Source organism: Paenibacillus sp. V4I5, from assembly GCF_030817255.1.
Lineage (GTDB): Bacteria > Bacillota > Bacilli > Paenibacillales > NBRC-103111 > Paenibacillus_E.
Genome location: NZ_JAUSZB010000002.1, coordinates 6,945,082 through 7,175,767, shown reverse-complemented (window position 1 = coordinate 7,175,767; position 230,686 = coordinate 6,945,082). Strand labels below are relative to the sequence as shown.

Sequence of the window (230,686 nt, the reverse complement as noted above, 5' to 3'; positions counted from 1 at the left end):
TTACTGTATAACACCGTATTGTTCTGATCTAACACGTAGATCACATCCTTGGGATTTAGCATCATTTGATTGAAAATTTCATCGAATGCTTCCATCCCGACATCCATGAAGAATGTCCCTACGATTCGCCCTTCAAGCCCCTTTGCCCCAAGCACATCAATCAAATTCCGTCCAAAGGTTAAAACTTGCGTATTTGATCCCAGATAGTAACTTTCAGGATGAGTAGGAAAATAGGTGAGTTGGTTGCGATTTAGCAGCAGCGCATTCCCCCACTCTTTATTCGGGTAGTCGTAATCAAAATCTAATGGCTTCTTTTCTTTATTGAGGCTTTGGAAATTCCCGTTCGGATAGACAAAAAACACACTCTGGAGATGGATATCCGTATATAACGCTGTAAGCAGGAAATTGTCCACGATTTTAACCGAATTCGTATCAACTTCAAGATTCTGAGCCGCGATAGCCTCTCCAAGCTGTCCATACATACCGCCAACACCATAAGAATACATCAGCTTGGAAATATTATTGTATTTCATATACATGTCATCCACATTTTTGCCGGCAAATAAGAGCATTTGTTCGAAGTTGTTAATTACATATCTTTCCATATAATTGCTAAACGTATTTAGTGAAATATAACTTAAAACAAGCAGCGGAATTAGCCCAACGGTAATAAACGAAAGGGTAAACTTGGCGAAAATGCTTTTGCGTAGTCGCAGCAGTGTCCTATTTTTCAAAATCTCACCTCATTCCTAAACGCAATCCTTGTAAGACTATCATAACAAAAAGCTCCTATATTACCACCGCAAAAAAATCCCTATATCTCAAAGATACAAGGATTTTCTTATTTAGGAATGAAAGGAAATATCCTTTGTGTACTCATTCATATCTATATTTCCTTGCTCAACACTCAGGATCAATTCACCATTAATCCGAAGATTGATGAAGTGGACGCCTTCTACGGCGCGATCTGCATCAAATCCATGAATACGATTCGGGTTCGTATTCCTTCCGTTATACGAGACGTTCCGGAACGTAATGTTTTCAATTCGGTTGCCTGCAACTGGATTGTAGTCCTTATTCCAAACGACACGCAGGTCAAACAATTGACCTAATTCAAAATCCTCCACCCGAATGTTATCATAGGTCACATTTCGGACTGTATTCTTATCTCCGGCGTTAATCGCCATGGCTCCCCAATAATTAACCTGCGGCTCATGGTGCTCCAGGATATCGATATTTTCGAACAACACATTCTCAATCGTATCCCCATCCTGGTCATGGTCACCGTGGGTTCCGATCATCAACGCATGAGCGACATCCGCCCAAAATATCGAATTGCGCACCGTCAGATTTCTCGCATCTCCATGATAATCCCAGCGTGTACCATAAAAGGCTATGCAATCATCGGATGTGCGTAAAAAGACATCATCAATCTCGATGTTAGAGCTCGCCATCATATCGATGCCGTCCGACCAACCGCGCGTACTAAACGACTTGAAGTTACGAATATGGATATGCTCCGACTTCCCGATATAAATACTATAATGCGGTGGATCCAACGTCATGATGCCTTCGATGGATATATGCGTGGAAAACAGGATTCGGATGCCTCGAAACGCAGAGAACCGATGAAAGTCAGACAAATAAAGGAACCCTCTGCCCCGAATCTGGACATTCTCCACATGCTCACAAACGAGCGATCCTACTACGATTGCGCCTCCAGCTATATAAACGGTCGTGTTTGACGGTATTCGCAGGATGGTTTCCTCCAAATAATGCATACCTGGAGCAAAGTAAATGACTTCCGGCGTCTTGCCTCCTGGCAGAACAGGTGTTGCAGCCAAGCGATAGATATCCTCTGTACGATGAATGGCAGGCTTTAGCACAAGCACGTTCGGATCGTCCTGCTGCGGCACACTCTCTTCTATGGGGTTGGCAAAAAGATGAAGGTTACTAAATCGCTCACCGTTAATTTCGATGGACAGCTTACGTGGACGATCCAATGTAAAAGTAACAACATTCTCATTCATCGAAAATGGAACATGGGTGGATAGCGGACGTATAACCGCTTGGTCGACTTCTTGGATTAGCACTGTCACCTGAACCTCGATCGTTCCTTCCATGTCGAAATAAACCATGGATGCAGAGCGAACGTTATGCATATCTACCTTCACTTCATAAACGAACAGCTGCTGCCACTCTTGACCCGTTGTACGTACTTTTACAGTGAAGTCATTCCGTCCAATAGCACCTTTTGGCGCCTCATAAACGATTAATCTGCTAGTCATTATTTCCTCCTGCGTATCATTAAGTTTCCAGATGCACCCACCAGATCAATACGCTTTCCAAGCTTATCATGAGGCTGAACCTCCTGAAATGCTGTTTTTTAAGATCAAACTGAGGTTTTTTTAGGATGATGAAATCGCTACAGCTCCACAGAGAGTTCATCGTGTATACTCAAATTATGCAGGTATTTTTTACTTACCACACGCTAATTCATTGTGAATGAGAATACCGTCTTTGTATTCCAAGATATTTACAGTTATTTCGTCATGTTCAATTTGATTGACCGTTATGATTTGTATTCTGCCGTCTTTAAGAATCACTTCGACCGTATTTGCATCGGCAGCCTGCACGGATAGGATCATGCTTTCCGTCTCGAAAGGTTCAACGATGGTGATATATCGGCCAATGGTACCTTTCGTCCTTACAGCGTACGTTTTGCGTCTTTGGGCTTCATCACCAGGGAAGGCATCGGCTCCAATCAATCCTACAAAACGCACAGCATTTATTCCTGATAAATCAAGGGTTAGGATGCCCACCTTGTCATGGTCAACTGGACTTGTAGGTATGGCCTTCGGGTATTCATTCCCTACGATCGTAACCCGTCCGCCCTCGTAGTCCTTACCTATACCGCAGCCACGATCAATATTTTCGTAGACTACGTCTAAATCGCAAAGATTAAACTTCCCGCCATCTGCAGTGACCACATATGCCTCACCCCAGAAAAGCCCTTGTTTTGTTTTTTGCGGATACTTTTGTTCGTTGTAGGTAGGATTATTTTTGACTCTTAGCGTTAATGTTTTAGCCCCCTCGAGATCGATGTCACATTTCCCTTCGCTTAGGAGCCATGCGCCAAACTCACCTTCTGCTTTTACATCACCATCTACTTCTACTCGGTACTCGATCGGTATCATATATCCGTGATCCTCTGCAGTTCTGCCAATGATTTGAATCGATTGTTTAGGCCAAGCGGTGTGTACATCCATTTTTAATAAGCCTGGTGTATTATGGGCGGTTCGAGTGCCACGCATATCTTCGCCTTCCCCAAAGATGGTTTCAAAGCTTGCGACACTTGTCCCAACTACATCATACCAATGGCAATCCGTTATAAATTGTGCATCAGATAGAGGGTTTTCGGTAAATTGGCTAGTATGCTGCAGTTCGCTCAAGGTATCGGACTTTATCCCTTTAAAACCTTTAATTTGGAACAAGCTATCATATTGATGCTCTTTTTCGCCTTTAAGGTAATCAAATATCACGATATAATCGTCGGTTACCCCCATCACTCTTTTTTGTGTGATTGGTTCTGTGAACTCTGACAATTCACCATAAGGTGGAGCATCTTTCACTTCTGGCAATGAACTCGCATTCATTTTGCATCTTTCTTCTAAAGTTTTTGTCTCGTTGTAAATCATTCCGCCATAAGGAGGATAAGACCACTTCGAATTTGTCTCTATTGCAACAGCCTGTATCGCTTTACCGCTATAAAATAACAATCTTTTGGAATCACTGGGCACCTGCATTTTTTGATCGACTACGACCATATTTTTGGTCATCGAGTTTTGGACATAGAATTTATACATAAAATGCGGATAGCCCCACCATACATGCTCAGGGTTATAAAAGCTGCGCCCATAACGCATAATAGATAAGATTTCCGTACGATCAAAATGTCCATGAGCATACCCATGTGAGCCATATCGCATAACCGCTTGAATTTGGTCCTTCTGCTCTCTATGTTCAGTCTGACTTCTTAACATCGCTATGCCAACATTATCCGCATATGCATTGTTCTTAACGTAAGAAGAAGGATACTCCGGCAATTCGGCATGTCCAAATATCGGGTCCACATTGACATTTTGATGGATAACAGGGATGTATTCCGGATCCTTATAATAGCTATAAGCCAAGTCGAAAGTCGAACCAAAGTGCACTCCCTCTAATTTCTTTTCATCAGAGTCACTAATACCAAACAGGACCCCCCTGTAATCCAAAAATGGGATCGTCGCATCGAACATGTCTTTGATACAGACATAGTTCTTTCTATTGCCACCCCACTTTTTGTTATACATGCCGAATCTTACTTTTACATCTTCACCGTTATAGGTACTATTGATTTCATCATTAAATGGGATCGGGTAATGCGTATGCAAAATGTTAATTCCGAAAGGAAGCAAGGCATGTGCGGTGTGGATATACATCGAGGATACCCATGTGTTATACCCAACGGAACATTCATGCCACCAACCATCATTAAACAAACCATATTTCAAGTGATGAATGGAGCCCCCCATGCCGAATGCAAACCGTAAGGCTCGTTCGATATCTTCTATAGCCAGCGCACAATAAAAAGCGCCTGTTATTTCTGATAATAACCAATTAGAAATATGTCCTTGATGTAAATGTGTATCTAAGATATCCATATAGATGCGAAACGTTTTTTCTACCCCTTGGTGTTCTTCAGGCGTCAAAACACCTGCTTGATGAATAATATCGTAAGGGATCGCTAGGTGCTGGAAGAAATGTCCTTCCTGAACATAGCTCTGGCTGCAGCCTTTTTTCTTTTTCGGATACCCTATTTCCTCATCTATGAAATAGCGTAGAAATTTAGCCACTTTCTCAGCGTATTTGATGTCTTCGGTAAGCGCATAAGCATAGGCGGCTACATAATATCATGCTCTTCACTTGTGTTATAGCAGTAATCTCGTTCTTCAATTGGTGGTTTGACTTCCCATGCATCCGCGGTTGCTATTAATTGAACATACGCAGGTTTGAATTTCGGATACTTATCAATTTTCTCTTTTGTTTCTTTCCACTGCTGCTCGTTATGATAAATATAAGGATGCGGCAATCTTCTTAACGTTTTGAACTCTACGGTAACAGCACGCTCACTGTCACCATTAGCAATAAATTTAAGGAGCGTATTTTCATGCCCGCCCGCTACCATATAATCATGTACTTTTACGATAGCTGTTATGTCCTGCTTGGCATTCGGCTCTAAAACAAATTGGGCTGGTGTAACAATAGGAAATAAAGACTCCCAGCCTTCAAATACTTGTTTGATGATAACATTTTGTTTGGCTTCCGAACAATTATACACACTCATCGTGTATACGACTTCTTCCCCTGCATCACCAGATTTACCCAACACATTCGTTTCAACAAATATCTGATCTCCTCGATGAAAGCTAGCCGAAATCAATTCAGCATTCCCTTGCAGTTCAAAACTTTTCAGAAATCTCCATATATCCCCTTTACTCGTTTCTATTTCAAAATCGGACAGCTTCAGCTTTACATCATGCTTCCCAGACCCAGCGAGTACAATTCTCGCGTTAACACTCCGATTATCGATAAAATTAGCTTTGACCTTTATTTCTGTTTCCTCCGCATAAGCATTCAAACGAAGCTTCAATCCAAACCAACCCATTGCTTCAAGCGAAGAGTCATTGCCTCTTTCAAAACCGATGGGATACCAGCCTATAGCATTTGCGGGTGTTGGATATTCTATTTTTACAGTCTCCCTTAGATCATAACCATGATCGCTTCGTTGTCCTGCGACATGCCAATCTTCCAAAAGATGAATACGATTTAACACGAGCTCACCTCACTATGGTTTTAATTTCCAACGAATTCCCTTATGATCGCAGGCACTCCGCAAGCCAATCAAAGGACTTACGTCCCGATATTTCGTGACTTCCCGGAAAAAGATCCGATTGGAAACAATCCAGAACATTCATGCCATTATAAATCTCCTTAAGCTCCGCAATAGCCTCGCGAACATTCTTTACCGGAAAGATTGGATCGTTCTCGCCTGATTCTACGAACAAATTACGAGGGGCTATTAAGCCGATGAGCTCCGGTTGTTCGGCATCGAGCAGGATACCGGGCAAGTAATTATCGATGCAATGATGCATGGCAAGAATGCTTCCCTGAAACGTATTCGTCCACCCTGCAAGCACGGTGGCCTTAATCCGATCATCTAGTCCTGCTGTAAATGCGCTGATCAGACTGCCTCCGGAAAAGCCGAAAATCCCGATGCGGCTAGCTATGACATCATCTCGAGATTGTATGTAATCCAGCGCCCGGATGGCTTCGTAAACCCGCATGCCCGCCAATGTTCTACCGAACATCAACAATTGGGACGACAGCGTACCGCAGGAGCTGTAGTTCGGATTCGCTATGATCTCTTCCGCCATCCGACGCACTCCGAAACCCATGATTTCCGGGATGACCACAAGCAGCCCCCTCTTCACCAGTTCGACAGCAAAACGGTTATGGATTCCGAGTTCGTTGAGCACGCTGCCGTTCGGAGCCAGACCAACAGCGTCTCGTTGACCATTGCCATGTCCATGGCAAGCCAGCACCGCAGGCCATGAGCCTTTTCCATCTTTCGGTACCAGCACCATGACAGGGACGTCTACGGATTCCATGGTTGTATATTGGATGTGCTCAAGATAATAATCGCCGTAATCCTTCTTCTCCAGCACAATTGGTTGAAGTGGTGTTACCGTTCCGGGAAAGCTTCCCAGCGCTTTCCTTAATCGGCCGCACAGCTCCTGCCGATCTACTCCGGTATGCTTCTTTCCGGACCGCAGCTTAAGCCGCTCATTCTTCGTTTCCTCGTACAATCGCTTCAGAAATTCATCCGTTGTCCAGTTCATACTGCTTCCTCTCTTCCCACACATCCATCAAAAGATGCGGTGCTTCCATCCATTAAGCTTGGATATCGCTTCCACGTAGTAATAATCGCCATATATAAGCGAGACATCAATAAACGATGTGCCGCTGCCAGTAGCATGCAGCAGAATGGCTTCGTGCTCCGGCTGATCCCAAGTCGCATAGTTTTCAGTCAGCGAACGCAGGATCCGCTCTGCTGCACCGGTGTACAACCTCTTTTCTCCTGCTGTTACGAAGTCCGCAAGATCTAGCAAGGCTGAGGCTGCAATAGCAGCAGCTGAGCTGTCCCTCGACATGCCCTCTTCCGATTCCAAACGGAAATCCCAATACGGGACATGATCCTCAGGCAGCGCTGCAATGAAGTAATGCGCGATCCTCTTCGCTGTATGAAGAAACCGCTCATCCTCCGTGTGACGATATGTATTCACAAAACCGTATAATCCCCAGGCCGTACCACGGCTCCACGATGATTCCGGAGATAAGCCTTGGCCGCCAAAGTTTTCGATATAAGCACCCGTCTCGGCGTCGAATGAAAGGATATGTTTCGTCGATCCATCCTCTCGGATGCCATACGCCATCGTCGTCTCGGCATGACGAATCGCCATATGTTTATACCTAGGATCGCCAGTCACCTTACTAGCCCAGAACAGAAGTGAGATGTTCAGCATGCAATCGATAATGACCCAACCGGGTACTGGTTTACCGTCAGGTCCATTATTCCAGGCTCGAATAAATCGCCCAACAGGATTATAACGTGCTGCTAGAAAATTCGCTGCCTCAATCCCTCGGCGGAATCCATCCGAATCCCCTGTTAACGTATTTTTGATAACAGCTGTTGGCAGAAATTGAAATCCTACATCATGATGAAGCTCCTCCGTTGGTTTCACGAACCACTCTTCCAGAAGGCCATCCCAGTGCCAGGCAGCCTCTTTATAGTGATCTTTACCTGTCATGTCATTCATGATCCACAGTATGCCCGGCCAGAAGCCAGTCGTCCACCAATCGGAGCCGATGTCATCAAACTTGCCATCTTCTCCTGCGAAATGCGGACATTTCGTACCCATTTGATCCATCGTACGTGTAACTTTACTATCGAGTCTTACCATGATTTCTTGCCAATATGCTGTACTCATTATGAATACCTCCATCTGTTTTTATTCATTATAGATCACCATTTCACGCAAAAGTTATGATACAATATCAATAAATGTTGATATTTTGTCATATAGGAGGTAGTCCTATGAACCGGCTATTCGAACCTGTTATCTTTGATCATAAAGACATCGTTTGGGATTATCACCTTCGATCCGAAAATGGCTTCAAAGGGTACTATCACTGGCATCAATGCTGTGAAGCAGTCTTTGTACACGAAGGACAGGGCAGCATCGTCCTGAATCGCCAGGCTTACGAAATCAGACGAGGAATGTTCTTCTTCTTCCAGCCTTTTCAACTCCATCGTATCCACGCTATGGTTAGTTCTGAAACACCCTATGTTCGATCCATTTTTTATTTGGATCCTGTTCTCATTGAACAACAATTACGTCCTTTTCCGAAAAAACACGCCCTTTTTACTGCATTATGGCAAGGTAGAGACCGTAATCATGCTTATGATCTTTCCCTACAAGCAGAATCGATAGAATGGATTTACTCATCCTTTGATCGCAATAACGATGACAACGTTCGCGATTGTGAAGATATCACTTTGCTTTTGCTACAACTTTTGAATGTTGTGGACAGTGTGTACGGGAAAGTGAAAGATGTACAAGAGGCGCTGAGAAGAAATCCGCGTTACTCGGAAACGATTATGAGTTGGATCGAAAAGCATTATCAGGATGACGTTAGTCTTGAAAATTTGGCAAAAGAAACACATCTATCCACGAGCTACATTTCTAGAGTTTTTCGTCAGGAGACAGGCAGCAGCGTAACAGATTACTTGACGGCCAGACGGATGAAACAAGCCTGCAGACTGCTTGAGACGACGGATTTGGCAGTCGAGGAAATCGGTATTCGAATCGGCATACCGAACGCCTCTTACTTTATTCAACTCTTTAAACGGGTGATCGGAACAACTCCGCTTAAATACAGGAATGATAGAAACGCACCATCTCTTAAGACGTCTGGATTGGAAAATAAATCGAATAGCTTTCATCTTTAACCTCATATAAAGGAATGAACCTAAATCCGTGGTCCACTCCCTTCGTGCGGTAATATCCGGGATTCCACCAGCCGTGGTTCCGCTCTCGGTCAGGAGCCAACATCGTTTCCGGACGAGAAGGGTCCCCAGAAAGCACCCGCTCCTCACTGGTTAATCCCGCAAGCACGATCGGACCATCTAAGAACGCATAGGTGCCTGGCTCTCCAAGAAGAGGCTCAGCTGTTAGAGCCTTCGAGAGTTCGAGAGTAATCGTATCGCCACTAAGCCATTCTCGGGTGAGTCGGAAGAAGGACGATGCTTCTACTACTTTCTGCTCCGGTTCGGTGCCATTCACTGAAATCTTTGGCCGGCCCTTCAGCCACCAAGGCATTCGCAGCTTCAATGTGAATGTAGTAGCTTGCTCAACCTTGACGGTAATTTTATAAATGAAACTATCAGGACGTTGAACCGGAATGGACGGAATGTTCACTTTCGTAATCGCGGTCATACCTTCAACGGACCAGTTGTTAAGCGGATAAATGCCGTGTTGTCCTTCCTGCTCCAAACGAATACTTATCGCATTGCCGCTGTGATCGCAGTGCAGCTCAGAGGGTAGCCATTGACAGATGGTGATTCCGCTCTCTTCCTCCATGAAAATTTGCGACTCATAGGATGCGTTAGCCTGCATCAGCGTACCGTGACAGCACCAGAAATGCTGAGTCGGCGAGCCCCATGTTTTTTTGCTGCCTGCCGCTGCGCCGAGGAAGTATGAAATCATGCCTGTATCCCCATGTTGATGAGCAAGTACGCCATTCATAAACCGACGTTCCCAATAGTCGGCATAAATGGGATCACCGGTCCATCGGAGAAGCACATGAGCAAGCCGCATCATGTTGTAGTTGCAGCAGTGCTCCTGACCGACGCCGAGTCTGGCAGCCATTTCGTTTGCCGGCATCCATAGCTCGCCATTGTCACCTGCCCCTGTAGCGACATAACCGCGATTTGTAACGGCAATTGCCCAAAACGCTTCCACTATTTTGCGATACCGTTCATCCCCTGTTACTTCCCAAGCCCGTGCAGCACCAAGAATTTCAGGAATTTGTGTATTCGCATGCTTGTTCGTCAGCACATCTTTTCCATCAATCAGTGCATCGAAAAATCGCCGCCGATCGTATCTTCGTATGAGCTCAAGATGCTTCTCATCGCCTGTGATACCGTACAGATCTGCCCATGCTTCCAGCATGCCTCCTGTCTCAAGATCAAGCAGCTCGTCCATCTGCTCCTGCGAGAATTGTCCCGTCCAGCGATAAAACCAGGCTGCGATGCCTGAAATCAGATGTACCGCATGCTCATTGTCCGTGATTGCATAGATTTCATATAATCCCATAAGCAGTTTATGAATCGTATAGTGAGGTGCCCATACGAATTTACCACTAGCTATGCGCTCCATATATGTTTCTGGGAACGCAGCAAGCCACTCCCCTCCATTCGCTTCTTGACAGCGCTTCAATTCAGCTACGATATAATCAGCCTTTGCTTTCACTAATGGATCGCCAGTTTGCGCATAGATGCGCGCAGCTGCCGAAAGCCAGTGACCCATAATATGCCCTCGCAGCTCGCAGGTTGGCGATTCCCAACCCCAATGCCAATGCTCCGGACCATCCATGCTTGTAGTCGTAGCGCTAGTAGTGCCGCCGGTGCCGCTATAGCTCCACAGTCCCGCTTCCAGATAAAAACTACGGAGTAAATTCTCGTTGGTCAGGCTCATCATGTACTGTTTATTTAGTTCAAACCGCTTCTTGAGTGGACCCGGTAGCAATCGAACGTGTCCCGCCTGAAAATCTCTCATGACCGTCTTTCCTCTCATCACTTCTCATCCGTTCCTTTTTTTGTTTTCTTTTTCATTTTAAAGTTATGCTATACTACATTCCATGCACTATATTTTGAATTTTCATATACTTTTTTTGTTATTTATTGAACAGCAAACATTCTGAGAGAGGATTCACTCTATGGACAAGTTCGTTGATTTAACTGCAGACCGATTCCCGTTGATCCGGGATATTGGCTTGAACCGAACGGATACACGATATACCCATCCCGACCGTATGTTGGACTACCATGTATTTCTCTATGTCGCCAAAGGAGGTATGCAAGTCATCGAGGAAGGATCTTCCTATGTTGTAGGTGAACAAGAGTACTTATTCTTAAATAAAGGCTTACACCACTGGGGCTTACCTGAGACGCTGGCGGGAACTTCCTGGTACTGGATACATTTCGACACAGTCGCGGACGAACGTAAGGATTACAAAGAACATACCCCGCGTCCTGAGCTGGAGTACTACTATCCCGATCATTATCAATACCGCATCGTACTGCCCAAATTCGCTACAGCGCCCATAGGAACAGAGAAAAGACTGCATGCTATGATCCATGGAATGCATGATCAGGGTGCTCACAAGATGACACGGGCAAGCTTGAACGTCTATCAATTCTTCCTCGAACTGCATGCGGCCGCTTCCAATCAGGACGGAATCGCCGAAGCTGCTCGTCGGACGACCGAACGAATCATGGCCTATTTGGTGGCACATCTCGAGGAGCCTTTCGATGCAGCCAGACTGCAAACACACTTGAATATGAATTACAGCTACATTTCTGCCTCATTCAAAAGAGCAACGGGCAAAAGCATCGTAGAGACTCATACGATGTTAAAGTTGAACAAGGCAATCGAGCTGATGCGACTAAGCTCGTTGAACTTAGCGGAGATTAGTGAGCGGCTCGGGTATCAGAATCCTTTTTACTTTAGCAGGGTGTTCAAGAAAGTGTATGGCGAATCACCTTCAGCGTACATGCGGCAATTCTACAAGTCTTAAACCAAGGATTTGAAAAGCTGCATAATATCAAAAAGGGGCAGATCGAATTTAAACATTCGTCACCCCTTTTTGTTGTTCAAATCATCTTTATATCCATTTAAAACCGGTCCCTTGCCAGCTCGATTACCAGTAGGGCTTCCAATCTTTCTCTATGCGAATTAATGCTTCAAAATAGAAATAATCGCCCCAAATGTTGCACTCGTTGATGCCCATTCCGCGTGGCTTGTTGTACACGGCGTGAATCAACACGCCATTTGACTCTGGGTAATTCTTGGCCGTGTAGTTTTCGTGCAGTGATTTCAGGATATGCAGTGCCGCATTCTCGTAGACGTTCTTCGACGGGTCTAGAAGCGGCAATTGTTTGGAGAGTTCGAGCAAACCGCATGCGGCAATCGCAGCCGCTGAGCTATCTCGCTCCTGTTCTTTGCCTTCCAAGAAGATCAAATCCCAGTAACAAATAAGATCGTCCGGCAGACGGTTAAGAAAATAGTTTGACAGCTTCTTAGTCAATTCGAGCAGTTCTGTATCACCCGTATATAAATAGCTGAGCGGGAAGCCGCTGATTCCCCAGGCTTGACCACGCGACCAGCATGTATCGTCGGCATAGCCTTGATGAGTTCTTCCGAATCTCGGCAATCCGGTTTTCACGTCCATATAATAAGTATGGTACGTTGATGCATCGTCTCTGACAATATAAGCGGCTGCCTGCTTGACGTGACTTCTCGCTGCTTCGGCGTACCTCGGTTCGCCCGACACTTCAGTCGCCCAGTACAGAAGCGGTAGATTCAAGTTGCAGTCAATAATCATTCTGCCCTGCTGTTCGGGGTCGCTGAGTTCTCCCCAAGCCTGCACGATGCCTGCTTTATCAAAGTAGCGTTCCATTAATAAATCCGCTGCGAGCAAAGCTGTCTGCTTAGCCTCTTCATTGCCGGTTAGCTTATAAGCGGCGACACAAGACAGGGAATACAGAAAACCAATATCATGCGTATTCGTTTCGATCCGTTTCTGCACGCGTTCCTTGTAGCCATGAAGTTGGCTTTCCGCGACATGGCGGTATTTGTCATCCCCGGTATACTCGTAAGCAAGCCAAAGCATACCTGTCCAGAAGCTCGAAGTCCACTCCACATTGTCAATGCCCGGATAAATAAGATTTTCGCTTGCAGGCGCCGGAAATTGATGCGTGAATGCTTCCAGATTACGATCGATTTGCTTAAGGATAAAACCAATGGCTTCCTCTGCAAATGTTGAATCTATGACTGGCGGTTGTCCAAACTGCTCCAGACGGCTCAATGGTTCCAAATTAATCGCATGCACAGGTTATCACTCTTTCTTTTCATTGTAGATTATCTTCATATTCTCACTGTTCCTGTTCTTCAAAAAAAAGCTCCAGCACGTTCGTAAAAACTTCCGGCCGCTCCATATTGGAAAAATGACCTGCATCTGCGATATCCGCTCTGCGAGCGGATCGCACAAGATCGAGCAGTTTTTCCGACGAACGGATGCTGCCCTCCGAGTCGTCCCCCCCAATGATGACAAGAATGGGCTTTTCCACACCGTGTGCGCGAAAGCCGCGTGCGAGATCAGAACCGATCAGGCACTTAGGTTCTCGATGCCTTAGCGTCCATGCAGACCAGTCGCCAATCATTCTCCATAGCTGGCCACGGATTTCATCCTTGTACTTCCCGCAGCTGTCCATCAGATTAATGAACCATTCGTCTACATTCTCTTGGATCACCGGGTCGTTACGCCCTGGTCTTGACGATTGGGATTCGTGAGCAGAATCTGCATCCTGAAACAGTTCATTGTTTACAGACTCATCTTCCTCATTCGCATAGATGGCTCCGCTCGCAACGGAGACAGTCATCACATGATCCGGATGTAGATACAGAAAGTCCAGTGCTACAAAGGCCCCCAAGGATAAACCAACGATATGTGCTTGCTTAATGCCCAGATGATTTATTGCTTTGTACAGATCCTCGGCATGCAAATAATCTTCTCCCTCTTGCGGCATATCGGAAAGGCCGTAGCCTCTTAAGTCATAACGAAGTACCTGATACTGGGTAGCTAAACTCGCAAACTGAGCGTCCCACATTCTACGATCTACGGAATGACCGTGAAGCAGGACGACAGCTGGTCCTGATCCGGAGACTTCGTAGTAGAGCTCTTTTCCACCGATGTCAAGACGCCCTGAATGGATTTGAAGATTGTCCATGTTAATCCTATTCCTTTCGGTCATACCCGTTCACGGTAAGTAAAATAATCGAAATCGGCATGATGTCCGCCGCCGCTCATATCCTGTGCACATACGCCGACCATTGCACCTGTAAAGCCTAGCTTTCCACCGTATTCGTCGGAAAGGACGCCGAAATCGAGCGCAGGCCCGATGGTAGACCAACTGCTTCCGTCTGCGCTGACGGCAAACTGAAGCTTCCTGTGCTCAATCGTCACTCGCAAATAGCAGCGTTCCCAGCCATCGGCAATAACGACGCTATCCAGAAGCTCTTCGTATTTACCCCCGACACTTTTGGCGACGCCGATATGTTTGCCCAAGTGTTCATCATGACTGATGCGCAGATAGTAATAATCCTGTTCGTCATAGTAGCAAACGAGACCGGCCATATGAAAAAACGATTGCGGATCGAACTCGACACATGTTTCCGCTTCGAACTCAAAGTGCTGCACACGACGTGCCACCATACTTTGTTTGTGCCAGGAATTCAGAGACTCCCTGCCGCGTAAGCGAAGATAGCCCGGACGCTTCTGCAAAGAGAGCCAGCTTTCATCAGCCGGCGTTCGGAGCGTGCTGAAATGAATATTCAGTTGAGGAGCATCGAAATCGTCCCTCTCCGGTAAAGGTGCGAACGGATGCGGCTCCAACTCAGGAGCTTTAACTTCCAGTGAAGGTAATCGGGTGCCGTTATCAAGACGGGGCCATCCATCTTCCGTCCATACGATCCGCTGGATCAATGTTTCGCGTCCGAGCGGGTTCAAACGTCTTCCATCAGGCAATACACGTATCCCCAGATGGGAGATATACCATTCTCCGTTCTGTGTCTCTACGAAGGCCGCATGGCCTGCATTTTGCACCGGATGTTCACGATCATAAGCCGTCGTCATCATCGGATTATCCGGAGCTGTTTCGTACGGTCCTTCGATATTACGGGAACGGGCGACAGTAACTGCGTGGTTGCATCCAGTACCACCTTCAGCAGTTATCAAATAATAGTAACCGTCCTTCTTGAACATACTTGGACCCTCGGTGACGCCAATTTCGGTTCCTCGATAAATGACCGACTCCTCTCCAACCAGCCTGCCCTCGGCATGATTGTATTCCTGCATCAAAATACCGCTAAAGCGCGGACGGCCTGTCCGAAAATCCCACCGCATCTGCATCAGCCATTTGCGTCCATCGTCATCGTGGAAAAATGCCGGATCGAATCCTTTGGCGTTCAGATAGATCGGCTCCGACCATGGACCCATGATATTATCAGCCGTAATCAAATAATTGTGCAAGTCTTTAAAAACGCCCTTGCGCCCCACTACATTCGTATATAGCAGATAGAACGTACCGTTATCGTAAGTCAGATTCGGCGCCCAAATACCGCCGGAGCTCGGCACTCCGAGTAGTTCAAGCTGACCGGCCTTTGATAGAGGATGGGTTAGCAGCTGCCAATGGACCATATCTCGCGAATGATAGATCGCAACCCCCGGAAACCACTCGAACGTCGATGTCGCTATGTAATAGTCATCACCGACCCGCAGCATCCATGGGTCTGGGTTAAATCCCGGCAGCACGGGATTCGTAATTTTCAACTTTGCTTCTGATTTTGTCATTTTTGTTCCTCCTGCTATTCTTTTTACATATATGTCGTTTTGTTCTTCAACTTAAACGGATTCCCAGCCGGTTATATGATATCGTTTGCCCTTATAGTTGCCTATGCGTTCAACATCAACACCTTCGTTCCAAGTCAGCTTCACCCAATTAAAGCTGCCTTCACGGTATTCGAATGTTGTTCCGTCATCCTCATAAAGGAAGCAATCTGACGGTCTGTCTCCATAAGCTCTAACGGTGATGTCGAAGGTGGCATCATCTGAAATATATGGCAAAGGTTTAGCAAGCGGTAGAAGTGTACCATCCTTCACGAAGACCGGAATACGTTCCAAGCCTGGCGCAAAGGTGTAGGCTTGTCCGCCTTCGAAGGCCTCATTTGTCCAGAAACACCGCCAGCGGCCTTTCGGCAGATACACGTCGCGCTCTGATGTACCTGTTATGATTGGCGCCACAAGGATAGAATCTCCCATCATGTAGGCATCGTCGATTTCGTACGTATTTGGGTCATCCGGGTAATCCATGACAAGCGCCCGAAAAGGCGGCAACCCTTTTATACTATATTTCGCATAGCTTGTGTATAGGTAAGGAATCAATGTCATACGTATTTCGAACAATGTGCGGCAAATGTCTCGAATATCTTCATAGTTATCGAGGAATTCACCACGTATGTTTTTGTCACGTTCCACTTGCATCCATGGCGGATTCGGAATTCTCCAGCAGTTGAGCAGAGCCATTGGAGAGAAGACTGCCGTTTGAATCCTGCGGATCAAATCTTCGGGGGATTCCGCTTGACGGACTTCGGGCGACCAGAGAAGCCCGGAGAATCCGGAGTTCACGACACCGCGTATAAACACCTTGTGATTGTATAGATCGCTGTAAAGCACAAAGGGAAACGGCGAAGCAAGAGATCCGGAGGATCGGACTTGAGACAGCGTCCTTCGGCCATGCGCTTCGAAAGGAGCCTGTATGGCGGATTGATACAGCGTTCCCAGTTGGTTGTGCATCTGCTCCCCGTCCATCCCTGAGGGGAATTGCGCTATATCCGGGAAGGACCAATTCGAATGCACAAAGTCGGAGCTGTCACATTCATCTAATTTAAATCCGGATATCCCTTTTTCTACAAACTCCTTCAAATGATGCTTGGCGAAGATGTCTCTGGCTTCCTTTACGGACAGGTCAGGGACAAGTCCTTCCCAAACCTCGTAATCACCGGAATAAGGCATCAATTCTTCGTACATGGGGGAAGTCGGATGCACAAAGAGATGCTCCCAGAGGTTGACCCGGTAACTCATACCGTATAATTCATCGAGCATCCCTTCATGGCCCGGGAAACGGCTTTCATCCCATACAAAAGAGCAAGAATATGCCTTCGTTTGCCAACCGGGCTCAAACCCAAATACGTCGACCGGCATCTTATCGTCCCGAAAGCCCTTGGCAAGCCGCATGACATCCTCACGTGAGGCTGCACTGTAAGCCCGGTACCACATCCCGAGACCCCACATAGGAGGTAGAACGCCTCCTCCAGAAAACAGATTATATCGCTGTACGGCAGTCACCATGTCCGGGCCTTCAAACAAATATACATCAATACCTTCCGCTGACGGAATATCGACAACAACCGATCGATCCCCCTCTGTAGACTGGTAGCCGTACAATTCTATTTCAGAGGTTCCGATTTCCTTCTGTTCGAATTTCTTGTTCTCCGAAGCTCCTTTACGCAAATTAGTCCCGCAATAGAAAGTTGCGTAGCGCGAAGTGTCAATAAAGACGCCATATCCTGCGGTTGTTACATAAAACGGTACAGGTGCATGACTATCTCCTGTATCGGCCACGGGATCGCTGTTGACGCGAATCACTTTCTTTCTGCCTGTATGATCCACACGGTGCAGCTGCAGTCCGAAACCATAAATATGTTCATCGGCTTTCAGAGGAAGTTCAAGATAAATCCCTCTTGCCGATTGCTTTATCACGATGTCACTAAGTGAGAAGGGGGAAACTCCTTGGCAATCGAGCTTCCCGAGTTCTTCCGTTTTCACTTCCGTTTCACGATGATTAACCGGAGTGTGGGCTTCGGGCTGTCCGAAACGCACTCTCCATATGCCGTTTGCTATTTTGTCCATCGTTAACCTTCTTTCTGTGTTTTGCCCAGAAACGAGCCAATAATTTCATCAACATCAAACGATATTTGTTCTGATTATATCCCTTCGACCATCGAAAAAGTTATAATAAAATATGAGAAAATGTTTGAATCTTATCCACTTTGGGGAATTATGAACCTGCAGTCGAACCCGTTTATTTTGAACCAAACTCGTTGATTTGGGACTATAAAATACGTATCGACCATGATTTTAAAGGATATTATCACTGGCATCAGTGCTGCGAGATACTTTTTGTTCACGAAGGGCAAGGAACCGTCGTTGTTAATCAGCAGACGCACGACATTCGGAGGTATGTTTTTTTTCTTTCATCCCTATCAATTACAAAAGAACCTCCAATTCCACTAGAATGAAGTGGAGATGGAGGTTCTCTTTCTTCCTATTGATTATCGGATTGATCATGAGGCACAGTGACGGTTACGGAAGTAACCGTTTTGTTGCCCGCTTTATCGGTTGCCGTGTAGGTAATCATATAGATACGTGATTTTTCTGCACGTAAACTAAAAGAAGTGGCGGCTGTACCGAAATTGGCCTGAATGTCGCCTTGGCCGCTATCCGGTTGATTGCTCGTGATGGACGTTAATACTACGGATTCAACGCCCGATGTAGCATCACTCGAATTTAATATAACATTAATAGTCACCATTTTATGTTCTGCCGGCCAAATAGACGTTTTATCCAATTGGACAATTAATGATGGCTCCGTCTTATCAACCTTAAATTCGACGGTTTTGAGTTGTTCTACATTACCTGCTTGATCCGTGCTGCGATAACCGACCTTATGAGTCCCTTCACCGAAGGCCGGAATGGAACCTGTGTAGGTGATCCAGGCACCGTCATTTACTTGATATTCGGTTGTCACAGCTCCTCCGTATACATTGGCGCTAACGGATAAGCTTACCGTAACATCCGTTGTATACCAGCTGTTCTTCCCGTTAGGGGCAGTCGGACTTAACGTTGCGGCTGTTACAGGGGCAATCTTGTAAATGTTGCTTACTGTAAGACTGGTTACGTTGGATATGTTGCCTACGGCATCCGTTCCTCTTGCATAAACGGTGTCATTTTCCGAAACGACGACTGAGGCGGTATACGCTGTCCATGTGCCGCTAGCACCCACTTTATATTCTTTCACTGCTGCATCTGCCGGATAGTTGATCGTTATGGTGACGCCTTGGTTTGTCGGTGCTGAGGTATCTACAGCTAATGTTGCATCCACCGGTGCTATATGATCGATATTGTTGACCTCTTTGCTAGTTACATTAGATACATTGCCTGCAGCATCCGTTCCTCTTGCATACACGGTATCGTTTGCGGAAACAACCACGGGAGCCCCATAAGCTGTCCAGTTGCCGCTTTCGCCCACTTTGTATTCTTTCACCGCTGCATCTGCCGGATAGCTGATCGTTACGTTAACGTCGGTGTTGGTCGGCGCTGCCACATCTGCATCGAAGGTGGCATCGGCCGGAGCGGTCGCATCCAGCTTGAATGAGACGTTCCGGGCAAATTCTACGCCGCCCCCGCTATCCCTCGATTCATACCAAACCGAATACAAGCCATCCTGATTGAACGCAATCGGTCCCGTATAGGTTTGCCAAGTTTGACCTTCATCAAGGGTATAAACGGTGTTTTTCACTGGAAGCACCGAAGCGGATGCCGTTAACGCCAATGAAACCGGATGCACATACCACCCATTTTGCCCGTCGGGTGCCGTGTTTGACAATTCGGCTGTTGTAACCGGCGAATCCAGCGGGGTTAAATAATCGAAGCGCCCGTAATCGTTGGTTACATTGTCCACATTCGCTTTCAACAGTCCCGTTGCCGAATCGACTGCCACATATTTGCCGTTCACCATCGACTTCATGACGTTGCCTGAACCATTATTGCTGTAAGCAAACGTTTGTTCAGTTCCGATGGTGTTCGAATTGGCCGCTAGTGTGCCGTCCGGCATCACGGTCAAATATTTATTGTTGGCAAGCGACCGGTAAGCGTACAAATTGCTTGTGCCGAGGTATTCCAAAGCATACTGGTACGACTTCGCCTCGTTCTTGAGGATGAGTGTCGGACGGTTGCCTGCTGTAGTTGCCTCTTTGGTGCTGTAGTCCACTCCATCGCCATTAAGAAGAGATTGAATTCGGACGGAAAGCTTCTTATCCCCGGATCGGGCTAGTTCGGCGTTCAATTGATTCGTCACGTCAAACTGGATAAAGCCTGCTGCTTTCGGCTTTGGCCAAGTGGCAAGAACGGTGCCGGAGGCCGGTTTCGTACTCCAGGTAATGCCGCTCTCGATCCAACTATCGTCCGCTACATAATCGGCCTCCGTATTGCCTACATTGGCGCCTACAGATGTGGCGTACAGCCTCACAGTAGCGGAATCGACCTTGGTTCCTGCGTATCCGCTCAAGTCGAATTTGAGATAGGCTTCCCGCGTGAAATCTGCTGTAGATAGCTTGCTCGTCATCGTTGCGTCCGGGCCATAGTTGATATTGGAAGACGTGCCTCCGCGTACATTGGCATCTGCCGCAGAGATGAACTGCTGTTCCACGGAAGCCGGTGATTGATCGTTAATGACAACGATAGATTTGCCTGCACCGCGATTCGTAATCGTGATTGTCTCCGACTTGCCCCACTGATCGGAATGCGGGGTATCTTGGCTGTTGAATAACAGTCCCCCGTACGACGGGAAGTCTAGGGCAAACGCTTGAAACGGTTGTCTCGCTATCACTTGTTTGGTATAGGGCAGCATGGAATCCGGCAAACCAGTCTCATTAACATAGAGGTTATAGACCTGATGGAATATCGGACTGAATTTCCCCCGGCCTCTCGGCGAAATCGCCAAACCAGGGATCCATGAGAAGCCCTTCGACATGTCGTCCAGCGTGTAGCCTACACCTGGGATTGGTGTATAAGGAACATCGTAGCCCAAGTTATACTTCGCCGTATATTCGATGCCTTTGAGTAACCGGTACGTATTGTTCGGATACGAGTACATATCGCCACCGCTAGGAACCGCTGCCCTCTGATTCCAGCCAATCTGCGCCGCTTCGGCTAGACCTGCGAGACCCCCCTGAGTGTGATCTTGGTCACGGCCGCTTTCCTGAACCTGGCCGTCGTCATTTTGGATATAATGCATGACGGTTCCGTTGCCTGCACCATTCTTATAATAGTCTACGGCTTGATTATAAATTTCTTTATTTCCCGTCCAAATGCCGAAGGAAAGATTGAAGACCGTATCGACGGCGTCCCAGTTTCCGTTTGCCCAGCCGCCATTCACCTGACCGTACGTGCTTGTTAGCGGATAGAATACGTTCGTCATCATGTCGGTGAATTTGCTTACATCCGCAGAGGACCACCCCGCATTACTGTACCGAATGATCTCGGCGGCGTTCAGCAGCTTGTACCCGTAGATGCTCGCCGCCAATTGGGCGTCATGGCCTTGGATGGAGGTCAAATTGTAGGACCAGCCGTTCAGAATTTGGATCGTATGATCCGCATAAGCTTGATCTCCGCTAATATTCCATTCGATCGCATTCAGAAGGGCTGCCGATGCGCTGTAATACAGATCGGTATTTCCTTTATTTCCATTCACAGCATCATTTCTGTAAACAATTGGATGATAATTGGATGGAGCATAATTCAAAGAAGCTGTTGGATTCGCTTTTAAATTGTTCCATTCGTAAATTGCCGGAGCTTGATTGGAAGCAACTAGCTGTTTCATGCGATCCAGATCAGCCTGTGTAAAGATCATTCCGGGATGGACAAAGCTTACGTCGGCAGCGGCTGTCTGCGGCTGGCCGACGGCTCCCGCGAACAAAGCTAGAGGCAAGGCCAAGCCTAAAATAAGTTTCGAGACAAGTTTTTTTCTCAATCGGTTGATTCGCATGTCAACTCTCCTCCAAGTTATCGTGATTATGTGTAAGCAATTAAAGTAACCCGGCCTTGGGCTCTATCATAGTCAAGCCCAAGGCCAGGTATAGTTCAGGTTTCGATTAAAATCAACAATCGGCAACGATTTAATTATTCAGTATCGGATTGATCATGAGGTACCGTAACGGTTACAGGAACAAACGTTTTGTTACCCGCTTTATCGGTTGCCGTATAAGTGATGGTATAGATACGTGATTTTTCCGCACGTAAACTAAATGAAGTGGCGGCTGTACCGAAATTGGCCTGAATGTCGCCTTGGCCGCTATCCGGTTGATTGCTCGTGATGGAGGTTAATACTACGGATTCAACGCCCGATGTAGCATCACTCTGATTCAGCGTCACATTGATCGTCACCATTTTATGTTCCGCCGGCCAAATCGACGTCTTATCCAGCTGCACGGATAGCGCTGGCGCTGTCTTGTCAACTTTAAACTCGACGGTTTTAAGTTCTTCTACATTGCCTGCCTGATCCTTGCTGCGGTAACCGAACTTATACGTTCCTTCGCTGAAGACAGGAATGGAGTCGGTATAGGCGGTCCAAGCACCGTCATTCACCTGATATTCCGTTGTCACTGCTCCTCCGTAAACATTGGAGGTTACGGATAAGCTTACCGATACAGCTGTCGTGTACCAGCTGTTGTTCCCGTTAGGCGCAGCCGGACTTAACGTTGCAGTTGTGACGGGGGCAATCTTGTAAATGTTGCTTACTGTCATGCTCGTTACATTCGACACATTGCCTACGGCATCCGTTCCTCTTGCATACACGGTTTCATTATCAGAAACAATGACTGGAGCGGAGTATGCTGTCCATGTGCCGCTTTCGCCAACTTTGTATTCTTTCACCGCTGCGTCTGCCGGGTAGCTGATCGTTACGGTAACACCTTGGTTGGTTGGCGCTGTGGTGTCTACAGCTATAGTTGCATCTACCGGTGCTACATGATCAATGTTGTTTACCTCATAGCTGGTTACATTGTTTACGTTACCTGCAGCATCCGTTCCTCTTGCATACACCGTGTCGTTTGCGGAAACAACCACGGGAGCCCCGTAAGCTGTCCATGTACCGCTTTCGCCAACTTTGTACTCCACCACAGCGGCATCAGCCGGATAGCCGATCGTGAGAGTAACATCACTGTTGGTCGGCGCTGTAACGTCTGGGGAGAAAGTGGCATCGGTAGGTGCCGTCTTGTCAATGTTTACTGCAACCGTATGCGGCTGTTCCACATTGCCTGCCGAGTCCACGCTCCAATACACTAACGTATGCGTTCCCTCGGTAGTCAAAGTAACCGAATTCCCGGTTTGTTGCGCGCCGCCGTCTACTTTGAAAAAGGTTGAGGCAACGCCGGAATCTGCATCAGTCGCATTGAAGCTTACCTTCGTATCCTTGTTGACCGATCCCTGCGGTGCATCATCCGTTGTAACCGGAGGCGTCAGGTCGGCCGCTTTCACTGCCCCATGCAATCTAAGTTCAGCTATATTACCGAACCACCCACTCGGATTGAAAATACGGATATATCGGTACGGTACTTTGCTGCTAATCGTAAAGCTTTGCCAATCCGCTGTAGATACCGCTGCTTTTGTAAGCGCCGTCCAAGTCGTATTATCGTTGGATCCCTGGACCACTGCACCATTAATTCTTGTAAATAAATTTTGGTCTTGTCTTCCCAGCAATTCTACACTCGAAAGCGTAGCTTGATTGCCTGCTTTAAAGTCAAACGTAATGTAGCTTCCCGTACCGGAGCTGCTGCCCAAACGGAAATCGGAACTCGTATTTAAATTGCTATCGAACAGATAATTCACCTGTTGCAATGTTATTGCTGCCGTTCTTCCTGAAGTAGAATCGATTAAATTGGCAATACTAGCTACATTGCTAATCAAATCCGACTCGTCAGCCAGGAACAGCGTGGTATTATCCGATGTAGTCGTGATGGGGAATCCATCCGCTCCATCTTGCTGTTTGTAATTAATGGTGAATTTCACTGTGCCTGCTGCTGCGCCTTGATTCAATGTCGCCACGGCCGTAAAGTTGATATTGTCTTGTGTGCTAACCGTTGCATCTTGGCCTTGAATGGCAACCTTGACGTTATTGATCGCTTCTTTTGCTTTGATTATTAATTTGACCGTGTTGCCCGGAACAATCCTTTTATTGAGGTTTTGATCCGAACTCAATGAAGCTGATTCGATTTTGCTTAGGGACTTAACAACACCATGGAATCTCAATTCAGCCATATTTCCAAACCATCCATTTGGATTGAGAATACGGATATAACGGTAAGATTCTGTGCCGCTAATCGCCAGCGTTTGCCAATCTATCGTAGATGTTGCTGCTTTCGAGAGAGTTGTCCAGGTCGCATTATCGTTGGATCCCTGAACCACTGCACCCCTGATTCTGCTGTATAGATTATTATCTTGTCTTGCAAGAAGCTCTACACTCGAAAGCGAAGTTTGATTACCTTCCTTGAAATCAAAGGTAATGAAGCTTCCAGATCCCCCGCCGTTTAAACGATAATCGGAAGACGTGCTTAAATCGTTGTCAAATAGATAATTCGTCTGTTTCAAGGTTTCTGCTGCTGTTCTTCCTGAACTTGTAGTAGAATCAATTAAATTGGTAATACTAACCACATTGCGGATCAAATCCGACTCATCGGCAAGGTAAAGCTTGGAGTTGTCGGTTGTAAAATAGGTTGTGTCTCCATTGGTTCCGTCATTCTTTTTGTAGTCGATGGCAAATTTCACTATACCCGTTTGTACATTCTCATTCAAAGTCGCCACGGCCGTAAAATTGATATTATCTTGCGTGCTAACCGCTGCATCCTGGCCTTGAATTTTGACACTAACGTTATTGATGGCTTCTTTTGCTTTAATCGTTAATTTTACCGTATTGCCTAGAACTATCCTGCCATTGACGCTCTTATCTGAACCTATCGAAACCGACTCTAGCTTGTTATTAATCTCATGGCGCTCGCCGAAGATTCTTAATTCGGACAATTCAAGCAAGTTCTGTATATTACCGCGAAGAACATCAGGCTGTGGATCAATCATTTCTAACTTGATAAACCGGAATTTCTCATTTTTGTAGGCATCGGCTACGTCTAATTTTGAAAAGCCATCCGTAAACGCTGTTTGTTCCGGTGTTATCCGCGTCCAGTTTTCCTTGTCATTGGACCCGAATACCGTCATGCCTGCCATACGATCCACGAAATTCATTCTGCCTTGCATAGCAATAGCATCAGCTGTTACTTTATAATCCGGCCCGAAATCCAAGATATGGTACAAATTCGGATACGGCGCCAGCGTATAGACTGGAAAAGTATTATTGTTACCATCCACGAGGAGAGAGATCGAATTGCCAAAGCTGGATGTAATCATATTGGTATAAGCCATACTTCCGTCAGCTTGTAATGAAGGCGTTAACAATTGAAGGCTTTCGACCGCACTCCTCAGGGTTATCAATTGCTGAGAAAAGGCGCTATCTGACGCAGTCTGAATCTGACTTATGGTGTTATTATATACGGTATTAAAATTATTCAGCGATCCTGAAACGTAACTTATGTTTGGATTATATGGCGCAATAGCCGCTTGTACGGCAGAAGCCCTGTCACTACCAACAATAATATTGGCCTTCTTGGTTGCAATCGTTGTGCCGTCAGAAGCCTCAACGATAAAGGAATACGCTCCGGCTTGCGTCGGCTGCCACGAAAATGCGCCCGTATTCGCATTTAAATCGGCGTCTTCCGGCTTATTGCCACTCTGATAAGCAACCGTATCCGTCGTACCAGAATCCGTAGCTGAGAAGTCCAAAGTCAATGGCGACCCGACAAAGGCAAAAATATTCAAATCCGAATTTCCAGCTTTAAATGAAGGAGGTGTCAGCCCAGTGCCTGCCTGAACATTGAAGTGGTCAAAATCAACCGTCGTGCCTGCTCCTTTTACATTCATATAAACGAGGCTGTAATCGCCATCGAGCTGACCATAGGAAACATTATTAATTCCCATATCATAGGTTATATATTTCCATTGACCCTTCGTATTCGGCAGCGCCAACGTATAGTATGGCGTTGTTACGCCGTTACTTAACTCTAATATAGCCGGGCCGCCCGTTCTAAATTTTAATCCAATAAGACGGGAATTCGTACGATCAGCGTAGGATAGATTCTGTACGGCAATTTCACTTCCTTGAGCTGTTGCCGTAAACTCCACATAGGAGGTATCTCCCTCTTGCTTGGTAGCCGTATTGTTGTCAAATGCCGTATAACGGTCTTCTACTTCTACCAGCGCAGCGCTTGTTTGCTCCTTGGGAAGATACTTCGCCCCCTCAGACTCAGCCGCCTTTGGCATATAAATCCAGAAGTCTCCGCCTCCATCCACGCTTTCCCAAGCTTGAGTAAGTGCCCCTTTATAGTAATAATTGGATGGACTTCTCTTGGTAAATGCATCATATAAGTAAGGCGCTTTATCTGCTACATTAATCCCTTTCACATACGTATAGTAATAGTACATATCCCAAAATAAAGCGGTATTCGTTCTTCCTCTATAAGAGTCCGAGAACTTTTGGTAGATGCCTCTTACCGTTCCATCAGGGTAAGTGGAGTATGGAACTGGCACCCAGGGTGTGTCATGGCCAAGCATGTACTTCCAAAAGAAGTCGCCGGCCACTAAAAATCTATCATCCAGAAACTCATAATAACCTACTGCATTGTCTTGTGTGGATACAGTGCCTTCCACCGGGTCGACTTTAGTGCCTTGGGCAAGAAACATACGAGAAAGGATGGCCGAATTCGTTAAGTCACCGGCGCCATGCGCTTGGTCTCGACCCATCTCCACATGCTGAACGACCGGCTTATCCAATTTCTCGCCTGTCGCTGCATTGGTATCAATCAATCGGAATAGTTGCTTAATGGATCCATTGAAGCCCTGATTGACAGCCGTCTTATTAACGGTTGCCCATTCGACAGCCTCATTATATCTCTCTCTGTTTTCGGTAAAGATATAACCTGCCATTGCCCCCAGCAGCGGATAATTATGTTGATTCATAAAATGGTTATTTTCATGCTGAAAGGTTTCGATTGCCGGAGTAATCAGATTAGCCGTAAAATCGGCCGTATCCTTATCCGTCCATTTCAGCTCTTCGGTTTGGGAACTGGAGTACCTTAAGATTTCGGCCGCAGCTACCATACGATTGAGAGGTATTCCCGTGTGAATATGCGCGTCATTAAAATACACGTATTTCGCAGGATCCATCTGGGACCAAATACGGATAATGCGCATCGCATTTGCCCGATAAACCTCATCGCCGGTAACATAATACATAAGCGTCTGTGTATACGCCTTCAAAGCATCTTGTATAAATCTCTGATTAAAGCCCTGACTGTCAAAAGAAGTGACGGCCGGTTTTGTCGGATCTGTGGAGCTTTGGTTGCTCGACGTAATCGTTGTTGAAGAGGTTGAAGATACGGTCATTGCCTTATAATAGGAGTACCAAGGCTCCTTTTGCGCCAGTACCTGTGTTCTCATGTTTTCAAGTGTGGCTTTCGTTAAGCCGACACCCGGGTGGGTAAAGCCATTGGTGATCGTTTCATTGATTTCGACTTGATATCCTGCGCTGACGGTTTCGTCCGCAGCCGTAGCCGTGCTAATCGGCATAAGCGTTGCAATCATATTCACTACGGCAACTACCGCTAGTAAACGCTTCCATAGAACTCCTATATGAAAAGTAGTCTTACGCATCATGTGGTTCCTCCTTGAAAAGATATAGCCTCTTGGCATTCGCCGAGGCAGATGGGGATAAGGTTCTTTGTACTAGCAAAGATATTTGTCGCATACATGTAATTCTTGTATGTTTATTTGGAGTAAGAGCGAGTGCCGAGTTGAACGATACAGGTCCTCCTTTTAATGAAAATGAGAAATCCCACCCGAACTATCGTCCGTATAAACCTGTCTATCTCCTCCCTCTCTTGCTGCGAAGGGCTTGGCGGCAGCCGATCCCATCTCTAACGGATGAGATCGGTTGGCCAACCTGCCTACACTTAATTACTTGCCGCCCTTGTCGAGGTAAGCTTGAATTTGCTTCTTCGATTCAGCGCCGATTTTGTCACCGCCAAGCGCATCCAGCTCGACCTTCAGCTTGGCCATTTGCACTTCCCAATCCTTGATTTGACCTGTCTTGAGAAGTTGGATGAATGGATCAACTTTGGAAGCAATGTTGGCGCTTTCCGATTTAACGGCGGTATTGTCGAACTTGAATTTTTTCAGCGTCGGCGTATAATACGTATCCGGTTTCGCTGAATATTCGTAATACTTTTTCGTATTTTCGTCCAGATCGGTGCTCAGACGGATCATCGAAGGATTCCATGTGAGCTCATAGCCAGGGAAATTGTAATTTTTCGCTTCGTCGAGCAATTTGATCTGATTGTCGCCAACCGCTTCCCAATGCTTGCCCGGTATGCCGTATTCAAGCAGATCGTGATTTTCTCTGCTGCTGAACACCGCGTCAAAGAACTTCATCGTTCTGTCGATATTTTTAGAAGTGGCCGGGATCGCAACAGAGTTGTTCGATACATAGTCCACACCGATTGCATGCGGCTTCATCTCCCGAACTTTCGTTTTGAGCACGAACATTTCCAAATCCGCTCCAGGGATCGTATCCCTCAGCTTCTTCCTGTCTTTTGCGAAAGCGTTCAAGGTTGAATAATAAGATGCTGCTTTGCCGGACATGAAGTAACCCAAATCATCCTTCTGGCTGACGACGTCCTTTTCCAAGTATTTGCTCCACTCCGCCCACTTATCTAAATGAGGGAATGCAGTCTTAGGCGTATTGTAAGGCGCTGGCAGCTTGGCCCACTCCGATGCTGGATCGCCTACCGAGACAATGGTCTCAACTTTCTTCAAATCATCAGATAATTTCACAATAGATGGGAGCCCCCCCAAGACTTGCGCCACATTCGGCAGCTCAGGAGTTTCTCCTTGAAAAATTTCCTGGAACCCTCTATTGCCGCGCAATGCAAGCGGTGTTATACCTTTGTCGTTCTCCAGCACCTTATCATAAAATTTCTGCAGATCGTCGTAGCTGTTGATCGGCGGAAGTCCGTATTTCTCGCGCAGGTCTTTGCGCAGGTAGACGACAGGAATATCATAGAAATATTGCGTGAACGGAATCGTGTACAGGTGTCCGTCGAACCGCTTGTTCGATTCTACAAATTCCGGCGGAAACGCTTTCTTGAGACCCGGATACGCATCATTATTGAAGTATTTGTCGAGTTGGGCATAGGCGCCCTGCGGCACAAGCTCCTTCAGACTTATAAAATCGGCCTCGAAAACAAAATCCATCTCTTCGCCGGCGGCCATCATCAGCTTAACCTTCTGTTTATGATCGCTGATCGGATTCCATTGAATGTTGAGCTTCGTATTCAGGGTATCCTTCGTCCGCTTCTCAAATTCGTCGAATACCAGCTGTAAGTCCTTCGGCTGATCGCCGAACAACATTCCCTTCAACGTAACCGGCGCCAGCGCCGGTTGCGTTCCAGAGCCGTTCACGGCTGGACTTGCCTGATTCTGCTCACTGTTGCTGCATGCCGTTGCCCCGAGTACGGTTAGTGCAAGGAGTGCAACTGAGATTCTTTTCGTTTTCATGTTTGTTATTCCTCCCTTTATTATCTTTAATTCATCTATACTAAACCGCCAAATAGGCGTTTTTAGCCTTTAACTGCGCCAACCATTAAGCCTTTGACAAAATATTTCTGAAGAAACGGATACAGGAGAATGATCGGACCAATCGTCACGATCGTCGTTGCCAATCGAACTGTTATCGCTGGAGCAACGTAATTCGGAATGTTTACGTTGGCGTTCGGAGACACCTGGTTGATATAATCCAAATTGTTCATGATGCGCTGAATCAAATATTGCAGCGGATACTTATCCGAGTCATTAATGTAGAGAAGCGCGTTAAACCAATTGTTCCAGTATCCTAACGCATAGAACAGCCCAATCGTTGCGATTGCGGGAAGCGAAATCGGCAAAATGATGCGGAACAAAATATAGGCATCGTTGGCTCCGTCAATCTTGGCGGATTCCGAGAGCGATTCGTCAATGGTAGCGAAGAAATTCCGCAGCAGAAACATGTTCCATGCACTAATCATACTGGGAATAATCAGCACCCAAATCGAATCCTTCATGCCCAAATATTTGGATATGAGCAGATAGGAGGTAACCAAGCCGCCATGGAACAGCATCGTGAAATAGACGTAGAAAGCGATTGCATTACGGTACTTTACCGCTTTCGATGAGATGGCGTAGGACAATGCGCAGGTGAACAGCATTGACAATGCCGTGCCGACTAATGTAACGAACATTGTCACGCCGTAAGCTCTGTAGATGGTATTGTCTTGAAAAATCAGCTTGTAGGCTTCCAGACTGAATTTCTTGGGCAACAGCATATACCCGTTCCTTACAATTTCAGACTCTAAAGTAAATGAGTTGGCCACAACGGCATAGAACGGAACGAGACAATACACTGAAAAGACAGCGATGATGACGTAAAATGCCGCTTTGAGCAGCTTATCTGGTATACTTTCCTTGATCATTCTAAAACTCCCTTCCTGCTAGAAAATGGCGGAATCCGGCGCCGCTTTCTTGGCGGCAGCATTGACGGTTATGACAAGCACGAATCCGATGAACGATTGTAAAAAGCCAACTGCGGCCGACATCCCCAAATCTCCAAGGTCCATCAAGGCGCGGAATACATAAGTATCAATGACGTCCGTTGTTGGGTACAGCATCGGGTTACGTCCGATAATCGCATAAATCAAGCCGAAATCGCCGTTGAATATGCCGCCTACCGCAAGGATGGTCAGCAAGATAATCGTCGGTTTTAATAACGGCAACGTAATGAAGCGAATTTTCTGCCCGCGGCTGGCACCGTCCATCGAAGCGGATTCGTAAATCTCTGGGTTGATTCCGGCAATTGTGGCCATGTAGATGATGGAGCCGAATCCTGCGCCATGCCAAATTTTCAGCAGCACCAGAATGACGGGCCAATATTGCGGCGACGACAAGAAAGTGATCGGCGCGATACCGAAAACCCCGAGAAATTGGTTGATAAAGCCTCCATCCGTCGCGACGAATGCGGTCATAAACATGGCCACAACCGTCCATGACAGGAAGTGAGGAAAGATCATCACCGACTGCGATACTTTCTTGAACATCTTCCCGCCGATTTCCGTCACCATGATTGCAATGGCTACGGCGGCAATTGTTCCTATCACAATAAATAAAATATTTAGATACAACGTGTTGCTCACTACCTTGATCCAATCGCTTGATCGAAAGAAAAACTCAAAATTTTTAAATCCGACGAACTTGCTGCCCGTTATCCCCTTTACCACTTTGAAGTCCTGGAAAGCAATAACAATGCCTCCCATTGGAAGATAAGCGAATACAAAGAACCATATTATCCCGGGAAGGGCTAAAGCGTACATAAATTTATTGCGGAGCAGTTCATAAAAGAAGCGCCCGACGACTCCGCGATTTTTCTTGCTGCGGCTGCCTGTGTATTCAGGGCGTACTGCCGACGATATAGTTTCGTTCATTCTGTCCCCTCCTACTTTATCTCATCTCGAACAATACCCTTACTATAGGATCATTGTTGGTCCGGCGAAAGTTTGGATTTCGTATAAAATCATTAATTGCTCATCAAATCAGGGTGTAAAATCTCACTACTTTGGTCGAATCGTAACGATTTAGTGTTCATTCCGCTGTTTCCTCCCGCACGATAATGCCGTTTACAAGCTCCCGGGCATGAACGTGAATGCCTTCCCTGTCCCCTTCCAGGCCTCGGATCGACAACACTTGAGTCCGTCCGTTAGCGAGACGAACTGTCAGTTCTCCCGGCGAGGAAGCTTCAGCAGATACAATTGCCGAATCTCCTTCGTGCGGTTCAAGAATCGTCAGGAAGTACGCTTCTTTGCCGACGCTGCGGACACTCACGGTTTTCCTGCGAGCGGCATCGTTGCCTAGCGGATAATCGCCACCGATAGTCCCCTCGAAGCTGACGACATCGAGACCGTTCAAGTCGAATACAGCTTCGGCCGGCCGCCCAGAATCTAGCGGCTCGAACGGCAGCGCACCATCATAGTTCTCCCCTACCAGATGCACAGGACCTCCATAGTAATCGATTCCGATGCCGTTCCCGCGATCTACATTGTCGTAACGAGCAGGCAATTCGGAGAGGTGAATCCGGCGGCCGTCCTTTGTCAGCACAAAGGGGTCTCCCCAGAAGACGGTTTTCTTGGCTGCTCGATCCGTTTCGATCTGCAGTTTAAGCTCCTTCACGCCCGAAAGATCAATTTGTACGCTTCTTTTCCCCAATATCCAGGCGCCGAAACGTCCTTCCGCCAGCTTTACTCCGTCTCCTGAAACCTTGTAGCTTATCGTTTTGTTGATCTGGTCGGCCTCTGCATACCAACCGGTCATAACCTTCTGCTGGCGCGGCCATAGCGAATGCACATGGAGATTCATAGGGCCATTTTCATTGTACATGGCGTGGCGGCCGTCACTATCGTCCTTTACCCGGTCGTATTGATGGGAAAAACGGATTTGCACAGGAGCTTCGCATTCATACCAATCGCAGTCGGTTATGAACTGGCAGGCGCCGTAAGGATCGTCGTTCATTTGGCCCGTATGGCAAATGTGCCGCTTCCGCTCTGACGTAAGGTCATGGAAGCCCTGATAATGATGAAGGCAGTCGAACGTATGCGTTTCTTCCCCCCGCAGGTAGTCCGCTACGATGACGTAATCATCCGTCACCGCGACCAGCCTGCGCTGCAGAACCGGCTCCGAATACGTCCCGATATCTCCCTGCTTCCGAGCGATGGAGGGAACCGGAACATCGCGGCCTTCGATTAGACCCCGTTCCTCTGGGAACGTCTCGGGGTACGGCGTCTGGCCTCCGTACGGCGGATCGCTCCACCTCGCCGACGTCTCGACGGCACAAACGTTCAGCATCGAGCCGCTGTAGAACAACAGACGCTCCGATGGTACCGGCTCCTGCATACGCTGATCGACAACGACCATATTGTGGGACACGGAAGCCTGCACCCACATCTTGAACATAAACGAATGATAGCCGAACCAAGAAGCGAGCGGGCCGTATGCGTTTCTGCCATGCCGCATCAAAGCGGCCAGTCCCATACGGTCGAAGTGTCCATGATAACCGCCGTGACTGCCATATTTCACAACAGCCTGGATCTGTGAGGAAGGCGCAACATTCGGTTTACGGGAGCGCAGCATAGCCAATCCGACGTTGTCGGCATATACGGATCGTTCGTCATGGCTTTCCGGCGGCTCGGGCAATTCCCCGACTCCGTAGATCAAATCGCGCCTGTTCGCATTGCGAAGTACCGATGTATATTTCGGTTCGCGCCAAACATAATAAGCCAGATCGTACCACTTCACCATATCCTTCGCCGTAGAGTCGTTGGCGCCGAACAGAATGCCGCGGTCGTCGATGAAAGGCAGCATCGCATCCCAGACGTCGCGCACCGATCTGTAATTACGGCGAACAGGCCCGAATTTTTCGAAGGACATGCCGAGAAAGGGCTTCTCGTTCGGCATAGACCAAGGAGAAAGCATGGCATTCCTTTGGTAGGAGGGCGGCACACTCCAGTTTTTCAGATTAAGACCCCAAGGCTCGCAGGCCTGAACCAAGCGCGTAAACATATCAGCGAACAAGACGACATAGTTAGTTGCCCCTTCAAAATACCAGCCGTCATCCATGACCCCGGTTCCCACCATATCAACGAAACCGCCCGGTCCGTGGAGAAAGCGCTGAATCCAATGCATGTCTTGAATGACTAAGCTGCACAGGAACGCACCGACCATGCCACCGGAAGGAATATTATTCGTATCCCCGTCGGTGATCATCCAATCGACCTTCTCGATAAAGAGTCGGAACGCCGCCTCGATCCTACGACGGTCTTCTTCCGTCCAGCATTCCGCATCGTAGACCAAGTCATAGATGGAAGCGATGTCCAACATCATTTCTCCTTCATGTATGAGCCCGCCGGTACTTACCTTGACTGCTCCAGGAGTCGGCAATGCCCTCTCTTCGCGGGAGGCATAGATGTGTAGTACCGGAGCATCCGTAGCCGGGTATCCGGTCAAAGGATCTGCGAATCGCCGTAGAAACAGTACCGCCTTTTCGAGCAAATCCGCGCGTCCTGTCAGCTTCCATGCCACGCCCGCCGCATGTAGCTTAAATCTCTGCGACAGGTCGAAGGCATGAGGCTTCCCAGCTCCCTGCGCCTCGGGGACAACCCATTCCTCCGCCATCCGGATATAATTGTCCAGCTCTCTCATCGCCCAATCGTAGACCTTTGCATTTCGCTTGACCTGCTCCCATCCGGCTTCCGTGTGAATGATATAAGGATGGCGGAGCTTTCGTACGGTGTATAAGGTCTGTCGCTTGGCGTAATTGGCATTGCCGTTCGGTATTGCAGTTACGTCATGTTTCTCAAACCCGCCCGGAGCTACTCCATCGTGAACGGCCGCCTGCAGCGATGCCATGCCCGATTGTCCGGGACCGAGCAGAAGAAGCTTCGGTTCGAGCAGCAACTCCATAGATTCGTACCCGTAACGTTCCAAGCCGAGAGCTACAGCCTGCGTTTCGTCCGTTTCATTGCGGACCGTCAGGTCATAGACGACGGTTTCTCCCGGTTCAGCCGATCGGGACAGCTGCTGCGCATGTAAGGAAATCCGACCTAGCGTCTTCAGCCGAAGCCTTCTGACCTGAATCTCATCCGCTTGCCCGCCATTCAAGAAATGTGCCTTCACGCCGACTCTGCTGACCATGCGCCAAAATGCGGGTGTAGCATGGGAATAATCGAATTGATCGAACGATACCTCAATCGAGGTCCAGCCTTCGCCGCTCACTGCCGCAGCAGCCATTGTATAAGGAATATATTCCGGTCTGCCGATAGAGATCGGATAAATGCGGAACGTCAGAAGGGCCGTCGTATTCTTAGGGAGATAGACTTCTAACGAAAGAGCGTCCCATGGCCGCCAATCCTGTGCCTTATCGTATTCGAAGATCGCCTCCGCCTCATGGCTTAGAAGAGAATAATCCATATCGGATCCGCTCATCCCTGTCCATAAGGAGAGATTCTCTATAGTCTTTGTCATTCAATCACGCCTTCCGAATCGTTATGTTAGAAATAAATACAACTGGGCCTTGGGCTCGACTCTTATCGTAGTCGAGCTCAAGGCCCAGTCATAGTTCAAGTTTCGATCATAATAAACGATCGGCAACGATTCAAAGCTTTAAAATCCAACCACTTTCATTAAATGTTAATTTTACTTTCATCTATCATGCTATATTTCGATTGCTTGCGGAAATGGTCGGGGGTTTTGCCGCAGTGCTTCTTGAACGACACATAGAAATAATTCGTGTTCTCGAATCCTACCATCTCGCCGATCCTGTTCGCCGGCAAATCCGTCTGAATCAGCAGCTCCTTCGCTTTCGTGAATCGGTACTCCGTCAAATAGACGGTCATCGTTTGACCTACAATATCTTTGAACACTTTGCGCATGTAATTGGTCGATAATCCTCCGACCTCCACAAGCGTATCAACGGTCAAGCCTGGGGAGCTGTAATTTTCATGAATATACTGGATCACTTTGTCGACAATCCATTTGTTCTTCTGCAGCGATTGCTGGTCTCTCTGGCTGATCGAATTCTCGCATATGTTTAAGTACCACTGCTCGATCTCTTCCATCGTCTCCATCAAATATAACTGCTTGCTAAGGGAGCCGATGTCCATACGGGCCTCTTCATGATCGGCCGCTCCCATCGATTTGGAAATCCGTACGATCGCGATCAGCAACTGGGTAAACACCAGCATCATCTCGTCGAATGAAGCCGTCCGCACATTAGCAATAAACTCACCAACAGCCGCTCTTGTCTTCCCCAAATCCCCCAGTTTCATGCTGTCAGTCACTTGTTTCTCCAACAACATGACATGACTTTCCTGCAGCGGTTCTCGTGTTTCCGGAAAATCTTGGCCTATCAAACAACCCGGTCCAAGCACAATTCTGTATCGTGAGGCGTCATAGGCGGCGCTCCAGGATAGTTTGACCTGCGCTAAACTATGAACAAACGTACCCGATGCTGCGGAAATCGACAGCTTCAAATATTTGCGTACATTCGTCTGAATGTCCTGAAGCGCGGCTGCAAGTCGTTGGTCCGCATTCGTCATATCCTCCGGGATATTGGCGATTAGCGCAATCTCATCCTCCCCGCAATCGAAGCAGACCGTCCGGAACGTGTTCGATCCAAGCTCAACGGCGATATTGGAAACCGCATATTTGAACAAAGAAATATCCGTTTGCTTATAGGCATTCTGCAGGCTGCGAAAGGAGTCGATTCGTAGCAAACATACGAGAAATTGAGGATATTCGAATGCGATGCCTACTTGATTGAGCTTACGGGCTATTCCGGCATCGTCCGTCAGGCTGCCGGATGTCAACAGCCGCAGCACTTCATTGCGTTTCGCAGAATGATAGTCCGTGACACTGGTTTGCAAATCCTGAATTTTATTCTCCAAATAAGCAAATGTCCCACTCAGCAAGTCCAGCTCAGAAACGGGTTGCCTCTCCCATGAATCCGAGGAAGAGTCGCGAACGCTTCGGATCAGACGATGAATCGGACCGTAAATGAGGCGGGTAAAGAAGCCCCCGAGCCCGATCACGGTCAATAGCAGGACACCAGTTACCAATAAAATATACCGCTTCATTTCCTTCACATTGCGGAGGAGACTCTCATAATCGATAACGCCTATGAAGGTCCAGCCCAAGCTGTCGGATTTGATATAAGAGATGCGGTAGCTTTGGCCGTCCTTCGTCATTTCAATGGTGCCTCTGGGCTCGCTCGAAGCGCTGATTCCCTGCACATAGCTTTGATCGGACAAATTCGAGTTGATCATAGCACTGTCCGTATGCGAAATGACCGTACCTTGCTTGTTCAGAATCATCGTTTGAAAAGAACTGCTGCCCGCCCCGTTCATGACCATTCTCTGCAAGATTTGCTGATCCAGATTCAATACCATAGCGCCGTTCGCATTCTTCCCGATTGAGTTCAAATAAACAATGGAGACCAGATCTTTGTCATACTTTCGCCCGTTGATGTCATGCTGAATATGGCGCGAAAAAAATATGCCGGATTTATTCACCTGTAAATTACCCAGCAGCTGAATCATTCCTGGATCGTAGAAATCGTCAAAGGTCTGAACAGTAGATATAGATGAGAAAACGAGTTTTTTTTGATAATTTAACAAATAAATCGAGTGTATCAATGGATTCGTATTGCTGAGTTCATACAACTTGCTGCCTATTCTTCCCAATTCAGTTGTATTGAAATCCACGTTATAAAAACCGTACTGTACATCAGTGTTCTGGAAAGCGCTAGCAAAATTTTCATACATTGAGTTCAGCAAAATGTTCGCCGCATTATATGACTGCTCGACGGAGCGATCCGCGGAGCGATTGATTTCATCAGTCAAATTCCTTGAAACTTTAGAAGTAATAACTAACGTCAAGACCACAATGACCAGCAGTCCGAAAAGAACATAAGACGAAACAATCCGGATCAGAAAGTTTTTGTTGCGCATGAACGACTTGATGTAACTGATCATATTCTTTCCCCCCCGGCCTTATTGTAACATTTGTCGAATTAATATTATACGGGAATAGTTTTCTAGAAATAATGAAATCGCTGCCATCTTCTCATAGCATATCACCACTTAATTTTCAATGAATGAAGTTTTTATAGACAAAACTGTTCTTTTTTTAGAAGTGGCATCTATTGCCTCGACTAAACAAATAAGCTAGGCAAGTTGAAATAGTCGTGCTGCTCGCGCAGCAAATGACTTTGAAATACTTACAAATACTTAAAAATTACTTTTATACACTTAAAATTCATGATAAACTTACTTATAAGAGGTGATGATGATGTATCAAGAAGAACGATTACTGAAAATACTCGACTATATTAAAGAACACCATGCGATGAGTGTTATGGATATCTGCTCTCTTCTAGATGTTTCTAGGGATACAGCCCGAAGAGATATTGTTAAATTAGTACAAGAAGGGGTCGTCATTCGTACACATGGAGGCGTCGCTTTGCCTCAATTGAAGAAGGAAATAGCCACCTATCAGGAACGTTTAATTGACGAAACAGACAGTAAAAGAAAAATAGGGAAGATCGCAGCTAAACTAGTTCAAGATCGGGAAACAGTCATTTTGGACGTATCAACTACAGTACAATCTGTAGCAGAACAAATTTCAGCTAAAAATATTACGGCTGTCACACACTCCATAGACATTGTAGGGATTCTCTCAGGTCGGGAAGATCTGCAAGTTTATGTGCTAGGCGGCTATTTACATACCAAAAATCGGTTATTATATGGACCTTCCGTCATTGATAAGTTAAGAGAATTAAGAGCTGATAAGGCATTTATCGGAGCTACAGCTATACAAGCTGATGGGCTTTACTTTCCTTACGAAGATGATGTTTCTGTAAAAAAAGAGATGGCCCGCAGATCGGATCAGGTAATCGTCGTAGCAGATTTCACGAAGTTTACAAGCAAATCGGTTTATCGTTTAGATTTTGACTTTGTGGATATTTTGATTACCGATCAAGAGGTGCCTAACGAAATAAAAGAAGTACTCCATCATAAAAATATAGCGATTATTCAATGTGAAGAGAAAGACAAAGATGAGGAGGATAACAAAGATGAGTCTTAAAATTTTGCACAACGTAAACGTGGTTCAACCAGACGACCTTGTTCTACCTGCCACACTTTGGATAAGAAACGGAATTATTGAAAAGCTAGAGAGTGGTCTTTCTTCTCTTCCGGTGGGCGAATATGAACGTATAGATGGCCAAGGACATTTATTGATACCTGGCATGATCGATGTGCATATCCACGGTGCTAACGGGTTCGATATGATGGATGGCAGTGAACAGAGTATTCAGGAGGTTTCGCGGGCTTGTGCTGAAACGGGCTGCACTTCGTTTCTGGTTACCTCTGTTAGCTCTACAATTGAAGAATTACTAACCATGATTCGTAGTGTGAAACGTGTAATCGGGCATGAAGTCGGGGCCAAAATTGCCGGGCTTCATCTAGAGGGTCCTTACCTGAATCCGAAGCGTAAAGGTATGCAGAATGAACGGTTTTTACGACATCCGAATCTTACTGAAATGCAAGAGATTTTTAACGAAGCAAATGGACTGATTAAGATGGTTACAATAGCCCCCGAATTACCTGGCGGGATGGAGCTCATCTCTTTTCTGAAAGAAAAGGGCGTCATCATCGCCGTTGCGCATTCGGATGCCACCTACGAGGAAGCAAAGCAAGCCTTCGAGGCCGGAGCGAGTCACGTAACGCATTGTTTCAATGGCATGCGTCCGATTCATCATCGTGATCCAGGTCTGGTTGTAGCCGCTTTTGAAGAAGAACATGTAAGCCTCCAAGCGATTGTGGATGGCATTCATTTGCATCCTGCAATCGTTCGAATGATGCATCGTCTGAAAGGACCCGATGGCATGGTACTTATCACAGATGCTTTACAAGCCATGGGACTTGGTGATGGGAATTATGTGTTCGGCGGCCATCATGTTACGGTTTCCGACGGTGTAGCTCGACTAGAGGATGGGACTTTAGCCTCCAGTACGGTTACGATGAATGAGGCACTGCGTCTAACCATTGAAACCGGCATTCCTTTAAAAGACGCGGTTCAAATGGCTTCAACCACACCTGCACGAATATTAAGCCTTAATACCCTAGGCAGAATCACCAAGGGCTTTGACGCTGATCTTGTCTTGTTAAATGAACAATTCCAAGTGCAATGGACAATGATTAGGGGTCATATCATCTAATGTTTGGGTAAATTCCCTCTAAGCAGCTGTCCTTCACAGTTTGCGTTTGGAAACTAGATTCAATGAATCAGGAGCACGATTATATCTCCGTGCGATTCCTCGCTGTCTGCAACACAAAAACCCCCACCGGGGGTTTTTTACATATGAACATTTCTGGGATTAAGCTCAGCTTAGGGTTATGCTATAGCTTAATTGTTACGTTTCGGTGCCAATTCGATCGCCTGACGCAGAGCTTCCTTCATGCTCTGCTCGTCGGCTACCCCTTTGCCGGCAATATCGAAAGCCGTTCCATGATCGACACTGGTACGAATAATCGGTAATCCTACAGTAATATTGACCCCTGCTTCTAACCCAAGCACTTTGACAGGACCATGCCCTTGGTCATGATACATAGCAACCACAATATCAAAGTCCCCTCTTGTCGTTCTGAAAAAGAGCGTATCTGCCGGGAGCGGTCCTTGGACTTGAATTCCTTCTTTTTGCGCACGCTCCACTGCTGGGACGATCTTCTCATCCTCTTCACCGTATCCGAACAAACCATTTTCTCCGGCATGAGGGTTTATGCCACACACGGCAATTCGCGGGTTCACATATCCCGCCTTTTGGAGTGTTTCATAAGCCATGCGAATCACATTATATACGCGCTGCGGTTCAATCATTTTGACAGCATCAATAATACCTATGTGGGTTGTCACATGAATGACCTTCAGCTTAGGTGCCGATAGCATCATAGCAAAATCTTGCGTACCCGTTAATTCAGCTAAAATCTCGGTATGGCCAGGATAAATGTGACCGCTCTTATGCAGAGCTGCTTTATTCAAGGGAGCTGTACAAATGGCATCGATTTGTCCTTCATTAGCCATCTCGATTGCTTGCTTCAAGTACATAAAAGCAGCGTGTCCCGCTTCGGCCGAAACCTGACCGAAAGGCAGGTCGGCAGGCAGCAGATTTAAATCCAAACAGTCCACAACTCCAAAAGCATACTTCGCCTCCGATAGGGACGATATCGAACGAATTTGCAGCTGACTCTGGACAACGTGTCCTGCTCGCTCCAAAATTTTGGCATCTCCAATGACGAATGGGCGACAGCCTTCGTAGACATCCTTATCCCCCAATGCCTTCATAATGATCTCGGGACCGACACCTGCTCCATCCCCCATAGTAATACCAATGACCGGTTTCGTCATTTCTGTTTCTCCCCTTTCTCAAGATGGATAAATTGCATGGCATGTAATAAAGACTTTTTGTTTCCAAAAGCTCCAGCTTTGGTCACCGTCGCCAAACAATCCCCTCCAAGCAACGTTCCGTAAGGAATGCCTGGCTCCACTTCATTTTGCAGTTCAATACCATGTACGCCTAAGTTTCTGCAGACCGCCTTGGCCGTATCGCCACCAGTCAGTACGAGTCCCTTGAGCGGCACGGCTGAAACAACTTTGCTTGTAATGACCCCTAGAGTGTCTGCGATACGATTGGATACGTCCGAAGGCTCTAATCCTAGTTCTGCCCCTTTTTCTCTTGCTGCGTTTACCTGCTCAGGCGAAGTACCTGCGTGCAAAGAAACATCCTTCCCTTCGGAAAGGGCGGACAGTAATTTAGCTAGGCAACTTTCAATTTCTTGATCTCTCACTTCAGGTGTACCAATGGCTGCGAGCGGGTTCATTTCTAATGCTGTCACATTCGCTTGTTGGTTGACTTCCGCTACTTGCTCGCGAGTAATATTCGATATACTGCCGGCAACCAACATTACGGGTCCTTGCGCAGATGGTTTTTTGTGATGATTTTCTTGTTTCTGAGGACGATCCATCGGTAACAGAAACTCTGTTAAACCTGCAGATCCTACCCAGAGAACTCGGGAGCCGAATGATTGAATAAGTGCGGCGATGCGTTTCAGGTCCTCGTCGGTTTCAGCATCGAAAACGAACAATTTCGTGTTGTTCTTTATTGCGTCCTTAATATAGTGGCTCACCGAATCTAGACCGTCATGCAGCAAGGATAAATCAATATTGGCACAACTCTTCCCTGATTGTTTAAGGAGGATACGTGCGATGTCCGAATCCGGTACTGGAGTCTTCGGATCTCTTGCCATTTCCGTCTCATGAATAGGAATCCCATTCAAATAGTGAATCCCATTCACTGTCGCTCGACCAATTCTCGGAAATGCAGGTGCGATAAAAGCTGCCTCAAAACCGAAAGCATCCATGACGCCTTTGATTTCCTGTCCAATGTTACCTCTAAGTGTCGAGTCCATTTTTTTATAAATCCAAGTAAAGCCCTTATCCTTTAGGGCGAGTGCAGCGCTTTTGGCTCTTTGATAGGCCATCTCTCCCGCTATGGAGCGGCTGTCCGTATCAATTACAATGACATCTATTTCATTGTCTACGTCCGAAATAGACATCCAATCAAAGATAACCTGCGTCTTCAACCCGTTTCTGGCAAATTGGACACCAGAGTCCGATGCGCCCGTCAAATCATCTGCAATAATGGATATCCGTTCCACTTTCCTACCTCCTTCTAAAAGTGTGCCGCCCTTTTTCAAAATATACGGAGTATCTTTGAAGTCTATCGTTGATAATCATCATACCGCCAGGGATTCGTTCAATGGTCACCTTAATTCTCACAAGTGTTACCTCTATTTTTTTGTTTCATTTTGAAACACATCATGCATTTTTTAAGCGCTACATTTCTATTATATAAAGATCCTATCGATCACTCAATAGCAATTACGTTTCATTATTCAACGCTTTATTTAACTTTCTCCACAACGTTGTGCGGTTGATGCCCAACCTTTTACAAGTTTGGGACTGGTTCATTCCTTCCTCCTGAAGGACATGCGTGATGATTCGCCGTTCAATTTCCTCCATAGTTCCTCTTAGATCTATTTGTGTGGAAGCCGTCGCTATGTTCAGGTTCGCAGATTGCCTATACCGATCAATCACCAACGCTGCTTCTTTGGATTCAACATAATTTCCTTTGGTTAATATAAGCATTTCATGAATTGCGTTTACTAGTTCACGCAGATTGCCCGCCCAATGATATTGCATTAGTTCATCCATCGCCGAATCGCGAAAACCTACGATCTGCTTGCCTGATTGTGAGTTATATGAGGCAATGATCACTCTTACAATCTCATCCAAATCCTCCACACGTTCTCTCAGCGGAGGGATCGTAAAATGAAGTTCACTAAGAGCCATAATGAGATCATGGTTAACATCAGCCCTGCTTCTCAGTCGGTTCAATGTGGTCGAAGAGGATGCTACAAAGCGGATGCTCTTATAGTGTTTAACGACTTGGAGCCATTTATCTTGCGCTACACGATCTAGCCTGTCCACATTATTCAGATATAAGGTCCCCGCGAAACCTGTTTCCGGCAAACTAAGCTCCTCTTTGGTGCCCATTAACAAACCATCCAATTCCTGTTCCGTCATCTCCTCGCACGAAATCATATAAAAACCCAGATCATGCCGCTTGCTTGCGGAATGAATTGCTTGGGCAAACATAGACTTGCCCGTTCCCTTCTCCCCTGAAATCCAAACATTACGGTCGGTTTGTGCATACTTACTAGCCCGTAATATCGTTTTCTTGAGGATAGAACTCGAACCGACTAACTGATTAAAGGTTGTGATCCTTGAAGGGATATAAGCCGCAAATCTTCGCTCATTTCTCCAATTTTCAATGGAATCTAGGCTAACCAAGTAATGAAAAGGGCCTACTGTTCCATGAGCCGTGACGCTGACTTTATATTGCTGGTCGTTCACGTGAAGGAATTGCTGCAGCAGGTCCTTAGTGCCCGGCGTTTCTTCAAATTGTTGAATTAATTTATATAGGACAGGAAAAAGCAATTGTATACTGCTACCGCACACATCTTCTTCCGGCTTTCCGCCTATCATGTTACCTGCTGCCTTATTTATATATGTCACGTTCTTCTTTTGATCCAAAGCAAAGATAGCCCTTGCGTCGTTATCCAATATTTCCCGATAAAACATCACCTTTTCTTGCCCTCGTCTATATACATCAAAGACTCTACTCACTTCTTGAAACATGTCGCTTACCGATTCTCGTCCCGAAGTAATCAAGATCCCATGATAACCCATCTCCTGCGCGGCACGTACCGTAACGGCGTCGCCCAGTACGATTTTCACATCAGATTGAAAAGCTTGCCGCAGCGCACTCTTTACCTCCGACGGGTCCCCGATAGAAAATGTAGGGATTTTAAACTCTAATAGACTTGACACCTCTGACACAGCTTTACATATGTTAGGAAAACCGATGATGGCTACTTTGGAGTTTGCTTTCCTAACGAGCGTTAACACTCGTAAAATATCGTAACCAGATACAGGGATATCCACTACTGGAAGGGAAGAATGCTGGCGAATCAGGCTGGCCGTGCCTCCGCGACTTACGATCATATTGTAACCGCGTTCTTCAGCAAGCTGCACTAGCGGTATGGCCTCCTGCAGGTCAGCCACTTCCACATCCATGTGAATAGCTGTTTCTTCCTGCACCATCTCGAGCAAAAGATCTCTTAACCCAACGTAGGGAGCTATGGCTAAAACGTTAATTTTCATCTCCTGCACCCCTTAATCGTTTCATAATGAAACACTTTTTCTGAAATTATAATACAAAAGGCCACCCTTAGATAGAGTAGCCTTTTGTATTATCGTTCCCCAGCCCGCCTATGGTGCGACGGATTCATCGTAGCAGCACATTGTCGAATCTCCTGCTAAGTAAATATGAATTGCGGCCCTCATGGATGGAGTTCCCCCTCCGGATCCCAGCTGTCTATGCCGCTGAGCACAGTCTGTACAGTAATTGCATCTGCCTCCGCTTTTGTAAGATGCCGTGACCAACGTACCCGGCTCTCCGGGTCGGCTCCCGGCCCCTTGCTGCCGTATTCCCCGTAACGGGCCGTCAGCTCTCGTGCGGGATCACGCCAGTTATTCCAGCCATCCGGATGAATATGCTTCTCCATATCACATCGGAGAAACAAGACATGTGCATAAGCCCGCCAAGGCCTGCCTAGGAAAACGCTGTGCTCGGGAGCGGCTCCCGTCAACGAGCAGTTCAGAAATACATATCCGTAAGACTGTCCTTCGGGTGCATTCGATGCGGTAATATAGCCGGTTTTCGGATTCAAGCCGTTCATTTCATCGCCGGTACGGATTATGCTTCGAATTTCGCAGCGTTCAAAAACGACCGTCGCCGAACCGAAAATAAAGTCTACCGTTCCTTCAATATAGGAATCCACGAAATAATGCCGTCCGTTCCCAGGTGTATACAGGGTATCCTGACGGCCTAGCAAGCGGATCCTGCGGAAGACGGCTTTGTCTCCCTCCGAATGCAAGGCAACCGCCTGACCCACAATATCCCCACAGCCCGCATCATTGCTTATCGTCAGGTTCTCCGCCTGAAACAGATCTGCATAAATGTACATGCTGCAGCTCTTGAAGGTGCCGATCTCCTGTCCCTCGGCATCCTTCATGCGTGCGTAGTCGCCATATACCAACACCGTCTCTTGCTGGCTTTCACCAAGCAAGGTAAGATTCCGTTTGCTCTGTGGGACTATAAGCTTCTCCCGGTATATCCCCTTGCGGATATAGATAACAGTACGATTCTCCGAATGGTCAGGCACAGCGTTGATCGCTTCCTGAACAGTTCGAAAATGGCCGCCGCCGCCGGCATCCACTATGAGTTTGTCCATGTTTCTCTCCTCTTGTTCCTTTAAACTAAGCCGTCCATGGCCGCACAGGCCAGAATAAAGGCGCCCATTCCATGAAGGTCGTTTTCACTTACCGGACGGGAAATATAATTTTGATAGTCGCCTGCCGAAGTACCTATACAAATGTCCGGTACGACAAGACGACCCTCTTCATCAAAATAAACCCGCTCCGTCAAACCACGGAATCCTTGGCGCGCAGCTTCCAAGGCAGTTTCATCCACACATCCGTGCTGATACGCTTTAGAAATGGTATAAACGAACAAACTGCTGCACGAGGTTTCCAACCAATTGTCTGGCCGATCCCCTTTATCCACTACCTGATACCATAACCCCGTCTTCTCATCTTGAAATCTGATTAGACCGTGAACGAAGCGCTGCAGCACCTGCCCCAATTTCTCCCGGCCGGGATGATCCGCCGGTAATTCGTCAAGGAAATCAACCAGCGCCATCCCATACCAACCAAGAGACCTACCCCAAAACTCAGGAGAACACCCGGTATCTGGATTCGCCCAAGGAAACTGTCGACTCTCATCCCAAGCATGATACAGAAGCCCAGTACGCTCATCCGACATATGCTTTCGCATTAAATGTTCCCAGTCAAGCACCATTTCTATCAGCTGTAGATCTCCGTACTTCCGTGCATAGATGACTGCAAAGACGCCACCCATGTACAGGCCGTCCAGCCACATCTGGTAAGGATATTTATCCTTGTGCCAAAAGGCTCCCTCCGTTGTTCGGTTCAAGGTGTTGAACAGCTGACGCAGCTTTTCCGCCGCCACCCGATACCGCCGATCATCAAATTCTTCATCCAACGTAAACAGAAGCAAACCGGCCATAATGGCATCCAGTTCATCTCGGGCAAAGAAAAAATTTCCATTCGAATCCACGAGAGAATCGACATAACCCTTTGGATAGTTCAGGTATACGTCATCCCCTGTTTTTTCCCAGACCTGCATCATTCCGTATAAAAAAATACCCGCATGATAATGCCACCTTTTGGCAGGCGGCAGCTCCTCGGGTTTAAATTTGGTCATCAAGGAATCACAGGCGGCTTTAGCCCACTCGACGGGCGTTTGCGGTAACGTATCTTTCATAAGACTCATGATAGGTAAAGCTCCTTTCGAGCAGCAATTATTCGAATAATCGTGTAAGAACGGGAAGCGGCTTCGGTTTCAATCCGGCTAGCTCATGGCATAACCACCGAATGAGAATCGCCTGCGTTCCCGCATTCATATCTCCCTCGGCGAGCCCCAATCCCAGTGGAACGGCGATCGGCATATCGGGATAAAATTCCTCTGCTTTCACCTGCGCCACATTAGGCGCAATGGGAGAATGACCAAGCTCTCTGGAGAATCCGCAGTCACTCTGCTTCAGTCTAATCATATTGGCCAGTGTGATTTCAGTTATTTCTCGCATGTCCTCAGCCGGAACTTTCAGCTTCATAGAAGACAGAAGATTAATAGGATTGCGGATATAACACATATCTTTGGCATCGTCGTTTCGAAGTGAATATTGGATGCTTTGATACATTTCCCTGACCCGCGGAAGAGGAATTTGAAACCTGTTATAAAAAGTATGAAGCTTGAAGGTCCCCGAAATCCGGACATACCAGTCCCCCTCTCCCCATAGCCCTGTATGGCTGTCCTGAATGGAATCGAAATAGCCAAGTGCCTCCTTCAGAAACGGCTCCCGCTCCTCTTTCGTCAATTGTCCAAGGTACGGGGCTGAATTACAAAGCCGATCGCATCCACGCCAACTGTTGGCTAGACTAATGCTTCGAAGCCATTCTCCGTAAGCTTTTGGGGACTTCATATATTCAGGAGAAGCTTGCCGCTCCTTCGATAGGGGGTAAAGCGGAGCCCCTCCAAGTTTAGCCATGGAATGAAGGCTGTAGCCGATGCCCCGGCCCACCATAACATCGTCCAATCGCATGTTAGGGTCTTCATCATAGAAATTCCCGGACGTTGGATCCTGCTTCGCTTGATAAAAGCGTACCATACGTTCTTTGCGTTCCGGACTCAGTTTCTCCAAAATCCCGCAGCGCTCCATAATATTGACGGCCTGCGACGTAGACTCAATGTCAGGCGTGAATGTTCCTGATTCCTTAGAGCTTCGGGCATAGAAGAAGCCCCCTGTTGTCTCGTCGTACTGTCCTTCCAGCCATGTAAAAAAACCTTCGAATACCCCATCCATTTCCTTTAAAATATTCTCGATGCTTCGGTTCAACGCAAATCCTCCCCACTCTTTCGACCGATCGGCCGGTATCGGAATCGACGGAATATCACCGTTCCGTTACCTACGGCATCGAGTCCTATTCGTAAGCTTAGGAATCCGCCCAGCGTATTATGATGAAGTCCGGAGGCATCCACCGTTTTGTCATACTGATTCCAAATCATACCGTCCTCGCTGTAATGGAAGGAAACGATATGATGATCATTGCGAATACGTAATAAGGTGCTGCTCCCCTGCACCGGGATGGACCTGTAGTTCTTGAAGCTGCGGAAATGACGGACTCCGGACGTCGTAACTCCCAGACCGAGCTGGGCTTCATCGTTATAGTAAAGTACGAGCCGACCCTCCGCCTCATCGGTCGCGGCAATTTCTATCGTGACCTCATAGCTCTCGTCACCCGGCATATACAAAAGTGGCGAACCCTCTTCTTTTTCCTTCCGGCCGGCTGTAATAAGAGTTCCTTCTGAAACCCGAAAACGCTCCTCCGGAGGATGGCCGTTGCACTGCCACTGAAGCCCCAACTCTGTCCCGGTAAAGTCGTCCTCCATCGGCATTCCGCTATCCGGTTTCGACCGCATCTTCATTGCCGTACCTGATGGTTTAAACCAACCATCCTCCGTAAACTCGACTGGCTCAATCAGCGTTTGCCGGCCTAATGTATGGAAGCTGTTCAGATAACCGTGATAGACCACCCACCAATCCCCATCCGGGGTATCGATCAAAGAAGCGTGTCCTTTGGACCACCAAATTTCGTTCCGAGATAACGTTCTTACGATCGGATTGTAAGGCGAATGCTCCCAAGGCCCCCAAGGGTTAACAGATCGTGACGATACGGCCATATGGCCGGTAGGCGGACCCGCCGTCCCTCCCTCTGCAACGGTTAAATAATAGTACCCTTCCCGGTATGTCACTTTAGGACCCTCTAAACTGAAGGCTTCCACCACCCAATCCTCCGGGTATTTCCAACCATCGTAGACATGTCTTGGCGATCCTATCACGGACTGACCGTCCGGTGCCAACTCTACAAAATCCCCGCCGGAGAGATGCAGATACCGCTTGCCGTCCGGTGCAGCAAGATGTCCCGGATCGATGCCCTTGATATTAAGATCGATGGGATCGCTCCATGGTCCTAATGGCGACGGTGCTGTGATTACCCAATTCGTCCGGTTTGCGGGGAAATAGATATAATAAGTTCCATTATGCTCTGCAAAATCAGGCGCCCAAACATCCCCGATATACTGACGAAGAGCAGCTGAAACCGGCTTCCAATTGATTAAATCCCGGGAATGCCAAATCAGCAGCCCCGGCAAATACTTGTAAGAGGTATGCGTCATATAATAATCACGGCCGACTCGAATAACTGATGGATCCGCGTAGTTGCCTCTCATTGCCTGCAAAGGATAAGCGCTTTTTTGCTTCATCAATGACAGCCTCCAATTCAATTACCCCTTAACGGAGCCTACTAAAGCGCCTTTAGCGAAATATTTCTGTAGGAACGGATAAACAATAAGGATCGGCAAAGTGGAAACCACAATAACGGCCATTTTTATCGTTTGCTCCGGCGGCTTGACGAACTCGTTGCTCGTATCAGCCGCCATGCCGCTTGCCGCAATTACAATTTGGCGCAGCAGAACTTGAATCGGCCATTTGTCCGCATCATTCATGAACATAATCGCCCCGAAGTAAGAGTTCCAGTAGTTGACAGCGTAGAACAAAGAAATCGTAGCCAGAGCCGGCATCGATAGAGGCAGAACGATCCGGAATAGTATGCCGAAATCCCCGCAGCCGTCGATCTTGGCCGATTCCTCTACCCCGTCAGGCAAGCCCTGGAAGAAACTCCGTAATATAATCAGGTTGAAAGCGCTGATCGCTCCAGGAAGAATTAAAGACATATAAGTATCGATTAATCCAAGGTTCTTCACGATCAGAAAGGAAGGAATCAAGCCGCCGTGGAACAGCATCGTGAACACAATCATCAGATTCATCGTTTTGCGGCCATCCAAATCCCTTCTCGTAAGGCCATAGGCCATCATTGAAGTGAGAATCATGCTGATCAGCGTGCCCACGACGGTAACGCCGATGGATACCCCCATGGCTTTGAACAGTGTGTTCGTTGAAAAAATATATCGATAGGAATCAAAAGTAAAAACGGTCGGGAACAGGACAAACGGTTTGCGTGCCATCTCTTCCGCAGTCGTAAACGACCCCATTACCACGTGAAGGAACGGAAGCAGCATCAAAATAGCGATAAGGCTAAGCAAAAGGATGTTGAAAAGATCAAACATCTTGCCGGCGAATGTTTTATCTGTAACCATAGTTAGTCCTCCTTCATATGTAGCGGTTCTTAATAAACACCGTCTTCGCCGAATTTCTTCGCCAGCCAGTTGGATCCTACCACGAGGGCAAAGCCGATGACAGATTTGAACAAGCCGACGGCGGTACTGAAGCTGAACTGCCCTTGTTTTAATCCTGCCGTATATACAAACGTATCCAGAATCTCCGCCACGTCTTTATTCATGGAGTTGAGGATCAGATAGATATGTTCAAAGCTGGTATCCAGCACATTTCCGATTTTGAGAATCAACAGCACCACAATGACATTGCGGATGCCAGGGAGCGTGATGTGCCAGATTTGCCGGAATCGGCCGGCTCCGTCCATACGTGCCGCCTCATAAAGGCCCGGGTCAATAGACGCCATTGCTGCTAGGAAAACGATGGTTCCCCAACCCGCTTCTCTCCATATCACTTGCAGAACATACATGGGATAAAACCATTCCGAGTTCATAAGGAAGTTGACAGGCTGTAAGCCGAGAATAACCATAATTTCGTTAATTATCCCTCCGTCCATGGTCAACATGACGAAAGAGATGGATACAATAATGACCCATGAAAGAAAATGTGGAATATAAACGATCGTCTGAACAAGCCGTTTAAAGTAACCATTCGCTACTTCATTCAGCATGACCGATAGAATAATGGGTATTGGGAAATAGAACACGATATTGACCACGAACACAATCAGTGTGTTCTTAAATATCTGCCAAAACCCAGGATCGGTAAACAACCGACGAAAGTGTTCCAGCCCAACCCACTCACTTCCCAAAAAACCTTTGTAAGGCTGATAGTCTTGGAATGCGATGACGAGTCCAGCCATGGGGATATATTTGAAAATAATAAAATATAAAAAGCCTGGTAAAACCATAAGATAAATAAATTTGTTCCGGAGAACCCTTTTCCAGAACGGGTTTTTCGCCTTTGGGACTGATGTCAGCTCAGACCGAGCAGCTATATGGTTCATGATGTGGGCCTTCCTTCCTTGTTGAAAGATAAGGCCGCTGAGTCATTCAGCAGCCTCCACCTTTTAACGCTGATTATTTTCCACCGTTATTTTTGAACTGCTCGTTGAACTCGTCGATGATTTTTTGACCGCCGTCATTTTGCCACTTCTTCACTGCCGACTGGAAGCCTGCCTCGTCAATTTTGTTCATGATGAACTGGTACGTAGCGTCTTTAATTTGATCCTGGAGCCGGGCACCCTTTTCATTGAACGTTTTGGAGTCAAGAGATACGGATGGGTCCGTTACCATAAATTTAACAGCTTCATTTGCAAGATTGTTTGCCTTCTCAAGAGCAGGCAGAGCGTAGAAGCTAGGTGTTATGTTTGTTGTCTCGTACAGCGCCATGTTCAGATAAGGTCTTACTTCCTTCTCAATCAGCTTGCTGTCCGTGGAAGGGACTACTTTGCCGTCTTTCAACGTATAATGCTCGTCCTTGAGACCGTATTTGAGTAGATCGGCTATTTCAGGAGAGTAGAATTTATCCATGACACCAAGGATGTTCTTCAATTCCTGTTCGGATTTAACGGAAGATTTCGGGAAAAGCACAACAGTTCCGTAGCCAGAAAGCCCCCAAGTAATGTTCTTGCCGTCAACGCCCTGAATGTCATTGGTTACCTCGTACTGCGCTTCCGGTATGTTTTTCATCGTTTTCTCTTGGAAGCCTTTGACATCGCCCATCGTCCCGATATATAGTCCTGAGCGGCCGGTGTACATCAGGTTCTGCTGATCCGTTTTGCTCGTAACCGGGAAGTCCTGGTTGATCAGGCCTTCATCGCGGAGCTTTTTCATAAACTTCATCGTGTCCGTATATCCCTTGGTCATGAATTCAGGAACGAGCTTGCCGTCTTGAGTTCCCCAGCCGTTCGGTGTTCCGAAATACATGGAGAGTGTTTTGAAGGCGCCGTACACTAAATCGTTACGGTCTGAGATAGGGATCGTTTTGCCGCCGCCGGCCAAATCCGCTTCTTTGAACTTTTTCAGCATGTTGTATAGTTCGTCTACCGTTTTTGGCGCGGAGAGTCCAAGCTTATCGGCCCAGTCTTTCCGGTAGATCAAGCCAGCGCGAGCCGGTTGTCTTTCCTGGTACAGAGAGTAAATTTTCCCGCTAACGGCTGTATTATTAAGGATTTTCTGATTCAAGCTCTTGAGGTTCGGATAATCCTTCAAGTAAGGACCGACTTCCCAAAACTGGTTATTCTTGATGGCATCGCGCATGAGGATAAAGGAAGCCGCGTTCTTCAAGTAAACAACCTGGGGGAGGGAGCCCGTTGCAAATGCAGCTTGGAACTTTTCATCATAAGAACCGTCCGGTACCCATTGAATGTCCAGTTCCGAATTTGTTTTTTGCTCAAGAACCTTCTCAAGCTTATCGGAAGGAACCTCGGTTGTTTGCAAATCGGCCATGATACTGATCTTGACAGGACCCTTCGGTGCTTCACTTGTTGCTTTCGCTGCTTCGGAACCTGTGTCTGTTTTACTGGCGCATCCGGCCAGCATGGAAACTGCCGTCAGTGCGGAAAGGATAATGGCGACTTTCTTCTTTGTCATCTTGTGGACCTCCTTGAATTGGTGTTGATGGATGTTGATGGCTTAATCATAATGAGAAGCGCAGATTACGTATATAATCATGAGATTTGTCTGTGATATTACAGGCGATACTTGATCTTTTATAATCTGATGATTATTTTTGATTTGAAGTGATTATTGCCATCCAGTCCTATTTAAGGGAACTCAAGCGCGCTATACCTCTTTCATATTCCGGATACATCTCGGATAGATACCCATCCGCCATCATCCCGTCTGTAAAGATGAAATATATGGTTACAGACACGATTCCACATCCCCCTCGTATCTGTAACGATGAAAAATATCTTTACAGCTTGAACCTAGCCAAAAGGAGATCTCTCGTGACTCAGAAAACTTATACTTTATTAAACTTTTAAAAAAACGGCCGTATAAAACTCATCAAACGAGCTTTATAAGGCCGTATTCGTATTTATTGCTCTTTCACCCGGAACCAGTCGACGTCCACATAACCTCCCCCGGGTTGCCCTTGCTGCTGTAAACAAAATAATCCGAGCTTCGCACCGACCCAACCGCCCGGCACCGCAATGAAGCAGTCACCGATCGGTACGAAGTGCTCGCCATCCAAACTATATGCGAACGAACACTCCGCCTCCAGCACAATGGATACTTTGAAATAAACAGTGCTCACACCAGCCGGGAGTTCAATTTTCTCCATGATTTCTTCTTCCGAGCCATCCTTGCTCCCCCTTCCCTGAACATAAGTAAGGTGTACCTGCTCATCAGTTTGACTCATCGCGATATAACGATATTCATGCCCAAATACAGTAAAACCGGCTCTATCCCATGTTGTTCCAGGCTGGAACGTCAGCTTCGCCGTCGCAGTGAATGCGGGGGCCGGAAGCTTCTGACAAAGCACGTTCGGCGTTTGATATAGCGCCGATACGCCAATCGGCAGAGGCTCGGCATATAAACGGAGCTTACCTGGGCTATCTTTTAAGGAATACCAAGATGTCTTCCAATTCGCCTGCCACTGCCATTGCAGACCCAGAGACGGCGATTCGAATTCATCGCTCGTAGCAGGAACGGTAATCGGCCAATCCCGCCCAACATCCGGCTTCTTATGCACCAACACAGGCTCTCCGATCCCATCATCGTTCGAATCGATGCCCATCTCAGGCCAGTCGTACTCCCAACGGATCGGCTGTAGGTGGACGATACGCCCGTATGCTTCCCGATCCTGAAAGTGTACGAACCACGACTCCCCGGAACTCAATTCGACGTAACCGCCTTGATGAGGTCCATTAATTTCAGTGTCACCTTGATGAAGCACAATTTTATCCTCATAAGGTCCCGTAATGCTTCTGGAACGTAGAATTGTCTGCCACCCGGTAGGAACACCCCCAGCAGGCGCAAAAATATAGTAATACCCGTTGCGTTTATACAATTTTGGTCCTTCCATCGTCGGATGATCGGCTTCCCCATCAAAAATGACCTCACCATCGTCCAGAAGCCCTTTGCCGTCCGCACTCATACGGCACAGCTTAAGCTTATGTTTGATTCCAGTTCGGCTTTTCGCAAATGCATGTATTAAGTAAGCCTCACCATCCTCGTCCCAGAATGGACACGGATCGATCCAGCCTTTGACCTCCTTCACCAAATGAAGTGGGGACCACGGTCCTTTCGGATCCTCTGCAGTCGTCATATAGATACCCTCATCCGGTGCGCTGAAGTAGATCCAAAACTTACCGTCATGAAACCGTATGCTAGGAGCCCATACGCCATCCCCATGCCGCACTACATTGTCATAACCGCCGGGCAGCCGGTCCACGGCATGTGCGATGATCTGCCAGTTGACAAGATCTTTGGAATGAAGAATCGGCAATCCGGGTGAGCTGTTGAAGCTCGATGCTGTCATATAAAAATCTTCACCGACGCGAACTACGTCCGGGTCCGAATAATCGGCGTAAATGACCGGATTCCTGAAGTTACCATTTCCCAGATCAGCTGCCCAAATGGGGATACTATCTTGATTTCTTTCCATTTTCGTTTCCATTTTTGTTTCCCCTTTCGATTTCACCTGTGCTACTATGTACAAATAATAGATCGAAACTGCGATGTTTCATTAGTTAATGAAAGGATCTTTCCCTATGAGTGATCGAATCGGACAAAAGTTTACGACCCATGACCAGCTTTTCGCCATTCAGCAGCTTCAGCAAACGGGCTATTCCATCATGCCTCGCCCACATGTGCATACAAGTTTTGAATTGTATTATTTGCTGCAAGGCGAACGTATCTACTTTATAAACGGCAAGGTATTCACTGCTCAAAAGGGCGATATGGTTATCGTCATTCCGGGCGATTTGCACTCGACGGCAAGCTCCCAGGTCGAGCATGTGGAGAGAGTGCTCGTTCATTTCGATTCCGGATTCATTCCCATGCCCGACCGTCAAGTGTTGGAGCTTCGCCCTTTTCTCCAATCCACTCTTCTGCGCGTTCCGCTAAAAGAGCAAGCGGAGCTTGAGAATTCGATTCTATACATGCTTTCCGAGTGCAAGGAGCATCAAGCCTTTTACGAATCCTATATCAGGCAGCTTCTGATCGGCTTGCTCATCCGCCTGCATCGGATCGGCTCACTAGAGGATAATTCGACCGAACCTCAGCATCCGATGCACCAGAAGGTATCCGAAATTACAGCTTATATTCATGACCATTACAGCGAGCTGATTACGCTTGAGCAGCTATCCGCGAACTTCTATATCAGCCCGTCGTATTTAAGTCGTGTCTTCTTGAAGCTAACAGGCTTTCATGTAAGTGAATATATCCGAATCATTCGCGTACGTGAGGCTCAAAAGCTGCTGAGAACAACCAGAGACAAAATTCAGCAAATCGCCGAGCACGTCGGCTTCGAGCACATTTCCCATTTTAATAAAACGTTCAAAAAGGTAAGCGGCTGCTCACCGCTGCAATATCGGAAGCAGCACATCAGAAGGTAAGCTGGGAAGAAACCTCATCCTTCCCTTCCCATTCAATTCCTTCTGTCCTCTCCCCCGTTACGACCAGTAGGGAATCGAATTCTTGCGCTCCTGCTACGGTTAAGTCTTTAATGCAAACACCTTGCGCTTGATGAAGTTTTATCGGCGGCCCTTGTCGAAGCTTTAGATCGATCCCCTCAAGCAGCAACCGCTTGACATTATGGCAAATGACGCCTTGCACCGAGGAAACGCGATAATTGCGCAGGGTAACATCCTCCAGCGGCATTTCAGCCAGACCATTGACAAGGAAAGCCTTATCCGCGCCGGCGCAATCAATATCAGTTATGACAATTTGCCGGAAAACCGGTGTTTGTTCCGATATGGGATGCATCTCCTCTTGTGCCGAACCAGACCCTTCTACACCCTCGTAGAACAAATGGAAGGAGATGGCCTCCCCTACGATATCCGTCATGCGAATGCGCTCGATCCTTATACGCTCAACGATGCCACCGCGTCCTCTTGCACTTTTGAAACGCAGGCCAATGTCGGTTCCGATAAACGTGCAATCCGTGACATGGATATCGCTGACGCCGCCCGACATCTCGCTTCCGATAACGAAGCCTCCATGCCCATGGTAAACCGTACATCGACGTATCGTCACATACTGGGCCGGCATGCCAAGCGCGCGTCCCGCTTCATCCTTGCCTGATTTGATACATATGGCATCGTCACCGACATCGAACGTGCTGTCCTCCACTAACACATAGCGGCACGAATCTACATCCAAGCCGTCACCATTCTGAGCGAACCAAGGATTTCGCACATTGACCCGGCGTATCGTCATATGCTCAGATGCCCAAGGATGCAGGTTCCATGCGGCAGAGTTTTGGAACGTGGCTCCTTCCAGCAAAATACGGCTGCACCGACGGAAGCTAAGCAGATTTGGACGCAAATATTCACGTGCTGGGACGTAAGCTTGTGGATCCTGCTCGCCTGATTGAATCAGCTTCTCTACTAGTTCTGCTCCCTGCATGGCTGCTGCAGAAGGCCACCAGATGCCCGCTGATTCATCGATGACACCACCGTTACTCTTGAGGCGGTTCCAATCCTTCTCCGTCATCTTCCATTTCTTTACTGGCCGCCAAGCTTCCCCGCCGCCATCGAAAATGCCGCCTCCCGTAATAGCGATATCTTCCAGCCCCTCTGCATCCAGCGGAGATTGGCAGCGTACGACCGGCTTTCCTTCAAATTGCGAGTGCAGCAGCGGATAGTCCTCGAAACGCTTGCTGAACAATACTGTAGCTCCTGCCTCCGCATGCAGCTCCAGTCTGCTCGTCAGCTTGAGTGGACCAGTCAACCACAAACCGACAGGAATGATTAGCCTCCCGCCCCCGGCTTCAGTTACCTCCTGAATAGCCGATCGGAACGCCTCCGAGTTGTCCGTTTGCCCATCCCCGACAGCACCAAAATCGGTCAGAGTAAACGTACGGCCCGGAATACGAGGAAGCATCACCTCTGGCATTGCGCTGTATGGTTGGTTCACAATTTCCGTTTGATTCATCTAACAAACCCCTTCCTTTCCAAGCATAATCACACTTCAAATTATATAGCAAATTATCACTCATTTTCTTGCTATATCCATGACATAATATCAAGAAATTATATATAATTGTCCAAATAAGGCAGAAAAACGGACAGGACGAACCCTGCCCGTTTTTCCATTCCATTATTTATTAACCGCTTAATGTGGCACTTTAACCTCGGCAACAGCCGTCATTTGGTTTCCTGCCAGATCTGTCACCGTATACGTAATCCGATAGATGCGGCCCATTCCTTTGCCTGAGCGCTCAGCCCGCAGCAGGAAATCCGTATCCGAGGTTCCATAGATGGCACCTTGAATATCTTCCGCCGTATCTCCATCGCCTAAGCCGTTGTCCGGCTCATTGCTTGTAATCGAGTTCAGTACGATCGTACTTACGCCGGAACCCTCATCCTGTCCGTAAACATTCATATGGACGGATACCAGCTTATGATTCGCAGGCGATAAAGATAGATGATCCGGAATCACTTCCAAAGTCGGCGCTGCTGTGTCGATATTGCTCACGACAGCCGTTGCCGTTCCTTTATTTCCCGCTTCATCTGTAAACTCAAAGGTAAAGCTGCCGTTGGTCATAAAGGTATAGCTGTACGATCCGTTGTTATTTGTTACAAATACAGGTTCACTTGGCTCCATCGTCACCGTAACAGGTTGATTTGTCGACTGTGATGTACTGTAGGTAACGATAGCCGACGGAGGTACACGGTCAGGATCTACCTCAAAGCTTATCCTGTAAATACGCTGCGTTCCATCCTCCGCCGTCACCTTCAGTTCGGCCTTGCCTGGCAGCTTATCCGCCTGTACCGTTTGAACAGTTGAAGTAGCTTCGTTCACATTTGCACTAACCTGTGGAACGTTTGTCGTTCCATAAGGCAGTGTAACGACATAATCGTACTTCTGCTTCGTAAAGTCTGCCAGTTGCGTGCCGTCTATCATCATGCCGGTTAAAGCCGCATTGCTGTTCAATAGCCTAATATCTTCTGACACAGGATTCCAACCGTCATTACCGGCAAGAACCTTTGTCACTGTGTACTGGGCAGCCTCCTCCTTCGTTAATTGCTTTGTCCAGGAAAGCCGCCCCGTCGGGTTGGCTCCCGGTCCGTAACTCAAATATTCGCCGTAATCGGCAGTAGCTTCGTTTGCAGCATTGCCCCAGTTATTCCAGCCTGCAGGCCGGATATGATCATCCATAAAGTTATTGATATATACCACATTCGCGTAAGGTCTCCACGGTCTTCCAAGGTCTACTTTCCCACTTAGCCCTGCATCCGCCGTCAGCCTGCTGTTCACAAAGATATAGCCCTTTGCTCCCTGAGGCGTAGAGGCTGCGGTCACATAGCCTGGTGCTTTGCTGTGAATAACCGCACGATCGAACACGGCTGTTGCGGAACCGAAGATGAAATCTACTGAGCCGTCGATATAGCTGTCAACGAAGTATTGTCTTCCTATGCCATCTGCCAATAACGTATCCTGGAAGCCGACAAGCCGGACATTCCGGAACTGCTGGCGGTCTCCTCTGGCTTGCAAAGCTACCGCCTGGCCCGCCGTCAAGCCCCGCATCGTTCTCAATCGTCAGATCCTGGGCCACAAAATTGTTCGCTTGTGCGCTTAAGGTATAGCTGCCTGAGGTGCCTATCGTGCCCCCACCAGGTGCAGGCTTGCTGGCCGAGTCGTTATAAATGATTTTCGTAAGCTCCGGACCGTCGCCGACAAGGCTAAGGTTGGTTTTTCCGGTGCCGATGAGAACCTTCTCCCGATATTCTCCGGCTTTCACACGAATAACGGTACGGGACGGATTATTGTTCGGAATGGAGTCAACAGCCGCTTGAACAGTGCTGAACTGCCCGCTCTGATCCTTCGCTACCGTAATTACCGGAACCGCATCAGCCTTCACCTGTGCCGAGCTATAGCTTTCTCCATTGGCATTGACGGCCGTAACGATGTAGAAATAAGTCTTCCCTTGGGTTAGCCCGTTATCGGCATACCGAGTACCGGCAACCGTTTCGGCCACAACCTGATACGGGCCGCCCTCGACTTCGCTTCTTTTAACGCGGTAAGCAGCCGCACCCTGGGCGGGGTTCCACGTCAGGCTAATCTCCTGGTTTGCGCTGTTTACTGCCTTTACTGCTGCCGGAGCCGCCGGAATTCCAATATCTTCCACGGGTCGTCCGGAAACGACGGCGGATTCCAAGCTCGTTTCATTTACGCCCGAGGCCGTTACTTTATAATAATAAACATTACCGTTTTCAAGCCCCGTATCCGTATAGTTTGTGGAGGTAACCATCGGCTGAAGGGTTATGTACGGTCCCTCAAAAGCCGATGCGCGTTGAATTGTATAGGTCGAAGAGCCATCCACTGCGTTCCAACGAAGCTCAGCCTGACCGTTCCCCCATAAAACATTGATCGCAGGAGCGGCGACTGGCGCAGCAGGTTGGACTTGAACCGGTGCGGAATTCTGGCCTTCTCCTCCAACACTCTTAGCGGAAACCACGTAATAGTACGTCGTCCCGTTGCTCAGACCGCCATCGCGATATGAGGTAGCGGTGGTTTCAGCAACTTTCGTATACGGACCATCACTCGTTAGGCTTCGCTTGACCATATAAGAAACCGCATGATTTACACTGTGCCAGCTCAAATCTATTTGACTGTTTCTTACGCCCGGCATAAGCCCGGCAGGAGCTTCCGGTTTTTCCGCTGACTGTGACGGCGTTACCTTCACCTCGTTGGACGGAGCGCTTTCACCGAAAGCGCCGGCTCCTGTCACTACATAATAATAGGCCGTTTCGTTCTGAAGCCCTGCATCGATATAGGATGTAGCCGTAATACCGGAGGCTACCGTTTGATAAGGACCTCCGCTGGCCGTGCTCCGTTTTACGGTGTAGGACTCAGCTCCTTGCGCCGCATCCCAATTCAATTGAATCTGTGCGTTACCCGGCACCGCAGCCAATCCCTTTGGTGAGGCTACCGGTTCTACATACACCTTCACGTTATCCCAATATGGGCTCCCTGTTCCGGAGCCCGGCGTGGAGAAATGAATGCGGCCTATTCCCTTTGCCTTCGTATCCGCCAGCGCCGTGCTGAGGAAGTCGATCTCCGGAGTCGCGGCCGGAACATTATCCACATAAATTTTTGCTTTACCCGTCAAGACGTTCGCTTCGATTTTGATATTCATCCAACGATTTAATGACGGCTGCTCGTTTGTCACCTTGATATACGAACCGCCATTATTGATGACAAACACGTTATTGCTTTCATTTGCCGGTTTGCGGATTTCCAATGACAAAGGTGTTTTGCCGCCATCCGGCGTTTGCAACTGAAACAGGCCGGCCGAGCCGATCATCGATTGCTGCATGTAATCCGCTTCGATGATGACTGTGCCCTTTTGCGGAGTAAAGCTCTTCGCTGTCCTGGTGTTAACCGAGCCTGTATCATAAAGCTGCATCGCTTTGGATGAGCTGTTTCCCGCACTTGTCCCAGGAACCGTCTGTGTGATCACTTTATTCGTGGCTGTCATCGGAACAGGATTGATTAAGGTGTAACCGGTCGGCATCTCTCCGATAGCATCTCCTTCGAAATCATCCGCAACGAGCCAAACGACCTCCGGTGCACCAGTAGGAGTGACGTTGACCTCCTTTGAATCGAAGCTTTCACCATGCGCATTTACAGCACTGATGACATAATAATACGTTTTACCAGTTGTTAAATTCGAATCGGTAAAAGACAGTGAAGCAATGTTTGACATAATCGTCGTATAAGGACCGCCAGGAGTATCGCTTCGTTTGATATGATAACCGGTTGCTTCACTTACCGGGGACCAGGCCAGCACCGCCTTCTTTTCTCCTGCTGTTGCCGTCAGCGCCTGCGGTGGCATTGGAAAGTCTGCGGCAAGCGTATGAAGCTCCACACCGCTGAATTCAGACGTGTTGTACTTATGAATATCGTCCGGTGCCTTCGAGGCGTCTGCCGCTAAACCGAAATAGACGGTTTCCGCCATTGGTATATCAAGGGATCCGATCTGCTTCCAGTTTGTCTTGTTTGAAGAAATCAGGCCCGTCAACTGGCTGCCGATTCGTACAAGCTTCACCCAATATGGGGTTGCAATGAAATCGTCCGGCTCGATTCTCGCCGACTCTTCGCCCGTCGACGAACGGCTGATCATGACGCCTTTTTCCCCCATTTTGACATAAGGGATTGAGAGCATTGCCATCTTGGAGGAAGCATTCAGCGATTCGCGGACCATGACACCTGCCTCCGCATTATCGTCGGTAGGCGTAACGTGCTCGATTCGCGCAATAATCTCGCCGTTCCCTGTCAACGGCTGATAGGCGAAGTGGAACGAATCCGCGGTTCCTCCAATATCGCCGGCCGATTTCACTGTGACGGTCTGTGCATCGCCTCCCAGCTGCGTATGGCCAGGAATGCCGACATTGCCAATATCTTGCGATTGCCACGGAGTAATCGGGCCGCTCGTGTTCACATGAACGGCGACATTGTCAGAGTGGGTGGACAGCCCCATGGTATCGGTAGCGCGAACGACAAGGAAATGAGTGCCGTCCGTTACGTTACTCCAATCAAAGCTGTACGGAGCCGTCGTATCCTCTGCTACTTTTGCTCCGTCAATAATCAGTTCCGCCTTGGCAATACCATCGCTATCGGATGCGCTTGCCTCCACCGTAATTTGGCTTCCGGCTTCCTTCAGGCTGTTGTTCACCGGCGAGGTGATGGAAACGGCCGGATTATCCGTATTTTTGTTGCTGGCGGTTCCTTGAACAATCAAATCGTTGAGATATACCTCCAGATTCGTGTACCCTTCTGGAGATAGGTTCGTTGCGTTCCGATCATCGGCATTGGCAGGAGATACCCCTTTTGCAGCTTCCCACGCATCGTCCATGCCGTCGTGGTCTTGATCGACGACGGCAGAGATGACCTCCGGGTAATCGGGATATCCGCCTACCTCAAGCGGAGAATTAATATGCTGCCCTGTACGGTGTATCACATCATGAATAACCCTCGCATCGTAGGCATCACGCTTGGGCAAGCTGGCTCCCACATTCGCGAGCACATGCTCATAAGCCGCTTGCGCCGATTCGGACATGTATCCGCCGTTCACGGCTACCGGATCAGAAAGCTTTGATGCCGGGTTCGCAACCGATAGAACGCCCTTCCAGTTATCGGCCGTTACGGAAGAATCTCCATCCATCATATTGCCATTAATGTACATTTTGCTTGGAGAGCCTAACTCGCCGAACAGCAAGTTACGAACGTTAGAATAAGTGTTAGGACCAAACTTATAATAGTTGTTGTTCAAATTATACTGCCCATCACCGCCGCCGTAAGTGGACATAAAGCCCCAATTGTAGATGATATTGTTGGATGCCTCCGTAATATCCGGGTACTGGGTGATGACCGTTGGAAATCTCGGATTCCGGCTTACACTATGGGCAATCAAGTTATGGTGAACGTTGCTTGATTGCCTCCCCAAATACCCCCGTACCCGTGGCGCCCTTTATGATGTGAAGTCATAAGCATGCTCTCTGCGGAGATTGACCACTGCACGGTCGTATTGGCATTATCGTACAAGCTGACGACTTCATCGACTGACCAACTGAATGAGCTGTGATCAATCATAATGTCTTTATGGTAACGGACCCCGAACGCATCATCCTCGCTTGGATAACGGTCACCTAAACGAAACCTCATATACCTTACGATCACATTGTCCGCTTCAATATTCGTCGTATAGTCAGTTACCGTAATCCCGTCACCGGGAGCGGTTTGACCTGCGATGGTCAAATTCGAACCTTTAATCTTTAGACTTTCCTTGAGGCGGACAGTGCCTCCTACACGGAACACGATGGTCCGATCACTCTGACTAACCGCGTCGCGCAGCGAGCCTGGAATTGGTGTTTCGTTACTCTTGTAGTCTTCAAGCGTAGTAACCTCATACACCACTTGCCCTCGGCCACCGCTCACATATTTACCGCCTCCTTCAGCTCCCGGAAAAGCTGGTAATGCTCCTGCAGCAGAAACATTGACAGCGTTTACAGGAATAACTGCAGCAAGCATTGAAGCAATTAAGAGTTTCGGCAACCACTTCTTCATCTAAATACCCCCTTACGAGTGAATTCATGGTGGACCTTCGACTGCATGTAAGAAACGAACGTCCACCTGATGGCTTAATCATAAACAGGAGCCCCTGGTTACGTATATAATCCTGGGATTTGTCCGCGCTCTAACTGGGGATAAAAGTCCATTTCAAATCCGATGATTACTTTCGCTCTGCAATGATTATTGCCTCTAAAAAGGAAAAAGATTGCCAACCACCTGACCAGTAAGGCCAAGTAGTAAGCAATCTTTTTGTTATCTCTCATCAGTTGTTCGGGAAAATTTCAATGTACTCGAAATAGTCGAAATCCGCCTGGTTCGTACTGAGCTGCCCGTTGGAACTTGCATACATTCCAAGATAAGCCCCGGTAAAACCTCCCGCCACATCACTGCTAAGAATTCTGCCATCGGCGCAATCGTACAAGAGCTCCCACTGTTCAGTATTCGTGGCAAAGTAAAAACTATAAGCCTGCTCAATCGCTTCGACCATGAGATACAATCTCCCGGTTGCCTGGTGCGGACGGAGGGCCAGCGTTTCATCTTTACCCGCTTCCCGCTTGATCAGGCGGAGGACACCTTCTCCATCGATTAGCGCCGACTCCATGCGATACTGGTAATCCTCATTTTGCAGAAGCACCAGACCAGCCACATCCCCTTCGTTAAGTGGAGTAAATTCTAATGCAGTTCGTGCAGCAAAATTCATATGCTGCTGCCTCCTGCCTATGAAGCTTGGATTCGCCACTTGCGTGATCGTCTCAGGCTTCAGTCGTAGACGCAGGTAACCTGGCCGCTCCGACAAACTCCAGAAATCCCCCCGTGGCGTACGGATAAAATTCCACCGATCCTCAAGGATCTCTGCATCAAAATGATCGCAGGCTGCAAGTGACGGCCATCGTCGCAACGGCAAATTCGGCGACGGCAGCTCGAACTCAACGATTCCTTTACCTGGATTCACCACCGGCCAGCCGTCTTCCCAGACGAACGGTACGAGGAATGTTTCCCTACCCAAGTTACGGTAATTACCACCGTAAGGGCGGGATGCCAGACAAACGAGATACCATTCGCCGTTCTGCGTTTCAATGAAATCCGAATGACCCACATTTACGATTGGATAGCTCCGACCGAGGTGACGGTGTGTCAAAATCGGATTTGTTTTGGCCACCTCATAAGGGCCGGTTAAGGTTTTACTGCGGGCAATCGTCGTTGAATGTGTGTGACCCGTTCCACCCTCGGCAACGACCAAGTAATAGTAACCGTTAATCTTGTAAAGATGGGGTCCTTCCGTCGCATGAATTTGTTTAAGGGCTCCATCCCATAAGCTGTATGTCGGTCCTGTCAGCTGCTTCTCTTCCAAATCCAATTCTTGCAGCCAGATTTCTACGTGCTTCTCATATTGCTGACCTTCAGGCGGCTTACGGTTGCCCGTATAGTAGACCTTCCCGTCATCATCAAAAAATAAGGAAGGATCAATGCCGACAGCACCGGGCAACCAGATAGGATCTGACCATGAACCTGCTGGGTCCTCGGCCGTGACATAAAAGTTCCTCCGTTCCCCAGTAGCGCTAACGACAAACGTCGAAACTACGTAAAACATGCCATTAGAATAACGGATTGTCGCAGCATAAATCCCCCTAGAGGATGGTGTGTCGTCCAGATTTAACTGCGAAGGACGATCCAGGACATGACCAAGCTGCCGCCAATGAATCAAGTCCTTGCTGTGAAAAATCGGAACACCCGGATAATACTCGAATGATGAGGTGACCATGTAATAATCTTCCCCATCGCGACAAATGGATGGGTCCGGGTAAAAACCAGGTAAGATGGGATTTCGAAATGTTTTCATGAAAAATCCTCCGCTTTTTGATTGTTACTTCTTGTACTGCTCATTAAATTCGTCAATGATTTTTTGACCGCCGTCGTTTTCCCACTTTTTCACAGCAGCCTGGAAGCCTGCCTCGTCGATTTTGTTCAAAATGAACTGGTAAGTGGCATCTTTCATCAGATCCTGAAGTCTGGAGCCCTTTTCATTGAATGTTTTGGAGTCCAAGGATATAGTAGGATCCGTAATCATAAAGTTCACGGCTCCATTCGAGAGCTTGATGGCTTTCTCAAAAACAGGAAGAGAATAGTACGCAGGCGTAACATTTGTTGACTCGTACAGTGCCATATTCAGATAGGGCCTTACTTCCTTCTCAATTAGCTTGCTGTCCGTGGAAGGAACTATTTTGCCATCCTTCCATGCATAATGCTCGTCCTTGAGACCGTACTTGAGAAGATCGGCTATTTCAGGTGAATAGAACTTATCCATGACGCCTAGGATACTCTTGAGCTCCTGTTCGGAGTTAATGGAAGATTTCGGGAAAAGGACAACAGTTCCGTAGCCTGAAAGCCCCCATGTAATGTTCTTGCCGTCAACGCCCTGGATATCGTTCACTACCTCATACTCCGCTTCCGGAACGTTATTCACCGTCTTCTCTTGAAGTCCTTTGACATCGCCCATCGTCCCAATATAGAGTCCTGAGCGGCCGGTAACCATCAGGTTCTGCTGATCCGTTTTGCTCGTAACCGGGAAATCCTGATTGATCAGGCCTTCATCGCGGAGCTTCTTCATAAACTTCATGGTGTCAACATAACCTTTGGTCATGAAGTCAGGAATCAATTTGCCATCTTGAACTCCCCAGCCGTTCGGTGTTCCGAAGAACATGGAAACAGTTTTGAAGGCGCCGTAAATGAGATCATTACGGTCAGACAGTGGGATCGTTTTGCCGCCGCCAGCCAAATCAGCATCTTTGAACTTCTTCAGCATCGTGTATAGCTCGTCTACCGTTTTTGGTGCAGTGAGTCCCAGCTTATCGGCCCAATCCTTCCGGTAAATGAAACCCGCACGAGCTGGCTGTCTTTCCTGGTACAGAGAGTAAATTTTCCCTCCAACAGCCGTATGATTAAGAATTGTCGGATTCAATCTCTTCAGGTTTGGATAATCCAACAAGAACGGACCGACTTCCCAAAACTGATTATTCTTAACGGCGTCGCGCACGAGTGTAAAGGAAGCCGCGTTCTTCAAATAAACAACCTGGGGCAGGGAGCCCGTTGCAAAAGCAGCTTGGAATTTCTCATCATAAGAACCGTCCGGCACCCATTGAATGTGCAGTTCGGAATTTGTTTTTTGCTCAAGAACCTTCTCGAGCTTATCGGATGGTACCTCGGTCGTTTGCAAATCAGCCATGATGCTAATCTTGATCGGACCTTTGGGAGCTTCACCTTCTGATTTCGTTGCTTCAGCACTTGAGTCGATCTTATTGGCACATCCGGCTATCAGGGAAACCGCCGTTAAAGCGGAGAGCAATATGGCGGTATTTTTCTTTGTCAATTTGGGCCTCCTTAATCTGAGTGATTGATGTTCATAACTTAATCATATGAATTAACACAGGTTACGTATATAATCATGTGATTAGGCCGCAGTTTTACAGGGGTTGCAGGCCTTTTTATTATCTGATGATTATTTTCATTTTGAAGTGATTATTGCCCCTAACGGGCTTTTTCATTAGAATAGAGTAACTAGGTTGAACTAGATACCGGCCAAGAAAGGAGTGCGGGTTATGCTGCGCGAACAAAGCTTTTACACCAAGCTCATCTTATTCAGTTGCGCCATCTGCATTATTCCACTTCTGGCGCTTGGTTTCTTTTCCTACATGAAATCATCGCACTCCATTCAACAACATGTCAATCAAGGCAATGTGCAGCTTATGGAACAAACGAGCAGCAATTTGGAGCAAACTTTGCAAACATTGGACCATTCCCTCAATAACTTCATCAATTCAACCTTAATGCTGGACGCTTTGTACAAGCCCATGACCACCTATGATTTTCAGGCCTATAATGCTATCCGTAAAGAGCTTTCGTATCAGCAGTCCTCAAAGACCATGGTAACGGATATCATTTTGGTAAATTCAACTAATAATTGGGTGATCACGAACACGGGATTGTACAACTTAAATGAATACGCTTTCAAAAATTCATTGCTCCTCTACTCGAATTTGCCATTCAATTCAAACTGGCTGCTTCTGCCGAACAATTCCCTAGGAGCTGCAGATACGGAAAGCTCCGGCTGCAAATACATGATTACTTTGATCAAAAAAATGCCTTTACATACTTCGGAAAAAAGAGGGCTATTATTTGCCGCTATCCCGCAGTGTCGTTTAGCGGCCCTCATGGGAGCTCCTTCGGATTCCCATAATGTGATGGTGCTTGACCAAAGCAATCGGATCGTCATCCATTCGGATGAAGCTAAAGTCGGGCAATTCGTAACGGAATCAGGCATCATACCAGAAACGGATCTCGCCCTCCTGGCGGGGAAATCCGGTCAATTTCAGTCCAATTCGAATGACAAAGACTCTACGATTACTTTTATTCGATCTGAGTTTAACGGTTGGACCTATGTTTCGATAACGGATATTGCTGTTACGACTAAGGAAGCACGAGCCATTGGCTGGTTTACTCTCTACGTGTTATTGGGAATCATTGTGCTGAGCGTTTTCTTCGTCTGGTTTGGTAGCAGAAGAATGTACTTCCCTATTCACGGGATACTGAAAGGAATCGCAGATCGACTTCCCAATTCTGACAAGCCGCATAAGAACGAGTTACTATTCATTGACGAGCATCTCAGAGATTTGTTTGCTTCTAATTCCAAGCTTCATGGAGAGCTTTACCAAACCGGGATGCAGGTACGCAGCTTTTTTCTTGCCAAGCTGTATCAGGGAATCGTCGGCAACAGAGAGCTTGAAGAAAGTCTTGAACGCTTCGGATATTCGAAGCAGATTTCCTCCTGGAACAATCTTGCCACGCTTACCCTGCAGATCGACCTACTGAAGGAAACGCGGTATGAACAGGCGGATTTGGATCTACTTTTGTTTGCCATTAAAAATATTATTGAGGAGCTGATCCCGGGTGATAACTGCTTGTCCCCGGTTATCGTCGAACAAACACTAACTACGACGATCGGCTGCTCTGGCCTCACAACCGAAGCATTCTGTAACCAGCTCTATCAATGGACGGAAGAGATCCAGCGAATGATCCGCAATTATTTGGAACTTGACGTCAGCATCGGGATAAGCCTGCCCTTCACCCATATCCACAAAGCTCCAAGAGCTTATCAGGAAGGACTTGAGGCTTTGAAGCGCAGGCTCACGTTAGGGGAAGGCGTCATTATCCCGTATGCGAGTATCAACGCAGGAAAACATACGCTTATCTATGCCTACCCGAAGCTGCAGGAGAACGAGCTTATCGATTCCATCAAGTTGGCAAATGAGGATCGATCTTCCGTTGTGCTTAACCAATGGCTGAAAGAAGTTTTCCAAAAAGAACGATCACCTCACGAATATCAGATTTCCTTAGTTCGTCTATTGAATAATTGTATGATCGTCATGCAGGAAGCAGGCATTCGACTCGAACAGCTAAATCTGCAAGAAGGCTCCTTATACGAGGAACTGCTTCAGCTCTATGTTAGCTCAGAAATCGAAACCTGGTTCAAGGATCGAATTATTCTGCCCATGATTCAGGTTTTCCGGGATCGGCAGGAATCCCAATACCAGAACTTGTCCGAACAAATCATCGATATCATTCATAAGGAATACGAGCGAGATTTAACGCTAGAAGAATGTGCTTCACGCATGCATTATAACGTCTTCTATTTAAGCAGTGTTTTTAAGAAAGAAACGAATATGTCTTTTAGTGAATACCTAGCTGACTATCGCTTCCAAATCTCCAAGAAATGGCTGGTAGAAACGAATTTACCCATCAAGGATATTGCTGAGAAACTAACTTACACGAATGCCCAAAACTATATCCGCTTCTTCAGAAAGCTAGAAGGAATGACTCCGGGCCAATACCGTACCCAGTTCTCTGCGCAAAATAAATATAAGTAATTCGGCGGTTTCGCACCCTTTTGACAAAAGAACTCCTCTCTTGTTAATGTAAAATGCGGTAAGCATCACTCACCCCATAATAAAACTAGCCAGCTGCAGCAGCTGGCTAGTTCATCTATTTTAGGATTTAATGAATACAGTCTTAATATCCGTGTAAAATTCTATGGCAGCCTGCCCTTGCTCACGCGAACCTGAGCTGGACTGCTTCATACCTCCGAACGGTGCTTGCAGCTCCACGCCTGCGCTTTCGGCATTGATCCGCACAAGTCCGGCATCGATATCATGCATGAACGTAAGCATTTTCGAAATATCCCGTGTGAATACCGACGCACTGAGTCCAAACTTCACGTCATTGGCAATTCGGATTGCCTCCTCGAACGAATCTACCTTGATCAAAGCTAGCACAGGACCGAATATTTCTTCCTGCGCGATCGTCATGGAACTGGAAATGTCTTCGAAGACCGTAGGTTCAATGAAGAATCCGGCTTCCAACCCTTGTCCTTGAGCTTTACCGCCTCCGCAAAGCAAGGTACCTCCTTCTTCCACGCCTTTGGCGATGTAAGACAGAACGGTATGGAACTGGTTTTCGCTTGCGCACGGCCCCATCCAAGTTTCTGCGTCCAAACCAGGGCCCACTCGAATCGCTTCAATCTTCTTCAGCAGCTTCATCTTAAACGCTTCATAGATCTCGCTCTGAATGATGACCCGACTCGTAGCTGTGCATTTCTGCCCTGTGGATCGTAAGCCGCCGCTGATCGTCGCCTCGACCGCAAGGTCCAGATCCGCATCATGCGCCACGATAATTGGATTCTTGCCGCCCATTTCCAGCTGGTACTTGGCTCCTCTCGCCAGAGCACTCTGCCCCACCCCTTTCCCTACTCGGTCGGATCCTGTGAATGTGACGCCGCCAATGTCCGGATGATCGGCCATCGCTTGTCCGATCACTCCCCCTTGGCCCGTCACCATATTAATGACGCCGGAGGGAAGACCCGCTTCATGGAAGCATTCGATGACCAGCGCTGCCGTTGCGGCCGTTTCCTGAGCAGGCTTAAACACCACGGTGTTGCCGTAGATTAAGGCAGGCGCTATTTTCCAAATCGGAATGGCAACTGGAAAGTTCCATGGGGTAATAACACCAATAACGCCAAGCGGCACACGCGTCGTAAACATTAAAGCGGCATTATCCGTAGACGGGATAACATCGCCAATCTTCCGCATCCCTTCGCCTGCGTAGTAGCGAAGAATCGCCACGCCACGCGCCGTTTCCCCTTTTGCCTCAGGCAGCGTTTTCCCCATCTCACGTGTCATCATTTCCGCAATCTGATCCAAACGGCGTTCCAATCGATCCGCTACTTTGAACAGAAATTCGCCACGGGCTGCCCCCGACAATTTGCGCCATCCCTGCAGTGACATCTTAGCTGCGGTTACGGCTTCATCCAGATCAAGGGTGGACGACTTTTGAACGTATGCGACGATTTCATGGCGATTGGCCGGGTTCATACTGGCATCCACCTCTTGGCTGGATGCTGCTTTCCACGCGCTATTTACATAATTTAGATAAGTTTTAATCTCCGTCACGTTTAATCCCTCCCACCTCTAAATTCAGTTAAAGCCGCCAAGAGAGCTTTCACATAACCAACAGCATAAGCCCATCCGACCCAACTCATGCCGGATTGAGGCCGAGGTGCGCGATCCATTTCCAGCATTGGAATGTGGTCCGGATTGATACAACCGTTATATCCAACTTTATGAAGAGCTAATAGGATTTTCGCCATATTCATATGACCATCGTCGAGCATCGCTTCTTCGAACGCACCCGCTGTCGCCAGGCTGCCCCGGATGTTGCGGAAATGGACAAGAAAGATCCGATCCTTGCGTCCGTACTGATAAATTTCATCCAGAACAAGCGGTGTGCCCCCTGCCTCTCCTCGGGTACCCACGCAGTAGACAAGGCCTACATTCCTGCTTGGGAAAGCATCGATCACTCGATTTAAACCCAGCCCCCCAAAAGGCGTATTATGGTAGGGTGTGTCTGAAGGATGCACGGCTAAATTCACATTATACGCTTCGGCAAGCGGAACTAACTTCCCGAATACGATATCGAAGCGCTTCCACCATTCATTTAGTTGTTCCACTGTGGGAGGCTGCTGGTCAGGACTTCGCTTCATAGACTCCCCGCGTGCAAGTAGCCCCCCTCGGTGCACGGCTGTGTATTCCTCCGCCATATAGGGAAACACATCGCCCGCAAACCGCTGCCGGACAAGGGTAATTCCCGCTTCACCGAATGTTTGAATAGCGCTGCATACGTTGTCCAATTGAATCTCTGAGCCAGGCTCATCCAACATAAAGCTGCTTGTCATATTCGGAAGCGTCACCCGATTAATTTCCATCCCATGGGAGCGAATCCTGCGTTTTAATTGAAGCAGCTTATCTAGATCCGGATACCCTTGTTCACGGACGCCTGGAAAAGAACCACCTTGCGTAAAATCAATACAGTCAACCCCAAGTTGGCACATTTGTCTTAAATCGCTATCTGACAATTCACAAGTTGGAACTTGAACGGATACCTTCATTATGGATGACTTCCCCCTAACCTTTATTGGAAATAGCGATAAGGTCTATGCTCCGTTTAATAATCGATTCCAAAAGCACATAATGCTCTCTTTCTACCCGTACTAGCGGCGGACGAACAGATAACCCTATGGGCAAACCGACGATGTCCATACCCGCTTTAATGAGTGAAACCGCATACCCTTTTCGGAGTTGACGAATGCGGTGGATCGGTAAGAGCACTTCACGGTAAAGGGTTTGAACAAAAGCCTGATCTCCGCCAAGTAAGCTCTCGTAAAACTTTCTCGATACTTGTGGCATGTAATTGGAGATAGCCGATGAATACGAATGATATCCAAGCGCTGCGTATGCCGGCATCGTCAGTTCAGCAAGCGGCATCCCATTCATCCATTGCAGCTTGCTGCCCAGCGACTGTACGAATTCTATATTTAACTCGAAGTTTCCTAATCCATCTTTGAACCCAATGACATTTGGAAGGGATGCCAGCTTTTCTATCGTGCTTAGTGTGAAGATCGCGTTATCCCGTTGATAGATGATAACAGATAAGTCCGTGCTCTGAGCAATCGTCCGATAGTACTGGTACAGACCTTCCTGCTCTGGAATAATGAGGTAAGGCGGCAGCAGCAATAAGCCGTCTGCTCCAAGCCGTTCCGCCAATTGAGCACGTTCCACCGCATCTTTGACATTTCCTCCGACACCTGCAAACACGGGTACTTGTCCTGCAACCGTAGATACTCCGGTGGAAACTAACTGTTCATATTCCTGCAAATCCAAAGATTGATATTCACCTGAACCAGCGCAAACAAATATAGAATCTAATCCATTGTCGAGCAAAAATCGGACGTTGGCCTCGAATGCTTTCTCATCCACTTGCTCGCTATCATGAAACGGCGTAACTGGAAAACCCATAATACCTGCAAGCGAAATATGTTTATCGCTCCCCATACGTAACAGCCCCTTTTCGTTTGCTTTCATCTCATTATAGGAGATTCGAGCGGGAGCAGTCTTTATAAAAACATGCCGCTTTTTTAAAAAATTCCGTGATATAATGAACATCAGCCTGCCAGAGGGGAGATCACATACGTGCTGAGTCATTCTGTTTATTCACGAAGTAACCTGTATCTCAACCAAAACCTGGTTCAGTTAAAAGGAGCCACCGCATCCATCTTTGTTCACTACTGGGGAGCGAAGCCGCAGCATAAAGGCAATAGTCCCCATGCACATTCTTTTTTCGAGATTTGTTATGTCGTAGAAGGAGAAGGGGTATACTCTCACGATGGTGTTACCTATCCACTCCGGGCAGGAACGCTCTATTGTTCCAAGCCCGAAAGCCGTCACTATATTCAAAGTGAAGAAGGCATGCTGCTTCTATTTCTAGCACTTGAGCCGATATCGTCAGAATCGAGTCAAACATTTATGCGTGATTTTGAGCAATTATGCTCTTATCCTCATTTGTTCATCCCGAATGCAGACCAAACTGCACCTATGCTAATTTGGCAAGCCCTGCTCATCCAAGCTTCCGATTCTAGCATTCGCTATAGAGAATCCCTGGAGCAGTTGGCCTATTCGCTTATCATAAGCTGTATCAGTCTATTTTTGCATCATTGTCGTTCTGGCGATACGGCTACATCCGCTACTGGCTCGGAATTACAAGGAACACTTAAAATGGCCAAAGCCTATATACAGACGAATCTCTCCAATAAAATAGTGCTTTCGGATGTAGCTCAAAGCCTCCATTTGTCAGAACGTCAGTTGTCCCGCCTAATAGCAGAAGAATTGGGACAATCCTTTCCTTCGATCGTTAAAACCGAAAGAATCAAAAGAGCTGCTTATTTATTAGGATATACGGACATCCCTTTGAAAAAAATCGCTGAAGATACCGGTTTTGAAAGCATCCATTACTTTACGCAGGTCTTCACCAGGGAAATGGGTACTCCGCCCAGCAGCTTCCGCAAAAAGTGTTTGAACTCCGCATCCGTAGATGCATGGATTCACAAGTATTTAGAGCAGGTAGCGACTCGCTATCAAAAATATAAACAGCAAGATCGTCCAGATTAACGCATCTCCTCATCCCTTCCCCAAAGCATATAGCGGTTGTTTGCGCATCCTGTATGGATTTGCGAAAACAACCGCTATACATGCTCTCTCCCATATGGGCCAGTATCATTCCTGGAATGATTTCATCACCCGGTCGGACATGATCCCAACCCCAATTGTGTCACTGTATTTCCGGGGTTGTCATTCCCCTTTACCAAATCTATTTCTCCATCAAATATTTATTCAAAAAGTCGTTACGAAACTTTCCGTGTGGATCACAATGAAGGAGCAGTTGTCGGAAGTCTGGCAGCTTCTCATAGAGCGGTTTCAACTGAGCGGGTTGCATGGTAAACAGCTTTCCCCAATGCGGACGAGCCCGGAAAGGCGCAAGTTGCTTTTCGATCATCGGCAGAACTTGTTTGACTGCCTCCCAATTCGGTTTCCACGTAAAATGAATAGCAACTGAATCCTGATTGTAATTAGGGCTCATCCACAAATTATCTTTTGCAATGGTACGAACTTCAGAAACATAAAGGTGTGGCGAAATTTGCTCCCGTATGCCATTAAGTGCATTTAATGCCTGATAGGCATCTTGTCGCGGCACGAAATACTCGCTTTGCAGCTCCTCTCCAGCACTCGGAGTGAAATCCATGCGAAAGTGCGGCAATCTCTCGTGCCATGGTCCCGCGATGCACATCTGCTCGCTGCAATTCTCCGCTGTATGTCCTGGCACTGGATGCCGAGGTGAAGTTGCTAATTGTGCGTCGAAAAACTCAGGTGCAGGTGCTACCTGGTCAGAGACTTGATCAGTCAGTTTCTGCTTTATCCATACTTGATTGAAATTCGCATTCTTCCAATCGGTGAATAGACTAACACTATATGCACTGGAAAAAATATCGTCAAAGTGCTCATTTAGTTGCACTAGAGACAGATTATCGTAAACATGCTGACTCATTTGAAATGTTGGGATCACATCCAGTGTAATTTTAGTGACTACGCCCAATCCTCCAAGCCCAACAATTGAACCTGCGATGTCTTGTTGCTCGCGGGAGAATACAGCCATGTCCCCGTTCGCCTGAATGATTTCCATAGAATCAACCACTGTAGCAAGATTGCCATTCCGATCACCAGAACCATGCGTTGCCGTAGCGCATGCACCTGCAACGGTTATGTGCGGCAGCGACGCCAAATTGTGAAGCGCATAACCATAGTTATGAAGATGTTCACATAGCTCTCCATACCGGATTCCTGCTTCAACAGTTACCTTATTTTTTACAGTATCTAATGCTACCACACGGTTAAGTTTCTGAAGTGAAAGAAGGCTTTCGGCACAATCGGCGATGCTATTAAACGAGTGCCGTGTGCCAAGCACCTTTATTTGCTTACTGCGAGCCACTAATTCCTGTACTTGCTCCACACTTGTGGGAACATGGAGTTCAGAGGCACTATACTTGTAGTTGCCAGCCCAATTCCAATTATTTTTCATATCTTCACACACCTTCGAAAGTATTTATAGTGTATAAAAATTCGATATAGGACTATTGAAATCCTTGTCATGCTTTAAAAGCTAATTAGATGAGAAAAGGCCTCCGTTTCACAATTTAATCGGCAGCCTTCTCTTGGTGTTTTCGGAGTGCGTTCGAAAAAATCATGTCCAGTTCCTCATAAGTCTTGAGATAAACGTATCATATCCCTGCATTGTATACCGTTTTCAAAAATTTCATCAGAGTAATGCTTTACAAAGAAGTCCCTATCAATCCCAACTATTCTAAAACCACATTTTTGATATAGAGCGAGTTGTCCCATTCCTGAGTTCCCAGTGCCAATCTCAATTGTTTTATAACCCTGAAACTTAGCATTTTTAATTGCATGCTGTACAATCTTCTTTCCTATCCCTTTACCTTGGTGGTTCTCGCTGACGGCAATATTCACCAACTCAACTGTCTCAGGTCTTGTAGGCAATAATACATAAACTGCTAAAATAGTGTTATTCATCTCTGCTACATAGCACTGACCTCGTTTAAGATATTCGTTAACAATCTGTTCAGAAGGGTCAGCTACCAATAACAGCTCCATTGGAGGCGACTCGTAAGTATCTAACTTGCGTATTTCCATTCTAATCCTCCTTTGTTGAACCATCATTGCCCGTACTCAAGTATAGTTTCCGTTAGTTGAAGATAAGGATGTAGCTAAAATTCGCGACCACGTCAAGACTGTGCTTGCAGTCTCCGATCCAGCATGCCCTGCACGAACCACGCATAAACGGCATACCCAGCCAGTATGGCAACCGCTGTAAGAAGGAAGGGCAGCGAATAATGATTTCCAGCCAAAATGTAGCCAGCCCAGTAAGAGGCGATAGTGTTGCCGATGCTGCGCGATACCGTCCGCATGACTGCGAACAAATTGCGGTCTTCTTCTGCGACAGCCGACATGCATTCGCTGTCCATTAAGTTGTTTAACATGGTGAAGCCCGTCCCGCGAATGAGTAGCAGTACCGCAAATACAAAGGCCGGCATGGTGAGCGCCATCAACGCCACGACAAACATGTTATACAGAAACAGGAACACAAACGTCCTGCGGCTGCCCCCTCTCTCTAGAACGTACGGCATAACGATCGAGCCGATAAAGAAGAATAATCCGGACAACGCGAGCAAAATGGAGATGTTGCTGTCCTCCATCTGAAACCGGAATTTCAGAATGACGTTCAGGAATGGGCTAAGCAGCCCGAACGTAAAGCCGGAGTTGAAAATAAGCAGCGAAAGCAGCAGCAGAAAATACATCGCATGCCCTCTCTTCGGCCGGTCCGGAGGCTTCGCTGGTTGAACACCACTGACCTCATCTGCTGCAGCGCTATTCACCCTTGCATGTGTAGATGGAAGCAGCATTCCCCGTAATATGCCTGAGAGCGCCAAGCATCCGCCGGCAACGAAGAATGCGTACTGGTACAACGTGGTATGCCCTGGCAGCCAATCCGGCAGGTAGCCGCCAAGCCATGTGCCGAGGCCGGTAAAAAAAGTAAATACGGCGAATAACAACGAATACGCGCTCGTCTCTTCTTTCTTGCTTCGGCAATATTGGAAAATCAGCTGAATTTCGGAGTTCACGATCGCTGTAATGCCGAGTGACCAGATGAGCTGCGCTGTGGTAACCGCGCCAAGGCTGGTTCCGAAGCCGAAGAGAGTGAGCGAAAGGAATGCTAGGAGCATGCCGGTGACGAGCATCGTTTTGCGCCCGACGCTCTTCACGATGAAACCTGCAGGCAGACTGGCTAGGCCAATTGTCAACGCCCCCAGCGACGTTATTCTACCGATGTCACCTTTGGAGAAACCGAGGTTCAAGAGATGTAAATTCAGGATGAGGCCGAAGATGCCTACTCCGATGCCAAACAAACTCTCGGTCGCGATGAAACGCTTCACGTCAGGAGATAAATCACGAACTAAATTTACGGTATACGTCCACATGGATGCACCTTTCCTTTTGCTACTGTATGTGCTTTATCTTACATGGCGGCGGCATCCGGTTCAATCCTATTTCTTCGGAAAGACCTAAATTGAAAAATTGCTTGATTTCTCTGTCGCAGCCTGTAATTATAGCCGTATTTCACAGCAACTTCGATTACTTTCACATTGCTGGACTGCAGCTCCATCGCCGCCAAGGTAAGACGTCTACACCGAATATACTCCGCTAAGCCAATTCCCGAGAGGAAAGAAAACATCCGGTTGAATTGATGCTCTGAACAGCATGCGATTCTAGCCACTTATTGAAAGTCGATTTCATCGTCAAGCTGTGCCTCAATATATGCCAATGCTTTGTTATGTTCTGAATCGAATTTCAAGCTATTTAATGTCATTAATAAAAAAAAGCCGCGATTTACGCGACTTTTGTCATTATATCTACTCTTAAAAGGTAAATACGTGGTTACCAATGGTAATCTTGGCGGTTCTTTTTTTGCTCCAAGATGCCTGGGCAATATCAGGATTGTAAAAATAAAGGGCCCCAGTTGTTGGATCCAAACCATTCAAAGCGGCTTTTGCCGCGCTATAGGCTGACAAATTTGGTTTAAGGTTAAACTGGCCATCATCAATGGCTGAAAATTGACCTGGCTGATGGATAACCTCAGTGATGGAATCAGGAAATTTTTCGGACTGAACTCGATTAAGAACGACAGCTCCCACGGCAACTTGTCCAACAAAGGGCTCCCCTCGGGCTTCGGAATGAATGATTCGCGCCAATTCATCCAGCACCGACTGTTGGGGTGAAATCGTTTTTTTTAGTTTAGACAGAGTTAAGGAATCGGCTTCACCGTCAACTGACAAGCCATAGCTGGCTTGAAATTTCTTTACCGCATTCTTAGTCTGATTACCGTAATAACCGGTAATTCCTGTTTTAAAGTAACCCAATGCGCTTAATCGTTCTTGCAAATCCAGTACTTGGTCACTTTGTGTGCCCTGTCCAAACGATTGCGCACCGACCGGTGCGGCCATCCCCATTACACCAAGGGAACAGACACAGATAAGAGCTTGTAATTTCTTCTTCATGTTTCAAGATAACCTCCTCTTCCTTTTACGCGCCGCACATGGCAACGACATGCAGCATTACAAATTTAGGGGTGTTGATCCGACTCAAGATGTTGCCTTACACGCTCTGAAAATAGAGAACAGCATCAAGCTGTCCCTTATAAACTTCGGGAGAAACACCTATTTAGGGTCGCAAATCACAAAAAGGAGCTATGCCAATAGGCTAGCTCCTCCACTAACGTTCTGCGGGCTCTCCGTAATAGGATCATATCCCAAGTACAAAACAGGAATGTACAAGTTAAGTTTTTCAAGCCCTGAGCTGCCGCGAAAAAGCTCCTCCTTTATCGTTTGCCGTTAGGTGAATGAAACTTATCATCCTAGAGTATTAATCAATAAAATGACTACTTAGTCTAAAACTAAGTGTTCATTTCACCCATTTTTAATGAAATTAAATTTTAATATTTTTATTGATTTTTGTAATAAAATTTAATAGTCTAGAAATGAACCATACCTAATCTTTACCAAACCGAACCGATACGATGAGGAGGAGATGGGACAAGGAATTTTGAGTACAGCATTTGAGAGCGGTTTCATACTTTTAGGAGGATGTGATTAGGTGACAAATAGTTCACGAAAGCTGACCATTTTGATTCCCATTCTAACAGCATTTATCTTCTTTATTGGTACAATCATCTCGGGATTTGGCAATGTATTACCTTCCGTGTATGCAGATTCTGTAGTCGAAATCGATTCTGCAAGTTCGCCGGCTTATGCCAATGTGGAAAATTTTGAACAGACAACAAGCCTGTCTGCTTCCTCTGCACAAGCCAAGTCCGTCAATATCGGCTTAATCAGCAGACCGGAGACGATCTATTATGGTTACCATGCTGTAAAATTAGCTTACGATTTCACGGGGATGCCGGGAACGTCGGCAGCATATATCAACTTCAAAGACCCGAGCGGATCAGCCGGGCGTACACTTCAAGGGATTCCGAAAAAGCTGGGGGTGTGGGTCTACGGCGACGGAAACAACCATTGGCTGCGCGCACAACTACAGGATGCGAACGGGACGAAACCTGTAGTTGATTTCACGACCAGCAACGGTCTTAATTGGAGCGGTTGGAAGTATGTCACGACCACTGTGCCTAACAATCTCATAGCTCCTCTTAAGATCAATCAAATTTATGTCGTAGAAACGAAGGTCAACAACAAAAACAGCGGTGTGCTGATGTTTGACCAGTTGAATGCCTACTATACGGACTCGACTGTCTTTGGTCTCGACGTAGTTGGACTTCCGCCCATGCAGGTGGGAGATACGAAGCAAGCAACTGTTAACGCTACTTATCAAAACGGCACCGAACCGGTTCCTGTCGTAAGCGGAATCAATTATCGGAGCAGCGATGAACGGATTGCGACAGTCGAACCTAACGGAACTGTCCGGGCACTGCAAGCAGGCACGGTAACGATTGCTGCAGTATACGGTAATGCACCGGAAGCGGCTTATACGTTAACGGTCACCGAAGAAGCGCCGATTCCACAGAAATTGGAGCTTTCAGCGCTATCCAAGCTCGAAACCGGCGCGACAAACCGGCTGAGAGTGTACGCTGCATACAGCGGCGCTGCAGAACCGGTATCTATTCTGACCGGAGCCAACTTCCAGAGCAGCAGCCCCGACATTGCGACTGTCGATGCCTCCGGACTCATTAAAGCTGTGAAGGCCGGTACGACGACGATCACTGCTTCCATTAGTGGTGTCTCCCAAGAATACGTGCTCACGGTAACGAATCCGGTTCCGGTATTGCAAAAAATCGAGTTAACCGGCCTGAAGGCGATGACCGTCGGAGAGTCCAGGCAAACGAAAGTGGTCGGTACTTACACATGGCTTCCTGATCCGGTCGAACTGACAAGTGGCGTTGCCTACACAAGCAGTAATCCTGGTGTCGCTTCCGTTAACGCAAGCGGAATGGTTACAGCAATGCAGATGGGAACCTCGAGAATTACGGCGACGTACGGAGGCAAATCGAGTGATTTTTACCTGGTGGTGAACAAAGTGGCGACTGTGCCTAAGCGAGAATTAAGAGCCGCTTGGATTGCTACCGTCGATAATATCGACTGGCCGAAAAAAGGCGTTGTCGAAGCGGAAGCGCAAAAGCGCGATTTTATCGAGCAGTTGGATGAGTTGCAAGCGGCTGGCATGAATGCGGTCATCGTTCAGGTGAAGCCGACCGCAGATGCCTTTTATCCCTCGGCGTACGCCCCTTGGTCGGAATGGCTGACAGGTGAACAAGGCAAGGACCCGGGCTATAATCCTCTCGCGTTTATGCTGGAGGAAGTCCACAAGCGGAATATGGAATTCCACGCCTGGTTCAACCCTTATCGGATCAGTCTGCAGGATCGTATTGATAAGCTGGTTCCCAATCATCCGGCACGGCAGCATCCTGATTGGGTCGTTACATATGGCGGCAAGCTTTACTTCAACCCGGGGATCCCGGAAGCAAAACAGTTCATCTCAGACAGCATCATGGAAGTGGTGAAAAATTACGACATCGACGCTGTACATTTTGACGATTATTTTTATCCGTATCCAGTAACCGGCGTGGATTTCCCGGACCAAGACGCCTATGCGAAATATGGCTCCTCTTTCCCGAACAAAGCGGACTGGAGACGCAGCAATGTAAATACGTTCGTTCAGGACATGAATGCCGCCATCAAACAAGAGAAACGCTGGGTCAAGTTTGGGATTAGTCCTTTCGGGATATGGAAAAACAAAAGCCAAGATCCTTCCGGCTCTGATACCAACGGACTTAGCAGCTACGACGCTATCTATGCGGATACGAAAAGATGGGTTGATCAAGCGTGGATCGACTATATTGCGCCGCAAATCTACTGGTATATGGGATATTCACCGGCATCCTACGATAAGTTAATCGAGTGGTGGAGCGGCGTGACGACCGGAAAAAATGTCCACCTGTACAGCGGTCAAGCGGTCTACCGGATCGGATCGGCCGACCCGGCGTGGCAAAACCCCGACGAAATGCCTAACCAAGTCGCTTATAATCGTAACTTTGACCAAGTGCACGGCAGCATATTTTTCAGTGCTAAATGGTTTAAAGACAATCCTCTCGGATTCACGAATCGATTGAAGAACGACTTTTATCGGTACCCGGCTTTAGCCCCTGTGATGCCTTGGTTGGATCAGGCTGCACCCGATGCGCCGGTCTTGGCATCCGCACTTCGAAAAGAGGCAGGGACAGAGATTACATGGAAGAAAGCCCAATCAAGTGACATAGCCTACTATATCGTTTATCGTTTTGACGGAGGGGCTGCCTTAGACCTGCAGGATCCATCTCATATTGTTGCAAAAGTACGTACACAAACGGGTTTCGATCTCACTTTCTTAGACAAGAATGCGACAGATGGAAAAGTATATACGTATATCGTAACAGCGGTTGACCGGATTCATAACGAAAGTGCTGCCAGCAACCCCGTTACGATGACCAACATCCTGGACGTTACGCCACCTGTCTCTGCATCTGCCATCGAAGGCACCCAATATAACGATTGGTATGTGTCGGAAGTTCGGATTAAACTATCGGCAAGTGACGATCTAACAGGTGTAAAGCAAACAGATTACAGCACTGATAACGGCTTAAACTGGAATTTATATATCTCACCGATCTCCTTAACTGCCGATGGGGATCATACATTGCTATACCGTTCAACGGATAGCGCCGGCAACGTAGAACAAACACGGACGGTGCAAATCTCGATAGACCGAACGGCACCGACGGTACAAATCACCGGAGCGAAAGCGTATACCGTCGATCAGATGGTATCGATCACTTGCACAGCAGTGGATACTGTATCCGGCATTGTTTATAATCCATGCGCAGAGCCGTTGGTCAGTGCTCCTGCTTATCAGTTGGAGCTCGGCCTCCACAATGTCTCAGTTCAAGTTACGGATCATGCAGGCAACGTAGGAACAGGTTCTGCTTCGTACACGGTGCAGGTTACTGAGAACAGTCTCGCGAACTTAATCCGTGAATTCGTCACGGGACCTGGTGAACAAGGTATCGAGAATTCACTGTTGAAAAAGCTGGAACACCAGCAAATCGATGCTTTCATTCATGAGATTGATGCTCAAACAGGCAAGCGAATTACAATGGAACAAGCGGACATTCTTATAAGGTTAGTTCGAGCTCTTCAATAAAAATGATTACAGACTCCATGCATTATGTGTGGGGTCTGTTTTCGATTCATTGCCAATGAAACTCCTGACCTCTCGGAAGTCATGACTTTTTCCCATACAATTCCGTTAGATCTGCAATTTTTGTCTGAATCCTCTCGGGAATCTCCTTTAACAGCTTAAACCAAGGCACAAAAAGTTCCTCGTCCAAACGGTATTCCTTATATACTAAGGCAGGTGTAAACGCACAAGATTTCAAATAAGTCTCTACCAGCTTGTTCGTTTCCTCGTTCGTCATAATCGTTCCTTCCAGAAAATAAGGAATGGTCAAACCATCAACACCAGCATCTTCGTTTACTGCAGTCATAAAGTGTGGAACGAGCTCCAAAAACTCAGCTACTGGACTAAATGCATGCTTCCCAGGCTGCGAAAACAGCCGCACATGCGTCCCATCGAGCAAATTGCTTCGGTCCTTCAGGAGCCCTTTCAAATACTTGCCGTGAAAGCTCGCTTCACAATCGATGACATTTCCATCATGGCCTATGTAAACCCATACATGCTCCAATTCATACAAATGCTGAATATCATAATCCCAATAAATTGCGTATTCAATAATTTTCTTCAAACGTATATCATTAAATGGAAACGATCTTCGAAAGGATGGGGAGACCCCCTCCTGTTCAAAAACCGTTACCCCGACCCGAACCGGAAAAAAGGGTTCATTTTTATCAAAGTACAGATAAGGCGCGTAAACCTGAATAGTTTGCATATCCATAGGATGGCTCCCCCTTAATAACTAAGAATACATAAAGTCCCTCAAGTAAAATGATTTGCATTAATATGTTAAATCACCTACGTTTATTTCTCGCTTTTTATAGGGAACTGTGGTTCATATTTACTTATCTGCATTTCACACCATTGTGCCGTAGTCTCAGATATCCTAAAATGTTATACTTCAATAATCTACTATGATGTTCTGCATTTTTAGCGACCAAAGGGGTGATCGGCATGCTGGTAGCTGAACGCTATCTGACTTTATACGACCGTTTTGGCGGTGAAAACTCGAATGGCGAACCTGTAGTGGCAACTCTGGAAGAGTTGGCCAATGCGCTATTCTGCACGCCAAGAAACGCGAAACTTGTGCTGAAGAAATTAGAGGAAGACTGTCTCGTAAATTGGCTGCCGGGCCGCGGTCGCGGTAATCGATCACACATAATTTTCAAGGTGCATAAGGAAAACTTCTTGCTCAACCTGGCTACGTCCAAAGCCGATGTTGGCGATTACCGCACATCGTTCGAAGTGCTCAGCAATTACGGTGAAGGGACCGAAGCCAAGATCAAGTTCCTCGAATGGCTGAAGGGGAGATTCGGCTATCAGAAGGAAACGGTGAGAGGTCTTACCGAATGCGATACGCTTCGTTTTCCCGTCTACCGTAGCGTCCAAACGCTCGATCCTGCTAAAGTGAATTATGCCTTCGACTCACACATCATCCGGCAAATCTTCGATCGTCTCGTCACTTATGACGAGACAGTAGATCGGATAGTTCCCGGAATTGCTCATGCCTGGAACGCAGATTCACAGGCAATGGAATGGACTTTCTATTTGCGCAAAGGCGTCTTGTTCCATTCAGGTCGTGAACTGAACTCTCAGGATGTGGTCTATACCTTCGAACGGCTTCGCTCTCAAAACATGCCGAACCGCTGGATGATGAGAAGTCTTTCGGTTGTGGAAGCATTGGGGCCGCGTACTGTGCGTTTTGTACTGTCGCAACCGAATCGGATTTTCGATCGTTTTTTATGCTCGGCCGCTTCATCCATCTTGCCTCTGGATTTGGACGAACAGAGTGAAGAAGACTATTGGCGACTGCCGACGGGCACAGGACCATTCCACTTGGTCTCCTTTTCTCCACATCGCATCGAATTGGCGGCCAATACCTCCTATTATGCGGGAAGACCCTACCTGGATGGCGTCGATATCATCATCATGCCGGAGGATTGCCAACAGATGTCAACCATTGGCTTGCCCTCCGTGATGCAAACTCAAGATGGAGATAAATCGGAGCAGGAAGAGAATCCAGAAGAAAAATGGCAAGCTCTCGCCCGGTTGTGCAACGGCTGCACGATGATGACATGGAACGGGAATAAACAGGGGTGGACGCAGAACGAGACCTTCCGTAAAGCCGTGCGGCTCTTGCTCGATCCCGTAGCCATGCAAGCTGAATTAGGTGGAGAACGCGTGCTGCCGGCTTATTCATTGCGCCCGGAAGACAGCATGCAATATGAACGCCAAACCGCAACCGTTCCGGAAATCTACCATGCACTGTCCCAATCCGGCTACGACGGGACCAAACTTCGACTTGTCGTACACGAAAAGTATGAACGAGACGGACGATGGGTCGCGACGCGCATGAATAGCTTTGGCATTGCTGTCGACCTGTTTTTGGCGGATTGGTCGCAAGTTTTAGATCCTGAAATCATATCCAGCGCCGATTTCACTATTTCAGGGATCATTCTGGCCGAAGATGACGTCTGCGAGATCGATATGTATGAACATGAGGAATGCATCTCCAGTACGTATCTGGCGCCTTCACTCAAAAGCTGGATTCTTGCGCAGATTGACTTGGCTCTTGGCTCTGACAGCGCTCAAGCCCGTAGAAGCCACTTGCGCGATATCGAAACACGGCTCCGGGAAGAGTGCCATATCATTTTCCTGCATCATCGGCAGCTGAATACTTATATGCATCCTTCGGTTAGAGGTGCTTCATTCAATTCTAACGGCTGGATTGACTTTAAACAAATTTGGCTAGAAAAATGATCAAAAGAATACCGCTTTAAGTTGGGCGGTATTTATATAGTTACTAATCGAGGGGAATTTCGTGATTCCTCCTCAACAGGCTACCGACCTGCCTTCATCCTGCACAGATTAATTGGAGCGATGGGAAAACAACGATGTCGTATTCAGCAACTCCTTGATACCATCAGCAATTTTTTGGACTCCGATGCCGATCATTTCCTCCTCCACTTGAGAAACACTCAATCGAATTAACGTTTCTTTTTCAAATTCAGGAAGATACATCTTTTTTGCGTCGTCCATGTATACATTTTCCTTCTTCATATGCGTAATAAATTGCTTTGCATTCAGTGGATTTGGTAGCCTGATTGTCGAGTAAAAACCGGATAGGGAACCCGAATATGCAGCGGAAGGCGGCAAGTACTCTTTATAAGCTTTTTGCAATAATGTTGCTTTGTTGCTGTAGATCGACCTCATACGTTGAATATGAGCCTTAAACATACCGCTTTTAAGATAAATTTCCAGAGCCCCTTGTGTGAGCACCGGTGTATGTAAATCCGTAGCAAATTTGGCGCGTAAGAACGAGGCTCGCAAGGAATCCGGAATAACCGCGAGACCCAGTCTCAAACCAGGAAGCATCACTTTGGAAAAGCTTTTGGTATAAATGACTCTTCCTGATGGATCGTAAGCAAACATAGGGTCCTGCTTCAGGTTGGAATCAAGGTCCCCCATGTAATCATCTTCGATGATATAGACGTCGTACTTTGTAGCCAACTCCACGATTTTCCGTTTCTCCGCGTTCGAGTAACTATATCCGGTTGGATTTTGAAACCTTGAGACCGTGTAGAAGAACTTGATATTTTTGAATTTGAACAGATTTTCCAAACGCTCCATGTCTATTCCCTTCGAAGTTATTTCAACCCCGAATGCCGTGACTTCTTGAAGCTTGATTGATTCGATTAAGCTGAAGTGAGTGGGCTGTTCGACACAGATATCACTTTTTCCGTTGGGGAAAGGAAGCATAACAAACAGATGGAGTGCTTGCTGCGAACCGGAAACCACACATATTCTTTCGGGTACAGTAAAAACCTGAAGATCTTGCAAATGCCGGGCTAGCTCCGCTCGCAGCGAATATATCCCTTGGATATCCGAATAAGTGAACATCTCTTCTTTATATACTTCAATGGCTTGATTAATACAGTGTTGATAATCTCGATAGGGCATCGCATTCTTGTCAGGACCGGCCGATAGAAAATCAATGGTTCTCGCATCCATCTGACCGGGTTTACGGGAATGATAACGTTCCACAACATAATAACCACTCTTGGAAACGGAATAGATCATATGCTTCTTTTCCAATTCGGAATAAGCTTTTATGATGGTGTTATTACTACATGAGAACTGCTCGGCCAGAGCCCTGATAGACGGCAGCTTGTTCCCCGGTTTTAATTCGTCTTCCTCGATTTGTTTTTCAATATAGTTCATGACCACGGCATAGATCAATTTGTTCGCTCCCCCTTCTATCTGTACAGGTACAAACCAAGAAAAACTTGATTTACAAGTTATACCGATTTAAGTAGACTCATGGTTACAAGATGCATGTTGGATTGGGGACCGTTGTTCGATGGCCATCGAAATCTTTCCCGAAAAAATTGATACTAATTGGAGTGATGCAAATGAAGAGGTTAAAAGGTCTTTTGTTTTCTGTTGCTACTCTACTTACTGCCGTATTCATCACGTTCACGACGTATGCCTATGCAGACCCGAAGATCATCACTCTTGAACTGGAAGATGTCTTCCAGGCTAACCAAGGGACTCTAGTAATCAAAAACCTGAAATCAGATAAAGTATATGCTTATAATCCGGAAAGAAGCAAGGAACGATTCACCCCGGAGTCAAGCTTTAAAGTTCCGAATGCGTTAATCGGACTGGAAGTGAAAGTCGTAGCCGATGAATACGACATTAAGAGATGGGACGGTGTCGAGAGAGAGTTCCAGGGTTGGAACCGGGATCATACGTTGGGTTCCGCCATGAGACATTCTGCCATTTGGTATTATCAGGAGTTGGCCCGCGATATCGGCAAAGAAACTATGGAGGATTATCTTAATCAAATTGATTACGGCAATCGAGACATAACAGGAGGAATCGATACCTTCTGGCTGAACACCAGCTTAAAGATCTCCGCTCAGGAGCAGGCAGCATTTATGGAAAAACTGGTGGAAGAGGATTTACCTTTTCAGAAAAAAACAATGAAGACGGTCAAACGAATCATGATCGATGACGAACAAGACGAATATATCGTACATGGCAAAACAGGTACAAGATTGTCGGATATGGGCTTGGGATGGTATGTAGGATATATTGAAACAAATAAGGATACCTGGGTTTTCGCGACTAATGTAGCCGGTAGCGGAACGAAAGCAAAACAGCTGACGATGGAATCCTTGGAGAAAATGAAGATCATCAACGAATAAATGCAAATAAATAAAAACGCCCATACAAGAAAATATAATAAGCGTTCACTCCGTAGAGTGAACGCCTAATTTACTTCAAATTATCGTTCTCCGTTAGGTTAACGACGTTCAAAAAATTCCCATTGTTCCTCAAAATGAAAGCCAATTCACACGTTTACATTTACTCTTGGACTTCATTTAAAGTATTGGCCAATCTTACTGTTATCCTTTAAAATCAAAGACTTCATGTTATTCTGACGGAACATTTTTAATATTAACGGTTTACTATTTTTTTCGAATCCAGCATTCCATTCAAACATCTTCATGAAAATATGGATTGTTGGTGTATAGTTCGCTTTTTCGACCCCTAGTTTTTGCAGGATAAATCTTCTAATAATCCTAATTATTCTTAACGCATACGGGGTGTCCAAGAAAATGATTAATTCGGCATTCTGGAAGCTTTTTAAAACCCAATCATGGCTATGAGCACCTTCTATAATCCATCGGTTAGAACGGATTATATTGTCTAAGTACTCATTTCTTTCCTCGTCAGTTCTTCTTATATCTTCAGATTTATGCCGTTTCCAAACCACGTTATCTAATTCATAATGCGGAATGCCATACCTAAGGGATAAATTTCTAGCAAGTGTGGTTTTTCCGCTCCCGACTGAACCTATGATATGTATTTTGTTCGGAATATTCTCGTTCAGATGGATCCCCACTTTTTGTGAAAGTTCCTTCACTAATCATTTAATCCCTTTCCATTGAGAAAAGAACGATATTTCTCAACTTCTCATATTCTTCCTTCCACTTTTTAGCTTTACTTAAAAATTCATCATCCTTAGGATTCATTCTATGAAATGGATAGCCCACGGCCGATCAAATTGGCAGAAACCGGCTTTTTGCCGATTTCACGCGCCCAAACTGACAGTTGCCCAATATGGTGTATTTCATGGGCGATTACATGACGCATGACTTCCCCCCATGTATAAGATGCGGTACTACCATCTTGCCTTATGTCAGTAAAGATCTTTATTTCCAATTTCTCCTCCCAATTCAGTACAAATGGTCTTACTTCCTTTTGGAATTCGGCATCCAGCTTACGGATCATCTCCAGTGTATTGTAAGCTTCAAAGTTTTCTTGGAAATCTGGCTTCCCTTGCAAGGATCGAATCCAGCTCCACTCTACGTCAATGATATGGAAAAGTGTACGCAAAATTCCCCCTGCCCCTCCGATTCGATCTCGAAGTAAGTCCTCCGGCGAAATCTCTTCACACCACCGATACCAATCTTCCCTGACTTGCCAATTGTAATGGAACATGGTTTGCAATACATTCACTCCATTCTTATAGTAAGGAATTTATCCAAAAAACAACCATCAATACTCTGGCCTGTACCTAATGCACTTATTACATCTTCTTCGGGTTGGAGTAACTTTACCCCACTAAAGGAGACTTCATCGAGGATTTTCAGGTCCAGTAAATACATGTCTTCGTAAGTTACAGATATGGTTCTTGGGTTCTCTAAATAATCAACTTTTGCTTCCATATTCTCAGAGAAAAAACGGATTGGAACGTAGGCTAAATTTTTATAATTTAATACTTCATACATTGGTCCAGGTTCCGTTTGCTCACCATTAATAAAAATCTTTGAAGGAAACAAGTAAGCTTGGATTGTTTCAGAAGCACTAACAATCGTACAGAATGATAATAATATTCCTGCAAAAAGCCCAATGGCATATTTTCTCATATTTACAATCCTATCTGCTACTTTAATTAACAAAAGAGGAGCTACCGCGAACAAGGCCCCTCAACTATAGTTTCCCGTTCGTGAATGACTTGTGATACGGTTCAATGTATCATTGCAAAGGCGAAATTTTAGAACACAAATTTGAGTGCCCTGCGTTTGTTCCCTTCTTTTCCACTATAGGCATCACATCTTTTTTAACTACCTGACAGATATCCCTTACGGATTCTTGATGTGGACATATACTTAAGAAAACCCGATGGAGAGGATGCATGTGGTTATGAAATCAGACCGACTCACGATTATTATAGAAAAAGGTAAAAAACGCATGATCGCAAGAACGCCGATCACTGGAATTGACAAACTGGTGTTCGTCGTAAACCATCAATTTACCAACGCCCCCAACACGACGCAAATTGCAAGCGGTGCAGGCCGCAGCAGCGCTGCTGGCAACAACGCCGCTATTAAATCCCCGAATACTCAGCAGCAACAGAGCGTCGGGGCAGGAGGAAAAGCCAAGAACAAATGGTTGAAGGGCGCCAATGACGGACTTTATCATGGTAATACCCGGTTCGGAACGCGTCGTTGCGGCAAAGAAATTATCATTATCCTTAATGATCAGATCGTCAAGCTTCCGAGAGATGCCGCTAACGCCTCGGCTACCCAGGTGGCAAGCGGCGGCGGAAGATACAGTACGAGCGGGACTAACTCTGCAATTGAAAGTCCAGGTACCAAACAGCAGCACGCTGTCGGTGGAGGCGGAACTGCTTTGAATAAATGGATTAGCAAGCGCAGAAAGAAATCGAGGTAGTGAAAAGCCCACAAGTTTGTGAAAGTAGTTGCAGATAACTTGAATCTCTGCGAGGGTGTAAATCTACCTAACACAATTCCTTTAATCAAAATCATACCATAAATTGGTTCATTTATTAGTTTTAAATAAAGGTAAAGTGAAACGTTGGGCAAGTTGCCTGACGCTTCACTTTTTTTGATTCAATTCGCTTCGGCAATTACGACTTTGAGAACGAGCTTCCACGAACGGATCACTCCTTCACCGATATCGGTTGTTCCCGATATACGGTAGACCCCCTCAGTGACGAAATTGCGGTTGGGCGATCCAATGGAATCGCAGTACCTATCTGTAATGAAACCATCATCGATTTTGAGAATGTCGTTAGATATAGCTTGTAGCCGATACTCGTCGATTCTTTCAGAAATTCCTAGTAATCCCATACGACTCACCCCTCGTACTCTTCTTTTATTAGGAAAATTCAGGAAATAAATACCTCTGATATTTATTCGCGCTACATTTACTTTTACCTTCGACGTTAACCTGTCCGTTACTTCAATGAACAAAAAAAGGAGCCGCGGCTAAGCGAACTCCTCCACTATAGTTTCTCGTAGTTCAACACTTTTTGTAACAATATGGTGGATATTCTGAATGATATCGGCAGTGTAACACTGCGTTTATGTTATACGCATTCAGTCCCCTTAAAGGAACGTCAATGCATCGAATTCATCGTCGCATGCTTAACGATGACGCGGCGGATGAAGAACGCCACGGCTAGCCCGATGATTGTCACAATCATCGCGAACATGAACACGTTCTGGGAACCGATCATCATGGCTTTAGCCATCTCGACCGGTTCACTCGGCACTGGAGAGCTGATCAAATATTTCTCCATGCCACTTGTAAGGATGCTGATTGCGATTGCCGTACCGATCGCACCTGCGACCTGTTGCAGCGTGTTCATGACTGCCGTTCCGTGTGGGTAAAGTTCCGGCGGCAGTTGGTTAAGTCCGTTTGTCTGCGCCGGCATCCATACCATGGAGATACCAATCATGAGACCAATATGCAAGGCCACGATAAAGGCTATAGAAGATGCAACTGATATACTGGAAAAAAACCATAACATCACCGCTACGATGACGAGGCCGGGGATTACGAGCCACTTTGGCCCATACTTATCAAATAAGCGTCCCATACGTGGCGACAAGATACCATTCAACGCGCTGCCAGGCAGCAGCATGAGCCCGGTAGCGAACGCGGATAGTTTCATCCCGTTCTGCAGATACATCGGTAAAATAATCATACTCGATAAGATGATCATCATACACGACAGCACAAGAAGCAGCCCCACGATAAACATAGGGTACTTGAAGACGTGCAAGTTCATCATCGGCTCGCGCATTAACATCTGGCGCAGTGTGAACAATACAAGCGCGATAAGTCCGATGACGATCGATGAGAGCACGATCGCGCTAGTCCAGCCTCCCTCCCCTTCGCCTGCCTTACTGAAGCCAAAGACTACGCCGCCGAAGCCTATTGTTGACAAAATAATGGACAATGGATCAATGCGCGGTCTCGTGACCTCGGTGACGTTTTCCAGGTATTTCAATCCTATCAATAGCCCTATGACCAAAAATGGAAGAGACAGCCAGAAAATGTAATGCCATGTTAAATATTCGATTAAAATACCCGCCACAGTAGGGCCAGTCGCCGGTGCGAACATGATAACTAGACCAACGAAGCCCATCGCTGCCCCACGCTGCTCCGGAGGGTAAACTACGAGAATCGTATTAAACATGAGCGGAATCAATAAACCCATGCCGGCTGCCTGCAGAACGCGAGCGACCATCAGCATTTCGAAATTGAGTGCAAGCGCTGCAATCAATGTCCCAACGATCGAGCTTGCAAGCGAAACAATGAAAAGCTGCCTAGTTGTCAACCATTGTAGCAGTAAACCTGTCATCGGCATCAGAATACCGAGAGTCAGCAAAAAACCTGTCGTTAACCACTGTGCAGTCGCGGCCGAAATCTGGAACACGTCCATTAAATTACTAATTGCTATGTTGAGTGCCGTCTCACTGAACATGCCTACGAAGCCGCAAATGAGCAGAGACGCCATTATAGCCCGCGTATTATATTGCTTCATATGATTTTCACTTCCCTCTCCTGAAAACTACTTTGAATAGTTCTCTATCTATTCGGTTCCGCTATAAAATACAACAGAGTTGGCACTTATACAAGTCCAAAAACAAATTAAACAATTTTTTACTTCTCAGTTCTACAAAAAAACACCTTAAAGCACCGATAAGCTACGATATCGTAGCATGGAACTTAAAGGTGTTCAGATTACCAAAGGGCTTGCTTCGTCAACCTCTGCTCAAAAATGACAAGTCTAAAGAGGTATCTGAGGGACTTGTTAAAGTGAAATAGAAACAAACCCCATACGTTGTATTTTCAACACCAAACCAACTTCCATGCATCTCAAGTATATTCTTTACGATGGATAAGCCGAGTCCGGTTCCCCCTGTTTTTCGATCTCGAGATTTTTCTACCCTGTAAAATCGATCCCAGATTAATTTTAGATCGTCATTTTCCGCTCAAAGAATAAAGCACGTTTTTCCATTCGTGATTCGAGGTGTGTCGATTAAACAATGATATACCGAAAGTTTTCAATATACGATTCTTTCTTTTGCTCCATTCGTCGTAAATGGTCATAAAAACTATGGGGAAATTTAAATACGTGTCCGTAATCCCAATCATTCTCGCTATAGTCCTTTTCCCAAAACTTAATCTCTATCGGCAGCACGTTCGCCCGTTTCGCCGGTTGCAAAGGCAGTTGATCAACAGGTGAAACCAATTTGATTGAATCTCCAGGTTTAACGTTACGGCTGTTGCGCAGAACTTTAATCAGCTTCATTATAGGCGGTAATCCTCTTTCGAAAAAGGAGATATGGCCTAGGTCAAACAAGATGTTTAACGCATGTGAAAAAGTCAGCATATGACCAATCAAATCATGATGAGATTCTGCGCGATAAATGACGGGAAACTCGGCCAATTGTTTCAGCACAAATGTTGAAAGCTCATTGGGATTCGATATGGCCGGAAAACCATCTTCGTCTGTAATCTCCATCCTTTTCACTTCGGATGCAGAGAACCCTATCCATGACCGTCCCGGAATCGTCCTCTCAAACGCGCGTATGAGATCAGTTATTCCTGAGATATCCTCAGTACTTCCCCAGCCTTTGAGTTCATGGATGGCCAACAAACTCGCTGCGCTGTATATCACATTATGACCGACCCAATGTAGCTGATCGATCGTTTTATCAAGTGCCTCAAGTATAGCATTTACGGCTGTTTGCTCGCCACAACCGGAACGGCGTTGAACGCCGTTCGTCCCATGAATCATTTTTACCATCGCTTCTGCCTGCGAAATTACCAGTCGAGTCAGTTCTTGACTCAGATTATTTGATCTAACGAAAAAATAACTGCTGATAGCGGCAGCACCAAAGTGAGCCTGCCAAATGTCACCTGTTTCTTTTTTGCATGAAGAGATGATCGCTAACCCGTCCCTCAAAATGGATTGATTCAACATAATATCCCCCCCCCTATTTCACAAATTCTGCTTCGTTTATTTACACCAAATATTCGCGAGATCATTTCGACTATCCTGCCCGTTAAGGGCGTACATAGCAAAGCGCATGCCAATGTTGGCATGCGCTTCTAGGGCTGCTAAAGTTTTTTATTCTTCTTTAGCCGTTTCCACATATTTTTTGAAATTATCTAAAATCGCCTGCCATCCGGCTTGCTGCATCTCGATGGCGTTGGTCTCTTCCGCTTCGAACGATTCTATAATTTTCGTGTCGTTGTCTTGGCCAATAAAAGTGATCTTCACTTTTCTACCGTCGCCAAGCGAATAGGAGATGCTCTCGTTCATGCTCACCTCGTCGTATACACCGCCGAAATCAAATCCCATGCTGCCGTCCTTGGCTTCCATTCTCGAGACGAATTTACCGCCGGCCCTCAGATCATTCTCGGCGAATGGAGTATGCCAGTCATCCGAAGCCTTATTCCATAGCATAATATGCTTCGGCTCCGTCCAATATTTCCACACGCTTTCGACGGGAGAATGAACAATTGTTTCTACCGTAATCGTTGCCTGATTACTTGTTCCCATTATATAACCTCCTGAGATGAATCTATTATTCTCAAATATTACCATAATCATTTACTGCTGTCGATATGTTTGAAGTGCCATGACTCTAAAAGTTTCTTCGAAAATTAAACTGGTATTCTCTGAACTGCGATCCTGAAGCTCAACACAAAGGCAGCCGATCGTCTGGTCGGCTGCCTTTGTGTCTTTATTCAGCTGTCGTTCACCGTTAGTGCATCCACGGGCAGCTAGTAATCAACTGGGCGTGGTCTAAACCCGTTTAAACCTTTCATGCTAGACCGGGTTGTCGCTTGCCACGATTTACTCCTTCTTTGCTCTCGGTGTGCTTTCGAAGCCGATCGACTTGTGCGTGCCGTCGCAGAACGGCTTGTTGCCCGATCCTCCGCACCGGCACAACGAGAACGATTCTTTGTGCTCGAACGGGTTACCTTCTGCGTCCACCAGCTCGACCGGCCCGGTCACCCGAAGCGATCCATTGTCATTCACTTTAATTGTCACTTTGTTTTCGTCTGCCATTACTTTGCCTCCTATGTACGATAGTTAATATACAAGTATATCCAGCAATCACCAGAAAAAGACGAGCCAATCGTTCACTATGGCAGATCGACACAACAATCCTGCACTTTACTTCAATGAAATCAAATAAAGAGCAAAGTTTAAGGGTAGCTTTTTTATGATAAGAACAACGAGAAAAAACGGCCAGTGTTCGCATCTATTTCGCGATAGGGCCGTCTTGTTTTCAAGATATATTTTTATGTTGTTGGATTAAATTGCAAAAGCTGATGTGATGATTACCAAAAGAATAAAAAGAACCAAAATAAATGCTACGTTTTTGCCCATACCATAACCTTCACCACAACCTACACCATAACCTACTGCTCCCATGTTTACTCATTCCCTTCAGTGATTTTTCACTACGGTATAAATATATGTTCGGTACATAGTGCTTGCTTGGACGTATACCATTGTGAGGCAAATGTTGAGGAAACGCGTAAACGTAAACGTAAATGTTCGGTATTTCTTTGTATAATTCCGCATTTTGTTAAACTATCCTTCACGTTACTTCAATACACCAAAAGAGGAGCTGCCCCAAAGCAGACTCCCCCAATGCGGCAGCGCAAAAACACCGTACAGCGGGGAGGCGATCCCGGCCGTACGGTGCCTTGACGATCGAGGGGCTTAAGGCTTCACAATCTTCTCCTGCTTCTTGTTTTCCGGGATTGGCGCGGGCTCCGCGCTTTGGTCATTCGCGGTAAGATCGATGCCGTATTCCTTGGCATACACCATATGGGTATCGATAAGAACGTTTTCGGCGTGTTCGTCGAGATGGAATACCCGGGCGCCACGCAGCCGGTTCCGATCCGCTCCGGGAAGACCGTAAGCGCCGAAACCCGTGCTTCCGGAATAGCCAAGCAGTACGCCGTAGTAGTTGCCGTGGTACGTATTGACGTGATCATGGCCACAAAAAACGCCTTTGACATCGCCTCGGGCCAAAATCGCCGAGAACATGCCGCTATTGATCGGACCGGGGCATTCGTCTTCGTTCCGTTCCCCCACAATCTGATGTTTGCCAACGGCCCTTGCATGGTCAGCCTCGGACCTTCCGTCCACGCTGGCATACCACATGAATCGGTACTCCCAGAGCGGGATATGTATGAACATGAGTGACGGCACTTTATAACCCAGTTTCTCCTCTAGTTTTTTGGAGGTTTCGTAGTACCACGTCACTTGATCGAACCGCAGCCAGTCCCAAGTCGGATATCCTTCGAAGTCTTGACCGGCAATTGTATCCGGCGCATACCTTCCGCTATCCAACAGCCAGAGGTTAAAAGTCGCCTTCGACCCTTGGGAGGACTGGATCAACAGGTTGGTATTCCCTGTCCCGGTAACCCCTCTTTCTCCGGGCTGGTTCACATTATGCTTGTACGCCATATAAAATTGCAGCATTTCCTCTTCGTATAGACCCGCGTTCGGAGTTGAGTCTTCGTCGTGATTCCCAAAGGTTACAGCCCATTTGATTCCTCGTTGTTCCATTGGCTGGGCGATGTTGTTCATCGCTTGCTTCATCTCCATCGCCGTATCGCAGCCAGAGGTAATATTGTCGCCGTTAAGTACGACAAAATCCGGTTTTTCGGTGTCGAGTACCTTCTCCATCAGCTCCACGGTCCGTCGATCGATATTTTCGTCATCCTGCGTGTCGTTGAACTGAACGATTTTGAACTTTCCGTCAGAGTTAAATTGCAGCTTCACATTGTCGTTGGTTGCGGCTTGTACCTCTCCTCCGCCAAACAATTCGACGGGAACACCCGCCGATCCGAGCGTGAGCGCCAGCGCACTCGCCCCCCCGACTTTAATAAAATCCCTCCTGCTCATGCTTTTACTTGCTTCATCTTGGCTCATCGAACAAATACCTCCTGTGATTTATTGGGATAAGCCCCCCCCTCAATTTATCGAAGAAATGTACGGTGAATATAACCTTGATCTAAAGGTTATGTAAATGATGTCTTTACAGTCAGCGAAGATTAGTTCCAAGTATTTCATATCGAAATGGGAACTGCATCCTCGATTAACAGAAAGAAGCCGCGAAGATATCTCTGCGGCTTCTTTCCAATACGACTATTCATTTAAATTGAATAGAAATTTCGTTACAATCAAGATGAATATCCAAATTTCCCGCCTTATCTGTAGTTGAGATCGATACATCTTGCCGAATATGGTCAATCTCCAGTCGAGTTATTAGTGGCGGTTCCGTATCTTCCTCTAAGTCAACCGGCGTGCATACGGTCACAATGCCCAGTTTACCCGTCATTGTTCCTTTACCTACAATTGTGGATGTTTCCTTTTTGACTCCATATATTTCAGATACCCATCCCTTCTCGCTGCCAATAGCAAAATCAGCTGTATGATCGCAGCTTGTCTTCCAATGCATATCTAACTGAATGGTTGGGGAATAGTCAATAGTTGCTTTCCTCATATCTGTATTGCCTCCATCTGAGATTCGAACATTCGCAGAGGGAGGAAGTTGAAACCTCTGTTCAATGTCATGTCCCCCTTCGGCATCCAGCCAATCCACGATGATCATCAGATTGCTCTTTTTCCAAAGCAGCAGCCATCGGCGATGAAGAACTGGGGCATCAAGCCTCATGTAACCATTATGGGAGGCATCGATAAAATCATACTCCTCCCCCGTGATCCATCGGTTCGTCACACATTCTGCAAGCGGTGTTCCCCATTCCTGTGAGGAAACATAAGGCGTCTGATCCAACCCATCCACAGTAATGGTATTGTGCGCACGGGTGCTCTTGAAATAACGGCGCCACTCCCCTTCTTCATAGGTATACCTTCCTGGATCGAGAAAGAGCAAGTTACGCTTCCACATCCATTCCAAATTTAGCGCATCTGCATGTCCATGTGCCCCTCCCATGGAGGCGGCGTCAAAAAATACATAATGTTGTTCATCCTTCATGATGTAAAACCCCGTTCGAGGGAAAGATACAGTAGTAGGACGCTGTGGATTGAAGGACAGCTGTTGTTTTTTGAACGTTTCATACATTTCACTACCAAACATCCAGAGAATTTCAGCGCTAACTTCGCCCATTGAGATAAATTGCTCATCTTCTAGAATCGCACCCAGTAAAGCAAGACGCTCCGTACCTGAACTTATCAGGTCGGAATCACCTGCAGCTGTAGACCCGTGATCGGGTCTGATCATCGCATGTGTGAAAGCTCCCATTCTGCGAAGGTTGTTCGCATACCATTCCGACATCGGATTGCCTGATAGCTTTCCGAGTAAATAGGGAGCACCAAACATCTCAATACTTCCATTATGATAATGCGTCGTTAACTCGCATTGTACGCCGTCGGGGCCAATTTGATGGACCATGCACAACTCCAGTCGCTCGATTGCAAATTGCCGCCAAAATGAGGCTCTAGGGTGGTCATGATAAAAAACGCTTATCATAAATAAGCCCTGCATATGCATGATAGCATGATTGATTTCAGTGCTCCCCAAATAACTAGTCAAATAATTCGCATGTTCAACTAGTGCCAATAAAAACTCTTCTCGGAAGATCTCTGAAATAACCGGACTTTTTTCCATGTATTTATAAGCGGATATCCATGATTGAACACGTAGACCCACCTCCAATAAGCGCCAAGGTCCCGGTTGTTGAAAAAAAGCAGCTGTCTCATAGGAAGGATTCTGCGGAACGGGATTTTGCAGCCACCAGCCTCTCAGATGTTTGATAAATGTATGGACGTACTCCTCTTTTTGCGTCATCAAATAAGCTTTGCCTAAATCCAGCATGTACCAATGCCGATTTAGTACCCACGTGAATTCGAGATCCTTAGAAGGATTATATAACCAATCTATTGGATCCCCCATGTCAACCCAATGATCCATGTCCATGGTATAGGGAACGAGGAACATATTCTTACATGCTTGCTCCGCTTTCTCGATGGAAGCCTTTGCAAGCTCTGGATACTCTTGAAGATAATGCTTCCCAGTATCTATCAATTCCTGATTCGTTAAATAATAATTCAATTCAGTTCCTCCTCTTAGGCTTAGTCTCTACTTTCTATTTATATGAACATTATAATAGAGTGCGCGAATCGCAAGAGATAGGCTTTTCAACTTTACTAAGGGGAGAATGATACTTTTTTTCTCAAAAAAAGCGTTAATCTGCCTTGGTTATTTTTGGATCCGTTCGCTGAGCCGCAGAGATACAAAAAGAGCGGAATGCTTGTTATTAGCAAGTATCCAGCTCTTTTTGTGTTAACTATTAAGCAACTAACTTCTCGCAAAAAATTACTTTCCGATTTTAACCTTTTGGGGAATCGATTATTGATACCTTTCATCCATTCCCCAACCGCACGATTCATCGACCAAATTCAAACTGTCTGGCAGCGCCGGAACTCTCCGGGCGTTTCTCCGGTTATTTTCTTGAACATCCGTATGAACGAGGTGCCATTGCGGTAGCCGATCTGTTCCCCGATGATCTGAATGCTGAGACCGGAGCCGACAAGCAGCTCCTTTGCCTTCTGAATCCGAATCCGATTCATATGATCGCTGAAATTCGTCCCCGTCTTCTCCTTTATGTATACAGACAAGTAAGCACTGGACATGTCCAGCTTATTCGCGATCAGATCTAATGAAATGTCATCCGAATATTGAGTCTCCAAGGTTTTCATGACATATTCGATAACTTCGTCTTTCTCTTCCTTCTTCACCCGAACCCAATCTGCATATTTAGGAACAAGCATGTCAAAGCACATCTTGAATTCCGCCAAAGTAAAGCAGATATTCAATTCCTTCCGCAGGCTTACGACCTGGTTCCTTACTGCGCTATCCGCTTCATTTTGCTCCAATGTATTCACGATACGGGAGGCTAATGCCTCACTGAATTGACGGAACTGGGCCAATGTCACTTGGCTCCGCTCCATCTCCTCCAGCATACGATGAACCACATGCAGGCACATTTTTTCATTGCCGGCTTGAAGATACGCGTACAATTCTTGTTCCTGCGCAGCTGGAAAAACAAACAAGGACGGAGTCGGTTCCTGCTTGACGATAATTTGCGTTTCATCCATCGTACGGACCTGTTTAAGCATATCCGACACCTGCTCGTAGGCCATGTTCAGCTCGGCACTTTGTTCGAACACAGAGCTGACCGCCATCATAACGAGACAAGCATGACGGTCTTTATCCAGTGTTTCCTTTATCTGCAGCAGCGCTTCCGCCATCTGGTCCGGCTTATCCTGCCTGAATACGACGGAAATGATCTGATCGTTCTCGATTTGGAACGTATAGGCGTTCAACTCATACTCAGAGAGGACGATTTCAATGTATTCCCCGATATAACGCTTGATATCTACGCTTAGCCTTTCGGAGCTTCTTGCATTCAGCTGGTATAAGATCAGCAAGAAGGGCCCCTCCGTCTGGGCAAAATCGCGCCACCCCGAGATGCCGGTATGCAGCGATTTCAGTTTGGCGATATATCCATAATTGGTCAGTAGCGAGTTACTACTCTTCAGTTCGTTATGGATCTTTTTCCGTTCTTCCTTCAACGTGTCAATGTAATTGCTGATCGTTTCAAACTCATGAATGGCGGATTCCATCCGCAGATGCTGATCTTCCGGATGCTGCAAAGAGGCGATAATCCGCTTCACTGGTGACTGAAGACGTCGGCTGAACCAGTAAGACATGCCCAATGCGATGGCTATGGAAGTAAACAGAACGATGATCTGAGTAACCCTAAGATTGGATATTTGGGCCGCGATGTTAGCGTAAGGGACAGCTGTTACGTATCGAAGGTGATTATCCTTATCCTCATGAATAAAGAAATACCAGTTTTGAAACAGTTTGTACGATTCACCCGAAGTAAAGACCGGAATTTCTTCTATGGAAGCGGAGGACGTTGAACGATAGAGGGTCTCTCCCTCCTCGGTTTGAATAACAAACGGCACATTACCTAGCAGCGTCTGGTTCAGCTTGTCTGCGTCCAGCATAGCGATTAATTCGTAATTGGCGTCCGGCAGCTTGAAGGAGAATGGAATGTACGTTTTTTTCTCCTTACTAAAGCGATCGAGCGGGTATGCCTGCGCCGGGTGCATACGATAGTTCCCCGGACGATCGAATTCCTTCTTCCAATAAGACAGGTCGTAAGGCGCATGAAAGTTCGGCAGGGAATCGAGGACGACTTCCGTGCTGCTGCCTTCCTTGTCCGCCATGAACAGATTCGAGCGATACAGCACCATAAGATTATCCAGGTAAAATAACGGATTGCCGGCGGTTTCCCTCAGATTTCGTACCATATCGATCACAAGAAAATAATTGGCTTTCCCGCTTTCGTTCGAAAGCAGCTGCCCGTTGAATTTGGTAATAGTATTGTCGTGATACATTTGAAACAACACGGTTCTCAGTCGGTTGAAATGACTGTTGTAATGCTCCGAAGCCTGAGTAAGCAAATGCTTATTGGAACGAATGATCTCATGCTTTATATTCTGTTGAAAAAAAGAAAATAATAGAAAATTAAAGACGGATAACAGTACAATGATGGTCAAAAAGCTGATAAATATTCGTACGAGAAACGATTTTCGCTTCTGATTCATGAGTTCCATGATACCCCTCCCTAACCTCAAAATCTTCTATATTCATGCTAGCAGGTCGCGAAGGCCACAGGCAACACATTTACAAAACCTTATCATCCTCCCTAAAAAACTCATCATTTCCTTGTGCCGCAAGGGCTTAACCCATTTCTCCCATGCATGAATCAAAGAAAGTGTCTATTCTCTAAAAAAGAGTCAATTTCATTTCTACCAGCCACCTACTATCATCAACCTTGAAAGCGATGAAAGGAGGTGTGACTTTTTGGAGCAAACAGTACCTAGCAGCAGCAAGACGTATCCGGTAAAAAAGCTTAGCGGGCAGCGCTGGAAAAACCGCTGGAAGGGTATTAAGCGAAATTGGGATTTATATATGCTGATCCTTCCGGTGATCGTCTTCTTCATCCTGTTCGAATATGTGCCCATGTACGGAATACAGATTGCCTTCAAAGATTTTTTCGTGACAAAAGGAATTTGGGGGAGCCCGTGGACCGGCTTCGAACATTTCGAGCGGTTCTTTGAAAGCTTCTACTTTTGGAGAATCCTTACCAATACCTTCTCCATCGGGGTTTTTCAGATCGCCGCAGGATTCCCAGTACCTATATTACTTGCGCTGATGGTTCATGAAATCGGGCGAAAAAGTTTCCAGAAATGGGTGCAAACCATCCTGTACGTCCCTCATTTTCTCTCCACCGTGATCGTAGTTGGGCTGATGATGATCTTCCTATCCCAAGAAAATGGTCTCGTCAATCATGTTCTTGCTTGGTTGGGCTTAGAACCGATTGCCTTTTTGACGCATCCGGGGTGGTTCAAAAGCATGTACGTTACATCCGGGGTGTGGCAGCAAATGGGCTGGAATTCCATCATTTATCTCGCTGCCTTGGCGGGGATCGATCCCCATCTTCACGAAGCCGCCCAAATGGACGGTGCCAGCAGGCTTCGGCGTATCTGGCATATAAATATACCGGGTTTGCGGCCTACCATTATTATTCTACTTATCCTGAATATGGGTACGGTACTCGGCGTCGGATTCGAGAAAATTTATTTGCTGCAAAACTCGCTGAATATGCAGGCTTCCGACGTGATTTCCACGCATGTGTACCGAAGCGGTATTCTCGGAGCGGAATATGGTTTTTCTGCGGCAGTCGGCCTGTTTAACTCGTTGATTAATTTTGTGATGCTGGTTGTGGTTAACGCCATTGCTCGCAAAGTTAGCGAGACCAGCCTATGGTAAGGGAGAAAACCAATGAAGCAAAGCTTGATGGACCGAATTTTTATCATATCGGTATATTGCCTTTTAATAATCGTAATGCTGCTTGTACTGTACCCTTTGTACTTCGTGCTAATTGCCTCCTTTAGCAGTCCACAGCTAGTGCTGAGCGGAGACATCTGGCTTTGGCCGAAGGGAATATCTTGGAGGGGCTATGAGAAACTGTTTCAGAACCGGGAGATTATGCAGGGCTACGGCAATACGATCCTGTATACGGTGAGCGGAACGGCCATTAATCTTGCGCTTACCGTAGCGGCTGCTTTTCCCCTGTCACGACGAAATTTTATGGGCAGACATTGGATCTCAGGCTTCATGGTGTTTACGATGTTTTTCAGCGGAGGACTGATCCCTACCTATTTGCTGATCAAGCAGCTCGGATTGTTGAATACCTACTGGGTCATGGTTCTTCCAGGCGCCGTTTCCGTTTGGAACATTATGCTGATGCGCACCTTTTTTCAAAGCGGGCTGCCCTTTGAGCTGCAGGAAGCTGCTGCCATCGACGGCTGCTCGAACCTGAGAATTTTATTGAGAATCGTGCTTCCCCTGTCTGCACCCATCCTGGCAGTTATGGTACTCTTTTATAGTGTGGGGCACTGGAATGCTTACTTCAATGCGCTGATCTATTTGTCGGATCGGGACAAGTACCCGCTCCAGCTCATTTTACGGGAGATTCTGATACAGGGGGAAACCAAGGATATGGTTGACGTATCTGAGGGGTCTCTGTCCAATTCGATGCTCGACGTGGAATCCATCAAGTACGCTATCGTCATTGTGGCGAATCTACCGATTCTCATTTTGTATCCGTTCCTGCAAAAATATTTCAATAAAGGCGTGATGGTCGGCGCCCTCAAAGGATAGAAAAATATAAAACGGAGGTATTTTTATTATGAAAGCAACCAAAACGACGGCCTTGGCGATGTCCGCAGTACTTACTTTTGGGTTGATGAGCGGCTGCGGAAATATGGAAGATAGAGGAAAGTCCACCAAAACGGAAGACAAAGCATCGCAGAATGTAAATGCCACCGGTTTTCCTATTGTCAAAGAGAAATTTAAGCTCACATTGTTTACCGGCCAATCACCGCAAAACGGCAACAAATTCGAGGATACGACGGTTTGGAAAGAGTATGCCCGGATGTCCAACATTGACGCGGAGTTCCAACTGGTTCCCTTTGGAAGTCTTACTGAGAAACGGAATCTGGCGCTGGCAAGCGGAGATTATCCGGATGCCTTCTATTCGGCGAGGGTGCCTGTCGCGGATCTGATGAAGTACGGCAGCCAAGGCGTGTTTCTTAAGCTGAATGATCTGATTGAGAAGAATGCCCCTAACTTCAAGAAGCTTTTGGACAAATATCCTGATCTGAAAAAGGGATTGACGATGCCGGACGGCGGCATTTACTCCTTTCCTTCCATATATAGTCCCGAATTTTTGCCTATGCTGATCGGTACGCCGCTGTGGATCAACAAGAACTGGCTGGATAAGCTTAATATGAAAGAACCCGAAACCACAGAGGAATTTTACAACTATTTGAAGTCTGTAAAAGATTCGGACATGAACGGCAACGGTCAGAAGGACGAGGTCCCGTTAAGCGGTATGTTCGGTATTCAAACGATTCAACGCTACATCGGCGGTGGCTGGGGCTTCGGCAACAGGGGAGCCGTCGCCCACCCGTACGTAGACGTGGATCCGGCTTCCAACAATCTGAGGTTCTACCGGACCGATCCGAAGTATAAAGAAGTGCTGCAGTATATGAACAAGCTGTACTCAGAGGGATTGATTGATAAAGAGATCTTCACGCTGAAGGATACGGCGCTTTATGCCAAAGGTGAGAAAGGTCTGCTGGGAGCGGCATTCGTTCCTCATCCCCAAGCGGTCATGAATCAGAAGGGCTTTGTGGGACTTGGAGCGTTAAAAGGTCCTCACGGGGATCAGTTATTTGTATCTGTGAAAAATCCAATAGCATGGCCTGGGGCCTTCGTCATTACGGATAAAAACAAAAATCCGGAGGCTACGCTCCGCTGGATCGATCATTTCTATGGAGATGAAGGAGCTACCTTCTACTTTATGGGACAAAAGGATGTCACCTATACGCAAAAGCCAGACGGCAAGCTGGAGTTTACTGACGAAGTGAAGAATAATCCGAACGGACTGACCCTGGATCAGGCGGTAGCCAAATTCACGACATGGCCTGGAGGCAGTTATCCGGGATATGTACAGGAGAAATATTTTAAAGGCTCCGAAAGCCTGCCGGAATCGGTCGATGCAGGTATGAAAGCGTCCAAGAATCTCGTTAAAGAAATGTGGTACAGCTTTAACTTCACGGAAGAGGAAACAGCATTTATGAGCTCCAAGGGTGCCGACATTCAGAAGTTCATCACCGAGACCGAGGCTAACCTTATCAACGGAACGGCTTCCTTCGACGACTGGGATAAATATGTGGCGACTGTTCAAAAAATGGGCTTAGACCAATACTTGTCCGTCTATAAAGCTGCGTACGAAAGATATTCCAGCGGTACCCGTTAGAGGAAGCTGATCTGGAAGAGAGATTAAGAACAATCGGGGCACCCTGCACATTCGTTCCCGCAGAGGTGCCCCAATATGTTTCCGAGTTCAGCTCCATTATTGTAAAAATATAACGATAAATGGCCCCCACAATTAGTGCGAGAGCCATTGTTTATCAGATCATCCTTGTCATTGGTTCTTCGGAACGGTTACCGTCAATGTTACTGTTTTCACGTTACCTGCATAATCCGTAGCGACGTAAGTAATGGTGTATACCCGTCCTCCTCCGCTTCCGGATCGCTCAGCCCTCAAATCAAACATATAATCCAGTGTGTCAAAGTCCGCATTTTGAATATCTTGCGAGGTGTCTCCGTCTCCAAGACCATCATCTGGTTCGTTAGAGGTGATGGATTTTAAAACAATAGACTGAATGCCGGAAATTGGATCTATTGCGCCGTAAGTGTCGGCCGTTACGGTCACCATTTTATGATCAGCCGGCCACAGCTCGTTTTTATCCTGATTCATTTGCATTTCCGGTGCTGTTTTATCTACTTTCACGACTTCACTCTTTAGCTCTTCCGTGTTTCCTGCCTTGTCCTTGCTTTGATACTCTATTGTATTCGTTCCTTCAGCTGAAACGTCTATGGCGCCATCATAGGTTTGCCATTGGCCGCCATTGATCCGATATTGAACTTTATCGATACCGGATAATGGATCCGACGCATTTAAGGTCAACTTTACATCCGAATGATACCATCCGTTGGCATTGGCCGAAGGTAATTCGGCTGTAGTGACCGGAGCCGTCTTATCTATGTTGATAGACAGGCTCTTCGGGGATTCAGCGTTTCCGGCCTTATCGACGCTCATATACGCCAGAACGGTATTACCCTCAGCGGAAACGGTAATCGGACTCGAATACGGTTGCCACTGCCCGTCATTATTCCGGTATTTCGTGATTTCGACACCGGATTGATCGTCAGTAGCGGCAAGCGTTACCGTTACATCCGTATTCTTCCAGTCTGAAGGCACATCATCGGTCGTAATCGGCGGAATATCATCCTGCGCAGCTCCAGGCTGCGCATATACCTCAAATTCCCATAGTGAATATCCGTAAACGGTACCTCTTTGTAAACCCAGCATCCTTACATACCTTGCGCTGGTTGTCGAGAAAGAGATATCGTCTATTCCTCCATTACCTATTTGGGTATTGTAGACGTCAGTCCAGTCAACAGCATTGTCGGACACTTGTATCTTGTATTCTTTACCGTATGCTGTCTCCCAGTTTAGTCTAACCCTGCTCACATTCTTCGTTGTACCGAGGTCCGTATATATCCACTCATTGTCGGTATAATTCGATCCCCACCTTGTAGTTGTCTTCCCATCGAATGCGTTACCGGCAACTAAAGCAGCCGTTTTGGATGAACTGGCCGTAACCGGTCTGTCCAATGCGAGGTTCACTCCGTAAGTATGCACATTCTCCAAGCCGGCATTGACGATCTTCATGATATTTACCATATCCGTATAGGGCTGATCCTGTTGGTTTACTAAGCCAATATTGAAATTCTCGCCGTCTTTACGCCATGTAACCGCTTGATCGAAGTACGAAAACCAGCCTGAGCCAATATATAACGGATGTGATGTTTCGCTTTCCACGAAAGATTTGTAAGCCATGCCTCTATCCGCTATACTTGCTACAGTTGTACCCCCATTTACGGGTGACAACCCCCGCGCTGTAGTACTAAATGTATATTCCAGATTCAATAGCGGTTTTCCGAAAGCTTCATATCTGGAAATCCAACTTGGATCGCTCGTGTAATTGTCCACTGAAAATGCATCTACAAACTCCATTGCCGCCGAATCCCATTCCAGACTGGTCCTCCAAGTGGGAACTACAGACGAACCTAGGAACAGATGGTTTGTATCATGTCTTTTGATTATATTTTTGATCGTTGAGAAATAAGTTCTGGATGCCAGCTTGATATATTCCGATACATCCGCAGCAGGCACCTTGGTTATATTGATCGAAATATTCTTTAACTCGTCAAACGATACCGCGCTCGTACCCAAAAGCTGGTTGACGGCAGTAATATCATTGTTGTACCTTGGTGCGAGAAAAGCCACAAAAGAGCTTTTAGCCGCAGAAGTCGAATTATATGTCAGTACATCTTTTACAATATCGGTTGTCCATCCGGCCTCATTATCGTAAGTATAACCGATTAGCCACGGGTCATTCTTCGCTTTATCAAGCTGAGGGGTCAATGCCGTTTCTATAATGGCTTCACTCTGCGGGTCAAAAACATCGTAAGTCCATTGAATCCTTTTTAAGCCGCCGGGGTCTTGCAGGACATTAATGTACGGAAAAGTTATATTTTTGGGTCTGGTCCACTTGCTGAAGGCGTTAAAGCCCCAATCTATCAAACGTTTCTTTGTGATATCCTCCCATTTCGACTCATAGTTGCTGCCGTATTTTTTCATAATATTGGCGATAACGAAGCTTACTCTTTCGCCATTAGAATCGTTTACATAAGCAGGAGCATAAGCGACCGGATCGGGAAGTTCCTCAAACACCCCTCTCGGAGTACCGTCAGCTTTTTTAAGCGGCGTCCCGTATCCCCACTCCCAAATACTTGTAGCATCCACACCTTTTAGAATAAATTTATACCCGTCCGGGGTAACAAACCACCATTTGTTATCGATTTGTTGAAGTCTGAAATAACCGCTGCTTGTATAACTTCCTCCACTTTTAATCCCGCCGTACGGATCGAATTTTGCAAGATCAAGTGAAACATTTGACAGTGCATTCGCCTCATTCGTATATTCCTGCTGCAGCTGCTCGTCGGATGTTACCTTTCCAGGCCAGGTTTCATAAACCCACTGCCCGTACTTGTCTGCCATTAAGCCGTCTTTTTTCAGTTCGAGAGCCATTTGCCCCGCAGTAAGCACAGGTCCGGGATTCACGCCTTCCTGTCCGATCCCTTTATAAATTTGAACTTCGGTGAGGGGGATATGCTGAAAGGCATGAGGACGCTTAATATCGATGACAATAAATCTAGCCGTCTTGTTCGACATCGGTACGTTGACCGAATAGTTCCAGGTTGAACTTGGGCTTGTCGAGACTATTCCAGGTGTTCTGATGTGTTTGGCAGCAATATAATAATAATCCGTTACAGCCTCAGGGCGGTATTTTACCGTAAACTCTTTAAATCCCCAAGCCGAATTGGGTGAATTCAGGACGACGTTTATACGGTCCAGCGGATAGTCCTTCAGCAGGTCAAATACCACTTGTATAGTTCCTGGGGCAGTCGCGCTCCCCGTCCATCCTGCATACGTTGTCGTTAATCCATCAAGCAGCACGCCATTGGTTGAGGATATGAGCCCGGTTGCTCCTTTGTCTGGACTATTGCCTCCATTCGGGGCAACACTAAAGTAATAATTGCCGGTTTTCAGCAAATTATCTGCCATTATGCTGTCTTTGTTCAGTTCGAGAACCATTTGCTCCGCAGTAAGCGCAGGTCCGGGATTCACGCCTTCCTGTCCGGTCCCTTTATAAATTTGAACTTCGGTGAGGGGGATATGCTGAAAGGCATGAGGACGCTTAATATCGATGATAATAAATCTGGCCGTTTTGTTCGACATCGGTATGTTGACCGAATAGTTCCAATCTGAGCTTGGGCTCGTTGAGGTTATTCCTGGTGTTCTGGTGTGTTTGTCAGCAATATAGTAATATTCCGCAGACTCCGGGCGGTATTTTACCGTAAACTCATTAAATCCCCAAAACGAATTGGGTGAGTTCAGCACGACGTTTATACTGTCCAACGGGTAATCCTTCAACAGGTCAAATACGACCTGTACGCTCCCTGGGGTACCCGTGCCGCTCCCCATGAATCCGGCATACGTTGTGGTTGATCCGTCAAGCAGCACGCCATTGGCCGAGGATATCAATCCGGTTACTCCCTTATCCGGAGAACTGCCCCCATTCGGTGCGACGCTGTAGCTATAATTGCCGGTTTTAAGCAGAGTTCCTGACCCATGAACACCTCCGGCAGGGATAAACGTTGCTGCCATGATGAGTGCTAGAAATACTGTCAAAACACGGGTCGGATACCATTTACGCCATTTACGCCATATTCCCATCATTTAATCTCCTCTTTCTTCCTACAAGTTTTTAAGAATACGCTTACAAACGAGAAAAACTTACTTCGAATGCATCTGTTTAGTCCTCTTCATGAAACATTGATTTTGATGCTGTATATCGACCACCCCCTCTCATTCTACCTAGATATATAAGCGCTTCCATAATATGGGGTTAAATCGGCGCATCATCGATACCCTCGATTTCTTGCGCCAATTCAATACTTTACTCGTCTGTATTACTCCTCCATCTTCCGGCCTTTAGCGTCAAATTGCTTAACATACGCAACCAGCTCAGCGAAATTCACCCAAGAAATACCCACCTTTTGATCTGCAGCGCCATAAGACATAATCAGATCATCTCCTGCAATAATTCCACCTGTTGTAAACAAACATGGCGTAGGATAATCGCTCGGCATTTCCCAAGCCTGCCCGGCGTACATTAAACGCTCAGAGCATCGATGCGTCACAACCGGGAAGTCGTTATCCTGCTCGCGTACAATCAGGAAGGATTGTGTATACCCAAAGTGGATATCCTTCTTACCATGATAAGAAACGAGCCATTCGTTAGCTGAAATCTTGAGCGGCGCCCAGCTTGCTCCGATCCGGTTGTTCTCCCAGTGGAATTGGCTGGTTGCCAGCAGTCGGTGGGTTACCCGGTCCGTTGCGAAGTCCTCCAAATTCTCCGCTGCAGCGAGGTAGATCGACGGTTTCTTTACTTGAGATCCTTGCGGGAATAATGCAGGTTTCATCGGACGGTGAAGCATCACATATTGCATTTTCCCATCAATTCGCATCTTATCGGGGAACAGGAAGACATCGCGATTATCGCTTACATGACCTTCCGTCAATGGGCATACATAGATAAAAGCTTCTTCATAGCGGCTTGCTTTCAGCCTATCCAAATCCAGCTTATACAAGACGGTTACGGTATTGTTGGTGCGCGCTGCAACGCTGAATGCATCATCACCTTCTTTCACCCACTCCGGCACATAGTCGTTGCGTGTATCAACCGAAGGCTCCTGATCAATGAGCCAATACGGACCCGGCGGAAACATCCGGCATGCCACGGAAAGATACAGCTCCCCTTCCACTGGAAATATGCGCGGATCCTCGATGCAGCCGTTGGAATAATCACGCACCCGATTACCGTGTATATCTGTAATGTAGATGTCTTCGAACCCCTCATTCAGAGCAGGAGCAAGTGCTGGCCTGGAAAAGTCGGCATCCCACGTCTTGCCTAGGTCGCTGCTTACTGCGTACCCCAGAAAGATCGGATATGGGTCGTGCTTACCTTCCTTGCGCTTTTGAGACCATGGACCCGTAGCCCGAAAGAGCATATGCAGCTTATCAGAAGCCAGATCTTTTACAATAGCTGGGTTTAGCACCATTTTGCTTGCCCACTCACAACCAGGAACCGGTTCGAGCACCGGCTGCAGGGAATATCGGAAATGCGGCTTCATGAAGATGTTCCTCCTGTTTTTGGGACCTGCTTGCTCACATAAGTCATTTCTACACATCCTCTGTCATAAAAGAGACTTCATTATTTCGGAATAGCTGCTCAATTCGTTCCGGTTTCACAGGGATGGTGATGCCCATCTTCCGTCCTTGCTTCTCGCACCAGGCGTATAGTGAACCATCGTTATATTCGCTGCCCGCTTGCAGTTCTTCCGCTTGCGCTGATAATGTAAATAAAAACACCCATGCCGCTTGGTTCCATTCATGGAAATTAACTTCTTTCCTCGGTCCTTCATAGATGATGTAATCGATGCCTAGGGTGCCTTCTTGCTCTGATCTCGTGATCGCAATACGGGGCACTCCCATGTCCGAAAAGATGGACAACTGCTTGACCCGCAAAGTTTGACCCCCGATGACAACTGCAGCATCGTAATCAAGCGTGTTGCCGGAGAAACAATCTACTCCCTCGATATAACCTCCAATTTCTATACGAATCCGAAGGTCCTCCGCCTCAAACACACCGTTAACAGGGTCCAGTACAGGGTGCCAATCCCCGAAATTCAAAGCCATATTGATTCCGAATACGATATCACTCTTATCCTGTACTCCCGTGAAGACAGCCGACGAAAAGTCCATGCCATCTTTCAAAAAGCGCAGCTGTATATAGGCGGCCTTACCATGGTTATCCACATATGCAATCAGATTCCGGCGCTGATTCCACATCATGTCCTTTGAAAAAGAACCTAAACAATATGCTTCCTGCATGTACGTGGTGGCATAGCTCTGGTAGCCCATCTCCTCTTCGTCGAATACTGGGCAGCGGAGAACCCGTTCTTCTTCCAAGCTGAAATAAGGCAACAGTTCCTCGGGACAACGAATTGCTTGAGGGTTAGAATTGTTCTCAGATGCATCTCTTAGCAAACCGTACTCAAAGCTGCTCTCACTTAGCATAGGAGAATAGGAGCGGCTATGAGGCCCCGCCCATTCCTTCGTACGCGGGTGGTAACGTTCAGCTATCATTTTCCATGCGACGTGAAGCAGCTGCTCTGTTAATTTGATGGAAATGGAGTCCTTGGTCTCCTCATGAATATGGTGAAGCTCCTCGATCGTAATCGGCGTATAGCAGGGACTATTAAATTCGACAAAGGTGCCAAGACTCATGGTGTAATCATAAAGCCGCTGCAGTCGATTCCGGCCATATTGTACAAATGTCTCTTGTCTAGTGACCTCTCCGCCTACGAGTGTAACGAAAGCCCCCATGGCCGCTATATTGGTATAGCTAGGGCCGACATCCCGTTTCACGATGGCTTGGCAGGCATACCCTATTGCTTCTGACAATCCTTGTCTGAGCACTTCGCTTAAGCGATCCCCATGGCGCTTCAGCATTAAGACCAACTTCTTGCCGATGAAATCGGCATAGTTCCAATCCGGAGCTTCCATCTGGTCCAAGTGCTCCTCATAATAATAGGACCAAATACCATAGGTAGGACTATCCTGACGCTTATCCTGCAATTGCAAAATGACCGATAATATTTCGGCTGCCCGTTCCGAATAATGAGGTAGCGAACTGTCCAACAAATCTAACGCATATATAACAGACAAGTAGGTGCTGTGCACAAAAGGATAGGAATCCTTTTTAAGAGCTGTATGGTACGTTTTCGTAATCGGTCCATACTGCAGTTTCACCGCGGGATTGTATGAAGCTTCCCGTTCCGAAAGACTTGCCATTAGATGCTCCTTATTGCTGAGAGCCGACATAAGTTATCCTCCGCAGATTAAAATGTGTGTACTTAAGACTATCCCTTAACCGCACCAATCGTCATACCCTTGATGAAATAACGCTGCAGGAATGGGTATAAGAATATGATCGGTCCAATCGTGATGCATACCGTCGAAAGCTGAACGCCTGCCGCTGAAACCGGAATATTTACATTCGTATTTAAATAATCTAAATTCTGCGCATTGGACACAACTCTTCTTAACATCATCTGCAGTGGGTGATTATGCGGATCGTCAATAAACATCAGTGCATTGAACCAGTCATTCCAATAGGAAAGCGCATAGAACAGCGTGATCGTTGCAATCACAGGCATGGAAATCGGCCAGATGATGCGGAAAAAGATATACAGCTCATGCGCTCCATCCATGGTCGCCGCCTCATTTAATTCAAATGGAAGCGTTCGGAAATAGGATGTCATTAAGAATGCGTTGAATGCGGAGAACAATTGGGGCAAGATCAGCGCTAATAACGAGTCCCGCAAGTTCAGCCAGTTGGAGATGAGCAAATAATAGCCTACTAGACCAGGCGCAAAAAGCATTGTGAAGTAAATGTAAAAGGAAAGGAAATTCCGATACTTCACCTTCAGATGAGCTGTAACATAAGCGAACATGGAAGTCATGAGCACTGCCCCGATGGTACCAACCACAGTAACGAATATGGAAACAAAGCCGCTTCGGTACACCTGACTGCCATTAAATAAGAAACGATAGGAATCAAGCGTAAATTCCGTAGGGAACATTTGAAAGCCTTTAACAATCTGATGCTCCGCTGTGAATGATCCGATATACACAAGCCAGAAAGGAATAAGGCAAATAAGGGCAAAAAAACCTATGAATACATATGCTACGGCGGACACGGTCCATTGGGATGCATCTCGTTGTTTCAATATCATACTAAAGCTCCTCTCTAGAATAACTTGGAGTCATTATCAACTCGGCGGACAATCCAATTGAAGAAAAGAATGGTGATAAAACCCATGACCGACTGGAATAATGCTATTGCCGCAGCATTGCTGTAGCTGTTCATATTCGAGAAATCCCTCAAGGATCGGTACGTATAAGTATCAATGACATCCGTAGCCTTGTAGAGCAGAGAATTGTCTCCAATAATTCCATAAATCAAGCCGAATTCACCGTAGAAGATCTGTCCCAAAGCGAGAAGCGTCAGTACGATAATGGTCGGCCGCAACAACGGCAGGGTAATGTGCCAGATCTGCTGCCAGCGCTTGGCGCCGTCAATTCTTGCGCTTTCATAATATTCTTCTGAGAAGCCGGTTATCGTCGCAAGATATATAATCGAACCCCAACCGGCTCCCTTCCATACGAATATAATGGTCAAAAGCATAGGCCAGACCGATGGTGTCTGAAACCAATCGACCGTCTGAAAGCCGGCATCTTTCAGCAGCTGATTAATCATGCCGTCCTGCCCGTTAAAGAAATTCAAGACCATCAGATTAACAACGATAATGGAAATAAAATGCGGCAAAATCACAAGTGATTGGGTTACCTTCTTGAAAAAAACTTGTCTAATTTCATTCAGCAGCAGGGCAATTAATAAAGAGCTCACGGTGCCTGCCGTAATGAATAAAAGATTCAAAAATACGGTATTTAATGTAACCGCCAACCAATCAGGTCCTGTGAAAAAAAATGTAAGATTGTCAAATCCCACCCATCGACTTCCCCAGATCCCCTTAGCAGGTATAAACTGCTTAAAGGCCAATAGATGTGCAGACATTGGCAAATAAGAAAATATAAATACGTACACAATTACAGGAAGCGCCATAGCATATAGCCATATGTTCTTCCTGAGTTCTCGTATAATACTCATGTTCATGCTCACCTTTCCTTTCGTATGTGTTTGTATCTTACCCATTCGTGGAGCTGGCGTATAGTCTTGCTTTTATCAATGAGTTTGAACTGTAACAGCCCATAGAGGTTTGAATTCTATCACAACGAAAGTCCGGAGTTTACCAATATGAAAAGCCGGCGAACCTAGAATCTAGGTCGCCGGCTTTTAGGGCAGTTTACTTCTTTTTACTGGCCAGGTACGCATCCAGCTGTTTTTGATACTCAACTTGGACTTTCTTGACATTAGCATATGCTTTATCCTTAAACTTCGCTAAACCATCTTTCGGTTCCACCAGACCCATGACTATCGGATCATACAACTCTTTACCCACAGTGCTCAATTGTGCAATTTCATTGGATACCGGGCTTGGATCGAAAGTAAATCCGGCAAGAATATCCGCCGTAAAATTATTGGGATCCCGCTGCCACTTATTCAGCTTGATCACATCTTCCGGCAAGCTGGCATCGATGCGATCCAGCTTGGAGTTCCAACCCCATGCGAAAGGAATGCCTGCATAAGGGCTTTCTTTGATGGGTTTAAAAAGGCCTTCGCCCGAATCTTCCCAGTTTTTACCCTTTATTCCGTAGGCAAGCAAGTCGTAATTATCCTTCTGGTTTAACCAATTGACGAATTGAATGGCGCGTTCTTTGTTTTTGCTGACCACGGGGACGGCAATGAAATTTCCTGCTTTGAACGTTGAGGCCAGCTTCATGCTGGGATCATAGAAACTGAATGCTTCTGCGGTGGCTCCCGGAACTGACTTTTCCAGAGAAGTTCGGGTGCTAAGAGCTACACCGAAATCATTGAAGGTTGCTACAGCTGCTTTTCCTTTAGCAAATTCCGCATTTTTAAGAATGAGGGCATCTTTGGCAAGAATCCCATCCTGGTAGATCTTGTAATTTTGTTCGAAATTTTTCATGATCATAGGATCCATGTTATCAAAGATATTATAGGCCTTTCCATCATTGCCTTTGGTGTACAGTCCAGGATAATTCGATATAGCGGCAAGATTGGCTTTCGGATCCAGCATACTTGCCATCTTCAAACCAGTATGTTCGGTGCCGTTCGGAATGTACGGGGTGATCTCCGGAGCCTTCTCTTTCACAGCATACATAAATTTGACCAGATCGTCGTAGCTCTTGATCGGAGCAATGCCTAGCTTCTCTCGGATGTCCTTGCGTATAACAAACGTCCACGGACGAATGAAATTCACTTCAAGCGGTACTGCGTACAATTTACCGGTCACTTTGTTGGCTTCTAGCAGTTGCGCAGAGCGGTTGCTTTTAATCTCAGGTCCATACTTATCAATGATTGAGTCTAATGGTTCGTAGAGCCCAGCAGCAATATTTTGATACGGATTATTATCCCAGATCAGATCGTAATCTTCCGCGGAGGATAATGCGACTTGGCGTTTCTGAAGGACATCCGCCCATGGAATAAACACCACGTTCAGCTTCACATTAAGCGAACCGGCAAGACGATTCTCCATCTCTCCCTTCACTTCACTCCAATTGGCCGGCGGATCTCCCGGGAACATGATTTTCAGTTTAACCGGATCTAATTTGGCCACCGTGGAAGCTGCCGGTTTGGTGGTTTCGGAAGTTGCCGCCTCCTTCGAACCGCAGGCGGCCAATGTTCCTGCCAGTATTAGCGATGTCACCATTAATAAGATACCTTTACTTCTTGACTTCACTGTTTAACCCCTCCTGTTTTATGATCAACCGAGCAATGACATAACCATGGTTCGCATTTTGGTTTCGTGTATCCGGTGTGCTCGGTTCGTACTAGATCATACTCGGATTGCTCAGCTTCCGTACAGTCCGGTATCTATCAATCGGTATGAAATGTTATAAAGGGCGGAGTATCAATTTCCCAACAATCAGAGTACGAATTTCAATGCACTAAATCATGTTTTTCCCAAACGGTATTGGTTCGGCGTCATCCCGGTTGCTCGCTTGAATGCCGCAAAGAAGGTACTCTTGGTTTGAAATCCGGACTGTTCCGTTATATCAGCAACGGTCCAATCGGTCGTTGTAAGCAGCTTGATGACATGCTCAATCCGTTGGTCTGTAATATAATCGGATAGTGAGCAATTAAAATGATCCTTGAATATTTGTCTGGCATAGTTCACAGACATGGAGACATGTGCGGCAATGTCATCGACGGAAAGCATCGGATTGTGAAGATGATTACGTACATATTCAATCATCTCCGCAGCAACCTCATCCTTTCGGCTCAAAGCATTCTTCTTGCGGTTCTGTTCTATGGTTTGTAGCATCACCTGGTACAGCCACGATTTCACTTCACCTAAGGTGGCAAATTGTTCCAGAAAAGAATGGATACTCTTCATCCCTTGAAACGTTTTATAGTTTTTGAAGCTTTTCATGATTGAATAAATGATGTGAGTCAACTGCAGTTTGCATTCCTGATAACTTAGTTCCTGCATATGCACGGTGAGGTGATCCAAATAACCTTCAAGTGCTTTATCATTCTTAAGCTGAACAGATTGAATAACCTGTTTCAGCAATGCTTCATCGAGATCACTGTCTTTGCCTCGTTCATATCGCTCCAGATCATCAGAAGTAAACACCCTATCCTCATGATTAATGAATCCCATTAACGTCAGTTCGTAAAGCTGGTTATAGATAATCTGCAGATTCTCCTCAACATCAAGCACGGAACTGATAGCTGCATGCACTTCCAGCTTAAGCCATCGACTGATCTGAACCTTTACATCATCCATCGCTCCTATTGCTAGTGCCATTTCTTCCTCTGAAGTAGACAAAGAAATGAGCGCCACAATGTGATCAGAGCCGAAATCGACTGTTTCCGCAACAAACCCGTGATTCGAAAGAACTTCTGCCATAATATTCCCTAATGCAAAGCGCAATAATTTGCGCGAAGCAAAGTCAAACTGTTCTTCGAAGCGTCCGTACGATTCCAGACGAATGACCGCCATGCGAAACCATTCCGTTTGGAGAATTTGCGTTTGGTTCCTAATAAACTCTTCAATTGGTTTGGATGACTTCGAATTAAGAATCCATTGACGCAAGAAATCATCCTTCACCAAAGCTTTGCTGCTCTTGATCGATGAATCCAATTGTTCGATCTTCGCAACAAGCGAATGGAAACCGGAATGAATCCATGCCATTTCATTGCCGGCATTTGATGCTTGTAGGATAGCATGTTCCTTACCTAGTTTGCTTCGTATTTGAGCTGCCAAGTCACTAAGAGGCTTTAAGCTGCGGTATGATTGCCAAAACAAATATAACAGCAAGGCTAACAGCATAAAGATCGAAGAACCAATAATTTGGATACGAATCTTAGCAACCTTATCTTGCCATAAGGAGATCGGCGACATGTGATATATATTCCATCCTTCTACAGGGAACCGTTCCGACTGAATGGACCAGGTTTCATTGCCAGTCTTCCATTTCCATCCCTGGTCTGCCGCCGTTTTATCTACTTCCATTAGCGCTTTGGTTAACGCAGGGTCCGTATTCCCCAGGATGAACTCTTTATTTTTGCCTTCAATATAAATTTTATTGGGATCATCTGCTGAAATCTGCAGCATGTTCTCATTCAACAATGGTTTACTGAACAGAATTGCAACAAATCCCTGATAGTTCTGATTAGGTCCGGCTGCTGGTACGACAAGTGCAAGAAACGATTCTCCTCCCACCTCATGGTTAACATACTGCAGATACGGCGTTTTTTGATTCTTAATGTAGTCCAACATCGTTTGGTCATAAAAATTCTTTGTCGTATAGATGCTCGATTCAGAAGTGTAGATTTGATCAATATGAAAGTTAATTAAATAAATGCCTCGAATGAAAGGCTCACTGCTCATAAATTCCCTTACACTTGTCGCTGCTTTATCCAATGTCAATGGGGAGTACTGGTCCTTTTCCATGTTCATCCAGAGCGCAATACTTTGATCCGAATAGATTCTTAGCGCAAACTGGCGTATTTTTTGCAGGGTAAATTCCGAGGTTTTAACGATTTGATTAATTTTCACCTGGTTGGACTTGTCCATTTCATCCATTGCGCTTTTAGCGAACTGCTGGCTCAGGAACACGGTGAACACTAGGGTAAGTAAGCTCACTGCAATGCATGAATACATAAATATGTTTAAATACATCTTCTTCGGCTTTAACCGGCTCCACATGGCATACCCTTCTTTCTCAATATATCCCACGAAAACAATATGACAGATTACCTGCTTTGTCCAGTATGAATCTTATCAAAGAAGTCCGAATTTTATTACATGAGCAGAGTCATCTTCGTTTAAATCAGTCCACACCAAATCCCCCTCATTTTCTCACCATAGTAGTCTCATTCGATGATTAACTGTTAATTCCATCAAATTCATGACATTTGTTCATCCTCTCTTTCCTAATTAATTTAGCAATAAAAAAAGCCTCCACTTTTACGAGTGAAGGCCTTCCTTTGTGAGGTGTGGGTGTTTCAGACGATACCATAACATTGACGGGAATCGGGGATTGCAAACCCGGAGCAAAACCAATTGCTCATCCCAAACATTGATGAGTATTAACGGCTCTCTATTTGTAACTCATGAAGATGCCGGGCTTGCTCGAGTTGAGATTCATATGTCTATCCGCCATATTTTTCATGAGATAACAACCACTTTTTACGTGTTAGTCCGCCGCCATAACCGCCCAACTCACCATTCGAGTTAATAACACGGTGACAGGGAATCACAATAGCCAGTTGATTTGTGCCATTAGCCTGAGCTACAGCCCGATAAGCGGTTGGTTTACCGAGTGAAATGGCAATGTCAGAATAGGAACGAGTTTCCCCTGACGGTATTTTTATTAATTGCTCCCAGACGCTTTTCTGAAAAGTCGATCCCATTAAAAAGTGAGGGGTTTTAAACTCGGTTAGTGTACCGTCGAAATAATGAGTAAGTTCCCTTTCAATCGACCGAATTGGCTCTGTTAGACCAGGGATAATTGCTGATTTAGTTCTTTTTCTAAGCCGTTCTACTTCAAGCTCTAGGCCTCGGCGATCAACAAATTCTAAAAGATAGAGCATACTCTCATCCCCGATGCAAATCATGGGACCAAGCCGAGTATCCAGCCAAGCTGCTTTAAGTACCAGGCTATCTTCTAACCTAGTAGGCGATGCACCCATGATGCGCGAGAAAGCGTCTCTAAGCCGCTGCTGGAATCATAACCGGATGCTAATTGTGTATAAATGATAGTTTCACCTGATCTAATGCTTTTCAAGGCCAGTCCCATACGACGGGCCCGTGCATATTCAACAAAAGTCATCCCGAATCGCTTTTTGAATTGACGGCGTGCCGTTGATTCATCAACAGAGAGATCTTTAAAGTCTTGCTCTTTCCATCGCTTTTCTGGGTTTTTCTCAACGGCTTCAACTCAGGCATCAATTTCGAAGCGGTGTTTTTTATTTTCGTCAAGCCCTCCATTCAATCGACCTTCATAATTTTATAACATTAAGTTTACCTTCGTTTACGCTCTTAAAGTACGTAATCCAAATCATATGTTAAAGAGAGGAAGATAATGATGTTTAAAAAATGGACTGACAAGCGTTGGATTCGTACAACCCTTCTGCTATCGCCACAATTGTGGCCGTTCCTACTGTCAATGTTGTTGTGGCAGATCAATTAGCGACGAAGATGCCGACCGCAGAGATCCACAAACCGTCTCTGCAAAGACAGGATTGTTCTTACGTGGAAGGGCGACACGGCGACCACTCAAGCTTACAAATTCACTTAATGGTTTAAGCAATAATGCCCCTTGCTCTGCTTTCTTTTCTGATATTAAGTGACTAAATAAAACTTGTTCACCAATCTTTTGTATCTCTATCCACACGAATTAAAAGAATCAATATCATTGATTATTACGAAGTCAGAATTTGGAAAGTAACATTGCTGCTTCTGTTATTTGCTCGAACCATGTTGATAGTAAATCCAAACCTTGTAAATCAGACGGGATTGGTAAGTACGGTATACACCCATAACTACAGTCTTGAGCTCTTGTTTCCGTTAGTGCAACGATTCTACTGACCCTAACACTTACAAATCACTAACATGTTTACCATCTGGATCTTTAAAATTTAACCAATGGCCATTCTATATATCGGTGACAAGTTCACTTGTACGGTCTTTCATGAATTGGTAAGCCTTATGTATATCGTTGAGTCCAATCCAGAAGATAATGGTGGTTTTGGATTTACCATCAGGGCGTACAAACAAAGGAGCCGCAACCAGGAAGATATCAATCGTCAAGACCTAATCCCTCACGGATACACTCCGCCACCTGGAGAATAACGGTCTTGTCCTCCGCGAAGTCTTCCCAACCGTACCCATTTCCGTTGAATACTCGCTGACGGAGAAAGGTAAAGATTTTCAATCAGCTTTGAAGGAAATGGAAAAATGGGTCCAGTAAATGGGGCAATTCGGCGCCAGCCATCGTTTCTGACGTCCAATCATTATAATCGTATGGCACAGTAAACCGAAATAACCGCCAGGATGCTACAAACCCTGGCGGTTATTTGCTATTTTTCAAAAATTGTCATTAGTTTACCTTGATAGTCCTCCAAATAGATGGATTTGAAGCATTTCTGCCGCCTACCTACCCAAGTCGGACCACCTATTTGATTCCATTTTGAACAAACTGGAAGCGTTTGTTGCCCAACCTTTGTACGCGGTCTACATATGGACAATCATGTTATCCAGTCACACGACTCACAATTTTTAGAACCGCATCTCTCGTTAATTTGTTTCCACCAACAGCGATGAGGTTTACCGTAGCATGAGCTAGCGCTAATGGTATCTTACAAAAATTCAACGCTGGACCTTCCTTCAGATCAGCGACATATGAGTCGGCGAGTTGTAAATTGCGACGTGTGTACTGTTGCATCTCCTTGAATCCCCAACCGTCAGGAAAGAAGTCAACGCCACGTTTAAGATCCTCCGCTCTGTTTCGGAGGATATTTACTGACTGAAGTCCTCTTCCGAAGGCAATCGCCTTCGTTAGATCGGATTGCGTCCCGTCATGCCACAACCATAGTTCTGATAGCATTTCTCCAACCATACCAGCCACGCTATAAGTATAGCGGTCCAAATCCTCTTCCGTATGAATGTTCCACCCGTTCTGAACCCATTCGGCCATTTGTAACGACATCTTTGCGATGTAATGATATACGATTGGAGCTGCGGAAGATGGACAAAGAAGCGCCCACTCATCGAGTTGCATTGTAACTGCCGGTAATACGGCCCCATACGGTGAGAGTAATTTTTGTGTTGCTTCGATAATATATGGGGATTGGAATGCCTCGTATATCCCGAGTAATAATTCCACTTTCAATTGGTCTGTGAGTTCTTCATGATCCTCGATTTCATCTATAGCTCGCATACACAGATAGGCAGATGTTACAGCCTCCCTCAATCCTAAATCCAAGTAACTTATCGGAATATAAAAAGTACGGCTTGTTTTCTTCAACATGGTCATTGCATTATTCAGGACGACGTTATTAATGGATACTACCTCCAATGATTAGCTTTGCTTATAAATTATTCATGCTTAATATCATGATAACATACGTTGATATTGTCAAGCCAAATACTATAACCATTACTCTTCTAAACTGCCTTTTAGTCCAATAGCACAAAGAGACCCACAGCAACGGGCTGTGGGTCTATGTTTTATATTTTAAAGGGGGTCAATTTTTTTTATAAGCTTGATTCATTAATGCCACATGAAAATAAGATTTCAATCATGTTACATTTTCCTAACTCTCGGTTTTCGACCGGAATGGTTTCAAGATAGCGGCGATATTCACCATACTTTTGATTTTCTGAAAGTTTCTTTGGAAGAGGTTTGACCTATTTTCGAATTTTCATTTAACGTCATTTTCTAGGCCTCCGTCTTCTTGTTTGTGTATAGTACCGAAGTAACCGCACGATTCCATCCGGCGATATGCTGATCACGTATGTTTTCCTGCATCTTTGATTCATAAACAGAATAAACTTGGCCTGGGTTCTTAAGCTCATCAAGCGATAACCAAAACCCAACCCCTAGCCCTCCCAAATAAACAGAACCCATCGCAGAAAGCTCGGCAACCTCCGATTTAATGACCCTACGTTCCAGCACATCTGCTTGAAACTGCATAAGCGTGGTATTATCGGAAGCGCCTCCATCTGCGCGTAGTTCTTTCAACCGGATGCCGGATTCAGATTGCATCAACTTTACCGCATCATTTACTTGGTAGGCAATGCTCTCTAGCGCTGCACGAATAATGTGCGACCTTCCACTTCCACGGCTCATCCCCATAATCGCCGCCCTGGCATAGGGATCCCAGTAAGGAGCACCTAGTCCAACGAAAGCCGGAACGACATATACACCTTCGTTATTCGGAGCTTGAGCAATCAATTCCTCCATCTCCTCAAAACTGCTAAAGAGACCCAATTGGTCGCGAACCCATTTGATCGTATCGCCGGAGGTACGGATGATAGCTTCAAGTGCATAGGTGATCTTGCCGCTCATCCCCCAAGCAATTGTAGTCACCAAGCCATTTCCAAGCTGATCATGTTTCTCGCCAATGTTCATGAGTACGGAGGTACCGGTTCCGTAAGTTGCTTTGGCCATACCGATATCAAAACATTGATTGCCAAATAATGCGGCTTGAGAGTCACCTATGATGCCAGAGATAGGAATCTTTGCTGAGAATAGCTCAGGATCCTTTGTATAGCCGAATATCTCATCTGACGATTTAACCTCCGGGAGTATGGCCGACGGAACCTGGAACCATTCACATAATTCAACGTCCCATTCCAGCGTATGAATATTGAATAATGAAGTTCGGCTAGCATTCGTAAAATCAGTGGCATGAACACTGTCCCCTGTGAGCTTCCACAGGAGCCAGCTGTCTATAGTACCGGCAAGAAGCTTTCCTTGTTCGAGTTTCTCCCTAGCACCTTCTGCATGCTCCAATATCCATCCCCACTTGGTGGCAGAGAAGTAAGGGTCGAGGACAAGACCTGTCTTGGCTCGAACGATTTCTTCCATGTTGGCAGCCTTAAGCTCCGCACATCGATCCGCTGTCCGCTGACACTGCCAAACGATAGCGGGATAGACAGGCAAACCTGATGTTCGATCCCAAACCACGGCCGTTTCTCGCTGATTGGTGATGGTAAGACCGGCTAATTGATCGGCGTCAATACCGGCCAACTCCATGGCAAGATGAGCTGTTCTTTTCACATTGTTATAAATTTCAAGAGGGTCGTGCTCCACCCAGCCAGGTTGCGGATAACTCTGCTTATGTTCGGCCGTACTTCGAGCGATGATACTTCCGGAACGATCTACGATCAAGGCCTTGGTACCCGATGTACTTTGGTCTATGGCTAGGATATAGGTTTCAATCATGAGCTGCCCTCCTACTTGCCAAGCATCTCAAGCGCTACACGCTTAAGATTATCTGTGTGGATCCCGTAATGCTTGAATACTTCCGAGCTTTTGCCCGCGATGGCCGGCTCATCCGGAATGCCGATAATACGCATCGGAACAAGTTGATGCTGGACGACTACCTCTGCGACTGCGGCGCCGAGTCCGCCGAAGATACTGTGCTCCTCAACCGTAATGATATGCCCAGTTTCCCTGGCAGCCCGAATAATTGCTTCTTCGTCTAACGGTTTAATCGTGTGCATATTAATGACACGGCAGGATACGCCAACCTCTTGGAGAGCTTTCTGCGTATCGAGGGCTACCCGAACGGTTTCCCCAGTAGCAATGATCGTAAGATCCGTTCCATCACGTAACGTCACCGCTTTGCCAATGATGAATTCATAGTCATCGGACTCATAGACATCCTCTACAGCGTTTCTTCCAATACGAACGTAAACGCCGCCTTGGTGCTTAACTAAAGCTTCTGTCATTCTCTTCGTTTCATGACGATCGGCAGGCAATACGACCGCAAGTCCCGGAATTGCTCGCGCTACAGCTATATCCTGAACAGAATGGTGTGACATACCGAGGGCGCCATAGCTGACTCCTCCGCTTATGCCTACAAGCTTCACGTTGGTTCCAGAGTAGGCCACATCCACTTTGATCTGCTCAATGCTGCGCATACTAAGGAAACAAGCCGGCGAAGTGACAAAAGGCTTCTTCCCGCTATGGGCTAGACCAGCCGATATGCCGACAATATTTTGCTCGGCAATTCCGACCTCAACGAATTGATTAGGAAACGCATTGGCGAAAGGCGCCATAGCCGCGGAACCTCGGGAATCGCTGGTGAGAACCATAATATCCGGATCGGTTTCAGCCAATTTCAATAGTGTCTCGCAAATAACCTGACGGTTAGGGATCGTATTCATGTTTAGCGCACCCGCCCTTCTTGTTGCAATAGCTCAAGCGCGGCAGAAAGTTCTGCCAATGCTTGCGAAAGCTGCGTATCGTTCGGCACGTGATGGTGCCATGCAGGATTATTTTCGGCAAAGGAAACGCCTTTGCCTTTCACCGTATTGGCCATGACCAAGGTAGGTTTCCCAGGTACGGTTGGTACCGCCCCAAAAGCCTCAACCAGAGATTCCATATCGTTTCCGTCAATGGAAACAACGTTCCAACCGAATGCCGCCCATTTCTCCTCAAGAGGCTCAAGCCCCATGACTTCTTCCGTGCTGCCGCTGATTTGCAGGCGATTTCGGTCAATAATACCTACGAGATTGTCAAGTTTGAAATGAGGACCCGCCATAGCGGCTTCCCAGACAGAGCCTTCCGCCTGCTCGCCATCACCCATGAGACAGAATACCCGATAGCTCTTACCATCTCGTTTAGCCGCAAGTGCCATTCCTACCGAAATAGCAAGCCCATGGCCAAGAGCACCCGTGTTCATTTCAATCCCAGGCACCTTATTGTTAGGATGGCCGATTAAACGTGTACCGAACTGACTGAAGGTCTCTAATTCTTCTTTCGGGAAAAATCCTAGGTCTGCGAGGATGCACCACAGTGATTCCACAGAGTGGCCCTTGCTAGCGATGAAACGGTCCCGCTCGGCCCATTTCGAATTCTGTTGATCAATTTTCATAATTTTATAATATAAGGCCGTCAAAATATCCGTATTGCTGAGGGAACCGCCGGTATGACCTGTCTTGGCTCCGTGTATCATCTTCAGCAGATCCATTCGGATCTGGATGGCTTTTGCTTTCAGTTCTATATGGTTCATAATATCCTCCTTAGAGTTTTCCGTAGGAAAACTAGCTTCGTAAGCATACGCTTGGTTTATAGATCTGAGCCGCGCAGCCACGCCTGGATTTCTTGTACAGTCGGATCAACTGGATCCGGGGAAAGACCTGGTATATATTGGCATGCTTCATATAGTGCGGGAATTACGTTAGCATGAATACCAACAGCATGATGAACGTAAGGACCTTTCACCAACTTCTCTTCCCATAACGGCCAGTCATTTACTTCCACCCAAACATAGGAACCGCGTGTATAAGGACCTTTGATACCTTTTGCGCGCCCTAAAAATAATTGATATTCCCCATGGTCGCCGTCAAAGCGGGCCAGCGTTATTCCGCCGCCTTTGATTTCCCCTTCGTGTGTGCCTGGAGCATGATCATCGAACAAGAAGTGCTTGCGCAGTTTCGGCTTATCCTCAACCGAGAGAGAGACAGGGAAATTGCCGCAGTGAAAGAGCAGTTCTCCGTTCGGATTCTCAGGATGACGGACCGTCAAGTCGGCGAAGAACGTCGGAGCTTGATTCATCGAAGCAGCCTGCACCATGATAGAGGTAATCGCTCCGTGAATATCGGTTTCGCAGGTTACCGGAATCTGCTCATCCGTTAGAATCGCATTGGCCAGACAAGGCATGATTCCCATCGCATTTTGAAGAGAAGACCAACACTGGATGGCAATAGCTGTACTGCCGGTTTTGGTTGCGTATTGTTTCATGGCTACCTTCAGGGCTGCGATACGTTTCACGTCATCCTCGGTAACTTCGCTATAATCAAGCTTTTCTTTTATGTAGGCAATAGCTTCATTCAACTCAGCGCTGCTTCCCTTTTCAATCTGTTTCGATGTCCGCTGAATATCGATCAGCGTAATGGGATGAATCTCGATGCCGAACCGCTCCAGCAGCTCCCCTTCGTTGCACATCATCGTTAAGAAAGAAGCCGGCCGAGGTCCAATCTGCAAAATACGCAAATTACGCATTTGACGAACTACGTTCGCAGCGGCAATGAAATTGGTAAATCCACGTTCAAATACCGGATCATTCACCCGACTGTTAGTCACATAAGTAAAAGGCACATTAAAACGGCGCAGCACTTTACCTGTTGCGAATAGCCCGCATTGGGTATCCCGCAAACGCATACCATCCTCAAGAGGTGATTCATCACGAGGTCCCCATAATAACACGGGCTTTCCAAGCGCTTTTCCAACCCGGGCTACGGTGTCCTCGGTACCAAAGTTACAATGCGGAAAAAAGACGGCGTCCACCTTTTCCTCTTTGAAGCGTTCAATAATAGCGTCCGCATTGATATGATCGTCATAAAGCAGCCCCTCGGAATTCAATCCCTCCAAGTCCACGATGTCGATATCCAAACCGAAGCTCTCGATTTTCTCACGGATTTGAACCTTGTACTTGAAAGCATCTTCAGCGCTAAATACAAAACGACGGGTAGGTGCGTAACCCAGTTTAAATTTCTTCATTTCAGATCTCTCCTCTAAAATCAAATGATAAATGGATAAATAAACAACTAAACATAGTAAGGAAGAACTTAATAAATAAACTAAACAACAATTAAATTTTAGTATATTTCGATCTAAACTTTTTACTTAACCGTCTTTATAAAATCATCCTAACACCCTGTATTTCAGGTGTCAACGACTTATTTTAGCTATTTTAAATAAAATTTAGTTGTAAATTAACTAAACTTAAATAAACTAATTAGATTCAACTTGTATATGTTTATCAATCGTTGTAAACTAAACTTACTTAACGAATGAGTTAACATGAAAAGAGGAATCCGATTAATGAAGATGGAAGATATTGCAAAATTAGCAGGCGTTTCAAAATCTGCCGTATCCTTTGCTTTCAGTGGAAAGCCTGGAATCAGTCCAGAAACACGTGAACGCATCCTGCAAATCGCACAGAAAAGCGGATACTTCCCTAGAGCAAAATCCCCATCCATTGACCATACAGCTAAATCACTTACCTTTTTAGTCATTTCAAACTCTGGAATCGTACTAGAGCAGTTTTATCAACAACCATTCTTTAGGGAACTTATCCAATTCATTGAGGAACGATGCCGTACGAAAGGCTATTCCTTACTTTTTTCCTCCATCGATATGGAGTTTTTGGAGAGGGACATTCGGGTTGTTGCAGAGGAAAAGAAAAGCAATGGCATCGTCCTTTTAGGAACGAACCTAAATAGGGAGCAAATCGCAGATATTGCCAATAAACTTCAATCGCATCTCGTTGTTTTGGACACCTGCTTTGATACCCTGCCGATTCATTTTGTAGAAATCAACAATTTTATGGGCGCTTATCAGGCTGGCACTCATCTCTGTGAGATAGGGCATACCGATATTGGCTATATTGAATCGAATGTAAGAATTCATAATTTCGAGGAGAGAAAGCGCGGCTTTACCTCAGCCATTCAAGAACATGGCAGGGAGATTCTGAATACCCACAGATTTTCCGTAGCGCCTACCATCTTATCCTCCCAAGATTCGCTCAAAGCTCAGTTGACCGCATTCCTGAAAGAAGGACATCGTTTGCCGACCGCTCTATTTTGCGAATGCGATTATATCGCTATCAGCGCAATGAAGACCCTTCAAGAACTCGGATACCGAATACCAGATGACGTGTCTGTTATCGGTTTTGACAATATCTCCGAAGCCGTCATTGTTTCGCCAGAATTAACGACTGTCCATGTGGAAAAGCAGAGAATGGCTTATCTCGCTGTGGATCTGCTTATTGAATCGATTGAGTTAGAGCAAAGTGCTGGCACTAAGATCAAGGTCGATACGCATTTCATCGAGAGACTATCCTCGCGAGCGAATCATACGTCGAAAGACTAGGCCAAAAAGGTTCCCTAGCCTATACGGCTTTCAATCGAAAGCCTTTAACCACTTTTAGTTGAATTTGAACTTCTGGGGATTTTATGTCTGCGGAATGATCCAATTGCGCTGTATTCGGCATCAAATAAGAGTCTCTGGAGACTCTTATTGTCCACCATTAGCCATTTTTTCTCTAGTTTGCTTCCTATGTTTGATTGGAATGTCAAATTTTTTGGAGCTCACCTACAGCAAGTGAAAAACAATTGGGAGATGCCCATAGAGTCTCATATTGGCTTTGAAGTTAACTTAATTCTAGAGGGATGTCAGGAAACGATCATGGAAAAGAATCGTTATCAGAAAAAGCTGCCTTTCATTAGGCAGCTTTTTCAATTACACGAATCGTCAAGATTGTTCCGGTATTGGCTGGGAGTCATGCCATGGTATTTTTTTAAAACCTAAAAAAAGTACTTCTCGTCGACAGATCAGCAATTAGATTTATCTACCATACTACCATACAAGTATGGTAGTATGGTAGTAATAGTAATGATACGAAGGAGTTGCTCAATGAACTATACAATCAAACCACCGATTCATTCCGCGCGTGAAGCTGTTTACCACACACTTAAGGGGCAAATTTTAAGTAACGAGCTACTTCCTGGTACAAGTATTTCGGAGAAAGAAATGTCGATTCAGTTTGGTGTTAGCCGAACGCCAGTAAGAGAAAGTTTTGTTCGACTATCTCAGGAAGGATTGTTGGATATCTACCCGCAACGCGGAACGGTTGTCTCGCTCATCGACTTAGAGCTTGTGGAAGAAGCACGATTCATGCGCGAACAGCTAGAATGCGCTGTCATTCGATTGGCTTGTCTCAGCTTTCCTTCTGAAGAATTGGATGCTCTTCAAACCAACCTTATTTTGCAAAGAAAATGTGTCGCCGAGCAGGATTATAAAAAAATGTTTGAATATGATGAAGCCTTCCATAGAACTCTCTTTAAAGGCTGTAGCAAACTCAATACATGGGCGGTTATTCAACAAATCAATGTACACCTAAACAGGACCCGAATGCTAAGGCTTGCTGCTGACCATCATTGGGATGATCTTTTTACTCAGCATCAACAAATGGTGGAAGCCATTCAAGAAAGCAACGTAGTATGGGCAGAAAAAGTAATGAGTGAGCACATGCATTTGACCATTTTAGATCAAGCATTGCTCAAGCAAAAGTTCCCCACATACTTCAAATAACGAGAGGAGACAACGGGTATGAAAATGGTATTCCGATGGTTTGGCGAAGGTAATGACACCGTCAGTCTTGATCAAATTAAGCAAATCCCCGGCGTAGAGGGCATCGTCTGGGCACTGCATGACATCCCGGTGGGTGAAGAATGGCCGATGGATAAAATCATGGTGGTAAAAGAAAAAGCCGATCATGCAGGTCTCCATTTGAAAGTCGTGGAGAGTGTAAACATTCATGAGGATATTAAACTAGGACTTCCTACTCGAGATACATATATCGAAAATTATAAGAAAACAATCGTTAAACTTGCAGCTGTTGGCGTCAAAGTGATTTGCTATAACTTCATGCCTGTATTTGATTGGGTACGAACAGATTTACATAAAGTCCTTGAAGACGGGTCTACAGCCTTATTTTATGAACAAAGTAAAATAGCCAATCTAAATTTAGACGAGCAAGTTCAACGAATAAATGCAAACCCGAATTTTACAATGCCTGGTTGGGAGCCAGAACGCCTGGGTCGCTTAACCGAGTTGTTTGATGCCTATCGCGATGTGACCGAAGAAGAATTGTTCAATAACGCCAAATATTTTCTTGATGCTATTATTCCAGTTGCTGCCGAACACGATATTCAAATGGCCATTCATCCGGATGACCCACCATGGCCGATATTCGGACTCCCGCGAATCATGACTAACCAGACAAACATTCGACGCTTCTTAAACCTGCACGCTAGTCCGTATAACGGCCTCACACTTTGCAGCGGATCTCTTGGAGCTAACCTTTCCAATAATATAGTTGCGATGGTGCATGAATTTGCTGATCGCATTCCATTTGTACATTTGCGTAATGTCCGTGTTTACGAAAATGGGGATTTCATCGAAACCTCACACCGTACGCTGGACGGAACAGTTGATATGTCTGGAATCGTTCAAGCACTGCATCAAAATAATTTTGATGGTTTTTGCAGACCAGATCACGGCAGACATATATGGAACGAACAATGTCGTCCAGGCTATGGCCTATACGACCGCGCTCTTGGCATTATGTATCTCTGGGGACTTTGGGATGCATATTCCAAAGATTCACTAACTGAAAAGGCGGTAGGTAACTAATGAGTACATTAACTAACCATCCTTCACTGAAAGATAAAGTAATCGTCATTACAGGCGGGGCAGGTGTGTTATGTCGTTCCATGGCATTAGAATTTGCTCGTCAAGGCTCTCGAGTAGCCATTTTGAATCGTACTCTTGAAAAAGGCCAAGAGGTTGTGGCCGAAATCCATTCAATTGGCGGTAATGCCATTGCTATTGCTTGTGATGTCACAGACGTAGACAGCATGCATCATGCAGCTGGAGTCGTCCTTCAGCAACTCGGATCCTGTGATATCTTAATAAACGGAGCCGGCGGTAACCATCCAAGTGCAAATACAACAAATGAGATTTTTAATTCGGAAGATCTAAACAATCCGAACTTAACAACATTTTTCGATTTAAGCGTCACTGGCTTTCGTAATGTGCTTGATCTGAACTTCGTTGGCAGCTTGATTCCAACACAAATATTTGTAAAGCAGATGCTCGGCAAGCAAGGCACAAGCGTTATCAATATTTCATCCATGAGCGCACCTTCACCTATGACCAAGGTGCCTGCTTACAGTGCTGCCAAAGCAGCCATTAACAACTTCACTCAATGGCTTGCTGTACATTTAGCTGAGAGTGGAATTCGTGTCAATGCAATTGCTCCAGGATTTTTCCTGACACAGCAAAATGAGAAGCTTTTACTTAAAGAAGATGGGTCTCTTACAGATCGATCGCATAAAATTATTACTCACACGCCCATGCGGCGTTTCGGCAAACCGGAAGATCTCCTTGGTACTCTACTTTGGCTAACCGATGAAAATATGTCTGGCTTCGTAACAGGCACAACAATTCCCGTTGATGGCGGATTTATGGCATATTCAGGCGTTTAATGAAAAATGGACCTCCATCTCCTTCTAGGAATTGGGGGTCCTTGCCTGTAAACTAATATGATATAAAGGATGTGAGCCTGATGTCTTATATTCAATCTATTGGTTTGAACGAAATCATGCTGTATTTTGCATATCAACGAAAAAGTACAGGAAAAGAACAATTTCAAGGAACTTTCCATGCCCATCAAGGCATTGAAATTCTGATCGTCCATGAAGGGAATGGAACCCTTATCGTTGATCAGAAAAGTTACGAAGTTAAGCCCGGTATGTTGTGTGTTTTCCAACCTTATCAGCTGCACCATATCCAGATGGAACTTAGTCCAGGAGCACCCTTCGTTCGTTCTATCGTTCAGTTCGAGCCTACTCTTTACGAAGCCTATTTCGAAAAATGGCCAAGTTTATTGGCTTTTTTTAGGCATATTCATTCAAACAAGCTACCCTACCCTTGCTTATATAACCTTTGTGAGAAAGAACAATTTCACCTTCTTTTTCAAATGTTGGATCATAAACAATCCACTTTAAGTAAGAACGATGCCTTCGAAGAATACTCTTTGTTTTTGATTGCTTTTTTTCACGAATTTAAGCATATCTGGGAACAAAGATCAGGCCAAATTAGTACAAGTTCAGCAAGAAAACCCCACCAAGCAGAGCGAATTCTCGCATGGCTGGAGGGGCATTACACCGAACCTTTGCGTTTGGAGAAAATTGCGAATGAGCTTCACCTTTCTCCACACCATTTATCCCATTTATTTAAAGAGTGCACCGGTTCCAGCATTTCTGATTACGTGATTGCAAGACGCATGCAGGAGGGTGTTAAGCTGTTAATCTCGACAGAGCAATCTGTAGCGCATATCGGTGAAACCATTGGTATGCCCAATTGCTCACATTTTTGTAAGACTTTTAAAACATTAATTGGGGTCACGCCGCATCAATACCGCAAACAATGGCAGCGTCAGTTTGACATCACTGTTTCTCCGAAGCCGTGATCGTTATCGCATCACGCTGTGCAATCAAGCACAGTTCTGCTGCTTTGAAGGCATGCTCTTGCGTCATAGCTTCCTCTGTACGATTAAGGCAATCTAAGATCAACTGACCGAAGTATGGGAAGCCAACTTTTCCATTCACAGCAAAATGCTGCTCGCCATCCCGATTTACAAGATAAACATGATCACTCGTTTTATCACGAGCAATATCCACATACTTACGAAGTTCAATATATCCTTCGCTCCCCAGTATCGTCATACGGCCATCTCCCCATGTGCTTAAACCATCCGGCGTCATCCAGTCCACACGGAAGTAGCCGGTGGCTCCATTATCTCCGATCAAAGTCGCATCGCCAAAGTCTTCAAAGTTCGGGTACTGCGGATAGTTATAGTTGGCGATTTTACTATGCACAACCTTCGCATCTTTTGCACCCGTAAACTGAAGGAACTGTTCAATTTGATGACTTCCGATGTCACACAGAATGCCGCCAAACTTCTCCTTCTCAAAGAACCAGTCCGGTCTGCTCTTCGCATTAATCCGGTGCGGTCCCAAACCAATGACTTGCAGAACGCGGCCGATCGCACCTTGTTTAATTAGCTGCTCCGCATAAACTGAGCTTTCCACATGCAAGCGTTCGCTGTAGTATACAGCATATTTACGTCCTGTCTCGATGACTTTTGTACGAGCCTCTTCCAACTGCACAAGTGTTGTAAACGGCGCTTTGTCTGTGAAGTAATCTTTGCCACTATCCATAACTTGCAGACCCAAAGGTCCCCGATCAGAAGGAATTGCCGCTGCCGCTACTAGCTTGACTTCTTCGTCATGCAAAATTTCTTCAAGCGAGTTAGCCACCATAACTTCAGGATAAGTGCTGATGAATTTATCCACTTTCGCAGGATCGGGATCATACACCCACTTTAATTGCCCTCCTGCTTCTAGCAATCCATTACACATGCCATAAATGTGACCGTGGTCCAATGCCACAGCCGCAAAAATAAATTCCCCTGGCTGACATACTCTATTGAAATTTCCTTTAGGTGCGTAATTCATACCATCACTTTTCTGCATCGTCATACGGCTCCTTTTCTACTATTTATAGTTGCTGCCTGTCGTAATCGTCTGTGAAACGAAATTTTCGATGGATGTCTTCTTTTCATAGAAATGGGTCGCATTCGCTTGCACGCCTTCTCGTGTGTAAAATGCATCTTCATTCGTCAGTGGGAGTTTCACGAGTTCCCCAGTACTTGCTGATTTATATATAGCAGTAATAAGCTCTAGCGTTTGACGTCCGCTGATGCCGTCAATAAGTACAGGAACGCCTGTTTCAATAGCGGTTAATACATCATCGATTTGCCCAGTATGTCCTTCATGCACAACTTCCTGAAGTTCATCATAGAAAGCTTGCAACTGAGCCTCTAGCTCATGATTCGGCTCAGGGAAGCCATTGGCTGTTGAATTTGATGCCGTCACCTTCCATGGAGTAGAAACTCGCGCTCGCGCTCCCTGGAATATCAGTTGCTGCTCCTCTCCATGATGAACTACTGAACTAGTTAGTTGCCCCAAAGAACCGTTCGCAAAGCGCAACATGGCGATGGACAGATCTTCGACCTCCGCATTATCATGGGAAACGTTGCTCATGAACGCTTGGACTTCCGTTGGACTACCCATCATCCAAAGCAGCGCATCGATATGATGAACAGCGTGATTTAGTGTTGGACCGCCGCCTTCTTTCTCCCATGTACCGCGCCACCAGAGATCATAATAGCAATGCCCACGCCACCAGAAGGAGTCAACTTGTACGTGACCAATTTTCCCCATTAGTCCGCTTTCCAGAACAGATTTCATTTTCATCATCGGCGTTCTGAAACGATTCTGCGCCACTACCGATAAAATCTTGCCAGTCCGCTTGGCAACGTCGTTCATCAGGTCGCACTCTTCAAGTGAAGAGGCCATCGGTTTCTCAACCATAACATGAGAGCCCGCCTCAAGAAACTCAGTTGCAAGGGTTGCATGCGTATATGGGGGTGTGCAGATGGAAACGAGATCTATATCCTCCTGCAGCAGTTCTTTATAATCCTTAACCGCCCTGGCAGCTAACTGAAATTGATTAATGCGCTCCTGCGCTTTCTCCACATAAATATCACTAATCGCAACAATCTGGCATCGTTCCGGAAATTGTAAATACCCTTCAACGTGCGCTCTTGAAATCGCGCCTGCTCCAATAATCGCTACCTTCAACATTCTCTTCACTCTCCACCCTCTTAGTTGCTTCAAGTATATCAAGAACGCGCTTTCATATGTGCCGTTACTTTGTTCAAAAATACCACTACTTTGTGGGTATATAAATGACATCACTATTCTAGGAGAATCCATCTACATCTCAATGCAAACAACTTCTCCACTATAATAAGTGGAGAAGTCGATATTTCGCGAGCGCCTCCGTGTACGATCAAAAGCCCTTTAATTCCATCATTCAGGAGGACGCTCTACTACAAAACAAGAAATAAAGGCTTTTCCCTTATAAAATTAACGGGAAGGCCGGGGAACTGCTCCCGCAGTCGTTCCGCCAATTCCTTCATGCCCGGCTCTTCGCTTTCCGCGTGACCCAATGCGATGAATGCCTTGTTCTTGCCTTGATGAACAGCGTCGCGAATATATTCCGGCGTTTCCCATTCCGGCCCTTCACCGGCGATAATCAGGTCGAGATTGTAATCTTTCAGCAATGGGAGTGCCAAGGCTGCCCCCCCTCTGTAGCCTGCCAATAGTCCAATGCGGGTGCAAGGCATCACGATTTCCCCCACAACGCGCACGAATGGTATTTGAAGCTTTTCCTTCAAGTATTGCACCGTTCCTTCAAGGGTCATGCAAGGAATTTGCACAACCGTTGCGGCGGGCAAATGCTCTTCAACGTAGGGCGCCCAGCCCAGTGCGTTTATTAACCCCATCATAATACCGTCCGTTTTGTAACGGTGAATATGATCGTGATACCGATAAATGGCGATTCCGGTACGATCAAGCCATTCGCGCTTTTCGTTGATAACCGGATCATCCTGCGCCCCCTTCATATCCTCCTGGTGGCGGTAAAACGTCCCTTCGTGTGAAATGATCAAGTTGGCTCCTAAAGCCGCAGCCTGCTCGATCACAGCCTGGGTGGCCAAAAAAACAACGACAATTCCCGTTACTTCCGTTTGGGCCGATCCGACTATCAATGAATCTACAGTAGGCTCGTTTACTGGAGCCTGCTCTAACAATCGATCAATAACCTGTCCAATCGTAATCGTCATCCAAACCATCCCTTATATAAAGTGATTAGCAAAATAAAGACGGGACTGTAGACAAACACCGGTGACCACGTCATCTCGTTTGTCCCGTCTTCCATATTTTAATTTATGATGCGGCCGTACTCATCAGGAATGCCCGATTTGCGGAAGAAGTATGTATTGATCTGGTCGCGCCACTCCTTCGAATGTGCCGCTTGCTCTCGCAGTCTGCTCCTCACATCTTCGAAGCGCTCTGCATCTATTTTCCCCTCTATCGAACCCCAGATCTGGGCCAATTCCTCCGCCTGAAGAACACCGTCGAAGTGGGTATCGTAGATGTGCTGGATGACCGTCTTACCCGTCTTCAGTTTGTGCGTATACGGCACATAATGGAAGAAGAGAAGCAGTTCATCCGGACATAGCTCCTTCGACTCGTACGATTCCGAAAGCGGCGCAAAGTATTGGGATGTGTACCCTGTTCCCGACTTGATGGTTCGATCTACGCCGATGCCGTGGCAGTCGGCAAAATGGTATGTCCCCCATCTCGAATATTCGTAACCGTCTACGTTCGGACCATAATGGTGACTCGGATTAACCATCCATCCTACGCCAAGAGGAGCTGTGTAATTTTCATAGATTCTCCACGAATCGAGAAGCATCTTCGACACACAGCGTACTACATCAGGGTCAGAACCGAATGTCATGTAGATCCATTCTTGCGTGATTTGCTCAGCTGATAGCTGCGGATTCCAAGCAAGCCTTCCAAAGCCATATAAATTGGCTTGTGCAAGCGTGTGTCCGGTCCAATTCGGGTTGTCTCCGATATTCGATACCGCCGCAATGCCTCCGAGCCGTCTCCCGAACAACTGGCCGCTTGCCGCTTTCGTAACTGTACTTCCGCTCCCATGGGCAAACGTATCGAAATCGAGAACCTCTTTCCACTGGGGGATCAGGTAGCACAGATGTCTCTGCTGGCCCGTGTACTCTTGCGTAATCTGCAGCTCCAGCACCTGATTCGTTGCGGACATCGCTCCGAGAAGCGGAGAAACCGGCTCACGGACCTGAAAATCCATGGGTCCGTTCTTAATCTGCAGAACGACATTATCGCGAAATTTTCCATCAAGTGGTGTAAAATGATCGAACGCCGCTCTCGCCCGGTCGGTCTTGCGATCGCGCCAATCCTGTTGACAATTGTATACGAAACAGCGCCAAATGACGATCCCGCCGAAGGGCTGAAGCACTTCTGCCAGCATATTCGCACCATCGGCATGGTCACGCCCATAGGTGAACGGCCCGGGTCGCCCCTCGGAATCTGCCTTTACCAGGAAGCCGCCAAAGTCCGGGATATCCCGGTAAATCTCCTCAGCTTTCTCCTTCCACCACTGCCTGACGCTTTCGTCAAGCGGGTCTGCGCTGGTCAGGCCTCCAAGCTCTAACGGACTGGCGTAGTTGACGCTTAGGAACGTTGAGATTCCATAGCGCCGGAATACGCCGGCGACCCGGGCGACATCCGGTAGCAGCTTATCCGTAATCAGCAAGGATTCAACGGCGTGTACGTTCACGTTGTTGATCGAAATGGCGTTGATCCCCACCGATGCAAGCAAGCGAGCATAATCACGGATTCGGGACATGTCTCGAACAATCTCGTTATTTCGGTAGAATATGGAATTCCCCGCATATCCGCGTTCAATCGAACCGTCTATATTATCCCATTGGTTTAGCATCCGCAATCCGTTCGCGGGCGTTTCCGTTATCGCAAGATCAGCCAAACTCTCGCCGCATTGCATCAGCCGCAGAAGATGAAAAACCGCGTACAAGGCTCCTTTGGCCGAATGGCCGGCAACCAAAAGCCTTGATTGTCCATCAATGGATACGTTTCTGATAATGTAACCGTCTTCGGATTCATCCTGCCAACCTAGCTCCGCATCAATATCCTGTAACTGCCCGCGAATGCCGATCAGGATGCAGGCACTCCCATTGGAAGCCGTTGAACGGAGGGGCTTCACTCCAAGCATGGCATCGAGACCATCCATTAACTCCGCGACCGCAGTTTGAAGCACCTCTGATAAAGGACCGTGCACGGCGATCTCCCGTGCCCATTCCCGATATTCCTCTACCCTCTTATCATCGTTTATCGGCGCATTGCGTAACCAGCAGGCATATGCGTTCGTGATGTGACTCATCGTGATACCTCCGCTAGTTTATGTTCATTCAGGTAAACGACCTATCAAATCGGAACCAACCGAAATCGAAATGGCTTCCCGGTAAAAATAGGAAGGTTACTTTTTGGAGGCCTGTCATTTTTTCTAATTCAAATACTCGCTCTTCGTAACCATCGGACTGTGTAAACTCGATGAGTAGATTTTCCTCACCTTCCGGATTAGCGAAGCGTATATGAATGGTATTTTTATCAAGAAGCGATCGGCCATAGACGACAAGCTGCGCTGCCCCTTGGCTTGCAAAATCCATTTGGTCGAATTCCAAGGAAACATTATTTCCTATCCCTTCAACGCTGGCTTCCGAGATAGTAAACGCATCGCCATAAATGCGGTCGCATTCTGTGGCGTAATTTTTCTCGAAGGCTCTGTTCTGCTTTTGGAACGAAAAACCCTTGATGTGCACCTTATTCTGAAGGACGAAGCAAATGGAAGTAACCCCGCAAAGACGCTTGGATAACCGATAGGTTTCTTCTTGATACACATTCCACTTGGACGGCTTCTGATAGATGACATCCGCAAGGAGTACACTGCCCTCTTCATCCGGCATGCCTTCCCAAATTTGCAGGGAATACTCTTCACTGGACAAGGCGAAAATCGGAATCGTAATCAGATCGGACCCGTACGTTCCGAAATCAATATCACGGAACCCGACTTCAGTTTCACCGTCCCGGCTTGTAGCTACGCCTCTCTCATTCCCGTTTCCAACCTCTCCTTTACTGTAATCAAAAAGGCCGGCAGAGATAAATTCATAAGGATCCTTGTAAGCTGTGCCGAGTCCCGCTGCTTTAAATTCCAGCTGGGAGATGAGCTTCGTCTTGTTCGTACCGTTCTTACTCATACAGCGAAGCCGGAAATCGCCATCGCCCCATGCGGTGATTCTCGCTTCATGGCCGAATGCTTCCACTTTCGCAAGGCCCGTGGCAATTCCCGCATCATTCACTACACTCCACTCGACCTCTTGATAGGAGGTATTTACGGGGTACAGGCAGGCTTGCAGCGTCATCTCTTTTCTCGATTCATCGAACAATTGTCCGGACGGGCTTACGATTTCAATCTTGCGTAAAGGGATTTCGTCTACGGTTCCCATTACCGGTGGCAGCTCTTGATTCTTAGTATGGGCGGAAACCCCAGATAAGGTTCTTTCTTCCCTTACCGGAAGACCATCAAATTCCACCGTCTGACTCTCCAAACCGACGGAAGACACCACAACCCGAATCTTGCCGGGCTCCAGGGTAGCCCCGATGATCGCCATAAGTTTGCCGCTGAATAGTCTTCTGCTAATCCCTTTATACGGATCATAATCTGTACTGTCGCCATTATCCAAACCAAGCAAACGGCCTGCCCCCGTCACCTCGACACGAACCCGATTGCTTGCATTCTCCACCGGATTGCCATATGAATCTTCCATGTAAATTTCCAGGAAGATCAAGTCCGTACCATCGGCCATCAGGCTCTCTTTATCCGGCAGCAGACAAATCTTCTTCGCATCCCCAAAGGACCTTCTTATATCCGTCGCAATTACACGACCCGTTTCATCATAGGCTATTGCTTTCAATTCCCCTGCTTCATAAGGAAGCTTCCACCAGCCGACCAGCTGGGTTCCATGCTCATGATTGATATCAAAAGTTCCCACGATAGCGCCACCCAATTGCAATTCGATTTTCGGCGCATTCGAGCACACTCGAACATCAATCAATTGGCCCGGATTAAAGTCCCAATAGGGGAAAATATGGACCATCGGATTCGTCCTATAGTCGGTCCATGCCGATTGGTAGATGTAATACGAATCTTTCTTGAATGTAGCCGTATCTATCTGTCCGAGATAGGAGTTCTTGGTATGATAAGGCGTCGGTTCCCCAATATAGTCGAAACCGGTCCATATGAATTGCCCTAAGGAGAAAGGTGCCTCTCTTTCCGCGATAATACAGGCCTCGACTGACTTGGCTCCCCAGCTCGTCGCACTATTTCCCAAAGCTGAGCACTGCTCGTCGTCATCAGCAAGAATGGACTTCTCGAATGGGAATCGATAAATGCCTCTGCTTGAAACGAGAGAGGCCGTCTCGCTGCCGTAAATGATCCAATCGGGATGCTCCTCATGGTGCTTATGGTAATACTTTTCCGCGTAGTTGTAGCCGGCCACCTTCACGATATCCGCACATTTTTGCGCGTTCTCCCAAGGCATATAATTGGAACCGATGGTCACTCGGCCATTTTGCTTCGGATCGTATTTCAGCACTTCATCCCTAAGCATTCGAGTGATTTCTTGCCCTCTTGCATCTGTATGAGTGTCGTAAATCTCATTTCCTATGCTCCACATCATCAGGCTCGGATGATTCCGATCCCGCTTGACCCAGCTTTTCACATCGGCCTTAGCCCAATCCTTAAAAAATCTCGCATAGTCGTAAGGGGTTTTGGTTCTTTCCCACATATCGAACGCTTCCGAGACGACCAAGAGCCCCATCTCATCCGCTAGATCCATAAGTTCTACCGCCGGCATATTGTGAGCGGTTCGAATGGCGTTAACGCCCATTTCTTTCAATATCCGAAGCCTTCTTCTCAGTGCTTCTTTATGGAAGGCGGCTCCAAGGGCTCCTAAGTCGTGATGCTCGCAAACCCCGTTTAATTTCATTCTTGTGCCGTTCAAATAAAAACCCAGCTGAGGGTCCAGCTTGATCTCACGAAGCCCGATATTTTGAGTGATGCTCTCTATGACTATGACTTCCTGGCCCTCTGCAGCACGCTGCAATTGGGTGACAAGCTGATACAAGTGCGGCTCTGCTGTGCTCCATAAATGAGGGCGATCTATCGATAACTTCTGTCGATGAAGAAAGCCGCCTGCAACAATCTTGTCTGTCGCAGTCGCAGCAAGTTCGCCTTTATACAGGATCGTATGTGAGATTCGGACGTCATTGTCCTCATGGAGGCTCAATTCCGTCTCGACTTCTACCTCCCAGCTATCGTTAACCCTTTTCGCAGCAGCATATATTCCATCTGTTACAATGTGATCTCGAGCTCTCGTCTTTAGCCACACATTTCGGTAGATGCCAGCTCCCGAATACCACCGGCTATTCGGACTTTGGTGGACGACCTTCACCACGATTTCATTTTCTCCGTCCACGATCGCATCCGTGATCTCGTGTTCGAAAGAAGAATATCCGTACTTCCATTCTCCTATTAACCGCTGATTCACATAAACGGATGAGTCCATATAGACCCCATCGAAGCTTAATAGAATTTGCTGGTCCGCTTCTTTGGCACATGTAAATCTCTTCCTGTACCAGCCGATACTATTTTCATACAGATTTAATGTATTGTAGATCAGCCAATCATGAGGGAGATCTACCGGCTCAAATGTCAAATCGAAACCATCCGTCACATCCAGGCTGCTCTTGGCAAATTCCCATCCACTATTAAACAGTGTCTTCTTATTCATCGTTTTCTCCCACACTCCAAGCTATCCCAAAATCTATAAAATGCCTTTTCAAGCAATAGAGAGTCTTGATCCTTATCACGGTTTCATATATAGATGACTCGGGCTAACGCCACGAGTAATTGTCATATTTTAAAATTCAGGATCTGAGACAATGGACATTGTCTCAGATCCCTATAAGCACTATTTGTTATGATTAGTATCCAAGTTTACTCTTCGTCTTGTTAAAGATATCATTCGCCATTTTGATATAGCGGGATGCGCCGAGTGCTTCGACCTGAGCCACATAGGCATTCCAATCGTTTGCAATGTTAGCTTGGCCGGTGACGAACTTCAGGGTCATCGTATCCACATAGTCCATCAGCGGCTTCGAGATCAGGTTCATTTGTTCGCTTTCGTCTGGGGTACCCATGATTGGCGGAGCTATCGTTCTCGGTTTACGATGAGTCTGAATGCGGCTGAGATAGTCTTTCTCGCCTTCGGTCATTTTGGACATCCGCAGTTTAGTGGAACCGCCGTATGCGAAGTTGCCGCCGCCGAAGCCGAAGTCTATGTTTAATTTCTTCGTTGCTGTCGGGTTCATGCCGTTAAAGGAGATGTCCGGTTTGAGCGTGATGTTGCCGCTCGCATCCTTCGTATAGGTCTCGCCTTCGACACCCCACAAACTGAGCGTTTGGCCTTCATCCGAATACCACAGCCAGTCAACAAAGCGAAGCATTTTGATAAAATTGTCCTTACCGAGCTTCTTGAGCGCATTCTGGCTGATCATAACACCGTTCTCGAGACGAGACGTTTCGATTTGAAGCATCCCTTTCGGACCGCCCGGTTGAACGATCATATACAGATCGGCGTTCTGCACCTGCATCTTGGTCTTGGAATCGGCCAGTATCTGGTAGTTGGCGTTCATGACATAAGTATCGCCTTTATAGAACTTGGCTTGTGCGGTTTTATCGTCTTGGGTGAAGGACTCCGGATCGAGCAGCCCCTCTTTGACCAGCTTATTTAAGAACGTCACATAATCCTTGAACTCATTGGTCGAATTAGCGAATTCGAACTGTTTCGTCTGTTCGTTGAAGCGCGTGCCGTTGGCAACTCCCCAACCGCCGGTTACGCCGTATTGAGCTGCCGTAATATTCAGCGTCGATTTTCCGGTGAATTCATCGGACATTACGTACTTCGCGCCGGTAAACTCTTTCACTTTCTTGAGGGCTTGGTAAAAGTCTTCATACGTCCATTTGCCTTCCTGACCTTTGACGTCGACTCCCGCTTTTTCGAAAATGTCTTTCCGAATCATATAGGAGTATCCTGCACCCGGCGATTCCCACAGCCCTGGCAGCACGTAATATTTCCCGTCCGATTTCAGCTTCTGCTGCAGGTCTCTTTCCATTCCCCAAGCTGTTACAGCCTTCTGATAATTCGGCATGTACTGCACCCAATCGCTGATCGGTACGATTTGGCCGCCGGCTACGTAAGCGGATTCGTCATAAGTTTTGGGAATAATGAAGGGAGCGTCGCCGCTGTTGACTAAGAGCGACTTCTTGTTCTCGTATTCAGAAGCCGCTACTACGTTTACGTCAAACGATACGTTCGTCTTCTCCGTGATCGCGCTCCAGAGCCGCCATTCCTTCTTATACGGATAGGTCGGTTGATCGCTGAACATGATCGAGTAATTCACAGGCTCATTCGAACGGAATGATTGGCCTTCGCCAAAGGTGTAATTCTGTGGTGCTGCGGAGCTCGTGCCTGGGGATGCGCTGCTGGACGATTCTTTCGTGCCGCTATCCGTACATGCTGTCATGCCGACAGCCATCATGACCGCCAATGCGCCCCTTACTGCTTTTGCAGATCTTTTCATTCAGTGCCACCCTTTCAAATGTGTTTATTTTATATAACAGAAACGCTGCCATGTAGATGCCTAATTAGTAACAGCCCGCGATTGCAGCCTTTCCGAAACATTAACGCGATTACCCTTTTACGGAACCAATCATCATGCCTTGCACGAAATACTTCTGCACGAAAGGATAGAGACAAATAATCGGCAAAGAGGTCAACACCATCGCAGTGGATTTAATGGTTGCCGCGATCTGAGCGGTCGCATCGCTGCTGAGTCCGGCTTCGGTCGGATTAATTGCGCTGTCGATGATCTGCCGCAAATAGAGGGCGACCGGCCATTTATCCTTCGATTCCAGGTAGAGAGACGGGCCGAACCAGTTATTCCAGATGGAGACCATGCTGAACAACACCATCGTGGCCAGGATCGGTTTGGAGAGCGGAAGCGTAATCCTTAGGAAGATGCGGTAGACGCCTAGGCCGTCAACCTTAGCCGATTCTTCCAATTCGTTCGGCAAGCTTGCAAAGAAGGTCTTCATTAGGATGACATTGAAGGCGCTGATGGCGCCGGGTATGATAATGGCCCAGATGGTATCCCTCATGTGCAGCGTTTTGGCGACCAAGATATAGTTCGGGATCAGTCCGCCGCCAAAATACATGGTGAACAAGACGAAAGGGATAAAAAATTTGTTAAGGCGCAGCCTATCCTTCGACAACGGGTAAGACATAACGGCCGTCGCCGCTACCGATATCACCGTTCCTACAATGGCATACAGGATCGTATTGCCATAATATTTGAAGAATTCCGGCCTGCTTAGCAAGGCTCGGTACGTTTGGTCCGTAAAGTCAACGGGGAATATGGTGACCTTCCCTGCATATACGGCAGCCTCCGAGCTGAACGACTGGGCGACTAGATATAAGAACGGATACAAAGTCATGACGACGACAAAGGCCATAATGAATCCGTTAAAAACCTGAAACATACGGTAGGACGCGGACTCCTTCACCTGAACTGCTCCTTTCTACCACAAGCCCGAATTCGTTGTTTTCTTGGAAATGTAGTTCGCCGACGTGACCAGAATAAGGCCGATGACGCCTTCGAACAGACCAACTGCAGTGGCATAACTGAAGTTCCCGCCGGTGATCCCCATCCGGTAGACGTAAGTGGAGATAACATCTGCCGACTCATAGGTTAATGGATTGTACAAGAGCAGGATTTTCTCAAAATTCGCTCCCAATATGCTGCCAATATCGAGAATGAGCAGCGTCATGATCGTCGGCAAAATACCTGGAATCGTAACGTGCCATGCTAGCCGTAACCGATTAGCCCCATCCACTTTGGCCGCTTCGTACAAATCGGTATTGATGCTGGTCATCGCCGCCAAGTAGAGAATGGTGCCCCAACCGAGCCCTTGCCAAATGCCGGATGTCACATAAATCGTCGGGAACCATTGCGGTAAGGAAATGAATGCAATTTTCTCGAAACCCAGATTGGCGAGCAGTGTGTTAATCGGCCCGGACATGGATAGCAATTCCTTGGTCATGCCCGCGACGATGACCATGGAGATAAAGTGAGGCAGATACGATACGGTTTGGACGAATTTCTTAATGCGAATCCGCACCAGTTCATTCAGCAACAGCGCAAAAATCAAAGTGAGCGGGAAACGAATAACTAAATACAAGACACTTAAAAACAAATCGTTGCGGAAGGCTCTCCAAAAGGAGGGATCCTTCATGAACATGGTAAAGTAAGATAATCCTACCCATTCCGTCCCGAACAAGTTGGTTCCGCCTCTATATTTGCGGAAAGCGATTACATTACCAAGCATAGGAACGTACTTGAAAATGATAAAATAAATAACGGGAATAAGTAGAAAGGAATACAACTTCCACTCCTTCCTGACGTGTCTTAGAAGAGGGGTCTGTAAAACCGCCTTATTCGCAACTGACATACAATCACCCACCACTTTCTATTGGAAAATTGTCCCCTAATCCTACACACAAAAAATCTTCGCAATCGCGCTTCATTACCAGCCCCCTAGATTCGTATGCGCTTTCAGAAATCGCATACAAGATGCTTTAAAAAACGGTTATGTTACCTACGTCATTGCAAAATCATTACAGATGCGCTTCTCACCTCAATTGCCGTTCCCTGTGTTATTCACGTCATAAAAACATGTAATTATTAAACATTTTTATCGCAAACTGGTGCGGTTGAATTTGTAGCATGAGCACCATTTATATAATATTATTTTACAAAATGGCCCGTATTTTTACCATAAAAGAATACAAGAATACTTGTAATTATTAAAGATCTTTTAAGCGCCGTATAGACATGTTATGATGGACATAGTGCCTCCTTTTGCCGAGGAAGGAAGCGATCCTGAATAATCCCGGAGATGATCTTTGCCATGAACTTTGAGCAGTTCGAATCAATTGTCCCCGAGGTTTTCTTATTCGTCGACCGACGCTGTTTCCCCGAATGGGAAATCATCCGACAGGAAATCGATTTTCACGACCTGACGTTCATCGTCGGAGGAAAATCGAATTATTTTGTTAACGGTGAGAAAATCACGGTGGAAGCGGGGGATATGCTTTACATTCCCCATGGAAGCATTCGCGAGGCACATACCTTCAAAGATGATCCCATGCATTCCTATGCCTTCAACTTTACTCTGTTGCAGCCCTCTGGTAAAATCCGGTTTCCGTTCGAAACCGTAACCAAAAATCGAATCTCAAGCGAAATCTTAAACTACATCCTTGAATTTAATCGCGTTTGGAGTGGCATGCAGCCCGGGTATCGGATGTTCGCGAGGGGTATCTTTCATTTGATTCTCCACCGGTTGCTGGCGATTTCCTTTCACCATTCCCCGACTTCCCATTCCGATATCCGGATCGACAAGGTCAAGGAGTTCATTATCGACCACTACTCGAATGAGCTGGATTTGGCGACCGTCGCCAAGGTGGTCAATCTGCACCCTGTGTATCTCGGCAAGCTCTTCAAAACTAGCACGAGCTTCAGCGTCAAACATTTCATCAACATCATTCGGGTCAACAACGCGGAAATGATGCTGTCCGGTGGCGGGTTTTCCGTCTCGGAAGTGGCGGAACGCTGCGGGTACAAAGACATCAGCTATTTCAGCAATGTATTCAGATCCATTAAAGGCTATCCTCCGTCAAAGGCGAGCATGCAAAAAAGAACTTCAGAATAAGCCTGAAACCATACCCATAGTACATAGAAAAACCGTCAGATCCTCCTGACGGTTCTTTTAGGTTTGACGTACATCGGTTATCCTTTCTAGGCTTAATCGATCTTATTTGGGCATCCAAATTTTAAAATGACCACTTAGTGCAAGCAAACTAAACAGATATAAACAATTATCGTAATAACGTCTCTCACCTGTACGGATAGGTGTTTGCCAGAACAATTCCACGCATGCTTTGGCATGAGGACTATCTGCAGCAGCTAATGAGCCCATAGCATTCGTTGCGAGAAGTCCAACAGGATGAAGCGCCTTCTCCTCAAAAGGTGTCCCATCAAGCGAATAGCGACGGTAGTCCTCTGGTGATTTGTCCGTGAAAAAAGCTTGGATACGATGGACAGTATCCGTATGCCACTCCGAACCGCCAAACCAATAGGCATCAAGCCCGATATTCGCAGCGACGCGATAGGAATCACTGAAGAAGTGGCCATAGCCGCGCTCATCATTCGGCGTTCCATCGTAATAAGCGTACTCAGCTGCCAAGCCCGTCACGGGATGGCATGCCTTTTGCAAATAGTTCCGACTCGCCTCTGCTGCTTCCGTCCAGAACGCTCGATCCTCTTCATAAGCCCATAAGGCGAATAGCGTATAGAAATGCGGGAGGTGATAAGATGGATCTGAGAATTCGCAGTTTGGAACAAACTTAATCAATTTATGATCTGGGTTCCACATCGGCTTTCCGATGCCATCCTCCCCTTTGTGGATGCATATCCGCAAGAGCTCCTTGGCCTGCTCACTGTAATTGAACGGCACATGCCCATCTCCCCAGCGATGAGAAGCAAAAAACAGTGCAAGAGCAAAAAACTCCTCGCCATCCGGCGCAGGTCCGTTGGAATTCTTGGTGCCGTCACGATGGCAGGACCAGGCGAAGTATCCCGCATTCTCCCCTTCTCGCAGCAGCATATGTGTATGTGCCCAGTACCAAATGCGATCAAATACATCTTTGCGATCCAGTTGTACCGCCATCATCATACCATAGGACATGCCTTCCGTTCGTACATCGAGATTACCCGTATCCAGTAAATATCCGCCGGAATCCCCAGCTTCATAATAAATTCTCGTCTCTTCAGGACCTTGAAAAATTTGGTTCCACGTATCATTCAGTTTGTTCTGAATCTCGGTTTCAGAGAACCCATATTCCGCAAACAAATTCGTATAATTCCCAGTATGGAACGTTCCTTCAAGCTGCTTTTGCATCCTATCTTCCTCCTAACCTTTCACTCCGCCAACGGTCATCCCTTTAACAAAATACTTTTGCAGGAACGGATACACAATAATAATCGGAACGCTTACGACAATTGTCATCGTTGCTCGGATCGACGTCGGGGTTACGGTCACAGCGCCAGCGTTTGCACTGCCTGCAAACACCTCAGCCGCCGATTGGGACGTTTGCGTATTCGTATTCTGCAATATTTTCATCAACTCGTACTGTAAAGTGCTCAAATTATCGTTGGATGAATTGTACAAGAACACATCAAACCAAGAGTTCCACTGACCTACCGCACTAAACAGAGAGACTGTCGCCAACACGGGAACAATGAGGGGGAGAACAATTCGCATAAACATTGCAAAATCGCTTGCACCATCAATACGAGCTGCTTCCAATATCCCATCGGGAAGTCCTTCAATAAACGAGCGGATAACAATCAGATTAAATACGCCGATCATACCTGGAATGATATACACCCAAAAGCTTCCAACCATGCCAAGGTCGCGAATTAGCAGATACCCCGGAATCAGTCCGCCGCTGAAATACATCGTGAAAATAAAAGAAACCGATACGAACTTGCGGAGCACGTATTCTTGACGGGAGATCGTAAAGGCGACCATCGCGGAACAGAACACCGTGATAATCGTACCCATCACCGTTCGCAACACCGAAATGAAAAAGGAATGAATGATCAATGCTTCGCTAAACACATATTTGAAATTATCAAAGGTCCATATTCTAGGGAGCAAATAGATCCCCCCGCGAACGGCATCATTCGCATCGTTTAACGCTACAGCGAGCGTATTAATAAACGGGTATAACGTTACGATGACTAAACAGATCATAAATAGGATATTGCAAATGTCGAACACGCGGTCACCTATTACCGTATTCCGCCTGCTCGAACGTGTATGTTCCACAGCTTCCAACGCTGTTCACCTCCTGAGTTAAATAGCTAGAACAATCTGGCTTCACCAGCGCGCTTGGCGATTTGGTTGGCACTGATCAAGAAGATGAAGCTAACCACTGTCTTGAAAATGCCTGCTGCTGTTGCCAGAGAGAAATTGCCTAGGGATATCCCATATTTCAACACGAAAATATCGAGATTTTCCGAAAAATCTACCGTCATTCCGTTACCTAGTAAGTACTGCGGTTCAAAGCCAGACTCCAGAATGTGACCTAAATTCATAATAAGCAATATGATAAAAACCGGTTTGATTCCTGGGAGCGTAATATGGAAAATGCGCTGGAACCTTCCTGCGCCGTCCATTTCCGCTGATTCGTACAGGGCCGGATCAATCGTCGTCATGGCCGCCAAGAAAATGATGGTGTTCCAACCGACGTTTTTCCACACTTCAGTTACACCTAGGATTCCCCAAAAGTACTCGCCCTTGCCGAGCCACAGGATCGGTTCGCTAATCAAATGTAATTTCAACAATATATCATTAATAATACCGCCATCCGTAGACAACGCGCCCGAAACAATGCTTGCAGCTACAACCCAAGAAATAAAATGAGGCAAATAGCTGATCGTCTGCACGACTCGCTTGAAAATGACTTGACGCAGTTCATTGAGAAGAATGGCTAATGTAATAGCAGTAACAAAGCCCAGTACAAGATTGATCGTGCTCATCGCGATCGTATTGCGCAGTACGCGGAGAAATCCTTCATCCTGGAATAGAAATTTAAATTGATCAAAGCCGACCCAAGCTTGCTCCGAGAACTTTTTGGCAGGCCGATAATTTTGAAATGCCATCGTCCAGCCCCATAACGGAACGTATTTGAAAATGAACAGCCAAATCAGAAATGGAACTGACATGGCCATCAATGCTTTTTGTCTGCCAAGCTTGTGGAAAAATAATGCTAATCCCGTTGATTTTCCGGCCAGCGATTTTCTGTCCGTTTGGGAATTTGTAGTAAGGCTCTCCATAGAAAATCACTCACTCTCCAATAGTTAATAACTATTTATCTAAAAAGAAGGGACGCATGACACAAAACACGCGTATTTGTGCCTTACGTCCCGTTTGATTTATTTCGACCAGTCTCCTGATGCCCGTGCCTTCACGATTTTGGTTACAAAGGCTTCATATCCTTTAATATCCAGTTTGCTTGCTTGACCTACATAATCATTCCAAGTTTTTTCGAACTTGTCAGGTGCAGTGAGAATCATCTCTGGATATGCCTTCTTCTGAAGATCACCCATTTTTTGCTCGAAAATCTGCTCTGGTGTACCTTGTCCTTTGTTGATGCTCCATGCAGGATACCAAGGACGATCATCGGGCTGGCTGAACATATCCGTAAATACTTTCGCATTGTAAGCTTTCAGAATCGTCCTGTCGCCCTCGGTAAAGTTCTTCTCCGCAACGGAAGGCTGTTTGTTCGGGTCGAACGCATTGCCGTCTTTCAAGATAGAAAAGTTACCGTAACGAGGCCAGTTGTAGGCGTGCTCTTTCAGACCAAAATCTTCATAGAACTTAGGATCCTTAATTTTCGCGATTTGCTCATCCGTACGGAAGAATTTCCCTTTGTCGTCAACTTCATACGTTTGTCCTTTGATACCCCATTGCGAAAGAATCTGATTCTCTTCTTTCAGCAAGTTATCCCAATATTGGATAATGCGAACCGGATCTTTGGCGCTCTTCGTAATGGAAATACCGCGATTGTTTACGAAAGAAGGCGGATCGAGGTATTGATCCTTAACCCCTTTATCGAACACAATCGGAAGCGCAACATACCTTTTATCATCTACGCCTGCTTTCGACAAGTTATTGCGGGCATCGCCTACTTGCCAGTCGTAAGCGAAGTAGCCGAGAACACGACCGGAAGTTAATTTTGCTAAATATTGGTCTTTATTCATCGTGAACGATTCTTTATCGAACAAGCCTGTGGCGTTTATCTCATTAAGCTTTTTCACCCAACGCTTGGTCGTAGCCTCGTCAATTGCGTTACTTTTCGCTTCTTTTGTCTTCAGGTCAATAAGAAGGCCGCCATCATTCGGATAACCCGCAAGATGAAATGCCGGGTTCGTAATCGTAAAGAAGTTCGTATCGTGAGTCAACATAGAGAACCCGATCGTGTCCTTACCGTCGACTTGCGGATGTTTCTCTTTGTACTTCTTAACAACATCGAAATATTCGTCAAGCGTAGTGATTTTCGGATAACCCATTTCCTTCAGCACACCGCGCTGAATCCAAAACGCACCTTGGTCTACGTTCGGGTTCGCGATAAAGCCTTGATTCGCACTGAATGGGAGGTGGTATATCTTACCATCTTTTTGCTTCATTTTGTTGAAATAGGGTCCATACACTCGCTTGATGTTAGGACCGTGTTTTTCGATCAGATCATCCAAAGGGATGAACACGCCCGCATCCATAAATTTGTCGATTTCGCCGCCTGGCTGTATCACGTCCGGAAACTCGTTACCGGCGATCATGACGCCTGATTTCGTCTTCGATTCCCCAACAAGTTTCTCAATCTTAAAGTTGACTCCGGTTTGTTTCTCAAGCTCTTTTCCAATAGGTGTTTCGTTCGTATTGATGTTTTTACCAGCCTCGAAATTGAAAAAGCTGAAAGTAACAGGTTTGTTATCTTCCACTGCGGCAGCAGTGCTGCTTGGTGCTTTAGAAGTGGCAGGCGCCTCTGTATTTGAGCTGCTGCAAGCGCTTAACGTAAGCGTTAACAATGTACTGACTGTTAATAATTTTAACTTCTTCATACTTAGTGAAACTCCCCTCTCAACGCTGTATTTGTAAGCACTTTCATTATATAAAATCGATCTTTGCTTGATTACCTAGTAAAGTTTAGTATCTTCTTAGTAAAGCATAGGTACGGGGCTGCTGCTGATCGCTTCTACAGGCATTATGATTGTCACGATCGTACCCAATCCGTCTTCACTATGAATTTGCACGTCAATCGAACTTCCATAATACAATTTGAGACGCAGGAAAGAATTTTTCATGCCAACGTGTTTGCTCACATCATCGCCGTTCATCATATAGGCGTTTAACAAATCGACTTTCTCTTTGGGCATGCCAATCCCGCTATCCGAAATTGTGAAACGTACATGTTCGCCCATTCTTGTCGCTTTTAACTCAATCACACCTTGACCTTGCAAGGGTTCGATTCCGTGGATACTTGCGTTCTCAATGAAAGGAAGAAGCGTCATTTTCGGAATTTTACAATCATAGATCGACTCATCTACCTCGAAACGGTAGCTAAGCTTGTCACCAAAGCGGTACTTCTGAATCTCCAGGAAACAGAGAATGAGATCCATTTCGTCGCGAAAAGTCACCCAATCATCCCCCCATTCCAACGAACGGCGGAACATTTTCGCCATGTTTTTAATGATCTTGGCCGTCTCGTTTTCTTGCTTCATCAGACTTCGCATACGGATTGTTTCCAGAGCGTTAAATAGGAAATGGGGGTTTATTTGACTCTGTAAAGCGTGCAATTGCGATTGCCGCTGCTTTAGTTCCAGATCCTTTTTCTGAATGTCGGCTATATATACATCATCGATCAGACTCTTGATTTGCCAAGTCATACGATTAAATTCACGTATCAATTGACCGATTTCATCCTTTGATTCTGTTTCATTGATGAGCTCGAAGTTTTGATTTTTCACCTTTTTCATATGGACAAGAATCCGTACCAGACGGGCATGCAAGGAATGGGATATCCAGAAAATAATCAGGGTCGGCAGCAGAATATTGAGCAGTGCCAAATAAACGATGAACTCCTTCGATTTACGCACAGCATCCAATACATGAGTATCTGACACCAAGACGATACGCCAGCCTTGCAAGTAATTCACCGAATAGCTTCTATCGAGTACCATTGCTTTATCCGGAATAACTATATTGCTGAAATTCGTCATACCGCGATTCCAATCTACTTGCGAATCTGTGGTGTATAAGATATCTCCGGCACCATTTAATAAATAGAGATTGCCTTGCAACGTCTGATTACTGAATAACTGTTTAATCAGATCCGGGCTTAAGTCGATTTTAAGCATTTTGTTAAAGGAATTGGCATTGTCGAAATAATTGAGTTGACGGATGACACTAATCCCACTGAAACTCATCTCATTATTGCCATTTCGTATGACAAGTGGATACGGTTGGCCCTCGCGCTGCAGCTTCTGCAGATTGCGATACCACCCCATTTCACGAATAACTTCCGTTATGGGATGTAAGCCACCGGAATCAATAATCGTTGGATTGTCCGTATATAACTGGATGGACTGAATTTCATTATAGACGGAGTTGTACTTGTTAATGATCAACGAAACTTGCGAGTTATAGATTCGTACATACTCTATCGTTTCGGCATACTTTTGCTCCAATGCATCATTCAATAGACTGTCTGTATAAAAAACAGAGGAAATACCGACTGCATTATCAATTCTCGCCCGAAAATCGTCCTTCAGTTTATCTAAATTCTTGGCGATATCCTCTTTTTTCTGTTGTTCCACGTTGTGGGTCGTTACATTATAGAAAATCACATTCGTTAATAAAATGGGAATGAATACGCATAGGAAATAAAGCATCAACAATTTGTTGCGCAACCTCACATTATGGAGTTGAAAGAATCGTATTCTCATTCGCACAACCGCCTCGTTTGATCAAATGTTGTTTACGGTATTCAGAAGGGGGCATCCCTTCCAGCTTCTCGAATTGTGCTACGAAATAATCCGCATTATTGAAGCCTACTTTGCCGGCAATTTCGTAAATACGCAGGTCGGTTTGACGAAGCAGCTTTTTAGCTTCTGCGATGCGAATCGATAACAGAAACTCATTAAAATACATGCCATATTTTTTCTTAAATAACTGTCCGACATAAACAGGATTCATATAGAACTCAGCTGCAATACTTTTCAGATTAATGCTATCCTGATAATGATGCTCGATATAGCTTTTAATTTTATGAATGTTACCCTTTATCTGCTCCCCTCGAAGCTGCTCAATCATATGTGAGCTTTCCGTCATAAAGGCCGTAAACAACGATTGAAGCTCGTTATACGAAAGTGCATAATTATCCCAGTTAAGCATCGGCTTTAGCGTGAGGAGAAGATCGGTCCGTCCCTGCAAATGCTGCAATGTTCCCAGAATGGCATGAACATATCGGTTAATGATGGTGCGAATTGCATCCTTGGCCAGTAATTTGACTTCCATTTCCGTAAACAATCGTTGAATCGAAGCGGTTAACTGCTGAATTTCTTGCTCCTCTACGGCTTCCTTAATGGTATGGAATACAATAGCATCAGGCTCCACGTAGCTCAGGGTGACGTTCTGAATACTCTCGTGAATCAATAGCCCTTTTAAGCTTTTCACATATTTATACTGTAAAGAATCCGTAACGCTCTGGACGGAAGTTCCAAGTAAACTCATTTCCTTTACACCTTTACCAATGTAGAGGTTGATCTCGATTTGCAAACGACGAACTAACAAGTTCTTCAATGCTTCCGCAAACCGCTCCAGACTCCCGCCAAACAATTGCAGCATGGTACTCGTAATCATCATTGCACATTGATGGTTCCTTAATTTCACAACCCACTCAGGGGCCTCGCCGAGAAGACTGTGAAGTGCCTCTTTGACTACGCTCTCCTCATCTATGAACGATTCTTTATCCATGGAACAACCCGCATTCAGCTCTACGATCCCATATCGAAACAGCGTTCCCTTAGGGGCTCGAACTTTGCGTGACAACTCCTCGAGTTCATACTCTGCATGTTCACCTCTTGCAACCTGTTCGAAAAGGTCTTGAAGCGTTTGTCGCCCATAAGACATTTGTTGGCTTCGTTCTTGTCTGATTTGCCCTGCCAATTTTCGCAAAATCACTTCTAACTCATCTTCATCAATCGGTTTTAAAATGTAATCGCTCACACCAAATCGAATAGCAGATTGTGCATAAGAGAAATCATTGTAACCGCTTAATATAATAAACTTGCAGGGGCTTATATTCTGAATTTTCACTTCTTCAATGAGCTTCAAGCCATCTAGGATCGGCATACGAATATCGGTTATTACAACATCGGGCTGCTCACATGCAATGAGGCGTAAGGCATCCTGCCCATTATCAGCTTCATGTGAGACGCGATAACCTATATTTTCCCAGTCTATTAAACCAAGTAAACCTTTCCTTACGTAAACCTCATCATCAACCAACATGACTTTCAACATGTAGAAGTTCACTCCCCTGGTTAAAAATGGAAAGGCGAGCCCGGAGATTACACCGAGCTCGCCAAACATAACGACCGTGTTGACCGATAAATCTCATTGTATCCCGATACAAGCAATCAGGCAATTCAAAAATGATCGAACTTCTTTTGATTTCTTCATTTTATAACACGATAATAAGCTTTCTTTGGCTGTTGCTTGCAATCAAAAAGAAAGGGCCAATTTTTCCTATTCTTCACAGGAAAATGGTCTAACCAAGTATGATCGTCGGCCGCTCCCCAGAAAGTAACAGAAGTAATAGATTCTCGGTAGGCTCGGAACAGATTGAAAATCTGCTCATAGCGCTCCGCTTGCATCAGGAGCATTTCTGCCGTAGGCTCGGTTAAATCCGTACGTCTGTCATTATGCTCGAAAACAGATAAATCTAGCTCTGTAATATGAAGCTTTACACCAAGTGATGCGTAACGTTCAATCGTATCACGAATTTCGTCAAGTGATGGACCATGAATATTCCAATGTCCCTGCATACCTATTCCGTGTATAGGAGTGCCCTGTTCCTTCAACGTTTTGACGAGCGTATAAATTTTCTCGCGTTTTACTGGATTTGTCTCATTGTAGTCATTATAGAACAATAATGCATTAGGGTCTGCACGGTGCGCATATTCGAATGCTTTTGCGATGTAGTCTTCTCCTATAAGCTCCAGCCATTTCGATTTGCGCAGGTAGATGTCCGTAGAATCTTCAATCGCTTCATTGACGACATCCCAGGCATATACGGCGCCTTTGTAGCGTGTTACAACATTATGTATGTGTCGCTCCATTTCTGTCAGGAGCTGCTCACGGGTTGCCGATTCCCCGTCTTCTCCTTCAAATACCCAATCTGGCGTTTGGTTGTGCCAAACGAGCGTATGACCGCGCACCTTCTTGCCTTCGCTTAGGGCGTATTTCACGATCTTATCCGCCTCATCAAACGAATATCGCTCCCGCTCCGGATGAATTTCTGCGAATTTCATCTGATTCTCAGCGGTTACACTATTATAATGTCTTCTGAGTAAGTCAAGCTGAGAGTGAATCGTCTGAGGTGTGACAGCAGCGCCGATATCAAAAAGACCTTGATGCTTTTCGCATAATGAACCCACAGTCAAGTTCCTCCTTATTTAAGAAAACGCTTGCAAATTTAAATTTACAACACGACAGCACTACTCCTAGTATAAATGTGATTATTCTAGTTGATTACCCAAACAATTATATCATTTCCTTTGTAAAGTATAGAAAAAACCTTTATTCATGAGTTCCATCATGAAATAAAGGGCTATATCGTCGAGACTATTTTACAGCGCTGCGCCTATGCCGCCATCTATATTAACGGAACTTCCCTGCTTTATTCTTCATTTCGGGCGCTACATTTTTAGAATGTCAAATCTTTGCTTTAATCGTGCGGCCAGTTCGTCGTCTGAGAGAGGATTACGGTGCGTATTTTCCAAATAAATGTGTTTTTCCGTTTCAGGCATGAGGAATTCCTTATACCATAAGAAAAAGTCCGGACTATCTCCGTGCATCCGAAGAAACCGTCTTAGCGTATCCACATTATGAACCGTATCTCGATATTGGTCAGCCAGTCGGCCTTGTAAAACTTCTCCCATTTGCCATGCTCTGGGTTGCTTTTCTTGCTTTGCTGACAAACTTATTCATATGTTTTATTTTTCCTTTCGCGCTAATTTTTAGAATGAAACGGGAGTTTAACCACTCCGAAATACTTCAATACGGTAAATCATTAAAGCTTTATAATACAGCTCTTCAGCTCTTCATCCCTCCCTTCCAATCTGGTTAATCGATCAAAATCGAGTCGAAAATTGTCTAGTAATACTTAGTTAACTATAGTAATAGCTTGTCAGCAGAATGTTAACTAGAGTTTGAGTAATTGTAAAGGTGGGCAATCGACCAGTCACCGGGAAATCTCAGTACGTTATCTGGCCCGAATAATCCAGCAACATCCAGATGTTAGGCCGCCTTTGTAATCCTCTGCTATTGATCCCCGTTAGCGGAATATTTCAACTTTAATTAATCCCAAAATATCTTAAATTCTTGGAATAGATTTATAAGATAAGGGTGACTTTTTTATGATAAGAACAATGAGAAAAAACGGCCTGTATTCACATCCTCGCGATAGGGCCGTCTTTGTTTTTTTATCGATATTCTTTTTGTAGTTGGATTAAATTGCAAAAGCTGCTGTGATGATTACCAAAAGAATAAAAAGAACCAAGATAAATGCTACGTTCTGGCCATAACCTACTCCGCTCATGTTTTCTCATTCCCCTCATTGATTTTTCACTACGTTATAAATATACGCTCGGTACATAGTACTTGATTGGACTTATGTCATTGGAAGGCAACCGCCGAGGAAAAGTGCAAACGTATCGAAATTAATGCCTTTATGTATATGTGATTTGTTACGCCCTGGAACAATGGATTGATTAATGGTCGGAATATTTGCGGACAAAAGGTGCATCAACCGATAATGTTGCGTAAGAGATAATTCTCTTTTCAACTGAAAATGTTTTTCAACTAATGAAAATGTATCTTCAATGGATACGGTGCCGTCTACAAGGAATGTCCTAAGGTTAAATTGTTCTGTTTGGCTAGCCAACTGGTTGGCAAATCCAATATCCCTTGCCATCCAATTAGAAAAGGCTTTCTCGGGGTCTACCGTCGATCCAATAAATATGAGATAGTTCATGTTTTAAATCAGTCATCTAATCCTCCTTTGTCATAAATTGGAGATACCGGGCGTCTTTTAGGGTGGACATAAGTTTTAAAAACTAAATATCTGTATGTTAACGGGATTACGAGCTCAAGTAGCCCTTTGCTCCAACCATTCGATAAACAGCACATAATCATCTTCTACTTGATGAGCATAAGAAATAGCCCAATTGGCTAAGTACTCACGAAATGCATCTGTATCTGCACCAATCGCTTGTACGATCTCGTCCTCGCTGTGGTGAGACAAGATGCCATGCTGCACATCGACATCAGCGCGAGCGTGCATTTTGGCTGTAATCTCTCCCATGCAACTGATGACGCTCTGCCATTCATCAAAGGATTCAATCTTTTCGAGCTTTAGCTTCTTTTTGAATGGGGAACGCTCGCGAGCGTAGAAGTGCCGGCCTTCCATCGTCATAAAACCAAGAAACGGATCAGCTTCGTGATGCATCGCCTGCTGCGTCATAATCACACGCTTGCCTTGATGGGCGTACTCTGACCAGAAAAGCTCATTATATGGCATAAAGTAAGACGGCACTGGAGCCCGCACTTCCTTCACCTCAATGATGATATCGTCGAGTGCTTGCGGACCTGCTGCTCCTTCAATCAGTACATAGAAACGGGTAAGACCAATAGAGGCAGTACCTGAACCGTGCTTCACTGCGATATCTTTGATTTGGTAATAGCTATCTGGCTTCTTCGTTTTTGAATTCAAGGTACTCAAATAATCGTTCCAACCCGATATGAGCATGTCCCGCTCCTGAGCAGTAGGCTGCTGAATTTCCTCCGTCCAGATGAATTGGCGACCTCCCTCTTGTAACACAGTTAGCCCTTCGAGAAGATGACTTTCTACTCGCTTCTCCATCTTTTTCAGCAGCTTGCGAATTGGACCATCGGTCACTCTCTCATCGTAGACGACGTCATGCGGATCTTCTTTGCGCTTCGCAAATTTTCGAATTTGCTTCACATAAGCCGATAAGTATTCATCGAGAAGATCCTTTTGAACATCGAGCCCAAACTCCTTCATTCGGCCTACTAAAGCAATGCTCACACACATCCTCAACAGGTCATTCAAATACGACCCCGTATAGCCTTCGTCGAAATCGTTAACATCAAAGACAATACGCCCTGTTTCGCTGCGAAAAGCTCCGAAATTCTCGAAGTGCAAATCTCCTTGGATCCACGTCGGTCGCTGTGGTGAACTATGATAAGGGAACCATTCTCGGCCCGTGTCAAAATAAAATAAATAGCTACTACCGCGATAAAATTGAAAAGGACTAACTGCCATCTTTTCATATTTCAGCTTTCTTTTACTCTCATCCAACCCCATTATATGGCAGTCAAACTCTGTAAGTACACTCGAAATGGTCAGTAACCTCAATTTTTTTTGCGTATGTTTTACGCGTTCAGTCAAATTCAATGACATTCAAGTATCCCCTTTCCTTTCTCTAGTATTGTAACACGAACTATTTCGTAGAAAGACATTCTATGAGATACTGAAATAAGCCGCTCTCTTTCAGCTTGAAACGAGAGTGGCTTTTTTACTAAACCTATTCAATCATTCTTGTTGTTTTACTGCTTGATCAAGGACTCATACCCTGTAATAGCAATTCACTCTTTGTTGATATGTTTTATCCACGCTCCTGTACCTATTTCATAACATCGTCTCGAGTTATCAATGTGTGCCCACGAAATCTCATCAAAAAATTATGCTTTAGGGAATAGCAGATACCTAATGGGGTTTTCTTACCTTCATAAAACATAAAACCAGTTCTGAACACTTTTCCACTTATCTCCATTAATTCATGCTTTTTTTCACAGGAAATACAGTAGTACATAAACCACATCTCCTAAACATACTGTTCATACCAACATTATGTCTGAATAGTCATAAAAATCAGTTTATTTATTGTTAAGATTTTATTAACGATAGGCTCTCGCCGAATTTTTTGGGGTTGTGTACACGAAGCAACGTAGACATCATAAATAACCCGATAGCTCAGAAGGGCTATCCGATTGATCGTTCAGTATTGAACTAAAGTTCTGCGTTAGCTTAGGCCGTTTTTGTTCTATCGTCATTCCAACTGGATACAGAATTCTTGTGGGCAGAATGAGACCCTAAACGTTAATTCTGCATGATTTTTTTTTGATTTGATGTTCAGAATTCCCAATTAATTACATATGATCTTTACAGTACATCAAATCTTACTGTTGGGAGTGTGATGCAGTATGAGATCCCTTAAAACAAAGTTAGCATTGCTTCTTGCATGTTCTAGCTTAATGGCTCCGAGCGCCATAAGCGCCGCAACCGAAACTGGAGTTACACCCACTTACATTTTTAAAAATAACTTAATCCACACCTTTGTCCATGGCATTTATGTTCCTGGCCGCTATATAAATGTTGATGAAGATACAAGGGCTGTATATATCCCCGGTGGGGTGGGCGTAATTGCGGTCGATAAGGATGCTCTTTTACCAGAAGGGTCCAAATTCTTAAAATGATACTCCAAGTCCATTTGAGCATCTGGTCTACTCTCGATGCTCAAATGGCAACTTCACATGTCATCGCCAGCCTCATGTATTTCAGAATTCATAATTAGCGAAACGGTCAATTTAGTTTTAAAGCCTCTGAATTCGGCTTGACCAGCTGGCCGGATATTTTCTGAGCGACTGCATCGGCGATCGCCCGGTAGCCTGCTTCATTCGGATGGATTGTATCCTGCATGAAAGGATGCTCCGGCCGAACCTGACGTCCAAATACGAGGCTGGGGATATCGAGAATATCGACGCGTGGATCATAGTCCCGGAAGCTATAATACACATCCCAAAGTTGATCGGAGTAAAGCTGCGCGTTCTCAATATCTAGATGAATATAGCTCCAGCGATTCACTGACAAGAATGGATTCGGTATGCGCAGCAGCACCCCACCGTGAGTTTCCTTCAAGAGCCTGTCCACGACAAGCTTCAGATCGGCTTTAATCTGCATAGGGCTGCTTTCCCGAATGTCGTTGATCCCATAAGAAACGACATACAAGTCTGCCTGGTCTTGAATCACATTGTCGAGCGTATTGCCGTGGGTAGCGATTTGGTTAACAAAATGATGCAGCGTATTGCCGCTGGAGCCGCGGTTGCGAATTCGTGCCCCTTCCAGAACGCCTCCGGGAGCCCCATAGATCTCTGCCAGCTGTTCAAATAGTCCCTGTGCCGCTTCTGTCGTACTATCTCCGACGAAGTTGATGAGCTTACCTGATTTGGAGCTCTGATAGAACGTTTGAATCGAATCGTCCGTCTTCCCGAAGGACGAAACAGGAAGCGGCAGCGAGAAGATCAAGGAAAACGCTAAACCGAGCTTCCACCAGTTCATTCTGCTATGCATCATCCTGATCATTCCTTTCTAGGTAAAAGTTAAAATGTCATTATATTCCTAACGCAAATCTGTTTCCTCACTCACTAATGTTCCCCGTGCAAGTCCCTTCATATACTTCCGGTGTCCTCGTGCTGGGCTTTCATAAGACTTCATCGCCAGTAAACCGAACAGCTCTCACTGCAAAAACTATTGTGCGCTCGCAAAAAAAAGACAGCTCCAATGGGAACCGCCCTCTATACGAAGCAATTAGTACAATCAGCAATAAGTTATTAAAGCTTTTTAAATCGAAATACCCCTACGGTTGATTCCTTGTCGTGATATTTAAAATATAAATAATATTCTTCTGTTTTATATCCGAGTGCATATTCGTCAAATCCAGCATCAGGACTACCTTCGAAATCAGGTTTTCCCAAAACCTCTTTAACTTTTTCTACTGAAAAATTGATTTTTATATCTATTACACTGATCTTATTCTCGCCCCATATATAGAAATAGCAGTTATCATATTTTAAATATTCCGCATTTTCAAACCCTATTACATCAGGTTTTCCATACGATTCTTCTAGTTCATTCTTTGAAGAAGATAAATTTGCTTTAATACCTTTAAGTTGTCCTTTTTCGGCTGTCTTCAGTAGTTCTTTGTCAAGTATTAATTGACACGAATTCCCTTTGTTTTCAGTAACAACTAACAAATTTGATTTCCCCTCTTCTGTTCCTATTTTAGCGGGCGAATTTGTTACTGCTACCTGCGTCTGTAATGGACCTTCGACATTCGTACAGGCTGAGAACATCAGCATAGACATTAAAAGGCATACGCCAGTCGCTTTGCTTAACATATAAATGCCTCCATTGTTTACCTTTTAGAGTGCGTAACCTATTTCATCCAGACCGCTTGCACCCTTCGTATAGGTAACCCAGTCTTCCTAGAAGCAAATAGAAGAAAATAGAAGCACCTCATTCTCCATCCGTTTGATGTATTCGTCAATGACGATAAAAAGGTTGCCTCTTCATAGAACTTCCTATTAAATTTCTTTGTAAAATGCGCAGCCTCATTTCGTTCTAGACGAGCTATAGTTCTCCGTCGTATCAGCTTAAACATCTCAATCCCACTGCTTCTTCTGTATTCCAGTTAATACCCTTTCAACAGGAGCCCATCCAATAAACTTGGGTTGGGTCCATCCTGGTGCTGGCTTGAGATTTTCAATTTCTAAATAGTTATCTATTCTTACTTTATCCCAAGCGTGTATTGCATCTTCATTCCCCAAAGATAAAGCTACGTGTCCCCAATTTTTAAGTTCACCTTCGACTAAACCTGAGCAGTAATAGAAAACAAAAGCTCCTTTAGGCGGAGAACCCATATTCTTATGAACTTCGTAAAGTTCAGCCGACTCGCTAGCATCGTCGCCTCCCCACATCTCAATCCCGTTGCTTCTTTCATAAGCGTCTTCAACGAAAGCGAGACACCGAAGCCGGTAATCCTTCGAATCCATGTGGTTTCTTGCCCAAGTAATAGCATTCTCAATTTCACTCTCAAATTTCAATAAACAACCCTCCATTTTTGATTAAACTCTACAATTAATAATACTCGAAAACGCAAGGAACATAATGGTAAAAAGCTATTATTACTAAAGTATCCTGCCCGTTGAACGAAGCTCATGCCAATTCCCCTTTTCGACATCATTCGTAGTGTTTCTTTACTATACATCAAAAAAACTCGAGAGAAATATCAATTCCTTCGATGCTTCTTATAACACTTCTTCTGCAATTTAGCCGTACAAAATTCAAAACCCCACTCAATGAGTCTCAATGAGCGGGGTTTTCCCATGAAGTCGAGCCGTGGGTTAACTACCCTACAATCGGATCGGTTAACAACCACATGTTCAATATCTGCCGATGCTTTGCAAATCCATTCTGTCCAACAATTCGGAGTTAAACATTACCTGATCCGACTATAGTGTCCCGTTAGAACTTAATGACATAGTTTCTGGAGATGTAGATTTATCTGGTTTAACCCGATTCCCAGCGGTCGTACAACATAATCAAAATCAGCGGCATTAAATAACGCAATGTAGCCATAAAAAAATGATTCCAATGGTGGTAGACCAACCAACCTTTGTTGTAAAAGATAAGCGCGATAGCCTGCGATTTACGAAGTGAGGATTATAACAATGCATATATCGCATAGTTTTAGCTCACTTCTCCTTTTATTTATCTAAATGTCGGATAGAGGGCAGCAACACACATAGAAGTGCAATTGCTATGATGCAAACCCCCGATAACATAAACCACGTATTAATTCCAATTCGATCGGCAAAAATCCCAGAAACGATTAAACCGATCGGTATGGCAAAGGACGTAATGCTGCCCAATAGCCCAAATACCCGCCCTAAATACTCAGGTTGAATTTTTTCTTGAATGAGAGCCATCTGTACACCGCTATAAAATGGGCTTGAAAAGCCCATCATGGCACTGCACAGTACAAAGATAAGGAAGCCATTTATCGGCAACAAGCCAGAAATGAATAATGTAATCCCCATCAACGAAATGGAAAAAATAATGCTCAGTGCACGGTTTTTTAATCCGCCCCAAACACCAAGCAACAAGCCTCCAACCAACATTCCAACTGCAAAGACGATTTCAACAATAGAAGCATGGGTCGCCGTCCCTCCGAAATAGCTCATACTCATTAAAGGGAACAAGGCATTGATAGGCATAAAGACAAACGCATATAGCGCGCCAATCCAAAGCAATGCAAATAATCCCTTCGATTCCCTAAATGTACGATAACCTTCTATTGCTTCTTCGAAAAAGTTACTTTTAACACTTTCACCTTGCGTCATTTGCTTTGGAATAACAACCATCGCCACAGTGATACAGGCGATCAATGCACCCAACACATCAATGGCAATAATTGCGTTTAGTTCCCATGTTGCATATAGAAAAGCTCCAATTGCAGGGCTTAGAATATAGCTTACCGACTGTACCGATTGGCTGTATCCAGCGCACTTCGTCAGTTGATCCTCTGGTACCAACAAAGGTGTTACTGCACTCAAAGCAGGCGTGTGAAATGCTGTTCCGATACTACGGATAAATAAAACGATCATCACGACCCATATTGGCAGGTCGATTGTGATTGCGACCACAGCCAAGGCAGCACCTGCGGCAGCAATAATAAGGTCTGCACCGATCATAATCAGTTTTCTATTCCAACGATCAACCAATACGCCAATCATTGTTCCCAAAATGGCTTGAGGTAAAAAACCTACCATTGTCGCCATCGAGAGCACCATTGCTGATCCTGTAGTATCGGTTAGATACCAAATAATCGCCATTTGCAGGACAGAGCTAGTAATCAGTGAAACCGCCTGACCTGCCCATATTGTAAAGAAACTTCGCTTCCAATTTTGTTGTTTCATGTTCATTCTCCCCGTATTTTTTATTGTCTGATTCTTTTTTGGCAATAAAAAATACAGATCCAAGTCCACAATGCGGGCTTAGATCTGCATTTATCACGTGAGAGAACACGGCGATAGAAGGCATAGCAAAAAAGCTATCAAATCGCGATCTATGTCTACATACGTAAAAATAAACAGCTCAAAAAAAGCCCACAAGTGTGGATAAAAAATCCGCTTTTTTATTGCCAGCTTATCTTAAACGCATGGAGTGTAACATAGATAACGAGCCTCCTCATAATTTATACGTTGAATTGACTGCTCTAACTGTCAATTCAGTATCATAACCATATTCAGCGGTTGTTAGCAACAAACAGGATAACAGGCTATTTCCAGTCTAGAACTTTATTTTCTATATGTGGACCCCTTTAAGTTTAACTATCGTTTCCGTTAGTTCCATCTCTTAACTTAGAAGTGCCTCATCTTGCAATCTCGTAATAATTTCATTAACAGTTTCTTCAGGGGTCAATTCAGATGAGTCCAACCACGACGTCTTGAACTACTACTGTAAAGCCTGCTTGAAAATAGGTATTCGCGGACTGTGCGGCAAGCCGATATCGTAGACGTAATTGCTAGGACTTTCTGTCAACATTGAGTCATCGCTTCTTTCTTCTTTTACCAAATATTATAAGGGTAATAAACCAACTGATTTAAGGGTGAGTTTAAATAAATTTGATTATTCCGCTCTTCTGCCTGTGAGGTGAATAAAGGCAGCCGATTCGTTCTGGACGGCTGCCAACGTATCATTATTAGCTATCGTTTTCCGTTAGCTGAATCAACAATGGTAGTAGCAATCACAAATAATGTTTTCACCAACTAGGCATCGGCATCAAGTCCGGCCCTTCTGTACTTACTTAATAGCAATTTCAGGATCTGACGGAAAAAGGTATTAAAAGTGAAGGTAAAGGAAAACTATACACGACTTGGACCAGCTTTTGTTTGTAATTAAATATAACGGAGGAAGCTTATGCCTATTTTCAAGCCTTCACAAACTGTGCGATCAATTTATGACATAGACGGAGACAAGCTGCTGCGAGCAGGAATTAAAGGAATAATATTTAACTGGAGTAATACATTAATTCCGAAGAATTCTGTTTCTGCATCGGATTCGATGAAGAAATGGTTGAAAGACTTTAAGTCCCGATATTCGATAAAGTTAATTATTGTCTCAAACAGTAAGCCTCCTGCTCAAGGAACCGAGCTGGTTAATGAGATTCCGGCTTTGTTCGAAGCGAGTAAACCGAAGAAAAAAGCATTTATGGCTGCTTTGGATATACTCGGGACCCGAAAAAATGAGACAGCCGTTATTGGCAATGGTATTATTACTGATTTATGGGGTGGAAATCGACTAGGGATGTATACGATTTTTGTTTCTCATTCATGGACAAAATTCCGATTTATTGGTGCAATTAAACGGTTAATGGTAAAAGTACTTCGAGTGTAAAGGATACAATGAAGTGGAATACTCCTTACTGTAAGGCTGGTCAATTGACCGGCCTTTTTACGTAGTACAGGGGCTACTAATGCCTAGCCTGCAAAACGTGGGATTTCAACAACCGACATTCCTGCGATATGTTAAGGAGTCGAACGGTCTTTTGGAATTAATCATCCCCATAAATTGGATAACAGGAGGAAATTAAAGACAAGACTTCGATTCTTACAAGAAAAGAAGCTAACTTGCTCAAAAGTTTGATTCAGATAAACCCTAAGATTGTTAACAGAAACTATCTTCTGGAAAAGATGTGGGATCACTCCGATTTCGTTGAAGAAAACACCCTTAACGTAAATGTCACAATGTTAAGAAAAAAACTGCAAGACCTTGACATTGATAATGGGATCGAAACGAACAGAGGCAAGGGCTACAAATTAAACAAGAACTGGTAGGATGTGATGGCAATGCGCTTGTTTTTAATCTCGATGGCTGCCTTCGTGTCATTAATGAGCAAACGTAATCCGTTACCTCAATTGTCACAAAATAATTTTCTCACTTCAAGTGTATCCGAAATCTGGAATTATTAATGATTTCCTCAGCAAGTTCATCCGGCTGCTTACGATCGGTATCCAGCAGAAATGGCTCATTGGTCGGCGATGCCATCAACTTGTTCCGAAGGAAGAGCGAACGGTGGATATATTGTGCATCTCCTCGCTGATGGAGTCGAGCGGTAAGGGTGTTCGGTTCCGCGTGCAGCACAACATAGTGTAGCGTCGCCTCGAGGTCCGATAGTTGGTCAAAGAACCATTGCAGTTCATCTTCGACGACGAAATCGATAACCACGTCTAGCCCGTCCAGGAGAAAATTCCGCGTCACCGCAGCAATATTAAGCCAAGCCAGTCGGAGTCGTTCCTCCCAGGTCGGCTCGGTCTCCCCTCGGTAAACATGGAGAAGCAGATCACCTTCAATCAACACACATTGGTTCATCGTGTTGGCCAGAGTCTTGGAGACGGTTGATTTCCCTACACCAAGTGGACCAGAGATAAGATAGACGGTTACTGATTTTTTGGTGAAATGCATATGGATAATCCCCTCCCCCGTTAGCGTATTCATTCAAATGATATCTCTTTGTCTAAAATTATGTCTTTAGGCGGAGACTCCATTGGATGAGCATGTGGAATCAATCTGAATTTTAACTTCTCTATACTATCGGGCAGACGCGGAATAACCATAAAACTCAGTTGCGTATGTCCACCGCTAAAATCATCGATAGCGGACTTTTTCATGATGGGCAGGACATTAAGTAATTTGCCAGGTCCGTTGGGTAAAGTGGGGGGCCTCCTTAATATCCTTAGGTATCATTATATCTAATTTGCAAGATTGTACCAAATAATGGTGCTTTCCCCCCAGTCATTGGAACTAACCTGCCCAATAGCTGAGAAGGCTACCCGTTCTATGCTGTGGCAGCCTTCCCTTGATGTTTATTTAGCTATAGTTTCCCGTTAGCCATCCATGCAGCGCAAACGCTGAACCATAGATGATGAAAATGTTTAGAAATCCGTCAATACTGCTACTATGGCTGGGAGAGGAAGGTCGATGAACTAAGTGCCTTAGAGTCCATCCATTAGTCTGACTCCAACGACCACGGTGCATCACAGATTGTCGCTCCCTTTTTGGGAAGCATTCATGGTAAATCAAAATTTTAAAATGGATGGGTGGAAAAAGGCAGGATCTTAAGATTGTTAAGTCGATTGGTTAAAATGATAAAATGGAGTGACATTGTTTTACAAGTAATCAAATATCAGTGTTCCTAAACTTGGAGGCGACGTTTGTTATGAAATATACGATTTATATTATTGAAGATGATCTATCAATAAGTCGTCTACTTAAAGAACATATTGAAAAATATGGACTTTCAGCAACAGTTGCGGAAAACTTTGAAAGCATAATGGAAGAATTTCATCTCCTCAAACCTCATCTCGTCCTGCTAGATGTTAATTTGCCTAAGTTTGATGGATTTTATTGGTGTAGGAGGATACGGGAAACATCCAAGGTTCCTATACTTTTTATATCCGCTAGAGAGAGCGGGATAGATCAAGTGAGAGCTCTTGAAAACGGTGCGGATGACTATATTACGAAACCATTCTCTTACGAGGTAGTGATGGCCAAAATAAACAGCCATATTAGACGGGTCTTTGGAGATTATGCCCATGCTATAGGCGAGCGGGTAATCGAATGGGAAGGATTAAAATTATACCCGGAAAGATTAGATCTGGAGTTTCAAGGAAAGACTGCCATTCTGACTAAAAAAGAAGCAATTTTGCTCGAAAGTCTGATTCAGACTTACCCTAAGGTGGTTAACCGAAACTATCTCTTGGAACAAATGTGGGATCACTCCGATTTTGTTGAAGAAAACACGCTCAACGTAAATGTCACAAGGCTAAGAAAAAAACTGCAAGACCTTGATATTGAGAATGGGGTCGAAACGATAAGAGGCATGGGCTACAAATTAAACAAGAGCTGGTAGGAGGTGATGTCATATGAGTTTATTTTTAAAGGAGCACAAGAGTTATATCGTTATTTATTATTTTTCCGTGAGTTTAACCACTTTTTATTGTTTCCTTGCGAGCGATTTTACTTTTTTAGATGTTTTATACGCTTTCTTATTCAATTCTTTTATTCTTCTTGTTTTTTTAGGCTGGAAATATGTTAATACTAAAAACGTCTATGTATTACTAGATAGTAACTTCGATGCCATCGAGGAATCCTCCTTGGATCAAGGTGATTCCTTTTGGGGCCACCATATATCTGCTCTATTAAAGCAGCAATACCGATTATACGAAAGGAACATGCAGCAAATCAACAAAAACCATCAAGAGCATTTAACCTTTATCAATCAATGGGTGCATCAAATGAAAACACCGCTTTCGGTCATCCGGCTTCAGCTTGAAGCCCACGCAGGCGAACCTTATGCGCACGGTATGAGCGAAGAGGTTTATAAAATGGAAAAGGGCCTGAATATGGCCTTATATTATGCGCGGATCGATGCTTTTGAAAGAGACTTTGTTATCGAAAGGATACGCTTGAAGCCGTTAATTTTGGACAGCATCAGCCAAGAAAAAAAGCTGTTCATTAAAAATCATATGTTGCCTAAAGCAGACGTCGACGACACCATTGAGGTTTACACCGATGTAAAATGGATAAAATTTGTAATCGAGCAATTGATAACAAACGGCATCAAATATTCCAAGGGAAAAGGAAAATATTTGACTGTTTCCGCCTATAAAACAGAAGATCATACTGTGCTGGAAGTCGTAGATGAGGGCATTGGCATACATCCTAAGGATATTAGGAGAGTCTTTCATCCTTTCTTTACCGGTGAAAACGGAAGAATCTTGGGAGAATCTACGGGAATGGGTCTGTATCTTGCAAAAAAGATATGCGAAAACTTAAATCATAAGATTTATATTCAATCCGAAGTGAACCGAGGTACAAAAGTCAGTATTCTGTTTGAACATATCCAAACGGATCATAACTAATACCATCAAGAACGTGCCTTATTCCTAATGCATGTTCTTTTTGCTTACTTCCAACCTTACAACAATGTAAGAATCGAGTAAGAAAGATGAATCGCTTAAAGGGATGTGACGAAGTATTGTGTATATGAAAGCCAAATAAAAAGGAGTCGTTGTAATGGAAATGTTAAAAGTCAGCCATTTAAGTAAAACCTACGGCAAAGAAGTGATGTATCATGCTTTAAATCAAATAAGCTTTTCCATTGAACCTGGAGAATTTGTCGGAGTGATGGGACCATCGGGCAGCGGCAAGACTACGTTGTTAAATATGATCTCTACGGTCGATCAACCCACAACAGGAGACATTCTGATTAAAGGTCTCAATCCGTTACATTTTAAGGGAGATAAACTAGCTCTCTTTAGACGCAGGGAGCTTGGTTTTGTATTTCAAGATTTTAACTTGCTCGATACTTTAACCATTGGAGAGAATGTGGTTTTGCCCCTTACCTTGGATGGGATCTCGGTTACAGAGCAGGATAGAAGACTGCACAGAATCGCCAAAACTCTGCGCATAGAGCATCTGCTGGACAAAAGAACCTATGAAGTCTCCGGAGGCGAAGCTCAAAGAGCGGCTATTGCCAGAGCCATCATTCATAATCCCTCTCTCCTCTTGGCAGATGAACCAACCGGAAATTTGGACTCCAAAACAGCAAGAACCGTCATGGAACTTTTTGAGAAGATCAATAAAGAACAGCAGCTGACCACGATTATGGTGACGCATGACCCTGTGGCAGCCAGTTATTGCGGCCGGATCATATTTATTAAAGACGGCACCATCTATAATGAAATTCATAGCGGAGGGAGCAGGCTGCTGTTCTATCAACAGATCATCGATGTACTTTCGCTTTTAGGAGGAGCTGCTCATGGAGTTTAAACAGTTTGCGACGAGAAATGTCCTGCGCAACGGAAAGGCCTATTTCGCTTATTTCTTAAGTACAATTATATCCGTTACCTTATTTTTCTCTCTGACCACGTTTATTCTTCACCCCGATAAAGGAACATTCAAATCCTATATCAAGGTATCCCTTTTGGGTGCGGAAATGATTGCCTATTTATTTTTGTTTTTCTTTGTCTTTTATTCGATCAGTGTATTATTAAAAAAGAGGTATAAGGAATTCGGCATCCTATATATGCTAGGCACATCGAGGAGGCAGCTTCTCAAGATGATCTCCATTGAAAATATGATCATCAGTGTCGCGGCAACAATCGGCGGCATCGTTACGGGTCTGGTGTTCTCAAAACTATTTTTGACGATCATCGAGAAGCTGCTGAGGCTTCCTTCCTTGCCGTTTTATTTTCCGATAAAAGCGATTCTTATTACGCTTGTATGCTTCTTGCTGCTCGGCATGTTCGTCTCATTATTCACATCATGGATCGTAAAGGAAAAAGATATCTTACGTCTGCTTAAAGCAACGAAGGCCCCTAAGCCCGCTCCTAAATTTTCTCAACTTATTGCGGTTTTTGGCTTCCTTCTACTAATTGCCGGATATGCATTATCATTTGTTCCAATAAAAGGAAATCTAGGGAATTTTATTTTATTTATTATAGGCATGGTCGTCATAGCTACTTATTTGTTATTTTCGCAGTTCAGCGTTTTTGCGATCGCTTTATTAAAAAAGAACAGGTCCTATTATTTAAGAAACACCAATCTGATCTGGGTATCCAATTTGTTCTATCGAATACGGGACAATGCCAGGATGTTTTTCATCATTACCATCACATCTACAGCTGCTGTAATATTGAGCGGCGCCTCCTATGCCTTTTGGACGAATACATTAAATGATATAGAAGAGCGACATCCGCTGGCTTTTACTTATCAAATTTTCGGTAAAAATCCTTCCGCCGCTGAGGAGATCCGATTTATTGAAGATCAGTTAAAGAAAAACCATTTTCCATATGAAAAAATAGTTGTAGACATTAAATATCTTATCCAAGAGGACGGGTCTGGTTTACCCTTAATGAAAGCAAGCGTTTATAATCAATTCGCCAAGCAATTAAACTTGAAAACCGTGTCTATCCGTGAACAAGAAGCGATTATAATCGTACCCCCCGAGGAAAACGACGGCATAAACCGCCTAGCGATTGAAGGAAATAGCATCCGAATAACAGAAGAAATACGTGCGAAGCTATTGCATGATCAATTTTATGCGATATATGTCGTTGACGATCGGCTATTTGATCGCATTGAAGCCACAGAAGAATCCCAGCCTCAGTATGAGTTTCATGTCAAGGATTGGTCCGGCACTTATGTCGTCTATGACGAATATGAGAAGAAATATGGAGATAATCAGACTTCGCTATTTTTGTCCAAATCCCATATTTATGAAACTGAAAAAAGAGCATACGGCACGATTATGTTCTTATCGATATTCTTAGGCATCATCTTCTTCGTGGCTTCAGGAAGCTTTATCTACAACAAATTTTACATGGATCAGGAAACCGATAAACAGAAATATAAGCAATTGCATAAAATCGGTGTAACGTTTAAAGAAATAAAAAAAGTTGTTTCGATCGAAATTGGCGTATTGTTCTTGTTTCCGTACATCGTGGCAACCATGCATTCCGCCGTTGCTTTAGGAGCTCTGCAAAGGCTATTTAAAATAGAAGTCGGCGCAGCAGCGGTTACCGTTATGGGCATCTTCTTGCTCCTTCAGATCGTTTATTTCTTGTTCATTAGAAGGAATTATTTGAATGTGATAAAAAAGCATCTAACCTTTAGCTGAGTCAGATTTATATTAAAAGGCATCCATTAGGAGTAATTGGATGCCTTTTTTTGCTGCTTGGTTTTATTTTAGTACTTTGATGATGAATCTATTAAATTAGAGCTGAGAAGATAAAGCCTCGCGTCAAATAAGCCCCCGCTGTCCATATAATATTATGAATTATTTTCAACTAATTGCAAAACATATACATGGATACATTATAAGGGGGGACCTCGTTGAAGCTCACTGCTCTATTAGAACGGTTATTTGTAAAGCAAATAAAAGGCGACACTACTAATATAGAAATTACAAATATCGCAATCGACTCTCGAAAAATAAAACCTGACGGATTATTTATTTGTTTGACGGGAACTCAAATGGATGGGCATCAGTTTATCACTGAAGCGATTTCCAATGGAGCTATTTCGATATTAGTAGAAATTGAAGTGAAATGTCCTCCTGGTGTTACGCTTATTCATGTCCCAGATACCAGGAGAGCGATGGCAATTATATCTGATTATTATTATGGTCAATGTTCGAATCCGTTAAAGCTGATTGGTATTACAGGCACGAATGGAAAAACAACTACAACCCATTTAATTGAAAAAATGTTATCGGACAACGGAAAAAAAGCCGGACTTATCGGTACTCTGTATACGAAAGTTGGCGATTTTGTTGAAAAAACAGTTAATACAACGCCAGAAGCGATTGAAATTCAAAGATATTTTAACATGATGTTAGAGTTAAAAGCCCAGTATGCCGTCCTTGAAGTATCCTCTCATTCTCTGGAAATGGGGAGGGTTAGAGGCTGTAACTTTAAAACAGCTGTTTTTACAAATTTAACGCACGATCATTTGGATTATCATCAAACCTTAGAAAATTATCTTGATGCTAAATCTTTGCTTTTTTCCCAAATGGGAAATACTTACACAGATGAACCTAAATTTGCAGTATTAAATGCCGATGACCCTGCTTCTAAAAATTTGGCTAAAAAATCAGCTGTTCAAGTCTTAACTTACGGAATTGAAGCTAAAGCAGATGTGCAAGCAAGAGATATCGAATTAAGAACAGAAGGCACCTTTTTGACTGTTGATACTTTAATAGGAAGTATGACAATCCATTTGAAACTTCTCGGGAAATTTAATGTATATAATGCGCTTGCAGCAATATCCGTAGGAATTGTTGAACATATTCCATTAGAGGGTATTAAAAAAAGCTTGGAAGCATTTCATGGGGTTGACGGAAGATTCCAACCCGTATTTGCCGGACAAAATTTTTCATTAATCGTGGATTACGCTCACAATCCGAACGGATTAGAAAATGTATTAAAAACTGCAAGAGAACTTACTAAGGGGAAATTGTATTGTGTTGTAGGTTGCGAAGGTGATCGGGATAAGTTTAAACGTCCTATTATGGGTAATATTGCAGTTACTTATTCGGATAAAGCTATTTTCACATCGGATAACCCACGCTCGGAAAACCCAAATACCATTATCAATGACATACTTGAAGGCCTTAGGTCAAACAACATATCAGAAGACCGTTACATTACGATTCCGGATCGAAGAGAAGCCATTCGAAAAGCAATTGAATTCGCCACGGATGCAAACGATTGTATTATTATTGCAGGAAAGGGCCACGAAACACATCAGATCATTAAAAATGAACATATTCCATTTAACGATATTGAAGTTGCTGTGGAATTGATATGTACAATGTGCCCGTCAACCGGGTATGAGCATGCTGAAGCAATAAGGGGTGGCCATCATATGACAACCCCGCCTAACAAAGAAAGACACCTCCTCCACCCTGCTATAAAAAAGCGTTCACCCAGTAGAGTGAACGCCTAATTACTTCAAAACATTATTGTCTACTTCAAGACTTTATTTGTTACTTCAAAATAATGTTTTGAAGTGCAAAAAACCAGCACATCTTCACGGATTGAATGCCCATGTTTCTTACAAAAGTCACTGTCCTCAATATTGATCTGCACCTAATCCAAAATCCAATACGTCTTCCGATGGTTGCATGGCTCAAGGCTACATCTTAGTACCCAACTTGGATTGGGTAAACACAGCTACATACTTTACTTCGCTCGTAATTGGACTTATGGTATGCTTTTCTATCGAATCGAAATACAGACTGTCTCCCGGACCCAAGGTATATTCTACGTTTCCGACTTTATATTTCATTTGACCCTCGAGAATAAATATAAACTCTTCCCCATTGTGACTGAAAATATGTCTGCTGTCATGTTCATCTTTCCTTGAGACAAATAGAAACGGCTGCATAAGCTTGTCTCCGCGCTCAACGGCAAATGCGAAAAAGGAATACCCTTTTTCCGTTTTCACTAATTTGGATTGGCTTTTTTCTTTTGTTGTATGAATCGTGCCTGACTGCTGTTGATCATCCAAAAGAATTGAGACTGTAGTTCCTAATGCGTCGGCGATCTTGATCAGGGTTGAAATAGGCGGCATCGTCTTCCCGTTTTCTATTTTGGACAACAAGCTTTTAGAAAACCCGCAAATATCGGCAATCTCTGTCAAATTCCAATTTTGTTCTTTCCGCAGCTTCTTAATTTTATCCCCAAGTTGCATCTTCAGAGATCTCCTATTTCATATTGTTCAACTATGTTTATCATAACGATACACTGTGTAATCGTCAACAGGAGGAGTTTATTCACTATAACAGCAATCTATCTAAACCGATGGCACTTATCATCATCCGTTCTTTCTTGTTTCCTAATAACTGTTGGGGCCAATCAACGATTCCCCCGTCTCCTATCTTGAGTACTTGTCCATTGATAGTTGCAATAATGGTAAACTGTAGTCCTTTGTAGTATTGATTTTCAGTATTCGTTGAGCCTTCGGATGTAACGACATGCATCGATTTCTCTTCTCCGTATAGCAATATCCTTTGAACTAGCCCTTCAGAATCCTTATATCCACTACGAACGCTAAGTACAACTTCCAAATCTGAACGAAACAACGTTTGGAAAATGTCTTTATAAACGTTAATGTGCTCCCAAAATGATTGCTTTTCAAAGGAGTAAGATCCCTTATCTTTACTGGATGTAACCATACAAAACAATTGAAAATGGGATAAAATACCCGGGGCTTTATGAGTATTTTGTGCCCTTACATGTCTATGAGTCGTGCAAAATCTAATAAAATCATCTTCATTGTTCATTTTTCCCGACTTTAAGCAATCACTGATATGTAAGGCTAAGAGGTTTGTAGCATCCGCAACTACTTCCGTACCTCTCAGCGCTGATATGATCTTATTTTGGTCCACCGTAGCTACTATCGAACAAGAACCCAAGGGCGCTACAGGCGACATTTGCAAAGGAATAAATGAGTGGTGTTTAGCTATTTTCAGTGTATCTAGTTCTAGTTGTTTTAACTCTATTGGATTAACTCTTGCCGCTTGCACAAATCTGTTTGCTTCGTATCTTCTTAGTAAGTCGCTGGCAGATGAATTCTTTGTTTTTCTTCTAAATGCTTCGAGTAACAGGGTATTTAAATCGGACCCAGGAATTTGTTCAATTAATAAGTCCACTATGTTTTCAATGCCTAAATCACGAACTATTCTGTTTAAATTACTTTGTTCTTCAAGATTCATCGAATACCCTCCTTAACCAAATTGTCCACTTAAATTACAAAAATCGCCCCATAAAGTATATAGGACGACGATTCCGGGTATGTCTACCCATTATTTTTTGCTTAAACTTTTAAATTTTTTCACCTGCTCGGTGATCGCTATTTCAGTAGGAAGCCGTTCTACGCTGGATGCTCCGAAAAATCCGGCAATCCCTTTGGTTTTGCTAAGAACGTAGTCTACGTCCTCCGGCTCCGAGATCGGACCGCCATGACAGATAACCAGTATATCCGGATTCACGCTTTTCCCGGCATCATAGATGCGCTGAACGAGGTCAGCCGATTCATCGAGCGATAATGCCGTCTTCGCTCCTATGCTTCCTTTGGTCGTCAGACCAACATGCGCAACAAGCACATCCGCTCCAGCCCTAGCCATTACGATGGCATCCTCTTCGTTGAAAACGTATGGAGTAGTCAATAAATCCAATTCATGAGCTTTACGGATCATCTCCACTTCCAAGCTATATCCCATCCCGGTTTCTTCTAAATTTTGCCGGAACGTCCCGTCGATCAGACCTACCGTCGGGAAGTTTTGAACGCCGGAGAAGCCCATTTCTTTCAACTGCTTCAAATAGACATCCATCAGACGGAACGGATCTGTGCCGCAAACCCCTGCCAGCACAGGTGTATCCTCGACAATAGGAAGAACCTCGCCTCCCATTTCCACTACGATTTGGTTGGCATCTCCATACGGCATCAATCCGGCTAATGAACCTCGGCCTGCCATCCGGTACCTGCCCGAATTATAGATGATGATCATATCTACACCGCCCGCTTCAGCACATTTTGCCGATAAACCTGTTCCAGCCCCAGCGCCAACGATGAAAAGGCCTTGTTCCACTTGAGAACGCAATCGGTTTACTATTTCTTGTCTCGGTATCGCCATCGTTTAATCTACCCTTCTTTCTTATGTTCCAACAACTTGAGTAAATGCTCTGCAATCACGTCTGCGACTGCAGGATCATTGATGTCTTGTTCCATTTCAATCATAGGAATGTCTGAACGAAGGTGCTGCTTGATTCCTTCGTACAGGGCGCATCGCTCTTCCCTTCCTTCAAATGCCTTTCCTGCTATGTCCAGCAAGGAAACTCCGGCTTTCGGGAACACGACGATGGTCGGTGCTGTGCCTTTATTCAACTTATCAGCCAAAATCCGTCCCAATTCGCGGTTCTCTGAAACCGTCGTTCTCATCAATGTTGTGGTCGGGTTATGCTGGTAAAAGATTCGCTCTTTGAATGGTGCCGGGACGGTGTCTGGAGGTCCGAAATTGACCATATCGAGCGCTCCCACCGAGACAACCTGCGGAATTCCGGCAGCACCCGCAGCTTCTAGACGGTTAGGTCCGGCACTAAAAATGCCGCCGACCAACTCATCGGCTAATTCTGTGGTAGTAATGTCCGCAATACCCTTAATATAACCAGCCTTGATCAATTCCTCCATCGCAAGGCCGCCTGTTCCGGTCGCATGGAATACAAGCAGATCGTAGCCCTTCTTCTCCAGGATTTCCCTCACGCGGGTCGCGCATGGCGTTGTCACTCCGAACATTGTGATGCCCAGCGTGACTTTCTCATCCGCTGTCTCCTGCTCCAACCCTGTGTGCCGAATCATCCCGGCTAATGCATAGGCAGCATTGCTTAATATTCGCCGGGACAGTCGGTTAATGCCGGCGATGTCGACAACGGAGTACATCATCATAATGTCCTTTACGCCCACATAGGGCCTTGTATTCCCAGATGCAACGGTAGAAACAAGCAGCTTCGGCACGCCGATAGGAAGAGCCTGCATGGCTGAAGCAGCTACCGTTGTTCCTGCAGTCCCACCCATCCCTAACATACCGCCGACTATCCCCTTCTTCTCTAATTGAACCGCGATATTTGCTGCACCTTGGGTCATAACAGCAACAGCTGTTCCACGGTCGTTCTGCGTTCGCAGTTCCTCTATGCTGGATCCTCCTGCTCTTGCTACTTCATCTGCGGAGACATCCGGCTCGAACAAAGGATCTCCCAGCACGCCGGTATCGATAACAAAGGTATCCGTTCCACACGCTTGCAGCGCATCTTTCACGAATTGAAATTCGAGCCCTTTCGTATCCAAAGCTCCAATTAATATGGCTTTTTTCCCCACGACTCCAGCTCCTTCAAGGATCTGCACTTTACTTCATTGCATTGCACATATACGTATAACAAGCCTTCATGCCCTCAAGTACTTCGCCGCCGCTTTCTTCATCTGCCGACATCCAGCCTTTATAGTTAATCGCTTTAATCGCTCCGAAAATCGGTTTGAAATCGATGGCTCCTTCACCGAGTACTTTCCAATCCCCTTGCTCAAAGTCCTTGAGATGAAAGTTATCGATCACGTGGCCAAAGCTGCGGATCAACTCAGCTACGTCGTGGACGCCAGACTTCACCAAATGCGCAGTATCCACGGTCAAACCGATGGATTGATCTTGGATCCGGTCAAAGAAGATATCAAAATCTTCACGGTACATTACCGGATTGTTGTGATGATGGTGCAGGGAAAGCTTCACGCCGTACTGCTGCTGTGCTTCAAGGCCCAATTCCGAAAACGCATCCCCATACCCACGAATATCCTCAGATGTAACTTCAGCTCTGGGAACCCCATGGCAGTATACGACTAGATCCGTACCGATTCCGGAGGCAAACCGAAATACGTTCCTAAGCTGCTGGGTGCCCGCCTCATCCAATCTCCCGCCTGTAATGAGCGCCGAGCCCACCCCCGGTAATTGCCCCCATGCTTCCTTGAATCTTTCTGGCTCGTTAAGATAGGGGCTATATTGCGGGCCTTTCAGTTGCAGTCCGTCATAGCCAACCGCTCTATATTGTTGAAAAAGAAGCGTCTGTTCCTCCACTGTGGAAGTGGGTCTGGAAAAAGCCAACTTTATACTCATAATTGTTTCTCCTCATATATCATTTAAAATGAACTAAGCTTTCCCCTAGCAGTTTCAAGGCTCCAATAGCCCCAAGTGACAGTATAAGCCGTTGAAAATAAACTTGCGGAATTAACGGCAGCAATTTAATACCCGCCCGCATAAGCGCCAATAGCAATTAGCGGTATCGTCCAAGCATTAAACAACAAAGATTGGGATGTAATCATTCCTAATTGAATGTAGAATGGCACTTTAATGAGATTCACAAGCAGAAAGAACCATGCGCCTGTTCCGACAAACTCCTGCCGAGTCTTTGATAACTTGAAGCAGGATGATGCCAAATATTAGGGATCCCAACAGGAGCTTTAATTGATCATTACCCGTTTTCAGCAAAACGAAATAGCCGCCAATTACGCCCAATAGCACCCATGGAATCAGGCTAATTAAATGCTTCCAAATCACATTTTTGCGGTAATAGGCAACCGCCATTAAATCCCCGACAATCAGCATAGGCAGTAAGATACCTACCGACAGCTTTGCCGGAAAAATAACGGTCATGAGCATGGCATTAAAAATTCCCATTGTGGAAACGCCCGTCTTCGCAAAACCGACGCAAACCCCCACGATAACGATGATGACGATTTGCCAATTGCTCAAATCAAACATGTTTATTCGCCAATGGTCTGGCGGTCCGGTGCTGAGTACGTGATAATCATACGGCACGGTTCCCAACTTGTCGTGGTTGCATTATGGGGCACATTGCGTGGAATTCGCAACATCATGCCCGGTTCCAGATGAAAGGTTTCGTCTCCCAGAGTATGGTCGCATTCTCCGGATAGTATAAAGATGATTTCTTCGCAGTTCGGATGCACATGTCTGGGATTCGATTGACCCGCGTTAATATAAACCATACCAAAGGTCATTTCGCTGTCCGGATCTATTTCTTGGCCGCAAAGCCATTGAATCTTTCCCCAATCCATATCCAATACACGTGCCTTGTCTTGCTTTCTCAAATCCGTAATGGTAGCCATACACTCGTTCTCCTTTTTTATGTTTACTTAGATGCCAAACGTTCTTTATACGACGCATTCATTTCTTGAATAATCTTCTGATAGTTGGCGTCTTGCTTAAGTTCGGCAACTAATTTATCCCATGCGTCGATATTGGATTTGCCCATAATGACCTGTGTTTTCATGTCATTGATTTTCTTGGTGAAGTCAGAACCAACCTTCAGGTTCGTTTCTGAAACCAATCCGACGGCAGAATTAGGCAGGCTGATTTTGGATTTGGCATCGATGATTTTCTTATTTCGTTCGAATACATCCTTCGGCATACCAGGCGCAAACGCATACATATAGGGATCGTACTTCATGAAAAGCTTGCCGAACGCACCAGGGCCCAAACTGTCTTTAACGCCTTGATCATTAGTAACATAAAATCCGTCTTCTTTTTTATGATGCACACCTTCAATTCCATAATTGGATAATACGTGACCTTCCGCCGAAGCGCCGAAATCGAGCAGGGACAATATTTTTTTCACCTTCGCTTCGGAAACGGATTTCGGGATGGCCGCCACGCCGATCATGCCTGAACCCTGTCCAGTGAATTGCCCTTGTGAAGCTGCTACAGAAACTAAGGGCTCCCACGTAACTTTGGGATCTCTCTTCCATTGGTCGTAAGTCCAGCGCCATAACGCTTCAATCGTCTCAGTTGTCATCCCGGCGCGCCCGCTAGTCGCCAAATCCCAGTATTGATTGTCCTTCATGACTGCAAAATCCGGAGGAATAAGCCCTTCGTCAAACAGCCGCTTCTTGAAAAGAAGAGCTTCCCGCATCGTCGGCTCCAGGGTCACGTCGACTAATTTGCCGTTAACGACCTTCCATTTCCCATTGGAGCCATTATAGATGTTGTCGATGATATCGTTTCCACGCATCGTATACCCATACGTGTCCTTTTTTCCGTCCGGTTCTTTTTCTTTGAATGTTTTCATGACTGTATACAATTCATCCATCGTTGTCGGCATTTTTAAGCCTAATTTATCCAGCCAATCCCGGCGAATCGCTAGCCCCCCGACTTCTAAGGGTCTTACGATAGGAACAACATAGTTTTTACCGTTTATTTTGGTGTTGTCCCAAATTTGCTTAGGTGATTCCATTAAATGTTTATATTCTTTAAGAAACGGCGTGAGGTCCCAGAAGGCGCCCTGTTTGACCATCGTCTGAAACTGCGGAATCGAAGTCGTATCCGGCAGCTTGATGAGATCGGGAAGATCCCCCGAAGCGAGCAAAACATTCAGCTTGTCGTTAAACACACCATCAGAAATCCAGGTGATATTCAGTTTAGTATTCGTCTTTTTTTCAAATTCCTTCGTCACCGGATTATCTGGTCCTGGCGGCTGTGCAATCGAGAAATTGCTTAAGATATTGAGGGTGACGGGCGCCTCCATCTTGCTTGCCTCCGGCTTCGTGTCTGTCCCTCCTTGACTGCCGGAACATGCTGCAGTGAATAGCGCTACAATCGAAAGCAAAGCAGCCGATGCCTGTTTCTTTGAGCCTTTCATCATACCCAAAACCCCCTTAATAAGTATAAAGTTACGATCAGCCTTTAACTGAACCTAACAAAACGCCTTTGGCGAAATGTTTTTGTAGAAATGGATAAACGATTAATATCGGAACAGAAGCGATGACAACTGCCGCCATCTTGATCGTCTGTATTGGAATTTGCTGTTCCGAGATCATTTCGACAGCTGCCGCCCCACCTGTTGACGTTTCCGAATCGATCAGCATGTTCCGTAATACAATTTGCAAAGGTACTTTGGCAAAGTCATTAATATACAGAACGGCGTTAAAAAATGTGTTCCAATAACCGACCGCGTAAAACAGACCGAATGCAGCCAGTGCAGGTGCGGATAGAGGGAGAACGATGCGGAAGAAGGTGCCCAAATCGTTGCAGCCGTCAATCAATGCTGCATCTTCCAGTTCTGCCGGTATGCTGTCAAAGAAGCTTTTCATTAAGATAACATTCCAGCCACTAATTAATACGGGTATGATCAGCGCCCATACGCTGTTGATCAGCCCTAATTCACGCACCACAATATAATTGGGAATAATGCCAGCATTAAATAAGATGGTCAGCAAAACCATCAGCATGATGATTCTTCTTCCCCTTAACCTTTTACGCGACATCCCAAACGCCATAGCTGCTGTAAAGATTAAGCTTAATCCAGTCCCGACAGTTGCCAGAAATGTACTAACAGCGGTTGCATTTTTAAATGCTGGAGTAGCTAACAAATACTTGTAGGCGGCTAGGGTCCAATTCTGGGGGAAAAGCACAAATCCGTTTTTTTGCAAATATTCTTGTGAATCTGTGAAAGAGACTATAAATACGTAGTATAGTGGAAATAAAGTAACAAACCCGATCAAAGCTAATACAACGATGTTCAATAGATCAAAAACACGACCACCCACGCTTACTTTCATCTTCCGACACCCCCAGACTTAATAGACCCCATCCTCACCAATCCGTTTGGCAAGCCTGTTCGCCAATACGACAAGTATGAGTCCTACCACTGATTTAAATAACCCGACCGCCGTGCTATAACTGAATTGACCTTGTTGTATCCCGTTTCGGTAAACATACGTTTCAAATACGTCCGCAACTCGTGCCACTGCCCCATTCGACATCAAAAACACTTGTTCGAAACCGACATCCATGATGTGCCCCAGCCTCAGGATCAACAAGATCAGTATGACACTTCTTATGGCTGGTAAAGTAACATGCCATGTCTGCCTCCAGCGGTTAGCGCCATCGATTTTGGCTGCCTCATATAATTGCGTGTCAACTCCTGTAATGGCGGCTAAAATAATGATCGTTCCCCAGCCCGTTTCTTTCCATATATTTTGCAGGACAAGAAGCCCCCAGAACGTATCCGCATTCGTCAAAAAATCATATTTGCGCAAGCCAATCGCTTCCATCATCAAATTGATGATTCCCGAAGATTGCGACATCAATAAAAACGAGATGCCAGCAATAATGACCCAAGATAAAAAGTGCGGAAGGTACACGACCGATTGAATGACCCTTTTAAACACTTCATTGTTTAGTTCGTTCAGCAGCAATGATAGAATGATCGGCAGCGGGAAGAAGAACATCAGATTCAATAAACTGATCATCATCGTATTGCGAAATAGAAGCATGAAATCCGGGTTTGAAAAGAACCGAACAAAGTGTTCGATTCCAACCCATTCACTTTTCAATACCCCCATATACGGCGAGTATTCTTGAAATGCAATGATGATTCCCCACATGGGAACATATTTAAAAATGATGAAAAAGAGCACGCCTGGCAAAACCAGCAAGTATAGGTATTTGTCACGTCTTAAATCAGACAAGAGAGTACGCCGTTTCTTGTTCTTATCCATAGTGACGGACGATTGCAAAATAGCAGATTGTGTACGCATAATGTTTACCTTCCACTTCAATCAATTTTTTGAAGCGTTAATTAATATGTACAGCACGAGATTATACCATTACACCTTGTTTTAAATGGACGATTCGTTGTTCATTAGCCGATACATAAGCAGCATCGAGAACGGTGATCGTTTTCAGATTGTCTTGGGAACTGTTTGGCGCTTCCACGCCGGTTTCCAAGGAAACGAGCAATTGGTTTAAGCCTTCGTAGGTCGCTACTTCTCTTGAAATATTATTTTCCCAAGTGACTTCAGGATCTTTCCCGCCTTTACGGTATAAGCTTACGGTTCCATGGCCATTGACGATTGTACCGGTTTCCCCGATTACGATTAATTCCGCTTTGTTGTAGGTGGAAGAGAAGCTTTGAACGTAGGTTACTACGGCGTTGTTCTCATAAACAATTTGAACGGTAGCATCGGTTTCCCCTGCGCAATTAATCGCCGATGAGGAACGGTTTTGGCAAACGACGGATACCGCATCGCTTCCAAGAATTTGCCGGAATCCGTCAAACCAGTGAATCCCCATTACCGAAAGTGCATGACGTTCACAATCCAACCGCCAACCACTATCCTGCCTATAATGCAGATTGGAGAAAATAATGGATGTTACCTTGCCGATCAAGCCTTCCGCAACCTTCTCCTTCACTAATTCGAATGGGAAATGACGCCTGAAGTTTTGATTGACGGAAACCGGTACACCGTGCTTTTTGGCCTTCTCAGTAATTTCGGTCGCCTCGGCCAGCGTGTCGGAAAATGGCTTTTCAACGAAAACCGGCAAGCCTGCTTCGATTAGCGGAAATACGATTTGCTTGCGGATGGAAGTAGGTGTACAGACGATAGCCACATCGATACCGCTATTTTGGATAAAGTCTTGCAAATCGGTAAACCGCTGCGGCACACCATATTTATCGGCTTTAGCATGGAGCGCCTCGGGATTTGGATCACATAATGCTGTTATCTCGATTCGCTCCGGATGATCTTTGTACGCCACGAAATGCAATTCGGTAACACCGCCTGCTCCCACAATACCTACTTTGTACTTTTTCATTGTCGCTTCCACTCCTTGATAGTTTGGTTTGATTTTACATTAAAGCTCTGCCTATTACCGAAATAAATACGAATCCTAACCTTCCACACCTCCCTGAAAAAAAGGATTACAATTCCAGATTAATCAACATTATTTACTCAAGTTAAACTTTTTTTCATATAATTCAACTAAGTTGACAAACTAATTGTATAACATGATTTATAATTTTGCAATCGCTTTCTTAATAAAAAATAACCGAAGTTGACATTCAACTTCGGCTTGTACCAATAGGTGATTATCGTGTTTATCCACCATGATAAAGAGGGTGAAGCCAGCTCGGTTTCACCCTCTTTACGTTCATGCGATATTTCTTCTAATCGTCATTGTTGTTGTTATTGTTATCGTTATTGTTATCGCCACATACAATTTTGTTCATTACATGCTAACCCCTTTGAAGATGATTACCGCACTATTTGGAAGCGGTTTCTTTTCTGATTTTACAGGAGTGCATTCTCGAAATATACTATGCATATTCGTTTAAATTTCATATAAGAATTGAGTTTTTGTTTCCGAACATCCATCACTCCCCACGCTCAACCTTTTATAGAGCCTATCAATACGCCTTTTTCAAAGTATTTTTGTATAAAAGGATATAGGATTAAAATCGGCAGCGTAGATACGATGATAACACCATACTTGATTTGATCGGCATATCTTTGCGCATAGCCTCCTGCATCGCCGCCAACGCCTGCTCCACTCGCAAACACCTGATTCGATAAAAGAATATCCCTTAAAATGATTTGCAACGGCTGCAGCTCATTTTTTCTTATATAAATTAAAGCCGTGAAGAAATCATTCCAGTGTGCGACCAAGTAGTAAAGGCCGATAACGGATATAAGTGCTTTGGACAAAGGCATAGCCACCTGTATAAAATACTTGAAATGAGAACAACCGTCCATGGCAGCTGCCTCATACAATTCCGATGGCAATGTTTCAAAAAACGTACGTGCAATTATGAGATTGAATACATTAACGGAAAATGGCAAAATGAAAACCCACATCGTGTTTGTCAAGTGCAGCCCTTTCATTAATAAGTAAGTTGGAATTAAGCCACCATTAAAAAACAACGTAATTACGAAGATCAACATTAATGCACGTCTAGCCATAAATTCTTTCCTCGATAGCACATAGGCTGCCGGTAAGGTGAACAGCAAATTTATAAAAGTTCCGAGAAATGTGTATACAAGTGTATTACGATAACCGACCCAAATTCTGGTGTCTTTAAAAATTTCCTGGTATCCAAAAAAACTGATGCCTTTCGGCAGAAATAAGACATGACCGGTTGAAACAAGGGTAGAGTCACTAACAGATGCAATAATGATAAAGTACAACGGATATGCAATGATTAAAAAGATCAAGACACATAGCACAAATAGAATAAGACGGAATATGATTTCATTGCCATTCTTGCTTAATAGACTCAACTCCACTCCCCCCTTCGACATCCAATTACCATAGACTCATATTAGAAAATCTCTTCGAGATGGCGTTCACGGCAATCAAGAAAATAAAATTAATGACCGTATTGAACAAACCAATTGCCGACGAGTAACTGAATTGATTAGATACAATACCGATTTTATATACATAAGTGGCAATAACCTCGGAAACAGGGAGATTTAACGCATTTTGCATTAAAAAGATTTTTTCAAAGCCGGTGCCGAGCACATTCCCCATGCTGAGAATAAACAAAATAATCATCGTTGGAACAATTGCAGGTATATCCACGTAACGTATCGTTTGCCATCTGCTGGCTCCATCAATTTTGGCAGAATCATACAATTGAGGATCGATTGTGGAAAGCGCTGCTAAATAAATAATGCTGTTCCATCCGCAATGCTGCCAAATATCGGAAAGTACATAGACGGGCATGAATGTACTAGTAGATGCAAGCAAATTGATATCGCCCAATCCAACTAACTTCATCAGGTATCCAACAATGCCTGTTTCCGGCGATAATAGGACATTTAGCATCCCAACCAGTACAATGGTCGAAATAAAGTGGGGTAAATACACCGTCGTTTGCAAGATTTGCTTTGCTTTTTTTCTTCTGATCTGATTCAGTATCAATGCCAGAATGATTGGAGCGGGAAACCCGAGAACAATCGACGCCAGACTGATGGTAACCGTATTTTTCATTAAATCCGCAAACAAATAGCTGTTCATAAATTGTTTGAAATAGTAGAGTCCGCGCCATTCTCCACCTGTGAGCCCTTTGGCAAAATCATAGTCCCGGAAAGCGAGTTGAATGCCGTACATCGGCCCATAATTAAAAATCAGTATGACGGCGATTGCCGGAAAAATCATGATCCACAATTGATGATCGCGTTTGAATGTGCTTACAACGGTCGGTTTTCTAGCTAATCGAATACCGGCAGTATCTTTGCCGATTTCACTTATTTGAGAGCTCATCCAGGCTTTCTCCCTTTTAGATAGATGCTATGCCGTCCGCATAGAAAGCATAGCATCTATCATCATGCTATTTTATTTGTTCTTACTCATGAAGCTATCGTAGTATTTTTGCATAATCTCGATATTTTGCTGCAAACCGGCTTTTTGACATTCTTTCACATAAGCATCCCACTGGGCGTCAATGCCGCCTTTCGTAACCCATTGCGCAAATTTGGGATTCGCCAAATTCATGAGGTTCGTGTTGTTCAGGCTTTAATGTGTTATTGTCCGCAGTCGAATATTTGATAAACAAGTTAGGGTAGACGTCGGTCTTCGTACTTACACTCAGAGCGCCCTTCAACGGTTCGGATTGCGTGAGAACCTCGCTCATATCTTTACCGAGATTCAATTTTAAAGAATCTGCGATATACATAGGTCCGTTATCCGCCATCGTGGACGTCCATTTCCATGTGCCAGGATCCATTTTCGAATCTGTCGGCGGCAATACGCTGTAACTGTCATCTCCATTATCCTTAATATTCGTACCTAATGAGCCGAACAAGACTTGCATGCTGACTTTAGGATCATACAAGTTATTGATGAATTTCATCGCCGCGTCTTTATTCTTCGTTTTCGCCGACATGACTACCATGTTGCTTCCAAAGTTTAGGGAGTTGTAATCATAACTCCAAGATAGTTTAGCGTTAGAATCTGCTGACCTCTTTAATGGGGACATCGACGCATATTGCGGCGCCACCTGGTCTCCGAATCTGTCCGATGCGACCCAACCCCATGTGAAGCCGACTTTCGCCGTATCTCCGGTGCCGCGTGCAATCGACTGGTATTTCGTGTAATCGTGCGTAAATACTTCTGGGTTAATCAACCCTGCTGCGTAGCATTTATTCAAGAATACGACCAAATTTTTAAAACGTTCGTCGATCAGGAAGTTTTTCACTTTCCCGTTTTCCACATAATAGCCTTGGCCGCTTCCATCGGATAATGTAATGCCCTCACTTCCCAGTAGAACAGCAGGATTGAAATATCCGCCGATACCTCCCGGCCAGTCCATGGGGATCTCATCTTTTAAATCGCCGTTGCCATTAGCATCTTTTTCTTTAAATGCGACCAGTACGTTATATAATTCATCCCACGTAGTCGGCATTTTTAATCCTAGATTGTCCAACCATTTTTTATTAATAAATTGTCTTGTAGCAGAAGCAGGCCAAAAACGTTGGTATTTGGGTAAACCGTAAATTTTCCCGTCAGGCTGCGTGGCAATGATTTTTGTTTCGGGTTTAGCATTAAACATCATTTGCACATTCGGAGCGTTTTTGTTGACCAAATCGGACAAATCTTGGAACAGGCCTTGAAATTGCGCAAAATCGGCGTCTGTAATGACATTAGCACCAACAAATAAATCCGGAACATCACCGCTGGCAAGCATGGTACCTTTTTTCTGTCCCCAGTCTGCCGTAATCTCTTGCCACTTGATTTCTACTCCTGCTTCTTCTTCCGCTTTTTTCAGCCATTCCATTTCTGCAAGCGGTTTCGTAAGCGGGTGTTTGACCATTATGCCCGTTAATTTTACTTTCGTACCGCTTTTACCTGCATTCCCCGAACCAGTGTCACTAGTTCCTTCAGTTTTGGAGCTGGATTCGCTGCAGCCTGCCATTACTACAGCAGAAACCATAAACAATGATAGTACAACTGCTAATTTTTTACGCATTGCCGTCATCACCCCTCAAAAGTATTGGTTATGCACAATCCTTGCCGATTCCACCTTAACTTTAATCTTCGTTCGAGGATGCGTAAACGATCAGTTTTTGATGAATCCCCATTTTTTGAAAGCGCTTAACAACAGTGTTGGAAAACGCTTGCAAATGCGTCTTGTAAACGGATTTCAAAAATTGCATATCTTCAAAAATTGCATATTGTTGACAACTGATATCGCTTCGCGCATAACAGTTGCAACCTTTACGAAAAAAAAACGGCTACCACGCTGTCTACAACGGGTAGCTTACTTTCATTTGTTTGAATCCCGGTATTGGCCCGGCGTAATGCCGACCACTTTTTTGAAGGAGCGAATAAAACTCGACGTATTCGAATAACCGACTTGCTGCGCGATCAATTCCAGCGTTTCATCTGAACTTCGAAGTAATACAAGGGATTTTTGGATACGAAGTTGATCGATATATTCCTTGAAATTTTGTCCCATCGTTTTCTTGAAGTGATAGCTGAAGCCCGAAATCGACATGCTAAAATGATCGGCAATTAGCTGCAGCGAAAATTCAGGACACATGCCATTTCCTTCAATGAACGCAAGAATGTCATTCTGTGAAGCGGTCCTAGAAGTTGGCTGTGAGCTTCGAATGAGATCGCAAAGCTTGCAGCAGCTTTCACGCATAATATCGATCATCTGCTCGATCGTGTATCGATGAAGGTAGGAGACGCTGGTCAATTGCAGCAAGCTTTGGTCGCCCTGCCGGAAACGCTGCAATCCGTTGAATATGACGATGATCGTGTTCAAATAAACAGCTCTGACCATATGCGGCGGCGTACCGTCGTGCCCGATATATGCGATGATGCGCTCCATAACCGATTCAACTGCGGAGACGTCGTTTTTTAAAATGAATAGCTCAAGTGATTGCAGTTGTTCTGCAAAATAGGAAACTGCGCTGGTTTGCTGGACTTCGATTTCGTCGAAAACAAGAACCGAGTATTGATTCCGGACCCGAAGATGCTCGGCAGCGCGAATGGCCTGCAAATAAGAGAGGTGAGCCCCTTCTGGGGATTGTCCCGGTGCTCCAATTCCGATCAGCGTACGTATGCCGATCCGTTCGAGCAGCTCCTGCTGAAGACCGCTGAGATACGCCTTCAATTGAAAGTTCTGGTTATGGGAACCAACAAAGACGATCTCTTGATTATAAATGCTATTGAAGAAGTAACCTTGAAGATCTTCAGGTAATCTGTTCTCCTCCATCCGGCAATACTCAGCAACCGCTTCGATACCGCCTTCTTTTGTTTCACAAGAAAGGACAGCAACCGCAATATGAGAATAGTTGAAGCAAACTCCGTACGGATCGGCCTCCTTTTGAAATGCGTCCCATGTCGGGTAACGGTCGCATATCAGCTCGAACAACAGATTGTCACGTATGACGGGCAACGTGCTTTTTACCCTCTCGTCCAGCCTGCTGTTGGCGGAGGAAAGTTGATCCAGCGCATACCGTATCGTATCGAATTCATTCATTGTTCTCGGCTCTCTTAGCGTAAACAAGTTTTTAGCGAAATGAACCAAACCTTTGATCGGATGATAATTTTTACGGATAGAAACATAGATGACGATCACTTCGAGCAATAAAATCAGAATAAAAAGAACGACGGTGTTGCGCTGGATCAATCGGATATCTTGCAACGTTTCAGACACAGCCATCAGAGTGACATACTTCCAGCCGTTTTTATCCGATACTTCGTGCGAAACGATAAAAGATTTGCCGTCGATCCGATATATACCTGATCCGGACCGACTCTCACCCAAGCCGGACACCAGATGTTTGAATTCACTCGAATTACTGTAAGAGGTTTCGTTTGAAGCGACCAAACGGTTTCCCTTCGGGTCAAAAATAAAGAAATCACCTGTAAAAGCTTCGGAAACCGACTTCATCAGCCGAATAATCGTTTCCTCTTTTACCATGATGAGCACTGTACCCGGTGAGTTGAGACCGCCTAATGGCAAAGGCGATAAGAACGTCAGCATTCGCGTCCGGTTATTGCCGGATATGATGACGTTTTCCGCCGGCCGAACCGTAGGTGAAGTCAAATTGGTCAATTCCTCGAACATGGCTTTATGCGGCCAATTTTCGTAATAATATCCGACTCCTGGACTTTCGAAATCCTCAATACTGTAGGCACTTCCTGTCTTGGCAAACAGAAAGCCGATGCTTTTAACATACAAGAAGGTGTTGTCGATGAATGCATCCGTCGCATTGTATTTCCGCATTTCGTTTGCAATGACGATTCTTTGATAATCATCATCCCCAGCCAAGTACAACTTGATCTCCTGGTTGTTCACTAGCTCTGAGGGAAGGTTGTACACATAACGGGTGAAAATATCCATCGAATTCATGAACTGTGCGGTGACATGAGCATTCCAGTCCATTTCCTTTTGCTTCACAACTTCCGTTGAATTCGGGTAATAGTAGAAAAGAATAACGATGACGGGAAACAGCAGCACCAATATATAGGAAATCAACAATTTGGCCAACAGGTTGAACCTGTTTTTTTTCATAAGTGTCCCCCTTCTGGAATACGCCTCGAAATGTAGTGTTTGAAGTAAACGGTTACATGATGAGATAAACCAATGTTTATGAGATCACCGACTTCCCATGGGCTTAGATATCCTTTGCTTTGAATTATAATTAAAAAAGGAAATATGTAAAGATAGAGATGCGATTGGGGAGGATTTATCATTTTGTGGAATAAGTGAACTTGTACTCAAACATTCATATATCTGTTGTTACTCAATTCTGCCCAATAGGTGAGCAAAGATGATTAGTCATTTAGAGTTAGTGAAGGGCCACCCCTCAAGTAAATTAATTACTTTTGGGACAGCCCTATTCATGTGTACTAGCTGAGAATCCAACTCGCCAAGGTCGTCAAATCGATAATGTTCCACTCTAACGTCGTTGTTCAAGTCGGCTGAACTTTTTAGTAACGTCTGGTGCCAATTTCTCTTGCAGCCGTCACTTCCGTAAATATACTTTCTGGTGTTACGATGCGCTTGGGCAGTGTTCGGCCATCTATCATCTCATTTACAGCTTGAATGAGATTGGGGCCTAACAGCGGATTGCATTCGACCACACTGTTAATTTTACCCTCCATCAGCTTCTCAAGTGCTTTCCGCGTACCATCCACCGAAACGATAACGATGTCTTTGCCAGGCCTTAAGCCGTACTCTTCTATGGCCTCTATCGCACCTAAAGCCATATCATCATTATGTGAAAATAGAACCCGAATACTCGTTCCTCTTGCTTGCAGGAAGGATCTCATGACCTCTTTCCCTTGTGTGACAGTGAAATCGGCATTAGCGCTTTCCAGAACTGCAAAATCAGTATTTTTTGTGATTACTTCATGAAACCCTTTGCCCCTAGCAATTGATGGCGTAGATCCTTCTGTTCCCTTCAATTCCACAATACCGATGGGACTGGGAATGTTAGCTAACTTATCTAGTACATACTTTCCTGCTTTACGACCCTCCTCATAAAAGTCGGAACCGATAAACGTGACGTATAGGGATGGATCCGATACTTCAACCAATCGATCAATAATGATGACGGGAATACCCGCTTGCTTGACTTCCTTCAGAATAGGCTCCCAGCCCTTTTCCACCACCGGCGCAATTGAAATTACATCGACTTTTTGCTTAATAAATGAACGCACAGCTTCAAATTGTCTCTCTTGAGATTGCTCTGCATTCTCGAATAAAAGGCTGATTTCGGATTCCTCTGCCGATTCTTTAATGGAAAGTGTGTTCGCTTTGCGCCAATCACTTTCCGAACCAAGTTGGGAAAAACCCAAGAGGATAGGACGCTTCTGTATATTAGTCTCCTTAAGCCCCGGAACCTGTTTTCCTTCTTCCCCATTCCTGCTATTCGCCGTCGTTTCCTTGATCAAATCACACCCCGTGGGAAGCACGAGAAAACAGATAACAATGATAAGCTTAGAAAGCAGCACCAATGATAAGCCCGGTTTTCTAAGATGCATTTTTATGGTCCAGCCCCCTTGGATTTAATCGATTTGAAAACGAGCCATATGTCTTTCTAATTGAGACGAGACCTGCTTCATTCTCATGGAGAGCTCCACAAGTATTCCCCGATAGATAATTGCGCCGAACAAAGCGCAGCGACTTGTAGCCGATGATTCCTCAGGGCGATTTGATTTGCAGCGGAATGAATTTCCCGCGCGGAAACGGCAGTTTCGACCGATGCTGTCGCCATACGGTCACTGGATTCAGTTACTTCTTTGCCCGTTTCCCTCATCTCGTTAACCAGTTGAACGATTTTTCGGATCATCAGATTGTAAGCTAGAGAGACTGGACCGATTTCATCTTTCTTTCCGTTAAAGGACAACCGTCCTGTCAAGTTGCCTTCCGACGCCGGAAGTGGCTTGACCAAGCGGGAATGTCAATTCATGAAGAATGAATTCCTGACGATTGCTCATTATTGGCTTGCCTGATTTGGTAGTTATAAGCGTTTCCGCTCCATCACTCAATTTGAGAGCGCTTACCATTGATTGTAGCACTTTAGAATCCATCTGAACAAGGAGGATGAAATCATGAGATCCGACATTGTTTTTATCCAGTAGTCTTCCGTAGGCGAAGAGAGGCTTCGGGGAATTCCCCAAATAGCCTCTCTCTTCTATTGACAGCCATACTGGTTTGCCGTCGGCACTTCGAATTTCTTCGAGCCAACCGGACTGAGTTACTTTCGTATCAAAACTCTCCCTTTCCGTAGAGATGGGGGGAATCGGATCTTCCAGAGGAAAGAGAGTGATGTCCCTAATACTCTGGTCGGATAACGCCAGTTGGTCCAAAAGTCCCCGGATCTCGGAGCTGCGCCTCTGAAGCTCATCCGCTCCAATGCCCGCGTTTGTGATTTGAAATAAATTTTCCGTAAAACTGCTGTTATTAAGGAGCTGATTGGATAAATCGATATAAAATTGTTGCTTCATCTGTTCAATGATCGCTGATTTGGCAATACTTGAAGAAAACAAGCCTAATCCCGTAACGGATGCCATAGAAAACAAAAGAAGATAAGGAATAATTTGGTTCCGATAGATTGACTGGGTTTTCTCAGCAGCATTCGTAATAAGCTCTTTAACTCTTTCATGAGGCTCTCCCCTGATGCAGACCCTGTTTTGAGTTTTCGCAACGCTTAGCGCCGGTGGACCCAGCTTCGTCCGCTGAACAGTCTTTGCAGTAAAATAAACATGAACAGAAGGATTCCAATAACGATTTTCGTCCACCAGGAACTTAGTGTACCCTCAAAGCTGATAATGGTTTGTATGACTCCTTGAATTAATACACCAAAGAAGGTTCCTACAATATAACCTACCCCGCCTGTCAGCAGCGTACCGCCGATGACCACTGCAGCAATAGCGTCCAACTCCATTCCCATCGCATGCAGCCCATAACCCGAAAGCATATAGAAGGTAAAGACTACACCTGCGAGAGCAGAACAAAATCCGCTGAACATGTAAACCGTCATTTTAGTTCGTCCTACCGGTAAACCCATCAATAAGGAAGATTGCTCGCTGCCGCCTAATGCATAGGTGTTACGGCCAAATCGAGTGTAATGTGCCATGTAGATGCCTAGAAATACAACCAGCATTGCTATTATCACGCTGATGGATATGAAGTTCTGGCCCGGCAAGTTCACCTTAGTCTGCGCCACACTGGTATAAAAAGCATTGTCAATCGTAATCGTGTTAATGCTTATGACGTAACAAAGTCCCCGAGCTAGGAACATCCCCGCTAAGGTAACGATGAACGGCTGAATCTTAAAATAATGAATAACCGCCCCCATCCCCCATCCGAAGAGAGATCCTATCGTCAGCACCAATGGAATCACCAGCTGCGGCGGCCACCCCGCTTGGACTAAGCTCGCGGAAACCATCGTTGTGAGCGCAATCATCGAACCGACTGATAAATCGATACCTCCGGAAACGATAACGAAGGTCATTCCAACAGCAGCAATCAATAGAAAAGCATTATCGATCAGCAGATTTAAGATTACCTGTAAGGAAAAGAAGCCTGTATATCGGAAAGAACCAATCGTAAACATAAGAGCAAACAGCCCGATAGTCACCAGAATCGGAATATATTGTCGCTTAAGCATGTTGTTTGACCTCACTTTCTGCTGGATAATGACGGGTCTTCCATCGAGAAATGAGCGTTTTACGGAACGATTCGGATTGAACCAGGCATACAATTAAAACGACGATTGCTTTTACTACAAGTGTAATCTCAGGCGGAACGCCGATCATATAAATTGTCGTCGTTAACGTTTGAATGATAAGCGCCCCAATCAAGGTGCCCATTAAGTAAAACCGTCCTCCGTTCAGGGAAGTGCCTCCAATAACTACCGCAAGAATGGCATCAAGCTCGTACCAAAGCCCTGCATTATTACCATCCGCGCTGGATACGTTTGAGCTAAGAATTAATCCGGCTATGCCGGCGCATAAACCGCAGAACATGTATACGGCAAACATGACCGTTTTTGATCGAATTCCGGCAAGGCGACTCGCCTCCGGCTTACAGCCAACCGATTCAATAAAGAGCCCCAGCGAAGTCTTTCTGGTTAGAATAGAGGCAACAAGAAAGAGCGCTGCCACTATAAAGATAGAAAACGGAAGCGTTGCTAACGAGCCCGAACCGATATATTTATACGGCTCATTGGAAACGGTTATGATCTGGCCGTCTGTGATGAGTTGTGCCACTCCACGCCCGGCGACCATCAGAATCAATGTGGCAATAATCGGTTGCATACCGATGCCTGCGACTAAGAATCCATTCCATACACCAAGTATGATGGACAGGACCAACGCAATCCCAATAGCAATGAGCACAAGGCTTATGGCATTCTGTCCATCGCCTTGACTTATGGTTAAACAGGCTATGGCTCCAGCGATGGCCACTACCGAACCGACCGACAAATCGATCCCCTTGGTGGCGATGACCAGCGTCATCCCGATTGCCACAATAATTAAGGGGGAGCCAAAATTTAGAATATCAATTAGACTCCCGTATAAATGTCCATCCCGCATGATAATGGAAAAGAATTCCGGAGCATATAATAAATTGAATAGTAACAGCGCGCCTAATACCGATAGCGGCCAAAATAAGTGATGCTTTAGCATGGTGTTCACCCTCCCGCAATCGCCGTCATGACATTTTTTTGGCTGATATCGTCGCCAATCATTTCTTGAACCTTGCGCCGGTCGCGAAGGACGACAATTCGGTCGCTAACCCGCAGCACTTCTTCTAATTCGGATGAGATAAATAAAACGGACATGCCTTTTTGAGCTAAGGATAAAACCAACCTCTGAATTTCTGCCTTGGCTCCGATATCGATTCCTCTTGTAGGTTCATCCAAGATCAACAGTTTGGGCTGAATCAACAGCCAACGGGCAAGCAGCACCTTCTGTTGGTTGCCCCCGCTTAAATTTTTAATAAGATGTTCAGGGTTAGGAGGATTAATGTTTAGCGTACGAATATACTGGTCCGCAATTTCATCCTGACGTTTTCGAGAGATCGTCTTGAACCAGCCTTGGGTTGCCTGCAGCGCCAAGATTATATTTTCCCTTACCGTCAAATCGTCAATAATGCCTTCTACCTTCCGGTTTTCGGAGCAAAAGGCGATGGATTGATCAATTGCATGTCTTGGCGTTTGTATAGCGCCTTTGGACCCGGACAGCTTTATTTCCCCTGAATCCGCCCGGTCAGCTGCAAAGATAAGTCTCGCAAGTTCAGTCCTCCCCGATCCCAAAAGTCCGGCAAGACCGACAACTTCTCCCCTATGAATGGTTAAGTCTATCGGTTCAATGGATCCTCTTTTCCCAAAATTGGTAGCCTGAAGCAAAACTTCGTCCTTCATTTGTTCCCCGCTGGAAATGTTCGGAATTTCCTCGAGAAGATGAATATCTTTCCCGATCATCTTAGATACCAGTTCTATGCGAGGAAGCTCTTTAGCCATATATTCCCCAATAAATTCTCCGTTACGGAGAATGGTTATTCGATCCGAAATGTCATAAACTTGATCTAAAAAATGCGTAACGAACAGGATGGCCAAGCCCTCACTCTTTAGTCTTGTCATCACCGAGAAAAGCTGTAAGACTTCGCCTCGATCCAGACTTGACGTCGGCTCGTCTAAAATAAGCACTTTAGCGGAAAAACTCAACGCTCTGGCAATTGCAATCAACTGTTGTACGGCAACCGAATATGTATGGAGAGGCTGCATCACATCGATTTCAAGGTTCATTCTTTTCTTCAGCAGTTCTTCGGCATTGCGATACATCTCTTTCCATACAATTCGTCCGAATTGGCGCGGTTCACGTCCGATATATATATTTTCCGCCACGGAAAGATTTAAGCAAAGATTAACCTCTTGATACACTGTACTGATACCGGCACTTTGAGCATCCTGCGGACTGCTTATTTTTATCGTCTTCTGAGCCAGATCAACGGTTCCCTGATCTATCGAATAGACACCTGTCAGCACTTTAATCAGTGTAGATTTACCCGCTCCGTTCTCACCCATCAATGCATGGACTTCCCCGGGAAACAATCGGAAATTAACGCCGGACAATGCCTTTACACCGGGAAACTGTTTGTGAATCCCCGTCATTTGCAAAATTGGCCGAATGTTATTCATACATTCACTCCTCTACCTTTAAGGAGAAAGCCGCTCCATGCCGTTAGCACCGGTTTGAGCGGCTTTCTCCTTTTATTTATATTACGAATGTATCAGGTTGTTATTAGTACTGGCGGTTCGGAAGTTCCCGCTTAGCATCCTCCGATGTAAATACGCCTTCCTTGGTTACGATCCTCTTAGGTAGCTGTTTGCTGGCTACAACATCACGTACCGCTTGCATCAATTGCGGTCCGAGCAATGGGTTACACTCTACGATAAAGTTGATTTTCCCTTCGCTTGCCGCAACGAAACCGTCCTTTACGCCGTCAATGGAGATGATGATGATGTCTTTACCTGGCTTTAATCCCGCCGCCTCGATCGCTTGAATTGCTCCGAGGGCCATATCATCGTTATGAGCATAAAGAACATCGATGTCCTTATGAGCCTTCAGGAATGCTTGCATAACTTCTTTACCTTTAGCACGAGTAAAGTCGCCTGTCTGGGAAGCAATTACTTTCAGATTTGCGTTGGATTTTATCACTTCTTCGAAGCCGGATTTCCGATCGTTCGCCGGTGCGGAGCCTGTTGTACCTTGCAGCTCCACGATATTTACTGGTTCCTTTGCGCCTTTATACGTGTCCACGAGCCACTTGCCTGCCCGGCGTCCTTCTTCAACAAAGTCAGAACCAATGAAAGTTTGATAAAGCGAAGTATCTTTGGAATCTACGGCACGGTCTGTTAAAATCACCGGAATCCCTGCATCTTTGGCTTCCTTCAGCACTGTATCCCAACCGGATTCAACAACCGGAGAGAACGAGATTACATCCACTTTTTGCTGGATAAATGTGCGAATCGCTTTTATTTGGTTTTCTTGTTTTTGCTGTGCGTCAGAGAATTTCAGGTCGAATCCCGCTTCTTTTGCCGAGTCTTGTACAGACTTCGTATTCGCCGATCTCCAGCCGCTCTCCGCGCCAACTTGGGAAAAGCCTAAGGTAATCTTCTTGTCTGCCGGAGTTGCCGCCGGGGCTTTCGTGGCACTCGTACTCTCTTTTGTCGCTTCCGGCTTGCTTACATTAGTGGGGACTTTTTCCGTATTACTGCAAGCTACTGAGAATAATAGCATTGCCGAAGTTAAGAGCAACCCCATTGTTTTTCTTGGTTTCATGTGTTATTCCTCCCTTTATTTCACCATTTCGTGTTGGTGTGAATTGATTATAAGATTGTTACACCCTGGAGGTATACGGAGTATTATGAGGCATTATTATAAATTTTTGAGTATATACCAGTTTTGTATAGGATACCTTTGTTTTCTTTTTTTAAAGTTGCAGTTTTTTGTCTAATGATTGCGTTTTCATAAGTGATGCTTCATAATTTAATTGTTCCGATCACTCATAAAGTAAGATGAAAGGTACTCTTTATCATGGTGCTTATTCGGAGAATTACTTCCAGCCTGCGTGCGAAGCTTCTGACCATGTTCGTTATTTTGACTTGTGTGCCACTGATATCCGTTGGTCTTATTTCTTATCAAAAATCGTTTAACACCGTATTTACCAACAGCAAATCAGCTACCATGCTGCTCGCCGATCAGTTGGCCAGGGATATTGATAACCTGTTTATGGATACAAGTAAGCTCCTTGAATTAGAAAAGAACCCGAAACTCCTCCATTTCCTATTCTCACAAAACGATACATACGAAGACTCAAAGGAAATTCTGAAAACAATGGCTTCCTATAGACAAACCTATCGGTATGAGAGTGTGCTGAACATAACCATGATCAATTTGTACGGGCGAGGAATTAGCGAACGAAAAGGCGTTTTCCAGTTAGACCGAAATCCGCTTCGCAACACATATTTCACCTATCTTATGCATCATCCGGATGATGTTCTGAATATTCCTTCTTCTGGCGTATCCGAATTAGAACGTTTGGACGGATTTCACTATAAAAATCATAATGTCATTTCCATCATTTCCACAGTCAAGCAGCGGGTGACTAATGAAGTGATTGGATTTATTATCATCGATTTGGATGACAGTATCGTGAAACGGTTCTGTGATAACGTAACGATTGGAAAAAATGGCTTCTTCTATGTTGTCGACGAATCGGGCAAACCCATCTTTAAACCGTCCCAAATGAGCGGCCTTACGAAATTGCCTAATGTCGAGCAACTATCGGCCATACTTGCCGGACCGGAAAACCATTTCATAGATGCATCGGAGGGGAAGCCCAGATTCGTCTTCGCCTCTCCCTCGAAATTGACGGGATGGAACATTGTCGGCCTGGTGCCTCTTCAAGAAATTGTAGAAGAAGCCAACTCCATTCGGCAGCTTATTATTATCAGTGTAGTGCTGAGTATTATATTCGCCTTCACACTTCATTACTTTGTATCGAATCGTCTAACCCGGCCGGTTAATATCTTAAAGAAAAAAATGCAGCTTGCCGCCTCTGGTTTTCTCGAAGCTAAAGTGACGCCGACAGGAACGGATGAGATCGCCGACCTTGGAAATAGCTTTAACATTATGCTTGGCAAAATTCGGATGCTGCTCGATCAGAGCATTAAGGAGCAGCAAGAAATGAAGAAGTCCGAGCTTCGTGCGCTGCAGGCACAAATCAACCCCCATTTCTTGTATAACACGTTGGATTCTATTCTATGGATGGCCGAGGCCGGCAAGAAGGAGCAGGTGATTCAGCTCGTAATTGCCCTGTCGCGACTTTTCCGGATCAGTTTAAGCAAAGGCAGGGATTGGATTCCCATAGAAAAGGAGCTTGAACATTTACAAAGCTATTTGACTATCCAACAAATTCGTTATCGGGATATATTGGATTATGAGATCTTCATAGATTCAAGCCTCTACGCGTTTCCAATATTGAAGATGACGCTGCAGCCAATTGTTGAGAATGCCCTTTATCACGGCCTTAAGAACAAACGGAGCAAAGGAATGATTCGCATATATAGCTACGCGGAAGAAAACAAACATATTTTGTTGAATGTGGAAGATAACGGAATTGGAATGTCGGAAGCTCGGCTGGAACAACTTCGTAACGGTTTGATGGAGCCGAATTTGCCGGAAATCACCGGCAATGAAGTATCAGGCGGTTTTGGGCTTCATAATGTACAACGGCGGCTTCGCTTGTATTATGGAGAATCATATGGCGTTCAAGTGTACAGCAAGGAAGGTGAAGGAACTACGGTTACCATTCGAATACCGATGAAGGATTGGAGTGAGTTCCAATGAAGAAAGTGCTGCTAGTCGACGACGAGATTTTAATTAGAGAGACGATAAGGGATTGTATCGATTGGGAAAAAGAGGGCTTTATTTACTGTGGGGATGCGCCCGATGGCGAAGTCGCTCTTCCGCTTATTGAGCAGGTTCAACCTGATATTATAATTACCGATATTTTAATGCCCTTCATGAACGGCCTGGAACTAAGCAGTATCGTGCGAAAAAAAATGCCTGATGTGAAAATCATCATATTAACCGGTCACGGAGAGTTCGAATATGCTAGAAGCGCCTTGCGTATGGGTGTGGAAGAATATTGTCTTAAACCGCTTAGTGCTGCGGAAATCATCACGATGCTCCAAGTAGTCAGCACGAAGATTGATAAAGAACGTGAAGAAAAAGCCCGAATTGAAAAACTGAAGCAAACGGAAAGCGATAAAGAGGTAATCTCGCAAGACAAGCTGCTGAATGACTTATGCAGCGGCTTCATTATGACATCCGAGGCGATTCATCTCAGCACCTCACTTCATCTAAGTCTATTGGCCCATTACTATGTCGTCGCCATGATGGATATTCGTTATCCCGGTCCATCCTCTTCCATACAATCTGACACTTTACAAGAGAGTGAGCTGCTGTTGATTGATACATGCAGGAGCCTGCAGCAAAATAACCATCACTTAATGTTCCAACGAAGCCGCACGGAAACTGTTTGGATCCTTAAAGGAGATTCACTGGATCAGCTGCAGCAAGAGCTTCAGAGCTTTAAAGAAACTCAGCAGATGATATCGGAGGAATCATCCGGTATATCCGTTTCCGTGTCTGTCGGTATAGGAAGTGTCCAGGATCGTTTACAAAATGTCCATTTATCGTTCTTGGAGGCTGAAGAGGACATGCATTGGCGGAGGCTCTCACGGCAAAATCGGCATGCCCTCCGGGAAAGTTTTCCAGGCTTACTTGACCCGTCGCTTTTTCTGGATCGGGGTAAATTCGTCGATTTTCTAAAAATCGGCAGTCCTACGCAGTTAGAACCGTTCATCAAAGAATATGCTATCGCGCTAAAGGATATAAATTGGCATGCAGCAGCCATCGGTTATTACATCCTAAACGACTTAACACTGGAGGTATTTCGCTCCGCCAAAGATATGTATCGACATCTATCAGATCCGGAAGAGACGCTTAACCGATTGCAGCAGCAGATCGGGACGATCCGTTCCTGGCAAGATACTTGTTTCTACTTAACCGAACTGACTGAGCAGTTCTGGTCCTGGCGCTCTCGGTTATACGATAAGTATGGGGAAATGCTAATTAAGGTGAAGGAATATATCCAGTGCAATTACGATAAAGACTCAATCTCCCTTCAGGTTGCAGCAGAGCATGTGGAGGTTAGTGCGAGCCACTTGAGCAAGGTTTTCAGCCAGGAAACTGGCCAAACTTTTATCGAATATTTAACGCAAACCCGTATTCGAAAAGCGATGGAGCTCCTCAAAACCACTTCTGCGAAGTCTTTTGAAATCGCCTATCAAGTCGGGTACAATGATGCGCACTACTTTTCCAATTTGTTTAAGAGAGTCACAGGAATGACGACCAAAGAATTCAGGAAAAATGGTTTGCATGATGCATCTCTGAGCCGTTCGGAAGGAGAACAACTGCGTGTGCTTTAGATATATGTTCATTCGAAATCTATTTTTACTGTTTCTTTTGCTATTCACCTTAGCCTCCTGTAAAGTGTCAGAACCTTCTAATGACCCTGCCTTCGATAGTTCGCCGCTTCAAGAAGCAACAAAAGCCTCGGATAAGGAACGTAAAGTCACAAGTACTTTCGGTATCCTGTATCCGATGGCGAATCCTTTTTACGAGATGATTACCGAACTTGTAGAGCAGGCTGCCGAGCCCCAGTCCATTAAACTGATTATCAAAGCACCGGATGAGATTAATTTGGAGCAGCAAATTCTGATGATGGAAACCATGATCAAGCAAAAGGTGGACGGCATCGCGATTAGCCCTATCGATCCGGTAGCACTTGCTCCAGTCATCAATAAAGCTGTCTCTCTCGGTATTCCGGTTATTTGCTTTGAAACCGATGTGCCGGCTAGCAAACGACTTTCTTATATCGGGACGGATTCTTACAATGAAGGCTACTTGATGGGAGCAATCATTAAGCGGTTTCTGAAAGGAAAAGGGATGATTATGGTGGAAGGCGGATTATCCAAAGCGTCCCAACAGAAGCGCCGATTAGAAGGAATGCTTCAATATTTAAAATGGAATACTGAAATTCAAGTGCTGGAGATTCGCTTCAACGAAGGACAAAGCGACCGTGATTTAAGCAACTTGGAGGAAATGATCGACCAACATCCCCATTTTGATGCATTAGTATCCTTAGACTTTATTTCCAGCTCTAATTCCATCCTCATATGGAAAGCGCAAGGTCTTAAACGTGATTCACTAACCTTCGGCATGTCACCTGAGGTTAAAGAAGCCTTGTTGAACGGTCAAATCACATCCGTCATTTCGGAAAACGAACACTTATGGGGCCAATGGATTATCCAACAATTGCTTCTGGCTTCTGAGGAAAAAAACGTTCCCGCCTTTATCGATACAGGGCTTCAGGAAGTGACACTTGCAGATTTGCCCCTTTCTAATATCCGTTAAGGCGCACTGCGTGCCGTTTACCCACACCTTTGAATAAGGGAGTATATTGGATTTGTTTGCGCCACTGCGACGAGGTGTATGTCCTCAATTTTATTAGCACTTCACACTTTTCAGCTTGAAAAAATTCGGCTGGCGTAGGCGGTGAACATAATGGAATATTAGATCAAGAATACCGGATCATCTCTTCGTTGAGAGTGGTCCGGTTTTCTTGTAGGAGTATATGGAAGGATATTAGCTTCGCTACTTTCGGTAAGTCAATCGGCGTAACAGCTTCTCGGCGGGGCCAGAGTAGTTAGCGCGCTGCATAAACTCGGCAATTATTATGAAGACAATCCATGTCAGCCAGGCGACAATGTCGCTGCTGAGTTGATTGCCGATAGCGCCTAGACCGCCAATTCCATCCGCAAATACAATAAAGAACACGATAGATTGGAAAATATAAAACGTTAACGATCGCTGGCCAAGAGCTGCGATAGCCATTGTCAGCTTGCTGCGTATTGTTCTTGGGCTCCCAGCGATAAATCCGATAAGAGCAGCCCAGCCGATTCCGCCAGCATAGCCGGTAACGGTATGTAAGGAACCTGCAATGGCTGTTGTTGCTTCTGAAGGGTAATTCCAATACAGCGAGGACATAAGCGCTAGCGGTATGCCGCCAAATGTGGACAGCGCAAGGCCAACAGCTGCCGTCCGCAAGGGGAGGCCGCGGTGTTGCTCCGGATGGTCCAGCAGCTTCTTACGACTTGCCCAGATGCCAAGTGCCATAGCCGGTATAACTTGATGCAGTAGAATCACACTGTAGGAAGCCCAGTAAAACGATCGAGTCAGCATGATATCCATGATGCCGGCTGAAGTAGCTATTTCTGTAGTTGCAGTAACTTGACTCCATTCATATTCACCGCGTGTAATCTCAAGGAACAGTTTACGTATAAAGGGCCAGTCATGCCCCTTCTCTTCTTGGCGGTGTAATAATTGGATGATTTAAAGTGGTTTCTTCGAGGATCAATAGATTCTGATTAGCATGAGCCAAGGCAATGAGCAGCAGCATAAAGCCTCTGGCCAGATCCGGTGCAAGCTTGCGCTCGCTACTAGAGGATGGTGGATTACCTTTAGTGTGATTAGACATAGCGGCTATCTTCCTTCTATTAATTTATGAACTATACGTGTAATAGGTGAAGAGGTTCTCAAATATTAAGCCGAGCTGGTCGGGATGCGACTTCTCGCTGGAAGCGCCGAAGTCGGAACTGCTCTTCTTACCATTTGAGCTTTGCAATAACGTTGATTATAAAGGTCATCTCTAGATAACTTCATTATATTTACTACTTATTCGTACAGTTATTTCATCTTCCACCCTTTTAGTCGCACTCTTTGTTCCAAACTAATAAGGGGGATTGATTTCAACAATCTCTACGATCATATTAACGAAAACAAAAAAGGAGCCGCTATAAGGCACCCCCTGCACTATCGTTCTGCGTTAGTTTATCACTAATCGCCATTAATTCGGACTCGTTGGACCTTATTATCAGATAAAGCATCAAGCAACAGATGGAATGCTTTTTGATGTTCGACAACCATGAGGGACTTATAGTTTATCAAGTCAGTTACCAGTCCTTCCAGTCCTTCTCCGCTGAACTCCGCGTTGGTACTATAAAAGTCACTGAGCTTTGTCAGATGTAAATAGCTATTCCAACGTTTATGGGATGCAAATATCGCTTCATGTAATTCTGCTTTTATTTCAAGTATCGAAACAAGACTGTTTTTATTAGTTTACAGCAAAATATCTAAGCCCATAAGGTTCCTCCCCTCGGAACTAAAATTACTTTACCATATTCCACTGTATCACTACACAAATTTGCCCAATAATTTAGCGTTGGCCACCACGCTCTACTGCCCGTTAATCGTTAAGGTCTCCACTTTTCCTGCCATCCGTCGGGAATGAGATAATGTTCTTGTCATTGGGTTTTGACAAGAACATTATCCCATAAAACAAAAAATCCGCGATTTACGCGGCCCTTAAAGAGATAAAGTTCTTGTCACCCGACACCACCAGGTAAACCGGATTGTCGTAAATGCGCAAGCGGGAGAGATCGCCATCCGCGAGCACGCGGCCGAAGGAAGCGGCCACCTCCGCTCCGATGCCGGATCATCCCTCTCGTAAAGGAGTGGATTCCAAGCGATAACCCAAATCAGATTCCGCGATGCATAGAATCATCGATCCATACGACAGCGCACGGTTCAGCCCCTCGAGATAGGCGGGATCCACGGACTCATGTGCCACGATACGAAGCATGTGCCCCCTCAACCGTTTCAGATCATCCAATTCTTCCGCCGACGGAACGCCCGGATAGTTAAGGTTGTGAATGGTCAACCATTGTTCCAGCCAACCCAGCTTGTCCAGTCGGTCTTCGGTATAACCTCTGCCTCTTCATTTATGATAATCGCATTTCATAAAATTGTCCCATATTATCGTGCCTCAACTCCTTTTCTTTTATGTGGGGCGTCTCCATAGTAACAACCAAAATATTATTTATCTGGTTACTTGCCAACCATCACGGTTCATGTTATAGTATGACTCGTAACCATCGTTATGTAAATTAATAGTTACAATAATGAGGAAGGAATTCGTTGGCCCTACTATACCGGATGGAAAATACGGTGAATCCAGAACTTCGCTGTTAATTTTGTTATCCTGTTTATTCGAAAGAGGAATTCACATTATGTATAACGCAATCGTTATAGGAACAGGACCTGCAGGATTAACCGCCGCTACGGAATTATGGGACCGGAACTCATGGGCTAACATGCGCAAGCAAGCAGAGCGCTTTGGTTTCGTACAGGTTGGGTCAACAGCGTCGATTTATCCATTCGTCCATTTAAGCTGACGTTTGAAGGCGGAGAAGAGCTTGTAACCCAAACATTGGCACTTCGACTGGTGCTTCGGCTAAATATATGGGTATTCCCGGCGAGAAAGATAATATAAGGCGTGGCGTGAGCACCTGTGCATCTTGCGACGGTTTCTTCTTCCGCGGGAAAAAGATCATCGTTGTAGGCGGTGGCGACTCCGCCATGGAGGAAGCGCATTTCCTTACGAAATTTGCTTCCGAGGTACGTGTTGTCAATCGCCGCGAGGAGCTTAGAGCTTTGATAATTATGCAGGACTGTGCTCGAAATAACAGTAAAATTACGTGGAGCTTGAACAAAACGCCGCTTGAGGTAGTAGCAGGCAGCAACGGAGTAAACGGCTTTAAAGTAAGTAATACTACGACTGGTGAGGAAGAAATCATCGAGACGGATGGCATTTTCGTCACAATCGGTCACACGCCGAATACGAAAATCCTAAACGGACAATTGGAACTTGATGAAGTCGGTTATGTAGTGGTTAAACCGAGCACTTCCGAAACAAACATCCCTAGCGTGTGTTTGCATGTGGAGATATCAAGGATAACAAATATCGTCAGCGATTACGGCGGCGGGTAGCGGCACAATGGCAGCTATCGATGTCGAGAAATTTTTGGAGCATAACGAAAACCATTAATTCACAATATATTGAGATGGGATCGATAACCATGGAACGTATTCAAACACAACAGCAATTTCAAGAGAAAATCAACGGTGAAGGCTACACGATTATGAAATTCGATGCGACTTGGTGTCATGATTGTAAAAATTTAGAGCGATTTATCGGTGACATTATAAACGAACATTCGGATAAGCAATTCTATGCGGTTGATTCCGAGCAATTCGAAGAGCTTACCGAAAAATATGACGTCAGAGGAATTCCCAGCTTGCTGGTATTTAAGAATGGGGAGAAATTAGCGCATCTGCACAGCAAATTTGCAAAGACCCCTGCACAAATCCGAGAGTATTTGGATACGATCAATTGATTCGTAACATCTATTTCACAACATCTAATCCAATAAGGAACGTTTATTCTTATTTACCAAACCCCACTAATTGAAAGGCGATGAATACGATGTTTCCACTTCGCAATGTGAAACGAAGCTCGACGGATACCGACAAAATCCAGCTCTTTCTTAAACAAGCCCAGATTGGATTTCTCGGCCTATCTTCAGAAGATGTCCCCTATGTCATTCCACTCAACTTTTCTTGGCTGAACAACGCCATTTATTTTCATGGGGCGGAAGAAGGAAGAAAAATAACTTATATCGAGCAAAACCCACGAGCCTGTTTCACCATCAGCGAAAATTACGGAACCATCACGAGTCCGATACCCGCCAAAACGGATACCGCCTTTATGAGTGTCATCATCGAAGGCAACTTGGAACGCGTAACCGATTTAGACGAAGCGACAGCCGCTATGCAGGTCATGCTGGACAAATATGTGCCAGGCTATTATGATCGGCCGCTGGGGCGGACTCATTTGGATCGGTACGTTTCCCCGCTAGGTAGTAGAACCGCCATCTTTAAATTAAGCACGGTCTCCTTGACGGCCAAAGAGAAAGAAGAAATCCCGGATCGCATGTTCTATGAAGGTAGAAGCGTTCAGAACGACAGGGCGTAACTCCTCTGTTCAAAGAACCGCCCGAGATAACAACGGTTGATACGGGGAAATCAGATTTCGGTCGCGGGTCTTTGTCGATATTCTAGTTAATGCCCTCCTAACCAAAAGCCGGATGAATCGGTGCACAGCTTGATCCGGCACGACGGTTACCCTACCTGTTAGAAGACGCGAAGTAAATACGTATAACGGCAAGAACGCATGTATTTTTAGGTATAGCGGTACATTTAAATCATAAACAATCGAGGAGCGATACAAATGAAAACAACTATTTTCGAAGAATTGATCAATATTAGAGCACAAACACTACAAGCATTGGAAGGCCTAACTGAGGAACTCGCGGATCGCATTCCCGCTGGTTTCCGCAATAATATCCGTTGGCACCTTGGTCACATCTATTTCGTTACGGATTACTTGGCGCTATCGCAACTGAATATCCCGCTTCATCTGCCAGAAGGGTTTACTGATCGGTTCGTTTCCGGAAAGTCGCCGTTGGACACGTACCCTGCTTCGCTTCCTAATCCGACATTACCAGAACTGAAAACCCTGCTGACAGAACAGCTGGATAGAATTCGCAAGCAGTATCCGATGGACCGCCTGAACGATAATGTAACTGCGATTAATACGTCCACGGGACTCGCTCTAGTAACTCCAGAGCAATCACTTCGTTATAACCTGTACCATGAAGGATTGCACTTCGGAATCCTTTCCACTTATAAAAGATTATTGTCCCAATAATAGCAAAAGCGAAAAATAGCCTCTCATTGAGAGGTTCCTGATAAAATTCGTCGGAATAGAAAAAGGTACAATCACTTCCAAAGAAGAAGCGATTGTACCTTTTTTTCTATTTGTTTTCCTTTGATCCGGCTGACCGACAAGGGAAAGCTGAAAGGCGATTATTACGATGTTCCCCCTTTCCAACATGAAACTCGACTGATACCAACAAAATCGGATTAGCACTATCGTGATGCAGCTCGTTGTTTTGATCATCCTAGCAATCTTACACCTTCTAGTTGACCCTTCCTGATTTTGCAGACAATCGAAGCAGCATTAATACTATTGAATCTGAAACTTTCCTATTTGTTGGTGCTTCAGGTAATAATAGTAAAGAGAACGAAACCGAAGTATCATTGGTTTGCCATACCAAGCCTTGAATGCCCCAGAAGCTATTTGTATGGAGTTTCCAGAACCAACTAACGCGTCCTTGAAATTAATTTCAAACGTACTCGATCGAGACGTAGATGGTGTGTTCGAAGCAACTGTATCTTCTAGACCTAGAGCTGTGTAGGCAGAAGCACCTGTTTTTTTAACTTTAATCTTGCTCTTCAATTCAGTTAGAGTGCCTGCCTGTATGGAATAAGATTTAAAGGTAAGAGTAGCTGCAGCGGCATGTTCAGCCAAAACCCCATCGAACATGCTGTATCAATACACACACCTGTATGTACATCTCCACACGTTTCTGTTAGCGTAATACCCCATGTTTTAAATTAATTTTTTAGTCATAATGATTTCCATGGGCTCATTCTCGAGCAATAAACATCCCGCATCCCGATATCCTAAATTTCTGTAGAAGTGCTGTGCCTCTTCATTAGCCAGAGTGGACGTCATAACAAGTTTAAAGCCATTTTGTTTCATTTCATCTTCCCATATGAGGACACTTTGCTTTCCTAATCCCTTGCCTCGATATTGTTCGTCGATCCATATCATATTCATGAATGGCGTGTTATCCCAGAAATATCCGTATCTCATCCATCCAATTTCACTCTCATCTTGGTTCCTTAGTATGTATATTTCATTTCTCTTTATTTTTGGCAATATTAAGTTCTCTAAAATATGATGGTCATGTTCTCGTATGTATCCATAGTCTGAAGCAGTTGCAGGAACCATCTTCATCTTTATTCCGCCCCCCTTGATGCAAGGGTAACAACTAATCCATCTTTTGTAAACTTCCCTTTAATAAGATTATAGGGATATAAGAAAAGCCTTCGGCGCGTAACCGAAGGCTGGTAATACCATATAGACCGATTTAAAATGGCAGGAAGCCAGTCCCCAAATGTGATAAAACCACCGCACCTTATTCCATATTCTTTTGAGGAAGCCTATGTTTTCTTAGGAATTGGTTTTGCGTCATTCCCCCGCGAAAAAAGGCCGTAAGGAATCCCTTACGACCTGACTTTTCCCCATTTCCTTTTCGCAAAAAATATTCAACAATTGTTAAGAAGTTTGCCGAGGAGAACTCAAAAAGGGCTTTCATGGGACCAGGTATCCACTATCCATGAAGGGGTGTTCACGTAAACCATGAATATGAATTTACTGCTTGCAGCTGCAATGTTCCGTCTCGATGATGACCGATGGCGCTCCGCTCTTCATCTGCACCGTATAGTACGAAGGCCCGAGCGGTGAAGGCTGCGCTTCCTGAGCGGATATCGTGCAGGAGCTCACCCAATCGGGCAGCTTGACGACCATATCCGTGTCTCTGTCCGCAATCAACTCGGTGCGAAACAAGCCGGCCTCCCTGTCCCACTCCATGGAAACCCTGCCGGTATGGAACCTCCACTCGGCTAATCGCCCGCGTTTCCAACGCCCAGGCAGCGCTGGGAGTAGCTTGACGAGGCTCGGCGCTGTTTGCAGGAGCATCTCCTGAACGGCATTCACCCAGCCTAGATTGGCATCGAGCTGAATCGGGGCCGTAGGCATGTTCATGGAAACCCCCATCCCCCGCCAGTCGTTGTGCAGCGTGAACAGGTTGGGCAGCAAACTCGACCTGGACAATACGTCCAGACAATCTAGGGCGCTGTCACCGTCGCCAAGCCGGGCATAAATAGCGGCCATATGAGCAAGCGACCAACCGCTTTGCGCCCCGATCTCACGTTTGCGCACCGCCGTTTCGAACGCTCCGAACAAGTCTGGATCGATCTCTTGCGTCACTTCATGCCCGGGAAACACAGGATATAGATGGGACAGATGGCGATGAGCGTAACGATCCTCGAAAGCAGGATGAATCCACTCACAGACGGCACCATCCTTATTTATCCGATAGGCAGGCAGACGGTCCAGCATCTTATTCCAGCTCCGTGTTTCCTCAGGATCGCCGCCGATTGCCCGGTTCGCTTCGATCAGATGGTGCAGCAACTCCTTCAGGATGGCTATATCCATCGTTGCATTAATCGCTGTGGGCATTGGGTGAGCCAATGGCTTGCCATCAGTCGGCATGAAGTTCGACGGTGTATTCTCAGGCGATACAGAAGGATATATCTTATATAGCCCATCCTCGTCCGTCACAAGGAAGTCCTCATAAAATTGCAAAGCCTCCCGCATAAACGGTATTGCTGTTTCTTGCAGAAACTGCAGGTCGCCGGTAAATCGATAATGCTCGTCATAATGGCGGGCTAGCCAACCGGCTGCTCCGATCCAGTTGAGGATCACCGGCACGATCTGGTTCGGCACGCCAATACCCGCTGTAGTTCCAGCAGGAATATAAATGCCTCGGCAGCCGTAAAGCTTGCGGGCATTTTCGCGAAAGTCGTCCATCAGTCCCTCATAATAACGGAACAAGGATGCCGTCAATTTGCCCAGACCGCCGACGTGCGCGTGCCAGTACATCATTTGGATATTTTCATTGGCCATGTTATGGCTCCATACAAGCCGGTAATCCCCTCCCCATAGTCCATAAAGACCGAAGGGCTCGGCTTGCTCATCAGCGGCCGTACCGCTCAGGAACAAATACCTGCCTAACGCCCACATCTTACGTACTAGCGCCAAAGGAGCTTCTCCCTGATACGCATCCAACAACAGTCGTTCATTGGAACGAGAATCCAGCTGTGCGTCGTCCAGTTCCAGAGAAGCGGAGCGGTACAAAGGCCGATGCAGCGCTATGTGACGCTGCAGCAGCCTTTCGTAGGTGGCTGCTGCTGCAAGTTCGGCCAGTTCAAGTTTCAACCGGGCCCAATCCCTAGACCTTTCGCCGTGAACAAACACCTTTACCAGTACAAGTACACGGCGGGTCCTATCGAAACGGATTAGGCCTTCCTTCGTTTCGACGTGGCCCCCTTGCGGAATGATTCGGAGAACCGCACCGAAATCCGTGCCATCGTCGTTCGTTGCGGCATACCAGGCAAAAGCTTCGTCGGAGCCGGTTTCCACCGATTTCTCCAGTTCCTTGAACTCCGGCGTATCCGCCCAGCGATCGCTTGGGTGAAGTATCAGACCGATCTCGCCCGTTACAAGTCCATCGCCGCTGCCTTCAATCTCATAAATAACCGCATCGTCGGCACGAGAGACGAACAGCTTTCGCCCAAAGCGGCAAGCGCCGTCTGTCCAGCAGACGGTTACTTCGCCGCTGTCCATTTCCAGCGTCCGGCTGTATTCGCGAAAGGCGCTGCCGCATGGCATAATCAGCTTGATCGCAGCCAACGGAAACCGAGAAGCAAGACGTGTCCCATAGCCATGCCCTTTCAACGCATCAGCCAGCTGCCAGCTGGCTTCGGCATAGCGTTCCTCATCCATGAGCTCCCGGGTCCGGGAAAGTGTGCCGCTCACATCCGGCAATTCATCCTTGTGCCCCCAATGCCATAGCTGAGCATGATTGAGCAGCACCGTCTCTTGCTCCACGCCGCCAAATACGGACGCGCCTAATACGCCATTGCCGGAGGGAAGCGCTTCGCGCCACATATTCCGCCACCAGGATGCGGGGTAATTCATACTAAGCCTATCCCCGTGTTGTTGGTTTATTTGCTCCGGCATCTGTTTCAAGTCTCCTTCGATAAACTCCAGCTTTTTAGCCGTCCTGTCCCATCTAGTCCTGCACGCACCTGATGTGGAGTCGTTCTATATCCCGCGCAGCCGCTCGATTTCGATGCTTGCCAGCAGCAGCGGTGCTACGCCCATCAGCACATCGCTGACGATCGCTTCGCTTATATAGTAGTCAAACGAGCCGTCACGATATTTACGTCCGCCAAGCCCTGCCCCATGACAAATGCCATGCAGGTGCACACCCTTTTCATCCTCCGTAACAAAACGCTGCAGGATGCCTTCGTACGCGCGTTCCACGACCCGCCGGTCGATCTCAGCCAGATAGCGTAGCCGAATACCCTTGGCTAACGCATACGTAAGCATGCAGGAGCCCGATGCCTCCAAATAGTTGCCCTCACGGCCGTTGCAATCCATCACCTGAGCCCACACTCCGCTCTCCTGGTCCTGGACGCGCACTACCGCATTCGCCATCCGCTCGAAGATGCCCATAAGCTGTCCGCGCTTCGGATGACGGACTGGAAAATACTCAAGCGCATCAACGAGTGCCATCGCATACCAACCCATCGCACGTCCCCAGACATGCCTGGAGCGCCCTGATCTGTTATCGCACCAGCGCTGCTCCCCGCTCTCATCCCAGGCATGATGCAGCAGTCCTGTCTGCGGGTTTCGCGTGCGCCCTTCAATCAGCAGCAGCTGATGCGCAGCTTCATCGAACCAATCGCTTTCATCGAACGTCCAGGCGTACTCGGCCATGTAAGGTGAAGACATGTACAGGCCGTCCAGCCACATTTGATACGGATATATTTTCTTATGCCAGAACCCGCCCTCATTTGTCCGCGGTTGACCGGTCAGCTGGTCGGCAAGCAGCCGAGCGGCCTTCTCGTACTTCGCCTCGCCCGTTTCTCGCCACAGCCACAGCAGGTTTTTACCTTTATTAATATGATCGAGATTGTAATCCTCCAAAGTATAGCCCTGAATCGAGCCATCCTCTTGGATAAATACATCCATTTGGCGCTTAACGAACTCATGGTACTTGGCCTGACCGGCCCAATCACCGAGTCGGCCGATGGCCGTCAGCGCCATGCCGGCAACATATCCCCACTTATTTGCGATATGCGGATGCAATCCGCCTTGGCTCAACGACAGGATTGTCTCGGCAACCTTGATAGACATAAGCTCAGTGTTATTGATGATTGTTGCTGTTTGCATCTTCACTTCACTTTCCTCCCTGTCTACACTGTGAATTGCGGCAAAACTCTGAAATCATTCGGAAGCTCAACCAGATACAGATTCCCATAGCCATTCTTGTCGCTGGTGAACAGCAGCCGCTTGCCTTCCGAATCAAACCGCGGGTGAGCATGCACCTTCTGCGAGTGGAAGCTGCAGCGCAGCTCGCACAGCATACGCGGGCCTTCATACACGCCGCCGATTTTGCGCCAAAGGCTCAGTGTCTTCACAGCGCCCTTGCCGTCCACGATCGCCTGCCCCAAGCCATCCGCGTATCCATGCCATGTATCGAAGGCGAACTCTGTCTCCTCCATTCCTGTATTGTCATAATGGATGCTGCCGAAGAAGTTGGTGCCGTTCAAGCGGAAGCCGTGATAGCCGATTGTTACTCCATCTGGGTAAAAAAACTCATGGCCCACCTTTTCTTCGGGCTCAAGCCGTTCTCGAATTTTCCATGCTACTCCAGTGCGTAAATCCAGACCCCATATTCGGTGATCGACTAGATGCCACGGCCCTTCATGGCAAAACGTCATGAGCCAAGGCTCCTTTGGAGATGTATTGATATGGGTAATAAACCGATTCGCCTCATACACCTTCTCTGCGCCGCCTTCATGGGCATCGATGCGTACGATCATGCTGTGAGGAGCAGCCTCCATCAGCTCCCGGTGGCCGACATAGCCGTTACCCAGATCAAGACGGATGCGATGTGACAAATCCTCCTGTACGCAGGTCATGACGAACAAGCCGTCGGCTGTCGCGCTCGCATTGCCAAGATGATAACCCTCCGGAGCTTCATAGCGAAGCTCCTCCTCCAGCGAATTCAGGTCTAGCCGAACGAGACAGCGCCCGACTTTGATGAACGCTGCGCTGCCGTCTGGCAGCAGACAAGCGTCTAGAAAATCGTTGTCAGGGTAATCCGTCAGTTGGGTCATAAGTCCACTTTCTATGTGCATACTATACAGATTGGTGCTGTTTCCCCTATCCGAAATGAACAACAAACGCTGTCCTTCGTCATACCAACCGCTCTCGGTAAAATATAAATGATGACTATGTGCTTTATAATCGGTCAATTGAGTGACTTCAAGCCCTGTCAGCCTATCGATGTATGACTTTCTTTCTGAGGGCCATATTGTTCCTTTAGCCATGCTCTCGCCTCCTCTGGCAAATCTTTTCCTGCCTGACTGTCAGACTGCCCGACTTTTTACAGCCAAGGCTTCAGCCCTTCCCACTTCACCGACCAGCTTCCGTCCTGCGGGAAGCCTTGGTTATGACCGTTCGGATTGCCTTTCCAGCCACAGGCCATCATCGCCACAGCTGTAAGCAATCCGCCGTTACCCGGCAAATAAGCGGACAGGCCAGGGCGCTGATAATTATGACCGTTGGTCAAATAAGTGTTCTTGGTAGCGTCCATCAGCAGGAAATCGACCGCCAAATCGGGTTCCCCCAGTCTTGCCGCCGTCATGGCGCACATCGGGAAGTCCCAGCCCCAGGCCGAGCCCCATTTCCATACTTCCTTAACCTTCAACAGAGTGTTCAGCATGACCTTTCTATCGATCAGCGTACCCGGCAGGATTCCAAGCGCCCCCAGCATTGACGGATGGTCGTGATTTTTGGCCGTGAAGGTATCAGGACACAGCTCATGAGCAAGATAAACGCCATCTGCCTGCGGAGGCTCAGCCATCGCCCCGGCGACTTCCGCCCACCGCGGATTAGCCGGTATTTGCAGACGCTCTGCCCAGCGAACGGCAATCTCCAGTCCGTACTTCCAGTATTCCAGCTCGTACGGCGGATTTTTGCTAGCCTGTAAAGGGTGGCATTCCTGTGCCGGGATCAATGGCGGCCCCAGATCATAGACGCGCTTCTCTTCATCCAGATGCGCGAAGGATACCATAAAATCTGCCGCCTCAAACACAATGTCACGGAACCGCTCCAGCGTCAATTGGGTCGGATCCGCTTGGTAAATCAGCTCGGCAAGCGCCATAGGATGCGGCTGCTGCCAGATCAGACCCGGAGCGACCGGAGATGGGCAAGGCTTGCCGTCGAAGCCGACCATCTTAGGCCAACGCGCCCCTTCATAGCCTTGAGATTGTGCCAAGACACGAGCGACCGGCAATATGTCAGAATACCAGTCCATGCTCTTCAGCAGATAGCTCTCCCGGCCCCATAACGGAAAATGCGAGGCGTGCCACCAATGCATCTCCAGATGGGACTTGCCGAACCAGCTGTTGTACATGAAGCCGGTCTCCTGCGGCGGCAATGAGCCTCCGCTATGCATCGCGCACAGAAACTGTGACAGCACAACGCGGCGTTCTAGCTCATACGCTCTCGGATCAGCGCTTCCAGAGAAATCCATCACAGCGCCGTTCATCCAAAATGCCTTCCAATGGCTCTCGCTGGCTGCCAAGATATCACTGACCGATGCCGTTTGCGGTGTCTGATCCGCAAAGCCTATGGCGCATTCCAGCACTTCGCTTTCTGTGCCCGGCAGCAGCGTGAACTCGTGCGCAGCGGTCCGTTCCAGACGGCCCGCGCTCCATGCCCAGCTGACCTTATAGCTGTCCTCATCCATGCTGCGTTCCAGCACAACCATGTTTTCACCAGCAGCGCTCAGCTCTGTCCGATGTCTATCGTCATGGCTCCAGTCTGGGAAAATAGCCTTGGCCCATGCCGTATGGGTCATATCCGGCGCCGGAAAACGAATAAACATCTGCAGCCGTCCTTGTTTGATCAGCGGCGATTCCGCACGCACACCGACGACGTCCGATGTCGGATGGCACGCCGTCGTCACGCGGACCGGCACACCCTGAACAGCGAATTCACTGGTCAAAATCCCCTTCCACAGATTCAGTTTTTGGCGAATACCCGTCACATCACTTGCTTGCGCCTCTGCTCCTGATTCCAGGAAAAACCGGAAGGAAATACGGCCGAGCTGCAGACGGTGCGGGTTCTGCCGAAGCCAGTGATAAGCTTCCGCTTTGTCTCCCGGCTTCATTGGATACCCGACCGAGCGGCCGTAGGTATCAAACATTTGATAGTCGGCATCCTTTTCAGTGAATCGTTCGTGTCCACCTGTATAATGCCAACCCCAATTAGACTGTGTGCCTAACGGCACCTCATATTGCTCCGGGAAAGTCTGAAGGCCGGTAATGTCGGCACTGAAAGCGAATTCCCCATTACCAACTGAGAAGGGGGACACGGGGTCCAACTTGTTCAATTCCGGTTGATGGCGTTCTACGATCTGTCGTCTGTCCATGATTCCTCCTTGGCATATGAAACCCGGCCCGAGAACACCTGTTTATTCAAGCAGAGAGTCCATCCGGGTTCTCATCATATCCCGGTACTTGCCCGGGGTAATATCCTTAAATTTGCGAAAGCTGCGGATAAAGCTGTTCTCATGCTGGTAACCGACCATCAGTGCAATATCCGAAATGCGGTTATCCGTTTTGAGAAGCAGCTCCGCCGCTCGTTCCATACGTAGCTGGGTCAAGTAGTTATAAATCGTCTCACCCGACTCCTGCTTGAACACCTGACTAGCCAGACTGCTGCTGATCCCGATCGATTCGGCAATCTCCGGAATGCCGATCGGCTCGCTAAGATACTGCTTCATAAAGTCAATCATGCGATGGCACATGATAAAATCCTTGCTCTCAATAAGCCTCTGAAACCGTTCCGCTAACGGAACAATCCAGCTGATCAGCTCGCTTTGAATATCATCCAGATAAAGCGTATCGAACCGTTCGTAGATCGGATCTGTGGCACCCTCGACGGCTGGTCGAAGCTGCTCGATACGTTCTACGGCCGTTTGCAGGAAGGAAATAGCCTCGGAAGGATACCCATATTGGCTGCGGATATGTCCGACCATTCGTCCTATCGCATCCTGGGATTGCTGCTGATCGCCAGCTTCGATTGCGTTAATCAAGTCATTAAGCACTCCCTCATTCGGAAGAAGTTCTTTGACTTCGTGCCCCGATACCTCATGGAATGGGATCACCTGTCCATAGCCTTGGTACAACCGGTAGGTAAGTGCATTCTCTGCTTCCAGCATCGCCTGCTTCAATCGGGCGATATCTGTCTGAGTGGTGCTAATCCCTGCCGAAATGCTGAATTTCAGCAGGCGGCAAACAACTTCTATCGATTCCGCCAGCTTTTTCTCCAGCTGTTCTCCGCCGCCAAGCGGCTGCAGCAGAATGGCTGTCTTGTCCTTACCGAAATCTGTGCAAACAATCCGCCATTCCCGCTCAAACAGCTCTGCGACAATGTTAGCTAAGGCAAATTTCAGCAGAGACCGATCTCCGCCTAAGTATATTTGTGACCACTCATCATATCGATCAATCGACAAGACGACCACCGTCACCGGCGCCTCCGTCCACTCCCCAAAGTACCGGATCCACTTCTCCCCAATGTCTCTTTTACCGGTCAGGTTGCCAATATAGATGTCATAGAGCATCTTAGAGGACGCCTCGGACATCGTCTCCCTGACGAGCTGGGACAGATGTGCGTGATTGCTGAGCAGTTCGCCGGTCAGCTTCTCCAGATCAATGCCCCCTGAAACGTTGGCCTTGCGATCGTAGGTGCTGAACAGCTGCTTTAGCCTGCGGACTGGGCGAAAAGCCGCCGCATTGATATAGAAGATCGTCACGCCGCCAAGCGCGAGTGCGGCGATGGATACTAGCAGTGTGGCATTACGAACCTTTTTCGATTTAGCCAACAAGCTGTCCTGTACAACGATGGACACATACTTCCATCCCGTTACCGGCGACTTGAGCTGATTAACCAGCAGCTTTTGATTTTGATAGGTTATATCACCGCTGCCGTCCTCCTTCAGCTTCCCCAGCTCCTGCCGGATCGCCTCCTGATCGAAGGTATAATTCGAGACGGAAAACAGCACCTCGTCGTGCTCGTCAATGATATAGCGCATTCTGTTCAAATTGTTCATAACCGGCGGATTCAGCTTGGCGAAAAGCTCCTCGTCCTTCAAATTAACGGCAACAATCCCCTTGAATTCGCCCTGAATCATAATTTTGCGAAAAAGCGCAACCTCCGAGCCCTTCCCGCCTGCGCCTTCGGGCACCTGACGCTTCTTGATGATCCTCAGATTGTTATTAAATTCGCCCGCTACGCTGACCCATTCCGAGTCGATAAACGTAAGCTTGCTAGAGCTGTAGCCTTGCGGAATCGAGATGAAGCTGCCCCTTGCGATATCATAGACATAAATGCTTTTGATATACTTGGAATTGCCGATAAGAGTCGACAGCAGCTGGTACAGCTCTGAGATATTTGCATACGAATTCTGGACCTCATTTGTTAGAAAATTGTAAATATGATCGTTAAGCGCTACTTTGATCGCCACTTGATCGCTTTCATTGATAGAGTCATCTATCACATTCATATTGAGCTGCAGCATTTGGCGCTGAGGTTCACTGAGCTCCTCCTGCAGCACCGACTTCGATGTATAATACGAGGTCAAGCTGACGGCCAAAATAATGAGGAAGACCAATACGGTCAGAATCAGTACGAGCCTGGCTTGTGTATGGGCCAAATTGTTTTTCAGCCATTTCTTGAGGGTTTGCATCACGTTAATATCCACCTTCTACTAGGATCTTTTCATTATAGCGTGATCCGTCCCCTCCTGACACGCTCCAACCGGATCTCCTGTCCTCTCTTCCCCGACCCTATTCAGCCTTAAGTGCCACCCAAATACGCTTTCATTCGCTGTGTCTCGACGCCGGCGAGCAGCACGATACCGATGCCATGCGTATCGTTCAAGTTCCAGCCCAGCTCGTGCTTATAATAAGCGTGGGAAAAAGACCAACTGGAGCCTTTGCAGACGCCGTACAGGTTGCCGTGCTTGTCGATAGCCCGCTCGCATTGGCCCTGCCAACCGGTCAGCACCGCATGGACATACGGCTCGGGGTCAACCAGCCAGCCGTGGCGAACGCCAAGCGCGAAGCTGTAAATGAACATCGCGGTGCACGAAGATTCCTCATAAGACTCAGGATCCGTCAGTACCTGATGCCACAAGCCATGCTTACCCTGCAGTCTCAGGTAGCCTTCGGCCAACTCACGGTAAAAAGCAAGCACAGCCGGGTAGCTCTCATGAGTCTGCGGCAGTACTGCTAGCAGCACGGCCAGTGAAAAGAATACCCAGCCATTCCCCCTACCCCAGAAAGTCTGAGAACGCTTGCCGATGTTCACATCGTACACATGCGACATCATTTTTTCTGCCGGCATATATAAATACTTCTTGTACAGCAGAAGCTGACGGGCAGCTTCATCCGTATAAAGCGGATCACCGGAAAGCTCGGCATACCTGCACAAAAATGGAACGCTCATATACATATCATCGCACCACATGGTGTTGTGCATACTCGGCGATACACCGATCCTGCGATATAACGCGCCGTCTTCCATACGGTCCTGGACATTCATAATATAGTAAGCTATGTCATCGGAAACCTTGCGCAAACCCTTCAACGGTCGAAGCCGGTCAGCCAGAATAGCCAATGCACCGAAGGATCCGCAATCATCAAGGCTGTCGATATGCGACAGCTGGTTATTCAAGCCGGCTGCGCCGAAGCGCTCCCGGTCCCATTTCGAGTAATCGTAGGTCGCCGTCGCAAATTCAACATGCCGCGTAACGTAATCGGCCAAGTCGCTGCGATCCAGCAGCTTGCTCGTCTCTAAGAGTCCATTCAGCGTGACGCCAAGCGGATAGTTCCAGCGGCCGAACAGCTCATTCTCGAGAAAGAGCCGTACATGGCCCCCTCGTTGGCCGGTCGTCCAGAAGAGAGCCTCCTGCCCACTGGCTGCCACACTGTCCATCGTCAAATAATCGGCGGCATCGACCGCTGATCCTGCAGGGAACGGACCTAGGAAGAGCCACTTCCCTTTGTAGCCGTGCACTATGCGGGCAGCAGCCAGCCTAGCTTCTCTTGAAAGCTCGCATATGGAGAAGCCCCAGCCCTGCTCATCACATAGGCAGTGCGCGATAAGGTCGCTGCTTCCGGGCATAACGTCTAATACAAGGGAGAAATCCCCCGGTTCATGAACGCTATGCAGCTCTTTTCCATTCCATAGGAATCTTAAGGGACCGTAGGCGGCACCAGCCAGCTTTATGCGCTTCATCGAGGTGGTTAAGTTGATGACTGTTGTCCATGCGTAAGCTTCCATTCCTGGCTGAAGTCCGTACAGCCGCTCCATACAGACCGTTTCCTGACTCCGCTGCTCCCTCACGGGCAGCCACTTCATCCCTGTAGATGCTTCCGTAAGGGATAGGGCCGGTATGGGCTCCAGCGGAATATCCAGCGGAACTGTATATATCCAGCCCTCCTCGCCTTCCCGCTCCTCGGACGGGGTCAGGAAGTGAAAGGGTTTGTTTTTGCGGCTGCCTGTGCCGAATTCCGCTCCGCAGCTCCCTTGCGCATTCTTGCCCAGCTCCAGCACAAAGTGATTCCACCCTCGCGTCAGATCGATCTTAAGCTTCAATGCCTGCTCACCAGCGCCTTCCTCCTCCGTCGATGAGCCAAAGCGCTTCTGCCCATTGTGATACAAACGGACCGGACCGAAGCAGCGAAGCAGGAAGACAAACGGCTGCGGTTGATCGATCCACAGCTTCGCCCAAGTGTAAACGCGCTGGCCTTCATTCATATCCGGGAACATTCGTTCAATTGGAAATTGATATAAATGATCCTGCTGCTTGCGAATATCTCCAAAGCGCGTAACCCGGTAAACAGGACCATGTGGCGGATTATCGCCGACATACCGCTGTGCAATTGCCGCCAGAACATGTGGGATACTGCTGCTATCCGTCTGTGAAGCCATACTTTCCATTGGTTCAAAATATCGGCCGCTCATAGCTCTCTGCCTCCCTTGCTGCTCAAGCTCGCTGCAAGCTTCTGTAAGCCTCCATTACCGCCTAGTACTTCTTCAATCGTAATCGGACGATGCTCCTTCACGGAGCGCCATACCGCTTCACCTGTCGCCACTGAATAAGCTCCATCCTCGGAGCCCGATAAGATACGGTAAGGTCGTCTGGGATCTTCCCCCATAAACAGGTCTTCCAGCAGTAGAGGATCTCCGCCGCCGTGGCCGCCCTCCCGGTGCACGACATGGATGGTCTCCTTCGAACCGAACAATGGGAAATAGTCGATCGTCTGCACGGGTGTAGGGAACGGCGTTCTGCCGGGCATATGATACTCCACCGACTCCAGACGACCTTTCGTCCCATTAATAGCAAGACGGTATCCCTCGTACGGCAGCGAGAAATTGACGGAATAGCTGAGCAGCGCGCCTCCGTTGTACTTTACTGTTGCGGTGTAAGTATCCTCAATATCGATCTTCGAATCGAAAATGCACTGATCGGGACGATAATCCGAATAGGGAAACGTCTTCTTTACGGCGTCTAGCGCGCCTAAATGGTCGTCTGGCACGCGGATGTTCTTACTGCGTGAATTCCAGCGCGAGTAATAGGAGCAATCCTCTGTATACTCACAGGTGCTGCAGAATCGGCCGTCTTCCTTCTTCGGATTCGCTTCCCCTTCAGCGCCGTAGTAATTCAATGCCCCGTAGGCAAAAACCTCAACAGGCTTTTGATTGATCCACCAGTTGACCAGATCGAAGTGGTGGGTGCATTTGTGTATAGACAACCCGCCGGACAGCTCGCGAACCCGATTCCACCGTTTGAAATAGCTGGAGCCGTGATACGTATCCAGATACCAATTCAGATCAATCGATGTAATCCGTCCCAGCATGCCTTCCATAACCATTTCCTTGATTTTTGTATGGATCGGAGCATAACGGTAATTGAATGTAACAATAACCGAACCCTTGCTTGCCCGTTCCGCCTCCATGACACGACGGCTGTCCTCGCCTGTCGTGACCATAGGCTTCTCGGTTATGACATCGAGATCGTGCTGTAGTGCGGCAATCAAATATCGAGCGTGGGTATCGTCACGGCCTGCTACGATGATGACATCCGGGCGCGTCTCATCAACCATCCGGTTGAATTCAAGCTCACCATACGTCTGCACATCCGCATGCTCCGGGTACCTCGAGCGGTATAAGTCGAAGCGCGCTGGGTCGTGGTCAAGCAAACCGACCAACTCGCAGCTATGGGCGAATGTGGTCAGGATCGGCTTGGCAAACATGCCTAGCGCTCGTCCGCTTACTCCACAGATCGCATATCTTTTTTTCATATAGGAACATCCTCTCTTCCGTTCGCAAATGTATAGGATGCTGCTCCCTTTGCGGCATGGACTGCACGCTGAGGCAGCAAAGCCGGCAAAAATCTGCCGGCAAGCCGCAGCTTGCTTATTTTTTCACCTTGGCATACCACTCCTGAACACGCTTGGTAACCTGATCGCCTCCGGCTTTTTTCCATCTGTCTACGAACTCGTCGAACTTCTCGATCGGCATGTCGCCAATGACGATTTTCGTCAAATACTCCTGAAAAAGCTTGTGCGATTGAACATCTGGAAAGCCTTCATATACCGTATTCGGCAGGCCGTCTCCAGCAATACGGCGTGCATCAGCCGTGCTGACGATGAATATATCCTGGACCATCTTCTGTATATTCTCTGGGAGCGTTTCCTTGATACGGATGTCCATGTCCTCTTTCGTCGTAAGATTACGCATACCGAGCGCAAGCGGCCGGCTATCTTCTGGCGGAAGCAAAACCTTCTTACCGTTCACGACTTGGTGCTGAATCCCCTCAATACCGAAACGGCTGAAATCGTCGTTGTTTTTGTCATAGAAAAAGTCCAACAGTTTTAGAGAAGCTTCCGCATTTTTTTGGGAAGCAGCAGGAATCATCCATTCCGGCTCTCCCATGCTTTTTTGTGTTACGAAGCCTTGGAGGCCTTCTACCTTAGGTATCGGCATACCGACGATGTAGGCGTTGGGTGCTCCCTTCAGCATTGCGGTATAGCGATCACGAACATTGGCGGGCAGATGGTACCAGCTGCCGACCAGATTATTGTTGATTTTGGCCTGCCAGACTTCTCCTTTATTAAGGAAGGTTTCGTTGTCCAGCAGCTTCTCCACATAAAGCTCACGGATAAAGCGGATGGCGGCCTTCATGTTCGGGGTGATGCCCGCATACTGAATCTGCCCATCATACACGTCCCACTCCGGGCTGCCTTCCCACATAGCGACCCCATGCATCCCGAACAGGTGGTCCATCCATTTGCCGAATTCGCGTCCGGAGGTCGGCAGCTCGTCTTTGATTCCATTGCCGTTCGGATCCTTGTCGCGGAACGCCCGCAGGACGTTCTTATACTCCTCTGCTGTCTTCGGCATAGGAAGTCCTACCTTGTCAAGCCAGTCCTTGCGGATCATAGGCGCCCGCTCAGGAACGAGGAACACCTTCGGAACATAATAGATATGGCCGTCCGGGGAAGCCGAACGCACAATATCCCACGCTTCTTTCGGAACGTTCTTCCAAACGTTAGGGGCGTATTTGGGAAGCAAATCGTCCAGAGGCAATGCGCCTCCCTGCTTAATTAATGTTTGATCTATGCCCCCAATAGGACGAAGAATGTCCGGCAAATCGTTGGAGGCGATCATCAGATTCAGAAACTCAGTCGGTTCCGAGCCTGGCGGGGTCGTAATCAGCTTATATGCAACACCGGTCTTCTCTTCAACATATTTCACATGCGCGTTGCTGCTGTCCGGAATGGAACCAACGCCCATATGGCTTTTGAATACTTTAACTTGAACGGCTTTGTCGTCCTTTCCGTTATTCTCTGAGGCTGGAGAGGTTTCCCCTGCTTGCGTACAGCCTGACAGTATGGTGATCGCCAGCAGAGCGGCTAAAGCAGACATGGCTGCCGGTTTCCCTAATAATCGTTTCTTCATTTGTTAATCCTCCCTTTTTTGTTCAAATCTATTGTTCAAGCATGTCATCAACAACTTCATATCATGTATCACTCTTGTTAAAAGCTCGACTACTCCTTAAGTGAGCCAAGCATAGCACCTTTGACAAAATACTTTTGCAAATAAGGATACACCAGGAGAATCGGAACTGTCGCGAATAGAATCGTTGCCGCTTTCAGCGTGGTTGTATTGAAAGCATAATCACCCAAAAGAAGATTGACTGCGGCAAGTTCCTCCGGCGATGTCAGATAAGCGCGAAGCTTCATTTGCAGCGGCCATTTGTTCGGATCGCGAATGAACAGCACCGCCCGCTGAAACGTATTCCAATAGCCTACCGCATAAAACAAGCTGACCGTCGCGAGCACCGGCTTAGATAAAGGCAGGTAAATGCGGAACAAAATCCCGGCATCGCTGCAGCCGTCAATTCGCGCTGAGTCGTCTAGCTCCCCCGGAATACCTTGAAAGAAGGTCCGGATGATGATCATATTGAACGTGCCAATCAATCCGGGCAGGATCAGCGACCATAGCGAATTCATCAGACCTAACTCGCGGACGGTAAGGAAGAACGGGATCATCGGAGCGTTAAAAATCATCGTAATAATAATTCCGAGCATGATCGGCTTACGAACGAGAAACTCCTTACGAGACAACGGATAGGCCGTCAGCAATGAGAACAGCATGCTGAGCAGCGTCCCCGCCACCGTAATATAGACGGTAATGCCAAACGAGGTCCATAGACCCTTGTTCTGTAGGATGTGCACCCATGATGCCGTCGTGAACTCAACAGGAAGCAGGAATACCTGCTTAGAATCGGCTGCAATAGGCGAGCTGAACGATACAGCCAGCAGCTGCACTAGCGGCATTAGCATCGTAGCTGCGGCTGCTGCTAAGATGACATAGTTGAAAATCTGGAATAGCTTTTCTCCATAGGTTATCTTCATTACCACAACCCCTGTTCTGTTTTTCGTGCCAGCCGATTGAATATCCACAGCAGCGTGAAGCCAATTACCGACTGAAATAACCCAATGGCTGTCGTCACACTGTATTGGCCCTGAAGCACCCCCGCTCGATACACGTAGGTCTCAATGATATCGCCTACCGAATACGTCATCGGCGTCAACAGATTATAAATCTGATCAAAGCCAAGCTCCAGGAAGTTGCCAATGTTAAGCAAGAACAGAACCAGAATGGTCGGGAACAAGGTAGGCAGCGTGATGTACAGCGTCTGCTTCCATCGGTTGGCTCCATCCATAACGGCTGCTTCATATAGGTTCGGGTTAATGCCGGTGATTGCGGCCAAATAGATGATCGTTCCCCATCCAACCTCCTTCCAGATACCTGAAAGTACGACGATCGTCCGGAAATACGCTTGCTCCTGCATGAACAGAATAGGTTCATACCCCCACCAGCCACGCACCATATTAACTACGCCCTTGTTAGACAGCAGCTCGAACACGATGCCTCCTACGACTACCCACGACAGAAAGTGCGGAAGGTAGAACATGCTCTGCATTAAACGTTTGGCAAACATCAGCCTCACCTCATTGAACAGCAGCGCGAGAATGATCGGCGCCGGAAAGCCGAATAACAGCTGAAACAAGGCGATAGTCGCTGTGTTTCTCAATACATTGTAAAAATCCTGATACATGAAAATAAACTTGAAATTGTCCAAGCCAACCCATGCACTTCCAAGCATGCCCTTAAATATCTGATAATTCTGAAATGCGATCAAGCTTCCCATCAGCGGTACGTATTTAAAAACAAGATAATATACAATCCCGGGAAGGATCATCAGATACAGCATCCAATGTTTTCGCATATTGGCGAGATATGGATTCTCATAAGCTTTGAGCTTTCCCGCCGATTTCTTGGATCCGGACTCCAATGGAGTATACAATTTTGCCACCGTCACGAACCTCCTTTGCATCATGTACCGTCATCTTACCCGCTTCAACGCAACAAGCTCAATAGTTCATTCCTCCATGCAATAAGCAAAAACGAGATCACGGCTCGTCTGGACGATTCGAGTGTGAGATTGGCTTTAGGTTTGACGAGTGCTGCCCCAACGCAGTACCCCTGATCTTCGCGGTAAGCCGCCTGTTGCCGTAATAGCCCATCGTGGCGGAATAGTTGATTCGGTGGAGTATTGGTTCATCGGTCGTCTTAGGATACAAATAAGCTTTGCCACCGTCGTTCGGTGGCAAAGCTTATTTGTGAAATCTTCCTTATGGACAAGGTAGGATGGTCAAATCCACAATTCGCAGTCGCGTGCCTGTAAAGTGCCATCGCGGCGAAAACAACTCAATGGCTTTGATCAAGCCGATCGTCCCAATCGAGATTAAATCCTCGAGACACGATCAGCCTTGCGGAATATCATCTGATAATCACCCCTCACATCTTCCTCATCAACGCCGATAATTTCGGGCAGTGTTAACTCAACCGTGCCTCAATGTATCGAAGTTAGCTTACTATGCTGCTCCCATCCGCTATCCCCCTTAATCTGCTGCTCGAACTCGAATAGCCATGTAAGGCTTACCCGGCAAATTGACCCTCGTTACCCCTGAATGCAAATCTCGACCGTTGTAATCGTCATATTCCAGGAGCTCTGGATCCTATCCAACAGTGGATTCCCCTCGATTCCTGGTTGTACCGGTACTTGTACGAGCCTCAAAGCATGATTTTTAAAGCAAGGATTCACACCTATTGCTCTTTGGTTGGTGAATTAACCCTTACAGCTATATTATAGTACCTCCCCAATGTCGCTCTGTGCCCAACTTGGATTGGATAAACACGGCCTTCAGAACCCGGTCCTCGGTATCTCGATTGGGTTTATACAAAACGCCTGCCTATTCCCAACGCGGACATCATACATCTGAGCGTGGGACAGCTTCATTTGCTCTACAAAAGCTTCATAAGGACGGTGACACACATCGGTCACACCGATTTGATAATTTTCCCCGTCAAAACGTCCCAGAACCGGTTGGTCAGCGAGCTGAAAATAATGAACGCCGATGAGCTCTGGAATCGCAGCGCCTTGTTCCACAAAATACCGGTACGCCAAGCCCCTCTCCTCTTGCGTGGCGACAGCCTTGATCCCGTATGCCAACATCCCGACATCTGCTGCACCGAAGTGGAATTCCCCGATCATGACCGGTTTATTCAAATGTTTGCTGATCATTTCAATATGCTCCCGATCCGGTTTCATTTGATAGCAATTGATAGAGAACACATCAAACGCTTCGCATCCCTCCAGCAATTCGCTACTACCAATCCAGGCATATCGCATTCCTAAATTCAGGTGATTAGGATCCGCCTTTTTACAATATTGGGCCGGTATCTCTACATAGCGACGGATTAAAATCCGGTTAAATGCCGAATAATCCTCTCGGCGCATGCCTTCGATATGCCCTGCTTGGACTTTTTGCGGATGCAATAACTCGTCAAATTGTTGAAAATCGGTTCCCCAAGCTTCGTTTAAACACGCTGCTGTTGTATATTTGTTCTCCAGCCATTCCACGAACATCCGCTTACTTTCGAATGAGTACGGATGCTCCATCATGGCCTCCGTCAAGTTCAAACCATCGACAAACGCCCAATGGGGCTCGTTCCGCATAAAATAACCAACGAGACGCCGATCCTCTTTCAATGGGATAAGCTGATTAGCGAACTCCTCTGCTTTCTGCTCGTATTCGGGGCTAAATACATCCGGAAAATCTCGGTAAATGGTTATTTCAGTAGCCGGAAAATCTGTCATTGGATACACATAGGGCAAGCTGGAGCTGTGAATAAACTCAGGCATCGACCAGTTTCCGATCGTATTGATCCCCCATTCCTTCAGACGTCGATCCGTCAGCTCCATCCACGCTTCAAGCCAATTTTCTCCGAATACACGGATCAGATTGGCAACCGAGAAGCTGAATCCGTGCCCGGACCAGGCATCACAGAACTTGCCCTCTCTTTCGGGCAGCTGTGGAAGCAAATGCTCCATCCCTGCAACCCGCATATGGTCATAGGGTTGTAAGCAATCCATTCCTGTACTGAACAAGGCAAATCCGTCAGGATCGACGAACCACCAGCGCTCACCATCAAATTCCGTGCGGAAATAGCCGGAGCTCTCGAATTTCAATCCCTTCCAGCCTCCGAAGTCTCCCAAATCCGAACGTAAACCGTCACTCTCTTGACTCTGTTCCATATTCGTTATCAAGTCGGCCGATAAACGTTCGATGGAGGGAGTCTTCCCCGGCCAATCTTTGCCAAGAAGTTGTCCCATTTCGTCGATATAAACCTCTTGTGCATAGGTAAAATCCGGAGCTTTTTTACTTACATACAAGCCTGAGACCTCAAACTGTCTACTGCAGACGGACGAGGTCGTCGATATCGACAAGCTCTGAAGCCTGCTGCGGTCAACAGAACGGTCACCCCTGATCACGGACTGCATCACGCCGGGGTAACGATCCAGAAACAGTTTTTCACCGTTTAAAGCTTTCAGAGGCAGGCACACCCGGGTCCTGACATCCGGCAGTAATCCGTAGTGCACCGTAAGCTCCTTGCCTCCGCTTTCAACGAATGAGAATAACACAACTAGGACATCATGAGCCTTATGATATAAATCCGCAACCAAGTAATCATGATCCGTCCATACCTCCGGATCATCCAATGATAGCTGTACGCCACCTCCCGCAGAAGATGTTTCAATTCGTATATGCTGATCTCCAATGACATGCATAAGGGTACCGGAAACGCAATTAAATGTACCCAATTCAATGACCTTGTTCATATGACTCCCCCTACTCTTTTACAGCCCCAACTACAATGCCTTTAATAAAGAACTTCTGCAGAAACGGATAAACGAGCAGAATGGGCAGAGCGCCGATAAAAATTTGGGCCGATTTGACGGTACGCTGCGATAAATTTTCCAAATCCTTAGGATCAATGCTGATTTTGCTAAAATCCTGCTGTACAACGATGGTTTGAAGGAAGGTAGCAAGCGGATACTTATTCGAGTCCATCATGTATATTAATCCGTCGAACCATGAGTTCCAATGAAATACTAACGTAAAAAGTGTTATCGTTGCAAGAGCCGGCATCGACATCGGCAAATGGATTTTGAACAAGATTCGAATGATTCCTGCTCCGTCCATCACGGCCGCTTCCTCCAATTCTACAGGAATGGCGCGAAAGAAATTCATCAGCAGTATCATATTGTAAACGCTTAATGCTGCCGGCAAAACTAGCGCCCATATCGTATTTATCAAGCCAAGATTAGTAATGAGAATATAGTTCGGAACGAGTCCGCCGGAAAATAGCATCGTAAATACGAAAAACCACATATAAACATTCCGGCTTTTAAACGCCGTATATTTCTTAGACAACGCGTAGCCTGCAAAAACGGTAACAACCATTCCGATCCCGGTTCCCAAAATAGTCCGGTACAACGAGAAAAGCAGTGAACGGATAAAACTAGGGTTATTCACTGTCTTCAGATACGATTCCAGCGTGACGTCTATCGGCCACAAATTGACAATATTGGCGGTAGCCGCAGCTTTTCCGCTTAACGATACTGCAAAGACATGCAGAAGCGGCAGTATACACAGCAGCGATACAGTGATGAGAAATAGTTGATTAAAAACATTAAACCATCGATAAGCGAGCGTTTTATGGTACATGCGTCTCCTCCTCCTTTGACTAGAAAATCCGATAATTCGCATATTTATAAGCTAACCGGTAGGAAATAATGATTAAAATGAAGCTGGTTACTGATTTGAACAACCCGACTGCCGTTGCAAAACTGAAATCCCCTTTCAGCATGGCCGAGCGGTAAACGAAGGTATCGATCACATCTCCTTTACTATACACAAGCGGATTGTAAAGATTGAAGATCTGATCAAAACCCGCATTCAACACATTACCCAGCTGGAGTGTAGCTACAACAACAATAATCGGCATCATAGCCGGCAGTGTAACGTGAATGGTTTGCTGCAGTCGTGTCGCTCCGTCCACTTCAGCGGCTTCGTATAAGGAAGGATTCACGGCCGTTATGGCTGCAAGGTAAACGATCATACCGAAGCCAAATTCCTTCCAAATG

The 230,686-nt window shown here is 46.0% G+C and carries 164 protein-coding genes and 11 pseudogenes (2 of these 175 running past the window's edge); 36 read left to right on the top strand and 139 right to left on the bottom strand.

Annotation, left to right across the window (positions count from 1 at the left end; all coding sequences use genetic code 11):
• The 6 genes from QFZ78_RS34380 to QFZ78_RS34355 form a co-directional block, all read right to left on the bottom strand.
• Positions 1-734, bottom strand: partial view of a cache domain-containing sensor histidine kinase gene (locus QFZ78_RS34380; RefSeq protein ID WP_307554016.1) — the 5' portion only. 1,069 nt of this gene lie to the left of the window's left edge; the window shows 734 of its 1,803 coding nt (coding positions 1-734); the start codon lies at positions 732-734; the stop codon falls past the left edge of the window.
• Between the two features lie 111 nt (positions 735-845).
• Complete coding sequence (locus QFZ78_RS34375; RefSeq protein ID WP_307554014.1) at positions 846-2,288, bottom strand: glycosyl hydrolase family 28 protein; 1,443 nt, start codon at positions 2,286-2,288, stop codon at positions 846-848.
• A gap of 189 nt (positions 2,289-2,477) precedes the next feature.
• Complete coding sequence (locus tag QFZ78_RS34370; RefSeq protein WP_307554012.1) at positions 2,478-4,898, bottom strand: hypothetical protein; 2,421 nt, start codon at positions 4,896-4,898, stop codon at positions 2,478-2,480.
• 47 nt (positions 4,899-4,945) lie between these two features.
• Complete coding sequence (locus QFZ78_RS34365) at positions 4,946-5,878, bottom strand: hypothetical protein (protein ID WP_307554010.1); 933 nt, start codon at positions 5,876-5,878, stop codon at positions 4,946-4,948.
• A gap of 40 nt (positions 5,879-5,918) precedes the next feature.
• A complete protein-coding gene (locus tag QFZ78_RS34360; protein ID WP_307554008.1) occupies positions 5,919-6,944 on the bottom strand; it encodes a dienelactone hydrolase family protein in 1,026 nt (341 codons plus the stop codon).
• A 27-nt stretch (positions 6,945-6,971) separates the two neighbouring features.
• Positions 6,972-8,093: a glycoside hydrolase family 88 protein gene (locus tag QFZ78_RS34355; protein WP_307554006.1), complete on the bottom strand. Its 1,122-nt coding sequence runs from the start codon at positions 8,091-8,093 to the stop codon at positions 6,972-6,974.
• A gap of 107 nt (positions 8,094-8,200) precedes the next feature.
• Here QFZ78_RS34355 and QFZ78_RS34350 point away from each other — a divergent pair, with 107 nt between their 5' ends.
• Complete coding sequence (locus QFZ78_RS34350) at positions 8,201-9,115, top strand: AraC family transcriptional regulator (RefSeq protein ID WP_307554003.1); 915 nt, start codon at positions 8,201-8,203, stop codon at positions 9,113-9,115.
• On the opposite strand, the gene QFZ78_RS34345 is transcribed toward QFZ78_RS34350, so the two are convergent.
• A complete protein-coding gene (locus tag QFZ78_RS34345; RefSeq protein WP_307554001.1) occupies positions 9,069-10,943 on the bottom strand; it encodes a beta-L-arabinofuranosidase domain-containing protein in 1,875 nt (624 codons plus the stop codon). The two genes, QFZ78_RS34350 and QFZ78_RS34345, sit on opposite strands and share 47 nt — an antisense overlap.
• Positions 10,944-11,103: 160 nt before the next feature.
• On the opposite strand from QFZ78_RS34345, the gene QFZ78_RS34340 reads away from it, so the two are divergent.
• Positions 11,104-11,964 carry a helix-turn-helix domain-containing protein gene (locus QFZ78_RS34340; RefSeq protein ID WP_307553999.1) on the top strand — a complete coding sequence of 287 codons (861 nt, stop codon included), beginning with the start codon at positions 11,104-11,106 and terminating at the stop codon, positions 11,962-11,964.
• A 123-nt stretch (positions 11,965-12,087) separates the two neighbouring features.
• On the opposite strand, the gene QFZ78_RS34335 is transcribed toward QFZ78_RS34340, so the two are convergent.
• The 11 genes from QFZ78_RS34335 to QFZ78_RS34285 all read right to left on the bottom strand — a co-directional run bounded on the left by QFZ78_RS34335 (position 12,088) and on the right by QFZ78_RS34285 (position 37,553).
• Positions 12,088-13,278 carry a glycoside hydrolase family 88 protein gene (locus tag QFZ78_RS34335; RefSeq protein WP_373461089.1) on the bottom strand — a complete coding sequence of 397 codons (1,191 nt, stop codon included), beginning with the start codon at positions 13,276-13,278 and terminating at the stop codon, positions 12,088-12,090.
• A gap of 43 nt (positions 13,279-13,321) precedes the next feature.
• Positions 13,322-14,176: an alpha/beta fold hydrolase gene (locus QFZ78_RS34330; RefSeq protein WP_307553998.1), complete on the bottom strand. Its 855-nt coding sequence runs from the start codon at positions 14,174-14,176 to the stop codon at positions 13,322-13,324.
• A gap of 20 nt (positions 14,177-14,196) precedes the next feature.
• Positions 14,197-15,798 carry a glycoside hydrolase family 43 protein gene (locus QFZ78_RS34325; RefSeq protein ID WP_307553996.1) on the bottom strand — a complete coding sequence of 534 codons (1,602 nt, stop codon included), beginning with the start codon at positions 15,796-15,798 and terminating at the stop codon, positions 14,197-14,199.
• A 51-nt stretch (positions 15,799-15,849) separates the two neighbouring features.
• Complete coding sequence (locus QFZ78_RS34320; RefSeq protein WP_307553994.1) at positions 15,850-17,916, bottom strand: glycoside hydrolase family 31 protein; 2,067 nt, start codon at positions 17,914-17,916, stop codon at positions 15,850-15,852.
• A 415-nt stretch (positions 17,917-18,331) separates the two neighbouring features.
• Positions 18,332-21,832, bottom strand: a complete 3,501-nt coding sequence (locus QFZ78_RS34315) for an OmpL47-type beta-barrel domain-containing protein (RefSeq protein WP_307553992.1) — start codon at positions 21,830-21,832, stop codon at positions 18,332-18,334.
• Positions 21,833-21,966: 134 nt separating this feature from the next.
• A complete protein-coding gene (locus tag QFZ78_RS34310; protein WP_307553990.1) occupies positions 21,967-27,603 on the bottom strand; it encodes an OmpL47-type beta-barrel domain-containing protein in 5,637 nt (1,878 codons plus the stop codon).
• Positions 27,604-27,903: 300 nt separating this feature from the next.
• Entirely contained in the window at positions 27,904-29,502 is a 1,599-nt protein-coding gene (locus QFZ78_RS34305; RefSeq protein ID WP_307553989.1) for an ABC transporter substrate-binding protein, read from the bottom strand.
• A gap of 62 nt (positions 29,503-29,564) precedes the next feature.
• The gene (locus tag QFZ78_RS34300; RefSeq protein ID WP_307553987.1) at positions 29,565-30,452 is read right to left on the bottom strand and encodes a carbohydrate ABC transporter permease; all 888 of its coding nucleotides are present in this window, start codon (positions 30,450-30,452) and stop codon (positions 29,565-29,567) included.
• An 18-nt stretch (positions 30,453-30,470) separates the two neighbouring features.
• Positions 30,471-31,457, bottom strand: coding sequence for an ABC transporter permease (locus QFZ78_RS34295; RefSeq protein WP_373460139.1), 987 nt, complete (start codon positions 31,455-31,457; stop codon positions 30,471-30,473).
• Positions 31,458-31,614: 157 nt separating this feature from the next.
• On the bottom strand, positions 31,615-35,046 hold the full coding sequence (locus QFZ78_RS34290; RefSeq protein WP_307553985.1) for a hypothetical protein: 3,432 nt from the start codon (positions 35,044-35,046) through the stop codon (positions 31,615-31,617).
• Positions 35,047-35,204: 158 nt separating this feature from the next.
• Positions 35,205-37,553 carry an AraC family transcriptional regulator gene (locus QFZ78_RS34285; protein ID WP_307553983.1) on the bottom strand — a complete coding sequence of 783 codons (2,349 nt, stop codon included), beginning with the start codon at positions 37,551-37,553 and terminating at the stop codon, positions 35,205-35,207.
• A 316-nt stretch (positions 37,554-37,869) separates the two neighbouring features.
• On the opposite strand from QFZ78_RS34285, the gene QFZ78_RS34280 reads away from it, so the two are divergent.
• Both QFZ78_RS34280 and nagA read left to right on the top strand, forming a co-directional pair.
• The gene (locus tag QFZ78_RS34280) at positions 37,870-38,664 is read left to right on the top strand and encodes a DeoR/GlpR family DNA-binding transcription regulator (protein WP_307553981.1); all 795 of its coding nucleotides are present in this window, start codon (positions 37,870-37,872) and stop codon (positions 38,662-38,664) included.
• Entirely contained in the window at positions 38,654-39,799 is a 1,146-nt protein-coding gene (gene nagA, locus QFZ78_RS34275) for an N-acetylglucosamine-6-phosphate deacetylase (protein WP_307553979.1), read from the top strand. Before QFZ78_RS34280 ends, nagA begins: the two co-directional genes overlap by 11 nt.
• A gap of 188 nt (positions 39,800-39,987) precedes the next feature.
• On the opposite strand, the gene pdxA is transcribed toward nagA, so the two are convergent.
• The 11 genes from pdxA to QFZ78_RS34220 all read right to left on the bottom strand — a co-directional run bounded on the left by pdxA (position 39,988) and on the right by QFZ78_RS34220 (position 54,665).
• Positions 39,988-40,986: a 4-hydroxythreonine-4-phosphate dehydrogenase PdxA gene (gene pdxA / locus QFZ78_RS34270; protein ID WP_307553977.1), complete on the bottom strand. Its 999-nt coding sequence runs from the start codon at positions 40,984-40,986 to the stop codon at positions 39,988-39,990.
• Positions 40,983-42,296, bottom strand: coding sequence for a four-carbon acid sugar kinase family protein (locus QFZ78_RS34265; RefSeq protein WP_307553975.1), 1,314 nt, complete (start codon positions 42,294-42,296; stop codon positions 40,983-40,985). Before QFZ78_RS34265 ends, pdxA begins: the two co-directional genes overlap by 4 nt.
• Positions 42,297-42,519: 223 nt before the next feature.
• Positions 42,520-44,364 (bottom strand): sigma-54-dependent Fis family transcriptional regulator, encoded by a 1,845-nt coding sequence (locus tag QFZ78_RS34260; protein ID WP_307553973.1) that lies wholly within the window; start codon positions 44,362-44,364, stop codon positions 42,520-42,522.
• A 179-nt stretch (positions 44,365-44,543) separates the two neighbouring features.
• A complete protein-coding gene (locus tag QFZ78_RS34255) occupies positions 44,544-45,497 on the bottom strand; it encodes a pectinesterase family protein (RefSeq protein ID WP_307553971.1) in 954 nt (317 codons plus the stop codon).
• A gap of 20 nt (positions 45,498-45,517) precedes the next feature.
• Complete coding sequence (locus QFZ78_RS34250; protein ID WP_307553969.1) at positions 45,518-46,618, bottom strand: glycoside hydrolase family 88/105 protein; 1,101 nt, start codon at positions 46,616-46,618, stop codon at positions 45,518-45,520.
• A gap of 28 nt (positions 46,619-46,646) precedes the next feature.
• Positions 46,647-47,741: a hypothetical protein gene (locus tag QFZ78_RS34245; protein ID WP_307553967.1), complete on the bottom strand. Its 1,095-nt coding sequence runs from the start codon at positions 47,739-47,741 to the stop codon at positions 46,647-46,649.
• Positions 47,738-49,168 carry a family 43 glycosylhydrolase gene (locus QFZ78_RS34240; protein ID WP_307553965.1) on the bottom strand — a complete coding sequence of 477 codons (1,431 nt, stop codon included), beginning with the start codon at positions 49,166-49,168 and terminating at the stop codon, positions 47,738-47,740. The genes QFZ78_RS34245 and QFZ78_RS34240 overlap by 4 nt, the downstream gene beginning before the upstream one ends.
• A gap of 21 nt (positions 49,169-49,189) precedes the next feature.
• Complete coding sequence (locus QFZ78_RS34235; RefSeq protein WP_307553963.1) at positions 49,190-50,062, bottom strand: carbohydrate ABC transporter permease; 873 nt, start codon at positions 50,060-50,062, stop codon at positions 49,190-49,192.
• A 29-nt stretch (positions 50,063-50,091) separates the two neighbouring features.
• Positions 50,092-51,045, bottom strand: coding sequence for an ABC transporter permease (locus QFZ78_RS34230; RefSeq protein WP_307553961.1), 954 nt, complete (start codon positions 51,043-51,045; stop codon positions 50,092-50,094).
• 73 nt (positions 51,046-51,118) lie between these two features.
• A complete protein-coding gene (locus QFZ78_RS34225; RefSeq protein ID WP_307553959.1) occupies positions 51,119-52,633 on the bottom strand; it encodes an extracellular solute-binding protein in 1,515 nt (504 codons plus the stop codon).
• 448 nt (positions 52,634-53,081) lie between these two features.
• Positions 53,082-54,665 (bottom strand): glycoside hydrolase family 43 protein, encoded by a 1,584-nt coding sequence (locus QFZ78_RS34220; protein ID WP_307553958.1) that lies wholly within the window; start codon positions 54,663-54,665, stop codon positions 53,082-53,084.
• Positions 54,666-54,759: 94 nt separating this feature from the next.
• Here QFZ78_RS34220 and QFZ78_RS34215 point away from each other — a divergent pair, with 94 nt between their 5' ends.
• Entirely contained in the window at positions 54,760-55,605 is an 846-nt protein-coding gene (locus tag QFZ78_RS34215) for a helix-turn-helix transcriptional regulator (RefSeq protein ID WP_307553955.1), read from the top strand.
• Here the strand turns inward: QFZ78_RS34215 and QFZ78_RS34210 are convergent.
• The 6 genes from QFZ78_RS34210 to QFZ78_RS34185 form a co-directional block, all read right to left on the bottom strand.
• The gene (locus tag QFZ78_RS34210; protein WP_307553953.1) at positions 55,595-57,145 is read right to left on the bottom strand and encodes a glycoside hydrolase family 28 protein; all 1,551 of its coding nucleotides are present in this window, start codon (positions 57,143-57,145) and stop codon (positions 55,595-55,597) included. The two genes, QFZ78_RS34215 and QFZ78_RS34210, sit on opposite strands and share 11 nt — an antisense overlap.
• A 180-nt stretch (positions 57,146-57,325) precedes the next feature.
• Positions 57,326-58,708, bottom strand: a complete 1,383-nt coding sequence (locus QFZ78_RS34205) for a pectinesterase family protein (RefSeq protein WP_307556034.1) — start codon at positions 58,706-58,708, stop codon at positions 57,326-57,328.
• Positions 58,608-62,663 (bottom strand): pectinesterase family protein, encoded by a 4,056-nt coding sequence (locus QFZ78_RS34200; protein WP_307553951.1) that lies wholly within the window; start codon positions 62,661-62,663, stop codon positions 58,608-58,610. The genes QFZ78_RS34205 and QFZ78_RS34200 overlap by 101 nt, the downstream gene beginning before the upstream one ends.
• Positions 62,627-63,283, bottom strand: coding sequence for a hypothetical protein (locus QFZ78_RS34195; protein WP_307553949.1), 657 nt, complete (start codon positions 63,281-63,283; stop codon positions 62,627-62,629). The genes QFZ78_RS34200 and QFZ78_RS34195 overlap by 37 nt, the downstream gene beginning before the upstream one ends.
• A gap of 268 nt (positions 63,284-63,551) precedes the next feature.
• Complete coding sequence (locus QFZ78_RS34190; protein WP_307553947.1) at positions 63,552-65,129, bottom strand: glycoside hydrolase family 43 protein; 1,578 nt, start codon at positions 65,127-65,129, stop codon at positions 63,552-63,554.
• 24 nt (positions 65,130-65,153) lie between these two features.
• Positions 65,154-66,656, bottom strand: a complete 1,503-nt coding sequence (locus QFZ78_RS34185; protein WP_307553945.1) for an extracellular solute-binding protein — start codon at positions 66,654-66,656, stop codon at positions 65,154-65,156.
• A 229-nt stretch (positions 66,657-66,885) separates the two neighbouring features.
• On the opposite strand from QFZ78_RS34185, the gene QFZ78_RS34180 reads away from it, so the two are divergent.
• The gene (locus QFZ78_RS34180; RefSeq protein WP_307553943.1) at positions 66,886-69,210 is read left to right on the top strand and encodes an AraC family transcriptional regulator; all 2,325 of its coding nucleotides are present in this window, start codon (positions 66,886-66,888) and stop codon (positions 69,208-69,210) included.
• A gap of 120 nt (positions 69,211-69,330) precedes the next feature.
• Here QFZ78_RS34180 and gucD read toward each other — a convergent pair whose 3' ends face one another.
• The 3 genes from gucD to kdgD are packed head-to-tail and all read right to left on the bottom strand — an operon-like array spanning position 69,331 to position 72,726.
• Positions 69,331-70,788 carry an alpha-ketoglutaric semialdehyde dehydrogenase GucD gene (gucD, locus tag QFZ78_RS34175; protein ID WP_307553942.1) on the bottom strand — a complete coding sequence of 486 codons (1,458 nt, stop codon included), beginning with the start codon at positions 70,786-70,788 and terminating at the stop codon, positions 69,331-69,333.
• A gap of 2 nt (positions 70,789-70,790) precedes the next feature.
• The gene (locus tag QFZ78_RS34170) at positions 70,791-71,783 is read right to left on the bottom strand and encodes a mannonate dehydratase (protein WP_307553940.1); all 993 of its coding nucleotides are present in this window, start codon (positions 71,781-71,783) and stop codon (positions 70,791-70,793) included.
• A 16-nt stretch (positions 71,784-71,799) separates the two neighbouring features.
• Positions 71,800-72,726 (bottom strand): 5-dehydro-4-deoxyglucarate dehydratase, encoded by a 927-nt coding sequence (gene kdgD, locus QFZ78_RS34165; RefSeq protein WP_307553938.1) that lies wholly within the window; start codon positions 72,724-72,726, stop codon positions 71,800-71,802.
• A 138-nt stretch (positions 72,727-72,864) separates the two neighbouring features.
• Here kdgD and QFZ78_RS34160 point away from each other — a divergent pair, with 138 nt between their 5' ends.
• Positions 72,865-73,839, top strand: a complete 975-nt coding sequence (locus tag QFZ78_RS34160; protein ID WP_307553936.1) for an AraC family transcriptional regulator — start codon at positions 72,865-72,867, stop codon at positions 73,837-73,839.
• A gap of 199 nt (positions 73,840-74,038) precedes the next feature.
• Here QFZ78_RS34160 and QFZ78_RS34155 read toward each other — a convergent pair whose 3' ends face one another.
• From QFZ78_RS34155 to QFZ78_RS34135, 5 genes and pseudogenes are all read right to left on the bottom strand, one after another.
• Positions 74,039-75,304, bottom strand: coding sequence for an FAD-binding protein (locus tag QFZ78_RS34155; protein WP_307553933.1), 1,266 nt, complete (start codon positions 75,302-75,304; stop codon positions 74,039-74,041).
• Positions 75,305-75,480: 176 nt separating this feature from the next.
• On the bottom strand, positions 75,481-75,933 hold the full coding sequence (locus QFZ78_RS34150; RefSeq protein WP_307553931.1) for a GNAT family N-acetyltransferase: 453 nt from the start codon (positions 75,931-75,933) through the stop codon (positions 75,481-75,483).
• Positions 75,934-76,025: 92 nt separating this feature from the next.
• A complete protein-coding gene (locus QFZ78_RS34145; protein ID WP_307553929.1) occupies positions 76,026-77,279 on the bottom strand; it encodes an MFS transporter in 1,254 nt (417 codons plus the stop codon).
• Between the two features lie 125 nt (positions 77,280-77,404).
• Positions 77,405-77,668 (bottom strand): annotated as a pseudogene (locus QFZ78_RS34140) (helix-turn-helix domain-containing protein); the annotation flags it as partial.
• A 49-nt stretch (positions 77,669-77,717) separates the two neighbouring features.
• Complete coding sequence (locus QFZ78_RS34135) at positions 77,718-78,356, bottom strand: cell wall hydrolase (RefSeq protein ID WP_307553927.1); 639 nt, start codon at positions 78,354-78,356, stop codon at positions 77,718-77,720.
• 595 nt (positions 78,357-78,951) lie between these two features.
• Between QFZ78_RS34135 and QFZ78_RS34130 the strand changes: the two genes are divergently transcribed.
• Positions 78,952-82,545 carry a family 10 glycosylhydrolase gene (locus QFZ78_RS34130; RefSeq protein ID WP_307553925.1) on the top strand — a complete coding sequence of 1,198 codons (3,594 nt, stop codon included), beginning with the start codon at positions 78,952-78,954 and terminating at the stop codon, positions 82,543-82,545.
• 79 nt (positions 82,546-82,624) lie between these two features.
• Here QFZ78_RS34130 and QFZ78_RS34125 read toward each other — a convergent pair whose 3' ends face one another.
• Complete coding sequence (locus tag QFZ78_RS34125) at positions 82,625-83,296, bottom strand: NPP1 family protein (RefSeq protein WP_307553923.1); 672 nt, start codon at positions 83,294-83,296, stop codon at positions 82,625-82,627.
• 233 nt (positions 83,297-83,529) lie between these two features.
• Here QFZ78_RS34125 and QFZ78_RS34120 point away from each other — a divergent pair, with 233 nt between their 5' ends.
• A complete protein-coding gene (locus QFZ78_RS34120) occupies positions 83,530-85,335 on the top strand; it encodes an SgrR family transcriptional regulator (RefSeq protein ID WP_307553922.1) in 1,806 nt (601 codons plus the stop codon).
• 108 nt (positions 85,336-85,443) lie between these two features.
• Here the strand turns inward: QFZ78_RS34120 and QFZ78_RS34115 are convergent, their stop codons facing one another.
• Entirely contained in the window at positions 85,444-86,814 is a 1,371-nt protein-coding gene (locus QFZ78_RS34115) for an aminotransferase-like domain-containing protein (protein WP_307553920.1), read from the bottom strand.
• Positions 86,815-86,987: 173 nt separating this feature from the next.
• Here QFZ78_RS34115 and blaOXA point away from each other — a divergent pair, with 173 nt between their 5' ends.
• Positions 86,988-87,785 (top strand): class D beta-lactamase, encoded by a 798-nt coding sequence (blaOXA, locus tag QFZ78_RS34110; protein WP_373461088.1) that lies wholly within the window; start codon positions 86,988-86,990, stop codon positions 87,783-87,785.
• Positions 87,786-87,958: 173 nt separating this feature from the next.
• Here blaOXA and QFZ78_RS34105 read toward each other — a convergent pair whose 3' ends face one another.
• From QFZ78_RS34105 to QFZ78_RS34090, 4 genes and pseudogenes are all read right to left on the bottom strand, one after another.
• A complete protein-coding gene (locus QFZ78_RS34105) occupies positions 87,959-88,474 on the bottom strand; it encodes an AAA family ATPase (RefSeq protein WP_307556032.1) in 516 nt (171 codons plus the stop codon).
• 61 nt (positions 88,475-88,535) lie between these two features.
• Positions 88,536-88,616: pseudogene (locus QFZ78_RS34100) on the bottom strand (hypothetical protein); the annotation flags it as partial.
• A gap of 1 nt (position 88,617) precedes the next feature.
• Positions 88,618-89,094, bottom strand: coding sequence for a DinB family protein (locus QFZ78_RS34095; protein ID WP_307553916.1), 477 nt, complete (start codon positions 89,092-89,094; stop codon positions 88,618-88,620).
• Positions 89,095-89,099: 5 nt separating this feature from the next.
• The gene (locus QFZ78_RS34090; RefSeq protein ID WP_307553914.1) at positions 89,100-89,546 is read right to left on the bottom strand and encodes a stalk domain-containing protein; all 447 of its coding nucleotides are present in this window, start codon (positions 89,544-89,546) and stop codon (positions 89,100-89,102) included.
• 292 nt (positions 89,547-89,838) lie between these two features.
• On the opposite strand from QFZ78_RS34090, the gene QFZ78_RS34085 reads away from it, so the two are divergent.
• The gene (locus QFZ78_RS34085; RefSeq protein WP_307556030.1) at positions 89,839-90,321 is read left to right on the top strand and encodes a hypothetical protein; all 483 of its coding nucleotides are present in this window, start codon (positions 89,839-89,841) and stop codon (positions 90,319-90,321) included.
• A gap of 179 nt (positions 90,322-90,500) precedes the next feature.
• Here the strand turns inward: QFZ78_RS34085 and QFZ78_RS34080 are convergent, their stop codons facing one another.
• From QFZ78_RS34080 to QFZ78_RS34035, 10 genes and pseudogenes are all read right to left on the bottom strand, one after another.
• On the bottom strand, positions 90,501-90,740 hold the full coding sequence (locus tag QFZ78_RS34080; protein WP_307553913.1) for a hypothetical protein: 240 nt from the start codon (positions 90,738-90,740) through the stop codon (positions 90,501-90,503).
• A gap of 269 nt (positions 90,741-91,009) precedes the next feature.
• Positions 91,010-92,443 carry a DHA2 family efflux MFS transporter permease subunit gene (locus QFZ78_RS34075; RefSeq protein ID WP_307553911.1) on the bottom strand — a complete coding sequence of 478 codons (1,434 nt, stop codon included), beginning with the start codon at positions 92,441-92,443 and terminating at the stop codon, positions 91,010-91,012.
• 220 nt (positions 92,444-92,663) lie between these two features.
• Positions 92,664-92,873 (bottom strand): annotated as a pseudogene (locus tag QFZ78_RS34070) (ATP-binding protein); the annotation flags it as partial.
• Between the two features lie 68 nt (positions 92,874-92,941).
• Entirely contained in the window at positions 92,942-93,889 is a 948-nt protein-coding gene (locus tag QFZ78_RS34065; protein ID WP_307553909.1) for a hypothetical protein, read from the bottom strand.
• A gap of 147 nt (positions 93,890-94,036) precedes the next feature.
• Positions 94,037-94,471, bottom strand: a complete 435-nt coding sequence (locus QFZ78_RS34060; protein WP_307553907.1) for an SRPBCC family protein — start codon at positions 94,469-94,471, stop codon at positions 94,037-94,039.
• A gap of 297 nt (positions 94,472-94,768) precedes the next feature.
• On the bottom strand, positions 94,769-94,984 hold the full coding sequence (locus tag QFZ78_RS34055) for a CDGSH iron-sulfur domain-containing protein (protein ID WP_307553905.1): 216 nt from the start codon (positions 94,982-94,984) through the stop codon (positions 94,769-94,771).
• A 249-nt stretch (positions 94,985-95,233) separates the two neighbouring features.
• Positions 95,234-95,353: a sporulation protein YjcZ gene (locus QFZ78_RS34050; protein WP_307553903.1), complete on the bottom strand. Its 120-nt coding sequence runs from the start codon at positions 95,351-95,353 to the stop codon at positions 95,234-95,236.
• A 294-nt stretch (positions 95,354-95,647) separates the two neighbouring features.
• A complete protein-coding gene (locus QFZ78_RS34045) occupies positions 95,648-96,868 on the bottom strand; it encodes a metallophosphoesterase (protein ID WP_307553901.1) in 1,221 nt (406 codons plus the stop codon).
• A 220-nt stretch (positions 96,869-97,088) separates the two neighbouring features.
• Positions 97,089-99,011: an alginate lyase family protein gene (locus QFZ78_RS34040; protein WP_307553899.1), complete on the bottom strand. Its 1,923-nt coding sequence runs from the start codon at positions 99,009-99,011 to the stop codon at positions 97,089-97,091.
• A gap of 347 nt (positions 99,012-99,358) precedes the next feature.
• The gene (locus QFZ78_RS34035) at positions 99,359-101,587 is read right to left on the bottom strand and encodes an AraC family transcriptional regulator (protein WP_307553897.1); all 2,229 of its coding nucleotides are present in this window, start codon (positions 101,585-101,587) and stop codon (positions 99,359-99,361) included.
• A gap of 250 nt (positions 101,588-101,837) precedes the next feature.
• Between QFZ78_RS34035 and QFZ78_RS34030 the strand changes: the two genes are divergently transcribed.
• From QFZ78_RS34030 to QFZ78_RS34020, 3 genes are read left to right on the top strand one after another with little or no spacing between them, the layout of a single operon-like run.
• A complete protein-coding gene (locus QFZ78_RS34030) occupies positions 101,838-102,806 on the top strand; it encodes an ABC transporter permease (protein ID WP_307553895.1) in 969 nt (322 codons plus the stop codon).
• Positions 102,807-102,818: 12 nt separating this feature from the next.
• Complete coding sequence (locus QFZ78_RS34025) at positions 102,819-103,700, top strand: carbohydrate ABC transporter permease (protein WP_307553892.1); 882 nt, start codon at positions 102,819-102,821, stop codon at positions 103,698-103,700.
• Between the two features lie 28 nt (positions 103,701-103,728).
• A complete protein-coding gene (locus QFZ78_RS34020) occupies positions 103,729-105,363 on the top strand; it encodes a type 2 periplasmic-binding domain-containing protein (RefSeq protein ID WP_307553890.1) in 1,635 nt (544 codons plus the stop codon).
• 168 nt (positions 105,364-105,531) lie between these two features.
• On the opposite strand, the gene QFZ78_RS34015 is transcribed toward QFZ78_RS34020, so the two are convergent.
• The 8 genes and pseudogenes from QFZ78_RS34015 to QFZ78_RS33980 all read right to left on the bottom strand — a co-directional run.
• Positions 105,532-109,479, bottom strand: coding sequence for a discoidin domain-containing protein (locus QFZ78_RS34015; RefSeq protein ID WP_307553888.1), 3,948 nt, complete (start codon positions 109,477-109,479; stop codon positions 105,532-105,534).
• Positions 109,480-109,712: 233 nt separating this feature from the next.
• Complete coding sequence (locus QFZ78_RS34010) at positions 109,713-110,936, bottom strand: glycoside hydrolase family 130 protein (protein ID WP_307553886.1); 1,224 nt, start codon at positions 110,934-110,936, stop codon at positions 109,713-109,715.
• 49 nt (positions 110,937-110,985) lie between these two features.
• Positions 110,986-112,689, bottom strand: a complete 1,704-nt coding sequence (locus QFZ78_RS34005; protein WP_307553884.1) for a hypothetical protein — start codon at positions 112,687-112,689, stop codon at positions 110,986-110,988.
• A gap of 38 nt (positions 112,690-112,727) precedes the next feature.
• Positions 112,728-113,603 carry a carbohydrate ABC transporter permease gene (locus QFZ78_RS34000; RefSeq protein WP_307553882.1) on the bottom strand — a complete coding sequence of 292 codons (876 nt, stop codon included), beginning with the start codon at positions 113,601-113,603 and terminating at the stop codon, positions 112,728-112,730.
• A 14-nt stretch (positions 113,604-113,617) separates the two neighbouring features.
• The gene (locus QFZ78_RS33995; RefSeq protein WP_307553881.1) at positions 113,618-114,538 is read right to left on the bottom strand and encodes an ABC transporter permease; all 921 of its coding nucleotides are present in this window, start codon (positions 114,536-114,538) and stop codon (positions 113,618-113,620) included.
• 196 nt (positions 114,539-114,734) lie between these two features.
• On the bottom strand, positions 114,735-116,252 hold the full coding sequence (locus QFZ78_RS33990; RefSeq protein WP_307553879.1) for a DUF3502 domain-containing protein: 1,518 nt from the start codon (positions 116,250-116,252) through the stop codon (positions 114,735-114,737).
• Positions 116,253-116,465: 213 nt separating this feature from the next.
• Entirely contained in the window at positions 116,466-118,727 is a 2,262-nt protein-coding gene (locus QFZ78_RS33985; protein ID WP_307553877.1) for an AraC family transcriptional regulator, read from the bottom strand.
• A gap of 446 nt (positions 118,728-119,173) precedes the next feature.
• Positions 119,174-119,961 (bottom strand): annotated as a pseudogene (locus QFZ78_RS33980) (bifunctional transcriptional activator/DNA repair enzyme AdaA); the annotation flags it as partial.
• A gap of 861 nt (positions 119,962-120,822) precedes the next feature.
• Here QFZ78_RS33980 and QFZ78_RS33975 point away from each other — a divergent pair.
• Positions 120,823-121,042: pseudogene (locus tag QFZ78_RS33975) on the top strand (winged helix-turn-helix transcriptional regulator); the annotation flags it as partial.
• 233 nt (positions 121,043-121,275) lie between these two features.
• On the opposite strand, the gene QFZ78_RS33970 reads toward QFZ78_RS33975, so the two are convergent.
• From QFZ78_RS33970 to QFZ78_RS33950, 5 genes are all read right to left on the bottom strand, one after another.
• A complete protein-coding gene (locus QFZ78_RS33970) occupies positions 121,276-122,058 on the bottom strand; it encodes a squalene/phytoene synthase family protein (RefSeq protein ID WP_373461155.1) in 783 nt (260 codons plus the stop codon).
• A gap of 405 nt (positions 122,059-122,463) precedes the next feature.
• Positions 122,464-123,972: a glycerol kinase GlpK gene (gene glpK / locus QFZ78_RS33965; protein WP_307553873.1), complete on the bottom strand. Its 1,509-nt coding sequence runs from the start codon at positions 123,970-123,972 to the stop codon at positions 122,464-122,466.
• Positions 123,973-123,983: 11 nt separating this feature from the next.
• On the bottom strand, positions 123,984-124,919 hold the full coding sequence (locus tag QFZ78_RS33960) for a transketolase family protein (protein ID WP_307553870.1): 936 nt from the start codon (positions 124,917-124,919) through the stop codon (positions 123,984-123,986).
• Between the two features lie 2 nt (positions 124,920-124,921).
• Entirely contained in the window at positions 124,922-125,767 is an 846-nt protein-coding gene (locus QFZ78_RS33955) for a transketolase (protein ID WP_307553868.1), read from the bottom strand.
• Positions 125,768-125,823: 56 nt separating this feature from the next.
• Positions 125,824-127,257 (bottom strand): L-fucose/L-arabinose isomerase family protein, encoded by a 1,434-nt coding sequence (locus QFZ78_RS33950; RefSeq protein ID WP_307553866.1) that lies wholly within the window; start codon positions 127,255-127,257, stop codon positions 125,824-125,826.
• Between the two features lie 324 nt (positions 127,258-127,581).
• On the opposite strand from QFZ78_RS33950, the gene QFZ78_RS33945 reads away from it, so the two are divergent.
• The 5 genes from QFZ78_RS33945 (at position 127,582) to QFZ78_RS33925 (ending at position 132,796) form a co-directional block, all read left to right on the top strand.
• Positions 127,582-128,631, top strand: coding sequence for a LacI family DNA-binding transcriptional regulator (locus tag QFZ78_RS33945; protein WP_307553865.1), 1,050 nt, complete (start codon positions 127,582-127,584; stop codon positions 128,629-128,631).
• Positions 128,632-129,174: 543 nt separating this feature from the next.
• Positions 129,175-129,852 carry a GntR family transcriptional regulator gene (locus QFZ78_RS33940; RefSeq protein ID WP_307553863.1) on the top strand — a complete coding sequence of 226 codons (678 nt, stop codon included), beginning with the start codon at positions 129,175-129,177 and terminating at the stop codon, positions 129,850-129,852.
• An 18-nt stretch (positions 129,853-129,870) separates the two neighbouring features.
• A complete protein-coding gene (gene uxuA / locus QFZ78_RS33935) occupies positions 129,871-130,956 on the top strand; it encodes a mannonate dehydratase (RefSeq protein WP_307553861.1) in 1,086 nt (361 codons plus the stop codon).
• A complete protein-coding gene (locus QFZ78_RS33930; RefSeq protein ID WP_307553858.1) occupies positions 130,956-131,810 on the top strand; it encodes an SDR family oxidoreductase in 855 nt (284 codons plus the stop codon). Before uxuA ends, QFZ78_RS33930 begins: the two co-directional genes overlap by 1 nt.
• Positions 131,811-131,890: 80 nt before the next feature.
• Positions 131,891-132,796, top strand: coding sequence for an AraC family transcriptional regulator (locus tag QFZ78_RS33925; RefSeq protein ID WP_307553856.1), 906 nt, complete (start codon positions 131,891-131,893; stop codon positions 132,794-132,796).
• Here the strand turns inward: QFZ78_RS33925 and QFZ78_RS33920 are convergent.
• The 8 genes from QFZ78_RS33920 to QFZ78_RS33885 all read right to left on the bottom strand — a co-directional run bounded on the left by QFZ78_RS33920 (position 132,774) and on the right by QFZ78_RS33885 (position 145,485).
• Positions 132,774-133,862 (bottom strand): Gfo/Idh/MocA family protein, encoded by a 1,089-nt coding sequence (locus QFZ78_RS33920; protein WP_307553854.1) that lies wholly within the window; start codon positions 133,860-133,862, stop codon positions 132,774-132,776. The genes QFZ78_RS33925 and QFZ78_RS33920 overlap by 23 nt on opposite strands.
• 21 nt (positions 133,863-133,883) lie before the next feature.
• Positions 133,884-135,035, bottom strand: a complete 1,152-nt coding sequence (locus tag QFZ78_RS33915) for a Gfo/Idh/MocA family protein (protein WP_307556028.1) — start codon at positions 135,033-135,035, stop codon at positions 133,884-133,886.
• A 248-nt stretch (positions 135,036-135,283) separates the two neighbouring features.
• A complete protein-coding gene (locus tag QFZ78_RS33910; RefSeq protein ID WP_307553852.1) occupies positions 135,284-136,078 on the bottom strand; it encodes a Nif3-like dinuclear metal center hexameric protein in 795 nt (264 codons plus the stop codon).
• A gap of 98 nt (positions 136,079-136,176) precedes the next feature.
• Positions 136,177-138,237 (bottom strand): alpha-glucuronidase family glycosyl hydrolase, encoded by a 2,061-nt coding sequence (locus QFZ78_RS33905; protein WP_307553850.1) that lies wholly within the window; start codon positions 138,235-138,237, stop codon positions 136,177-136,179.
• Between the two features lie 28 nt (positions 138,238-138,265).
• Complete coding sequence (locus tag QFZ78_RS33900) at positions 138,266-141,706, bottom strand: glycoside hydrolase family 2 TIM barrel-domain containing protein (protein WP_307553848.1); 3,441 nt, start codon at positions 141,704-141,706, stop codon at positions 138,266-138,268.
• Between the two features lie 193 nt (positions 141,707-141,899).
• A complete protein-coding gene (locus tag QFZ78_RS33895; protein ID WP_307553846.1) occupies positions 141,900-143,558 on the bottom strand; it encodes an ABC transporter substrate-binding protein in 1,659 nt (552 codons plus the stop codon).
• Between the two features lie 109 nt (positions 143,559-143,667).
• A complete protein-coding gene (locus tag QFZ78_RS33890) occupies positions 143,668-144,540 on the bottom strand; it encodes a carbohydrate ABC transporter permease (protein ID WP_307553844.1) in 873 nt (290 codons plus the stop codon).
• A gap of 15 nt (positions 144,541-144,555) precedes the next feature.
• A complete protein-coding gene (locus QFZ78_RS33885; RefSeq protein WP_307553842.1) occupies positions 144,556-145,485 on the bottom strand; it encodes an ABC transporter permease in 930 nt (309 codons plus the stop codon).
• A gap of 459 nt (positions 145,486-145,944) precedes the next feature.
• On the opposite strand from QFZ78_RS33885, the gene QFZ78_RS33880 reads away from it, so the two are divergent.
• Positions 145,945-146,745, top strand: a complete 801-nt coding sequence (locus QFZ78_RS33880) for a helix-turn-helix domain-containing protein (RefSeq protein ID WP_307553840.1) — start codon at positions 145,945-145,947, stop codon at positions 146,743-146,745.
• A gap of 102 nt (positions 146,746-146,847) precedes the next feature.
• Here the strand turns inward: QFZ78_RS33880 and QFZ78_RS33875 are convergent, their stop codons facing one another.
• The 12 genes and pseudogenes from QFZ78_RS33875 to QFZ78_RS38725 all read right to left on the bottom strand — a co-directional run bounded on the left by QFZ78_RS33875 (position 146,848) and on the right by QFZ78_RS38725 (position 159,779).
• Positions 146,848-147,993, bottom strand: coding sequence for a family 8 glycosyl hydrolase (locus QFZ78_RS33875; RefSeq protein WP_307553838.1), 1,146 nt, complete (start codon positions 147,991-147,993; stop codon positions 146,848-146,850).
• 12 nt (positions 147,994-148,005) lie between these two features.
• Complete coding sequence (locus QFZ78_RS33870) at positions 148,006-148,926, bottom strand: carbohydrate ABC transporter permease (protein WP_307556025.1); 921 nt, start codon at positions 148,924-148,926, stop codon at positions 148,006-148,008.
• Positions 148,927-148,961: 35 nt separating this feature from the next.
• Entirely contained in the window at positions 148,962-149,936 is a 975-nt protein-coding gene (locus QFZ78_RS33865) for an ABC transporter permease (RefSeq protein ID WP_373460142.1), read from the bottom strand.
• Between the two features lie 99 nt (positions 149,937-150,035).
• Positions 150,036-151,721, bottom strand: a complete 1,686-nt coding sequence (locus QFZ78_RS33860; protein ID WP_307553836.1) for an ABC transporter substrate-binding protein — start codon at positions 151,719-151,721, stop codon at positions 150,036-150,038.
• Positions 151,722-151,817: 96 nt separating this feature from the next.
• Positions 151,818-153,605 (bottom strand): sensor histidine kinase, encoded by a 1,788-nt coding sequence (locus tag QFZ78_RS33855; protein WP_307553834.1) that lies wholly within the window; start codon positions 153,603-153,605, stop codon positions 151,818-151,820.
• On the bottom strand, positions 153,577-155,184 hold the full coding sequence (locus QFZ78_RS33850; protein ID WP_307553832.1) for a response regulator: 1,608 nt from the start codon (positions 155,182-155,184) through the stop codon (positions 153,577-153,579). Before QFZ78_RS33850 ends, QFZ78_RS33855 begins: the two co-directional genes overlap by 29 nt.
• A gap of 155 nt (positions 155,185-155,339) precedes the next feature.
• Complete coding sequence (locus tag QFZ78_RS33845) at positions 155,340-156,320, bottom strand: endo-1,4-beta-xylanase (RefSeq protein ID WP_307553830.1); 981 nt, start codon at positions 156,318-156,320, stop codon at positions 155,340-155,342.
• Between the two features lie 261 nt (positions 156,321-156,581).
• Positions 156,582-156,835: pseudogene (locus QFZ78_RS33840) on the bottom strand (glycosyl hydrolase 115 family protein); the annotation flags it as partial.
• Between the two features lie 558 nt (positions 156,836-157,393).
• Positions 157,394-157,483 carry a YjcZ family sporulation protein gene (locus tag QFZ78_RS33835; protein ID WP_307553829.1) on the bottom strand — a complete coding sequence of 30 codons (90 nt, stop codon included), beginning with the start codon at positions 157,481-157,483 and terminating at the stop codon, positions 157,394-157,396.
• 72 nt (positions 157,484-157,555) lie between these two features.
• A complete protein-coding gene (locus QFZ78_RS33830) occupies positions 157,556-157,918 on the bottom strand; it encodes a hypothetical protein (RefSeq protein ID WP_307553827.1) in 363 nt (120 codons plus the stop codon).
• A gap of 114 nt (positions 157,919-158,032) precedes the next feature.
• Positions 158,033-159,367: a DUF2252 domain-containing protein gene (locus tag QFZ78_RS33825; RefSeq protein ID WP_307553825.1), complete on the bottom strand. Its 1,335-nt coding sequence runs from the start codon at positions 159,365-159,367 to the stop codon at positions 158,033-158,035.
• A gap of 223 nt (positions 159,368-159,590) precedes the next feature.
• Positions 159,591-159,779, bottom strand: coding sequence for a DUF3973 domain-containing protein (locus QFZ78_RS38725; protein ID WP_373461087.1), 189 nt, complete (start codon positions 159,777-159,779; stop codon positions 159,591-159,593).
• Positions 159,780-160,170: 391 nt separating this feature from the next.
• Here QFZ78_RS38725 and QFZ78_RS33820 point away from each other — a divergent pair, with 391 nt between their 5' ends.
• Entirely contained in the window at positions 160,171-160,443 is a 273-nt protein-coding gene (locus QFZ78_RS33820; protein WP_307553823.1) for a hypothetical protein, read from the top strand.
• 106 nt (positions 160,444-160,549) lie between these two features.
• Here the strand turns inward: QFZ78_RS33820 and QFZ78_RS33815 are convergent, their stop codons facing one another.
• The 5 genes and pseudogenes from QFZ78_RS33815 to QFZ78_RS38720 form a co-directional block, all read right to left on the bottom strand.
• Positions 160,550-161,320 carry an SGNH/GDSL hydrolase family protein gene (locus QFZ78_RS33815; protein WP_307553821.1) on the bottom strand — a complete coding sequence of 257 codons (771 nt, stop codon included), beginning with the start codon at positions 161,318-161,320 and terminating at the stop codon, positions 160,550-160,552.
• A 257-nt stretch (positions 161,321-161,577) separates the two neighbouring features.
• Complete coding sequence (locus QFZ78_RS33810) at positions 161,578-162,144, bottom strand: DUF4309 domain-containing protein (protein WP_307553819.1); 567 nt, start codon at positions 162,142-162,144, stop codon at positions 161,578-161,580.
• Positions 162,145-162,408: 264 nt separating this feature from the next.
• Positions 162,409-162,849, bottom strand: coding sequence for a C40 family peptidase (locus QFZ78_RS33805; protein WP_307553818.1), 441 nt, complete (start codon positions 162,847-162,849; stop codon positions 162,409-162,411).
• A gap of 663 nt (positions 162,850-163,512) precedes the next feature.
• On the bottom strand, positions 163,513-164,724 hold the full coding sequence (locus QFZ78_RS33800; protein ID WP_307553816.1) for an MFS transporter: 1,212 nt from the start codon (positions 164,722-164,724) through the stop codon (positions 163,513-163,515).
• A gap of 515 nt (positions 164,725-165,239) precedes the next feature.
• Positions 165,240-165,332: pseudogene (locus QFZ78_RS38720) on the bottom strand (phosphotransferase); the annotation flags it as partial.
• Between the two features lie 395 nt (positions 165,333-165,727).
• Here QFZ78_RS38720 and QFZ78_RS33795 point away from each other — a divergent pair.
• Both QFZ78_RS33795 and QFZ78_RS38715 read left to right on the top strand, forming a co-directional pair.
• Positions 165,728-166,204, top strand: coding sequence for a YqeG family HAD IIIA-type phosphatase (locus tag QFZ78_RS33795; RefSeq protein ID WP_307553814.1), 477 nt, complete (start codon positions 165,728-165,730; stop codon positions 166,202-166,204).
• Between the two features lie 191 nt (positions 166,205-166,395).
• Entirely contained in the window at positions 166,396-166,644 is a 249-nt protein-coding gene (locus QFZ78_RS38715; RefSeq protein WP_373461154.1) for a winged helix-turn-helix domain-containing protein, read from the top strand.
• Between the two features lie 100 nt (positions 166,645-166,744).
• Here QFZ78_RS38715 and QFZ78_RS33790 read toward each other — a convergent pair whose 3' ends face one another.
• Positions 166,745-167,272, bottom strand: coding sequence for a P-loop nucleotide/nucleoside kinase family protein (locus QFZ78_RS33790; protein ID WP_307553813.1), 528 nt, complete (start codon positions 167,270-167,272; stop codon positions 166,745-166,747).
• Between the two features lie 754 nt (positions 167,273-168,026).
• Between QFZ78_RS33790 and QFZ78_RS33785 the strand changes: the two genes are divergently transcribed.
• From QFZ78_RS33785 to QFZ78_RS33765, 5 genes are all read left to right on the top strand, one after another.
• The gene (locus QFZ78_RS33785) at positions 168,027-168,719 is read left to right on the top strand and encodes a response regulator transcription factor (protein ID WP_307553811.1); all 693 of its coding nucleotides are present in this window, start codon (positions 168,027-168,029) and stop codon (positions 168,717-168,719) included.
• A gap of 13 nt (positions 168,720-168,732) precedes the next feature.
• The gene (locus QFZ78_RS33780) at positions 168,733-169,731 is read left to right on the top strand and encodes a sensor histidine kinase (protein ID WP_307553809.1); all 999 of its coding nucleotides are present in this window, start codon (positions 168,733-168,735) and stop codon (positions 169,729-169,731) included.
• A 154-nt stretch (positions 169,732-169,885) separates the two neighbouring features.
• Positions 169,886-170,641, top strand: a complete 756-nt coding sequence (locus QFZ78_RS33775) for an ABC transporter ATP-binding protein (protein ID WP_307553807.1) — start codon at positions 169,886-169,888, stop codon at positions 170,639-170,641.
• Positions 170,631-172,490 carry an ABC transporter permease gene (locus QFZ78_RS33770; protein WP_307553806.1) on the top strand — a complete coding sequence of 620 codons (1,860 nt, stop codon included), beginning with the start codon at positions 170,631-170,633 and terminating at the stop codon, positions 172,488-172,490. Before QFZ78_RS33775 ends, QFZ78_RS33770 begins: the two co-directional genes overlap by 11 nt.
• A gap of 215 nt (positions 172,491-172,705) precedes the next feature.
• The gene (locus tag QFZ78_RS33765) at positions 172,706-174,319 is read left to right on the top strand and encodes a UDP-N-acetylmuramoyl-L-alanyl-D-glutamate--2,6-diaminopimelate ligase (protein WP_307553804.1); all 1,614 of its coding nucleotides are present in this window, start codon (positions 172,706-172,708) and stop codon (positions 174,317-174,319) included.
• 189 nt (positions 174,320-174,508) lie between these two features.
• Here the strand turns inward: QFZ78_RS33765 and QFZ78_RS33760 are convergent, their stop codons facing one another.
• From QFZ78_RS33760 to QFZ78_RS33655, 22 genes and pseudogenes are all read right to left on the bottom strand, one after another.
• Positions 174,509-175,066 carry a helix-turn-helix domain-containing protein gene (locus QFZ78_RS33760; protein WP_047675026.1) on the bottom strand — a complete coding sequence of 186 codons (558 nt, stop codon included), beginning with the start codon at positions 175,064-175,066 and terminating at the stop codon, positions 174,509-174,511.
• 85 nt (positions 175,067-175,151) lie between these two features.
• The gene (locus tag QFZ78_RS33755; protein WP_307553801.1) at positions 175,152-176,090 is read right to left on the bottom strand and encodes a hypothetical protein; all 939 of its coding nucleotides are present in this window, start codon (positions 176,088-176,090) and stop codon (positions 175,152-175,154) included.
• 90 nt (positions 176,091-176,180) lie between these two features.
• Entirely contained in the window at positions 176,181-177,011 is an 831-nt protein-coding gene (locus QFZ78_RS33750; RefSeq protein ID WP_307553799.1) for a phosphoenolpyruvate hydrolase family protein, read from the bottom strand.
• An 8-nt stretch (positions 177,012-177,019) separates the two neighbouring features.
• Positions 177,020-178,249 carry a Tm-1-like ATP-binding domain-containing protein gene (locus QFZ78_RS33745; protein ID WP_307553797.1) on the bottom strand — a complete coding sequence of 410 codons (1,230 nt, stop codon included), beginning with the start codon at positions 178,247-178,249 and terminating at the stop codon, positions 177,020-177,022.
• Between the two features lie 28 nt (positions 178,250-178,277).
• Complete coding sequence (locus QFZ78_RS33740; RefSeq protein WP_307553795.1) at positions 178,278-179,033, bottom strand: sugar phosphate isomerase/epimerase family protein; 756 nt, start codon at positions 179,031-179,033, stop codon at positions 178,278-178,280.
• 231 nt (positions 179,034-179,264) lie between these two features.
• A complete protein-coding gene (locus tag QFZ78_RS33735) occupies positions 179,265-179,678 on the bottom strand; it encodes a sulfite exporter TauE/SafE family protein (RefSeq protein ID WP_307553793.1) in 414 nt (137 codons plus the stop codon).
• Positions 179,679-179,680: 2 nt separating this feature from the next.
• Complete coding sequence (locus QFZ78_RS33730; protein ID WP_188175657.1) at positions 179,681-180,043, bottom strand: cupin domain-containing protein; 363 nt, start codon at positions 180,041-180,043, stop codon at positions 179,681-179,683.
• 23 nt (positions 180,044-180,066) lie between these two features.
• Positions 180,067-181,575 (bottom strand): extracellular solute-binding protein, encoded by a 1,509-nt coding sequence (locus QFZ78_RS33725; protein ID WP_307553791.1) that lies wholly within the window; start codon positions 181,573-181,575, stop codon positions 180,067-180,069.
• A gap of 34 nt (positions 181,576-181,609) precedes the next feature.
• Complete coding sequence (locus QFZ78_RS33720) at positions 181,610-182,491, bottom strand: carbohydrate ABC transporter permease (protein ID WP_307553789.1); 882 nt, start codon at positions 182,489-182,491, stop codon at positions 181,610-181,612.
• 18 nt (positions 182,492-182,509) lie between these two features.
• Entirely contained in the window at positions 182,510-183,433 is a 924-nt protein-coding gene (locus tag QFZ78_RS33715) for an ABC transporter permease (RefSeq protein WP_307556022.1), read from the bottom strand.
• Between the two features lie 100 nt (positions 183,434-183,533).
• Positions 183,534-184,529, bottom strand: coding sequence for a Gfo/Idh/MocA family protein (locus QFZ78_RS33710; protein WP_307553787.1), 996 nt, complete (start codon positions 184,527-184,529; stop codon positions 183,534-183,536).
• A gap of 572 nt (positions 184,530-185,101) precedes the next feature.
• Positions 185,102-185,992 (bottom strand): carbohydrate ABC transporter permease, encoded by an 891-nt coding sequence (locus tag QFZ78_RS33705; protein WP_373460143.1) that lies wholly within the window; start codon positions 185,990-185,992, stop codon positions 185,102-185,104.
• Between the two features lie 25 nt (positions 185,993-186,017).
• Positions 186,018-186,875 (bottom strand): ABC transporter permease, encoded by an 858-nt coding sequence (locus QFZ78_RS33700; RefSeq protein WP_307556020.1) that lies wholly within the window; start codon positions 186,873-186,875, stop codon positions 186,018-186,020.
• Positions 186,876-187,052: 177 nt separating this feature from the next.
• Positions 187,053-188,685, bottom strand: a pseudogene (locus QFZ78_RS33695) (extracellular solute-binding protein).
• A gap of 297 nt (positions 188,686-188,982) precedes the next feature.
• Complete coding sequence (locus tag QFZ78_RS33690) at positions 188,983-191,244, bottom strand: AraC family transcriptional regulator (RefSeq protein WP_307553783.1); 2,262 nt, start codon at positions 191,242-191,244, stop codon at positions 188,983-188,985.
• 419 nt (positions 191,245-191,663) lie between these two features.
• On the bottom strand, positions 191,664-192,719 hold the full coding sequence (locus QFZ78_RS33685) for an ABC transporter substrate-binding protein (protein ID WP_307553781.1): 1,056 nt from the start codon (positions 192,717-192,719) through the stop codon (positions 191,664-191,666).
• Positions 192,720-192,802: 83 nt separating this feature from the next.
• Entirely contained in the window at positions 192,803-193,096 is a 294-nt protein-coding gene (locus QFZ78_RS33680) for a hypothetical protein (RefSeq protein WP_307553779.1), read from the bottom strand.
• Positions 193,074-193,727, bottom strand: coding sequence for a hypothetical protein (locus QFZ78_RS33675; protein ID WP_307553777.1), 654 nt, complete (start codon positions 193,725-193,727; stop codon positions 193,074-193,076). The genes QFZ78_RS33680 and QFZ78_RS33675 overlap by 23 nt, the downstream gene beginning before the upstream one ends.
• Before the next feature lie 161 nt (positions 193,728-193,888).
• Positions 193,889-194,851 carry a galactofuranose ABC transporter, permease protein YjfF gene (gene yjfF, locus QFZ78_RS33670; RefSeq protein ID WP_307553775.1) on the bottom strand — a complete coding sequence of 321 codons (963 nt, stop codon included), beginning with the start codon at positions 194,849-194,851 and terminating at the stop codon, positions 193,889-193,891.
• Positions 194,844-195,872, bottom strand: coding sequence for an ABC transporter permease (locus QFZ78_RS33665; RefSeq protein WP_307553772.1), 1,029 nt, complete (start codon positions 195,870-195,872; stop codon positions 194,844-194,846). The genes yjfF and QFZ78_RS33665 overlap by 8 nt, the downstream gene beginning before the upstream one ends.
• A 5-nt stretch (positions 195,873-195,877) precedes the next feature.
• Positions 195,878-197,386, bottom strand: a complete 1,509-nt coding sequence (locus tag QFZ78_RS33660; RefSeq protein ID WP_307553770.1) for a sugar ABC transporter ATP-binding protein — start codon at positions 197,384-197,386, stop codon at positions 195,878-195,880.
• 103 nt (positions 197,387-197,489) lie between these two features.
• A complete protein-coding gene (locus QFZ78_RS33655) occupies positions 197,490-198,530 on the bottom strand; it encodes an ABC transporter substrate-binding protein (RefSeq protein ID WP_307553768.1) in 1,041 nt (346 codons plus the stop codon).
• A 255-nt stretch (positions 198,531-198,785) separates the two neighbouring features.
• On the opposite strand from QFZ78_RS33655, the gene QFZ78_RS33650 reads away from it, so the two are divergent.
• From QFZ78_RS33650 to QFZ78_RS33640, 3 genes are read left to right on the top strand one after another with little or no spacing between them, the layout of a single operon-like run.
• A complete protein-coding gene (locus QFZ78_RS33650; RefSeq protein ID WP_307553766.1) occupies positions 198,786-200,600 on the top strand; it encodes a sensor histidine kinase in 1,815 nt (604 codons plus the stop codon).
• Positions 200,597-202,246, top strand: a complete 1,650-nt coding sequence (locus QFZ78_RS33645) for a response regulator transcription factor (RefSeq protein ID WP_307553765.1) — start codon at positions 200,597-200,599, stop codon at positions 202,244-202,246. The genes QFZ78_RS33650 and QFZ78_RS33645 overlap by 4 nt, the downstream gene beginning before the upstream one ends.
• On the top strand, positions 202,236-203,234 hold the full coding sequence (locus QFZ78_RS33640; RefSeq protein WP_307553763.1) for a sugar ABC transporter substrate-binding protein: 999 nt from the start codon (positions 202,236-202,238) through the stop codon (positions 203,232-203,234). The genes QFZ78_RS33645 and QFZ78_RS33640 overlap by 11 nt, the downstream gene beginning before the upstream one ends.
• A 240-nt stretch (positions 203,235-203,474) precedes the next feature.
• Here the strand turns inward: QFZ78_RS33640 and QFZ78_RS33635 are convergent, their stop codons facing one another.
• The 3 genes and pseudogenes from QFZ78_RS33635 to QFZ78_RS33625 form a co-directional block, all read right to left on the bottom strand.
• Positions 203,475-204,071 carry a DUF418 domain-containing protein gene (locus QFZ78_RS33635; protein WP_307553761.1) on the bottom strand — a complete coding sequence of 199 codons (597 nt, stop codon included), beginning with the start codon at positions 204,069-204,071 and terminating at the stop codon, positions 203,475-203,477.
• 100 nt (positions 204,072-204,171) lie between these two features.
• Positions 204,172-204,357, bottom strand: coding sequence for a hypothetical protein (locus tag QFZ78_RS33630; protein ID WP_307553759.1), 186 nt, complete (start codon positions 204,355-204,357; stop codon positions 204,172-204,174).
• 1,017 nt (positions 204,358-205,374) lie between these two features.
• Positions 205,375-205,635 (bottom strand): annotated as a pseudogene (locus QFZ78_RS33625) (ABATE domain-containing protein); the annotation flags it as partial.
• Positions 205,636-205,948: 313 nt separating this feature from the next.
• On the opposite strand from QFZ78_RS33625, the pseudogene QFZ78_RS33620 reads away from it, so the two are divergent.
• From QFZ78_RS33620 to QFZ78_RS33605, 4 genes and pseudogenes are all read left to right on the top strand, one after another.
• Positions 205,949-206,766, top strand: a pseudogene (locus QFZ78_RS33620) (NAD(P)/FAD-dependent oxidoreductase).
• 31 nt (positions 206,767-206,797) lie between these two features.
• Positions 206,798-207,115, top strand: coding sequence for a thioredoxin family protein (locus tag QFZ78_RS33615; RefSeq protein WP_307553757.1), 318 nt, complete (start codon positions 206,798-206,800; stop codon positions 207,113-207,115).
• A gap of 89 nt (positions 207,116-207,204) precedes the next feature.
• Complete coding sequence (locus tag QFZ78_RS33610; RefSeq protein ID WP_307553756.1) at positions 207,205-207,753, top strand: pyridoxamine 5'-phosphate oxidase family protein; 549 nt, start codon at positions 207,205-207,207, stop codon at positions 207,751-207,753.
• Positions 207,754-208,008: 255 nt separating this feature from the next.
• Positions 208,009-208,488 (top strand): DinB family protein, encoded by a 480-nt coding sequence (locus tag QFZ78_RS33605; protein ID WP_307553754.1) that lies wholly within the window; start codon positions 208,009-208,011, stop codon positions 208,486-208,488.
• A 318-nt stretch (positions 208,489-208,806) separates the two neighbouring features.
• Here the strand turns inward: QFZ78_RS33605 and QFZ78_RS33600 are convergent, their stop codons facing one another.
• The 16 genes and pseudogenes from QFZ78_RS33600 to QFZ78_RS33530 all read right to left on the bottom strand — a co-directional run.
• On the bottom strand, positions 208,807-209,166 hold the full coding sequence (locus QFZ78_RS33600; protein ID WP_307553752.1) for a hypothetical protein: 360 nt from the start codon (positions 209,164-209,166) through the stop codon (positions 208,807-208,809).
• 66 nt (positions 209,167-209,232) lie between these two features.
• Positions 209,233-209,643 carry a GNAT family N-acetyltransferase gene (locus QFZ78_RS33595; protein ID WP_307553750.1) on the bottom strand — a complete coding sequence of 137 codons (411 nt, stop codon included), beginning with the start codon at positions 209,641-209,643 and terminating at the stop codon, positions 209,233-209,235.
• Positions 209,644-210,060: 417 nt separating this feature from the next.
• Positions 210,061-212,493 (bottom strand): glycosyl hydrolase family 95 catalytic domain-containing protein, encoded by a 2,433-nt coding sequence (locus QFZ78_RS33590; protein WP_307553748.1) that lies wholly within the window; start codon positions 212,491-212,493, stop codon positions 210,061-210,063.
• 84 nt (positions 212,494-212,577) lie between these two features.
• Complete coding sequence (locus QFZ78_RS33585; RefSeq protein ID WP_307556018.1) at positions 212,578-213,711, bottom strand: glycoside hydrolase family 88/105 protein; 1,134 nt, start codon at positions 213,709-213,711, stop codon at positions 212,578-212,580.
• A gap of 23 nt (positions 213,712-213,734) precedes the next feature.
• Complete coding sequence (locus tag QFZ78_RS33580; protein WP_307553746.1) at positions 213,735-214,874, bottom strand: oligogalacturonate lyase family protein; 1,140 nt, start codon at positions 214,872-214,874, stop codon at positions 213,735-213,737.
• A 56-nt stretch (positions 214,875-214,930) separates the two neighbouring features.
• Positions 214,931-216,982 (bottom strand): glycoside hydrolase family 65, encoded by a 2,052-nt coding sequence (locus tag QFZ78_RS33575; RefSeq protein WP_307553744.1) that lies wholly within the window; start codon positions 216,980-216,982, stop codon positions 214,931-214,933.
• A gap of 42 nt (positions 216,983-217,024) precedes the next feature.
• Complete coding sequence (locus QFZ78_RS33570) at positions 217,025-219,301, bottom strand: helix-turn-helix domain-containing protein (protein WP_307556016.1); 2,277 nt, start codon at positions 219,299-219,301, stop codon at positions 217,025-217,027.
• A gap of 110 nt (positions 219,302-219,411) precedes the next feature.
• Positions 219,412-221,583, bottom strand: coding sequence for a glycoside hydrolase family 88/105 protein (locus QFZ78_RS33565; RefSeq protein ID WP_307553742.1), 2,172 nt, complete (start codon positions 221,581-221,583; stop codon positions 219,412-219,414).
• A complete protein-coding gene (locus tag QFZ78_RS33560; protein WP_307553740.1) occupies positions 221,580-222,923 on the bottom strand; it encodes a Gfo/Idh/MocA family protein in 1,344 nt (447 codons plus the stop codon). The genes QFZ78_RS33565 and QFZ78_RS33560 overlap by 4 nt, the downstream gene beginning before the upstream one ends.
• A gap of 115 nt (positions 222,924-223,038) precedes the next feature.
• On the bottom strand, positions 223,039-224,583 hold the full coding sequence (locus QFZ78_RS33555; protein WP_307553738.1) for an extracellular solute-binding protein: 1,545 nt from the start codon (positions 224,581-224,583) through the stop codon (positions 223,039-223,041).
• A gap of 89 nt (positions 224,584-224,672) precedes the next feature.
• Entirely contained in the window at positions 224,673-225,542 is an 870-nt protein-coding gene (locus QFZ78_RS33550; RefSeq protein WP_307553735.1) for a carbohydrate ABC transporter permease, read from the bottom strand.
• Positions 225,542-226,420, bottom strand: coding sequence for an ABC transporter permease (locus QFZ78_RS33545; protein WP_307556015.1), 879 nt, complete (start codon positions 226,418-226,420; stop codon positions 225,542-225,544). Before QFZ78_RS33545 ends, QFZ78_RS33550 begins: the two co-directional genes overlap by 1 nt.
• A gap of 442 nt (positions 226,421-226,862) precedes the next feature.
• A pseudogene (locus QFZ78_RS38710) lies at positions 226,863-226,952 on the bottom strand (RNA polymerase subunit sigma-70); the annotation flags it as partial.
• 446 nt (positions 226,953-227,398) lie between these two features.
• Positions 227,399-229,378: a beta-galactosidase gene (locus tag QFZ78_RS33540; protein ID WP_307553733.1), complete on the bottom strand. Its 1,980-nt coding sequence runs from the start codon at positions 229,376-229,378 to the stop codon at positions 227,399-227,401.
• A gap of 10 nt (positions 229,379-229,388) precedes the next feature.
• Entirely contained in the window at positions 229,389-230,267 is an 879-nt protein-coding gene (locus tag QFZ78_RS33535; RefSeq protein WP_307553731.1) for a carbohydrate ABC transporter permease, read from the bottom strand.
• A gap of 19 nt (positions 230,268-230,286) precedes the next feature.
• Positions 230,287-230,686 carry the final stretch of an ABC transporter permease gene (locus QFZ78_RS33530; protein WP_373460144.1) on the bottom strand. 563 nt of this gene lie beyond the right edge of the window, so 400 of the gene's 963 nt are visible here — the last part of the coding sequence; its start codon lies beyond the right edge, outside the window; it ends in the stop codon at positions 230,287-230,289.

Excerpts from the sequence above, each read along its gene's own strand:
- QFZ78_RS33700 (WP_307556020.1), bottom strand. The coding sequence starts at position 186,875 with ATGATTTTTCCGGCAATCGCCGTCATACTGATTTTTAATTATGGGCCG.
- blaOXA (WP_373461088.1), top strand. The coding sequence starts at position 86,988 with ATGAAGAGGTTAAAAGGTCTTTTGTTTTCTGTTGCTACTCTACTTACT.
- QFZ78_RS33780 (WP_307553809.1), top strand. The coding sequence starts at position 168,733 with ATGAGTTTATTTTTAAAGGAGCACAAGAGTTATATCGTTATTTATTAT.
- QFZ78_RS33915 (WP_307556028.1), bottom strand. The coding sequence starts at position 135,035 with ATGTTGAAGGTAGCGATTATTGGAGCAGGCGCGATTTCAAGAGCGCAC.
- QFZ78_RS33645 (WP_307553765.1), top strand. The coding sequence starts at position 200,597 with ATGAAGAAAGTGCTGCTAGTCGACGACGAGATTTTAATTAGAGAGACG.
- QFZ78_RS34300 (WP_307553987.1), bottom strand. The coding sequence starts at position 30,452 with ATGATCAAGGAAAGTATACCAGATAAGCTGCTCAAAGCGGCATTTTAC.
- QFZ78_RS33545 (WP_307556015.1), bottom strand. The coding sequence starts at position 226,420 with ATGCGAAAACATTGGATGCTGTATCTGATGATCCTTCCCGGGATTGTA.
- QFZ78_RS33810 (WP_307553819.1), bottom strand. The coding sequence starts at position 162,144 with ATGTTAAGCAAAGCGACTGGCGTATGCCTTTTAATGTCTATGCTGATG.
- QFZ78_RS34305 (WP_307553989.1), bottom strand. The coding sequence starts at position 29,502 with ATGAAAACGAAAAGAATCTCAGTTGCACTCCTTGCACTAACCGTACTC.
- QFZ78_RS34210 (WP_307553953.1), bottom strand. The coding sequence starts at position 57,145 with ATGAATCAAACGGAAATTGTGAACCAACCATACAGCGCAATGCCAGAG.
- QFZ78_RS33905 (WP_307553850.1), bottom strand. The coding sequence starts at position 138,237 with ATGAGTCACATCACGAACGCATATGCCTGCTGGTTACGCAATGCGCCG.
- QFZ78_RS34000 (WP_307553882.1), bottom strand. The coding sequence starts at position 113,603 with ATGATATTGAAACAACGAGATGCATCCCAATGGACCGTGTCCGCCGTA.
- QFZ78_RS33685 (WP_307553781.1), bottom strand. The coding sequence starts at position 192,719 with ATGCATCTTAGAAAACCGGGCTTATCATTGGTGCTGCTTTCTAAGCTT.
- QFZ78_RS33730 (WP_188175657.1), bottom strand. The coding sequence starts at position 180,043 with ATGGCTACCATTACGGATTTGAGAAAGCAAGACAAGGCACGTGTATTG.
- QFZ78_RS34020 (WP_307553890.1), top strand. The coding sequence starts at position 103,729 with ATGAAAGCAACCAAAACGACGGCCTTGGCGATGTCCGCAGTACTTACT.
- QFZ78_RS34220 (WP_307553958.1), bottom strand. The coding sequence starts at position 54,665 with ATGGAAACGAAAATGGAAAGAAATCAAGATAGTATCCCCATTTGGGCA.
- QFZ78_RS34290 (WP_307553985.1), bottom strand. The coding sequence starts at position 35,046 with ATGACAAAGACTATAGAGAATCTCTCCTTATGGACAGGGATGAGCGGA.
- QFZ78_RS34345 (WP_307554001.1), bottom strand. The coding sequence starts at position 10,943 with ATGAGAGATTTTCAGGCGGGACACGTTCGATTGCTACCGGGTCCACTC.
- QFZ78_RS33900 (WP_307553848.1), bottom strand. The coding sequence starts at position 141,706 with ATGAATAAGAAGACACTGTTTAATAGTGGATGGGAATTTGCCAAGAGC.
- QFZ78_RS33665 (WP_307553772.1), bottom strand. The coding sequence starts at position 195,872 with ATGCTAAAGCATCACTTATTTTGGCCGCTATCGGTATTAGGCGCGCTG.
- QFZ78_RS34225 (WP_307553959.1), bottom strand. The coding sequence starts at position 52,633 with ATGACAAAGAAGAAAGTCGCCATTATCCTTTCCGCACTGACGGCAGTT.
- QFZ78_RS33595 (WP_307553750.1), bottom strand. The coding sequence starts at position 209,643 with ATGAAGATGGTTCCTGCAACTGCTTCAGACTATGGATACATACGAGAA.
- QFZ78_RS33560 (WP_307553740.1), bottom strand. The coding sequence starts at position 222,923 with ATGAAAAAAAGATATGCGATCTGTGGAGTAAGCGGACGAGCGCTAGGC.
- glpK (WP_307553873.1), bottom strand. The coding sequence starts at position 123,972 with ATGATTGAAACCTATATCCTAGCCATAGACCAAAGTACATCGGGTACC.
- QFZ78_RS34320 (WP_307553994.1), bottom strand. The coding sequence starts at position 17,916 with ATGGACAAAATAGCAAACGGCATATGGAGAGTGCGTTTCGGACAGCCC.
- QFZ78_RS33950 (WP_307553866.1), bottom strand. The coding sequence starts at position 127,257 with ATGAAGAAATTTAAACTGGGTTACGCACCTACCCGTCGTTTTGTATTT.
- QFZ78_RS33535 (WP_307553731.1), bottom strand. The coding sequence starts at position 230,267 with ATGTACCATAAAACGCTCGCTTATCGATGGTTTAATGTTTTTAATCAA.
- QFZ78_RS33995 (WP_307553881.1), bottom strand. The coding sequence starts at position 114,538 with ATGAGTATTATACGAGAACTCAGGAAGAACATATGGCTATATGCTATG.
- QFZ78_RS33940 (WP_307553863.1), top strand. The coding sequence starts at position 129,175 with ATGAACTATACAATCAAACCACCGATTCATTCCGCGCGTGAAGCTGTT.
- QFZ78_RS33825 (WP_307553825.1), bottom strand. The coding sequence starts at position 159,367 with ATGTCATTGAATTTGACTGAACGCGTAAAACATACGCAAAAAAAATTG.
- yjfF (WP_307553775.1), bottom strand. The coding sequence starts at position 194,851 with ATGCTTAAGCGACAATATATTCCGATTCTGGTGACTATCGGGCTGTTT.
- QFZ78_RS34325 (WP_307553996.1), bottom strand. The coding sequence starts at position 15,798 with ATGACAAAATCAGAAGCAAAGTTGAAAATTACGAATCCCGTGCTGCCG.
- QFZ78_RS34350 (WP_307554003.1), top strand. The coding sequence starts at position 8,201 with ATGAACCGGCTATTCGAACCTGTTATCTTTGATCATAAAGACATCGTT.
- QFZ78_RS34025 (WP_307553892.1), top strand. The coding sequence starts at position 102,819 with ATGAAGCAAAGCTTGATGGACCGAATTTTTATCATATCGGTATATTGC.
- QFZ78_RS33725 (WP_307553791.1), bottom strand. The coding sequence starts at position 181,575 with ATGATGAAAGGCTCAAAGAAACAGGCATCGGCTGCTTTGCTTTCGATT.
- QFZ78_RS34260 (WP_307553973.1), bottom strand. The coding sequence starts at position 44,364 with ATGAAAATTAACGTTTTAGCCATAGCTCCCTACGTTGGGTTAAGAGAT.
- QFZ78_RS33735 (WP_307553793.1), bottom strand. The coding sequence starts at position 179,678 with ATGTTTGATTTGAGCAATTGGCAAATCGTCATCATCGTTATCGTGGGG.
- QFZ78_RS34055 (WP_307553905.1), bottom strand. The coding sequence starts at position 94,984 with ATGGCAGACGAAAACAAAGTGACAATTAAAGTGAATGACAATGGATCG.
- QFZ78_RS33550 (WP_307553735.1), bottom strand. The coding sequence starts at position 225,542 with ATGAAGATAACCTATGGAGAAAAGCTATTCCAGATTTTCAACTATGTC.
- QFZ78_RS34310 (WP_307553990.1), bottom strand. The coding sequence starts at position 27,603 with ATGATGCGTAAGACTACTTTTCATATAGGAGTTCTATGGAAGCGTTTA.
- QFZ78_RS33855 (WP_307553834.1), bottom strand. The coding sequence starts at position 153,605 with ATGAGAATACGATTCTTTCAACTCCATAATGTGAGGTTGCGCAACAAA.
- QFZ78_RS33800 (WP_307553816.1), bottom strand. The coding sequence starts at position 164,724 with ATGAAACAACAAAATTGGAAGCGAAGTTTCTTTACAATATGGGCAGGT.
- QFZ78_RS33615 (WP_307553757.1), top strand. The coding sequence starts at position 206,798 with ATGGAACGTATTCAAACACAACAGCAATTTCAAGAGAAAATCAACGGT.
- QFZ78_RS34340 (WP_307553999.1), top strand. The coding sequence starts at position 11,104 with ATGGACAAGTTCGTTGATTTAACTGCAGACCGATTCCCGTTGATCCGG.
- QFZ78_RS33740 (WP_307553795.1), bottom strand. The coding sequence starts at position 179,033 with ATGAGTATAAAGTTGGCTTTTTCCAGACCCACTTCCACAGTGGAGGAA.
- QFZ78_RS33955 (WP_307553868.1), bottom strand. The coding sequence starts at position 125,767 with ATGAACCATATAGAACTGAAAGCAAAAGCCATCCAGATCCGAATGGAT.
- QFZ78_RS38725 (WP_373461087.1), bottom strand. The coding sequence starts at position 159,779 with ATGTACTACTGTATTTCCTGTGAAAAAAAGCATGAATTAATGGAGATA.
- QFZ78_RS34120 (WP_307553922.1), top strand. The coding sequence starts at position 83,530 with ATGCTGGTAGCTGAACGCTATCTGACTTTATACGACCGTTTTGGCGGT.
- QFZ78_RS34195 (WP_307553949.1), bottom strand. The coding sequence starts at position 63,283 with ATGAAGAAGTGGTTGCCGAAACTCTTAATTGCTTCAATGCTTGCTGCA.
- QFZ78_RS33775 (WP_307553807.1), top strand. The coding sequence starts at position 169,886 with ATGGAAATGTTAAAAGTCAGCCATTTAAGTAAAACCTACGGCAAAGAA.
- QFZ78_RS33885 (WP_307553842.1), bottom strand. The coding sequence starts at position 145,485 with ATGTCAGTTGCGAATAAGGCGGTTTTACAGACCCCTCTTCTAAGACAC.
- QFZ78_RS34155 (WP_307553933.1), bottom strand. The coding sequence starts at position 75,304 with ATGAAAAATAATTGGAATTGGGCTGGCAACTACAAGTATAGTGCCTCT.
- QFZ78_RS34375 (WP_307554014.1), bottom strand. The coding sequence starts at position 2,288 with ATGACTAGCAGATTAATCGTTTATGAGGCGCCAAAAGGTGCTATTGGA.
- QFZ78_RS34255 (WP_307553971.1), bottom strand. The coding sequence starts at position 45,497 with ATGGACAAACTCATAGTGGATGCCGGCGGCGGCGGCCATTTTCGAACT.
- QFZ78_RS33580 (WP_307553746.1), bottom strand. The coding sequence starts at position 214,874 with ATGGCTAAAGGAACAATATGGCCCTCAGAAAGAAAGTCATACATCGAT.
- QFZ78_RS33585 (WP_307556018.1), bottom strand. The coding sequence starts at position 213,711 with ATGCAAACAGCAACAATCATCAATAACACTGAGCTTATGTCTATCAAG.
- QFZ78_RS34045 (WP_307553901.1), bottom strand. The coding sequence starts at position 96,868 with ATGAGCCAAGATGAAGCAAGTAAAAGCATGAGCAGGAGGGATTTTATT.
- QFZ78_RS34085 (WP_307556030.1), top strand. The coding sequence starts at position 89,839 with ATGATCGCAAGAACGCCGATCACTGGAATTGACAAACTGGTGTTCGTC.
- QFZ78_RS33570 (WP_307556016.1), bottom strand. The coding sequence starts at position 219,301 with ATGCAAACCCTCAAGAAATGGCTGAAAAACAATTTGGCCCATACACAA.
- QFZ78_RS33650 (WP_307553766.1), top strand. The coding sequence starts at position 198,786 with ATGGTGCTTATTCGGAGAATTACTTCCAGCCTGCGTGCGAAGCTTCTG.
- QFZ78_RS34010 (WP_307553886.1), bottom strand. The coding sequence starts at position 110,936 with ATGAAGCCGCATTTCCGATATTCCCTGCAGCCGGTGCTCGAACCGGTT.
- QFZ78_RS34035 (WP_307553897.1), bottom strand. The coding sequence starts at position 101,587 with ATGGAACTCATGAATCAGAAGCGAAAATCGTTTCTCGTACGAATATTT.
- QFZ78_RS33785 (WP_307553811.1), top strand. The coding sequence starts at position 168,027 with ATGAAATATACGATTTATATTATTGAAGATGATCTATCAATAAGTCGT.
- QFZ78_RS34230 (WP_307553961.1), bottom strand. The coding sequence starts at position 51,045 with ATGAACCATATAGCTGCTCGGTCTGAGCTGACATCAGTCCCAAAGGCG.
- QFZ78_RS33865 (WP_373460142.1), bottom strand. The coding sequence starts at position 149,936 with ATGGAGAGCCTTACTACAAATTCCCAAACGGACAGAAAATCGCTGGCC.
- QFZ78_RS33910 (WP_307553852.1), bottom strand. The coding sequence starts at position 136,078 with ATGACGATTACGATTGGACAGGTTATTGATCGATTGTTAGAGCAGGCT.
- QFZ78_RS33610 (WP_307553756.1), top strand. The coding sequence starts at position 207,205 with ATGTTTCCACTTCGCAATGTGAAACGAAGCTCGACGGATACCGACAAA.
- QFZ78_RS33820 (WP_307553823.1), top strand. The coding sequence starts at position 160,171 with ATGAGATCCCTTAAAACAAAGTTAGCATTGCTTCTTGCATGTTCTAGC.
- QFZ78_RS34215 (WP_307553955.1), top strand. The coding sequence starts at position 54,760 with ATGAGTGATCGAATCGGACAAAAGTTTACGACCCATGACCAGCTTTTC.
- QFZ78_RS33815 (WP_307553821.1), bottom strand. The coding sequence starts at position 161,320 with ATGATGCATAGCAGAATGAACTGGTGGAAGCTCGGTTTAGCGTTTTCC.
- QFZ78_RS33875 (WP_307553838.1), bottom strand. The coding sequence starts at position 147,993 with ATGCAAAAGCAGCTTGAAGGAACGTTCCATACTGGGAATTATACGAAT.
- QFZ78_RS34125 (WP_307553923.1), bottom strand. The coding sequence starts at position 83,296 with ATGGATATGCAAACTATTCAGGTTTACGCGCCTTATCTGTACTTTGAT.
- QFZ78_RS34065 (WP_307553909.1), bottom strand. The coding sequence starts at position 93,889 with ATGTTGAATCAATCCATTTTGAGGGACGGGTTAGCGATCATCTCTTCA.
- QFZ78_RS33770 (WP_307553806.1), top strand. The coding sequence starts at position 170,631 with ATGGAGTTTAAACAGTTTGCGACGAGAAATGTCCTGCGCAACGGAAAG.
- QFZ78_RS34240 (WP_307553965.1), bottom strand. The coding sequence starts at position 49,168 with ATGAAGCAAAAAAGCGCTTATCCTTTGCAGGCAATGAGAGGCAACTAC.
- QFZ78_RS34250 (WP_307553969.1), bottom strand. The coding sequence starts at position 46,618 with ATGAGTCTTATGAAAGATACGTTACCGCAAACGCCCGTCGAGTGGGCT.
- QFZ78_RS33795 (WP_307553814.1), top strand. The coding sequence starts at position 165,728 with ATGCCTATTTTCAAGCCTTCACAAACTGTGCGATCAATTTATGACATA.
- QFZ78_RS33690 (WP_307553783.1), bottom strand. The coding sequence starts at position 191,244 with ATGAAAAAAAACAGGTTCAACCTGTTGGCCAAATTGTTGATTTCCTAT.
- QFZ78_RS33970 (WP_373461155.1), bottom strand. The coding sequence starts at position 122,058 with ATGACCATGTTGAAGAAAACAAGCCGTACTTTTTATATTCCGATAAGT.
- QFZ78_RS33605 (WP_307553754.1), top strand. The coding sequence starts at position 208,009 with ATGAAAACAACTATTTTCGAAGAATTGATCAATATTAGAGCACAAACA.
- uxuA (WP_307553861.1), top strand. The coding sequence starts at position 129,871 with ATGAAAATGGTATTCCGATGGTTTGGCGAAGGTAATGACACCGTCAGT.
- QFZ78_RS33835 (WP_307553829.1), bottom strand. The coding sequence starts at position 157,483 with ATGAGCGGAGTAGGTTATGGCCAGAACGTAGCATTTATCTTGGTTCTT.
- QFZ78_RS34360 (WP_307554008.1), bottom strand. The coding sequence starts at position 6,944 with ATGAACTGGACAACGGATGAATTTCTGAAGCGATTGTACGAGGAAACG.
- QFZ78_RS34015 (WP_307553888.1), bottom strand. The coding sequence starts at position 109,479 with ATGATGGGAATATGGCGTAAATGGCGTAAATGGTATCCGACCCGTGTT.
- QFZ78_RS34075 (WP_307553911.1), bottom strand. The coding sequence starts at position 92,443 with ATGAAGCAATATAATACGCGGGCTATAATGGCGTCTCTGCTCATTTGC.
- QFZ78_RS33630 (WP_307553759.1), bottom strand. The coding sequence starts at position 204,357 with ATGTCTAATCACACTAAAGGTAATCCACCATCCTCTAGTAGCGAGCGC.
- QFZ78_RS33830 (WP_307553827.1), bottom strand. The coding sequence starts at position 157,918 with ATGAACTATCTCATATTTATTGGATCGACGGTAGACCCCGAGAAAGCC.
- QFZ78_RS33895 (WP_307553846.1), bottom strand. The coding sequence starts at position 143,558 with ATGAAAAGATCTGCAAAAGCAGTAAGGGGCGCATTGGCGGTCATGATG.
- QFZ78_RS33715 (WP_307556022.1), bottom strand. The coding sequence starts at position 183,433 with ATGGATAAGAACAAGAAACGGCGTACTCTCTTGTCTGATTTAAGACGT.
- QFZ78_RS34295 (WP_373460139.1), bottom strand. The coding sequence starts at position 31,457 with ATGAACGAAACTATATCGTCGGCAGTACGCCCTGAATACACAGGCAGC.
- QFZ78_RS33710 (WP_307553787.1), bottom strand. The coding sequence starts at position 184,529 with ATGAAAAAGTACAAAGTAGGTATTGTGGGAGCAGGCGGTGTTACCGAA.
- QFZ78_RS34060 (WP_307553907.1), bottom strand. The coding sequence starts at position 94,471 with ATGGGAACAAGTAATCAGGCAACGATTACGGTAGAAACAATTGTTCAT.
- QFZ78_RS34355 (WP_307554006.1), bottom strand. The coding sequence starts at position 8,093 with ATGAGTACAGCATATTGGCAAGAAATCATGGTAAGACTCGATAGTAAA.
- QFZ78_RS33720 (WP_307553789.1), bottom strand. The coding sequence starts at position 182,491 with ATGAAAGTAAGCGTGGGTGGTCGTGTTTTTGATCTATTGAACATCGTT.
- QFZ78_RS33920 (WP_307553854.1), bottom strand. The coding sequence starts at position 133,862 with ATGCAGAAAAGTGATGGTATGAATTACGCACCTAAAGGAAATTTCAAT.
- QFZ78_RS34135 (WP_307553927.1), bottom strand. The coding sequence starts at position 78,356 with ATGAAGAAGAAATTACAAGCTCTTATCTGTGTCTGTTCCCTTGGTGTA.
- QFZ78_RS34285 (WP_307553983.1), bottom strand. The coding sequence starts at position 37,553 with ATGATCAGTTACATCAAGTCGTTCATGCGCAACAAAAACTTTCTGATC.
- QFZ78_RS33660 (WP_307553770.1), bottom strand. The coding sequence starts at position 197,386 with ATGAATAACATTCGGCCAATTTTGCAAATGACGGGGATTCACAAACAG.
- QFZ78_RS34150 (WP_307553931.1), bottom strand. The coding sequence starts at position 75,933 with ATGGAAATACGCAAGTTAGATACTTACGAGTCGCCTCCAATGGAGCTG.
- QFZ78_RS34330 (WP_307553998.1), bottom strand. The coding sequence starts at position 14,176 with ATGGACAATCTTCAAATCCATTCAGGGCGTCTTGACATCGGTGGAAAA.
- QFZ78_RS34145 (WP_307553929.1), bottom strand. The coding sequence starts at position 77,279 with ATGTGGACGTATACCGTAAATTTAGTTCGTGATTTATCTCCTGACGTG.
- QFZ78_RS34280 (WP_307553981.1), top strand. The coding sequence starts at position 37,870 with ATGTATCAAGAAGAACGATTACTGAAAATACTCGACTATATTAAAGAA.
- nagA (WP_307553979.1), top strand. The coding sequence starts at position 38,654 with ATGAGTCTTAAAATTTTGCACAACGTAAACGTGGTTCAACCAGACGAC.
- QFZ78_RS33575 (WP_307553744.1), bottom strand. The coding sequence starts at position 216,982 with ATGGACAGACGACAGATCGTAGAACGCCATCAACCGGAATTGAACAAG.
- QFZ78_RS33790 (WP_307553813.1), bottom strand. The coding sequence starts at position 167,272 with ATGCATTTCACCAAAAAATCAGTAACCGTCTATCTTATCTCTGGTCCA.
- QFZ78_RS33635 (WP_307553761.1), bottom strand. The coding sequence starts at position 204,071 with ATGGATATCATGCTGACTCGATCGTTTTACTGGGCTTCCTACAGTGTG.
- QFZ78_RS33925 (WP_307553856.1), top strand. The coding sequence starts at position 131,891 with ATGTCTTATATTCAATCTATTGGTTTGAACGAAATCATGCTGTATTTT.
- QFZ78_RS33590 (WP_307553748.1), bottom strand. The coding sequence starts at position 212,493 with ATGCCGGAGCAAATAAACCAACAACACGGGGATAGGCTTAGTATGAAT.
- QFZ78_RS34235 (WP_307553963.1), bottom strand. The coding sequence starts at position 50,062 with ATGGTTACAGATAAAACATTCGCCGGCAAGATGTTTGATCTTTTCAAC.
- QFZ78_RS34005 (WP_307553884.1), bottom strand. The coding sequence starts at position 112,689 with ATGTCGGCTCTCAGCAATAAGGAGCATCTAATGGCAAGTCTTTCGGAA.
- QFZ78_RS33540 (WP_307553733.1), bottom strand. The coding sequence starts at position 229,378 with ATGAACAAGGTCATTGAATTGGGTACATTTAATTGCGTTTCCGGTACC.
- QFZ78_RS34170 (WP_307553940.1), bottom strand. The coding sequence starts at position 71,783 with ATGAAGGTATCCGTTCAAGTTCCAACTTGTGAATTGTCAGATAGCGAT.
- QFZ78_RS34180 (WP_307553943.1), top strand. The coding sequence starts at position 66,886 with ATGCTGCGCGAACAAAGCTTTTACACCAAGCTCATCTTATTCAGTTGC.
- QFZ78_RS33655 (WP_307553768.1), bottom strand. The coding sequence starts at position 198,530 with ATGAAACCAAGAAAAACAATGGGGTTGCTCTTAACTTCGGCAATGCTA.
- QFZ78_RS33960 (WP_307553870.1), bottom strand. The coding sequence starts at position 124,919 with ATGAATACGATCCCTAACCGTCAGGTTATTTGCGAGACACTATTGAAA.
- QFZ78_RS33880 (WP_307553840.1), top strand. The coding sequence starts at position 145,945 with ATGAACTTTGAGCAGTTCGAATCAATTGTCCCCGAGGTTTTCTTATTC.
- QFZ78_RS33985 (WP_307553877.1), bottom strand. The coding sequence starts at position 118,727 with ATGTGGAGCCGGTTAAAGCCGAAGAAGATGTATTTAAACATATTTATG.
- QFZ78_RS33755 (WP_307553801.1), bottom strand. The coding sequence starts at position 176,090 with ATGAATCTTGAAGAACAAAGTAATTTAAACAGAATAGTTCGTGATTTA.
- QFZ78_RS33760 (WP_047675026.1), bottom strand. The coding sequence starts at position 175,066 with ATGCAACTTGGGGATAAAATTAAGAAGCTGCGGAAAGAACAAAATTGG.
- QFZ78_RS33600 (WP_307553752.1), bottom strand. The coding sequence starts at position 209,166 with ATGTTCGATGGGGTTTTGGCTGAACATGCCGCTGCAGCTACTCTTACC.
- QFZ78_RS33750 (WP_307553799.1), bottom strand. The coding sequence starts at position 177,011 with ATGGCGATACCGAGACAAGAAATAGTAAACCGATTGCGTTCTCAAGTG.
- QFZ78_RS34190 (WP_307553947.1), bottom strand. The coding sequence starts at position 65,129 with ATGAAAACATTTCGAAATCCCATCTTACCTGGTTTTTACCCGGACCCA.
- QFZ78_RS33930 (WP_307553858.1), top strand. The coding sequence starts at position 130,956 with ATGAGTACATTAACTAACCATCCTTCACTGAAAGATAAAGTAATCGTC.
- QFZ78_RS34080 (WP_307553913.1), bottom strand. The coding sequence starts at position 90,740 with ATGGGATTACTAGGAATTTCTGAAAGAATCGACGAGTATCGGCTACAA.
- kdgD (WP_307553938.1), bottom strand. The coding sequence starts at position 72,726 with ATGGGGAGCGATAAACATATTTCGCTTGCAGGTATTATGGGTTTTCCA.
- QFZ78_RS33860 (WP_307553836.1), bottom strand. The coding sequence starts at position 151,721 with ATGAAGAAGTTAAAATTATTAACAGTCAGTACATTGTTAACGCTTACG.
- QFZ78_RS33565 (WP_307553742.1), bottom strand. The coding sequence starts at position 221,583 with ATGAGCGGCCGATATTTTGAACCAATGGAAAGTATGGCTTCACAGACG.
- QFZ78_RS33850 (WP_307553832.1), bottom strand. The coding sequence starts at position 155,184 with ATGTTGAAAGTCATGTTGGTTGATGATGAGGTTTACGTAAGGAAAGGT.
- QFZ78_RS33555 (WP_307553738.1), bottom strand. The coding sequence starts at position 224,583 with ATGAAGAAACGATTATTAGGGAAACCGGCAGCCATGTCTGCTTTAGCC.
- QFZ78_RS33945 (WP_307553865.1), top strand. The coding sequence starts at position 127,582 with ATGAAGATGGAAGATATTGCAAAATTAGCAGGCGTTTCAAAATCTGCC.
- QFZ78_RS34050 (WP_307553903.1), bottom strand. The coding sequence starts at position 95,353 with ATGGGAGCAGTAGGTTATGGTGTAGGTTGTGGTGAAGGTTATGGTATG.
- QFZ78_RS34315 (WP_307553992.1), bottom strand. The coding sequence starts at position 21,832 with ATGCGAATCAACCGATTGAGAAAAAAACTTGTCTCGAAACTTATTTTA.
- pdxA (WP_307553977.1), bottom strand. The coding sequence starts at position 40,986 with ATGACGAAACCGGTCATTGGTATTACTATGGGGGATGGAGCAGGTGTC.